Consider the following 182200-nt stretch of genomic DNA (forward strand, 5'->3'; position numbering starts at 1 on the left):
GGACCGCCAGGGCGTGCATCGCCAGATTGCATGCCAGCGCGGCGGGGCCTCGCAGCTCCAGGCTGCCGACGCCTTTGGAGACGCGCGTTGTGCGGCCGTAATCTCGAGCGGGCCGGACCGCCCCGAACCGCTTTCCCAGTTTCTCGTCGCCGGCGCCGGGCTGGGGCTCGTTACCGGCCACCGTCTGCCGAACCGGATCGATGCGGCGGGGGTCCCCTCCAATGCGTCGGTTCTCCGGCGCATGGCCCGGGGCGAGACGCCCTCCGAGGCGGTCCAGGCTGCGGTGGGAGGCGATCCGGAGATGGACGCCGGCCTGATCGCGGTGACGTTGGACGGGCGCATCGGATTCGCCAACACGGCAAGGGTCGCGCGACGGTGCGACCTGATCCAGGCGTCCCGTGCCGACGAACGGCGGGGCTATGCCCTGCTGGGCAACTCGATCCACTTCGCTGTCGGTTGCGGTGGCGGCACTGCCATTGGCGATGTCGTCTGGTCGCGTCTCTCGGGCGGGCCCGCGCGGACGTTTCTTGCCGAACTGGCACACCCCGTTCCGGTCTGTCGTGCGCGGACGGATCGCGTCGAGATCGACGCCGCCGGGCGGGTGACGCTGATCCGTCGCGCCGACCCGTGGTGGCCGGAGCCTGCGGGGCTGACGACCGTCATCTATTCCCGGGCACCCGTCTGGCAGGACGGCCGGCCGGTCGGGGTATGCGCATCCGAGGTTTTCGCGCGCCTCGCAGGAGATCTGGCGACACCCTCGCCCGAGATTCAGAGCCGTTTTGCGGTGGAAAGGGATCCGCATGTCACGCCGTGAGAAGACAGAGCGGGCAATTCTTGAGGCGCTGGGCGCGCAGCTGACCGAAGGCGGGATGCAGAGCGTCGGCATCAATGTGATCGCAAAGCGGGCGGGGGTGAGCAAGGAACTCATCTATCGTTACTTCGACGGCATGCCCGGCCTGATGCTCGCCTGGATGCAGGGCCGGGACTACTGGAGCAGCAAATCCGGACTGCTCCCTTCCGCGGACACCAGCAGCCTGACCCCGGTCGCCCTGATCCGCGCCATGCTGCGCGAGCAGGAAGCCATCCTGGCCCGCGATCAGGCGGTCGCGGCGGTTCGCCGATGGGAGCTGATCGAACGCACGGAGGTGGGGGACCGTCTGCGGGAGCGCCGCGAACGCGAGGCGCGCACCTTCATTGATCGGCTCGACGGGCTGACCGGCGATGCGGATATGCCGGCTTTCGTCAGCGTTTTGCTTGCCGGGATCCTCTATCTGTCGCTGCGGTCCAAGACCGAAGACGTCTTCCTGGGGGTGCCGCTGCGCACCGACGAAGGCTGGAGCCGCATCTGGAGCGCGGTGGATCTTGCCCTCAGCGCATTGCCGGAAGACTTGCGCGCGGAGTCCCTGCAGGCGCTGGAACGGGCGCGGGCCGGAACAACGGACAAGACGGAGACGAATGAATGACCAGGGCTGCGGATGTGCTTGTCAGGTCGCTGGTCCGCCATGGCGTCGACCGGGTCTTTTGCGTGCCCGGCGAAAGCTATCTGAGCGTACTCGATGCCCTTGTGGACACGCCGGAGATCCAGGTCGTGACCGCCCGGCACGAAGGCGGTGCGGGGTTCATGGCGGTGGCGGACGCAAAGCTGACCGGTCGCCCCGGCATCGCGTTTGTCAGCCGCGGGCCGGGCGCGATGAACGCGGCGATTGCTGTGCACACGGCGCAACAGGATGCGGTCCCGCTCATTTTGTTCATCGGGCAGGTCGAGCGGCCGCATCTCGGCATGAACGCCTTTCAGGAGGTGGATCACGCACGCCTGTTCGATCAGGTGTGCAAATGGACCGCCGAGGTTCACGATCCGCAACGACTGGCGGATACCGTCGCGACCGCGTTTCATCGCGCCCGTGCCGGCACGCCCGGTCCGGTGGTCATTTCGCTTCCGGAGGACATGCTTGAGGAAAGCGTGCTTGACGAAAGCGTTCCGTGCCGGGGACCCGTTCGCGCGGCGGCGGCCGACGATGACATTGCGGAATTGCGCCGGCGGATCGCGGGCGCGGAGCGGCCGCTGATCATCGCCGGCGGCCTCCTGCAAACCGAACCCGGCCGGAACACACTGCGCAGCGTTGCGGAGCGCTTCGGCATTCCGGTCGCGGCCGCCGTCCGGCAGATTGACGTCATCGACAACGACCATCCCCAATATGCCGGCCACCTGGGATATGGCGCGCCGACGGATCTGGTCGACGCGCTGTCTGAAAGCGATCTGGTGCTTGGCGTGGGAGCCAGACTGGGGGACGTTACCAGCCAGGGTTTCAGCTTTCCCGCCGCGCCGGGGCCGCGCCAGCCTGTCATCCAGGTCTGGCCGGACGCCACGGAGCTGGGCAGCTTTCGGGATCTGGCGTTCGGGATCGCCGCCGATCCGGCGGAGGTGCTGCGCCAGCTCCTTGCTACTGCGCCGCAGCAGCCTGACCAACGTCATCGCGACTGGAGCCGCTCGCTCAGGGAGGGCGCGTCCCGGCTCCGCAGGTGGGACGGGCCGGATGACGCCACGGACGGCGTCGTCTTCGGTGCCGTTGTGCGCCAGGTCGATGCGCTCCTGGACGAGAACGCGATCGTTGCCAGCGACGCCGGTAATTTCGGTGCCTGGGTGCAGAAGCTGATCCGCTTCGGCGGTCAGCGGCGAATGCTCGGACCGTGCTCCGGCGCGATGGGCTTCGGCGTGCCCGGCGCTGTCGCGGCAAGCCTTCGATTTCCCGGCCGGCAGGTTGTCGGCTTCGCCGGCGACGGGGGCATTCTGATGACCGGCAACGAGCTCGCGACCGCCGTCCAGTACGGCGCGCGTCCGGTCCTGATCGTCTCGGACAACGGCTCATACGGAACGATCCGGATGCATCAGGAGAAAAATTTCCCTCGCAGGCGCGCCATGACCGATCTGTGCAATCCGGATTTTCGCGGCTGGGCCGAAAGTTTCGGTGCGCTGGCGTTGCAGGTCGACACGGCCGGAGCGATCCGTCCTGCGCTTCAGGAGGCGTTTTCCGCGGACCGGCCGGCGGTCATTTCGGTGCGCACGAGCCTCGAATACATCTCTCCGGCCACGACAATAACGCAGCTCGCAAGCGGTGGCTGAGGAGAGAGACGTCCCGTTTCCAACAAGCAACAGGAGGAGCATATGACAACACAGGACAGGAAGACCGGACCCCGTCGGCTGCTGACGGGTGTGGCGGCGGCGGCGCTCTCGCTCGTATTCGTCTCGGCCCCGGCAAGCTCCGAAACGCTTCGTGTGGTGATGCAGTCCGGCCTGCGGATAACAGACCCGATCATGACCACGGCGTTCATCACGCGAGACCACGGATACATGATCTACGACACGCTCCTGGGCGTGGATTCCGACTTCAATATCCAGCCGCAGATGGCGGACTGGGAGGTCTCGGATGACGACAAGACCTACACGTTCACGCTGCGCGACGACCTGAAGTGGCATGACGGCGCCGCCGTGACCGCCGAGGACGCAGTTGCCTCGATCAATCGCTGGGCGGAAATCGACAGCACGGCAAAACCCTTGATGGATATGGTCGACACAATCGAGATTGTGGACGACAAGACCTTCACGGTGGCGCTCAAGACGCCGACGACGCTCTTGCTTGCCGGCCTTTCCAAAATGAGCTCGCGCGCTCCGTTCATCATGCCCAAGCGCGTGGCCGAGACACCCGCAAGCCAGCCCATCGACGAGTTCACGGGCTCGGGCCCGTTCGTGTTCGTGGAGGACGAGTTCCGGCCCGGCGTGAAGGTGGTCTACGAAAAGTTCGAGGACTATGTCCCGCGTGACGAACCTGCAAGCTGGACCGCCGGTGGCAAGGACGTGAAGGTGGATCGTGTCGAATGGCTCACGATGCCTGACCAGATGACCGCCGTCAGCGCGCTGCAGAGCGGCGAGGTGGATTTCATCCAGCAGGTCCCCTTCGACCTTTTGCCCCTCGTCGAGAATGCGCCCGAAATCACGGTCGACATTCTCGATCCGCTGGGCGCCTGGACGTATTTCCGCATGAACTGGCTCCACCCGCCCTTTGACAACAAGCTGGTGCGGCAGGCGGCAATCGCGGCTGTCGACCAGACGGCGGTCATGCAGGCGCTGGTCGGCAATCCCGACTATTACCAGACCTGCGCGGCGATCATGGGCTGCGGCAACGTCAATGGCGACGAATACGGTCGCGATTGGGTTGTCAACGCGCAGCTCGACAAGGCAAAGGCGCTCCTCGCGGAAGCCGGTTATGACGACACGCCGGTCGTGATCATGGCGCCGACGGACCTCGCCATGGTGGTGCCCCAGCCCATCGTGATCGGCGACGCGTTGCGCAAGGCCGGCTTCAATGTCCAGATGAAAATGATGGACTGGCAGACGCTTGCGGCCCAGCAAAGCAACCAGGACGCACCGTCGCAGGGCGGCTGGAACATCTTTTCGACCTATAGCATCCTTGCGACCAGCGGCGATCCCTTCGGCAACACTCCGCTTGCCACGGACGGGCGCGAATCCTGGGCCGGCTGGCCTGATGTGCCGGAGATTTCCGCATTGCGGATCGCTTACGCCAAGGCCTCCTCGGTCGATGAGCAAAAGCAGATCGCCAAGAAGATCCAGAAGATCGCCGTGGATGAGGGCGTCGTCGGACCTCTTGGCCAATTCAGGATCCCGGCCGCGTGGAACACCCAGTGGAGCGGCTTCCTTGAAAGCCCGATCACGGTGTTCTGGAACATCTCCAAGGACGGGTGAGGCCAGACAATGCTCTCCTATGTGCTAAAGCGCGTGTTGTCGTCGGTGCCGGTCATGATCGTCGTCGCCGTTGTCATCTTCGCGCTTCTGCGCCTGACGCCGGGCGATCCCGCAGCCGTGTTGGCGGGAAACGACGCGACGGCGGAGCAACTCGCCAAGATCCGCGAAAGCCTGGAGCTGGACGAGCCGATCCTCGTCCAGCTGCTCACCTGGTTCCGCAATCTCCTTGCCGGGGATCTGGGCGAGTCGCTGCTTTCGGGCATTCCGGTGGTTCGCATGATCGGGGAGCGGGTGGGGCCGACCCTCGCTCTGGCGGCGGGCACGATCTCCGTGACCATTCTTGTCGCGATCCCGATGGGCATCGTCGCCGCGCGTCGGCCCGGCGGCGTCCTCGACCGGATGGTCATGGCGCTGTCGGTGCTCGGGTTTTCGGTTCCCATCTTCGTGACCGGCTACGTCCTGATCTATCTGTTCGCGCTTAAACTCGGTTGGCTGCCCGTCCAGGGTTACAGGCCTCCGGGGGATGGGTTGTGGTCCTTTGCACAGCGGCTGATCCTGCCCGTGCTGGCGCTGAGCGGCGTCTATGTCGCGCTTGTCGCCCGCATCACCCGCAGCAGCATCATTGAGGTGCTGGGGGAGGACTACATCCGCACGGCGCGCGCCAAAGGGGCGCCGGAACGTCGTATCCTGTTGCGACACGCCTTGCGCAACGCGGCCGTTCCCATCGTCACGATAATCGGGATCGGCATCGCCTCGCTGATAACCGGCGTCGTGGTGACGGAATCCGTGTTCAACCTGCCGGGCCTAGGCCGGCTGGTGGTCGAAGCCGTCCTTGCGCGGGACTATCCGGTTATTCAGGGTCTCATCCTGCTGTTTTCGTTCACATACATCCTGATCAACCTGGTGGTCGACATCCTCTACACGGTGTTCGACCCGCGGATCCGGTATTGAAAGGTGTCCCGATGAAAATCTCAGCACCGAGCGATGCCGCCGGCGGGTGCGCGCATGAGGATGCGCAGCCAAGTCGTCGCCGGCTCATCCTGCGGCACCTGTTGCGTGCCTTCGGCACCGGCCCGGCGCTGGTGGCGCTGGTCATTCTCTTGCTTGTCGTGCTGATGGCCCTGTTTGCGCCGCTGCTCGCCACGGCGGATCCCATCGCGATCGCCCCCGCCGAACGGCTTTCGGGAAGTTCGGCAAACCACCCGCTGGGCACCGATGCCTACGGCCGCGACATCTACTCCCGGGTTCTCTACGGGGCGCGTGTCTCGCTGATCGTCGGGGCCGGCGCGGCGCTCGTGAGCGTTGCGATCGGCCTGGTGATCGGGGTCCTTGCCGGTTACTTCCCCGCGGTCGATTCCGTCATCATGCGCACGATGGATGGCGTCATGGCGATCCCGTCGATCCTGCTCGCCATCGCGCTGATCTCCCTGACGGGCGCATCGCTCATGACGGTGATGGTGGCAATCACCATCCCCGAGATTCCCCGCGTGGTGCGACTGGTTCGCAGCGTCATCCTCAATGTGCGCTCGGAAGCCTATGTCGAGGCGGCGGTGACGCTTGGAAGCCCGGTTCGCCGCATCCTGATGCGGCATATGGTGCCAAACACGATCGCGCCGCTAATCGTCCAGGGCACGTTCGTCTTTGCGTCGGCAATACTGACCGAGGCGACGCTCAGCTTTCTCGGCGCCGGCCTGCCGACAGAAATCCCTTCCTGGGGCAACATCATGTCGGAGGGGCGGTCGTATTTTCAACTTTTCCCCGGCCTGGTGCTCTGGCCCGGTATCGCGCTCGCGCTGACGCTGCTCAGCGTCAACGTCCTCGGCGACGTCTTGCGTGACACACTTGATCCGAAGATGGCGAAACGTACATGACCGAACCGGCTGCTCCCCATCGAAATCCCGTTATCCGGGTCCGCGACCTGTCGGTCGGTCTCGTTCACGGAAGCCACCGCCCCGTGGTCGACAGGGTCGGGTTCGAGATCGCCCCCGGCGAAACGGTTTGCGTGGTCGGTGAATCCGGTTCGGGCAAATCTGTCACCGCCTTCTCCATCATGGGCCTCTTGCAGACCAACGCCCTGCGCCCCACCGGGGGCGAGATACTGCTGGGTGACGAGGATCTGCTGCGGGCCGCTCCGGAACGGTTGCGGCATCTCCGCTCGACGCGGATGTCGATGGTCTTCCAGGAACCCATGACCGCGCTCAATCCGGTCGAGAAGGTCGGACGCCAGATCGAGGAAGTGCTTCTGCTGCATTCGCGGATGGGGCCGGCGGAACGCCGCCAACGAACCCTTGCGATGCTCGAAACGGTTCATCTTCCGGATCCCGAGCGGATCTACGAGTCTTTTCCGCATCAACTCTCCGGCGGGCAGCGCCAGCGTGTGGTGATTTGCATAGCGCTCATTCTCGAGCCCGACCTGCTGATCGCGGACGAGCCCACCACGGCGCTCGACGTGACCACCCAGCAACAAATCCTGACCCTGATTCGCGAAATGCAGGAACGGCAGAACACCGCCGTCCTGTTCATCACGCATGACATGGGGGTCGTTGCCGACATTGCCGATCGCGTCGTCGTGATGAAGGACGGGCGTGTCGTCGAGGTCTCGGACAAGGAGAGGATCCTGCGGGCGCCAACCCACGACTACACGCGCATGCTGATATCGTCCGTGCCGAGCCTTGTGCCCGAACTCCGGGAACCGCTTCGCACCGAACCGGTCCTGACCGTCGAAGGGCTTCACAAGACCTTCCGCAAGAAACGGTTTCTTCGCCCGGCCTCGGAAGTCCGCGCCGTGCAGGATGTCAGCCTGACGCTCCAGCGAAAGGAGATCCTGGGTGTGGTCGGGCAATCGGGTTCGGGCAAGTCCACGGTCGCGCGCTGTATCGTCGGGCTGGAGGAGCCGAGTGCCGGTGAAATCGTGATCTGCGGCGAGCGGCTCGACCGGGCCGGCACAGCCGCCAGAAGGCAGATGAGGCGGCGGATCCAGATGGTGTTTCAGGACCCGTACAGATCGCTGAACCCGCGGGTCAGGATCGGCCGTTCGATGATCGAGGGGCCGACCAATTTTGGCGTCGCGACAGAGGCTGCCATGGAGCGGGCCGGCGAACTGATGGCGCTGGTGGGCCTGCCGACGTCTGCGCTCGACCGGTATCCGCATCAGTTTTCGGGTGGACAACGCCAGCGCATTTGCGTTGCCCGTGCCTTGATGCTGGAGCCGGCCGTGCTGGTCGCCGACGAGGCGGTTTCGGCGCTCGACGTGTCGGTCCAGGAGCAGGTTCTGGAACTCTTGGACGAGATCCGGGAGGAGACCGGCGTCGGCATCCTGTTCATTACCCACGACCTGCGGGTCGCGGCCCGGATCTGCGATTCCATCTTCGTGATGAACCATGGCCGCGTTGTCGAGCATGGCCCGGCGGAACACGTGCTGGCGCGGCCCGAACAGGCCTACACGCAAAAGCTCTTCGAGGCGGCGCCCGGACGACACTGGGACTTTCGCAATTTCCGTCCTATTGAAGGAAACTCTGCATGACGCAACACTTCGACCTGCTGATCCGCAACGGCACGATTGTCGATGGAACCGGCGCCGCGCGTTACGAAGGCGACGTTGCTGTGTGCGGCGAACGTGTGTCGCGGATCGGGGAACTCAGCGATTGCACGGCCACCCGGGAGATCGATGCGAAAGGCCTGATCGTGGCGCCGGGGTTCATCGATGTCCACACCCATGACGACCGCATGCTGTTGGCGGAGGGAGACATGGTGCCCAAGGTCAGCCAGGGCGTGACCACGGTTGTGGCTGGAAACTGCGGCATATCGCTGGCGCCCATGCCCGTCCCGGTCTCCCGCCCCGTCCTTCCGCCCCTCGATCTTCTGGACGCTTCCGGTGAATGGTATTGCTACCGTAGTTTCGCCGAGTATCTCGCCGCGCTCGGAGAGACCCCGGCTGCGGTGAACGCTGCGGCATACGTCGGACACACAACGCTGCGGGCCATCGTCATGGATGACCTGGACCGGCCCGCGAGTGCCGCGGAAGTGGCGCGAATGCAGGAAATGGTTGCCGAGGCGATGGAGGCGGGTGCGATCGGCGTCTCGACCGGTCTGGCCTATCCGCCGGCCAGGGCCGCCACCACCGAGGAGGTGATCGAGGTCTGTCGTCCCATGGTGCCGCATGACGGACTTCACGCCACGCACATGCGCGACGAGGGCGAGGCGACAATGGCTTCGCTCGACGAGACCTTCGCCATCGGACGTGCGCTTGGGGTGCAGACGCTGATTTCGCACCACAAGCTTGCCGGCGCGGCGGCTCATGGTCAGTCGGTCGCCACCCTGCGCGTCATCGCAGACGAGATGATCCGGCAGAAGGTCAGTCTCGACTGCTATCCCTACACGGCCTCATCGACCATCCTGACACTGGAACACGCGGAAAGTTCCGGGCGCACTCTGATCACCTGGTCGCGCAAGCGCCCCGAGTTCTCCGGGCGCGACCTGATGGACGTCATGTCCGAACTTGGGTGCTCGATGGCCGAAGCGGTGGCGCAGCTGCAACCGGCTGGCGCGGTCTACTTCCGGATGCACGAGGATGATGTCAGCCGGATCCTGTCCTTCGATCCGACGATGATCGGCTCGGACGGCCTTCCGCACGACGAGTTTCCGCATCCCAGGCTCTGGGGCACTTTCCCGCGTGTTCTCGGCCACTACAGCCGGGATCGGGGCCTGTTCACCCTGGAAACCGCCGTTCACAAGATGACCGGACTGACGGCGGCCGAAATCGGTTTCGTCGACCGCGGCGTTCTGCGCGCAGGTGCATTCGCCGACATCACGCTCTTCGATGCTGGGCTGATCCGCGATCAGGCGACGTTCGAGGAGCCGACGCGGCGCGCCGAGGGAATCGGCGCTGTGCTGGTGAACGGTGTTTCCGTGTGGGAGGGCGACGCTCCGACAGGCGCACGGCCCGGGCGTGTCCTGCATCGCCAGCGCTCCCCGATGCAAGCGCCCGGCGCGAACACCGGCTCGCGGGCCGCGGTGTCGACCGCAGGGTAATCCGCCGATGCCTGATGTTATCGTTTTGGGCGCAGGGATGGTCGGCGTCAGCACCGCGCTCGCCCTGCAGGAACGCGGCAGCGAGGTCGTCATGCTCGACCGTGGCGACCCGGTTGCCGCGAGCAGCTACGGAAACGCGGGGATCATCCAGGTCGAAGCCGCCGAACCCTATGCCATGCCCCGCTCGTTCCGGGAGCTTGCAGCGATCGCGCTCGGCCGCAGCAATGCCGTCGTATGGCACGCGGCTGCGCTTCCCGGCGCACTGCGGCCCCTTTGGGCCTATTTTCGCAATTCCGCGCCTGCGCGCCTTGAACGGATCGCGCGAACCTACGCGACGCTGACATCGCGTGCGACGTCGGATCACGCGCCCTGGATCGAGGCGGCGCGGGCGGACCGGTGGATCCGCCGTGACGGTTTCCGGCATGTCTTTCGCGATCCGCGCGACTTGTCGACGGCAGTCATGCGTGCCGAGCGGGTGACCAGAGACCACGGTGTCCGCTTCGAGGTGCTGGACGGTCCGGCACTGGCACGCAAGGAGCCGTCTCTGCGCAGGCCTTTGGCGGGCGCGCTCCATTGGCTCGACCCCTGGACATGCCGTGACCCAGGCGCACTGGTGAAGGCCTACACCGACCTGTTCCGGTCCCGCGGAGGACGTGTCTTGCACGGAAACGCGATGACGCTGACCAGGCGTGCGGGCGGATGGCACGCCAGAACAAATGAGGCAACATGGGTCGGCGCGCCGCATGCGGTCATTGCGATGGGCATGCAGTCTGCGGCGCTTTGCCGGCGGTTCGGCCTTCGCGTTCCCCTCTTCGCCAAGCGTGGCTACCACTGTCACTTCGAAACCCGGAGCGGACCCGACCTGCCGCTTGTCGATGTGGCGAGCAGCTCCGTTCTCGCGCCGATGGCAGGAGGGTTGCGCATCCTGACCGGTGCCGAGATCGCCCGGGAGGGCGCCAAGGCGCGGCATGTGCAACTGGAGCGCGCGCGAAACGACGCATCGGAACTGTTTGACCTCGGCGATCCCGTCGACCCGGTGCCGTGGCTCGGCACACGACCCTGCATGCCCGACATGTTGCCGGTTCTGGGAGGCGTGCCGGACCAGCCAGGTCTTTGGGCGCATTTTGGTCACGGTCATCAAGGGTTCACCCTGGGGCCGACCACCGCCGCCATCCTGGCGGAGGAGATGACCGGTGGCGCGCCGGTGCCATCGGCGCTGACCCCGGCCCGTCTCGCTCGGCAGTAAAGCGGCAGGCCCCCCTGATTGGTCCGTTTTTCCCGGCATCCGCAAACCGACCGACGGATTGAAGACGGGTCGGTGCTCACTTCGGCGCAGCGTCCGGGCGGGCCCGCTGCCTGGGCTCACTCAGGGAATTGCGTGTTTCGATCCCGCGCTCGCCAGCGCGCGGTGCGGACGGCCCTGCCCTTCATCGCCGTTGTTACCGCCGCCGCAGGCGACCCGTTGACGGCGGAACGCGTCTTGCCGTTGGACCGCGTTTCCGGATCCCGACGCCTTGGTCCTTCGGACCTGCAGCTCCGTTCTTCATCAAAACAGCCCTCAGCTTCTATAAGGGCACGCATATTTTTGATCGATATGCATTGACTCTTTCAATCCGATCATTAACGATCACAACCAAGGGGAGGCAGGATGCGCCATCGATTTCCACAAAAGCGGCAACGCCAGATGATCGACGTCATTGTCGAGCGCAAGCGCGTGAGCACCGCTGACCTTTCCGCCCAGCTGGGCATCTCGCTTCCGACCGTACGCCGCGATCTTGCCGTCCTGGAGCAGGCGGGTCTCGTTACCAGAACGCATGGCGGGGTGGTCGCGCGCGGGGCCGGGGAAGACGGCACCGAGCCGCTTTTTCTGGAGAAGGTTCGGCAAAACCAGAACCTGAAGCAGCGTATCGGCCAGGCGGCCGCTGCCCTGCTGGCGGACGGACAGGCGGCGCTGCTGGATTCCGGAACGACGGCCATGGCAACCGCGCGCGCCCTTGCCGGTCGGCGCGTCACAATCGTCACGATGGACCTCAAGGTGGCGGAAGCGGCCTCCGTCGGCGCCACCGAAGTCCATATCGTCGGCGGTCGGGTTCGCAACGGCTATTTCAGCCTCGTCGGCAACTGGGCCAAGGACGCGCTGGCGAGCATTCAGGCGGATATCTGTTTTCTCGCCGCCGACGCCCTCGATCACAACGGCATCACCACCGCCACGTTCGAGGAGGCCGAGGCAAAGCGGATCGCCATGTCGCGGGCGAAACGCATCGTCGCGATTTCCGATCACAGCAAATTCGGCAAGCGGGCGTTCGCGGAGGTCTGCGGGCTCGACGCCATCGACGAACTCGTCACCGACAGGGGCGGCGAGGCTCTCGTTGCCCCCTATCGGGCGTTGATACCGGTCATCAGGCTCGTCTGACGGGCGGGGACCGACTACACCAAGGAAAGATACGGAATGTCAAAGTTCAAGCAGCTCTTCGGCGACAAGAAGCCCATCGTCTCGATGGTGCATCTGATGCCGATGCCGGGGTCTCCGCTCTACCGGGCGGATGCAGGCATTGACGGCATCGTCGCTGCAGCGCGCAAGGATCTCCTTGCCCTGCAGGATGCCGACGTCGATGCGGTGATGTTCGGCAACGAGAACGACCGCCCTTATGAGCTGAAGGTTGATACCGCCTCCACCGCAGCCATGGCCTATGTCATCGGCCAGTTGCGGGACGAGATCAAGAAGCCTTTCGGTGTCAATGTTTTGTGGGACCCGATGAGCACCGTTGCATTGGCGGCGGCGACAGGGGCCTCTTTCGTTCGCGAGATTTTTACCGGAACCTACGCCTCCGACATGGGGCCGTGGACACCGAACGCCGGCGAGGCGCTGCGCTATCGCAATCGTCTGGGACGCGACGATCTGGTGATGCTCTACAACGTCTCTGCCGAGTTCGCCGACTCCATGGACAGGCGTCCGCTCGCAGACCGGGCGCGCTCCGCCGTGTTTTCGTCGATTCCCGACGCCGTGCTGGTTTCCGGCGCCATCACGGGCGAGGCGGCGGAAATGAATGACCTCGAGACCGTCAAGGCGAAACTGCCCGACACCCCGGTTCTGGCCAACACGGGTGTGCGCCACAACACCGTGGCCGACATCCTCAAGATCGCGGACGGCTGCATCGTCGGCTCGTCGCTCAAGGTCGACGGGAACACATGGAACCCCGTCGATCCGGAGCGCGCCAGGGACTTCATGCAGATCGTCAAGGCCGCTCGCGGCGGCTGATCATCGGGACGGGGGAGGAAGATCATGGACGCAAGACAGGACACCACAGGATCTCACCTGAAGAATCTGGGCGTTTTGACGTTGCTGGTTTTCGTGACGCTCGCTGTTGTCAGCCCGGCTTTTCTCTCGGCGTCGAACCTCAAGTCCATGGGCTTTCAGTTTCCCGAATTCGGGCTGCTGTCTCTTGCCGTGCTGCCGACGATGATCACCGGCGGCATCGACCTCTCGGTCGTTGCCGTTGCCAATCTGGCCTCCATCGTCGCGGCCGTGACCATGAAGGCCGGGCCGGAGGTGGCGTGGCTTGCCATTCCCGCCGGCCTCGCGGTCGGCGTTGTCTGCGGCGCCTTCAACGGATTTCTGGTCGCCTATTTGCGGCTGCCTCCGATCCTGGCAACGCTCGGCAGCATGCAGTTGTTTGCCGGCATCGGCATCATCATCACGCGCGGACCGGCCATCACCGGCCTGCCCGACTGGTACACAGCTTTCGGCAACTGGACGATCGGGGGCATGCTTCCGCTTCCGCTCGTCCTCTTTGCCCTTGTCGCGTCGGGTCTTGCCTTTCTTCTGCGCCGAACGCCGGTGGGTCTGCGTCTGCGCCTGTTCGGCGCCAACCCGGTGGCGGCCGGCTTCGCCGGCGTGCCCGGGAAGAAGCTGATCGTTCAGACCTATGCGATCGCCGGCTTCATTGCGGCGCTCGCCGGTCTAGTGGTTCTGGCCCGGGTTAATTCGGCCAATGCCGACTATGGCAGCTCCTATCTGCTGCTCGTCATTCTCATCAATATTCTTGCCGGCGTCAGGCCGGCCGGTGGTTTCGGCACTGTGACCGGCATCGTCCTGGCAGTGATCTGCCTGCAATTCATCTCCAGCGGGCTCAACATTCTCTCCTTCAGCGCCTTCTCCCGCGATCTGGTCTTCGGCGGCCTGCTGATCGCCGTCATGTCCTATCGCGCGGCGTTCGCGCCCTTCGACGTGAAGGCGTTTCTCAAACGAAAGGCTCATCCCTCATGAAAGAGCGCCTCCGCTCCCTGCTTAAAACCCTGATGCTGACGCCGGGTCTGTCCGGACATGAAGACCGCGTCCGCCGTCGTATCGAGACGGAGCTCTCCGATCTGCCGCTTTCGGTTCGCACCGATCGTCTCGGCAACCTCATTGCCACTTTGAAGGGCGACGAGGGCGCTCCCTCGGTCATGCTCTTCGCGCATACCGACCAGTTGGGCTTCATGGTGCGCAAGATCGAGGACAACGGCCTCGTTCGGATCGAGCGCCTGGGCGGCATTCCCGAAAAGGCGCTGGCGGCGCAGGCGGTGTTGTTTTGCATAGGCGAAGGCCGCGACGTGCAGGGCGTGATCGCCAACAAGAGCCATCATGCAACGCCGCCGGAGGAAAAATACAAGGTCACGCCTTATCAGGACGTCTTCATCGATGTGGGTGCGGAAGACGCCGCCGGCGTCAAGGCGCTGGGCATCGAGATCGGGACGCCGGTGGTCTATGATCCGCGCGTCATCGAACTCAACGAAAACCGCCTCATCGGCACGTCGATCGATGACCGCGCCGGCTGTGCAGTGGTCGTTGAGGTCGCCCGTGCGCTGGCAGAGGACGGCCCGCGCCCGACGGTACATTTTGTCTTTGCCGTTCTGGAGGAGTTCAATCTCCAGGGCGCGATGGTTGCAGCGCGCGCGATCAACCCGGACATCGCCATCCAGCTCGACCTGGCGCTCAATGCCGACACGCCCGACATGACGCAGCGCGGCGAAGTCGCGCTGGGGAACGGTCCGGCGATGAGCCTATATTCGTTCCACGGGCGCGGCACGCTGAACGGCACGATCCCGCATCCGGCATTGCCGAAGCTGTTCTCCGATACCGCCGCATCGGAAGGGATCAATCTTCAGCGCACGGCGCATACCGGCGCGCTCACGGATTCCTCTTACGTCCAGCTCGTCAATGACGGCGTGGCCTGCATCGATATGTGCTTCCCCTGCCGCTACACGCACACCTGTCTGGAAATGTGCGACCTGCGGGATCTGGAGGCACTCACGAAACTGTTGATCGCCGCGATCCGGCGGGTCGATGCCGATTTCAGCCTGAACCGGGATCATTACACCTGATGGATTGCTATCTCGGCATCGACATCGGAACTTTCGAGACCAAGGGCGTGCTGGCCGACGGCCGCGGACGCATCCTGGCATCGGCGAAGCGACGGCACGATCTGATCGTGCCGCAGCCCGGCTGGGCCGAACATGACGCCGAGAATGACTGGTGGGGCGAATTCTGCGCCGTCAGCAAGGAGCTTGTCGCCACGTCCGGCGTCGCTGCCGGCGACATCAAGGCAGTGGCGGCAAGCGGCATCGGTCCATGCATGCTTCCCGTCGACAAGGGCGGCAAGCCGCTGATGAATGCGGTGCTCTACGGCGTTGACACGCGCGCCTCGGAGGAAATCGAGGAGCTGACCGCCGAGATCGGCGAGGAGACCCTTTTCGCCGAATGCGGCAATGCCCTCACCTCGCAGTCGGTTGGCCCGAAGATCCTGTGGCTGAAGAAAAACCGGCCCGACGTCTACGCCCGAACGCACAAGGTATTGAACTCCTCGTCCTTCCTTGTGCACCGGCTGACGGACCGTTTCGTCATCGATCACTATTCCGCGGCGTCCTCGACCCCGCTCTACGACATCCGCACCAATCAATGGAGCGAGCGCTACGCCTTGCGCATCATCGCGCCCGAACGGCTGCCTGACCTTTTGTGGAGCACCGAGATCGCGGGCCAAGTCACGCAACAGGCAGCACGGGAAACCGGGCTTGCAGCGGGCACGCCAGTCACGGCCGGAACGATCGATGCCGCATCGGAAGCCATCAGCGTCGGTGTGCTGGGGCGCGGCGAAATGATGATGATGTACGGCTCCAGCATGTTCATTATCCTGGTGACCGACCATCGTGTCGCGGACGGGCGGCTGTGGTATGCGCCCTGGCTCTTCAAGGGTCAGCATGCTTGCATGTCCGGGACCTCCACCAGCGGCACGCTGACGCGCTGGTTCCAGGAGCAGTTCGCCCGCGAGCTCGAGGCCGACGATGCCCTGAGGCTGCTCGCCGAAGAAGCCCGGGCATCGCCGGTCGGCGCGAACGGGATTGTCGTGCTGCCCTATTTTTCCGGCGAACGCACCCCGATCCACGATCCGCATGCGCGCGGTGTCATCTTCGGTCTCGATCTCACCCATACACGTGCGGACATCTATCGCGGGTTTCTCGAAGGCATTGCCTACGGCGTGACCTCGGTGATCGAGACCTACCAGACCGCCGGGGCATCGGTGGACCGCATCGCCGCCGTCGGAGGCGGCACGAAGAATGCGGTCTGGTCGCAAGCGATTTCCGATGCGAGCGGCAAGACCCAGGACGTCGCCGCCCACACGCTTGGCGCGGCCTTCGGGAATGCCTTTCTCGCCGCCATTGCCGTCGGCGCCGCCGAACGCGGCGACATCCGGCGCTGGAACCCGGTGGAGCGGAGCATCGTCGCGGACGCGCGCAACCATGCCGTCCATCGCGCGCGCTATCGAACATTCAAGGAATTGTACGCCCGCAACAGCGATCTCATGAGGGGGACGGGGCAACGGGCGTTCGATGAAGCCTGACAGGCGGCCATTCAGGTCGTCGAGGCGCGATTGATGAGTTAGAGGAGGAGTCTCATGGTGTCGAAATTAGGGAAACTCACCGCCGGCGTGGCGCTTGGCGCCGCGCTGTTCCTGGGAGCGGGTGCCATCACCCAGGCTCAGGATGCCAAACACACCATCGTCACGGTGGTGAAACTGTCGGGAATTGCCTGGTTCAACCGCATGGCGGATGGGGTCGAGCAATATGCCGCCGACACGGGCCACGACGCCACCCAGGTCGGCCCGGCCTCGGCCGATGCGGCGCTCCAGGTGCAGATGATCGAGGATCTGATCGCCCGGAAGGTCGACGCCATCACCGTCGTCCCGAACTCCCCGGAAGCGCTGGAGCCTGTGCTCGGCAAGGCCCTCGATGCAGGGATCAAGGTCATCGGTCACGAGGCGTCGAGCCTCGACAACATCACTTATGACGTGGAAGCCTTCGACAATGCGGCCTACGGCCGTCACCTCATGGAAGCCCTGGCGCAGGCCATGGGCGGGGAAGGCGAATATGCCGTCTTCGTCGGCCATCTGACTGCCAAGACCCACAATGAATGGGTCGACGCTGCGATTGCCTACCAGAAAGAAAAATACCCCGACATGACGCTCGTCACCGACAAGCTGGAAAGCAACGAGCAGCAGCAGACCGCCTACCAGAAGACCAAGGAACTTCTGCGCACCTATCCGAACCTGAAGGGCATTCAGGGCTCGGCGGGCGAGGACGTCGTGGGTGCGGCCCTTGCCGCCGAAGAAGCGGGCCTCGACGGGAAGATCAAGATTGTCGGCACCAGCCTCGTCTCCGTCGCCGGACCGTATCTGGAGACCGGTGCCATCGAGATGATCTCGTTCTGGGATCCCGCCAAGGCAGGCATTGCCATGAACAAGGTCGCTTCCATGGCCATCGAGGGCAAGGACGTGACCGACGGCATGGATCTCGGCGTCGAGGGCTACAACGCGGTCAAGCTCGACGGCAAGGTGCTCTACGGTCAGGCTTGGGTCGATGTGACCACGCAAAACATGGGCGATTACGACTTTTAGGGCCCGGGTCTCGTCGCCATGACCGGAAGCGGAAGACATCCCGCGTCGGCTTGCCGTCACGGGTCCGGGGCCACCGGACCGCAACCCGTTTTCCGCTCCCCCTACCGCCGGGCCGACCTGCCCGGCGGTCTTGCCTGAACACAAGAGATCTGCGCATGAACGACGAAGCGAGCGGCAGCACGCCCATCCTGCAGATGCAAGATATTCGCAAGGCCTATGGATCCGTGCGTGTGCTGGAGGACGTCAGTCTCGAACTTGGGGCAGGCGAGGTGCGCTGTCTGGCCGGCGAAAACGGATCCGGCAAATCAACGCTGATCAAGGTTCTATCCGGCGTTGTGAGGGCGGATGCAGGCCAGGTACGGCTGCACGGCCGCCGTTTGAGCAGCGATCCGATGGCTGCCATTGCGGCCGGACTGTCGGTCATCTATCAGGACTTTTCCCTTTTTCCCAATCTGTCTGTTTGGGAAAACATCGGATTCCTGCGCTCCGTGACCTGTGAAGACGTGTTTCACCGACGTGGCGCGCGCCGTCGGCTTGCGGTCGACACACTCCGCCGCATGCAGGTGGACATCGATCCGGACACACCGGTGGAAATGCTGCCTGTCGCGTCGAAGCAACTGGTCGCCATCGCCCGCGCCCTGGCCAATCAGGCCCGCATTATCGTCATGGACGAACCGACGACCGCCCTCACCCGGAGCGAGGTCGCGCATCTTCTCGATATCGTCGAAACCCTGAAAAAGGACGGCGTTTCGTTTCTCTTCGTCAGCCACAAGATCGAGGAAGTCTTCGCGGTTTGTGACACGGTTACGGTTCTGCGCGACGGCTCCGTGGTGATGGAAGGTCCGATCGGGGCATTCGATGCCGGGCGTCTTGTGGAGGCCATGACCGGACGCTCCGTCGACAGCCAGCGCCTGCCGCGCGAGCAATCCCCGCCGCAGCCTCCCTTCCTCGAGGTCTCCGGTCTCGGCCGGCGCGGAGAGTTCGTTGACGTGAACCTCGCCTTGCGACCGGGCGAAATCGTCTCGGTGGTCGGACTGCTCGGCTCGGGTCGCACGGAGCTTGCGCAAACCCTGTTCGGCTACATGAAACCGGACGCGGGCCGCATCGAGATCGACGGCAAGCCGGTCGCATTCGGCGACCAGACCAGCGCCATCGCCCACGGAATTGCCTATGTGCCGGAAGACCGATTGACGGAGGGACTGTTTCTCAGTCAGTCGATTGCCGACAATATAACCGTTTCCAGCCTCGGCAAATCGACCTCCTTCGGCATTCTCGGCGCCGCCGCACTGCTGCAGCGCGCGCGTGCGGCGGTGCAGAACCTGCGGATCAAGACGCCCGACGTCACGCCCGCGGTCGCAACGCTTTCGGGTGGCAACCAGCAACGCGTCGTCCTTGCACGCTGGATGGAGCACGATCCCAAACTGCTCATCCTCAACGGACCGACCGTCGGAGTTGATGTCGGCTCGAAGCGGGACATTCATGAGTTGCTGGTTTCGCTCAGTCGCAGCGGCACCTCGGTCATGGTCGTAACGGACGACATTCCCGAAGCGATTGCATTGTCGGACCGCATTCTGGTGATGGTGCGCGGTCGCATCACCGCGAGCTTCGACGCCGCCGCCGTGGATGAAGATACGCTTTACAACGAAGTCATCAGGGAGGACCGGACATGAGCCCGCTTGCCCGCATCGTTGCCACACCGCAGGGCATCGTGTTCCTCGTCGCAGTGCTTTTCGCGCTGGTGCTCGGGTTTCTCAATCCGGCCTTCTTCACCCCCTCCACCCTGCTCGATCTTGCGCGCAACGGCCTCGTTACCGGCATTTTCGCACTCAGCGTGATGTTGGTGCTGGCGTCGGGCGGCATCGATGTGTCGCACACAGCGATCGGCGCCTTCGCCATGTACGCAACGATGAAGATCGTTCTCGGCATCGACATGGACCTGCCGATCATCGCCTATTTTGCTGTTGCGGCCATCATCGGCGCCGGTCTCGGCCTGATCAACGGCGTGTTGATCGGCGGGCTCGGGCTCAACACGCTGATCGTCACGCTTGGAACGCTGTCCTTCTTTCGGGGGGCCCTACTCACCTTTCTCGGCACGACCTACATCACGTCGGTGCCGCGCGAGGTGATCGATTTCTCGCGCACCATCCTGATCCGCATCGAGAACGGTGTCGGCCAGATGGTGTCGCTTCCGGCCTCTTTCCTCGTTTTGGTCGCGATCACGATCGCGCTCTCGATCGTCATGAACTTCACCATGTTCGGGCGAAAGGTCTATGCAATCGGGGGGTCGGAAGAGGCGGCCCAGCGCATCGGCATTCGCATCAAGCGGGTCAAGGTGCTGATCTATGTGATCGCCGGGGCCATAGCCGGGCTTGCCGGCATGACGCATGTCACGCTCTCGCGCATGGCGAACCCGTTCGATCTCGTCGGCATGGAGCTCAATGTCATCGCCGCGGTCGTGCTGGGCGGGGCCCGTATCACCGGGGGGCACGGCACGGTGCTCGGGACCCTTCTCGGCGTTTTCGTGATTACCATGATCAACACGACGCTTCTGATGGCTGGCGTCCCGTCCTATTGGCAGAAATTCGTCATCGGCTGCCTGATCATCCTTGGCACGGGCTTGCCCATTGTTTTCGACCGTCTTGCAAAGTATCGCCGGCGCATGGCCCGCCCCTTGAATGCCTGATCGCGATTTCGGGGCATTTCTCCCACCAAGGATCCGGCAGCGTCGCCGGTTCCGGGAGCGAGCGCATGACGCCTCATGGCGACCGCGCCGGGCGGCTTCCGCGTCGTCCGGCCTGCGTCGGAGGCCGAATCCGGCCGCGCCCTCAGGATTAGGCGGGCGAGCAGCAGGCTGGTGCGGACGACGGACATTCGACGCGTCACGAAGCGCCCTGCCTTTGAGAAGCGATTTGCCGGACCTGTCGCGTTGCACGATGGCGTCAATATGCGGATGCTGACGACTGCGCCGGAATGCCGCAGCGTGAACGGGGATTGGAATGAATCGGTCGGAAAATGACAGGCGCGACAAGGTTCCGATCTCCGGGGGGCCGGTTCAAGTTTATCTGCTGCGCGATGCCGATCCCGCCTTCGATGCGCTGGAGGAGCGCTGGCGCGGGACGCTGTCGCCGGCGGAGCGTGACCGGGCCGGCCGCTATCGCTTTCCCCGCCATGCGCGGCAGTCCAGGCTCGCCCATGCCCTGAAACGCCATGCACTCTCATGGCATCTTCCTAGGATCGCGCCGGCGGACTGGCGGTTCGAGTTGACCGATCACGGCAAGCCATATGTGGCGGGTGCCGCCGATGCGCCGGTGTTCAACCTGTCGCACAGCGACGGCATGATCGCGCTTGCCGTGGCGCCGCCCAACGGAGCCGGCCCGTGTCTCGGCGTCGATGTCGAGGCAATGAACCGCACGGTGTCGGAAGGGGTGGCGGAGCGGTTTTTCGCGGCCCGCGAGGTGGCGGACCTGCGGGCGTTGCCGAACCACGCCCGCGAAGAACGCTTCTTCGCGCTTTGGGCGCTGAAGGAGAGCTATATTAAGGCGGTGGGGCTCGGGCTTGGCATCCCGCTCGACAGTTTCGCCTTTCGCTTCACGGGCGCGGATCGGCGGTCGCTGTCGTTTCGCGCCGACCGCGAGGAACGGCCCGAAGACTGGGCGTTCCGCCAGACGGTCGTGCCCCGACCCGGAGGCGGCGGGCACAGTCTCGCGCTTGCTTGCGGGATGGACGATCAGGTGTCGCGGATGGAAGTCGCCGTCAATGAAATCACGCCCGACGGAGAGGCAAGGCCGCAGGCCGTGCGATGGTTGCGCACAAGCGCTGCGACGGGAGCATGAGCGCGCCGGCGATCCGGCGCGCCCTCGGGTCATGACCCGGTATCAGACTTCGGTCAGGCGCAGGTAGGAGCGGACCTCGTCCCACCCTTGCGGGAAGATGTCCTTGGCCTGTTCGTTGCTGATCGACGGCGGAATGATGACCTTGTCGCCGGGACGCCAGTCGGCCGGCGTCGCGACGCGCTTGGCATCGCCCAGCTGCAGTGCATCGATCACGCGCAGGATCTCGTCGAAGTTCCGGCCGACCGACATCGGATAGGTCATGGTCAGGCGGATCTTCTTGTTCGGGTCGATGATGAAGACGGAACGCACGGCCGCCGTCTCGCTTTCCGACGGGTGGATCATCTCGTAGAGCTTGGCGATCTTCAGATCCGGGTCCGCGACGATCGGGAAGGTCAGGCTGGTGTTCTGGGTGTCGTTGACGTCCAGGATCCAGGTCTTGTGCTCTTCCACAGTGTCGGTCGACAGGCCGATCGGCTTGGTGTTGCGCTTGGCGAACTCGTCGGCAAGCTGCGCGGTGCGGCCCATCTCGGTTGTGCAGACGGGCGTATAGTCGGCCGGGTGGCTGAAGAAGAACGCCCAGCTGTCGCCGATCCAGTCGTGAAAGTTGATCTTGCCGTTGGTCGTCTCGACGTCGAAGTTCGGGGCGGTTGAACCGATCGTGAGGGTCATGGGCATCTCCTGAAAGTTTAATTTCGTAACACCGTATATAGGTGGCCGGGCAGGCGGACGGCATTGCGCGAAATCGTCACAGCCCCGGCGCGTCCGCACCGGGGCTGTGGAGGGGGGGGGCGCTAGGTGCATGCATCCGGTCGGATGTCAGGCCGTGCCGTCCTTCTTCAGCTCCTTGGCATGCAGCCAGGCGGCATGCTGGGGCGCGCGTTTGGTCTTGGACCATTCTTCCAGCATGTCCCATTTTACCGCGTCGAGCTTCTTGAGCATCTCGTCTTCCGCCGGGTCCGGGCAGGCCAGTTCCACACGGTGCCCGTTCGGATCGAAGAAATAGATGGAATGGAACAGCGAGTGATCGGTGACGCCCAGCACCTCGATGCCGTTCTTTTCCAGCTTTTCCTTGTAGGCGATCAGCGTGTCGCGGTCCTTCACCTTGAAGGCGATATGCTGCACCCATTCCGGCGTGTTGGGATCCCTGCCCATTTCCGGCTTGGTCGGCAGTTCGAAGAACGCGAGAACGTTGTCGTTCCCGGCGTCGAGAAAGACATGCATGTAGGGATCCGGCTCATGGGTGGAGGGCACTTTGTCCTCCGCAATCGCCAGAACGAAATCCATGTTCAGGTTGTCGACATACCAGTTCACCGTTTCCTTGGCGTCCTTGCAGCGGTAGGCGACGTGGTGGATCTGCTCGATTTTCATGGGTGGTCCTTTCAGGTCCGTGTCGGTGAAGGAACGCCCCGTCCGCGTTCGTGCAGAAGCCCTGTGCGGCGGTTCGGCCCTCTCCTTCCGGCCCGCCGGCGGGCGGTTATCGTTCCGGCAGCGCCGCCTCGAGCGCCGCGCGGATCGTGTCTCGGTCGCCGACGTGATTGGCGAGGATCAGGACGAGACGCGCGTTGAGCGCCTCGCTGTCTTCCCGGCTCAGCCCCTCATGGGCGGCCAGCAGTTCGGCGTAGAAGCCGTCGGGATCCTTGATGTTGGGCTCAAGCGTGAGCGTGCCGTGTGTCGGTGCTGTCATGATGCGCTCCTCAGGCCTGGGCCGTTGCGGTTTTCACGGCGGCTGCGACCGCATCGGCATCGAAAGCGTGCCAGCGGGCGGCCACATGCTGGTCCGGACGCATCAGGTAGACGGCGCTTGGCGCCGACCCGAGATAGCGCTCGGCAAGTGCGCCGGAGGGATCGTCTTTTGCCGACAGCGCGAGCCGGGTGACGGGGATTCCGTCGACATCGAGCGTGTCGGGCGCTTGCGCATCGATGGTGACGAGCTGGAAGCCGCCGCCGAGCCGGTCGATAAGCCAGTCGCCTCCGATCGGCGCATCGCTCGCCGGTGCTCCGGGGCGCGCGCGCGCCGGGAGGCCGGTCGCGTCGGCTCCGTTGAGCGGAGAGCCGTCGTAGATCGCCGGCAGCGACAGGCGGCCGGAGTTCACCAGCGGACGGGCGAAGGCGTGATGCTCGGCGAGATCGAGCACCGCGTCGCGAAACACCCGGCTGGCGTGGCTTTTCGGCGTGATGAAGTCGGTCGAGCGCGAGGAATTGAGAATGTTCTCGTCCGCGGCATAGACGCGCTCGTCATCATAGCTGTCGAGCAGCGTGTCCGGCGCCGTGCCGTCGATCACGAGTTTCAGCTTCCAGATCAGGTTGTCGGTGTCCTGGAACCCGGAGTTCGCGCCGCGTGCGCCAAACGGCGAAACCTGATGCGCGGCGTCGCCGGCAAAGACCACCCGTCCGTGGCGGAATTTTTCCATGCGTCGGCACTGGAAGGTGTAGATCGACACCCATTCGAATTCGTAGTCGGCTTCCTCGCCGAGCATCGCCTTGAGCTTGGGGGCGATCTTTTCCGGGTCCTTTTCCGCTTCGCGGTCGATGTCCCAGCCAAGTTGAAGGTCGATGCGCCACACGTCGTCGGGCTGCTTGTGCAGCAGCGCGGACTGCCCCTTGTTGAAGGGCGGATCGAACCAGAACCAGCGTTCGGTCGGAAAATCCGCCTTCATCACGACGTCGGCGATCAGGAAATTGTCTTCAAAGACACGGCCCTGGAAGTCGAGACCGAGCATGGTACGGGTCGGCGAACCGGCGCCGTCGCAGGCAATCAGCCAGTCGGCGTCCATCAGGTAGGGGCCGTCCGGCGTCTCGACGGTGAGGCGCACGCTCGTGTCGTCCGGCTTGACCGCCGTCACCTTGTTGCCGCCGCGCAGCTCGATGGCCTTGCCGTCCGCCTGCAATGCGCGCACGCGGTCGACCAGATACTGCTCCAGATAATATTGCTGGAGGTTGATGAAGGCGGGCCGCTTGTGGCCGTCTTCGGGCAGGAGGTTGAAGTCGTAGACCTTGCGCTCGTCGAAGAACACCTTGCCGAGGTTCCACACGACGCCCTTGTCGACCATTTCGTCGCCGCAGCCGAGCCGGTCGAGGATCTCCAGCGGCCGCTTGGCGAAACAGATCGCCCGCGAACCCCAGCTCACCTTGTCGTTCTCGTCGAGCACGACGACCGGAATGTCGGCCTGCGCCAGGTCGATGGCGGCGGCAAGTCCGACCGGCCCGGCACCCAGAACGACGACGGGGTGGCGAACCGGCGTTTCGGCGTCCTGGTCCGCGGAGCGCTGATAGGGGTAAAGCGGCGTTTCGAAGATCTTGGTCATGTTTCCTCCCGAAGAAACAGCAGCGCGACGGGCGTTCCGGCCTTTGGGGGCCGGAACGCCCTGTCGGATCAGCCTTGCAGGGCTTCCCACATTTCCTTGTCGCGCTGGGCCGTCCAGATGCGCGGCGTGTCGATGTCGCGGGCCTCGTCATAGGCGCGCGCCACGTTGAAGGGCAGGCAGTGCTCGTAGATCGCATAGTCGGAGAACTTCGGGTCGCACTCGGCGCGCGCCGCGTCCCAGGCGTCCTTGAGCGAGCCGCCCTTCAAGGCGACCTGCGCCACCGGCCGGTAGGTCGACTTGACGAAATCCTTTGTGGAATCGAGGGCCGCGTTGACCATCTCCTTGCCGACGAGCGCGTCGCCGCGTCCCGGTGCGATGGCATCGACATCCCAGGCGCGGATCTTTTCCAGCGTGCCCGGCCAGTCGTGGAAGTGCCCGTCGCCGCAATAGCAGGCGGAGTGATACTCGACGATGTCGCCGGTGAACATGACGTTGCTGTCGGGCACATACATGACGATGTCGCCGGCCGTATGGGCGCGGCCCAGGAACATCAGGTCGACGCGGCGCTTGCCGAGATAGACCGACATGCGGTCGTTGAATGTCGTGGTCGGCCAGGTCAGCGGCGGAATGTCGGCAACATTGTCATAGCCCTGGAACAGACGCGGGAAGCGCATGAACTCGGACTCTCGGTCCTCCATGCCGCGCTCGACCACCATGGAGCGGGCTTTTTCGCTCATGATGATGTTCGGGGCGTTATAGGCGGCTGCGCCCAGCACGCGCACGGCGTGGTAGTGGGTCAGGGCCAGATGGGTGATCGGCTTGTCGGTGACTTCACGCACCTTCTCGATCACCTTGTTGGCGAGACGCGGCGTGGCCTGTGCCTCGATGATCATCACGCTGTCGTCGCCGATGATCACGCCGGTGTTGGGATCGCCTTCCGCGGTGAAGGCCCACAGGCCGTCGCCGATTTCGGTGAAGGAGATGTTCTTTTCGCTCATGTCGCCCTGGGAGGCGAATGCCTTGGCCATGGTTGGCTCCTGAAGTCTTGTGTTCGTTTGCAGCGCCGGAGCGCGCGGATCGCGGCCTCAGCCGCGGGTGTATTTCTCGACCGTTTGCTCGATGGCGCCGAAGATCGAATGGCCTTCCGCGTCCAGCATCTCGATGCGCACGGTGTCGCCGAAGCGCATGAAGGGCGTTTTCGCCTCGCCGCTCTCGATGGTCTCGATCATGCGGATTTCCGCGATGCAGGAGTAACCGACACCGCCGTCGGCGACCGGCTTGCCGGGCGCTCCGTCGAGCTTGTTGGAGACCGTGCCCGACCCGATGATGGCACCGGCCGCGAGCGGGCGCGTCTTGGCCGCATGAGCGATCAGCGTCGGGAAGTCGAAGGTCATGTCGATGCCGGCTTCCGCACGGCCGAAGGCCTTGCCGTTGAAGTCGACATTGAGCGGCAGCGAGAGCTTGCCGCCGTCCCAGGCGTCGCCGAGCGCATCGGGCGTCACCGCCACCGGCGAAAACGCCGAGGACGGCTTGGACTGGAAGAAGCCGAAACCCTTGCCGAGTTCCGCCGGGATAAGGCCGCGCAGGGAAACGTCGTTGACGATCATCACCAGGCGGATGGCAGCGCGCGCTTCGTCCACGCTTGCACCCATCGGCACGTCGTCGACGATCACGGCAACCTCGCCTTCCATGTCGATGCCCCAGGCCTCGTCGGCCATGCGGATCGGTTCGCGGGGCGCAAGGAAGCTGTCGGAACCGCCCTGATACATCAGCGGGTCGGTCCAGAAGGAGGGCGGCATTTCCGCGCCGCGCGCCTTGCGAACCAGTTCCACGTGATTGACGTAGGCGGACCCGTCCGCCCACTGATAGGCGCGCGGAAGCGGCGACAGCGCGTCATGTTCGTGAAAGCGCATGGACGGCACGGCGTCGTGTTCCAGGCTCTCGGCGAGCGTCGCGAGTTTCGGCCCAGCCTTGTCCCAGTCGTCGAGCGCGGCCTGCAGCGTCGGCGCGACATGGGCCGCCTCGGTGCAGCGCGTCAGCGTGGAATTGACGACGACGAGCTTTCCGTCGCGGGTGCCGTCCTTGAGGGTTGCGAGTTTCATGAGGATCAATCCCAGTTGCCTTCGATCGTGCCGTCGAAGCGTTTCTTGAGCCCCGACCAGCAGTCGAGATAGGTGTCTTGCAGGCTGTCGAGTTCGGCAGCATAGCGTGTGAGATGCTGGGGGAACCGCGTTTCGAACATGAAGGCCATGGTTCCGGAGAGTTTCTCCGGCTTCAGCTCGGCACGGCTCGCCTTTTCAAATCCCGTTGCGTCCGGCCCATGCGGCAGCATCATGTTGTGAAGGCTCATGCCGCCCGGCACGAAGCCTTCTTCCTTGGCGTCATATCGGCCGTAGATCAGGCCCATGAATTCCGACATGATGTTGCGGTGGTACCAGGGCGGACGGAAGGAATGTTCGGCCACCATCCAGCGTTCGGGAAAAATCACGAAGTCGATGTTGGCCGTGCCTTCCTCGCCCGAAGGCGCGGTCAGCACCGTGAAGATCGACGGGTCCGGATGGTCGAACAGGATCGCGCCGACCGGTGAGAAAGTGGTGAGGTCGTATTTGAACGGCGCGTAGTTGCCATGCCATGCAACGACGTCGAGCGGCGAGGCCTCAAGCGTCGTCGCGTGGAAGCCACCGCACCATTTCACGATCAGCCGGCAGGGCTTCTCCACATCCTCGAAGGCTGCGACCGGCGTCTTGAAGTCGCGTGGATTGGCAAGGCAATTGGCGCCGATCGGCCCGCGATCGGGCAAGGTGAATTTCGCCCCGTAATTCTCGCAGACATAGCCGCGCGCGTCTCCGTCCAGAAGCGAAACGGTGAACACCATGCCGCGCGGAATGACGCAGATTTCCTTGGGCGCGACGTCCATCACGCCGAGCTCGGTGGCGATCCGCAAGGCGCCCACCTGGGGCACGATCAAAAGCTCCGCGTCGGCGTTGAAGAAGAAGTCGTCACTCATGTCCGCGTTGACCGCATAGACATGGGTCGCCATGCCGACCTGCGTGTGCACGTCGCCGGCGGTCGTCATGGTCTTCATGCCGGCGATAAAATCCGTCGGCGTGTCGGGCATCGGCACCGGGTCCCAGCGCAGCTGGGCGAGCGGCAGCGAATGCTGGTCGACATGCGGCGCGCTTTTCCATCCGTCCATGGAAAGGTGCGAGAACCGGCCCGAATGTTTGACCGACGGGCGAATACGATAGAGCCAGGACCGTTCATTCGTGCCGCGCGGCGCGGTGAAGGGCGAGCCGGACAGCTGTTCGGCGTAGAGCCCGTAAGGTGCGCGTTGCGGGGAATTCTGGCCCTGTGGAAGGGCCCCGGGCAACGCTTCCGTCTCGAAGTCGTTGCCGAAGCCCGGCATGTAGTCGAGTGTCATGTCTGATCCCTCCTGAACTCAGACAGTTGATAGTTGCATGTGTAACTGTTTAGTTTGTAACTATCAACGCGCGATCACCGGATTTTTGCCGGGCGTCGCGTTTCCGGGGATCGAATGGGGACCACGATGACCGACCGCCTGCTTCTCGAGGAGTTTCTTCCCTATCGGCTCGTGCGGGCGTCGGAGCTTGTCAGCCGGCGGTTTGCGGCCCGCTATCGGGAGGCCTATGGCATTAGCCGGCCTGAATGGCGCACCTTCGCCATTCTCGGGCAATTGCAAAAGACCACCGCGACCGAGATCGGCCGGCAGTCGACGATGCACAAGACCAAGGTGAGCCGGGCGGTTGCCTCGCTCGAGGCGCGCGGCTGGCTGGTGAGGCGTGTCGACGAGAGCGACCGCCGCATCGAATGGCTGACGCTGACGGCGTCCGGCGCGAAGGTCTATTCGGAAGTGGCAGAGCTTGCCCGCAGCTTCCAGCAGGAGCTGGCCGAGGAGCTTGGTCCCGATGCCGCCGCGGCCCTGGAACAGGGACTGGCGGCAGTGGAGGCCAGGTTTGCCGTTTCGCAGACCTGACGCATGTTTGCGCCGGGCCGACGACGGCCGGCTCGGAACGGGCGGTTAATGCGCTTCGTCCCAGTTGTCGGCGGCGCGGGCGTCGACCTGGAGCGGCACCTTCAGCGCGACGGCGGGTTCGGCGGCATATTCCATGACGTCGCGCACCAGTTCGATCGTGGCGTCGACCTGGCCCTCCGGGACCTCGAAGATCAGTTCGTCATGCACCTGCAGCAGCATTTGTGCCTCGAGTTTCGAGGCGGTTAGCCGCTCTTCCATACGCACCATCGCGCGACGCAGGATGTCGGCGGCCGATCCCTGTATCGGGGCGTTGATGGCCGCGCGCTCGTAAAAGGAGCGCATGTTGGGGTTCTTGGTGTTCACATCCGGATAATGCGCGCGCCGGCCGAAGATCGTCTCGACGTAGCCATGGGCATGCACGAATTTCTTCGTCTCTTCCATATAATCGCGGATGCCGGGGAAGCGCTCGAAATAGGTCTTGATGTAATCCGACGCCTCGCCGCGCGAGATGCCGAGCTGTGCGGCGAGCCCGAAGGCGGAAATCCCGTAGATGATGCCGAAATTGATCGCCTTGGCGCGCCGGCGCACCATCGGGTCCATGCCGTCGATCGGCACGCCGAACATTTCCGACGCCGTCATCGCGTGAATGTCGAGCCCGTCGGCGAAGGCCTGCTTGAGCTGGGTGATGTCCGCCATATGGGCCAGCACGCGCAGTTCGATCTGGCTGTAGTCGGCGGAGAGCAGCTTGTGGCCCCTGGCCGCGACAAAGGCCTTGCGGATCTTGCGGCCGGCTTCGGTACGCACGGGAATGTTTTGCAGGTTCGGCTCCGACGACGACAGCCGCCCGGTCGTGGTCGCCGCCAGCGAATAGGACGTGTGCACCCGTTTGGTCGTTGGATTGATGTAGCCCGGCAGCGCATCCGAATAGGTCGACTTCAGCTTCGACATCTGCCGCCACTCGACGATCCGCGCCGGCAGCTCGTGTCCTTCCGCTGCAAGGTCGTCGAGCACCGAGGCCGAGGTCGACCAGGCGCCGGTCTTGGTCTTCTTGCCGCCGGGAAGCTCCATCTTGCCGAACAGGATGTCGCCAAGCTGCTTGGGGCTGCCGAGGTTGAAACTCTCGCCGGCCAGCCCGTGGATTTCCTCCTCCAGCCCCGCCATCGACTGCGCGAAATCGCCGGAAAGGCGCGACAGCATCTGCCGGTCGATGGAGATGCCGCGTTCCTCCATGCGTGCCAGAACCGGCACCATCGGCCGCTCCAGCCGTTCATAGACGGTGGCCATGCGCTCCGCCGCGAGCCGGGGCTTGAGCACCTGCCAGAGCCGGAGGGTGACGTCGGCGTCTTCGGCTGCATAGGCCGACGCCTTGTCGAGCGCGACCTTGTCGAAGGTGATCATCGACTTGCCGGAGCCGGCCACCTCCTTGAAGGGGATCGGCACATGGCCGAGCCAGCGCTCCGACAGCGCGTCCATGCCGTTGCCGCCCTTTCCGGCGTCGATGGCGTAGGACAAGAGCATGGTGTCGTCGAAGGGGGCGACGGTGATGTCATAGCGACGCAGCACCAGCCAGTCGTACTTCATGTTTTGCGCGATCTTGAGAACCGACGGGTCCTCCAAGAGCGGCTTCAGGACGGCGAGTGCGTCCTTGAGCGCAATCTGCCCCTCGACCAGGGCGCCGCCGCCAAGCAGGTCGCCCTCCCCGTCGACGTGACCGAGCGGGATGTAGCAGGCTTTTCCCGGCGCGGTCGCCAACGACACGCCGACGAGGTCCGCCTGCATGGCGTTGAGCGAGGTGGTTTCCGTGTCGACGGCAACGTGACCGAGCTCGGTCGCCTCCGCCACCCAGGCCTTGAGCCGGTCGAGATCCATCACGGTTTCATAGGCTGAATGATCGATCGGCGTCGCCTTGGCGGCCTCTGCTGCTGCCTCCGCCACGCTCCGGGCTGTCCAGCCCGCGCCCGTTTCACCGCTCCCGGCAGAGGCGCTGGCCGTCTCGGCCGGTTCGCTGGCGCTCGCCGGGTCCTTCACCTGTCGGCCCTTGCCGTCGGGCGTGTCCCAGCCGGGAATGGCGAATGTCGCCGGCTCGATGTCCGTGACATCCGTGTTCGTCGCTTCCGCCACCCGCCGTGTCAAAGTGGAAAACTGCATGGCCTTCAGGAAGGCCAGCGTGCGCGTCGCGTCCGGCGTCGTGACGGCAAGCGCATCGACCGGTTCCACCACCGGCACGTCGTCCTTGAGCGTCACGAGATCCTTGGAGATGCGGGCCTGATCTGCGAATTCGATCAGGTTCTCGCGGCGCTTGTTCTGCTTGATGGTGTCGGCCTTGGAAAGCAGCGTTTCCAGATCGCCGAACTCGTTGATGAGAAGCGCGGCCGTTTTCAGGCCGATGCCCGGCACGCCCGGCACGTTGTCGACGCTGTCGCCGGCAAGCGATTGCACCTCGATCACCTTGTCCGGTCCGACGCCGAATTTCTCGTGGACGTCATCCACCTCGAAGATCTTGTTCTTCATCGTGTCGATCATGCTGACGCGCGGACCGATGAGCTGCATCAGGTCCTTGTCGCCCGACACGATGGTGACCCGCGCGCCCGTTGCCGCCGCCGCGCGGGCATAGGTCGCGATCAGGTCGTCGGCCTCGAAGCCTTCCTGCTCGATGCAATGCACGCAAAAGGCCCGCGTCGCTTCCCGGATCAGGCCGAACTGCGGGATCAGGTCTTCCGGCGGCTCGGGGCGCTGGGCCTTGTACTCAGGATAGATCTCGCTTCGGAAGGTCTTGCCGGAATGGTCGAAGATCACCGCCATATGGGTGGGCTCGTCGCCCTCTTCCGGCGTAAGCCCCTCCTGCAGCAGCTTCCACAGCATGTTGCAAAAGCCGGAGACCGCACCGACCGGCAGGCCGTCGGACTTGCGGGTCAGCGGCGGCAACGCGTGGTAGGCGCGGAAGATGAACGTGGAGCCGTCAACCAGGATCAGGTGGTCGTCGGCGGTGAGGGCGGAGGTGGGAGCGCTGTTCGACATGGCGCGGATCATGCCCGCGTTGACGCGGCGAGGAAAGCCCGCTCGCGCCGTTTTGCCGGTTATTCCGCAGCTTGCGTGACGCCGCGCTTGGCCGGTTCCGCTTCCAGTCGTGCCCATGCCGGACGGCGGAACAGGAAATGACCGAAATCGACGCGGTTGATCGCCCAGAACAGGACCAGCGGCGCGATGACGCCGGCCGCGGTGACCAGGGCGGAGACCGTTCCGATGTCGGAGATGACCCCGGTCTTCAGCAGGATGATCCGGGTGGCGGCCATGGGAAAGAAGAACGCCAGATAGATCACGATGGAATATTCGCCGCACAGTCGAAGAAAGCCGTTGAACGAAATCCGCGTTAGAAGTGCCGAGACCAGGATGACGGCAAGCGCGCCCGCGCCGCCGAGCGCCAGCGAGACGAACGGAAGGTCGGCGTATCCGGCGAAAACCAGCCAGCCGTTGATCCCACCCCAGGCGAGAAGACCGAGGAAGGCCGGCCCCAGGTGATCCTGTGCCCAGGCGGCGAGCCGGAAGGCGTGCGGCGCGAGCGTGTAGCCTGCGTAGAAGAACACATAGCGTGAGGCAAATTCGTCGATCAGAACGGAGCCGGTGGCAATCGGCGCGATTTGCAGGAGCGCCGCGCCGGCGAGCACAAGTTGCCAGGGCAGGCGCGTTGCATGCAGCGCCTTGGTGATCACGAACATCACCGGAAGCATGTAGATGAACCAGAGCGTTCCGAAGGGCTGGACGAAGGCGAGAAGATATTGCGCCAGCGCACCGCCGTAGCCCATTTCGCCGGCCATCATCGGTGCTTTCACGGCGAACTGGATCGTCAGCCACAAGACATAGAAATAGGCGAAGTGCACGACCTTGCGGTCAAGATAGGTGCGCCAGGGGCGATCGATCACCCGCGCCAGAAAAAGCCCCGAGATCATGAAGAAATCCGGCATGCGGAACGGCTTGGCGAAATCGACGACAAGGCCAAGCCAGCCTTCGGCGCCGGCCGCGTTCTGGACGCCCAGCGTAGAGTGCATCATCACAACGAAGATGATGCAAAATCCCTTGGCGGTGTCGACCCAGTCGATCCGCTGCGTGCCCTCGGTCGTCACTCTGTCCCACTCCCACGAAATCCGGCTCGGCCGGAGATTGCACAGGAGTATGGAGGGGCGGCGTGTACAGCCGGTTAATTTCAACGCTGGATCGGTCCGCGCGCGTCAGCGCGTTCGCCCGGCGGCCAGCTTGTTCCAGACGCCCCGGGTCAGGTCTTGTCCTGCCAGGGCGAGTGTCCGTCGCCGCGGTCGCGTTCGTCGGTGACGTGGATCGTGCCGCCGGCACGGCTGCCCGATGTGTCGCCCGGCTTGTCGGACCATTCGCCCTCGTTGAGGTCAACCACGGTCTCCGCTCCGTCGCGGCGCGCTTCGGCCTTGACCACGGTGACGCGCGCGTTGCGGATCGCGAGGTTGGCCAGCGCGGTGCGCAGCGGCGGCACGAAGAGCAGCAGGCCCACGGCGTCCGTGACAAAGCCGGGAATGAGCAGCAGGATGCTGGCGACAACAATCAGCGCGCCCTGCACGAGGTCCGAGCCCGGCACGCGGCCGGCGTCCGTCTCGCTGCGGATTTTCATCAGCAGCGAGACGCCCTGGAACCTCAGCATGACCGTGCCGGCCAGTGCCGTCAGAACGGTCAGCAGGATCGTCGGAACGGCGCCGATTTCGGAGCCGACCTCGACGAAAACGGCGATTTCCAGCAACGGCACGCCGATGAGAAGAAGCAGTATGAGAAGTCCGACAGGCATGGCTCAACACGGTCTGGAGGTGGCGACGGTCGACGCGGGAACGCCGCGTGCCGTTGGCGGTTGTTCATGGGGACGCGACGGGGACTTTGCGGTCCCGCTCCGGCATCCGTCTCTTCGAGAGGTAGGAAACAATTGACGGGAATGCGAGCAATATGTGTGATCGGCAATGCGAAAACGTCGTCGCGCACTTGTGCTAGAGGCTGGATGTTGGTTCAAGAGGACCTTACATACTCCCTTGTCTGGGAAGTCAGCGGAGCGCCACTCGGCCTGTCGCGTCGCCGCTTTGGGCAATTCATCGCCGCAATGTGCCGTTGCGGCGACTTGTGAAAGTAACCGGCCGGAAGTGAAATGGGTCACATGTTCGACGTCACAACAATCATTTTCCTGGTTCTGGCGGTCGTGATCTTTCTGAGATTGCGCAGCGTTCTGGGCAAGCGGACGGGACACGAACGTCCCCCCTTCGACCCCTATTCCGCCCGGGACCGGGACAGCGATGTGACGGGTCCCGCGACGAATTCCGACGACAACGTCATCCCGCTTCCCGGCCAGACCCCGTCCGGTTCGGCGCCGGCTTCGGAATCCGGCACCCTCGACACGGTTGCCCCTGAAGGCTCCGCCCTCAACGAGGCGCTGCGCAAGATCCTTTCCGCCGATCGTTCTTTCGATCCCCAGAGCTTCGTGGAAGGCGCGCGTGCGGCTTACGAGATGATCGTGACGGCCTTTGCCGCCGGTGACCGCAAGACCTTGAAGAATCTTTTGTCCAAGGACGTCTACGACGGCTTCGTCGCGGCGATCTCGGATCGTGAATCGCGTGGCGAAACGATTGAATCGACCTTCGTCGGGATCGACAAGGCCGAGATCGTCGAAGCGGCGATGAAGGGCTCGACGGCCCAGGTGACGGTGAAATTCCGCAGTGAGCTGATCTCGGCGACCCGCGACCGGGACGGCGCCATCGTCGATGGCGATCCGAATGCCGTCAGCGACGTCACCGATATCTGGACCTTTGCGCGCGACACCACATCGCGCGACCCGAACTGGAAGCTGGTGGCAACCGAATCGGTCGATTGACGCAATGGGTGTGGGTCGCGCGGGGGGCCGCGTTTCTCTTGCGGTCCTCGTGTTGACCGGTCTCGCCCTTGCGGACATGCGGGCGGGAGCGGACGGGACGCCGATGCGCGCCGGCGCTGCGGAGACAGGCATGCCCCTGCAACCCTTGCGGTTTTCCGAAATTCCGGGCTGGCAAGACGACGATCACGACGCGGCGCTTGCCGCGTTTCTTCGTCATTGCGAGGACCGCGCCGCGCCGGTCACGGCTGGCCTGTCCGGCGACGACCGTCATGCGCTTTGCGAGGCAGCCGGGAGCGCGGCTGCATCGAAAAACAGCGGTGCCGCGCGCCGGTTCTTCGAAACCGCCTTCCGGCCGTACCGAATTTCCGACAAGGGGTTCGTGACGGGGTATTTCGAACCGGAGTTTGCCGGCGCGCGCCAGTCTGATTCCCTTCACGGCACGCCGCTTCTGCGCAAGCCAGCGGAACTCGTGCCCCTGTCCGACATGCCGCGTCCGGATGGTCTGGCGCCGGATCTGACCCATGCTTTCAGGACTGAGACCGGGCGTCTGGTCGAGGCGCCCGACCGCGGTGCCATCATGGACGGAGCGCTGGCCGGACGCGGGCTGGAGCTCGTCTGGCTCGCCGATCCGGTCGACGCCTTTTACATTCACGTACAGGGGTCGGCGCGTATCCGCCTTGCAGACGGGGGGAGCATGCGGGTCGGTTATGCCGGAAAGACAGGCCACCCCTATTCGCCGATCGGACGGGTGATGATCGAGCGCGGTCTTGCCGAACCGGGAACCGTCACCATGTCGGTTTTGCGAAAGTGGCTGGCGGACAATCCGCAAGAGATCGACGACGTCCTGCGCCGCAACCGGTCGTATATTTTCTTTCGCGAGATCGACGAACTCGGCCCCGACGACGGTCCGGTCGGGGCGGCGGGGCTGCCGCTGATCGCCGGGCGCAGCCTCGCGGTCGACGCCTCGCTCCATACTTATGGAACGCCGGTCTTCGTGTCGGCGACCTTGCCTGCGGTCGCGGACGGGCAGGAGCGGACATTCCGCCGACTGATGATCGCGGAAGACACCGGGTCGGCGATTGTCGGGCCCGCACGCGGCGATATCTTTTTCGGAACGGGAGATGCGGCCGGGCGGCAGGCTGGCGGTGTCCAGCATTCGGCGGAGATGATCGTCCTGCATCCTCACCCTCCGGTTCCGGAGCCCCGGCCGTGACCGTACGGCGGCGGCGCGCGCGGCAGCCGTCTTCGGACGAGCGCAGGCTCTGGGCGCAAGTGACGGCGGATGTCACGCCGCTTGAGTCCGGCCGCCGGTCGAAACAGGCGGCCACCACCGAAGACCAGGGCGAGACCGCCGCGCCACCGGCGCCGGTGATGGGAAGTGAACGTCCGCCCGCGCCGCGCGCCGTCGCGGCCATGCGTCCCAAGGCGCCCCCTGCCCCGCCGCCGCTAACCCCTCTCGCCCCCCTGGAGCCGCGCCAGCGCCGCAAGCTGGCGCGTGGCACCCGTGCCATCGATGCGCGGATCGACCTGCATGGGCTGACGCAGGCCGAGGCGCATGTGCGATTGCGCGGGTTTCTCGCCCAGGCGCAGGCGCAGGGCTGTTCGCTGGTTCTGGTGATCACCGGCAAAGGCGGTCCCGGCGGCAGTCTTTCGGCGGACGGACGCGGCGTGTTGCGGCGGGTGGTACCGCAATGGCTGTCGTTTGCCGAGTTCCGACCGCTTGTCGTCGGCTTCGAGGAGGCGCATGCCGGCCATGGCGGCGGCGGCGCGCTTTACGTGCGGGTCCGCAAGGCCGGACGGGGGCGCACATGACCCCCTTCGGCGCGCGGTTGCGCGAACACCGCCGGAAACGCGGGGTCACCCTGTCGCAAATGGCGGCAGCGCTGTCGGTTTCGCCCGCCTATCTGTCGGCACTGGAGCATGGCCGCCGCGGCCGGCCGACGTGGTTCATGGTTCAGCGCATTATCGCCTTCTTCAATGTCATCTGGGATGAAGCGGAAGAGCTGCAGCGGCTGGCGGAATTGTCGGATCCGAAGATTCCCATCGAAACCGCTGGGCTGGATCCGGAGGCGACCGAGCTTGCAAATGTTCTCGCCACCAAGATTTCCGGACTGTCGCGCGACAGCCTGACGCATCTGCTGCATCAATTGAAGGCGGCGGCTGCGCGGGACGGCGTGTGACCCTGCAGCACGGACTCGACCCTGTCCCGGCCAGCACTTAGGGTCGGTGCGACCCTTCGTCTTTGAATGCAAAGGACCGAAACGAGACCATGAACAAGTCAGCGGCAGCGTTTTCCGGTCTTATCGATTCCACGGCGTTGCGCGAGGAACTGACCGCCCTGACGGCGAAGTCGGAGGGCGACGGGTCGGATCCGGCTATCCGCGCCCGGGTCCTCGCCCGCCTCAAGGAGGTCATGCGCGACGCGCGCAAGGTCGTCGAGGAACGGCTGTTCGATGACGGCGGCGGCACCTTGTGCGCGCGCCGGCTCAGCCACGTCCAGGACGAGATCCTGCGGGTGATCTACGATTTTGCGATCTACCACGTCTACCGGGCGAAAAACCCCTCGGCCGCCGAACGCATGTCGGTGGTCGCCGTGGGCGGTTATGGACGCGGGACGCTGGCGCCGGGTTCCGATGTCGACCTGCTGTTCCTGCTGCCCTACAAGCAGACCCCCTGGGGCGAGCAGATCGTCGAATACATCCTCTACATGCTCTGGGACCTCGGGCTGAAGGTCGGTCACGCGACCCGAAACGTGGAGGAGTGCCTGCGGCTGTCGAAGGCCGACATGACCATTCGCACAGCGATCCTGGAAGCCCGGCACGTGTGGGGCGACACGGATCTCTACGAGGAACTCGTCGAACGTTTCGACAAGGACGTCGTCGCCGGAACCGGCCCGGAGTTCATCGCCGCCAAGCTTGCGGAGCGCGACACGCGCCACCGCCGCCAGGGGACGTCGCGTTACCTTGTGGAGCCCAACATCAAGGAGGGCAAGGGAGGGCTGCGCGATCTCAACACCCTCTTCTGGATCTCGAAATACTTCTATCGGGTGCGCTCCGGCTCGGGGCTGGTAAAGGCCGGCGTCTTTTCTCGCGGGGATTACAATCGCTTCAAGAAGGGCGAGGATTTTCTCTGGGCGGTGCGCTGCCACCTGCATTTCCTGACCGGGCGTCCGGAAGAGCGGCTGTCCTTCGACGTCCAGCGCGAGATCGCCATTCGCCTCGGCTACACCCAGCATCCGGGGATGAAGGACGTCGAGCGCTTCATGAAGCACTACTTCCTCGTGGCCAAGGACGTCGGCGACCTCACCCGGATCTTCTGTGCCGCGCTGGAAGAGCAGCACGCCAAGCAGCCGCAGCCCTTGTCGCGGCTGATCGGCCAGCTCACCGGCAGGCGCAAGCGCCGCGTGCTGTCCGGCCACCCGGATTTCGTGATCGAGAACGGGCGGCTCAATCTGGCGAACGAGGGCGCCTTCGAGAAGGACCCGGTCAATCTCATCCGCCTGTTCGCCATCGCCGACCGGCATTCGGTCATGCTGCATCCGGAACTGCTGAAACGGGTCCGGCGCTCGCTCAAGCTGATCACGGCGGCGGTGCGCGAGGACCCGGAGGCCAACCGCCTGTTCCTTCAGGTGCTGACCTCGCGCAGCGATCCGGAGACCATCCTGCGCAAGATGAACGAGGTCGGCGTGCTCGGGCGCTTTCTGCCGGACTTCGGCAAGGTGGTCGCGATGATGCAATTCAGCATGTACCACCACTATACCGTCGACGAGCACCTGTTGCGTTCGATCGGGGTGCTTGGCGAGATCGAGCGCGGCGAGGCGGGCGACGATCATCCGCTCTCCACCGATCTGATCAAGTCGATCCAGAACCGCAAGGTGCTCTTCGTGGCGATGTTGATGCATGACATTGCCAAGGGCCGTCCGGAGGATCATTCCATCGCCGGCGCCCGCATCGCACGCCGGCTGTGCCCGCGCCTCGGCCTGTCGTCTTCAGAAACGGACACCGTCGCCTGGCTGGTCGAGCATCACCTCGACATGAGCACGACCGCGCAGTCGCGCGACCTCGCCGACCGGAAGACCATCGAGGACTTCGCCCGCGAGGTGCAGAGTCTGGAACGGCTGAAACTGCTGTTGATCCTCACCGTTGCCGACATCCGCGCCGTTGGCCCCAATGTCTTCAACGGCTGGAAAGGCCAGCTGCTGCGTACGCTCTATTATGAATGCGAACCGCTCCTGACCGGCGGCCACAGCCTGCTGCCGCACGACCAGCGCGTCGCCGCGGCGAAGGCCGAACTGGTCGAGGCCTTGCCGGACTGGCCGGCCGAGGCGCGCGAAGCCTATCTGGATCGGCATTACCCGGCCTACTGGCTGCGCGTGCCGCTTGACCGCAAGATTGCCGATGCGCGTCTGATCCGGGAGGCGGATGCGAGCAAGTCGGGGTTCTCCTCCCGCGTTGTCGCCCATGCGTTCGAAGAGGTCACGGAAATCACCGTGATGGCGGCCGATCACCCGAAACTCCTGTCCACCATCGCCGGCGCCTGTTTCGTCGCCGGGGCGAATATCGTCGACGCGCAGATCGACACAACCACCGACGGCTTCGCGCTCGACACGATCTTCATGTCCCGGGAATTGCCGGACGACGCCGATGAGCTGCGCCGCGGCGAGCGGATCTGCCGACTGATCGAGCAGGCCTTGCGCGGTCAGGAGCAGCTGCCGGAGAAGGTTGCGAACAAGGCGGCGGCGCGTGCCCGTGCCAAGCCGTTTCGCGTCGAGGCCGAGGTGCTGGTGAACAATTCCTGGTCGAACCGCCATACAGTCCTGGAGATTTCCGGCCTCGATCGACCCGGCCTGCTCTACGATCTGACGCGTGCAATTTCGGCGTTGAATCTCAACATCAATTCCGCTCATATCGCGACCTTCGGCGAGCGTGCGGTCGATGTCTTCTATGTGACCGATCTGACCGGCCAGAAGGTCGGCAACATCGGTCGCCAGGAGTTGATCCGCGACCGCTTGCGCGAAGCAGTGAAATCGGAGGCCGGCGACGAACCGGCGAAGCGGCGCAAGCCGCGCCTTGGAGCGGCGTGATGGTTCGAAACTTGAAGGGGGCTCTGGGGGCGGCTGCCGACCGCGGCGCGCCACGATGAGCCTCTTGCGCAATTTCGCGACCGTCGGCGGCGCGACGATGACGAGCCGTGTGCTCGGCTTCGCCCGCGACGTGATGATCGCCGCCTTTGTCGGTGCCGGACCGGTGGCAGACGCCTTTTTCGTCGCCTTCCGTCTTCCCAACCTGTTCCGCCGGCTGTTTGCCGAAGGCGCGTTCAACTCCGCCTTCGTGCCGCTCTTTGCCCGCTCGGTCGAGGAAGGCGGCGACGAGGGGGCAAAAAGGTTCGCCGGCGAGATCCTCGCGGCCTTTTTGTGGACCCTTGTGACGGTCACGCTTCTCGCGCAGGTGTTCATGCCGGCGCTCGTTTATGTGCTGGCCCCCGGGTTTACGGCCGAGCCGGAGAAGTTCGACCTCGCCGTGCTCCTGTCGCGGATCACCTTTCCCTATCTGCTGTGCATGTCGCTGGTGGCGTTTCTCTCCGGGATTCTCAACACCTACCGGCGCTTTGCAGCCGCGGCCTTCGCGCCCGTCGTCCTGAACATCGTGATGATCTCGGTGCTTGCCGGCATCTGGTATGTCAACCTTCAGCCGGGGGTGACACTCGGTGTCGCGCTTGCCGGCGGCGTCACGGTGGCCGGCATTGCCCAGCTTGCGCTTCTCTTCGGTGCCGTGCGTCACATGGGATTTGTCATTCCCTGGCGACGCCCGCGCCTGACCGCTTCGGTCAAGCGGCTGTGGAAGCTCGGCGTTCCGGGCATCGCCGCCGGTGGCATCACCCAGATCAACATCGCGGTCGGCACGATCATCGCCTCCGGTCAGGCCGGCGCGGTGTCCTATCTCTATTATGCCGACCGGATCTATCAGCTGCCGCTCGGCGTCGTCGGCATCGCCATCGGCGTCGTGCTCCTGCCCGATCTGTCGCGGTCTCTGCGGTCCGGGGCGGATGCGAGCGCCAACCATACGCTCAACCGGGCGATGGAGTTCGCACTGGCGCTCACCTTGCCGGCCACGGTTGCCCTGATCGTCGTGCCGGATGCCATCGTTTCTGTGCTTTATGAGCGTGGCGCCTTCGGAGCGGAGGCGACGAGCGCAACGACAGCGGCGCTGATTGCCTTCGCCGCCGGCCTGCCCGCCTTCGTGCTCAACAAGGTGTTCTCGCCGGGCTTCTTCGCGCGGGAGGACACGGTCACGCCAATGTGGTTCGCCGGCATCGGCATGGTGGTCAATGTTGTCGGCGCGCTTGCGCTGGCGCCCTTTCTCGGACATGTCGGAATTGCGCTTGCAACCACGCTTGCCGGCTGGGTCAACAGCGGCCTTTTGGCGGTGACGCTGTGGCGGCGCGGTCATTTCCGCCTCGACGCGGGGGCTTTGAAGCGACTTCCGCTTCTGGCACTGGCGAGCGTGCTGATGGGGGGCGGTATCTATGCGGGCGCGCAGCTGCTCGCACCCTGGCTCGGCGGTGCGTCGGTGTTCGGCCGGTTCGGGGCGCTGGCGCTGCTGGTGCTAGCCGGACTGGTTCTCTTCGCCGCCTTTGTGCATCTGACCGGTGCGGTGGACCTGAAAGCCGCCCTTCGTGGCCTGCGGTCGCGCCGCGTGAGCTGACAACGCTCCGATGGGCGCCGGCACTGAAGACGGCTCAATTTTTGACCAAACGATCAAACTTTGTCCATTTGTTCAAAAAAATGACGACCGGATGACTGCCCGCGTTGTGAGCATGATCAATTTATGATCCAATTCAGTCGGCGTCCGGTGTGTGAGGCCCTTCTGGCCTTGGTATTATTTCGGATGCGTGAAACGACAGAAGCGATCAGCTCTTGTGCGTTTGGGCAGTTTGCCTGGCATCGGGCTGATCTCGGCATACGAACAATGCCAGGGGGAGTCAGATGGAAATCCTGAACCGTATCGCATGGACGCGTCGGGCAGTGCTCGGCCTTGCGGCAGCGATTGTCGTGACGGGCTCCGGCCTGCCGACGATGGCCGCAGACGAGCCGCTCAAGGTCGCGGCGATCTACACGGTCCCGGTCGAGCAGCAATGGGTCGGCCGCATTCACAAGGCCCTGACCGCGGCCAAGGAGCGTGGCGACGTCAGCTACACCTACTCGGAAAACGTGGCCAACACCGACTATGAGCGCGTGATGCGCGAATATGCCGAAGCCGGCATGGACCTGATTGTCGGCGAGGCTTTCGCCGTGGAGCGCGCGGCGCGCAAGGTGGCCGCCGAGTATCCGGACACGGCCTTCCTGATGGGGTCGTCCTTCGGCCCGGCCAAACCGAATTTCGCCGTCTTCGACAACTGGATCCACGAGCCGAGCTATCTGACCGGCATGATCGCCGGCGAAGCCACGGAATCGAACATCATCGGCATGGTCGGCGGGTATGCGATCCCCGAGGTCAACCGGCTGATGAACGCCTTCATGGAGGGCGCGCTCGCGGTCAACCCGGACGTCAAGTTCCTCGTGACCTTCATCAACTCCTGGTACGATCCGCCCAAGGCCAAGGAATCCGCCTTTGCGATGATCGACAAGGGCGCGGACATTCTCTACGCCGAGCGCTTCGGCGTGTCCGATGCCGCCAAGGAGCGGGACATTCTGGCGATTGGCAACGTCATCGACACCGCCTCCGATTATCCCGGCACGATCATTTCCAGTGCGCTGTGGCACATGGAGCCGACCATCGACCGGGTGATCGAGGACGTCTCCGGCGGCAGCTTCGAGCCCTCCGATTACGGCCAGTACAGCTACATGTCCTATGGCGGCGGCAGCTTTGTCGTCGACGAGACGCTGGCCGATGCGGCCTCTGTCGAGGCGGCACGCAAGGTCGAGAAGGACATTCTCGACGGGCTCTTCCGGGTCAATGTCAACGACGCCGAACCCAAGTCGACGATGTAACCCCCTGCGCCGCCGCGGCCCCCTGGCGTCGCGGCGGCGTCTCCTTCTTGCTTGCCTGTGCGGGCCACGCCCGCCCGCGCCGTTTCCGGGACATGGGGAAATGCAGATATGACGGTGCCAGTCGAAGCTCCGCCCGTGGCGTTGTCCTTGTCGGGGATCACCAAGCGGTTCGGCGCGCTGACGGCCAACGAGGCGGTCGATCTCGACCTCCATCGTGGTGAGATCGTCGCGTTGCTCGGCGAAAACGGTGCCGGCAAGACCACCTTGATGAACATCCTGTTCGGGCACTACGTCGCTGACGAGGGCAACGTGCGCGTGGCGCAAGCCGACGGTACGCTGGTTCCGTTGGAGCCGGGATCGCCCCACGCCGCGCTCGAGGCCGGCATCGGCATGGTACACCAGCATTTCACGCTGGCCGAAAATCTCACCGTCCTTGAAAACATCATGCTTGGCACGGCGGCGCTCTTTTCGACAGGCGGCGGCGCGCGCGCGGCGCGCGAGAAACTTGACGACCTGATGCGCCGCTCCGGTTTGGTCGTCGACCTCGACGCGCGGATTTCACGCCTGTCGGTCGGCGAAAAGCAGCGTGTGGAAATTCTCAAGGCGCTGTATCGCGACGCGCGGGTGCTGGTGCTCGACGAGCCGACAGCTGTGCTGACCCCGCAGGAATCCGACACGCTGTTCGAGACGCTGAAGGCGCTTGCAGCCCAGGGGCTGGCGATCGTCTTTATCTCCCACAAGCTTGCCGAGGTGCTGGCCGCCTCCGACCGCATCGCGGTGCTGCGTCTCGGGCGCAAGGTCGCGGATCTCCCTTCCGTCGACTGCGACCGTCAGAAGCTTGCCGAACTCATGGTCGGTCACGAGGTGACGATGAGCCGGCGCGAACCGCAGGCGTCGGGCGAGGTTCTGCTGTCCTTGTCTGCCGTCACCTGCGGCGAGGGTCGCGACACGGTCAGTGACATTGGCTTCGACCTGCACGCGGGTGAAATTCTCGGCATCGCCGGTGTCTCCGGCAACGGTCAGGCGATGCTCGCACGGCTTCTCTCCGGTCTTGAGCAGCAAACCAGCGGCGACATCCGTCTCGCCGGCCGCGAGATCCGGGCGCACGACGCGGCCGACATGATCCGCGCCGGTGTGGCGCGCATTCCCGAAGACCGGCACCGCGACGGTGTCGTCGGCGCGATGAGCGTCGCGGAAAATCTCGTGATCGAGGAAATCCGCTCGCCCCGCTATCAGCGCTTCGGATTTCTCGACTTTCGCGCCATTGCCGCACGTGCGGTGGAGGCCATCGCGGGCTACGACATTCGCTGTCCGGGCGGCGATGCCGTTGCGCGGCTGCTGTCGGGCGGCAACATCCAGAAGATCGTTCTGGCGCGTACGCTCGACGCCGAACCCTCGGTGGTGCTTGCCGCCCAGCCGTCACGCGGTCTCGACATCGGCGCGACCGGCGACGTTCACCGCCGGCTGCTGGAGGCGCGCGGACGCGGTGCCGGGGTGATCCTGATTTCCGAAGATCTCGACGAGCTCTTCGCGCTTTCCGACCGCATTGCCGTCATTCATCGCGGACGGCTCAGCCCGCCCCGCCCGGCCGAGGACCTGAACCGCGCCGCCGTCGGTCTGATGATGGCCGGTCAGCATACGGAGGACGCGGCCGCATGATCCGCTTCGAACCGCGCGAGCATGTTTCGCCCCTGCGCCGCATCGCAGCCCCCGTCATAGCGGCGGTTGCCGCGCTTGCGGTCGCGAGCCTTGCAATTGCCGCCGCCGGCGCGCCGGTGCTTGAAGCCTATGGTCTGATGGCCAAGGGCGCCTTCGGCTCGGCCTTCGCCATGTCCGAGCTGCTGGCGCGCGCCACGCCGCTGATCTTCACCGGCCTCGCCGCCGCAGTCGCCTTTCGCGCCAAGCTCTGGAACATCGGCGGCGAGGGGCAGCTTTATGCCGGTGCGCTCGCCGCGGTTGCCGTCGGCACCGGCGCGCTCGCCCTTCCCGGCCCCTTGCTGATCCCGACCGTGATCCTGGCCGGGGCGCTGGCCGGCGGTCTCTTGATGCTGATCCCGGCACTCCTGAAGGTCCGGCTCGGCGCGGACGAGGTGGTGACGACGCTTCTCCTGAACTTCGTCGTGATCCTCTTCGTCCAGATGATGCTGGAAGGCCCGATGAAGGATCCGATGGGCATGGGATGGCCGCAGTCGGAGCCGATGCTGGACGAGGCAATGCTGCCCAAGCTGATGGACCGCATGCGGGTCCACGCCGGCTTGATCCTGGCGCTGGTTGCCGCTCTCGGGGTTCACATCGTGCTCAAGCGCACCGTCTGGGGCTTCGAGACCCGGGCCGTTGGCGAAAATCCGGAAGCCGCGCGCCATGCCGGCATTCCCGTTACTGCGACCTTCCTGCGCGTTGCGCTTCTGAGCGGCGGTCTTGCCGGTCTCGCAGGCGTCGGCGAGGTCGCCGGCCTGAAGGGGTATCTCACCGCCGATCTGTCGCCCGGCTTCGGTTATGCCGGGATCGTTGTCGCCATGCTTGCCGGACTGTCGCCCGTCGGTGTGGTCGTGGCTGCCCTCTTCATCGCCGGGATCTTTGTCGGGGCCGACAGCATGAGCCGGGCGATCGGCGTCTCCAATTATCTGGCGGATCTCGTGGTCGCGACCTCGCTGATCTGCGTGCTGGTGTCCGGCCTGTTCGTGCGCTTCAAGGTGCGTTTCGTTCGTGTCGGGACGGGAAAGGGCGCGGCATGAGCGACATTCTGGACATTCTGCTGGCCGCAAACTTCTGGGCGGCGGCGCTGCGGATCGCCACGCCGCTGATCTTCGGCGTGCTTGGCGCGCTGCTCTGCGAGCGCGCCGGCGTGCTCAACCTCGGCATCGAGGGCATTTTCACCGCCGGTGCCATGGCCGGCTGGATGGCCGCCTGGCTCGGCGCGGGACTTTGGGGCGGCGTGATGGTCGCGGCGCTTGCCGGCGCCGCCTTCGGGCTCCTGCACGCGATCCTGACCGTGCCGCTCGGCCTGTCGCAGCATGTTTCGGGCATCGGCGTGACGCTGTTTGCAACCAGTCTCAGCTACTACACCTACCGTACGGCCCTGCCCGATGTTTCCTCGCCGCCGCGTATCGAGGCGTTCCAGCCGCTCGACATTCCGGTCCTCTCCGATTTGCCGTTTCTGGGGCCGGCGCTGTTCCAGCAAACCGCGCTGACCTTTCTGGCGCTCGCGCTTGTCGTCGCGGTCGGCTTCGTGCTCTATCGCACGCCGCTCGGCCTTGCGATCCGCGCTGTCGGCGACAATCCGTCGGCCGTCGAGGCGCAAGGCTTGTCGGTGATGGCGCTGAGGATTGGAACCGTCGTCGCCGGATCGGCCCTGATGGCGCTCGGCGGCGCGTTCCTCACGATGTCGGCCTTCGACGCCTTCTTCTTCGGTATGGTCAACGGTCGCGGCTGGATCTGTATCGCGTTGACGGTCTTTGCGTCCTGGCGGCCGGGCAAGGCGCTGATCGGCGCGTTGCTCTTCGGCGCCTTCGATGCCTTCCAGGTGCGTTTGCAGACCGAGGTCGGGTCTTTCGTGCCAGGCCAGGTCTTCCTGATGCTGCCCTATATCCTGTCGATTGCCGCACTCGTCGTCGTGGCGCGCAAGGCGGATTATCCGCGCGCGCTGCTGAAGCCCTATTTCAAGGGCCAGCGCTGAGGCTCTTCGTCAGGAGGTGAGCGCGCGGATCTCCGCAAGCCGTGCGTCGGTCATCGCCGCCGCCGGTTCGCAAACGCTGGTCGGATCGGCAAGCGCCCGCCAGTCGAGAGGCGCATCGCTCAGTTCCGTCAGACAGTCCACCAACGGGCGTCCGCTGGCGCGGGTCTCCATGGCGGCCTGTTTGACCAGCTCCTGTGCCTGCGCGCGGCCCACATGCGGGACCAACGCGAAGGAAAATCGCTCCGCGAGAGCAAGACCGCCATCACCGAAGGCGATCTCCGACATACGTTCGCACTGGGGTTCAAGTGCGGTTACGAGATCCTGTGCCCGCAGGAGCGATGCCCCGCAGGCTGCGAAAAGCTGCGGCAGAACCAGCCATTCGCCCATCCACGCGGCGCCGTCGCGCTCTTCCGTGTGGGCGGGTGCCGTGACGAGCTGCGTCGACAGTGCCGCCGCATGGCGGGTCAGCGCGATCAGCGTTTCAGCGGCGACGGGGTTTTGCTTCTGCGGCATGGTGGAGGATCCGCCGGCGGCCGAAAGACGCAACTCGCCGATCTCCGAGCGGGTGGAAAGCATCACGTCGGCGCCGATCTTTTCCAGGGCGCCGACAAGGGCTGCAAGCGCGTTCGCGACGTTTGCCAGCGGCCAGCGATCCGCCATCCAGGGGTGGGCCGGGGCAAGCCCCAGTTCCCCGGCAAGCGCCTTGCAGACCGCGTTGCCTTGCGGTCCCATCGCGGACAGATCGCCCGATGCGCCACCGAGCTGGACGGTGAGGCCTGTTCGGCAAATGGCGCGCAGATCCGCAAGGGTCCGTGCCAGCGGCAGGGTCCAGTTCGCGACCCGAAGGCCGAAGCTGACCGGTGTGGACACCTGTCCGCGCGTGCGCCCGGCCATCGGGGTCGCGCGGTGCTCCACCGCCAGTGCGACGAGCGCATCGACAAGCGCGGCAAGCCGGCGGTCGAACAGCTCGAGCACGCGCTGCAGCCGCAGCATCAGGCCGGTGTCGACGATGTCCTGTGAGGTTGCGCCGAAATGCAGGTGATCCGCCCCCGCGCTCGGCAGGTTTTTGCGCAGATGGGCGACGAGCGCGGGAACGGGCACGCCCGCGGCCGCCGTCCCGGCGCGAATGTTCCCGGCCGTCGGGGCGCAGCCGGCAAGGCCGGCGGCAATCGCCTGTGCCGCGTCTTCGGGAATGACGCCAAGCCGCCCCTGGACGCGGGCAAGTGCGACTTCCACGTCCACCATCGCGGCGATCTCCGCCGACGCCTCAAAGTGACGCGCCGTGTCGGGATCGCCGAAGAGATCGGCGTAGAGCGGAGAATCCAGCGGCGAGATCGCCATGTGTCGGTCTTTCGGTGAGGGCCTTGTCAGATGTCGAAGAACACCGTTTCGTTCGGCCCCTGAAGATGGATGTCGAAGCGGTAGGTCTCTCCCTCCGTCCGTTTCGCGATCAGCGTGTCCCGGGCCTCCGGCGAGAGTCGCGCGAAGTCGGGATCGGCTGCGATCCGGTCCGCATCTTCGGGGAAATAGACCCGCGTGTGCAGGTGGATGTTGATGCCGCGCGCGAAGATCAGCAAGGCGATATGCGGGGCGTGGCCTTTCGCGTGGGGGCCGGGTTTCACGGTCTGGAAGCGGTAAAGGCCGCTGCCGAAGTCCGCGACCGCGCGGGCAAAGAGGCCGTGAGGACCGACACGCCCGTCGCCGTCGGCCTGCCAGATTTCCAGCATGGCGTCGCGCACGGGCGCGCCGGCGCCGTCGTGGACGACGCCCTCGAGCGTGATTGCGGCACCGGTGTCGCTTTCGATCACGGGGCCGGGTTGACCGGAAAGCGCGGGGCGGCCGATGGACTGCGGTGCCGTGCCGATATGCACATAGGGACCGGCGGTCTGCGACGGGGTTTCAAAGAGTTTCTCGCGCATCACGCACCCTCCGGCCGGGTTTCGAAGTGGGTCTGGCGCTGCCCGCGCAACACGATGTCGAAGCGATAGGCCAGGCAGTCGAAGGGCTCCTGGTTGCGCATGTCGAGGCGCGCGACCAGGCGGTCGATCACAGTCGCATCGGGGATCGTGTTGACGATCGGGCACAGGGGGATCAGCGGGTCGCCCTCGAAATAGAGCTGCGTGACAAGGCGCTGGGTGAAGGCCTCGCCGAAGATCGACAGGTGGATATGCGCCGGCCGCCAGTCGGAGCCGTTGTTGGGCCAGGGATAGGGGCCGGGCTTGATGGTGCGGAAGAGATAGCGTCCTTCAGCGTCGCTGACGCAGCGCCCGCAGCCGGAAAAATTCGGATCGAGCGGCGCCAGATAGCCGTCCTTCACATGCGCATAGCGCCCGGCGGCGTTGGCCTGCCAGACCTCGATCAGCGCATTGGGCACGGGTTTTGCGTTTTCATCGAGCACCTGGCCGAACAGGTAGATGCGCTCGCCCAGTGCATCGCCGTCGACGGCGGCATTGCGGATCAGGTCGTGGTCGAGCGGGCCGACCGGAGCATGGCCGAGCGCGGGACCGCTGCGTTCGAGCGACGTCTGTTCCAGCGAGTGCAGCGGCCGGAACGGTGCGCGCAGAACGCTGCTCTTGTAGCCCGGCGCGTAGGCCGGCGGATGCGCGCTGCGGTCGCGTCTGTAGAAATCCGGTGCCGTCATTCTTCCCCCCGGTTGTTCGTGTCCGCCGCGCGGGCGGCGCCTTCCATTTCGGCGAAGACCGCCTTGGCGATCTTGATGGCCCGGTTCGCGGCCGGAACGCCGGCATAGACCGCCACATGCAGCAGTGCCTCGCAGACATCCTCGGCGCTCGCGCCGGTGCGGGCCGTCGCCCGGCAATGCATGGCAAGCTCCTCGTCATGACCGAGCGCCGCAAGCAACGCGATGGTGATCATCGAGCGTTCGCGGTGGCTGATCGTATCGCGCGACCAGACCCCGCCCCAGGCGCCCCGGGTGATATAGTCCTGGAACGGCGCGTCGAACGCTGTCGTGGCGGCTTGCGCGCGCGCAACATGGGCCTCGCCCAGAACGGCGCGCCGTGTGGCGAGACCCGCCTCGTCAAGATCCCGCCGGGTCATGCGATTGTCTCCGACACGAAGCGCGAAATCAGATCCGCCATGGCGCCCGGAGCCTCGATACAGGGCAGATGGCCGACATCGGGGATCTCCTCAAAGCGTGCCTGCGGGATGGCGTCGGCCATGGCATGCACGACGGCAGGCGTGGTCGCGCTGTCGTGCGTGCCGGCAATGCACAGTGTCGGCACCGAAATGCGTGCGGCCGCCCTGCTGTAGTCGGCATCGCGAATGGCAAGGCCAAGATCGATGTAGCCGGTCGGCGGGGTATGCGCCAGCATGGTGCGCCAGAGTTGCAGCGCCTCCGGCTTTCCCTCGCGAAAGCGCGGTGAGAACCAGCGCTCCATCGTCGGATCGGCAATCGCCTCCATCCCGCCTGTGCGGATCGCCTCGGCGCGCGCGTTCCAGATCTCGGCCGTTCCGATCGTCATGCCCGTATTGGAGAGGATCAGCCCGGCAACGCGCTGCGGCGCGCGCTGCGCCAGGGCCTGTGCGATCAGTCCGCCAACCGACAGACCCACGACAACGGCACGGTCGATCTCCTTGGCGTCGAGCAGCGTTGCCAGGTCGTCCGCGTGAGCGTCGATGGACATCGCTCCGCCGGACGGCGAAAGCCCGTGGCCGGCCGTATCGTAGCGCAGGACGCCGAGGTCCTTCGGCAGGCGCGCGACAACGGCGTCCCAGATCCGAAGGTCCGTGCCCAGGGAGTTGGAGAAGGCCAGTGTCGGCGCTTGCCCGGCCGCGCGGCGGTGGTCGGCATGCAGGATCCGTTCGTTTCTCTTGACTGCGTCCACAAAAAGCCTCGTCTGACTGGCGATTGAGGTTCAGGATGACTGTGATGATTGGTAATGTAAAATGAGATTTTCACGGATTTGTATAACTGAAAAGGATGTGCATGCGGATCGCCTCGGGTATCAAGCTCCGTCATCTCGAGGCATTTCTGGCCATCGCGCGACTGCGCAGCCTGACGGATGCCGCAGCCGACCTGGGCGTGACCCAGCCGGCGATCTCCAAGACGCTGAAGGAACTGGAGAGCCTGTTGGGGGCGGTGCTGATGGAGCGCGGCCGTGCCGGGGTGTCGCTGACCGCGGAGGGGGAAATCTTCCGGCATTACGCCAGCCTGTCGCTCGCGGCTCTTCGCGAGGGGCTCGACGGGCTCGAACAGGCGCGCATGGGCAGCGACCGGTTGTTGCGCGTCGGGGCGCTGCCGAGCGTGGCGGCGAGCATTATCCCGCGCGCCGCCGAGTTGCATCTGGAACACGGTCGCGGTGCGACGCTCGACATCGTGACGGGGCCGAACGGCCATATGCTCGACCAGTTGCGCGCCGGCGCACTTCATGTGGTGATTGGCCGCCTCGGTCAGCCCGAAGCGATGCAGGGGCTGAGTTTCCAGCAGCTCTACACCGAACAGGTTGCGCTGGTCGTGCGTCCAGGGCATCCGCTGCTCGGCTCGGGTGATCTCGCCCGGCTGCCGGAGTTTCCGGTGCTTTTTCCCAATCGCGCCGCCGCGATCCGCCCGCTGGTTGAGCGGTTGATGGTCGCCAATGGCATCGGCCAGATCCCGCGCCGGATCGAGACGGTGTCGAATGCCTTCGGCCGGGCCTTCACGCTGGGCTGCGATGCGGTCTGGATCATCTCGCAAGGGGTCGTCGCCCGCGATCTCGCCGACGGAACGCTGCATGCCCTTCCCGTCGATACGCGGATCACGCTCGGCCCGGTCGGCATCTCGACGCGGGCGGGAGAGGCGCCGGCGCCGGACCTGGTGCTGTTTGCAGCCGTCGTGCGCGATGTCGTCGCGCAACTGCGGCCGTCGCATCCGGCGAGGAGCTGAAAGGCCCGTCCGTCAGCCGTGCGCAGCCGTCATGCCTGCGGGTCCGGCGGAGCCTCCTCGGTTGTTTCGCCCTGCCTGCCGCTGCGGCGCTTGGGGTCGTCGTCGTCCCGGTAAACCTCGAGCATCGAGATGCGGCGCTTGCTTCGCTCGGGGTCCGTGGCAGTGACGCCGGCGATCAGCGTCTCGGCGATAACCATCAGCGCGGCCGAACTGTCCCAGGGCGAGGGCACGGAGACCCGTGCCGGCAACACATGGGTGGCAACGCTGGCGATTGGCGACAGCCAGCTGTCGGTGACAAGCACGATGGTGACGCCGAGATTGGCGGCGGCCACCGAAAGGCGTGCCAGGTCAGACTGGTAGCGGCGGATGTCGAAGACGATGAGCACGTCCTTGCGGCCCATGTCGACGAGATAGTCGCGCCAGTTGCCTTCCTGACCGGCAACATGCACGACCCGGCCGCGCAGGATGCGCAGATGCGCAGCCATGTAGCGCGCGAGCGCGTCGGTGAACCGGCCGCCGAGCAGATAGAGGGTTCGCCGTTCGTCACCGAGCAGAGCGACCACGGCTTCGAGTTCCGTATTGGGAAGCTGGCGAAACGTGTCGCCGATGTTGGCACAGGCGATATCGGCGAAATCGAGGACGCCGGGCTCTGCCGGGCTTTCCGGCCCCTTGGCCAGCGGCGACTTGAGCTGATCCTCCAGTTCCGTGCGCAACCGGGTCTGCAGGGCGGCATAGGTGGGAAATCCCATCCGCGCGGCAAAACGCAGGATCGTGGGCGAGCTGACGCCGGCGGCGGCGGCGAACTGGGCGACCGTACCGAGACCGAGCACCGGATAATTCGCAAGCAATGCGAGAGCGGCCCGACGCTCCGTCGCGGTGCAGGATTCAAGCCTTTCGCGAATGTCCTCGGCCAGGGATTTGGTCATGCGTTTCGCGGAGCCTCCGGTTTTGATACCCGATTGACATCTGTCACGCGAGTGTATCAAATCATACAGAAGGATCTCTGTCGCGCAATTCTGTAATAAATGGAACAGGCGGCGAGCTCCGGTCCGACTGGGAGGTCGCCGCGCGGTTCGCGTGGAATGCGGAATACAGGGGGGTGAGTATGGCGTCGCCAACGACCGGGGAGACGGGGGCGAATTCCGTGATCCAGACGGAAAACGGCAGCGGACGTGGTCCGTTCGTGATCCTCTGCGATCACGCCTCGCGCCATCTGCCCGACGACCTCGGCACCCTCGGTCTCGACGAAGCGGCGCTTCGCGCGCATATCGCCTGGGATCCGGGAGCCCTTGGCGTGTCGCGCGGATTGAGTCGACGGCTCGACGCGCCGCTGATCTATCCGGATATGTCGCGCCTGGTGATCGACTGCAATCGCGACACAGCCGCGCACGACCTGATCCCGAGCGTCAGCGAAATCACCGAAATCCCGGGCAACCAGGGCCTGAGCGAGGCGGCGCGTGCCGCGCGCATTGCGCGGGTTCATGTGCCGTTCCATTCAGCGATTGCGGAGCTGCTCGACGCCCGCGCAGCCGAAGGGCTGGAAACGGCGGTTGTGTCCATCCACAGTTTCACGCCGGTCTACAAGGGGATCGCGAGGCCCTGGCCGATCGGCATCCTGTCGAACACCGACCGCCGGTTTGCCGAGGGCATGCTCGCCGATCTTGGCGAACAGGACGTCGGGCCGCTTGGCGACAACGAACCCTATGCGCCTTCCGACGGGGTCTATTACACGCTGGCGCGGCATGGCGAAGCGCGTCGCCTGCCCTGTGCGATGGTCGAGATCCGCAATGATGAACTGACCACCGCGTCGGCCGAGGAAATCTGGGCGGCGCGGCTTGAGCAGGCGATGCACGCGGCGCGCGACCGTCTGCACGCCAGGCAGGGGGGCGAACATGCTTAGCGCCATGCGCCTCTACATTCGCGCGGTGGATGGCTTCAACCGTCGGCTCGGCCGGCTGATCATGTTCGGTATTTTCGTGATGATCGGCATTCTGCTCTGGTCGTCGATTTCCAAGACCTTCTTCCTGCCGTCTATGTGGACCCTCGAACTCGCGCAATTCGCGATGGTTGCCTATTACATTCTCGGCGGCCCCTATTCGATCCAGCTCGGGTCGAACGTCCGCATGGACCTGTTTTATGCTTCCTGGTCGCTGAAGAAACGCGCCTGGGTCGACGCCTTCACGGTGTTCCTTCTGATCTTCTACCTCGCCGTGCTTCTGTATGGCGGTCTTGGATCGACCGCCTATTCGCTGGGCTATTTCGGCAGCGAACCCTTTGTCTTCTTCAAGGATCTGGTCGTCGCCTTCGTCACCGGCGGGCCGGACGCGGCCTCCGAGGTGATCGGCTACATCGAGCGCAGCCCGACGGCCTGGCGCCCGTACCTCTGGCCGATCAAGTTCATCATGATTTTCGGCTTTTTCCTGATGCTGCTGCAGGCCGTTTCCGAACTCTTCAAGGATATCGTGCGGATTCGCGGAGAAGAGATCTGATGTCGTATGAGATGATCGCTCTTCTCATGTTCGCCTCGATGATGCTGATGCTGATGACCGGTCAGCGGGTGTTCGGCGCCATCGGTGGCGTTGCCGCGTTCGCCGCGCTGACGCTCTACGGCACCGGGGGATCGGACATACCCTTTTCGGCTGCCATGAAGCTCATGAAATGGTATCCGCTCCTCACGCTGCCGATGTTCATCTTCATGGGCTACGTGCTGTCGGAATCGAAGATCGCCGACGATCTCTACAAGATGTTCCACGTCTGGATGGGGCCGGTCTCGGGCGGCCTTGCCATCGGCACCATCGGGCTGATGGTGCTCGTCTCGGCGATGAACGGCCTGTCGGTCGCGGGCATGGCCATCGGTGCGACCATCGCGCTGCCGGAACTGCTCAGGCGCGGCTACGACAAGAAGATGGTGACCGGCGTGATCCAGGCGGGGTCCTCGCTCGGGATCCTCGTTCCGCCCTCTGTCGTGCTTGTTCTCTATGCGATGATCGCGCGTGCGCCGGTTGGACAGCTCTGGCTCGCCGGTGTGGTCCCGGGCCTGATGATGGCGACGATGTTTATCGCCTATATTTATGTCCGGTGTCGGCTCAATCCGAAGCTCGGCCCCGCATTGCCGCCGGACGAGCGGGATGTGTCCACGGCCGAGAAGTACCGCCTGCTCGCCTCCGGCATCCTGCCGCTGGTGATCTTCGCAGCCATGATGGTGCCATTCGTCAACGGCTGGACCTCGCTCGTCGAAAGCTCCGCCATCGGCGCGATGACGGCCTTTGCGGCCGCGATCCTCAAGCGGCGCATGACCTGGACGGTGTTCGAGACCTGTGTGCGCCAGACGCTCGCGATCTCCTGCATGTTCATGTGGATCATTCTTGCAGCACTTGGCTTTGGGGCCGTGTTCGACGGTCTGGGCGCGGTCAAGGCGATCGAGGACCTCTTCACCGAGCAGCTTGGCCTCAGCCCGTGGATGATCCTCATCCTGATGCAGCTTTCGTTCCTGCTGATGGGGACCTTCCTGGACGATACGGCGATGCTGGTCATTGTCGCGCCGCTCTATGTACCGCTGGTGCAGGCGCTGGGCTTCGACCTCGTGTGGTACGGCGTGCTCTACACGATCACCACGCAGATCGCCTATATGACGCCGCCCTTCGGCTACAATCTGTTCCTGATGCGCGCGATGGCGCCTCCCGAAATCACGTTGCGAGACATCTACGGATCGATCGCGCCCTTTGTGGCGGTGATGGTGCTGGCGCTTGCGATGATCATGATCTTTCCGCAGATCGCACTCTGGCTTCCGGAGTACGTCTATGGACGCTGACATCGCCTTGCGCGCTGCGCCAAGGCGCAAGGGTGCGGATCGCCGCGCCAATGATCTTCACCCCGCTCAAGCGGGGGGACAACAAGAAGAAGCGCTTTCAAGCGCACAAGATGCAGTCAACCAAAAGGGGACTTGATGCCATGACAAACAGACGCGATTTCCTCAAGAAGGCCGGTCTTGGAACCGTCGCCGCAGCCGGCGCCTCGACGCTGGCGGCCCCCGCCGTTCTCGGCCAGGCGCCGATCAAGTGGCGCCTGCAGACCTATGCCGGGCCGGCGCTCGCCGAACACGTCATCAAGCCGCATATCGATGCCTTCAACAAGGCCGCGAACGGCGACATGGAGATCGAGCTCTTCTTCGCCGATCAGCTCGTTCCCACCGGCGAATTGTTCCGCGCCATGCAGCGCGGCACCATCGATGCCGTGCAGTCGGACGACGATTCCATGGCTTCGCCGACGGAGGTCACCGTCTTCGGCGGCTACTTCCCCTTCGCCAGCCGCTATTCGCTGGACGTGCCGGTGCTGTTCAACCAGTACGGCCTGAAGGAGATCTGGGAGGAGGAATACGCCAAGGTCGGCGTCAAGCATATCTCCGCCGGTGCGTGGGATCCCTGCCACTTCGCCACCAAGACCCCGATCCGCTCGCTGGAAGACCTGAAGGGCAAGCGCGTCTTCACCTTCCCGACCGCGGGTCGCTTCCTGTCGCAATTCGGCGTCGTGCCGGTCACGCTGCCCTGGGAGGACATCGAGGTCGCCGTGCAGACCGGCGAACTCGATGGCGTTGCCTGGTCGGGCATCACCGAGGACTACACGGTCGGCTGGGCCGATGTGACCGACTACTTCCTGACCAATAACATCTCGGGCGCCTGGGCCGGCTCCTTCTTCGCCAACATGGAGAAGTGGAACGAATTGCCCGACCACCTCAGGACCATGCTGCAGCTCGCCATGGATGCGTCGCACTATTATCGCCAGTGGTGGTACTGGGGCGGCGAGGCGTCCTTGCGCGTCAACGGCACCAAGATGCAGCTGACCTCCATTCCCGATGACGAATGGCAGACGGTCGAGGAGGCCGCCATGGTGTTCTGGGACGAAATCGCGGCTCAGTCGGAAACCAAGGCGAAGGTCGTCGAGATCTTCAAGAAGTACAACAAGGACATGCAGAAGGCCGGACGGCCCTACCGCTATACCTGATCGTGCTTGCCGGAGCCGCACTGGCGGTTCCGGCCCAGGGTCTGCGGTCCGCATGCAAGCGTGCGGACCGCGTCTTTTCCGCTCAAACGAGACCGATGGATCCCATGGCTGGCAATCTCACCTTTGACGCCCTCAAGCGGGCGGTCGCCGACGGCGAAATCGATACCGTCCTGACCTGTATCGTCGACATGCAGGGTCGGCTGATGGGAAAACGCTATCACGCCCAGATGTTCGTCGATCACGCCTATGCCGAGACGCATTGCTGCAACTACCTGCTGGCGACCGATCTGGAGATGTATACGGTCGAGGGATACCGCGCGACGAGCTGGTCCGGCGGCTACGGCGACTATGTGATGCGCCCCGACCTGACGACGTTGCGCCTGGTGCCCTGGCTCGAGGGCACCGCGATGGTGCTTTGCGACGTGCTGGATCACCACACCCACGAAGAGGTGTCGCATTCGCCGCGCACGATGCTGAAGCGTCAGATTGCGCGGCTGGAAGACATGGGCCTGGTCGCCAAGACGGCGACCGAGCTGGAGTTCTTCCTGTTCGAGAAGAGCTTCGACGAGATCCGCCGCTCGGGCTTCCGCGACCTGGAACCGATCTCAGCCTACAACGAGGATTACAATATCTTCCAGACGACCAAGGAGGAGGTGGTGCTGCGCCCGCTGCGCAATCATCTCTATGCCGCCGGCATCCCGGTCGAGAACTCCAAGGGCGAGGCGGAGACCGGCCAGGAAGAGCTGAACATCCGCTACGCAGAGGCGATGGATTGCGCCGATTACCACACCATCGCGAAACATGCGACGAAGGAGATCGCCTGGCAGAACGGGCGCGCCGTCACCTTCCTGCCGAAGTGGCACCGCGACAAGGTTGGCTCCTCGTCGCATGTGCATCAGTCGCTGTGGACGAAGGCCGGCGACAGCGTTTTCTTCGACGCGGACGCCGAGCACGGCATGTCCGACAGGATGCGTCACTACATGGCGGGTCTGATCAAATACGCGCCCGACTACACCTACTTCCTGGCGCCCTATGTCAACAGCTACAAGCGCTTTCAGAAGGGCACCTTCGCGCCGACCAAGACCGCCTGGTCGGTGGACAATCGCACGGCCGGATTCCGGCTTTGCGGAGAAGGCACCAAGGGTGTACGGGTCGAATGCCGCATCGGCGGATCGGACCTCAACCCCTATCTGGCCCTTGCCGTCCAGCTTGCCGCCGGGATGCGCGGCCTTGAGGAAAAGCTGGAGCTCGAGGCGCCGATCACCGGCGACATCTATCAGGCCAAGCGGCTGAAGGAGATCCCGGGAACGCTGCGCGACGCGAGCCGGTCCCTGAAGACGTCGAAGTTCCTGCGCGAGGCGCTCGGCGACGAGGTGGTCGACCATTATGTGCGCGCGGCCGAATGGGAACAGGAAGAGTTCGACCAGGTGGTGACGGACTACGAAATCGCCCGCGGTTTCGAACGCTGCTGAGCGACACCGCCACGCGGCATCCGGCCCGCCGGGTCGAATGCCGGAAACTACACTCAATTGACGGATCGCGTCCCGCGCCCCTCGCGGAGACGTTTTCAAAAGGTGCAAAATGTCGGAAACGATCAAGCTGATTTCCCCGGTCGACGGGTCGGTCTATGCCGAACGCCCGGTGATCGCGGATGCTGAACTCAACCGGGCCGTGACCCTCGCGCGCACCGCCCAGGTCGATTGGGCGGCGCGGCCCATCGCCGAGCGCTGTGCGGCGGTGGGCGCTGCCATCGACGCGCTCGAGGCAATGAACGACGAGATCGTGCCGGAGCTTGCCTGGCAAATGGGCCGTCCGGTCCGCTACGGCGGCGAAATGGGCGGCACGCGCGAGCGCGCCGACCATATGATCAAGATCGCCGAGGAGGCGCTTACCCCCCGCCGGCACACGGACCGTCCGGGCTTTACCCGATACGTGAAGCCGGAGCCGCTCGGTATCGTCATGGTCATCGCGCCGTGGAACTATCCCTTCATGACCGCGATCAACACCGTCGTTCCGGCTCTCATCGCCGGCAATACGGTGATCCTCAAGCATGCCGCGCAGACGCTGCTCGTCGGCGAGCGCCTCGATGCCGCCTTCAGGAAGGCGGGGCTGCCCGAGGGCGTGTTCCAGAACGTCGTTCTGACCCACGGCCAGACCGAGACTTTGCTCAAGTCGGGTGCCATCGACCACATCAATTTCACCGGCTCCGTCGGTGGCGGCCGCGCAATCGAGAAGGCGGCTGCGGGAACCTTCGCTTCGCTGGCGCTGGAGCTTGGCGGAAAGGACCCGGCCTATGTACGGGCCGACGCGGATGTCGATTTCGCCGTGGCGGGTCTCGCCGATGGCGCCTTCTTCAATTCCGGACAGTGCTGCTGCGGCATCGAGCGGGTCTATGTGCATGAAAAGCACTTTGACGCCGTGGCCGAAGGACTCGCCGCGGCCGGTCGCGCCTTCGTGCTCGGCAATCCGCTGGAGGAGGCGACGACGCTCGGGCCGATGGCACAGGCGCGCTTTGCGGCGCACGTGCGCGAACAGACCGACGAGGCGCTGCGCAAGGGAGCGAAGGCGCTGGTCGATCCCTCCGCCTTTACCGCCAACGCGCCGGGCACTGCCTATCTCGCGCCGCAGGTGCTTGTCGATGTCGATCACCAGATGTCGGTGATGCGCGAGGAAAGCTTCGGTCCGGTCGTCGGCGTCATGAAGGTGCGCAACGACGAGGAAGCGCTGGCGCTGATGAACGACAGCCCCTATGGCCTGACCGCCTCGATCTGGACGGCGGACGAGGAGGCCGCGATTGCGCTCGGCGACAGGCTGGAGACGGGTACCGTCTTCATGAACCGCTGCGACTATCTCGACCCGGCGCTGGTGTGGACCGGTGTCAAGGAAACCGGCAAGGGCGCGGCCCTTTCGGAGCTTGGCTATCTGTCGCTGACGCGTCCCAAGTCCTATCACCTGCGCCTCAAGACCTGAGGCCCGGGACCGGCGGGGCTCCAGGGTTCCGCCGGCACCAACCCATCCCGTCTTCTCGTTCTCCCGCCGCGAAGAGCGGCGCTTTCAGGGTTCAAAACTCATGACGTCCACTCCTTCCGCAAACTGGTCCTATCCAACCTCCGTGCGTTTCGGCGCCGGCCGCATCAAGGAGCTTGGCTCCTGCGCCACGGCCGTTGGCATGAAGCGCCCGCTGCTCGTGACCGATCCGGGCCTTGCGAAGCTTCCCATGACCGAGGCGACCCTTGAGGCCCTTCGCGATGCGGGGCTCGAGCCGGGCATCTTCAGCGAGATCAAGCCCAATCCGACCGGCGCCAATGTCGAGGCGGGCGTCGCCGCCTATCGTGCCGGCGGCCACGATGGTGTGATCGCCTTTGGCGGCGGATCGGGCCTGGATGCGGGCAAGGCGATTGCCTTCATGTCCGGCCAGACCCGACCGATGTGGGATTTCGAGGATGTCGGTGACTGGTGGAAGCGCGCAGACCCGGACGGCATCGCGCCGATCATCGCGGTTCCGACCACCGCCGGCACAGGCTCCGAGGTCGGGCGTGCCAGCGTCATCACCAACGAGGAAACCCACACCAAGAAGGTGATCTTCCACCCGAAGATGCTGCCGGAGATCGTCATTTGCGATCCCGAACTGACCGTTGGCATGCCGCGCTACTTCACGGTCGGCACCGGCATGGACGCGCTGGCGCATTGCCTGGAGGCCTATTCCTCGACTTTCTACCATCCGATGGGCGACGGCATCGCGCTGGAAGGCATCCGCCTGGTGTTTGAAAATCTCAAACGCGCCGCCGATGTGCCGGACGATCTCATTGCGCGCGGCAATCTGATGTCGGCGGCCGCCATGGGGGCGGTCGCCTTCCAGAAAGGCCTTGGCGCGATCCACGCCTTGTCACATCCCGTCGGCGCGCTCTACGACACCCACCACGGCATGACCAATGCGGTCTTCATGCCCTACGTTCTGGCTTTCAACCGCCCGGTGATCGAGCAGAAATTCGAGCGCCTTGCCGGTTTCCTCGGCCTCGACGGCGGTTTCGACGGCGTGATGAAGGCGGTTCTGGAGCTTCGCGATGAACTGGATGTGCCGAACACGCTGGCCGGCCTCGAGGTCGATGGCGCGCAAGCCGCGAAGATCGCCGAGATGGCTGTGGTCGATCCGACCGCCGGCGGCAATCCGCTGGAACTGACCGTGGACGGCGCCCGTGCGATCTTCGACGCGGCGCTGGAAGGCCGCCTCTAGGACCCGCGAGCGAACAATAGCGCGCAAGCCTGCGTGTGAAAGGGGGTGGCGGGCCGGTTCCGCCGCCCTCGTCGATTGACACAGGGTCGCTTCCGCCCCTACATCCTTGGCGCGCCCGCAGCCGGCGGGTGCCATGATCACAAGCGGGACGAGGCACTATGACGACAACGCGGATCGACCGTCGCTTTGCGGCGTGCAAGGCGGCGAACAGACCGGCGCTGGTGACCTTCGTGACCGCCGGCGACCCCGATCTTGCGACCTCGCAGGCGATCCTTGATGCCCTCCCCGCGGCGGGAGCGGATGTGATCGAGCTCGGGATGCCGTTTTCGGATCCCATGGCCGAGGGCATTCCGATCCAGCTCGCCACGCAGCGGGCGCTTGCCGCCGGCCAGACCATGGACAAGACGCTGGACATGGTGCGGGCCTTCCGCAAACACGACAACGACACGCCCATCGTGCTGATGGGCTATTACAATCCGATCTATGTGCGCGATCCGGCCGTCTTCGTGAAGACGGCCGTCGACGCCGGCGTGGACGGACTGATCATCGTCGATGTTCCCCCCGAGGCCGACGACGAACTGTGCCTGCCCGCGCTGGGCGCCGGCCTCAACTTCATTCGCCTGACAACGCCGACGACCGACGACAAGCGCCTGCCGGCCGTGCTCGCCAATACTTCCGGTTTCGTCTACTACGTTTCCGTGACCGGGATCACCGGCGCGACGATCGCCAACCGCACCCGGGTCGGTGAGGCGGTGCAGCGCATCAAGTGCCACACCGATCTGCCTGTCGCGGTCGGCTTTGGCGTGAAGACGGCGGAAGACGCGGAAGTCATCGGGCGCGATGCCGACGGCGTCGTGGTCGGTTCGGTTCTCGTCGAAGCAGTGCGCAACAGCCTTGATGATGCCGGAAAAGCGACCGATAAGACGGTGAGCGCGGTGAGCGATGTTGTAAGAAGTCTTGCCGAAGGCGCGGCGCGCGCGCGACAGGGTTAGAACGGCTAGGCTCAACGGCTGCGCGGCGCAATCCGCGCGCAGCCTGGACACGAGAAACGGACGGTAGTCACCTTGAACTGGATCAACAACCTCGTTCGCCCGAAGATCCGCGGTCTGCTGCAGAAGCGGGACGTGCCGGAGAACCTCTGGATCAAGTGCCCCGAAACCGGGGAAATGGTGTTCCACCGCGATCTCGAGGCCAACCAGTGGGTCGTACCGACGTCCGGCCATCACATGCGCATCGCCGGCAAGAAGCGGCTTGAACTGTTTTTCGATGGCGGAACCTACGAGACGGTCAAGACGCCGGAGGTGGCCGCGGACCCGCTGAAGTTCCGCGATGAAAAACGCTACACCGACCGGCTGCGCGACGCCCGCGCCAAAACCGGCCTGGACGATGCCGTGACGGTTGCGACCGGCCTGCTCAAGGGCATGCCGATGACGGCGGCGGTGCAGGATTTCGCCTTCATGGGCGGGTCGCTCGGCATGGCGGCGGGCGAGGCAGTGCTGACCGGAATGGAAACGGCTGTCGAGCGAAACACGCCTTTCGTTCTGTTCGTGGCCTCCGGCGGGGCACGCATGCAGGAAGGCATCCTGTCCCTGATGCAGATGCCGCGCACGACTGTCGGCGTCCAGATGCTGCGCGAAGCGGGCCTGCCCTTCATCGTGGTCTTCACCAATCCCACGACCGGTGGCGTGACGGCCTCCTACGCCATGCTCGGCGACGTGCATCTGGCCGAACCGGGCGCCCTGATCGGCTTCGCCGGTCCGCGGGTCATCGAGCAGACAATCCGCGAAAAACTGCCCGAAGGCTTCCAGCGCTCCGAATATCTGTTCGATCACGGCATGATCGACATGGTGGTCCACCGCCATGAGCTGCCGGAAACGATTTCCCGCATTTGCGGCATCCTGACAAAGACGCCGGTGGGCGTTCCGGACCCCGAAGAGCTTGCGGCCGACATCGCTGCGTCCGACGAGACTGCGGATCTGGACACGCCGGCGGAGAGCGAAACGGAAGCCTCTGACGGTGCGGACGCGCCGCGCAGCTGACCAAACGCTGGCCGGCTCTGCCGTGATTGCGGCGTCTGGCTGTCTTCAAGGCGACACGCGGCGTCGCGGTCCCGCCAAAGCCCTTGCGCGCCGGCGGCGCGCCTCATAACAGATCCGCAAACGGGGCGCAGTCGCGCCGGGCCGCACGGGCAGAGACATGGATCAGGTAACGGCGATACTCGACCGGCTTCTTGCGCTTCATCCGCGCGAGATCGACCTCTCGCTCGGACGCATGGAGCGCCTTCTGGAGGCGCTCGGCCGCCCCCAGGACAGGTTGCCGCCAACGATCCACATCGCGGGGACCAACGGCAAGGGCTCGACCACTGCCTTCATGCGCGCGATCCTGGAGGCGGCCGGCCTCAAGGTTCATGTCTATACCTCACCGCATCTCGTCGCTTTCAACGAGCGCATCCGCATTGCCGGACGGCTCGTCGACGATGCGCGGCTGATCGGCGCGCTCGACGCCTGCGAACAGGCGAATGCCGGGGCCGAGATCACTTTCTTCGAGGTGACGACGGCTGCGGCCATGTTGCTTTTTTCAGAAGAACCGGCCGATGTCCTGCTGCTGGAGGTCGGGCTTGGCGGGCGGCTGGACGCCACCAATGTCATCGACGCGCCGCTCGCCAGCGTCATCACCCCGATTTCGATGGATCACGAACGGTATCTGGGCGAAACCCTGGCCGGCATTGCGGCGGAAAAGGCGGGCATCCTGAAAGCGGGCGCGCCGGCGGTGATTGCGCCGCAGGCGGAGGCCGCCCGAGCCGTCATCGAGCAGCTCGCCGGCACACTCGGCGCGCCGCTGGCCGCATTCGGAGAAGCCTTTCTGGCGTGGGAAGAAAACGGCCGGCTGGTTTACCAGGACGAGGAAGGCCTGATGGATCTGCCTCATCCCCGGCTGACCGGACGCCATCAGGCGGTGAATGCGGGCATGGCCATTGCCGCGCTGCGCCAGGCGGGACGCTTGCCGGACCCGGACACGATCGGCCGTGGCCTGCTGTCCGTCGACTGGCCCGGCCGCTTGCAGCCGCTGATGCATGGCCCTGTGCTGGATCTTTGCCCGCCGGATGCCGAACTGTGGCTCGATGGTGGGCACAATCCGGGCGCCGGGGCTGTGATTGCGGCGGAAATGGCCTTGCAGGAAGAACGCTGCGACCGGCCGCTCTATCTCGTCAGCGGCATGCTCAAGACCAAGGATCCGGTTGGCTTCTTTCAGCCCTTTGCAGGCCTTGCCCGGCATGTGGCGACCATTCCGCTGGCCTCGACCGACGCCTACCGCACGCCGCAGGACCTGGCCGCAGCGGCGACGGATGCCGGCCTGTCGACAACCGCGTTTTCATCGCTGGAGGGGGCATTGGCGAATGTGCGCGCGCGCGCGGAGGAAGATGGCACCGCGCCGCGTGTGCTGATCTGCGGGTCGCTCTATCTTGCCGGAGAAATTCTCTCGAAGAACGGCATGCGCCCGGTCTGACCGCCGCCGATCAGAGTTTCCTCAGCCGCACTTCGTTGATCGCGTGATCGGAGCCCTTGCTCAGGATCAGGTCGGCGCGCGGGCGTGTCGGCAGGATGTTTTCCTGCAAATTGATGAGGTTGATCTCGCTCCAAAGCCCTTCTGCTATGGCAAGGGCATCCTCGTCGCTCGACAGCGCGTATTTGTTGAAATAGGAGCCGGGATCCTGGAACGCAGTCTCGCGCAGGCGCATGAAGCGCGACACATACCAGTTGTGCAGCACTTCCTCATCGGCGTCGATGTAGATCGAGAAATCGAAGAAATCGGAGACGAAGGGCACTTCCTTGCCGTCGCGCGGCAGGTTGCTCGTCTGGAGAACGTTCAGCCCTTCGAGGATCAGGATGTCCGGACGGTCGACGGTGACCGACTGGCCGGGCATGACATCGTAGTAGAAATGCGAATAGACCGGTGCGGCAACATGACGGCGGCCGGCTTTCAGGTCTGACAGGAATTTCAGCAGCGCCGGCCGGTCGTAGCTTTCGGGAAAGCCCTTGCGTCGCATCAGCCCTTCCGTCTCCAGCACGGCATTGGGGTAGAGAAACCCGTCGGTGGTCACCAGATCGACCTTGGGGCTGGCCGGCCAGCGCGCGAGCAGTGCCTGCAGCAGGCGGGCGGTGGTCGATTTCCCCACCGCGACGGACCCGGCGATGCCGATGATGAAGGGGTTCTTGACCTCGTTGCTGCCGAGAAAGCGGTTGGTCGCCCGATGCAGCTGCTGGGTCGCCTCGACATAATAGGCGAGCAACCGCGACAGCGGCAGCAGGATCGATTCCACCTGGGCGATGGAAACCGGGTCGTTCAGGCTTTGCAGTCGTCGCACCTCTTCCGCGCGAAGCGTCATCGGCGTGTCTGCCCGAAGCCGCGCCCATTCGGCTTCGGTGAACACACGGTAGGGCGACAGTTCGTCCTCGATGATTTTACTAAGACTGTGTTCCATGACCTAAGTGACGTCCCGATCCCCTGTCCGAACGGTTCCCGCGTCCGGATCGACCCCCGCGCGTCCGTCGGTCGCCGCGTTGGTCATGTCAGCCCCGGCGCCTATCCGGCATCCGTTGCGGCCTCGAAATCGCGGCCGCTCAGTCGCGCGGTCGCGACGCCTTTTCTTCAAGCCCCGTTTGGGCGGTGCGTCTCGCGAGCTCGTCCATTACCGCCGCAAGCGGAACGTCGCGGGCACGCAACAGCACAAGCAGATGATACAAGAGATCAGCGGCCTCTCCGGTCAGGCCCCGAGGATCGTTCTCGACGGCGGCGATCGCAGCTTCCACCGCTTCCTCGCCGACCTTCTGGGCGATCTTGGAGACGCCCTTGTCCATAAGCTTGCGGGTGTAGGACGAGGCGTCGTCGCTGGCCGCCCGCGTTCCGATAATGCGGTCGAGATCGTCAAGTGTGAAGCCGGTCATTGGTCGAAACGAGGTCCCTTGCCCGTGTCAGGCAGCCGTGCGCGCTGTCGGTGCGCCTTACGCATCGAGGCGCATCGCTATGCCGTTTGCCGCCATATGCGTTTTGGTTTCGCGGATCGTATGTGTGCCGAAGTGAAAGATCGAGGCGGCGAGAACCGCGGTCGCGTGTCCGTCGCGCACCCCTTCGACCATGTGATCGAGTGTGCCGACACCGCCCGATGCGATCACCGGAACGGGCACGGCATCGGCGATGGCGCGCGTCAGCGCGATGTTGAACCCGAGCCGCGTGCCGTCGCGGTCCATGGAGGTGACGAGCAGCTCGCCCGCCCCCAGCTCCACGGCCGTTCGCGCGAAGTCGACCGCATCGATCCCGGTTTCCGTACGTCCGCCATGAGTGAAGATTTCGAAGCGTTCCGGCTCGCCGGGCGCATTGACCTGTTTGGCGTCGATGGAGACGACAATGCATTGCGCGCCGAATTTCTCCGCCGCCTGGCGGATGAAGTCGGGGTTCTTCACGGCGGCGGTGTTGATCGACACCTTGTCGGCACCGGCGATCAGCAGCTTGCGGATGTCGTCCACCGTGCGCACGCCGCCGCCGACGGTCAGCGGCATGAAACAGGCCTCCGCCGTCCGGCGCACCACGTCGTAGATCGTGTCGCGGCCCTCGTGACTGGCGGTGATGTCGAGGAAGCACAATTCGTCCGCGCCCGCCGCGTCATAGGCCTTGGCGGCCTCCACGGGATCGCCGGCATCGACCAGATTGACGAAATTGACGCCCTTGACGACACGGCCGTCCTTTACGTCAAGGCAGGGAATGACACGGGCTTTCAACATCTTGGCAACGCCTCGGGCGATTTTCGCGGGTGCAGCATAACGACAAGGCCGCGAAACTGCAAAGCCGGGCAACGCCCGGAACGGGACAGTCTAGCGCAGGAACTGTCAGGCGGATTTCAGAATGGCAATGGCCTCGGCCGGATCGAGCCGCCCGTCGTAAAGCGCACGGCCGGAGATTGCGCCGGCAAGGATCGCGCATTCGGGCGAGGCCAGTCGGCGGACATCGTCGATGGAGGCCAGTCCGCCCGATGCGATCACCGGGATCGAGGTTGCCTTTGCAAGGTCGAGCGTCGCGTCCCAGTTGATTCCGGCGAGTACGCCGTCGCGGTCGATGTCGGTGTAGATGATTGCGGAAACGCCTGCATCCGCGAAGCGGGACGCCAGTTCGCTTGCGGCAAGCTCGGAGGTCTCCGCCCAGCCTTCGACCGCGACCTTGCCGCCGCGCGCGTCGATGCCGACCGCAATGCGTCCGGGAAAGGCCGCGCAGGCGTCCTTCACCAGTTGCGGGTCGCGCACGGCAACCGTGCCGAGGATCACCCGGGAAATGCCCTTGGCAAGCCACGCCTCGATATGGGCGAGGCTGCGGATGCCGCCGCCGAGCTGCACCGGGTTGGACGTCGCGGCCAGAATTGCGTCGACCGCGTCGCCGTTGCGGCTTTCACCGGCGAAGGCGCCGTCGAGGTCGACCACATGCAGCCAGTCGAAGCCCTGGTCCTGAAAGGTCTTGGCCTGGGCGCCGGGGCTGTCGTTGAAGACGGTCGCCTGGTCCATGTCGCCGAGCTTGAGACGGACGCACTGGCCGCCCTTGAGGTCGATGGCGGGAAAGAGTGTGGGCATGGGAAAAAGGGTCCGGTGTTGACGGTCGGTCGGGTGCCTCAGGGCGCCCAGTCGAGGAAATTGGCGATCAGCTCCAGCCCGAGCCGCTGGCTCTTTTCGGGGTGGAATTGTGTTCCGATCATCGTGTCGCGGCCGACGATCGCGGTGATCGTGTCGCCGTAGTCGGTGGTGGCGAGCACATGTGCTGGATCCTGGGCGGCAAGGTGGTAGGAGTGCACGAAATAGGCGTGCAGCCCGTCCGGACCGGTGTCGAGCCCGTCGAGCACCGGATGCGAGCCGGTCACGGAGATCGTGTTCCAGCCCATGTGCGGGATCTTCAGCGCCGGATTGTCGGGCGTGATCGCGGTGACGTCGCCGGGGATCCAGCCGAATCCCTCGGTTGTCTCGAATTCAAGCCCGCGGCTCGCCATCAGTTGCATCCCGACGCAGATGCCGAAGAACGGTCGCCCCTTGATTTCCACCGCTTCGATCAGGGCCTCGGCCATGCCGTCGACGGCCTTGAGGCCGCGCGAACAATCTGCGAAGGCGCCGACGCCGGGCAGCACGATCCGGTCGGCGCGCGCGACAACATCCGGGTCTGCGGTGACGCGCACCTGCGGTGTATGCGCATGGGCCCGTGCCGCATGCTCGAACGCCTTTTCGGCGGAGCGCAGGTTGCCGGATCCATAGTCGATGATGGCGATCAGCATGGTCTGTGTTTTCCGATTGTCGTTTGGTGTCAGCCCTGTCGGGGGGCCGGTGTCAGGCCGACGACATGCGTGCTGGCGAAACGCGGGGCATTGGCAGGGCCTGTGCGCAGGGCGGGGGCGGGAGCCGCCGGTGCGGGCATGGTCTGCCGGGCCGAAAGGGCGGAGAAGAACCTTTGTTCGGCATCGGCGAGCGTGCTGCCCTCGACCGTTGCAACAAAATGCCAGCCGCGTCGTTCCATCGTCCACCGGCGCAGGCCGTTGGCTTCGAGCGCAACGAGCACGGCAAACAGGAACCCGCCGAGCAGCGGGGCAACGCCGCCGATCTGGCGTGTCACGAATTCAAGCAGCAGTGCCAGCACCAGATAGACGATCACGACCAGCCAGAGCCGGCGGAACAGCATCCAGATCACGGCGAAGAACAGTGCCGGCCAGCAGAACCCCTCCTTGATGAAGGCGATGCGCTCGATATCCTTTTCACGCAGGGCTTCCAGCCTCGTATCCGGCGGTATCAGCACCGTGTAGATGGTCATGCGGCGCGCCTCCCAGCGCTCGTGCGGTGCGCATTAGCCGCCGAGCTGGCCCTTGGTGGACGGCACCCGTCCCGACTGCCTCGGATCGGCCTCGACCGCCTTGCGCAGGCAGCGTGCCACCGCCTTGAAACATGTTTCGGCGATGTGATGGCAGTTGCGTCCGGTGAGATTGGCGACATGCAGTGTGATGCCGGCGTTCATCGCGAAGGCGCGGAAGAACTCCTCGAAGAGCTCCGTGTCGAAGTCGCCGATCTTGTCGCGATCGAAGGCCACGTCCCAGACGAGAAAGGGACGTCCCGAGACGTCCATCGCGCAGCGCGTCAAAGCCTCGTCCATCGCCAGGTGGCAATCCGCATAGCGGGTGATGCCGGTCATGTCGCCGAGCGCGCTTTTCAGAGCCTGTCCGAGCGCGATACCGACATCTTCCGTCGTGTGGTGAGCGTCGATATGCGTGTCGCCGGTGGCGCGCACCGTGATGTCGATCAGGGAATGCCGGGCAAGCTGCTCGAGCATGTGGTCGAGAAACCCGACGCCGGTCGTCACCTGATAGGCTCCGGTGCCATCAAGCGTGAGGCTGACGGAGATGTCCGTTTCCTTGGTCGTGCGCGAGATCGTCGCGGTGCGCATAAGCAGCTTTTTCCTGTGGCGGCCTTGTGATCGGTGCGGGCCGGTGATCGCGAACCGGTGGCGAGGACTTCGCGGACCTGTTTCGCAGGTTGATGATTTTGCCTTGTATCAGGGCGCCGTGTTCATGGAAATACCTCGCTTCCGATCTGGTCAAGACCGCTGCCCTTGGCGTAAGAGTGCGAAAAGACAGCCAGTGACGCACGGAGACCCGCAAAATGCCCGATGACGCCTCGCCTGCTTCCTTCGCGCCCGCAAACGCCCGCGATCGTCTGATCGTCGGACTTGACGTTCCAACGGTGGACGAAGCCCGCGACATCGTGCGGCGGACGGAAGGCGCGGTCGGTACCTACAAGATCGGCATGCAGCTGCAGTTCGCCGGCGGGCTGGAGTTTGCCCGCGAGCTGGCGGAGGCCGGTCATTCCATTTTCCTCGACGTCAAGCTTCTCGATATCGACAATACGGTGGCAAAGGCGGTGGAGAACATTGCCCGCATGGGCATGCGCTTCGTCACGATCCATGCCTACCCGAAGGCGATGGCTGCTGCTGCCGATGCGCTGGCGGCCTCCGGCGCCAACCTGTGCCTTCTCGGGGTAACGGTGCTTACCTCGATGGACGAGGACGATCTTCATGCCGCCGGCTACGCCGGATCGGTTCCGGATCTGGTGCGCGCACGCGCCGCCAATGCAAGGGCCGCCGGCATGGGGGGCATCGTGTGTTCGCCGCAGGAAGTTTCCGACCTGCGCGAGGTTCTGGGCGAGGAGCTTGTGACCGTAACGCCGGGCATTCGACCCGCAGGCGCCCAGGCGGGCGACCAGAAGCGGATCATGACCCCGACGGATGCGATCAAGGCGGGAGCCGACTATCTCGTCGTCGCCCGTCCGGTGGTGATGGCATCCGATCCGCGCGCAGCGGCAGAGGCGATCGTGGCGGAGATCGACGCGGCCCTCTAGCCACTGCTCTTTTCGGCCTATCCGGCCGCAGCAGCTGGCACTTTGCCGGTTCCGGCGCTGTCCCCGCGCAGCGCATTTGCCAGATGGTCCGTCGCCGCCTGCAGGCCACCGGCGCCATGCGGGATCGACAGGGCCGAAAGCCCCATTTCGATGACGGCGAGCGCGCCGAGCACGGCCGGCGCGTTGACGTGCCCCATATGGCCGATGCGAAACCCGGTCCCGGTGATTTCTCCGATGGTCTCGCCAATGGTCAATCCGCAGGCGTCGAGACAAAAGCGCCGCAGCGCGGCCGGATCCCGGCCGGGCGTGAGAACGACCGTCACGGAATCGGCGCGCGTGTCCGGGTCGAGGATGTTGAATTCCAGCGCGCCGGCCTTCGACCAGACACCGACGCAGGCGCGCACTGCCTCCGCCAGCAGCCTGTGGCGCCTGTGCGCGCCATCGAGGCCTTCCGCCAGCAGCAGGTCGAGCGCCTTGCGAAAGGCAAAGATCATCTGCACGGGCGGGGTTCCGCAGTATTTCTTGTAATGCGCCTCGCCCTGGCGGAACGTCCAGTCCCAGTAGAGCGTCCTGAGGTTTGCGGTCGCGTGCGCCTCCATGGCGCGGCTGCCCGCGGCGATGAAGGAGAGACCTGGAGGGGTCATCAGGCCTTTCTGCGAGCCGCTCAGGGCGAGATCCACGCCCCAGGCGTCCATGTGGAACGGAACGCAGGCCAGCGAGGCGATGGTGTCGACCATGAACAGCGCCGGATGGCCGGCTGCATCAATGGCCGCGCGCAGGGCCGGGACGTCGTTGATCACCCCGGAGGCGGTGTCGATCTGAACCGTGAGGATCGCCTTGATGCGATGGCCGGTGTCGTGCTTCAGCCGCTCTTCCAGTGCCGCCGGGTCGACCGCGCGGCGCCAGTCGCCGGCAAGGATCTCGACGTTGAGGCCAAGCATTCCGGCGATCTCGCCCCAGCCTCTTGCAAAGGCACCCGATTCCAGTACCAGCACGGTGTCGCCGCGCGAGAGCGTGTTGCTAAGGGCCGCCTCCCAGGCTCCGTGACCGTTTGCGGCATAGATGAAAGTGTCGCCGGTCGTGTCGAAGATCGCTTGCAGATCGGACAGGCACCGGTCGGTCATGCCGACAAGCTCGCCCTCGCGAATGTCGATGGCCGGGCGGTGCATGGCCTGGAGGACCTCGTCGGGGACGGTCGTCGGCCCCGGGATCATGAGGATCTTTCTGCCGTTCGCAAGCGTCATGGATGTCTCTCCCGGACAGGAGCGGGGCGCGTTCGGGCACCTCGTCTGCAATGGATAAAAGAATGGGACGGCGGATCGCCCCCGTCGGGGACGAGTTTAAACGACGTTGAGCTCCTGGACAGGTCGATTTTCGGCCATGCGACCATGGGCCAGCGCACTTAGATCCAGCGTTCGATAGTCTCCATGCACAATCAGTTCGGCGAGGCCCCGCCCAACCGCCGGCGCCTGTTGAAGGCCATGACCGGAAAAGCCGGCGCAAAGGAGCAGCCCCGGCATGTCCTCGACCGGGCCGACGAAGGCATTGTGATCGAAAAGGTTCATGTCGTAATGCCCGGCCCAGGCAGCCCCGGGCTTGATCGCCTCGAAGGCGGGGATGCGATGGGCGAGCGTCGGCCACAGGTGCTCTTCGAAGAAGCCGTGATCGACGTCGAACTCCTGGCTTTCCGGGTCGGCCGTTTCCGGTGGCGCCGAGCCGCACAGGAAACCGGTCCCCTCGGGGCGCACATAGGTGCCGTTCGGGTCGATGAGCAGCGGACAGCCCTCGACCGCATCGCGGCAGTCGAAGGTGAAGATCATTCGCTTGCGGCTTTCCACCGGAAACGGGATCTCAAGGTCGGTGGCAATCGCGGCGGCGCCGCTTGCGCCGGCCGCATTCACCAGCCGATCGCAGGAGACGGTCGTGCCATCGCCAAGCGTTAGACGAAATCCGCCACCTTTGCGCTCGGTGCGGACCACCTGGGCCGCGAGATACGGCACGTCGCGCGCGCGTGCCGCCTTGCGAAACGCCTGCATCAGACCGTAGCCGTCGAACCAGCCTTCGCCCGTTCGCCCCCAGCAGCCGGCGGAGATGTCCTCGGTGTTGAGCCAGGGAAAGCGCCTGGCGAGGGCCTCTGGTTCGAGAAAGGCGATATCCGCCCCCATGCGGGTCTGCAGGGCGTGGTTTTCCTCAAGGATGGAACGCTTGTCGGGCGTCGCCAGGAACAGGTAGCCGCCTTCGTGCAGGTCGATTTGCGGCCGGTCGTTACCAACGGCGAGGCGGGCACCGATCTCGCGCAGGAAATCGATTCCGTAGAGCGAGATCTCGATGTTCACGGGGCAGGAAAACTGCTGGCGGATAGAGGCGGCGGAAAGCGCGGACGCGCATTTCGCGTAGGACGGATCCTTCTCGATCACCAGAAGGGACCCGGTGAAACCGGGGTCCGTCGCCAGGTGGCAGGCGATGGAGGATCCCATCACAGCGCCGCCGACAATGGCGACGTCCACGGTATGATCGCTCATGAAACCCTTTTGTGTGCGATGCGTCGGAAGTGCGGGCGCGCGTTCAGCGCACCCGCCGCGTCGGTGTCGACCCTGTCTCGATCAGAAAAATGCCTGAAGGCCGGTCTGGGCGCGGCCCAGGATCAGTGCATGGACGTCATGCGTGCCCTCGTAGGTGTTCACCGTCTCCAGGTTCTGCGCATGGCGCATGACGTGATATTCCTCCTGGATCCCGTTGCCGCCGTGCATGTCGCGGGCCTGACGGGCGATATCCAGTGCCTTGCCGCAGTTGTTGCGCTTGACGATGGAGATCATTTCCGGCGCGACGCGGCCCTCGTCGAACAGCCGGCCGACACGAAGCGAGCCCTGCAGGCCGAGCGCGATTTCGGTCTGCATGTCGGCGAGCTTCTTCTGGAAGAGCTGCGTCTGGGCCAGCGGCTTGTTGAACTGCTTGCGTTCCAGGCCGTAGTCGCGGGCGCGGTGCCAGCAATCTTCTGCCGCGCCCAACGCCCCCCAGGAGATGCCGTAGCGCGCGCGATTGAGACAGCCGAACGGTCCCTTCAGACCGGACACATTGGGCAGCAGCGCATCCTCGCCAACTTCCACATTGTCCATGACGATCTCACCGGTGATCGAGGCGCGAAGGGAGAGCTTGCCGCCGATTTTCGGGGCGGAGAGGCCCTTCATGCCCTTTTCCAGCACGAAGCCGCGAATGGCGCCGTCATGGGCGTCGGACTTGGCCCAGACCACGAAGACGTCGGCGATGGGGGAATTGGAGATCCACATCTTGGATCCCTTGAGCCGGTAGCCGCCGTCGATCTTTTCCGCCCGGGTGCGCATCCCGCCCGGGTCTGAGCCTGCGTCCGGCTCGGTCAGGCCGAAGCAGCCGACGTGTTCGCCAGAGGCGAGCTTCGGCAGGTACTTCTTGCGCTGGGCTTCGTCGCCATAGGCATAGATCGGATACATCACCAGCGACGACTGCACGGAGTTCATCGACCGGTAGCCGCTGTCGACGCGTTCGATCTCGCGCGCGACCAGGCCGTAGGCCACATAGGACGCCTCTGCGCAGCCGTAGGCTTCCGGCAGGGTCACGCCGATCAGGCCGAGTTCGCCCATCTCGTTGAAGATCTCGCGGTCGGTGCGCTCATCGGCATAAGCGGACAGGACACGCGGCTGGAGCTTTTCCTGCGCATAGGCGCGGGCGGTCTCCATGATCAGGATTTCATCCTCGTTCAGCTGGTCGCGCAGCAGGAACGGGTCGTCCCAGGCGAAACTGCCGCCGCCGGCGGGGTCGGATTTTCGGGTCGTCGCAGCGGTTGCAGTCATGATCTCTGTCTCCTTGCGGCTCATCCGGACGGCGGGTTTTGCTGGCGGTTCCCGCATCTCCAGCGGCGCGCGCCCCGGCCCGGTGCCTGTGTTCGATGTGGCCGAAGTCTCCGGTCTGTGCAGACCATCTTAAAGTGATATGTTGTCCCCACTTCATGAGCAAATGGAATAGGTTTTGAAACGCGGTTTCGTTCCCCATGCCGACAGTCTGATCGCCTTCGAATGCGCGGCCCGTCACGGCAGTTTCACCCGGGCGGCCGAAGAGCTTCACCTGACACAGGGCGCGATCTCCAAACAGGTTCGCCATCTGGAAACCCGGCTGGGGGTCGAGCTCTTCAAGCGCGTGCGTCAGCGCATCGTCCTGACCGATGCCGGGCGGCTGTATCTGCACGACGTGCGCGGCGCGCTGGAAAGTCTGACGGCGGCGACCCGGCAGGTGATGTCTTTTGCCGGGAACGCCGACGTGCTGAACCTGGCGACCTTGCCCTCCTTCGGCACCCGCTGGCTGGCCCCGCGGCTGGCGCGCTTCGTTGCCGGTTATCCGGCCGCAAGTTTCAATCTTGCGGTTCGCCTGCGACCGTTCGATTTCGCCAAGGAGCCTTTCGACGCGGCCATTCACTACGGCGATCCGGTCTGGGCGGGCGCGATTGCCGAGCCCTTGTTTCGCGAGGATGTCGTCGCCGTCGCCTCTCCCGGTTTCCGTGACCGGCATCGCATCGAGACGCCTGGCGACCTCGCGCCCGTCATGCGCCTGCACCAGTCAACGCGTCCGCTTGCCTGGCGACAATGGTTTGAACTGGCCGATGTCGAGACGGAGCTGGCGTTCCAGGGGCCACGGTTCGAGCAATTCGTCATGATGGCGCAGGCCGCGGCGAATGACTTCGGTGCAGCACTCGTGCCCCGTTTTCTGGTCGACGACGAACTGGCGGACGGACGGCTCGTGCAACTCTTCGATGTCGTGCTGCGCCTGCCGTCCGCTTATCACATCGTCTATCCGGAAAACCGGACGCTCAGACCGGTGGCCTCGGCATTTCGCGACTGGCTGCACCTGGAGGCGGCGCAATCGGGATGAGGCCGGTCTCACGGTCTGCGGACCCGCGCAGAAAACGAATGTCGCCTGGCGGCAAATAAGGGTTTGCACACCCGGCGAATCCTGTTCGTATCTGTGTGTCTTCTTTATGGAGATGCGGCGGTCCTGGCCGTGAGGTTCCCCCCTCCCTCCTTGCGGTCAGGACCATTTTTCTTTCGCCGCGATGGCGCGGATCGCAGTTGCCGTCCTAGCCGCAGGATGCGGTTGTGCCTTTGCCCCCGACCGACACATGCACCCGTGTAATGCCGCGGCTGAGAAACGCCAGCTCACGGGCCGCGCGTCGCGAGACGTCGATGACACGGCCGCGTACGAAGGGCCCGCGATCAACGATGGTGAGGTCGATCTTGCGTCCGTTGGCGAGGTTGGTGACGGTGACCTTCGTCCCGAACGGCAGGGAGCGATGCGCCGCCGTATAGGCCTCCGGATCCGCCATGACACCGCTGGCGGTACGCCCGGTGAGTTCGTACCAGGACGCCTTGCCGCATTCCGCCGATGCCGGAAGGCCAGCGGCAAAGGTCAGAATGCTCGTCAAAAGAACGTAGTTGAAAAGCTTGCGAATCACCGAATCACGTCCATAGTTTTAAAAAACACATTTTTAGCGGGCATTTTTGTCGAGTCTTTCGGCAGATTGAAGTGTCAATGTAAGACATGGCGTTTATTCATGACATTCTTGAGGCAGAAACGAAGGAAGCACCCTAGCGGAAAGGGATGGTGAGGCCTTCGTGTTCAGCCACGTGACGGGACGGGGATATGACGGATTTCGATGAGGAGGGCGATTCGGTCCTGGAGTGCGCCGATACTCCTGCATGTCTTCATGCCGCGATCATCATCGCGGCACGCGATCCGATCTATTTCTGCACGCCGGACTATGTGATCCGAGAAGCAAATCAGCCCTATAGCGAGATCGGCGGATACACCCGCGAACAGGCGATCGGTGAGACAGTCCCGACCATCGCCGGCGCACGAGCCTTCGAAAACAGAAAGCACTTTCTTGATAAGGCGCTCGCCGGTGAACCTGTGTCGCTTCAAGCCTGGGTCGTGATTCCGGGCAAGGGGCGGCGGTTTTTCGATGTTTCCTATCAGCCGGTGCGCGGAGCCGACAACACGGTCCTCGGCGTGGCCGCCTTCGGGCGCGACATCACAGACTTGAAGCGGGCCGACGAGGTTCTGCGGATGTACAAGAGCGTCATCTCGCAGATGAGCGACCGGATCTTCATCATCAGTCGCGAATTCCTGTACAAGCTGACCAACGAGAGCAACGCTGGCTGGTATGGCCACACGCCGTTGGAACTCATCGGCCGGCATGTCGCCGAATTCGTCGGGGCGCGCCGGTTCGAAACCGAGGTGCGTCCAACGCTCGAGCGCTGTTTCAAGGGACAGACGCTGGAGTATGATTTCGAGGATACCGACCCCTGCGGCCGCCCGGTGATTGTCGGTGCGCGTCTGGAACCGTTTCGCGATGGGGAAGGGGACATCGAAGGCGCGGTGGTGACCTTGCGCGACGTCACCGAGACGCGCCGCCTGTCGGAACGGCTCGAGCGACTTGCGCTTGCCGACGATCTTACCGGCCTTGCAAACCGGCGGGCATTCGAGACCTGGCTCGACACGCGCCTGCAATCGCTGGCCCAGGACGATGTGGCGCTGCGCGGTTTCAGTGTCGTTTTCATCGATCTCGACGACTTCAAGATCGTCAACGACACGGTCGGGCACGGGGCCGGCGACCGCTTTCTGGGCGGGATCGCCGAGCGACTTGGGGAATTCGGCTCCGACACGGTTCATGTCGCGCGCATTGGCGGGGACGAGTTCGGCATGGTCATCGACGGCGACGACCGGGAGACCGCGCGTGCCGTCTGTGCCAGGGTTCTGGCGATGTTCGACGGACACAGTTTCACGGCCGATGGCACCACGTTTCGCGGCGGGGCGAGCCTTGGCCTTGCCACGATCACGCCGGACCTGATCCGGGATGCGACATCCCATGTCGGCAGTGTGCTCCAATGGGCGGATCATGCCTGCATGCAGGCCAAGGCGGCTGGCGGACGCCAGATGGTCGAACACAGCGCCTTCGACCGGATCACTGCGCACCGCCGGGCAGAGATCCACCATCTGGCGATCATCGAACAGGCGCTGAATGATCCCGAACTGCTCTCGCTCCAGCGAATGCCGGTGAGCGACGTCGAGACCGGCGCGATCGTCATGCATGAGGCGCTCCTGCGGTTGCGCATGCCGGATGGATCCCTTCAGGGGCCGTCCATGATCCTGGCGACCGCGGAGCGGCACGGGATCATGCGCAATGTCGATCGCTGGGTCGTCAAGGCGGTCCTGGAGCGGCTGGAGGTCGCTGGGGCGGACTTGCCGGTCGCGTTCAACCTGTCATCCGATTCGCTTGGAAGTCCCGACTTCACGCGTGCCCTGCTGCACCGGCTGTCAGAGACACGCGGGGTCGCGCCAATGCTGGTCTTGGAGGTTTCGGAACGCTCGATCACCCAGCTCAATGCCTCGGCCTGGAAGTGTCTGGCCGATCTGCGCGGGCTGGGGTGTCGCATCGCCCTCGACGACTTCGGAAAGGGTTTTGCATCCTTCTCGCAGCTGCGGGAAAACACCTTCGACCTCATCAAGATCGACCGGGTGCTGACCGCGCAGATCGCCGGGGATCCGGTCAAGAAGGCCGCAATCTCGGGCATTGTCGGCCTGGCGGATGCGCTCAACCTGCCGACGGTGGCGGAATATGTGCAGGACGCGGAGACATTTGCGCCGCTGAAGGACCTCGGCGTGCGCTATGCGCAGGGGCATTTCATCGGCCGCCCCGAGCGCTGGCCGCTGCCAAGGGGCTGAGCGCTGCCGTCTTTCAGTCCGGTGCGTCTGTGTCTGAGGCGTCGTCGCGAGCAAAGGTTGCGTCCTCGGGAAAGCGTGACCGGGCTTCCTGGCGAAGGGTTGTAAACCCGCGTCTGTCGCCCGCAGCCCTGCGCGCCGACATGCGCAGCCGCCAGACATGTTTGCGCCAACGTTTCGGCAGGCCGCGAAGCACGGGGTCGCGATCAATGCGTGCCTGCGTGGCCGCCAGCTGCGTCTCCGCCCTGTCGAAATGCCGCGTCTGGATCAGGGCTTCGGCGGCAAGCAGGGCAAGCCCGGGATTGCGCGTCATGTAGGGATCGCCGTCCAGCGCCAGGGCGGCTTCCGGGCGCCCGACGGCGAATTCGGCGCCAGCCCGGGCGAAACGGGCGATGTCCTCCGGTGCATTTTCGCCGATAAGTCCGCGTTCGGCACAAAGCGCACCGAGGTCGCGATCAAAGCGGGTGATGAGTTTTCGGATGATGTTCAAGCTGTAGAGGTGGTCGTGACTGGCGTGGGACGAGCGCAGGATCAGCGTTCTTGCACGCGTCGGAAGACTGTCATGAAGGCATCGGGCCGCACCCTCTGCGTCGACGGCATCGAATATCCCGAACAGGAGGTGCACCAGGGGGCCGTCGCGGTTGTCTTCAAGCATCGACAGGGGATCGCGGGCGTCCGGATCCGCGTCCATCACCAGCCCGCTTTGGGTGCCGGGTCGTCCGAGGCGAAACTCCGGTCCGAAAGCATGGATCTCGCCGTCGCCTCGTCGAAGACCGGTCACAAGCGCGCCATAGGCGCCTTTCGAAGCGCCATAGTAGACGATGCGGGCGGGCCGCGACCCGTCGCAGGCCCGTGCGATGACGCGGTCGATCGCGTCGTCGCAGTTCCTGTACCAGTCGGCATCGGGGCCTTTCAGGAACAGGCAAGCGTGGCGCGTCTGCGCGAAAAGCCGTTCCAGACCGAAACGCCCATCGGCCACCCGCGCCTGCGAGAAAACGACGACGAGGATCTTTTCGCCCGTGCCTGCCACCTCTGGCGCAGGGCGGTAACGCCAGACAAGGCCGGTTTGCGGATCGATGCCGTCTTCGCGCAAGGCCGGGCTTCCTCGTCTTGGCAGTCTTGCCTTGCGTCCTAGATCTGTGGGCCGATCCAGTAACTCGACTGCGTCTGTTTGCGCGGGGTCCGGGATTCCGCGAGATGGGCCGTCTCGGGATCGAGCGTGGCGATGGCCTCGTATTGGGTCAGGAACACCTTGCCGGTCAAGTGGCGCAGGAATTCGGTGCCCTCCAGCCGGTCCATGACCGGGCCCTTGACCTCCGACAGGTGAAACGACACGCCCGAATCCGACAGCCGGCGGTTGATTTCCTCAAGGCTTTCCAGCGCGGAGGCGTCGATCTCGTTGACAGCCGGGCACATCAGCACGACGTGTTTCAACGCCGCCCGCTCGGCGACGAACTCCAGGATCCTGTCCTCGAGATAGCGGGAATTGGCGAAGAACAGGCTTTCGTCGACCCGGACGGACAAAACGGTTTCACCGGTCACGACGGCGTGGCGCTTGATGTTTCGAAAATGCTCCGTGCCCGGAACGATGCCGACGATGGCCATATGGGGGCGGGAATTTCGATAGAGATACAAGGCGATCGAGACACCGACACCGGTCACGACGCCGGTTTCCACGCCGAAGCCGAGCGTGACCAGAATGGTGCCGGCCATCGCCGCGAAATCGCTTTTCGAATAGTCCCAGACTTGGCGCAGGGCCTTCAGGTCGACCAGCGACAACACCGCGACGATGATCGTCGCGGCAAGCGTTGCCTGAGGCAGATTGGCAAGAAGAGGCGTCAGGAACAGGGTCGCAAGAGCAATTCCGACGGCGGTAAAGGCGCCGGCCGCCGGGGTGCGCGCGCCCGCATCGAAATTCACCACCGAGCGGGCAAAGCCGCCGGTTACCGGATAGCCGCCCGAGACTGCCGAGGCGATGTTGGAGGCACCCAGTCCGATCAGCTCCTGGTCGGGAACGATGCGCTGGCGGCGTTTTGCGGCAAGTGTCTGGGCCACCGAAACGGATTCCACGAAGCCGATCACAGAGATCAGCAGGGCGGGAACGGCAAGCTGCGTCCACAGGTCGAGGCTGAACGGCGGCAGGGTCGGCATCGGCAGGCCGGTTGGAATGTCTCCGATCAGCCGCACGCCCTTGTCGCCGAGAGAAAACACGACGGCTGCAAGTGTCGTCACAGCCACAGCGGCGACCGGCCCGGCCTTGGCGAGGATGTCGGACAGGCGAGGGCCGAGGCCGATTCCGACAAGCGCGGGCTTCAACCCCTTGCGCACCCAGAACAGAAAGGCAGTCGCCGGCACTCCGACCGCCAGCGTATAGGGGTTGATCTCCGGCAGGGCGCGCAGCAGCGCGGTGACGATTTCCAACAAGTTGTGACCGCTTGCCGAAACGCCGAGCAGGTGCTTGAGCTGGCTTGCTGCAATGATCAGGCCGCTGGCGGTGATGAAGCCGGAAATCACGGGATGGCTGAGAAGATTTGCCAGAAAGCCGAGCCGGAAGATCCCCATCGCCATCAGCATGAGACCGGAAAGGAACGCAAGCGCGATCGCCGCGCCGAGATACTCGGCCGTTCCCTGGGCCGCCAGATTGCCGACGGCCGATGCGGTCATCAGCGAGACCACGGCCACAGGCCCGACAGCCAATGCCCGGCTCGTCCCGAACACGGCATAGGCGGCGAGTGGCAGGATCGAGGCGTAGAGGCCGATCTCCGGCGGGAGCCCCGCCAGCAGGGCATAGGCGAGCGATTGCGGAATGAGCATGATCGTGACGATCAGTGCCGCGATCAGATCGTCGGCGGCGGTGTCACGGGTATAGCTGCGACCCCAATCGAGGATCGGCAGGTATCTGGCCAGCTGTTTCATCATCACGGTATGGGGGTTCCGGCCGTGGCGGGATGCGACGGCGCCGAGGCGGGGCGGCACACGGGAGCGCAAGACGGTTCCGCGTGCCGCGCCACGAAATATGGACGATCCGGCCGGGGGGCGCGTGGCAGCCCCGCCCCGAGCTATCCGGCCTGATTCATCCGCGAAAGGACAGGGCGCAGGCCGGACAGATCGTAGCCGGCTTCGCCCGCCCGGTTCACAAGCGTGTCCGCGTCCTGCGTCGCGGCCTGGGACAGGGCCCAGAGGTTGATCGAGCGCGTGCCCGTCCGGCAGTAGGCGAAGACAGGGCCGCCGGCCTCTTCCATCACCCGCCGGAAGCCGTCCACCAGTTCCGGGCCGATACCATCGCGTCCCACCGGCAATGCGGCATAGGTGAGGCCTGCCGCGCTGGCGGCCGCCTCGACAGCGGCGCCGGACGGCTGGTCCGGCGCCTCGTTGTCGGGACGGTTGTTGACAATGGCGACAAATCCGGCGTCGCGGATGGCCGCGACGTCTTCCGGCTGGATCTGGTGCGCGACGGTGATCGTTCCGTCAACCTTTGCGCTTTGCATGCATGTGTCCTTACAATTGATTGACCGGGACCTTCAGGAAGGTCTTGCCGCTCTCGTCCTCCGAAGGCAGCTTTCCGGCGCGCATGTTGACCTGTATCGAGGGGATGATCAATTTCGGCATGTCGAGGGTGGCGTCGCGCTCGGTGCGCATGGACACGAATTCCTCTTCGCTGATGCCGTCGCGGGCGTGAATGTTGTGCTCCCGCTCCTCGCCGACCGTCGTTTCCCAGCGGATGTCGCGGCCGTTCGGTCCGTAGTCGTGACACATGAACAGGCGGAAGGCTTCGGGCAGGCTCAGAACCTTCCGGATCGACCGGTAAAGCTCCGCTGCATCGCCACCGGGGAAATCGGCGCGCGCCGTCCCTCCGTCGGGCATGAACAGCGTGTCGCCGACGAAGGCGGCATCGCCCATCACGTGGGTCATGCAGGCCGGCGTATGGCCGGGCGTGTGCATGGCGAAACACGTCATTTCGCCGACCCGGTAGGTGTCGCCATCCTTGAACAGGCGGTCGAACTGGGACCCGTCGCGCTGGAACTCCGTGCCTTCGTTGAACACCTTGCCGAACATGTCCTGAACGACCTTGATGTTCTCGCCGATGCCGATCTTGCCGCCGAGTTTGTCCTGGATGTAGGGGGCGGCGGAAAGGTGATCCGCGTGAACGTGGGTCTCGATGAGCCAGTCGACCGTCAGGCCGTTCTCGCGAACATGGGCGACAATCCGGTCGGCGGATTCAAACGAGATCCGGCCGGCGGCGTAGTCGATGTCCATCACGCTGTCGACGATCGCGCAGGCCTTCGAGGCCGGGTCCTTGACCACATAGGAAATGGTGTTGGTTTCCGGGTCGAAGAACGCGGTGACGTCCGGACGGGTTTCGGCGTCGATCGGATAAGTCGCTTCGGTGGTCATGTCGGACCTCCTTTTCCGGTGAATGGTGTGTGTCAATGCATGTCAGCCTGCTGGCTTCGCCGCGCGCAACCGGGCGGCATCGATCAGCTTGACCAGCATCATGCCCGCAATCAGCGCAGTGACAAATATGACCGGTTCCGAACGCCCCAGGCCAAGCGCCGGGACAGCGCCCCCGGGGCAGAAACCGGCAATGCCCCAGCCCACGCCGAAAACAGCGGCGCCGCCAAGCAGCCTGACGTCGATGTCGTGTCTGGTCGGCAGGGAAAAGCCGCCGGCCAGCAGCGGATGTGATCGCGACAGGACCAGTCGGAAACCGATGGCAGTCACGATCAGCGCGCCGCCCATAACGAACGCCAGGCTCGGGTCCCAGGTTCCGGCGATGTCGAAAAAATTCAGTATTTTCGCCGGATTGGCCATGCCGGAAACAAGAATGCCGATGCCGAACACCAGGCCGATCGCGAATGAAAAGACAATCCGTTTCATGGCCTCAGCCTCCAATCACATGGCGAATGACGAAGACCGTAACGCCTGTCGTCAGCATGAACGTCAGTGTCGCGGCAATCGAGCGCGCCGACAGCCGGGCCATGCCGCAGACGCCGTGGCCCGATGTGCAGCCGCTGCCGTAGGAAACGCCGATGCCGACGAGGAGACCGCCGATCACCAGCATTCCGGTGGAGGATGGCACCTCGATGGCGGGCATGGAGCCCGTGGCAGCCAGCAGCACGGCGGGGGCGGTGATCATTCCCGCCAGGAAGGCGAGGCGCCAGCCCCATTCGCCAGAGGTTGGCGGCGGCAGCAGGCCGCCGATCATGCCGCTGATACCGGCAATGCGCCCAAGGGTCGCCATCAGCATCACCGATGCCAATCCGATCAGGATTCCGCCGGTGAGCGACAGAACGGGTGTGAATTCAGTCATGTCTCCTCGCGCCCCACGTTCGGAGGCGCCCCTTTTTGATCGCGGTGCCGAGGGGGCGGCCGCGCGTATCGATCACTGTCGAGCCGGGGGTGCTGCCGGCGTCCTTGATTGCAAATATATGAGACTATGCTAATTTAGCAAGTATGAATATTCAAAAGATGGAAATAAGCGCCGACAGAGCGGCGTCGATGCTGGCCTCCATGGCCAACTCCCGCCGTTTGATGACGTTGTGCCATCTTGTGGACGGGGAATGCAGTGTCGGGGTTCTCGCGCAACGGGTCGGCCTGAGCCAGTCGGCGCTGTCCCAGCATCTTGCCAAGATGCGGGCGCTGGGCCTCGTCGAGGCGCGGCGGCAGGGACAGACGGTTCACTACCGACTTGCCAGCAAGGAGGTCAAGACGGTGCTGGAGACCCTGCACGCGCTCTATTGCCCGTAGGGGCGCGGATCGGTCAGTCGGTCAGCGCTGCGGGGCGATCGGCGACCCGCCGAGCACGACGCTCGACCCGTCGTCGCGCGTGCGTGTCACAACGCCTGGCAGTCTGGGAAGCGGGTTTTCCCCGTCGTGGGGAAGATCCCTGTCGGCACGCGGCGTCGACAGTTCGTTCAGCGGGCGCAGGATCCGTTCGTGGATCAGCGATCCGACGTGAATGCGGGCCGAGGACATGCCGTCGGTCTCCACCCGGAACTGGCTCGGCCAGAGCCGCAGCACCCAGCGTCCACCGGGCGTGCCTTCCGGAGTCTCGAGACTGTCGTCGCGTTTGATCAGCACAAGCTCCGCGCCGCGTCCATTCTGGATTCGCGGCAGGGCAGGCAGGTCCTCCGGCGGTGTCTGTCCTGCCAGAAAGCCGGCGAATGTCGCAAGCGACCAGGCCGGCGCCGGAACGTAGCCTTCCGGTGCCAGCGCACGTGCGAGTGCGTCCGGATCTCCGGCCCATTGCACGATCAGGGGTTCCTCTCGTTCGCCGTTAAGCTCGATCCGGTGGGCAGGCAGTTCCCGCCAGCGCGTTTCGAGCCATGCGTCGCGACCAAGGACAATGGTGGGGCTGACCGGTTGATACATTGCCAGCCCGGATTCGAAATTGCGCATGACATGCGCGCTTCCGACGGAAATCATGGTGACGCTCACCAGGCCGGCCAGGGCCCAGCGGCCGATCTTCTCGTTGTGGATCGACCCGAACACAAAGGCGAAGGCCGCGACCATGGCCGTGCCGAAGGCAAGCCCGCCGATCACGTCGCTGACCCAATGCGCCCCGAGATAGACCCGCGAGAAGGCGATCGACCCGATCAGCGCAACGGCGACGGAGAAAACCCCGGCCTTGATCAGCGGCGAACGGTCGTGGGCGACGAGCACGGCGATGATGCCGTAGAGAACGGTGTTCAGTGTCGCGTGTCCCGAGGGAAACGACAGCGCGTCGGCGCCGGTATAGAGATCGATGGGCCGCGCGCGGTGGAGCAGGAGTTTCAGCAACGGCACGAAGACCGCAGCGCCGGCGATGGCGATCAGGAAGCCGGTTGCCCGTCGCCACGCCCGCCGAATGAACAGATAGACGATCACCACGCAGGCGACGACGGAGGTCACGATTCCGTCGCCGAGCATCGTCATCGTCGTCATGAACCCGTCGGCGGCCGGTGTCCGCAAGCCCTGGAAGAGGTTGCGCATTGCCGTGTCGGCCCGTTGCAATCCGTTGTCGGGCGAAATCGCCGCGGCCAGGGCGACAAACACCGGTACGGTGATCAGCAACAAGGTGGCGGAGACCAGCATGCCGGCGGAGCGCGGGTGGGCGGGGTCGAGCATGCGTGCAAACCATTTGGAAAAGCGGGACTTGCGCTGGGCAAGCCGCGCGACGATGCGGGACCGGCTGCCGGCATAGAGCGGCAGCACGATCAGGATCAGCCAGCGCGCCAGCATGACGGCAACGAACAGCACGACAAGGAAGATGCCGAGCACGGTGGCAAGTCGGCCGCTGATCTCGCCCAGCGCCCCGAACGCCGTGCCGGCCACGACGCCTGGCCCCAGATGGACGATCGTCCAGGCGATCGCGGAGGTGACGTTGATGACGGTAAAGCGGGTCGCATTCATGCCGACCATGCCGGCGATGCCGGGCACGATCGCTTTCACGCCGGGAACGAAGCGGCCGATGAACACACTCTTTCCGCCGTGCCGGAGGAAATAGGCTTCGCCACGTTCCACCAGCGTACGGTACCGGCTGAACGGCCAGACCGACTTGATCCGGTCCTTGTAGACATGTCCGATCCAGTAGGAAATGGCATCGCCGGCGATCGCTCCCAGCATCGTCCAGATGAAGATCGGCCAGGGATCGAGCTTGCCAAGTCCGACCAATGTGCCGGCGCCGACCAGAACCACCGTCGAGGGCACGACCATGCCAATCAGGAACAGGGCCTCGCCCATGGCGATCAGAAACACCACCGCATTGGCAAGCGTGGGGTTTTCGCCGATGAAGGTGACGAGTTGATTCAGGAGATCGGTCACGTGGTGTTGCTCGGCGTCACTGCGCTGCGGGGCGTCTGAAGAGACCGCGCGAGGCGGCGATTTCCGTCTACATGTACGCGCTCGCGCCCGTCGCGCCAATCCTCGACGGGCGGGATTTTCCGATCCGGTCCGTCAGAGCGTATCATCGACATGATTGCCCCGGCGTCCGCGCCGCGTCACTCTGGGGCTGTTCCGGTGCCTGTCGGGCGCAGGGCCGGCCGGTTTGAAGGAGTTTTGAGCGTGTTCAAGTCAGCCTCTGTGTCCGTTTCCCTGTCCAAGGCGGATTTCAAGAAGCGCGAACCGGCACTGCGCAGCGCGCTTCTGGACGCGCAGCAGGAGATGATCGCCTCGCGCGCCTTTTCCACGCTGATCGTGATTGCCGGGGTCGATGGCGCTGGCAAGAACGATGCGGTCGCGCGGCTTCACGAGTGGATGGATGTTCGCCATGTCGTATGCAACGCCTATGGGCCGCCCACCCGGGTGGAACGTCACCGGCCGGAAATGTGGCGCTACTGGCGGGACCTGCCGCCCCGCGGCAAGACCGCCATTGTCGTTTCCTCCTGGTACAACGATCCCTTGCGCGACCGGGTGCTCGGCCGCGACGACCAGTGCACCTTCGAGCAGCGTCTGGCCCGGATAAACCGGTTCGAGGCTTTGCTTGCCCATGAGAAGGTGCTGGTGCTGAAATTCTGGTTTGCGCTCGACGCAAAGGTACAAAAACAAAGACTGGATGCCCTGCGCGGTGGCAAGGCGCGCGCCCGGCGGATTCTCACCGAATGGGCAGACATCGAGCATTCGCCCGATGCCCAGGCCGTTTTTCAGGAGGCCGCGCTGACCACATCGACGGTCTCCGCCCCCTGGATGGTCATTCCCTCGGAGGACGCGGAAGCACGCGATCTGGCGCTTGGGCGCAGCGTCGAGCTTGCCATGACCCATCGCCTCGCGGCGGAGCCGGGCGAACCTGTTGCGGTACCCGCGGCGCTCGCCCGGCTGGAGCGGCCCAGTTCGGTCGAGGCGATCGACCTGGGAAAGCGGCTCGCCAAGGACCGCTATGAGGAGGAACTCGAGCACTGGCAACGCAAGCTTGCGCATCTCGTCGATCGCAAGGCCGCCCGCAAGCTGCCGCTGGTGGTCGTCTTCGAGGGCAACGATGCGGCCGGAAAAGGCGGCGCGATCCGTCGCCTGACCCGTCCAATGGATCCGCGGCGCTACCGGGTGCACCGCATCGGTGCGCCGAGCGATGAGGAACTGGCCCGTCCCTATCTGTGGCGCTTCTGGCGCAATGTCCCGCGAAAAGGTCAGACGGCGATTTTCGACCGGTCCTGGTACGGACGGGTTCTCGTCGAACGGGTGGAGGGGTTTTGCTCGGAGGCCGACTGGGCGCGCGCCTACAATGAAATCAATGCGTTCGAGGCGGATCTGCAGGAGGCGGGAACCCTTGTCGTGAAATTCTGGCTGGCGATCAGCAAGGAAGAACAGCTCGCTCGGTTCGAGGCCCGGCAGGAGACGCCTTACAAGCGTTTCAAGATCACCGACGAGGACTGGCGCAACCGGTTGAAATGGGATGCCTATGCCACGGCGGCGGGCGACATGATCGACCGGACCTCGACGGCCGGGGCGCCCTGGCATCTCGTGTCCGCGGAAGACAAGCGCCATGCGCGCGTGACCGTCCTGAAAACCCTGTGCAAGCGGCTGAAGGCGGCGTTGTAACTCAACGCGCGCGGGGCGCCGGCATGACGACATTGTTGCTGGCGGTGTTGGTGAACCCTCGCCGGAATTCCCTGGGCGCGACGCCGGTGTGTCCGGCGAACACACGCGAGAAATACGCAGGATCGGAATAGCCAAGCTGGAAGGCGACCTCGGCGATGCGGATCTGCGTGTAGGCCAGAAGGCGGCGCGCCTCCAGCATCTGCCGGTCCCGGATCAGCGCCGACGCCGACCTGCCGCGTGCCTGGCGGCAGACGCGGCTGAGGTGGGGCGCGGTGACAGAAAGGCGTTGTGCATAAGCGTCGACGGAGTGAAGGCGGGTATACTCGCTGTCCAGCAAGCCCTGAAAGCGGGCAAACAGCCGTCCGCCTGCCGTTGCGTGATGCGCTCCGCGCTCCGAGGCGGGCGGGCCATGACGCAGGATCCAGATCAGCAACAGGGTCACCTGCGCATGCAGCGCCTCCGTTCTGTGCGGCGCCGGCGTGCCATGCTCGCGCGCCAGCGCCTCGAGTGAAGGCGGTGCCTCGCCCGGATTGGTGAGGAGGAGGGGGTGCATCAGCTGGTGGACGCGGTCCACGGCCAGCCGGATCGGATTGAAAACGATATCGGGGAGGGTCACCACGACCCCTTCGGTGCCGGCTGTGAAATGAAACCCGTGGACGAGTCCCGCCGGAATACTCGCCAAAGTGCTGTCGTGCAGCTCATGAAGCGTGTCGCCGAGACGGATGCTGCCGCCGCCGCGGTCGATCCAGAAGATCTGGTGAAGCGCGGGGTGGCGGTGCGCCGCGATGCGCCATCGGCGAGGCCCGCTCCGCTCGTGCAAACGTTCGATATGCACAAGATCAGGAAAGCCCGCTTGGGCTGGCTCTCCCAGAAGGCCGTAGTCTGGCGCTGGATCAATCGTTCGGTTCATCCAAATATTAGAGCGATATTTCCATTCCCTTGTCCAGTCGCATGTCGCAAGGTGACTGAGGATCATCGGCCGTTGGTCAGGTGTGCGTCGTTTGGGATGCAGCCATGGCCGAAATGAAATGCCGGGGTCCCCGCACCCATCGATTACAGAAATGACCGCTATGACCATTCCGGACAAAACCCAGGTTCTGATCGTCGGGGGTGGCCCTGCAGGGCTGCTTCTCGCGCAACTCCTGCATCGCGAAGGCGTCGATACTGTTGTTCTCGAACGCCGCGCCCGTGACTATGTGCTTTCGCGCATTCGTGCCGGCGTTCTTGAGCAGGGGACGGTCGACCTCCTGCGCAGGGCCGGCGTGGCATCGCGGCTGGACCGGGAGGGTCTGCTGCACACCGGTGTCGAGATCGCGTTTCACGACGAACGCCTTCGCATCGATCTTGACGACCTGACCGGCGGGCGAAGCGTCACCGTTTACGGCCAGACCGAGGTGACCGCCGATCTCTATGCCGCCCGTGACGCGATGAACGGCGTCGTCGTGCACGAGGCCGAGGACGTCGCCTTGCACGATGTCGACGGCTCGTCTCCCTACGCCACCTTTCGCAAGGACGGGACGACGCATCGCATCGACTGCGCCTTCATTGCCGGATGCGACGGGTTTCACGGCGTCGCCCGCGCGACGATCCCCGCCGATATCCTGAAAACATACGAGCTGGTCTATCCCTTCGGATGGCTCGGGGTCTTGTCGGATGTGCCGCCGGTGCATGACGAACTCATCTATGCCGGCCACGAAAACGGCTTTGCCCTGTGTTCGATGCGCTCGCTCACCCGGAGCCGCTATTACATCCAGTGTTCGCTCGACGAGAAGGCCGAGGACTGGTCGGATGACCGTTTCTGGGCGGCCCTGGCCGCTCATTTGCCGAGGGATGTTGCCGCGCGGCTGACAACAGGCCCTTCGATCGAGAAAAGCATCGCGCCGCTGCGCTCCTTCGTGGTCGAACCGATGCGACACGGACGGCTCTTCCTTGCCGGCGATGCGGCCCACATTGTTCCGCCGACCGGAGCAAAGGGGCTCAACCTCGCCGCGTCCGACATTCATTATCTCTCCGAGGCGCTGGTCGCCCATTTCACCCGGCAGGACGACAAGGGACTGGAGACCTATTCCGCCCGCGCCCTCGCCCGCGTGTGGAAGGCCGAGCGCTTCTCCTGGTGGATGACGACGGCCCTGCATCGCTTTCCCGAAAAGGGGGCATTCGGCGCACGCCTCCAGCAGGCGGAGTTCGACTATCTCGCCTCCTCGCGCGCGGCACAGCAATCGCTTGCGGAAAACTACGTCGGCCTGCCGTTTTAAAGGGGCGCCTTCAGCAAGGGGCCGGTTGCGACCGCCTTCATGCGCGGGCCGCGGTCTCATTGACCGGCGAAGGGGCTTGAGGTGACTGGGGTTTTTGCCGACACTCGCGCTCCTGCTTGTCTCCCGTGCAATGAGTCGTCTCATGTTCCTTGATCTGCTCGTGAAAAACGCCACCCTGCCCGACGGCCGTTCCGGCGTCGACATCGCCTGTTCGAAGGGGCGGATCACGGCGGTCGAGCCCGGGATCGCGGCCGAGGCCGCGCGCGTGATCGATGCGGGCGGACGTCTGGTCTCGCCGCCCTTCGTCGACAGCCATTTTCACATGGACGCGACCCTGTCGCTCGGCCTCCCGCGGATGAACGAGAGCGGCACGCTGCTGGAAGGCATCGCGCTTTGGGGCGAGCTCAAGCCCCTGCTCACCGTCGAGGCGGTGGTGGAGCGGGCGCTGCGCTATTGCGATCTCGCGGTTGCCCAGGGTCTGCTCGCCATCCGCAGCCATGTCGACGTCTGCGACGATGCACTGACCGGGGTCGAGGCGCTGCTTGAGGTGAAAAAGCAGGTCGCGCCCTATCTCGATCTCCAGCTTGTCGCCTTTCCGCAGGACGGGCTCTATCGCTCCGCGACGGCGGAGCGCAATCTGCTGCGCGCGCTCGACATGGGCGTCGATGTCGTTGGCGGTATTCCCCATTTCGAACGCACGATGGACGACGGGGCCCGCTCGGTTCGGGCCTTGTGCGAGATCGCCGCCGAGCGCGGGTTGATGGTCGACCTGCATTGCGACGAAAGCGACGACCCGCAGTCGCGTCATATCGAGACGCTGGCCTATGAGACACAGCGTCTCGGACTGCAGGGGCGGGTCGCCGGGTCGCATCTCACTTCGATGCATTCCATGGACAACTACTATGTGTCCAAGCTGCTGCCCCTGATCGCCGAGGCCGGGGTGCAGGCCATTGCCAACCCGTTGATCAACATCACCCTTCAGGGCCGTCACGACACATACCCCAAGCGGCGCGGCCAGACCCGGGTGCCGGAAATGCGCAGCCAGGGCATCAATGTCGCCTTCGGCCACGACTGCGTGATGGATCCCTGGTATTCCATGGGGTCCGGCGACATGCTGGAAGTGGCCTCCATGGGAATGCATGTCGCGCAGATGATGAGCCGCGATGCGATGCGCTATGCCTTTGACTGCGTGACCGTTCAGCCGGCCAGGATCCTCGGGCTTGAGGGATATGGCGTGGAGGTCGGCTGCAACGCCGACTTCGTCCTGCTGCAAGCGGCCGATACGATCGAGGCGATCCGGCTGCGCGCGCGTCGGCTGGCGGTCGTTCGGCGCGGCCGGGTGATCGCGGAGAGCGCTCCGGCGGTCACGCGTCTTGCAATCGAAGGCCGCCCGGACATGGTGGACGCGGCCGCCTATGCGCCGGGGCGCTAGACGCCTGCGTTGGCTGAGAATTCGAGCAAGCAGGACACGGCAATGAGCGAGGAAAGCGACGAGAGGCAGACGGTGTCCGGCACGGGCGGGAGCTTCGTTCCGCCCTATCCCGCGCGGCCGGAACTCGAACCCTCCGTGCTTGAACTGATTCAACTTGCTCGACAAAGCCTTCTGTCCGTGTGGACACAGCGCTCCTTCACCCGGCCCTGGTTGAAGCTCACCGTGCTGCGTCGCCTGCTCTTCATCTGCAACAGTCCCCAGACGGTGCAGGAAGCCTTTGTGCGCAAGCATGCGATCTATGAGCGCAAGAGCCCGCAGATGCGCCACGCGCTGGAGCCGTTGATCGGCGACGGCTTGTTCGTCTCGGACGGGGAAACCTGGCGCCGTCGCCGGCAGATTGTCGCGCCGATCATTCATGCCTCGCGGGTTCCGGCCTTCTTTCCGGTGATGGCGGAGACGATTGCCGAGCGGCGGGCTGCCTGGTCCGTGCGCGGCGATGGCGCTTCCGTCGACATGCTGGAGGAGATGGCGCATCTGACGGCGGAGATCATCTGCCGCACGATCTTCGGGCGCGAGCTCGGTCGCGACTATGCCGCCGAGGTCGTGGAGAGTTTTACCGCCTACCAGCGCCATATCGACCAGATCGACATTCTGTCGCTGCTGGGCCTGCCGGACTGGATTCCCCGGTTTCGCAGCCGGGCGATCAAGCGAGCGGTCAAGCGCATCGATACGGTGCTCGAGGAGATCATCAGCAGTTACGAAAGCCGTGCGGGCGGCGGCGAGACCTCGGTGATCGGCGGGCTGCTCGACGCTCGTGACGAAGACGGCCGCCCCCTGTCGCGTCAGGCAATCCGCAACGAGGCCGCCGTCATCTTCATGGCGGGCCATGAAACCACCGCCAACACGCTTGCCTGGGCCTGGTTCTTGCTATCCCAGGCACCGGCGGTGCGCGCCAAGCTGCATGCCGAGGTCGACGCGGTCAGTCCGGACGGGGATCCGGCGTTTGAAGACGTATCCCGCCTGACCTATACCCGCGCGGTGATCGAGGAGACCTTGCGGCTTTACCCGCCCGTTCCCATTCTGGCGCGCGAGGCCGGTCAGGACGACAGGATCGCCGGCGTCGAGATCCCGAAGGGATCGATCGTCATGGTCGTGCCATGGCTGTTGCACCGCAATCCGACGCTTTGGGATCGCGCCGATCATTTCGAGCCGGAGCGCTTCCTGGGAGCCGCCCGGGGCGGCCAGTCGAAGTTCGGCTATGTTCCCTTCGCCATCGGTCCGCGCATTTGCGCGGGTCTTTCCTTCGGTCTGACGGAATCGATCCTTTCGCTTGCCATGCTCGCGCGCGCCTTCGATCCCCAATTGGAACCGGGTACAGACATCCAGCCGGTCAGTCGCCTGACCCTGCGCCCCGGCGAGCGACTGCCGATGCGGTTGCGCGCGCGTGGTGGATAGGGAGTTCACGATGGAGCGGCGCGTTCCGGACGTCTCCTTCGAGGAAACATGCGCCCCGGTCCCGGTCGCACCGCCTTACCTTGGCGTCTTCGCGGGGGGAGAGCCCGGTCGCCAGGCCCGCCGATACCACCTCGTCGAGACGCCGTCCGGCCTCTTCAAGACCGCTCTTCATGAGCTCCTGCGCCGCTGTCCTGTGTGGCTTGCGCCGCTGATTGCCCGTCGTCTCGCGCCGCTGTCCCGTTTCCGGTGCCGCCGGCGGATCTTTGCCCGCCGGATCGATTTCAATCTGGCCGAGCTTCATCCCCGGGCGCCGCTTGATGCCGCGGATCTTGAGGCGGCCTCGCGCAGGTGGTGGACAGGAGCGGGCGAGGTCCTTGCCGAATATGCCACGCTCGAACGGTTGCGGTCTGCTGGCCGGGTGGAGATCGAAGGCTGGGAGGAGATTCGCGCCCGATTGCCCATCGGCATGCCCGTCGTGTTCGCCGCGGTGCATCTTGGGCCATTCGAGTTGGTATTCGAGGTCGTGCGCAATGGCCTGGGGCGAAATATCGTCGCGACCTGGCAGCCAGAACCCTCACGTCATGCAAACGAGATCTTGTCGCGTCTGCGGGGCCGTTATGGCTGTCACATCTTCCCGCCGGGGCAGCGTGCGGCGCGCCACCTGCGCCGGCTGGTCGTCGGCGAAGGGTTCGATGCGCTGCTGTTTGTCGATGAGGTGCGCGACCGGCAGATCCATTTGCCTGCCTTCGGCCGCGACTTGCCAACGCGTGGCAACGCCGTCATCGCGGTGAAGCTTGCGTTGAAAACGGGCGCGCCGCTGGTGCCCGTCCATGTGCTTCGCATCGCCCCGGCACGCTACCGCTTCGTGGCCTCGGCGCCGCTCGATTTCGACCGCGACGGGGCGGGCAGCGACCCGCTCGCGTGCGGTGTCGCTGCCCTCGACTGCCATTTCGCTCCCATCGTCCGCGCAAACCTCGAGCAATGGTGGATGCTTTCGCAGGTGCGTTTGCCTGACTTCGTCGCCCGGCCGAAGCGTACCGCCCGCGATCAATAAAGCCAGCGTACCAGGAAGAGCGTGAGCGAGGGAAACAGCACCAGGATCGCCACGCGCGCGATGTCACTGGCGATGAAGGGAACGACGCCCTTGAACGTCTGGCTGAGCGGGATGTCCGGGGCCATCGAGTTGATGACGAAGAGGTTCATCCCCACCGGTGGCGTTATCAGTCCCACCTCCACGACGATCAGCACGATGATGCCGAACCAAAGGGCGAATTCCTCCGGCGGCAGGCCGAAGTCGAGCACCGAGACGATCGGGAAGAAGATCGGAATCGTCAGCAGGATCATCGACAGCGAATCCATGATGCAGCCGAAAATCAGATAGCACACGAGGATCAGGACCAGGACCAGCCATGGGCTGAGGCCAAGGCCCGCGACATAAGCGGCGGATTGTTGCGGTAACTGGGAAAAGGCGAGAAACCCGTTGTAGACCGTTGCACCGAGCACGATGAAGAAGATCATTCCGGTGGAGGCTGCGGTGGACAGGAAAGAATCCACCAGTCCCTTGCGGTCGAGGCCGCCTTTCCAAAGTGCGACAAGGCCCGTACCGGCCGCACCGACGGCCGCGCCTTCCGTCGGCGTGAAGATGCCGGAATAGATCCCTCCGATCACGGCAATGAAGATGAGCAACACCGGCCAGACGGCGACAAGTGCCGCCCCGCGCTCTGACCACGGTGCCCGCTCGCGGTGGCCGGCGCTGTCGGGGCGAAACCGCACGTAAAGCGAGACGGTGAGCATATAGCCGGCTGCCGCCAGGATGCCCGGCACGAAGGCGGCCATGAACAGCTTGGCGATATTCTGTTCGGTCAGGATGGCGTAGATGACGAGGACGACGGAGGGCGGGATCAGGATGCCGAGCGTTCCGCCGGCCGCCAGGCAGGCCGTCGACAGCGCGCCGGAGTAACCCGCCCGACGCATCTCCGGCAAGGCCACCTGCCCCATGGTGGCGGCGGTTGCCAGGGACGAGCCGCAGATTGCACCGAAGCCGCCGCAGGCGGCGACCGCTGCCATGGCGACACCGCCGCGCCGATGGCCGACAAAGGTTTCGGCCGCCCGAAACAGCGCGCGGGACATGCCGCCCCGTGTCGCGAACTGACCCATCAGCAGGAACAGCGGCACGATCGACAGCGAGTAGTTTGAAAAGGTGCTGTAGACGATCGACTTGAGTTGGCCCAGAACCGGCGCCGTGGTTCCGGTCACCAGCGTCGTGCCGGCGACGCCGATCACGAACATCGCGAGCCCGATGGGCAGCCGCAGGAAAATCAGGACCAGCAGGACCGGGATCGACCAGAGCCCGTATTCGAGAGACGTCACCGTTTAGCGCTCCTGCTCAGGGGACTGGGCGCTCGGTGCCAGGGTCTCGTCAAGGCTGCGCCAGATTGTGTAGAGGCACACAAGGGCGAAGAAGACCGCCCCCGTCATTGCCGCGGCATAGGCCCACCACAGCGGAAATTGCAGGATGAAGGTGGTTTCCTGATAGGCTTTCTTGTCGAGCATCCCAAGCCACAGCCGCCAGGCGATCAGGACGGCAACGGCTGTCATCAGGATGTTGGAAATCACATCGACGGCGGCGTTCAGGCGCGGTCCGAAACGGGCCAGAAAGAGGTCGACGGTCACATGACCGCGTTTCATCTGGCACCAGGGCAAAAAGGCGAAGATCGCGAAGGCCGTTCCGGCCTCGACGAGTTCGTAGTCGCCGGGAACGGGCGAAAATCCAAGCCAGTTCAACTCACGCCCGGTGATCGACACGACGGTCATCGCGGTGATGGCAACGAGCACCGCACCGCCGGCAATCGCGAACCAGCCGGCAACGGTCGTCAGCGCTTCTTCAACTGTCTGCCGCACGGTGACGCCCCTTGTTCTCGAGCTGTGCCCAATCCGCTTGCGGGCGCGGCGCCGACATAACGCCGCGCCCGCAAGATCGCTATCACTTGGCCGTGTTGCTGTCGACAAGCGCGCGCGCGGCATCAACCAGCGCCTGGCCGTCGAACCCCTTGCCGTCCATCTCCGCGATCCATTCCGCCACGATGGGGCGTGCGGCATCCTTCCAGCGTGCGGTTTCTTCCGCGCTCACCGACAGGATGGTGTTTCCGCTTTCCTCGGCCTTCTTTTCGCCGATGGCATCGACGTCATCCATCGCCCGCCCGAACATCGCCGCCGTATCCGGGCCGGAATTGGCGTCGATGATCGCCTTGAGGTCGTCGGGAAGCGCATCATAGCTGCCCTGGTTCATGGCGAAGACAAAGGTCGCGGTGTAGAGGCCGCGCGGGTCATCGAACTTCGTGTGGGTGTTCACCAGTTCGGTCATCTTGAGCGGCAGCGTGACCTCCCAGGGGATGACCGCACCGTCGATCACGCCCTTTGAAACTGCTTCCGGCACGGCTGGAACCGGCATGCCGATGGCGGTCGCGCCGAGCCTGTCCAGCAGGCGCGTGACGATGCGCGTTGGTCCGCGCAGCTTCAGGCCCTGCATGTCCTCAAGCGTGGTCACGCCATCGCCCTTCACATGCAGAAGGCCTGGACCATGCACATGCAGCGCCAGCGGTTTCACGCCGACGAATTCATCCATGGCGTTGGCTTCGACGAACTCGTGAAATGCCCGGGACGTCGCTTCGGCATTGGTGACCAGAAATGGGAGTTCGAAGGCCTCCGTGCGGGGGAAGCGGCCCGGCGTGTAGCCGAGAACGGTCCAGATGATGTCGACCACACCGTCCTTCGCCTGATCGTAAAGGGCGGGGGGCGCGCCGCCCAGCTGCATCGAGGGATAGTGCTCGACCTTGATGCGGCCGTTCGACTGGCTTTCCACCGCTTCGATCCAGGGCGTGATGGCACGCGCCGGGATCGCGGCTTGCAGCGGCAGGAACTGATGGACGCGCAGCGTCACGTCCTGTGCGGTGGCGGTTCCTGCCACAAGCCCGCAAAACATGGCTGCTGCGCCGAGAAGCCTGGCGCCTGATTTCAGAAAAGGTGTTGTCACGCAGTCCTCCCACTTCGGCACAGGGCCCGTCTGTCGAGGCGCTGTGCTGTTGTTCAAGCCTGAAGGTGGGAGATATAAAAGGTAATGTAAAATGAGAAAATAGCTGTTTTGTATAACCGTTTCGGCCGAGCCGGAGCCGAAGGCTTTGTCGGCGGAAGTGTCAGCCTTGTCAATCTGGTTTGCCAACGGCGTCGCCGCGCGCATCATGGCCCGCCTGCCGCTTTCGTTGCAATCAACCCGAACTGGATTTCCCGTGCCGCGCCAAACCCCTCGCAACATCCTGTTTGTCATGTTCGACCAGTTGCGGTTCGACTATCTGTCCTGTGCCGGGCATCCGTTCCTTGAGACACCGCATATCGATGCGCTTGCCGCCCGAGGTGTCCGCTTTACCCGCGCCTATGTCCAGTCGCCGATCTGCGGCGCGTCGCGGATGAGTTTTTACACGGGCCGCTATGTGCAGTCCCATGGCGCGGCCTGGAACAATTATCCGCTCAAGGTCGGCGAGACCACGCTTGGCGATCATCTGCGGGCGCGCGGGATGGATGCGGTGCTGATCGGCAAGACGCATATGAAGGTGGATGAGGACGGTCTCGACCGGCTCGGCATCTCGCGCGCGGGGATCATCGGGGCGCGGGTCGCCGAATGCGGGTTCGACGCGCGCGTGCGCGACGACGGATTGTGGGCGGAAGGCGCCGACGGCCCCTACGACGCGAAACCCTCGCCCTATAACGCCTATCTTCGGGAGAGGGGCTATGACGGTCGCAACCCCTGGCACGATCATGCCAATTCGGCGATTTCGGATGGCGATCCCGAGGACGCGCAGGGCGAGATCGAGACCGGCTGGCTCATGCGCAACGCTCGCAAGCCCGCGAATATCCGCGAAGAGGATGCCGAGACGCCCTGGTTGACGGATCAGGCAATTGCCTTTTTGGAAGAACGGCGCAGGACTCGCACCCTCGTGCCCTGGCTGTGTCACCTCTCCTACATCAAGCCGCATTGGCCCTACATCGTGCCGCCCCCCTATCACGCGCTCTACGGGGCGGAGCATGTCGTCCCGGCGGTTCGCACTGACGCGGAGCGCGCGCATCCGAACCCGGTCCATGCGGCCTTCATGCAGTCCCGCGTCTCGCGCAGTTTCGCGCGTGACGATGTGCGCAACGAGGTCATCCCCGCCTACATGGGGCTCATCAGGCAGTGCGACGACCAGATCGGCCGGCTGATGACCTATCTGGAGCAAAGCGGACGCCTGAAGGACACGATGGTCGTGCTCACCTCCGATCATGGCGACTATCTGGGCGATCACTGGCTGGGCGAAAAGGATCTCTTTCACGACCCGTCCGTGAAGGTGCCGATGATCGTCTACGATCCTTCTCCTGACGCTGACGCAACGCGGGGCACGACCTGCGACGCGCTGGTCGAGGCCATCGATCTTGCCGCCACCTTCGTGGATGTGGCCGGCGGCGAGTTTCCGGGTCACATACTGGAAGGCCGGTCGCTGCTGCCGTTGCTTCATGGCGAGACCCCCACCGACTGGCGTGACTTCGCCGTGAGCGAATACGACTATTCCTGCACGCCGATGGCCGACGCGCTGGGCATGGCGCCGGGGGATGCGCGGCTGTTCATGGTGGTGGATCGCGGCTTTAAGCTGATCCACGCCGAAGGCGGCATGCCGCCGATGCTGTTCGATCTGGAAAACGATCCGGACGAGCTCGTCGACCTCGGTCGCGATCCCCGCCATGCGAAAGTGGTGCACGACATGCGTGAAAAGCTGGCGACCTGGGCGCGGCGGGAAAGCCAGCGTACCACGGTGTCCGATGCGCAGATTCTCGCCCGGCGCGCCGGCGCAGGCGGGCGGACCGGTGTCCTGATCGGTGCCTACGACGAAGACGACGTCACGGCGAATGATCTTGAACCCTACACCGGGCGGGTCACTCGGACGGTACAGGGGGCATCGGACGAGCGCTGACGACCGGCCCAATATCAGGCCGGATCCGGTTTGCTGCCCGGATGGCTGCCGTCAGGCTGCCCGTGCGGCATCGGCGGCGGGGACATCGACGCTATAAACCTCGCCATCGTAGGCGCTGGCAAGGAAGGCGCCTGGACGGTCGGTCGCCGTCAGGCACGACAGGCCAGTGCCCGTCAGGCGACGCTCGAGCACCCAGCGACCGGTTTCCAGGTCGAAGACGGCGACCACGCCGCCATAGCTTCCGGTCGCGATGTAGCGTCCGTCCGTTGCCACGCACTTGATCGAATTGACATGTGGCGAACGGTGGCCGATCGCGCCGTCGCGTGACCAGATCCGCAGACACAGATCCCGGCTGATGCTCACGAAGGCGCCGGGCCCAAGTGCGGCACAGCCATTGGCGATCTTGTCGTGGCCGTCCTCCCAGATAACCTCGGTCTCGAAGTCGGAAATTCGCGTCAGAGCCGCGGAGCAGTCCGCCGCGACGGTGAACAGCCGCTCGCCGTCACTTGCGATCCCCTTGATCGCGTTGCGATGCACCGGAATCGAGGCGACATGGCGGATCTCGCCGTTTTCCGAGCGCAACACGACGACTTCGCCGGTGTAGGCGCCGACCGCCACATGTGGCATCACGTCCTTGACGAAAGCAGCAGCGCAATTCAGCGGCGAGCGATGCTGATGCAGCACGGCGCCGCTCTCCGCGTCGAAGATCCGGCCCATCTGGCCGCCCGACACGATGCGTCCGTCGAGGTCCACGAGGAAGTTGCACAGGCTCCCGGTCTCGCCGGCGACACGGCCGTCCCGTTTCAGGATGCCGGCGTCTCCGATGGTCCAGACGGACCCGCGCGCCGGCAGCACGGCGTTGATGCTGATCGAGGGCTCGATTCCCTCGATGTCCCAGCGGTCACCCGGGACATCGTAGATCGCGAAGGTCGAGCCGAAGGTGGCGAAGACGATCGTGGTGTCATCGAAGAAGGCGCAGGAGCGCGGCCACACGACGTCTGGCAAGGCGGCCGTTGTCGACAGAACGAGTTCGGCGCCTTGCAGCGACCACAGGCACATCTTGCGGTCGTAGCTCAGGCTGACCAGCCGCTTGCCTTCGGGATCATAGACGAGCCGCTTGATCCCGGCGTCATGGGCCTGGACAGTCTGGACGTCGTCGCCGTCGATGGTGAGGATCTGGCCCTCGTCATTGCCGGCGATGACGAGGCCGTCGGGTGTGATCGCCAGGGCGTCGGTCTCCACATCGTCGAAGACGACCCTGGAGATCTCCTCGCCTGTTTCCACCGACCAGCGCCGCACCGTGGCATCGTCGCTGCTGGAGATGATTTCCGTGTCTCCCGGCGCGAAACCGACGGAAATCACATCCGCCTCATGCCCCCGCATGACCGACAGGCAGGTGCCGTCGAGCGCGAAGACGCGCAATGTGCCATCGCGCGATGAGGTTGCGACCCTCGAGCCGTCGCCGGAAAAGGCGATCATCTCGATGTCGTCTTCATGGCCGTCGAAAACCGTGCGCAGGCGCATGGTCGGCACGTCGTAAAGCCGCGCCGTGTAGTCGCTGCTGGCGCTTGCCAGGAACCTGCCGTCGGGACTGAACGTGCATTGGTTGGCAAGATGATCGTGAAAGGCACGCTGGATCGCCACCCGGGACAGGCCGTCCCAGAGAATGAGCTGGTCGTCATAGCCGGCGGTGGCGACATAACGATCCTTGAGGCAGGCGATGCCGCTGATCGGGGCAAGGTGTTTCATGACGTGAGATCCTCTCCTTCCACGGCGAATGCGTGCTGGCGCAGGCGCGCCTTGGCGCGCAGGTACTTGAGATTGTGGCTGTTGGCATGGACGGCGGTTGGGATGCGCTCGGCGATGCGGATCCCCGCGCGGGCAAGCTGCGCCTGTTTGTCGGGGTTGTTCGTGATCAGCCGCACGACCGGGGCGCCAAGCGCCTTCAGCATCGCGGCGGCCTGCGAGAAGTCGCGGTCGTCCTCGGGAAGGTTCAACGCGCGGTTCGCTGCGAATGTATCGAGGCCCTGGTCCTGCAACAGATAGGCGGACAGTTTCGCATTGAGCCCGATGCCGCGGCCTTCCTGGCGCAAATAGACCAGATATCCGCCTTCCGCGCCCAGCAACTCCAGCGCTTCGCTCAACTGGTCGCCGCAGTCGCAGCGCATCGACCCGAAGACGTCGCCGGTCATGCATTCGGAATGCACCCGAACGAGAGGGGCAACGGAGGCGGTCCGGCGCGGGAAGCCGATCGCAAAATGCTCCTTCCCGTCGCTCAGGCCACCGAATGCATAAAAGGTGCCTTCGCCGCCGGCCCGGGCGATGTGGATCGGAACGGCTGTGACGATGCGCAGCCGGGCGATCGGTGGATCAGTTTGTTTGGTGTCGCACGCGTCCGTCGGGCTCACGGTTTGCGTCATGGGGCGGTCTCCTCACCGTTTTCGTCCAGCACCGCGGCATTGGCGATGTCTCGTTTGTTGAGCGCCATGGCGGCCGTCCACTCGGACGGCGTCGCGGCGCTGGGAAAAACGGTGGCAACCACGGCATCGGGACCGAGCGCGCGCGCGATGTGACGCGCGGCCAGCCAGTTGGCGCCGGCGGAGGATCCGACACGCAAACCGCAGTGTGCGTTCAACAGAGCAAGGGCTGCGAGGGAGTCCTGGAACCGCACCGTGAGCTTTTGGGCGATCCGTGTTTCCTGATCGGCGACGAATGGCTGTTTTCGTCCATTGCCAAGGCCGCCGGAGCCTGCGTATTTCGGCAATCCGTTTGGAGGCGCGGTGCTGCCGTAGGGGAGTTCCGCGGGGGTGACGGCGATCATTTGCACCCGCGGATAGACGCGCCTGAGAGCCGTGTGCACGCCCACCAGGGTTCCGCCGGTGCCGATCGATGCGACGAAGGCGTCGACGTCTGGTGCCTCCCGCCCGTCAACCCGTTGCAACTGCTTGACGAATTCCGCGCCGGTTCCCGTCTCGTGGATCCTAAGGTTCGCGCGGTTCTCGTGCTGGTTCAGGAACGACCAGTCCGGATGATGTTCGGCCGTCTGATAGGCGGCTTCCATCACCGCCCAGAAACCGAGTTTCTTGTCGACGAGGCGCACATCCGTGCCGAGGCTGCGCATATCCGCAATTGCGGCTTGCGACATGAAGGACGCCATGATGAGCGTGTTCGCCAGGCCAAGGTCCGCGCACAGTCGCGACAGCGACACGGCGAGGTTCCCGCCGCTATATTCAAGCACGCGTTCCGGGCGCGGCGTGCGGGAGAGGAGATCGCAGACCAGCGCGAAGGCGGTGCGGTCCTTTATCGATCCGGTGGGGTTGAACCATTCGCATTTGGCGAAGATGCGCGCCTCACCCGCAACACGCGGCAGCGCGACGATGGGCGTGTTGCCCAGTCGGGCGGCAAAGGCGGCAAGCGCGGGATGCCGTGCAAGCACCGCCGGATCGGGTCCGGGGACCGGGGCGGCGGGCGCCTCTGCCGGGAGGCGGGATTTCAATGCCGGCTGCGTCACGGCATGTCCTCGGCAAGGCGGAAGCCGATGGCGTAGAGCGGACGCGGATACAATCCGTGGCGTCGCCGGCACCGCGCCAGATCCCGAAATCGCGAGAACCCGCCGCCTCTTGCGACCGCGTAGCCCGCCGGCCAGACAAGCGCCAGATCGTCGGCGATCTTGGCTCCGCCCGGATAGGGCGCGTAGTGCCCGGCGACATATTCCTCGACGTTGCCGGCCATGTCGTCGAGGCCGAACGGGCTTCGTCCCATTGGATAGACACCGACCGGGACCGTGGTCATGAGGCCGGATTCCACCGTATTGGCCAGGTCGGGGTCGAAGGTCTCCCCCCAAGGAAACGTCAGCGCATCCGGACCGGCGGCGGCATGTTCCCATTCGGCTTCCTCGGGGAGCCGGAAGCCGCGCCCTGTTTGACGCGAAAGCCAGCGCGCATAGGCGGCGGCGGATGCGGCGGTGACCGTGTAGACGGGATGGTTGCCGCGTTCTGCGGGATACCGACCGAGCGGCCAGCTCGTCGGAAGCGCGTCATGACCGCTGTCCAGAAGGAAGTCGCGATACTCCCGGTTTGTCACCGGGTAGCGCGCAATGCGGTAAGGCGCCAGCGTGCGTGTATGTCGCGGGCACTCCTTCTCGATCCAGGACCGTTCGAGGAAGAGATCGCCGAAATGCGACATCACGTCGTCGACCTGATCCAGCTCGAGACCGACAGATACTGCATCGCCTGGGATATCGATCATCTCGGGCCGATGCGTTGTAATGCGCGGATCGCCGAGCTCGTTAAGGCGTGTTGCCGCTCCCAAACGATCCGGGAGGTTGCGGGACGGGTCCGCCATGACCGTCAGAAGTTCCTGCTCGCACGACGCGGAAAACCGCTCGGCCAGGCGCCGGTGGTCCGGCAGATACGCCTCGACGAAGGACTCCGGATACCCCATCGCCGCGCGGTCACTGGCCGTTGTCGGATGCGCCAGCGGCGCATTCGGCTGAAACGGGGTTGCGCTCTCGCCCGCCGGCCTTGACAGGCGTGACTGCGGTGCAGTCATGAGCGTGACCCCAGTGCCGAGGTTTCGCGGACTTCCACGAGCATTTCGCCGGTAAAGGGCTTCGACAGCGGCGCGGCAGGATTGCGCAAGTCCGTCGGGTGTTCGGCCTCCGCCGATTCTTTGTTCTCCTCTGTCGCCAGGTTGGGCAGGACGTGGCGGCTGGCTTCTATCAGGACGTCGTTGTGTCCGATCGCGCCAAGATGGGCGAGGAGGTCGTCCAGATGGGCAAAGACATCGGTCCTGGGCCGTCCTGCGCCCAGGCTATTGTGCAGCGCGCGCAGGGCGAGCGGACCGTCGTCACGTGCGGAGCGAAGCAGAAAATGCGGGGGCCAGGCTTCATTCGTTCCTTGATGCGGGGTGGCGGAAAGCACCAGGTCGTAATTTGACCGCATGGCTGTCAGGCCAGTGTCCGCATTGTCCAGCGGTGCGGCATCCAGATCGTGAAACAGAAGCGAGGCAAGGGCGCGCTGTCTGGTAACCCGGCTGAAGAAGCCGGCGAGGGTCGTCCAGGCCTGGTCTCCAAGAAGGCCGGTCTCGACGGAGATCCCGGCGGCGCGCAGTTTCTCCACCCCCCGGCCCGAAACGCGGGGATCGGGATCGAATGCCAGCGCGACGACGACGCGTTTTATGCCAGAGGCAATGATGGCATCCGTGCAGGGCGGGGACCGTCCGAGATGGGCACAGGGCTCGAGTGTGACATAGAGCGTCGCCCCGCGCGCCGCTTCGCCGGCGCGGGAAAGCGCCACCGCTTCTGCATGGGGGCGGCCGCCGGGTTGGGTGGCGCCCTCGCCGAGTATGCAGTCGCGTCTTGCGATCACACAGCCGATGGCCGGGTTGGGAGCCGTGGTCCCTCGGGCAGACGCTCCAAGCATCAGGGCCCGTTTCATCATCAGCGTATCGGTCTGGATGGTCACGCCGGTACCCTCGGTTGCAATCGAGAGAAACACCAATAAGTAGTTTTATATAGTGGCGCAACTCAAGGGTGCAGTCAAACGCATTGTCGCGCCAAACGGCATGTGTCGGCTCTTCTCCCGCGGGGCCGCAATCGCTCAGGCGAGGGCGGACCTGGCCGGCGGGTCGCAGACGATCCGGATGCGGGAGAGGGCGCTTTCCAGATTACCGCGCAAGGCGGTTTCACCCGGACCGGTGAGGATTACGAAAGCATGCCGGGAATAGGAATCCCGGGTCGGCGGCGCGACCATGCCGGTTTGAAACAGCAAACGGCTTTCCACCAGCCCGGGAATGTCGCGGATCGACCCGTCGAGCGATGCCTCTGAAACCGGCCCCCCTTCTCCACACAAATAGGCGATTGCAGCGAAGCGGTTCGCCGGCATTGATGAGGGCAGCGCCGCCGGGCGCCCGCAAAGGGCGGCGAAGCCGATTTCGATCGGGTCGATGCCGAGCGCCAGTTCCATCAAACGCCAGATCCGGTCGCCTCCCGGCCGCGCATGGGTTTCGATCAGATGCATCTGGTCGCCGTCGAGCTTGATTTCGGTGTGGCACACCCCTTCGGTGATGGAGAGGGCGTCGAGCAGCAGGAAAATGCGGTCGCGAATGTCGGCAAGCCTGGCGTCCTCTAGGCTTGCGGGAAACAGATGGCCTTCTTCCACGAAATAGGGCGGGCGTGGCGGATTGAGTTTCTCCGTCACGCCGAGAAGGTGGTGGCAGCCATTCAGCGAAACGGTTTCGACGCTGTATTCCGCGCCGCCGATGAAGCGCTCGACGATGAGCCCGTCGGCAAGCGCCTTGTCAGGGTAGGACTGAAGAATGGCGCCGGCGGTCTCGCGCGACACGAGACGCACATCGAGACTGCCCCGCCCCGCTGCGGGCTTTACGATGACCGGCTCTCCGGACGGTGTGCTGAGCCTCTCAACAGCCGCACGGGCCGACGTCCTGTCGTGCGCCGCCATCCAGCCAACGGTATCGAGCGCCCCGCCTGCAAGCGTCTTGCGCATTGCGATCTTGTTTCGCGTGAGCGCCACCGCATGCCGGCTGTTGCCCGCGATCCCAAGTGCATCGCAAATACCTGCCGTAGCCAGGCAATCGATATCCCGGACGGCGGCAACCGCCGTGAAACAGTGGGTCGGATGCAACAATCGGGCTCGTGCGATACAGGCGACTTCGTCTCGCGTATCGACCGTTTCCACGGCGCGGCAGGCCGCCTGGAGCGACGGGTCGATTTCGCTCGGAGTGCCGTGAAAGAGCACGAGGTCGTCGGCCACGCGCAAAGCCTTTTCAACGATTGCGGACCAACCGCCAACAAGCAGGAGGCATTTCCGATCATTGATGTGCGGGTTTGAAGTCATGATGCCCGCGCGCTTGTGCAATTGTCTGCAGGCGCTGTTACGCGAAAGGTGAAACGGCGCGAGACCTCTTCCAGTCGTTCCAGGGCCTGGGCCGGTGTGTCGCCGCCGACGGAAAACCGGGCGATGGAGGCGCCGCTCATGATCGGATCGACAAGGTGCTGACCGGGGCGGCAGAGGATTTCGGCATGGAGTATCCAGTGATCGTCGAAGGCGCTGAGCGGCGACACGTCCTGGAGTTGGCCGGCCCTGGGGTAGATGGCAATCCAGCCTCCGGCCGGAAAGCGGGCCTTTGCGGTGATACCGACCGGCAATCCGACCTCGAGGAGGGCGCCGCAGGCGCCGGTGTCGACGCCCCACAGGCCCGCAACGCAATCGCTGATCCCACTCCCCCCCGGGCGCCCGGCAACCTCGCCGAAATAGAGCTCTCCCCCCGGTGTCAGGAAGCATTCAAGGTGGGATACCCCCTCGCGGAAGCCGATGGCGGAAAGGGCCGTTGCATTCAACGACAGGATGCGGCGCCTGAGGTCCGGGTCGCGGACCGTCACCCCGCGTCGTGTCGCAAGGTCGCGAAAACGCAGAGGATGGCCGATATATTCAAAGCATTCAGCGAAGACAACATCTCCGTCCACCGTCACGGCTTCGACATGAAACTCCCGGTTTTCAAGGTATTGCGCGGCGATCTGATCCGTCGCCCCGCTTCCGGCAACAGCGATGCACTGTTTGAGATCATGTGGCGTGGCAACGACCTGAACGCCTGCCGATCCCATTCCGTCGCGTGGCTTGACCACGACCCGGCCATGTCGTGCAAGCAGGTCCCGGGCGGCTCCCGCGTCGGCCAGACAGACCTGTTCGGGGACGGGAATGCCGGCTGCCTGGACCATGTTTGACATGGTGAACTTGTCACGCAGCGCAAGCGCCCCATCCGGCGACCTCCCCGCGATCCCATGACGGCCACGAAATGCCGCGGCCGGCAGGATATGACGTTCCGACAACGCGATGATCCCGTCAAACGCATGATGCTGGTGGAGCCTTTCGGCGGTTGCCATCAGGGCGTCGAGTTGATGGTCGGTATCCGTGACATGAAGATCGAGCCCGGCGATATTCTTGAAGCCGGCCTCATGGACGGCTTTGGTGAGGACCGAGACGTGATGTTGCGACGGCGAGGGCTGGAACGCGCCGTTTGTGTCGGTGTAGCGGGTGACTCCGTCGCGATCCAGAATGAGAATATGTCGTCCGCTCATGAAGAATGCTCCTCGCCGGAAGGTGTGGAGGACGGTTGCGCAGTCGCGGCAACGCCTTGTGCCTCCGTGGCTGGATCCGGTTGCAATGCGCGCCGCCCGGAAAGGCGGACCGCAATCCCGGCAACGCCGATAGCGATGAAGAGAACGGCGTAGACGCCGGCCAGCCAGACGAAGGCCGACGCATGTCCGGCGTCCTGCAGCACGAAGGCCCATGCGGGAGACAGCACCACCACAACGATGCGGGTGATCAGGCTGATTGCCGAATTGATGGTCGCGCGAAACCGGTCGTCCACTGCGTCATTGACGATCACAGACCCGACGATGAGCACATAGGCGCGCAAGATCTCCATCAAGGCGATCGACACGACCGTCATCGCGATCCAGTCGAGCGCTCCGAGGAGCACGGAAATTTCGAGCAGAAGAAACGTGAAGACAGCGAAGCGCAGCGGAGCGACGGCGACCAGAAAGCGTTTCACCAGATAACTTGCGCCGGCACTCAAGAGGCCGGCGACGGCGGTGGCCGCTGCGGCGAACTCAAGCGCCGCGCCCATTTCCTGCCAAACGCCCTGATAGGTCGTGATTGCGATCATCGGCATGAACAGCGCGACGACCATGACCGACGCCGTGACGATCGCGGTCGCATTGCCTTGCGCGGCGAGATGGCGCAGCCCGTCCCGCGCCATGCGCACGCGCGAGCGTTTCGGTGTCGCGACAACCGGCGCCGGGTCGGAGGGGTGATCCGGCAGGCGATAGGAGAGAAAAACGAGAACGGCTGCGAAGGCGCCGGCGGCATTGATCCAGCCGACCATATCCAGCGACCAGGTCGCGATCAGTCCGCCAAGGAGTGTCGAGGCGAATTGGGCGAGTCCGGCAAGCACGCCCATCTGGGCAAGCGCCCGGTGGCGCGCGGCCGGATCGTCATTGCCTTTTTCCATTTCGTAGACAACGGCGATGTTGGTGCCGCTGTAGAAGCTCACGCCGACGCCGATCAGACCATAGGCGACGGCAAGCAGGGTGAACTCGGAGCTTGTCGCGATGATCAGGCAGCCCAGGAATTTTGCAAGCGCCCCGATGATCAGCGCGCGGCGGCGGCCAAAAAGATCGGACACCAGGCCCGAGGGGATCTCCATGACGACCACGGTCACCGAGACCATGTTCTTGATCAGAAAGACCTCCGCGAGGCTCAATCCGCGGTCGGCATAAAAAAAGATCAGAACGCCCTGGAGGAACGCGAGGTTCCAGATGAAATGGCCCAAAAAGAACTGGAACTGCAAACGTCCGGTCATCCCCGCGCGCCTTCTTTCGGCCGGCCTCGCGCGGCATGGCGCCGATGCGGCGTCATTCGGCGTGGACCACGAGACAATAGGGCGTTCCGTCTTCGCGCGGCACCCGCAGCGTCTGGCGCACCGTGAAGCCGTGTTTGGCGAGGAAAGGTGCCACCCAGTCGAGCGAGGCTGTCCGGGCGAAACGGCCATCGCGCATCACCTGGATGCCGTCATCCTCGATCTCACGGTTCGTCTCGAAGAGCGAAAGGATGAATTTCCCCCGGTCCGGCGTAACAAGCGCGCGGATCTTGTCGAGATAGAGGGGCTGAACATCCGGATGCTGATGATGAAAGCACCCGCTGTCGACGATTACGTCGAACGGTTCCACGAAAGAGGCGTCCATGAAGTCGCAGGCGTGGAATGCCAGTCGACCCGCCCGGCTCTCGACCAGCCCGGCCCATAGCGGGTTTTCGACCAGGTCGACCCCCAGCGCCGTGGCGCCGCGGTCCGCAAAAAAGGCCGTGAGCTCGCCTTGTCCGCAACCGATGTCCAGCATGGAGCGCGGCGCTTCCGGCCGACACAGCGCATCGTAGTAATCCTCGATCGCGCGAAGATTGCGGTAACCGCGCGTGCACACGGGCTGGTCGGCGTAGAGGTCGGTGTAGTAGCGCTGCAGCGACATCATGTAGTCTTCCGGGGTCGACCGGGCGTCGTCGTCGATCTCCGTGCTCTTCTTCATGCTGTCGGCCATCGCTATTTGATCGCCAGATAGCCGACAAAGCTGAGATAGCGCATCACGGTGAACACCGAGGAGAACCCGGCCTCGCGCAGGGCCTGTACGTTTTCCTCCGAGGTTTGCGGGTTCAAGATGCCCTTGAGGCTCTTGCTCTTCGCGATGATCTCAGCAGGGTGAAACCCCTGTTCGATCTTGAAGTCGACATAGAGACTGGAAAGGAGGTCCTGCGCCACGGGATCGGAGCCACGTACCTTCTCGAACATGATCAGCCCGCCGCCGGGAAGCAGGGAATCGTAGAGTTTGCGGATCAGTTGCGCACGCACCGCCAGCGGGGTGAACTGGATCGTGTAGTAGGACAGGAAGAGATTGGCGCGCTCGAAGGCGAACCGCAGGATGTCCGACGTGACGAATTCGATGCCGAGATGGCCGTGCTCCTCGCGCGCCTTCAATGTCATCGCCTCGACGCTGTCGATCCCGACCCAACGCACATTTTGATGCGCCGCGTGCCGCGTTGCCACCTTGGCGATCAGCTCGCCGACCGAACTGCCAAGCTCGTAACAGGCGGTTCCGTCCTGAACGAAGTAGTCGCTCAGTTCACAGGCGAGCTTGTGTCCCTCGGCATACATCGGGATCGAGCGCCGGACATGGTCCGCGAAGTGTGTGGGCGTTTGCCCGCCGAAGGACCAGCCTGCATTTGCCGCGCTGATGTTGTTGCCGACACTGGCGATAGGGGTCGTTTCGTTTGCACGCGGCTCGCTTCGGCCTGCCCCATGCCCCTTGGCACTTTCCACCTGCGCTTCCATTGCCTGCTCCTGCTTGCATCCTGTTGCGCGCATCCCAGTTGTTCCGCCCGAATACGGTGCTGCATTCGCGGGTTGGCGAATGGTGTTCCCGCCAGTGCGGAGGCGGGCGAACGCTCTTCCGCCATTGCCGTTTCCCGGGCGGAGTACAGCAAGTCGAATGACAGTGTGCTGCGTGCAAATGCAAATTAAAGTTGTAATTGCGAGGCTGTCAACTGGAAACGCCATCGGGCGTCGCGTGTGCCGCTCCAGGGGACATTGAGGCGGCGTGCTTGAAAACCGACGTCAGATTTGTCGTTGTGCGGACCCGTGCCGCACGTTTTCAGTGAGCGGCAAAGCGGGGCGAAACCGCATGCCCATCATCGCGCCCGACACGCAAAACGGGGCGGGACCACCCCGGTCCCGCCCCAACAAAAGGCATTCGACTGCACGTGCAACGGACTGAATGCGTTCAGCCGTTGGCCGGCTGTTTTGCAAATTTGCGCGCCTGTTCGATCCAGCCGTCCCGTTCGATGCGCCCCCGGAAATCGAGCTTGCTGTCGAGGGCTGCGATCTGCGCGTCCGTCAGTGCCGCAATCTGCCAATAGTGGAAGATGCCGGCGCCATTGAGCGCCGTTTGCAGTTTTGGGCCCACGCCGCTGATTTCGGTGAGATCGTCGGCCGCACCCTGCGGTTCGGCGAGGAGAACCTCGGCCAAGGGATCGCTGAGCTTGCCCGGTTTCTCCTGGACGGCAGTCGCCGGCGCGTCCGGTTTGGTGGCAACCGCGACCTCGACCGGATTTTTCGGTCGTGCGGGGGCCGTTTCGGGTCGCTTGTAGTGGGTGCGGATGAAGTCCATCACACGGGGCGCGATTTCCGAGCGGAAGCGTGATCCGTTGAACACGCCGTAGTGGCCGACGGCGGGCTGCGTGTAGTGCGCCTGCATGTCGGCGGCGAGGCCGGTGCACAGATCGTGCGCAGCCTTGGTCTGTCCGCCGCCGGTGATGTCGTCTTTCTCGCCCTCGACCGTGAGCAAGGCGGTTCGGCGGATCTTGCCGCAATCGACAAGCTCGCCGCGGTGTCGGAACTCCCCCTTGGGAAGGGCATGGGTGATGAACACCGTCTCCACCGTCTGAAGGTAGAACTCGGCGGTGAGATCCATCACCGCCAGATACTCGTCGTAAAAGTCCCGGTGCTTTTCCGCGCTATCGCCATCGCCATGGACCAGATGCTGGAAGAACTCGTGATGGGCGTTCACGTGGCGGTCGAGGTTCATGCTCATGAAGCCCGACAGCTGCAGGAAGCCCGGATAGACATCGCGCAGGAAGCCCGGCTGCGGGAAGGGCACCTTCATGATCACGTTTCGGCGGAACCAGTCGATCCCCTTGTCTTCCGCCAGATCGTTGACCGCCGTCGGATTGATGCGCGTATCGATCGGCCCGCCCATCAGCGTCATTGTCGCCGGCGACAGCGGATCTTCGTGACCCTCCATTACCGCAATGGCGGCCAGGACGGGAACGGAGGGCTGGCAGACCGCGACCACATGTGTATCGGGGCCGAGGAAGTGCAGCATCTCGATGATGTAGTCGATGTAATCGTCGAGGTCGAAACTGCCCTCGTTCACCGGCACCATGCGCGCGTCGACCCAATCGGTGATATAGACATCCGCGCGCGGCAGAAGCGTTTCCACGGTGCCGCGCAACAGCGTCGCATAGTGACCCGACATCGGCGCGACGACCAGGATCTTGGGGTCCTGACGCTGCTTCGCCCCGAGCTTCCGGTCGAAATGCAGCAGGTTGCAAAACGGCCTGCTCCAGACAATCTCTTCGCGAACCGGGACTTTCACCCCGCTGACGGTGGTCTCGTCGAGTCCGAACTCGGGCTTTCCGTAACGTCGCGTCATGCGCTCGATCAGCTCGCAACCGGCCGCGACGGAGCGGCCTAAGGGGGTATGCGTGAGCGGGTTGAGCGGGTTTTGGAAGTACAGGCGGGTCATGTCGGCCGTCGCCCGCATGGGGCTCATGGCCGCGTGATTGAATTCATACATATGATAGAATGGCACGCGATCGACCCTTCTTTGGTCCCGACCTTGCTGCATGGCCGGTCGGCACATTTATTTCGCATTGCAAAATAATATGACAAAGAGATTGCGTCGCATCAACCGCAACGGAGGTCGATACTCCGTAATTGCTGCAAAAATGCCGCGCCCGGACGAAAATGGGTGCGCGAGCAATATGTTGCGATGCGAAAAATCTTTCGATTTTCGTGAAATCGGCCCTGTCAGGCGGCCAGGTCGGCGACGACCGCGTCCAGAACGAGGAAGCCGGCCGGCGTGGCACGGACCCGATTGTTCTCCAGATGCTCCACCATGCCATGCTCCACAAGCTGGGCAATGCGTCTGGAATCGATTGTCCGGCCGGCGATGGCTTCATAGCGGCCAAGGTCGATGCCTTCCACCAGCCGCAAACCCATCACCAGGTATTCGTCGCCTTGTTCTTCCTGCGTGAGCGCCTGATCCTCGACCAGCCCGTCGCCGCGGGCCTCGACAGCTTCCAGCCAGGTTTCCGGGTGGCGTTCGGTCGCGGTCGCGAACTTGCCGTTGCCTCCCGTCAGGCGCCCATGCGCGCCCGGACCGACGCCGACGTAGTCGCCGTAACGCCAGTAGACGAGATTGTGCCGCGATTCCGCACCGGGAATGGCGTGGTTCGACACTTCATAGGCCGGCATGCCCCGTGCCTCGCAAATCTCCTGCGTCAGGTCGTAGAGATGTGCGGCCGTATCGGGATCCGGAACCACAAGCTTTCCGCTGCGGTGAAGCTCGAAATAGGGCGTGCCCTGCTCGATCGTCAGCTGATAGAGCGAAAGATGGTCCGCCGCGAGATCGATGGCCTCTGACAATTCCGCCTGCCAGTCCCGTGCCGTCTGGTCGGGGCGCGCGTAGATCAGGTCGAAGGAAATGCGCGGAAACGTGTCGCGGGCGATCCCGATCGCCTTTTTTGCCTGTGCGACATCATGCAGGCGACCGAGGCGTTTCAGATCCGGATCGTTCAGTGCCTGGACCCCGAGCGACAGCCGGTTCACGCCGGCGGCGCGATAACCCTTGAAGCGGGACGCCTCGACGGAGGAGGGATTGGCCTCCATCGTGATCTCGGCATCGGATGCCACACTCCACAGGCCGGCGATCGCGTCGAGCACGCGGGCGACCGTCGCCGGATCCATCAGCGAGGGGGTTCCTCCACCCAAAAAGATGGAATCGACGCGCCGTCCGCGCGTGCGCTCGGCGAAGGTTTTCAGTTCACGTTCGAAGGCGCTCGCGAAGCGCGGCTGGTCCACGCCCGCATGGCGGACGTGACTGTTGAAGTCGCAATAGGGGCATTTGGCCTCGCAAAACGGCCAATGCACATAGATGCCGAACCCGCCGTCGCCCTCGTATGTCATGCGCTCTCCAGACAGGCTTTCGAAAACGCCTGAAAGGCGCGGGCGCGATGCGACAGGGCCGGGCCGTCGAGCGTCCAGCCGTGTTTTTCCTCCGGCGACATTTCCGCGAAGGTGCGCGTGTGGCCGTCGGGCTGGAACATCGGGTCGTAGCCGAAACCGCCGTCGCCGCGCGGCGGCCAGACGATCTGCCCCTCGACCTCGCCGCGGAAGAACACGCTTTCCCCGTCCGGCCAGGCAAGGCACAGCACCGCGACGAAGGAGCCTCGGCGCTGTTCATCGCTCCTTGCGCCGGCAGCCTGGAGCTTTTCCTCCACCGTGCGCATGGCCATGGCGAAGTCCTTTTCCGGCCCGCCCCAGCGCGCGGAATAGACGCCGGGCTGACCGTCGAGGGCCGCGACGCAAAAGCCGCTGTCGTCGGCAAGGGCCGGCAGGCCGCTCGCCTTTGCCGCCGCGACGGCCTTCAGCTCGGCGTTGGCCTCGAATGTCGTGCCGGTCTCTTCCGGTTCCGGCAGGTCGAGCGCGCCGGCGGAGACCACCTCGAAGCCGTAGGGCGCCATGAGATCCTCGATCTCGCGCAGCTTGCCGGGATTGTGGCTGGCGATGACGATGCGGCCGGGTTCGAGGCGGCGGTGCGTTGGCTCACTGGCGTTGGACATGGGATCCTCAGGAAATCGCCATCTTCTGGAAATCGACCAATTGCCCGATCCCCTTCTTTGCAAGGGCCAGCAGCTGGGTGAACTCTTCTTCGGAGAAGGGCGTGCCTTCGGCCGTGCCCTGGATCTCGACGATGCCGCCGGAACCGGTCATCACGAAATTCGCATCGGTGTCGGCGTCGGAATCCTCCAGATAGTCGAGGTCGAGCACAGGCTTGCCGCCGTAGATGCCGCAGGAGATCGCCGCGATATGGTCCTTCAGGACCGGGGCGGACACCATCTCGCGGGCGCGCATCCACTCGACGCAATCCTTCAGCGCGACCCAGGCGCCGGTGATCGCGGCGGTGCGCGTGCCGCCATCTGCCTGCAGGACGTCGCAATCGACCGAGATCTGGCGTTCGCCGAGCGACGGCAGATCCACGACGGCGCGCAGCGAGCGGCCGATCAGGCGCTGGATTTCCTGGGTGCGGCCGGACTGCTTGCCGGCGGAGGCCTCGCGGCGCATGCGGTCGCCTGTGGCGCGCGGCAGCATGCCGTATTCGGCGGTCACCCAACCGCGGTTCTGTCCGCGCAGCCACGGCGGAATGCGCTCCTCGAGGCTCGCGGTGCACAGGACATGGGTATCGCCGAACTTGACGAGGCATGAGCCTTCCGCGTGTTTTGAGACGCCGCGCTCCAGTGTGACGGCGCGCAACTCGTCTGCTGCACGTTTGGATGGCCGCATGTCGTTTTCCTTCCGGTCGGTCTTGGCGCCACCGCACGCGGCGTCCATGGAATGTTTCGCGCACTTCTAATGCAAACGGACGCGAGAGAAAACGCTTCTCTGTTTCCATCGGCCCGGTCGGGGTCTGGCGCAGGCACGCGCAAGTCGCCGGCGATCTGGAAAAAACCGCGCAGGGTCCTCATCTTCCCGGTATGAGTGGTTATATTCCTGCAAAGAAGCGCATGCCCTGCCGGATCTTGCGCGCCCGCAAACGAGGACAGCAATCGTGACACTGGGTGGTCCCTCCGTCAGCCTGAGCGAGCTTGATCAGCGGTCGCGCGAGATCTTTCGGGCGATCGTCGAGAGCTACCTGGACACGGGTGAACCCGTCGGGTCGCGCAACCTGTCGCGTCATCCCGCGATCCGCCTGTCTCCGGCATCGATTCGCAACATCATGTCGGATCTCGAACATGCGGGTCTGCTCTATGCGCCGCACACCTCCGCCGGGCGGCTCCCCACCGAAGGCGGCTTGCGCTTCTTCGTCGATGCGCTTCTGGAGGTCGGCGATCTGACGCGCGAGGAGCGCTCGCAGATCGAGATCCAGGTGAAGGCGGCGCAGAGCGAACGCACATCGGAGCAATTGCTGACGGAAGCCAGCCAGATGCTCTCCGGCCTGTCGCGTGGCGCCGGCGTGGTCTTCACGCACAAGGCCGATGCGCGGCTGCGCCACGTCGAATTCGTTCGCATCGAGCCGCAAAAGGCGCTGGTCGTTCTGGTGGCCGACGACGGGTCGGTCGAGAACCGGATCGTGTCCCTGCCGCCGGGCCTTCCGCAATCGGCCCTGATCGAGGCGTCGAATTATCTCACCAGCCTGATCCGGGGGCGAACGCTGGCGGAGGCGCGCGTCGAACTGGAGAGCCAGCGCGACCGCCATCAGGCGGAGCTGGACGATCTGACCGCCAAGCTCGTCGAGATGGGGATCGCGACGCGCACCGGAACAGGCGCGGATTCGGGGTCGCTGATCGTGCGAGGGCGCTCCAACCTCCTGTCCGACCTGGAAGCGGAGCAGGACCTGGAGCGTATCCGCCTGTTGTTCGACGACCTTGAGAGCAAGCGCGATTTGATCCAGTTGCTCGCCGCGGCCGAAGGCGGCGACGGAGTGCGCATCTTCATCGGGTCGGAAAACAAGCTGTTTTCGCTGTCAGGCTCATCGATCGTCGTCTCTCCCTTTCGCGATCAGGACGAGCGGATCATCGGCGTCCTCGGCGTGATCGGGCCGACCCGGCTGAACTACGCCCGCATCATTCCCATGGTCGACTACACGGCACGTCTGGTCGGACGGCTGTTGCGCTGATATCCCGTGGCGACACGGCGTGCCGGACCCGGATCGGATCGCAACACGCCCCCAATGACCGGTACATGAGCCTGACATGAACCTGAGCCCCGCCGAACTCGAACGCTATGCCCGCCACATTGTCCTTCAGGATGTCGGGGGTCCCGGACAGCAGAAACTGAAGGCGGCACGTGTCCTCGTCATCGGTGCCGGTGGCCTCGGCGCGCCCGTGCTGCAATATCTCGCGGCCGCCGGCGTCGGAACGCTGGGCGTCGTCGACGACGACGTGGTCTCGCTGTCCAACCTGCAGCGGCAGGTCATTCACGACACCGATCAGCTTGGCGAACCCAAGGTCGCAAGCGCGGCAGAAGCGATTTCAAGGCTGAACCCCCACGTCAGGGTCGAGCCCCATGCGGAGCGGCTTGCGCCGCACAACGCACTCACGCTGATTTCGCGTTACGATCTCGTCATCGACGGGTCGGACAATTTCGCCACGCGCTATCTCGTCTCCGATGCCTGCTTCTTCGCCAGGAAACCGCTGGTGATGGGAGCAGTCGGGCGGCTTGACGGTTCCCTGACCCTGTTGAAACCCTACGAGAACGCTGCGGATGGCACGCGAAATCCGACCTATCGCTGCATCTTTCCGGACCGTCCGGCCGAGGGCATCGTGCCGACCTGCGCGGAAGCCGGGGTTCTGGGCGCGCTGACCGGCATGATCGGCACCATGCAGGCGATGGAGGCGATCAAGGAGATCGTCGGCTTCGGCGACGGGCTTGTCGGGCGCCTGCTTCTGGTCGATGCGCGGGACATGCGCTTCGAGACGATCCGCTATCGTTGGTCGGCGAAGAACCCGCTGAACGGCGAAAACCCCCTTCGCTATGACGAACTCGCGGGACCCGTGTGATGCGCTGGTTTCGCGCAGCCGATCCCCTTCCCGATGCGCTGGACCTGACACTCGGTGCCCGCAGCCTCACGGTTCGGCTGGTGCGCAATTCGCGGGCGAAACGCTACATCCTGCGGGTTCCCGCAAGCGGTGGCGATCCTGTGCTGACCGTGCCGGCGCGTGGCACGCTGGAGACGGCGAAGGCCTTTGCCGAGCGCCAACGCGACTGGCTGTCGGCTCAGTTGGAAAAGCGCGCGGATACTGCACCGTTTGCCGAGGGGGCATGCGTTCCCCTTCGCGGTGTTGAACATGTCATCGAGGCCGCCGAAGGCGTCCGCGGCCTTGTGCGCATCCGCGAAACCGCCGCCGGCCCCGTGCTCAGCGTGCCGGGCGGTCCCGATCACCTGCCGCGCCGGTTGCGGGACTGGTTCAAAGGGCAGGCCCGGAAGGATCTGGAGGCCGCCGTCGCCCGCCATGCCGATGCCCTTGGCCGCGCGCCGGCCGGGATCACGCTGCGCGATACGCGCAGCCGTTGGGGGTCCTGCAGTGCAACCGGAAATTTGTCGTTTTCCTGGCGGCTCGTGCTTGCGCCGCCGACGATCCTGGACTACGTCGCAGCGCATGAGGTTGCCCATCTCGCCGAGATGAACCACGGTCCTGACTTCTGGCGCCTGTGCCGTAACCTTGCCCCCCAGACCGACGAGGCCCGCGTCTGGCTTCGGCAAAAAGGCGGGACCTTGCATCTTTACGGCTGATTGCCGCCGACCACCTTTTCCGGCGGTCCCCGTGACCGCTCCCGCCGATTGCCTCAGGGGTATTTTGCATGCTCAAGCCGGACACGTGGTTGCTGACGATCCTGCTTGCTTCCCTGACGGCGCTCGGGCCTTTGTCGACCGACATGTATCTCCCGGCCCTGCCCGGCATCATGCGCGATCTGGGCACCGCCAACGCCTCGGTGCAGCTCACGCTGTCGATGTTTCTGGTCGGCTTCGCGGTTGGTCAGATCTTCTACGGGCCGCTGGCGGACCGGCTCGGGCGCAAGCCCGTCCTGCTCACGGGCCTGGGGATTTATGCGGTGGCAAGCCTGGCCTGCACGTTGGCCCCGACCGTCGACATCCTCATTGTCGCAAGGTTCCTGCAAGCCTTCGGAGCGGCTGGGCCGGTGGTTCTGGCACGCGCGGTTGTGCGCGATCTCTATGAGGGGCCTCGCGCTGGGCAGGAGCTGGCGCGCATGGGATCGATCATGGGCCTCGCCCCTGCGATCGCGCCGTTCTTCGGTGGCCTGATCGCCAGCGCGGGCGGCTGGAGGTTTGTCTTTCTGGTCTCGCTCGTCTTCGCGGTTGTGGTGATGTTTGCCATCGCCCGCGGACTTCCCGAAACCCTGAAGCACCCCGAAACCGAACGATTTTCGCCGGGCGCATTGTTGCGAGGTTTTACCTCGCTGCTGCGACACGGGCTGTTTCGCGCCTATCTGTTCATCGTCACGCTGACCTATTCCGGTCTGTTTGCGTTTATTTCGGGATCGTCCTTCGTGCTGCAGGACGGCTACGGCTTGACGCCGGCGGTCTTCGGCATCGCTTTTGGCGTCTGCGCGGGCGCCTATGTCTGCGGTACGATCATTGGCCAGAAGGTCGCGCCGCGCCACGGGGTGGAACGAACGATTGCGCTTGGGGTCGCCTGCCTTGCAGTGGGTGGAAGTGCCATGCTGATTGCCCTTTGGGTTGCCCCCTCGGCCCTGTCGGTCGTCGTTCCGATGATGCTCTACATGGCCGGCGTCGGTCTCGCGCTGCCACAGTCCCAGGCTGCGGCACTCATGCCGTTTCCCGAACGGGCCGGTACCGCTTCCTCGCTGATGGGCATCGGTCAAATGACGACGGCGGCAGTGATCGGCATCGGCGTCAGCGCCTCGCTCGACGGCTCCGGGATGGCTCTGGCCGGTATCATCGCGGCACACGGCTTTCTGGCGGCGCTTGTGTTTGTCGTCACCCGCGCTGCGCGCCGGGCCGTGTAAGACAAGTCATCCCGGAAACGGCAAAGCCGCCTATCCGCCAAAGATCCGGTTGAGCAGATCGAGCGGGCCGCCGTCGTCCTGCGTTCCATCGCGCATCGGCGGCAGACGTCGCGCGGGGTCGCCTTCGGCAGGTGTGATCGCGACGGGGGCATCGGGATTCGCGCCTGGCCGGGCGACCGTCAGCGGACGGTCGGAGACGCCTGGCAGACCGGCCACCGCAAGTCCCTGATGTCCGGCCGTCATCACGTCTTTCCAGATCTTCGCGGGCAGCGATCCGCCGGTTGCCCGTTTCGTCGGCGAATTGTTGTCGTTGCCGAGCCAGACGGCGGTGGTCAAGGTTCCCGTGTAGCCGATGAACCATCCGTCGCGGAAATTCTGGCTTGTGCCGGTCTTGCCGCCGGCGGGCCGGCCGGGCAGCTGGGCGGCCCGTCCCGTTCCCGTCAGCAGCGTTTCCGCCATCATCATGTTCATGTCGGACAAGGTGCTGTGGTCGATGACGCGACCCTTGCCATCTCCCTGGCGGGCATAGAGCAGCTTGCCGTCGGAGGTCCGGATCGAGCGGATGACATGCGGCACGATGCCATAGCCGCCGTTGGAAAACGGCACATAGGCGGCGGCGATTTCCAGCGGAGTGACCTCCGAGGTTCCAAGCGCGATGGAAAGATTTGACTGCAGCGGCGAGGTGATGCCGAGCTTTCGCGCGCTGCGGATGATCGCGCGCGGGCCGACCTCATTCGCCAGTCTGGCCGCAACCGTGTTGAGCGACAGCGACAGGGCCTGCGTGAGGCTGACCGGCCCCTTGTAGGATTTCGAGTAGTTCTTCGGCGCCCATTTGCCGATCCTGACCGGTTCGTCGACGCGGATGGTGTTTGGCGTCAATCCGCGTTCGAGTGCCGCCAGATAGACGAAGGGCTTGAATGCCGAGCCTGGCTGGCGATGGGCGTTGACCGCGCGGTTGAACTGGCTGCGCGCATAATCGCGCCCGCCCACCAGCGCCTTGACGGCGCCGGCGCGGTCGAGCGTGACGATGGCGCCCTGTTCGACGCCGCGTTTTACGCCTTCGTCGGCAAGCGCGCGGCGCAGCGCGTCTTCGGCAATGATCTGCAGGCCGAGGTCGACGGTGGTGTCGACGATGATGTCCTGTTCAATGCCTCCGACGTAGCTTGGCAGCAACTCCATCACCCAGTCGGCGATATAGTTTTCGCTCGCCGACGTGTGATGGGTAACGACGCGCATCGGCGCGGCGATGGCGTCGGTTGCCTCGCGTTCGGTGAGGTACCCTTCCTCCGCCATGGCCGCCAGCACGGTCGCCGCCCGTTCCGCAGCGAGGTCCGGGTTGCGGGTCGGGGCATAGCGCGAGGGGGCCTTCAGAAGGCCCGCGAGCGTCGCGGCCTCGGCGACGTTCAGCATGCGCGCGGACTTGTCGAAATAGCGTCGCGCGGCGGCATCCACGCCATAGGCTCCCGCTCCGAGATAGACCCGGTTCAGATACATCTCCAGGATCTCGTCCTTGGAGTGATTGGCCTCAAGCCAGAGTGCGAGAACGGCCTCCTGGACCTTGCGCTTCAAGGTTCGATCGGGTTCCAGAAAGAGGTTCTTCGCGAGCTGCTGCGTCAGTGTCGAGCCGCCCTGGACCAGCCGTCCGGTCGTGACATTGGTGACAATCGCACGGGCCAGGCCGATGGGATCGAGCCCGAAGTGCGAACGGAAGCGCCGGTCCTCGATGGCGATCACCGCCTGCTCGAGATAGGGGGGGAGCTGTTCCAGCCGCACGGCCTCGCCGCCGGTGTCGCCACGGTTGGCCATCAGGCTGCCGTCGGCCGCCACGATGCGCACGTTGGGGGGACGTTGCGGGACTTTCCATTCCGACGTCGGAGGCAGATAGGCGGCATAATATCCAAGCACGCCGATGCCGGCGATTCCGCCCCAGATGCACAGCACGACGCTCCAGTAGACGGCGCGCCGCAACAGGCCGCCCAGCCCGCCGCGCCGCGTGCGGGCGGATTTGGGGCGCCGGCCCGTGGATCCGCGTTTGCGGCCCTTGCCGCCGCCTGTTCCGGACCCGCGTTTGGCGGACGCGGAGCGCGCCGGCTTTTTGCCGACGGCGCCCGGCCGATCCGCCTTTGTCAGGCGCATGTCGAGCGTGCCGCCGTTGCGTTCGGAGGCGTGCATGTCGAGGCGCGGCTCTTGCCGGCCCCTGCGTGACGATCCTCGTGCCATGTGTCCGATCTGGTTGATGCGGGGCAGACTGTCCCTTTGGGTGTCTGCGGATCTGAAGTTTAAATGCGGCAATTTAAGGGGGTGTTAAGCTTGCCGGTCGCGCGCATGCGACGGGCCGCAGGCGGGCGGACTTTACACGGGCTGGCGGAGTCCCTACCCCTTGAACCGGAAAACGAACGGGAGATCGGACGAATGGCCAAGGGCTACTGGATCGGGCGGGTCGATGTGACGGACCTGGACGCCTACAAGGCGTATGTTACGGCCAATGCCGAGGCGTTTCGCGCCTACGGTGCGCGGTTTCTCGTGCGTGGAGGCACATTCGAGTGCGTCGAGGGTGCTGCACGCGCCCGCAACGTGGTGATCGAGTTCGACAGCTACGAGCAGGCGCTGGCCTGCTATCGCAGCGATGCCTACGCCCACGCCAAGAGTCTGCGGGAGAGGGGGGCCGTAGCCGACCTGATCGTCATCGAGGGCTACGACGGCCCGCAGCCTTGAGCGAAGCGGGCGCCTTCGTTGTCCGCGCGGTGGAGCGCGACGAAGTAGACGCAGTCCACGCCCTGTGGCTCGCGGCTGGGGATCGGGGTGCCTGGCAGCCTGCGTCGAACGGAGCGGATCTTCTGGCCGAGCTCGATGTGCTGGCGCCGGAGGGGCGCGTCTGGGCGGCCTTTCAAAGGCGGCGTCCCGTCGCCTTTGCGGCGGCGGGCGAACTCGACGGCGCCTTGTGGCTGTCCGCGCTCGGCGTCGATGCGTCGTTTCGCGGGCGCGGTCTGGCGCGATCGCTTCTTGCCGCCGCGACCGGATACGGGCAATGGGCCTATTATCCCGCTCTGCTGACCCTTGCGCCGCGCGCACAGATGGAATTTCTGGAGCGTTTCGGGTTCCTGCGCCTTGATGGCGAGCGTCTGGATGGCGGCTTGCGCGCACTGGCCGATGCACGAAACCTGTCGGCCTTTGCGCGCAGATTATAAGGCTTGCGCCTAGCTTGCGTAGCGCTGGGCGTCCGCCCCGTAGTGGTTTACGTAGCGGCTGTTGAGCGCAGACACCGGCATGATGATCAGGACGTCTGTCGTTCCGAACTGCCGGTCCACCACCGCACCTTCGCCAATATAGGCGCCAAGCCGCAGGTAACCCTTGATCAGCGGCGGCAGATCCCGAAGGGCCTGGCGGTCGTTGATCTCGGCTTTCGCCATCCGGTTCATGTCGACAAAGCGGTGATCGACGGCTTTGACCTGCCAGTCCTGCGGCGGTCGGGCGTTGTGATGCAGGAAGGCAAGCTGCTCCGCCATCCCCTCCGGCTCGGTTCCCGCAATCGAGGCGCAGCCGACCATGACATCGACCCTGTGCATGAGGACATAGGCCCAGATGCCATGCCAGAGCAGCTCGACGGTGCGTTTCGTCCGGTAGGGCTTGAGCACGCAGGAGCGCCCGAGTTCCAGGAAGTTGAGATGCGGATGCCGGTCGACCAGCGTCTGGATATCAAACTCGTCGGCGGTGTAGAAGCCGCCGTTTTGCGCGGCGACGGCCTGTCGCAGCAGTCTGTATGTGCCCACGATCCGCGGCTTTTTGCGTCCGAAGGGGGCATTTCGCTCCGCCGTATCGTGATCGAGCACCAGAAGGTGGTCGCAGATTTCGTCATAGGCGTCGATGTCGCGGCGTGTCGCCTGTGCCTCGGCATCGGCGATTGCCGACATTTCCTCATAGAACACATGATAGCGCAGCATCTGGGCCTTCCGGATTTCGCGCGGGCTGCGCGCCAGCCGGACTTCAAGCGATCCGATGCGACCCAGGCTGGCCGCATGCCGGCTGGTGGGTGTCGCGGCCGTTCGCGGCAGCCATGCCGGAGCAAGGGCCGCGGCAGGCATGAATTTCCGCACGAGGCTGCGCGGAGACAGAAGACCCGATCGCTGCATGGACATGGCGTTTTTTCCCGACTTACCCCCGGCAGACGTGCATGTGCCCCCTGGACACGCGTTGGCCGCTGACACGCCCGTCTCCGACAAGCTGGTGGATGTCAACACGTCGCGCCACCCGGGTGACCGCGTTTCATTGCACTGTCGTAGACCATACTTTCCCGACACTTGCGTGACAATGCGGGCGCGCGCGTAAAGGTTGTCGGGAGAGGGGAGCTGGCCCGCCTAACCGGGACCCGTTCCCACGTCGCGTAGATGGCGGGCGAGCAATTCGGGGTCGATCGGCTTGGTCAGCACGGCGTCTGCGCCGGCAGCCAGGGCCGCCTCTTCCGCTTCCGGCGTGACATCTGCAGTGACCGCGAGAACGGCGACCGGCGTGCGGGTTGCCTGGCGTTCCAGGTCGCGAAAGCGACGGATTGCCGTAAGGCCGTCGACACCGGGCATATGGAGATCCATCAGGATCATGTCGAAACCCGCCTGGCAGCGCACGGCGTCGAGCGCTTCCGCGCCGTCGCTGACCACAACCGGTTCATGGCCGAGCTTGCGCACCAGCGCTTCGGTCAGCATTCGGTTGATGTCATTGTCGTCCGCGACCAGCAACCGCAGCGGTCGTGAGGCGGGGGACTTGCTCCTGGCCTGGTAGTCCTTCGAGCGGTCGTCGCCGAGAAGGTCCCATGCGGCTTCGGTGTCGCCACGTTCGAGGACCGCGTGCACGACCTGAACCAGCGTCGCGGAGCGGATAGGACGAATCAGATAAGCGCCGAAGCCCGCCGCCCGCAGCCGGGGCAGCCGTTCGCGTTCCGCCGGCGTGATCATGACGATGGCCGGGGCCGTGACGCCGGCCGCCCTTGCGCCGGCAAGCCAGGCGCCGGCGTCGGAGACGGCGAGCGGGTCGAGCAGGATAAGGTCGGCACCTGCCAGCGCATCGTCACCGTCGCCGTCACCGGCGGAGACGAAAAGAGCTTCGGCGCCTTCCGCTTCGAGCCGGCGCGCGACAAGCGGTCCCTCCACACGGCTGCGGGTAACGAGAACGATCGTCTTTTCCGCGAGCGCCGCGCCGGTTCCGACCGCGCTGTCCGCCTTCTTGTCGTCGGCTGAGGGGGCAAGCGGCAGGGTCACGCGAAAACACGCGCCGGCCCCCTCCGCCGCCGTTGCGGTGATCTCGCCACCCATCAGCCGCGCGAGACGTCGCGAGATCGAAAGGCCGAGACCCGCGCCGTCGAAGCGCCGCGCGGGACCGTGATCGATTTGCTCGAATTCCTCAAACAGCCGTTCCGCCTCGCCGGCGGAAAAGCCGATTCCGGTGTCGCGGACAGTTATTGCAAGCCGCGATGATCGCGCGTCGGCAGGGGCGGGTTCGCATTCCAGCGCAATCTCGACGCCCCCCTCCTCGGTGAACTTCAGGCCGTTGCCGGCGAGATTGAACAGGATTTGCCTGAGGCGCACGGCGTCGACGACCAGCCGGTCCGGCAATCTCGGCGAGACGAAACAGGCGATTTCCAGCCCCTTGGCCTGCGCGCGTGGACTGAGAAGCTCCACCACGCTTTCCGCCAACAAGGCGATGTCGGTCGGGGCGGGCGCAAGATCGAGACGGCCGGCCTCGATCTTCGACATGTCCAGCACTTCGCTGATGAGAAGCAGCAGGATTTCTCCGGAACTGCGTACGGCCTCGACGTAGCTGCGCTGTTCGGCGGTAAGGCGTGTGTCGCGCAGCAATCCGGCCATGCCGAGGATGCCGTTCAGCGGCGTGCGGATTTCGTGACTGACGGTTGCAAGGAAGCGGCTCTTGGAGGCGCTTGCGGTTTCCGCCTGGTTGCGGGCCGCGACAAGCGCATCCTCGATCTGGCGCCTGTCGGTGACGTCGCGCAGGATCGTCTGGATCAGCGGCTCGCCGCTGCGCCCGTCCCGAACGGCGACGTCGCGGCGAGCAAACCAGCGTGGGCCTGTCGCGGTCTCGATGCGAATGTCGGCGCAGCCCGCGGGGCCGCTGTCGTCGCCGGACGCGTGCAAGGCATCGATGCGTCCGTCGGGGAAGAGTTTCAGGGCGGCGTCGTTGGCGTAGACGACGTCACCGCCCTCGCGCCAGCGGGTGACCACATCGCCGAGCGTGTCGAGCACGTCGCGATGGCGGGCGTCGCTCTCCTTCAGGTGCCAGATGTCGTCGGAAAGGGCCTCGTTTTCGGCTGCAAGGTCTGCAAGCCGGCGGGAAAGGCCGCTTTCACGGGTGCTGGCCCGTGTCTGGACGATCGCAAGGGCGGCAAGCGTGAGCCCGGTCATTGCGAGAACCGTGGCGGCAACAGACTGACGTGCGGGTTCCGGCACGATCGACAGCAAGGCGGCCGCGCCGGCAAGGAAACCGACGGTCGCGATCGCGAACGTGAGCAGAAGCACGAGCAAGCCGCGGTCCGGCATGGCGGTGTCGCCGGAAACACCATCGTCCGGCGGTGAGGTCCGGACATTGACGGCGTGCCGGGGCCGCTCGGGCGGAGCCTTGCGGTTGAGCGATTGCGGGGACACGAAACTCCACTCCCGATGACGCGCGGCGCGGTTGAAAACGCGAGTCTCGTCTGCAGAGATTGAAAAAGCGTTTCGCAAGGTCCCCCGGAAGGGGCCTCAGGCGGCCTGCCGGTCGAGCGCTGCGCCGCGATAGCTCAGCGCTTCGGCAAGATGCATCCGGCCGACCTCCGCCTGTCCGTCGAGGTCGGCGAGTGTCCGCGCGACCTTCAGAACGCGGTGGTACCCGCGCGCCGACAGGTGCAGCGTTTCCGCCGCGCCCTGCAGGAGTTCGACGCCGGCCCGGTCGGGTCGGGCGACATTCTCGATCAGGCGCGCGCCCGCCTGGGCGTTGGTGCGGGCGGTCGATCCCAGCGCCGCGTAGCGGTCGCTCTGGATGCGGCGTGCGGCAAGCACCCGTGTCGCGACATCGGCGGAACTTTCCGCGGTGTCGGGCGCGATCAGGTCGGCCGCCGACAGGGCGGGCACGTCGATCCGCAGGTCGAGGCGGTCAAGCAGCGGGCCGGAGAGGCGTCCCTGATATTCACTCGCACACCGCGCCCCACGCTTGCACACATGTCCCGGTTCTCCGGCGTGGCCACAGCGGCAGGGGTTCATTGCCGCGATCAGTTGCACGCGCGATGGATAGGTCGTGCGGTGGTTGGCCCGGACGATCACGCTTTCGCCGCTCTCCAGCGGCTGGCGCAGGCCGTCGAGCACCTGTGGCTGAAATTCCGGCAACTCGTCCAGGAAAAGCACGCCGTTGTGCGCGAGCGAGACCTCGCCCGGGCGGGCACGGAAGCCGCCGCCGACAAGGGCTGCCATCGAGGCGGAATGATGCGGGGCCCGGTAGGGCCTGCGCTCCGACAACCGTCCGTCGGAGAGTTCGCCGGCGATCGAGGCGATCATCGACACTTCGAGCAATTCGCGGGGCGAGAGCGGCGGCAGGATCGAGGGCAGCCTGCTCGCCAGCATCGACTTTCCGGCGCCGGGCGGGCCGATCATCAAGAGATTGTGCCCGCCGGCCGCGGCGATCTCGAGCGCTCGTTTCGCTGTCTCCTGACCGCGCACCTCGCTGAGGTCGGGAAGAACCGAAGGATCCGCCCGAAGCCTCGGGATCGGACGGGAGAGCATTTGCGTGCCCTTGAAGTGGTTGGCGAGCTGGATCAGCGAGGCCGGCGCGAGAATGTCCATCTCCTCGTCGGCCCAGGCTGCCTCCGCGCCGCAGGCGGCGGGGCAGATCAGGCCCTTGTCGGCCGTGTTGGCGGCGATGGCGGCCGGCAACACGCCGGCGACGGCGGAAATCGAGCCGTCCAGGGCGAGTTCGCCAAGCACGATGTAGCCGTCGAGATCCGGTGCCGGAATGGCGCCCATCGCCGCCATCAGCGCGAGCGCGATCGGAAGATCGAAATGGGAGCCTTCCTTGGGAAGGTCGGCGGGAGCCATGTTGACGGTGACGCGTTTGGCGGGAAGCGCCAGGCCGGAGGCCAGAAGCGCCGAACGCACCCGTTCGCGACTTTCGCCCACGGCCTTGTCGGGGAGGCCGACGATGGTGAAGGCGACCTGCCCGGGACCGATCTGCACCTGCACGTCGACCGGCTTGGCCTCGATGCCCTGAAACGCCACCGTCGCGACGCGTGACACCATCTTTCCCCCCCTCCAAGCGCGCTTTGAAAAATTGCAATTGAAAGAATTGCAACCTAGCGCAACCGGAGAGGGTGTACAACCGCACGTTTGTGCGGTTTCGCGATCCGTCGGATCAGCTGTGTGCCGCGCGTTTGGCCTCCACGATGTCCCACAGGGCCCCCGCGACATCCGGGCCGCCGAGCTTGGCGACGGCGCGAATGCCGGTCGGGGCCGTCACATTGATTTCCGTCAGGCAGCCGTCGATGACGTCGATCCCGACCAGGATCAGTCCCTTTTCGCGCAGCGAGGGTCCCAGGCGGGCGCAGATCTCGCGTTCGCGTTCGGTCAGATCCGCTTCACGCGCGGCGCCGCCGCGCACCATGTTGGAGCGCAGGTCGCCCGCTTGCGGGACCCGGTTCACGGCGCCGGCGAACTCGCCGTTGACCAGAAGGATGCGCTTGTCGCCCTTGTCGACATTGGGCAGGAAGCGCTGGATCACCCAGGGCTCGCGGAAGGTCGCCGCGAAGAAGTCGTAGAGCGATCCGTAGTTGAGGTCGTCATGGGTGATGCGGAACACGGCCGCGCCGCCGTGGCCGAACAAGGGCTTCATGACAATGTCTTGATGCTCGGCGCGGAAGGCATCGATGGCGTCGCGGTCGCGGGTGATCAGCGTCGGTGGCATGAGGTCGGCGAACTCGGTGACGAAGAGCTTTTCCGGGGCGTTGCGCACGGCCGCCGGGTCATTGACCACGAGGGTCCTGGGGTGGACCTTCTCCAGCATGTGGGTTGCCGCGACATAGGCCATGTCGAAGGGCGGGTCCTGGCGCATCAGGATGACGTCCATCTCCAAAAGGTCCGTGACCTTGGCGTCGCCCAGTTCGAAGTGGCGGCCGGCCTCGTCGCGCACCTGCACCGGTTCCAGCGCGGCGGTGACGCGGTCGCCGGTCATCGCCAGCCTGTCCGGCGTGTAATGATGGAGCGTGTGGCCGCGCGCCTGGGCCTCCAGCATCAGTGCGAAGGCACTGTCGCCGGCGATATTGATCGAGGAGATGTGGTCCATCTGGACCGCGATCTTGAGCGGGGATGTCGAGGGCATGCGAGACTCCGGCGCCGGAAGCGGCAAGGGAAAGGCGTTTGCCCCAGCATATGCGGGCAAGGGGACGCTTTGTCCAGACGCGGGCGTCCCAACGACAGGTCACCGCTGAGGGGCGGTAAACGCGTCAGCGACATGGATCGGCCAGCGTCCGGGAACCACAAGCACCGCATCGAACCGAAGGACGGCCGCATCCGCATCCTCGCGCCGGGCCTGCCAGACGCGCGCGGCTGCCGCGATACGTCGTTGTCCCTGCGCGGTGATGGCCGCAAGAGCTGCGTCGCGGGTGGCGCGGGCCTTGACCTCGACGAAGGCGATGGTGTCGCCCTTGCGGGCGATGATGTCGATCTCGCCGCTGCCCGCCTTGTAGCGGCGGGCGAGAATGCGCCAGCCCCTGAGGCGCAGCGCGACGACCGCCAGTGTTTCCGCGCGCAGTCCCAAACGGTAAGCGGAGCGCCGTTTGCGGCTGGGGGCGGGACGCGGCGGCAGAGGGGGCATCGCCGCTATACGCTCGGCTGGAAAGTCGCTGCCAGAATGACGGCGAACACGGTTACCAGAAAGCCGCCGACGGCCAGTTTCCAGGCATCCTTGCGCCGTTTCAGGCCCGGCCAGCCGAGCGGCTTGATCACCTGGATCGTCGCCACCAGCGCAAAAAACACCATGATGATCTTGGTCATTCGTCCCCCCGGCGCACGGCCGTCACTGCGCCTTCAGTTCCATCGCGCGTTTGTAAAGCGTCTTGCGGTCGACGCCGGTCATCTGCGCGACATGTTTTGCCGCACCGGCAGCCTTCATGTCCTTGAGAGCCTCCGCGAGCAGGGCGTCGGCATCTTCCGGGTCGGCTTCGGTCTGCTCGCCTGGCGGTGCGACGCAGACCACGATCTCGCCCTTCACGGCAACATCGGCGTAGCGCGTCGCCAATTCGGCGAGTGTCCCGCGCTCGAAGGTCTCGAAGCGTTTCGTCAACTCGCGCGCGACGACAGCCTCGCGGTCCCGGCCCAGCACTTCGGCCATGTCGGCGAGCGAGGCGGCCAGTCGCCTCGGGCTTTCGAAGATCGCCAGCGTCGCCGGCAGGCGCGCCAGTTCGCCGAGACGGGTGCGACGCTGGCCGCGCTTTTGCGGCAGGAATCCGGAAAAACAGACCGTGTCGGACGGCAGACCGGCGCCCACCAGCGCGGCAAGCGGGGCGCTGGCGCCGGGGATCGGAACGACGCGGTGCCCCGCCTCGACCACGTCGCGCACCAGGCGGTAACCGGGATCGGAAATCAGCGGTGTGCCGGCGTCGGAGACCAGCGCCACGCTGCCGCCCTTCTCGAGCGTTGCAAGCAGGCGCGGGCGCACGCGCGCCGCATTGTGCTCGTGATAGGCGGTCAGCGGCGTGCGCAGGCCGAAGCGTTGCATCAGCGTGGCTGTGACGCGCGTGTCCTCGCAGGCCACAAGATCGCAGGCGGCTAGCGTTTCCAGTGCGCGCACGGTGATATCGCCGAGGTTCCCGATCGGCGTCGACACGATGTAAAGCGCTGATGCGGGACGTGGCGCCTGAAAGATCTGGCGACCGATGTGGAAACCGTTTTCGCTGCGTCCGGGTTCGCTCGCCGGCCGTGCGGTTGCATCCGGGGCCGGGGCGCCGCCATGCGCGGGCGATGATGAGGGGGGGGCTTTGGATGTCATGACCGGATCGTTTTGACAGGAATCGCCGAAAACGCCAAGCTTGGCTTGAGGATTTGCAGCCGCGGGGGCAGGCTGATAAGCATCTTTTCCCGCACGGTCGGTGCCTGCGGGTTTGGGACTGCGGATATCGGGGAGATCTGGCGCAGTGTTTCGTATCATTCGCGACGTCGAACACGGGGCGCGCAAGGCCGCGCTGGGGGCGGCGCTGGCTGCTGCCACCTTGCTGGCAAGCTGCACGGGGTCGGGGCTTGGCGATTATCCGGGCTATCCGTCCACGCCCGGCGGCCAGCCGGCGACGAGCGGCCAGACCGTGGGAACAGGCTCCGTGCGCGTCGGCATGCTGCTGCCGATGAGTGGCGGCGGCAGCGCGACATCGATCGCGACCGTGTTCCGCAACACCGCCGAACTCGCGCTTCAGGACTTTCAGGGCGCGGATATCCAGATCCTGATCAAGGACACGGGCGGCACTGCGCAAGGTGGACGCCAGGCCGCGCAGGCGGCCATTCAGGAAGGTGCGGAACTGATCATCGGTCCGGTCTTCGCACCGGCCGTTGGCGGCGCGGCCTCGGTGGCACGGTCGTCCGGTGTGCCGGTGGTTGCCTTTTCGAGCGATGAATCCGTTGCCTCGCGCGGCGTTTATCTCTTGAGTTTCCTGCCGCGCAGCGACGTCACCCGCATTGTTTCCTATGCCGCGCGGCAGGGAAAACGCTCCTTTGCCGCCCTTCTGCCGGACGACACCTATGGTGCGGTGGCGGAAGCCGTGTTCCGTCAGGAAGTCGGACGCGCGGGCGCGCGCATCGTCTCCATCGAGCGCTACAAGGTGCAGGGCAACGACACCACGGACATCGCGGCAAAGGCGGCAAGCATTGCTGCCAATGCCAGCCAGATCGACGCGGTCTTCGTCCCGGCTGGAAATGTCGCCCCCTTCGTTGCGCAGGCGCTGTCGTCGGGCGGGGTCAATCTCGCCTCCACCCGGATGCTGGGCAGTGGCCAGTGGGACACGCAGCAGGTGCTCAATGCCTCGCCGCTGACCGGCGCCTGGTACCCCGGGCCTGACGGCGCCGGGTTCCAGGCCTTTGCGGAACGCTACCAGAGCGCCTATGGCAGCCGCCCGCCGCGCAATGCCTCCCTTGCCTATGACGCGACGATCCTGGCCGCGGGCCTTGTCCGCTCCGCCGGTGCCTCGCGCTTTTCCGAGCGCGTCCTGACCAACCGGGACGGCTTTCTGGGCATCGACGGCGTGTTCCGCTTCGACCGGCAGGGCACCAACGAGCGTGGCCTTGCGATCTACGAGGTCACGGGGTCGGGATCGCGCATCATCGCGCCCGCTCCGCGTTCCTTTGGCGCCGGCGGGTGATGTGCGGGCGCGCTTGCGCCTCGCATCCTGACCGCGGCATGTCGTCGTCGATACCGATCCCGGAGATCCAAAGGTGAGCCTTGCAGACAGCCGTATCCTTCTGATCGTCGGCGGCGGGGTTGCCGCCTACAAGAGCCTCGACCTGATCCGGCGCTTGCGTGAACGCGGCGCTCGGGTGCGGGCGGTGATGACAGAGGGAGCCCGCCAGTTCATCACGCCTCTGTCGGTCGGCGCCCTGACCGGCGACAAGGTGTTTTGCGACCTCTTCGACCGCGACGACGAACATGACGTCGGGCATATCCGGCTGTCGCGCGAGGCCGACCTGGTGATCGTGGCGCCGGCGACGGCGGATCTGATGGCCAAGATGGCGACCGGCCTTGCCGGCGATCTGGCAACGGCGGTGCTTCTGGCTTGTGACAAGCCGGTGCTCATCGCGCCGGCCATGAACCCGGCGATGTGGGACCACCCCGCGACCCGCCGCAATCGCGAGACGCTGGCAGGCGACGGCATCCGCCTTGTGGGGCCGGGCGTCGGCGAAATGGCGGAGAGCGGAGAGGCCGGCGTCGGACGCATGGCCGAACCGATGGAGATCGTTGAGGCCGCGGAGCGCGTGCTTCACGGCGAGGCAGAGGTGCCACGTCTCGAAGCGCCGTCGGGCAAGGGGCCGCTCGCTGGCCGGCATGTACTCATCACCTCCGGGCCGACCCATGAGCCGATCGATCCCGTTCGCTACATCGCCAATCGCTCCTCCGGCAAACAGGGACACGCAATTGCTGCGGAGATGGCGCGCGCCGGTGCGCGGGTCACGTTGGTAAGCGGCCCTGTCACCCTTGCGGATCCGCCGGGCGTGACGGTCGTACGCGTGGAAACCGCGCGGGAAATGTTGGCGGCCGTCGATGCTGCGCTTCCCGCCGATGTCGGCGTGATGGCGGCGGCGGTCGCGGACTGGCGCGCGGCGACCCTCCAAGCGGGCAAGATCAAGAAGGACGGAAGCGGCGAGGTGCCACCGCTGGAGCTTGCCGAAAACCCGGATATCCTGGCAAGCGTCGGCCACCATCAGACCCTGCGCCCGCGTCTTGTCGTCGGATTTGCTGCCGAAACCAATGACGTTGTTGCAAACGCCCGCGCCAAACTGGCCCGGAAGGGGGCGGATCTGATCGTCGCCAACGACGTCTCGCCGGAGCATGGCGTGATGGGCGGGGACGCCAACACCGTTTATCTGGTCGCTGGCGACGGTGTGACGGACTGGCCGACCCTGCCGAAGGCAGAGGTTGCGCGGCGCCTTGTCGCCGAGGTCGCGCGCAGGCTTTCCGTGCTCTCGGGAGGATCGGCATGACGCTGTCTCTTCGGATACGCCGTTTGCCGCATGGGCAGGGCCTGCCTCTCCCCGCCTACCAGAGCGCGGCGGCCGCCGGCATGGATCTTCTGGCGGCCAATGACGGACCCTTGCTGCTGCAGCCGGGTGCCCGCGCGCTGGTTCCGACGGGGATCGCCATTGCACTGCCCGAGGGCACGGAGGCGCAGATACGCCCGCGCTCGGGTCTGGCTGCCAAACACGGTGTGACCGTACTCAACACGCCGGGCACCATCGACGCCGACTATCGCGGGGAGATCAAGGTGATCCTGATCAACCTCGGAGACGCGCCCTTCGCTATCGAACGCGGCAGCCGTATCGCCCAGATGGTGGTGGCGCCGGTCGCGCGGGCGGAGCTTGTCGCGGTCGACGACCTTGATGACACGGACCGCGGCACCGGTGGGTTCGGCTCCACCGGGGCAGGTTGAGCGCGGGGCAGCGTTTTCCAGCCTGTGTCGGGCGGCGGTGAGAAACACATTGCCTTGCATCGGCCCCTTGTCGAAATCACATTCGGTGCAGCAGGCGTTGCGGAAAATTCCGTTGCTCGCCTCGCCGTGGATGAACGCATACGTTCGATGCAAGCAACGAAGCGGCAACGGGCCGCGCAATCTGGGAGCCTGACATGAGCGATCGCACCCCCGGCCGAGGCCGGATCTACGCCTCGATCACGGAAACCATCGGCGACACGCCGCTCGTTCGGCTAGACCGGCTGGCGGAAGACGCGGGCGTGAAGGCCGAGATCCTGGCCAAGCTCGAGTTCTTCAATCCGATCGCCAGCGTCAAGGACCGTATCGGCGTTGCCATGATCGAAGCGCTGGAAGAGCGCGGCACGATTGCGCCGGGCAAGACGACGCTGGTCGAGCCGACATCGGGCAACACCGGCATTGCGTTGGCCTTCGTCGCCGCCGCCAAGGGCTATCGCCTGATCCTGGTGATGCCGGAGACCATGTCCATCGAGCGCCGCAAGATGCTCAAGCTCTTGGGGGCGGAGCTGGAGCTGACCGAAGGTCCCAAGGGCATGAAGGGGGCAATCGCCCGGGCCGAGGAAATGGTGTCGGAGATCGACGGCGCGGTGATGCCGCAGCAGTTCGACAATCCGGCCAATCCGGAAATCCATCGCAGGACGACGGCGGAAGAAATCTGGAACGACACGGGCGGCAATGTCGACGCCTTCATCTCCGGCATCGGAACGGGGGGAACGATTACCGGCGTGAGCGAGGTGCTGAAGGCGCGCAAGCCGGATCTGCATGTCGTCGCTGTGGAGCCGACCGACAGCCCGGTCCTGTCCGGCGGCACGCCGGGACCGCACAAGATCCAGGGGATCGGCGCAGGCTTTGTGCCGAGCGTTCTCAACACCGAGGTCTATGACGAGGTCATCCAGATCAGCAACGACGAGGCCTTCGAGATGGCGCGCAAGGCCGCGCGGATCGAAGGGCTGCCGGTCGGGATTTCGTCCGGCGCCGCGATTGCGGCGGCCCTCAAGCTGGGGGCGCGCGGCGAAATGGCCGGCAAGCGCATCGTCGTGATCATCCCGTCCTTCGCCGAGCGCTATCTGTCGACGGCGCTGTTCGACGGGCTGGAGTAACCGTCCGACCGGACCGCGCGCACAGGCGCGGTGGAGATGACGAGCAAGCGGCGGGACCCGGTGTCCCGCCGTTTTCGTGTCCAAACACCGGGATCAATGGACAACGACCGCCGTGCCGGTTGCGCTGACCATCAGCATCGAGCCGTTCTGTCCGACCGTTTCGTAGTCGATGTCGACGCCGATCACGGCGTTGGCGCCGAGGTTTGCGGCGCGCGCCTGCATCTCGTCCATCGCGATCTGGCGGGCGCGCTGCAATTCTTCCTCGTAGGCACCAGACCGGCCGCCGACGATGTCGCGGATGCCGGCGAAGAGATCCTTGAAGATGTTGGCTCCGAGAATGGCTTCCCCGGTCACGATCCCCTTGTAGTCGGCGATCTCGCGTCCTTGCAGTGAATTGGTGGTCGTCATCAGCATGTCGTCGTGTCCTTTTCGCCCGGGTGTGCGGGAAGGATGTGGCGAGCAGGCCGTCGCGGATCAAGATGGCGGGGGCTTGCCGGTCGTGCGCTACGGTCGTGCCCCGATCAGCCTGTCGATGGGAGCGTAGTCGTCGGTGAGCACCGGCGGGTCGAGTGTTTCCACCAGGGCCGTGACACGGGCCGGCGGGATGCGGCCGATGATGCGGTTCGGTGCACCCGGCGCGGTCGAGGCGAGCGCCATGCGGCCGGTTGGCGACGGGCTGTCTCCTGCCATCAGCACGAAGGTCGTGCGTCCGCCGGAAGAGAAGTCCTCCGCCTCCACCCACGCTTCCACGACCGGAAAAACGGTCTTGAGCGTGCGCACGCTGGCAGCGAGCGCCCGCAGGCTGTCGCTGTGGTCGATCAGGTTCATGAGATAGAACCCGTCCGGGTCCAGGCTGTGTGCGATCTCTTCGTAGAATTCGCGGGTGACCAGATGCGCCGGCACGGCGATGTCGGTGAAGGCATCGCCGACGACGACCTGAAATCGGTCGAGACCCGAAAGCGCCACCCGCGCATCCGCATGGGTGATGGTGAAGCGCGATGTGTCGACATCGAAATCGGCCCTGGCGACCCGCGTTACCTCCGGGTCGATTTCGGCGGCGACCAGACCGGGTCGTATTCCATCCGCGCTCCAGGCGCGCGGCAGCGTCAGCGCGCCGCCGCCAATGAAGAAGGCGCGCTCAGGCGAACCGTCCAGCCGTGCGCGGGCGATCGCGTCGATGGTGGCCGCATAGGGCATCTCAAGGCGTGTCGGCTCGCCCAGCACATTCAATCCATGACCGAGGTGATCGAGCACCATCAGTCGCGCCGGTGCCCCGACGTCGGCGCTGACATCGATGGACCGGATGCAGTAGTAGCGGCTTTCCACCGTACAGGCGCTCGCTGGCGTGAAAGGCGTGGCGGCAAGGGTGGCGAGGGCGAACAGCGTGAGCGCCGTTGCTGCGGAGACGATGTCGCGCCCCGCACGCTCCCGTCCGGCATGGCCACGCAGCATCGCCAGACAGGCGAGCGCAAAGGCGGCATAGGCGGCGGCCACCACCACCAGCGTCCAGATTGTCCCGATCCAGGAAATGAACAGATAGCCGGCTGACAGGGTTCCGGCGATGGCCCCGATGGCGCTGAGCGCGTGCAGGGCGCCGAGCGCCCGCCCGCTGCGCGCCCGGTCCTCGATGGCAAGCCGCGCCAGGATTGGCGACGGAATGCCGGCAGCAAAGCTCGGCAGAAAAAACAGCAGACCGGTGAGGGCGACGATGCCGCCGATGGGGCCGGGAACCGCGCTCAGCACGGGCGCGGACACCAGTCGGATCAGCGGGAGTGCGGCGAGCGTCGTGAGCGCGCCGAGTGCGCCCGATATGGCAAGCCACGCAAGAGCCGTGCGCTGCGGACGGTCGGCGACAAGACCGCCGATCCAGTGTCCGGCTGAAAAGCCCGCGAGCACAACCGCGATGACGGCGGTCCAGGTGTAGAGCGACATGCCGACATAAGGCGCAAGCATTCGCCCGGCGACAATCTCGACCACAAGGCCGGCGGCCGCCACAAGAAACTGTGCGCCCAGCAAAAACCACAGCGGCACGGTGTTTCCGGCGGCCGCGGTTCCGGAAGTCGTCGGGGAAAGCGTGTCTGTTGTCATGGGATCGAGCCTAGCGTCTCGGCGCGAGACCATCCAGCCTCATCGCGTTACGCCGCCGGGGCCCCGATCCGATCGGGATGCGCGGCTGCGAAGGCTTCGATCTGGTTGCAAGCGGCATCGATCTCGACAATGCGCGGCATGGCCGTCAGGTCGACGCCCCAGCGCCGGGCATTGTAGAGCTGCGGGACGAGGCACAGGTCTGCCATCGTCGGGGTGTTGCCGTGGCAGAAGGTGCCGGACTTGCCGTCTGCGAGCATTGTCTCGACCGCGGTCAGCCCTTTGGCAATGAAGGTTTGCATCCAGTCGATTTTTTCCGCGTCCCCCCCGCCCATGAGCTTCACCGCGTGGGCGACGACATTGAGATTGCAGACCGGGTGGATCTCCATTGCGATCGCATTGGAAATCGTCCTGACGCGCTGCCGCTCGAGCGGCGTGGCGGGAAGCAGGGAACTTCCCTCCCGCGTTTCGTGCAGATATTCGATGATCGCGAGCGACTGCGTCAGGACGGCGCCGTCGATTTCCAGAGACGGCACCAGGCCTTGCGGATTGCGGGCCCGGTTGTCCGCGTCCCGCTGCGCGCCCTTCAGCAGGTCGACGGCCATCGTGTCATGCTCGACCCCGAGAAGGTTGAGCGCGATCCGCACCCGGTAGCTTGCCGAGGAACGCCAGTAGTCGAAGAGCACGGGTCGGGTCACGAGATGTCCTCCTGTGATGGCGGGCCGTTTGGCGGGCCGCCGAAATGATCCTTCCCGAAAGCGTATGGCATGTGCATGCGGTGAGGCCAAGAGGACACAACGGGAACCCCTTGCCGGAAATCCGTCCGAAATCATGGGCTTGGGCATGTTTCAAGCCGGCGCGCGACGTCTGTGCGACAAAAAATTTGACTATTTGGTCAAAATTCGGCTCCAATATCGGGTGTGGACGTGTCTCCGCCCAACGAGAGATGCGCCGCGTGCAATCGCCTGGCCGGCACCTGAAGAACGCGAAATGCGTCGCGGCGTCGGCTTCTTGAGGAGAACACTGCGCCGGAGGACCGTTCGCGGCCCCGGCCTTCGCATAAGGTGCAGCCATGGCTGACGCACTCCCGGGGCCCGACATCCGCACGGGCCGCCTCTCGCCTGATGACTATCTCGAGAATTTCGACGATCTGCATCCGCCGCTCGGACCGCATGAGGCCAGCGTGGAGGCGGATCGCTGTTACTTCTGCTACGACGCGCCCTGCACGATCGCCTGTCCGACCTCGATCGACATCCCCAAATTTATCCGTCAGATCTCGACCGGAAACCCGATCGGGTCGGCCAAGACGATCTTCGCGGAAAATATCCTGGGTGGCATGTGCGCCCGCGTCTGCCCGACGGAAACGCTCTGCGAGGAAGCCTGTGTCCGCAATCTGGCGGAAGACAAGCCGGTCCAGATCGGGCTGTTGCAGCGCCATGCCACCGATGTCTATCTCGAGCGCCCGGACCGGCATCCTTACGTGCGCGCGGCGTCGACGGGCAAGAAGGTCGCCGTCGTCGGCGGTGGCCCGGCCGGGCTGAGCTGTGCGCACGGCCTTGCGCGCGAGGGCCACGACGTCACCGTCTTCGATGCCCGCGAAAAGCTCGGTGGCCTCAACGAATACGGCATTGCGGCCTACAAGACGACCGATGACTTCGCCCAGACGGAGGTCGATTTCGTGCTCGCCATCGGCGGCATCGACGTTCAGTGCGGCAAGGCGCTTGGCCGTGACATCACGCTCGACGGTCTGCGCGAGAATTTCGACGCCGTGTTTCTCGGCATGGGCCTGCCCGGCGTCAACGCCCTTCGGACCGACGGCGAAAGCCTGACCGGTGTGATCGACGCGGTCTCCTATATTGCGGAACTTCGCCAGGCGAGCGACCTGTCGCGCCTGCCTGTCGGCCGCAAGGTGGTGGTAATCGGCGGCGGTATGACGGCGATCGACATTGCGGTCCAGATCAAGCGTCTCGGCGCGGAAGAGGTCACCATCGCCTACCGGCGTGACCGCGATGCGATGAAGGCGAGCGCCTACGAGCAGGAAGTCGCCCTGACCAACGGCGTCGTGATCCGCGAATGGTTGCAGCCCAAACGTCTCCTTGGCGAAGGCGGGCATGTCTGCGGCATTGAACTGGAGCGCACTGCGCAGGATGACGCCACACGTCTTGGCGGCACCGGCGAGACCGTGACGCTCGAAGCGGACCAGGTTTTCAAGGCCATCGGCCAGACCTTCGTGCCCGATGCGCTCGGCGGAGCCGAGGTCCTGTCGCTCGATGGTGGCAGGCTTGGTGTCGACGCGGAGCGTCGAACCTCGCTGTCCGGCGTCTGGGCCGGGGGAGATTGCATCGCCGAGGGCGAGGACCTGACGGTCGCCGCCGTCGAGGACGGCAAGATCGCGGCCCGCTCCATTCATGCTGCGCTGAGCGCTTGACGGACAAGCATCGCGCGCGCAACCCTCATTGTTCAACCGCGGGCAAGACCCCGTGGGGAGGATCACGAAATGGCTGATCTCAGCACAAACTTCATCGGCATCAAGTCGCCGAACCCGTTCTGGCTGGCCTCCGCGCCGCCGACCGACAAGGAATACAACGTCGTGCGCGCCTTCAAGGCGGGCTGGGGTGGCGTTGTCTGGAAGACGCTGGGCGAGGACCCGGCGGTGGTCAACGTCAACGGCCCGCGCTACGGCGCGATTCACGGACGCGACCGCAACCTGATCGGCTTCAACAACATCGAGCTGATCACCGACCGGCCGCTCGAGGTCAACCTGCGCGAGATCAAGCAAGTCAAGCGCGATTGGCCGGATCGGGCGATGGTCGTGTCGCTGATGGTGCCCTGCGAGGAGCAGAGCTGGATCGACATTCTCAAAAAGGTCGAGGATACCGGAGCCGACGGCATCGAGCTGAACTTCGGCTGTCCGCACGGCATGTCGGAACGCGGCATGGGGTCGGCCGTCGGCCAGGTGCCTGAATACATCGAGATGGTGACCCGCTGGTGCAAGCAGCACAGCCGCATGCCGGTCATCGTCAAGCTGACGCCGAACATCACCGACATCCGCAAGCCCGCCCAGGCGGCGAAGGCCGGCGGCGCGGACGCCGTGTCGCTGATCAACACGATCAACTCCATCGTTTCGGTCGACCTCGACCAGATGGCGCCCGAACCCACCATCGACGGACGCGGCGCGCATGGCGGCTATTGCGGTCCGGCGGTCAAGCCGATCGCGCTCAACATGGTGGCGGAAATCGCCCGTGATCCGGAAACCCACGGCGTGCCGATCTCCGGCATCGGCGGGGTGACCACCTGGAAGGATGCGGCCGAGTTCATGGCGCTGGGCGCCGGCACCGTGCAGGTCTGCACGGCAGCGATGACCTACGGCTTCAAGATTGTCGAGGAGATGAAGGACGGTCTGAGCGACTGGATGGATGAGAAGGGCTACACCAGCGTCGACGAGGTTGTCGGTCGGGCCGTGCCCAACGTGACGGACTGGCAGAGGCTCAACCTCAATTATGTCGTGAAGGCCCAGATCGACCAGGACGCCTGCATCCAGTGCGGTCGCTGTCATATCGCCTGCGAGGACACCTCGCATCAGGCCATCACGTCGATGAAGGACGGCTTGCGTCATTTCGAGGTGATCGACGAGGAATGCGTCGGCTGCAATCTGTGCGTTTCGGTCTGTCCGGTGGAGGATTGCATCTCCATGGTTCAGATGACCGAAGGCACGGATCCGCGGACCGGCAAGAAGATCGAGCCGGATTACGCCAATTGGACCACGCATCCGAACAATCCGAACCGGGTGATGGAAGCCGCCGAGTGAGCTGGTCGATGGCACCGGATCGGCGGAGCGTTCGATGAGCGTCTCCGCCGACAATGCGGGACCGGCAAGCGGAACCGGGCGCGCCCATCTGGCGATGCTCGGTTTCGTGTTTCTCGTCTCGACGTCCTTTCCGGTCGGTCATGCCATTACCGGAGATCTCGCTCCGGCGGTTTTGACCGCTTTGCGCTTTTGTCTGGCGGCATCGATCTTCGCTGCAATCGCCACTTACAAGGGCCTGTGGCAGCGGCCGAAACTGTCGCGCTTCCCGGTCTATGTTCTTATTGCCATCGTGCTGAACATCTTCTTCGTGACGATGTTCGAGGCGCTGCGCTACACCAGCGCGCTCAATGCGGGCGCCGTCTTCACGCTCTTGCCGGCGTTCACGGCAATTGCCGGCTTCGTCTTGCTGCGGCAGCGGTCATCGAGACGGCAGATTGCCTGCCTCGCAATCGGCGCAGCCGGCGCCCTTCTGGTGCTCTATGGTGCGGACCTCAACCGGCTCCTGCGCTTCGAGATCGGGACCGGAGAGACGATTTTTCTCTTCGGGGTGATTTCCTACGCCTTTTATTCGCCCTTGATGCGCCTCTTGAACCGGGGGGAGCCGCTGGAGGTTTTCAACTTCTGGATCCTGACCTGTGGTGCGGTCATGCTTGTCGCCTATGGCCACGAAGACCTGCTGCACACGAACTGGGCGGACGTTCCGCCCCGTGCCTTCATCGGGGTCGCCTATCTGGCGGTCTTTCCGACCGCATCCAGTTTCTTCTTCGCCACATACGCCAGCCTGCGCCTGCCGTCGGGCCCGGTGATGGCCTACACGTATCTGCTGCCGTCCTTCGTCTTGTTCGAGACGCTGGCGCTGGGCGCGCCCTGGCCCGGGATGCTGACGCTCACCGGCGTCGCGGTCACGGCGGTGGCGACGTTGATCCTGCAGCGCGATACACAGCGCAGGGGCTGACCGCGCCGTATGGTGCGGGTCAGTTGCGCAGCTGCGTTGCCATATAGGCGATGGTCTTGCGGTAGACCTCCGCGCGGTTCCAGTCGCGAAGCACCCCGTAATTCGCGGTTCCCGGCGACCAGTCGGCGCCCTTGCGCCACCCGTGCCGACGCAGGAAGTTCGCCGTCGAGGCAAAGACATCCGGTTTGCTGCGGATCAGGTTGGGCCGGCCGTCACCGTCGAAATCGACCGCATAGCGCTCGTAGCTGGACGCCAGAAATTGCGTCTGGCCGATTTCGCCGGCCCAGGCGCCCTTCATGTCGCGAATGCGCATGGCGCCGCGGTCGGCAATGCGAAGCGCGCTCATCAGCTCGTTGGTGAAGAACTTCGACCGCCGGCAATCATAGGCAAGCGTCGCCAGCGAGGAAAAGATGGGAATGTCGCCCATGAAGCGGCCGAAACCGGACTCCAGCCCCCAGATCGAGACGATGACTTCCTTCGGCACGCCGTATTTGCGCTCGACCCGGTCCAGCACGACCGCGTGCTGGCGCAGCCGCTTGCGGCCGATGGCGATGGTGCTTGGCGGCGCACGACGGGCCAGGAACTGCTTGAAGCTCAGCTTGAAGGATTTCTGGTTCCGGTCGCGGCGGATGACCTTGGCGTTGTAACGCAAGCCGCCAAGGGCGGCCTTCACCGTTCTCGACGAAACTCCCGACGCCGCCGCCTGTCGCTGGAAATCGGCAAGCCAGGCCGGGAAGCCTGCTGCCGTGTTCCCGCAGGATGCGGCCCGGGCGTCGGACGCACCAAGGGAAAGGCCGAGACACAAAGCACCGGCGATGAGCAATTTGGAACCACGCATCGGTATCCTCGCAAGTGTTGCGCTCCGCATTCCGGCGTGCGCGCTTCAGGGGGCGTCACGCCCTTTCGACGCGACGTAAGGCATGAGGATACCCTGCCCTGTCTCGAGATCAAGCGCGCGGCAGAAGGCCCTCGAAGAGAAGCGTCGTCAGGGTTTCCAGCGCCCCCTTGCGGAACCTGTCGTCGTGAATGCCGGATCCGGTCAGCGCCTCGATCTGCGGGGCGAAGTCGGCGTAATGCTGGGTCGTTGCCCAGATCAGGAAGATCAGGTGATGGGGGTCGACATCGCGGATCTTTCCGGCGCTCGCCCAGTGGCGCAACACCTCGGCCTTTTCCTCGACGAGCGCCTTGAGCGGGCCTTCCAGCACGTCCCGGATCATCGGCGCGCCTTGCATCACCTCATTGGCAAACAGGCGCGAGGCCTCGGGCTCGTTGGCGGAGAAGCGAAGCTTCTGTTCGATATAGGCGGTGAGTTCGCGGCGCGGGTCGCCGTCGGGATCGAGCGTGCGCAAGGGGGCGAGCCAGCGATCCAGCAGGCCGGCGAGGACCGCCTTGTAGATCTCCGACTTGGAGCCGAAGTAATAAAGGAGGTTCGACTTCGACATGCCGGCGTCGCTGGCGATCTGGTCGACACGGGTGCCGCGGTATCCGAAGCGGGCAAAGGTCCCAAGCGCGGCGTCCAGGATGCGGGCCCGGTTTTTCTCCTGAATGCGCGTGCGACGCGGTTGCTCTTCCACGCTCATGCGTCCGCGCATGCGGGTTGGGCGCTCGCGTCCGGCCCGACAGCCGTGGGCGGGATGGCGCCGATGCCGGCGAGGATGATGCCGGTCACGGTACGTTTCGCCTCTTCGAACTGCGCCTCATTCAGGGGCAAGCCCCCGTTCAGTGTGTCGACCTGGTGATTGAAGTCGGCGTAATGCTGGGTGGTGGCCCAGATCATGTAGAGCAGATACTGCGCGTTGACCGGCGCGATCTTGCCCTCCGCAATCCATCGGTCGATGACAGCGGCGCGCGAGGCTGTCCAGTCGCGCAGGGTGGTCTCCAGATAGTCCTGGATCACCGGCGCCTTGTGCAGGATTTCGTTTGCCCAGACCTTCGAGCCCATCGGATGCGCACGTGAGATGTCCATCTTCGCCGAGATATAGGAGGTCAGCGCCTCGACCGGATCGTCGCTCTCGTCGAAGGTGTTGGCCGCATCGAGCCAGACATTGAAGATATGCTCCACGACGCGGCGATAGAGCGCTTCCTTGGTCGGGAAATAATAATGAAGGTTCGCCTTGGGAATGCCGGCGCGGTCGGCGATCACGCCGGTTGTCGCGCCCCGGAAGCCGCGTTCGGCGAAGACCTCCTCGGCCGCCTTGAGGATCGCGCGTTCGTTCTCTTCGCGAACGGCGCTTTTTTGTGTCTTGTCCCTGGCGCGCATTGTCCCTGATCGCCAATTCGGCACAACAGCCAAAATTGATCTTGACCATGTGGTCAAGCCTTCCTAGGCTCATTTTGACCATTTGGTCAGGTTTTTGGGCCTGACGCAATGGATAACATGCGACGGACCGTTGGCACAAAACAACAAGACCGACGGCCGCGACCTTCCAGATTTCAGCCCTCGCGCTTCGGTGCGGGAGCTGCCTGTGCGGAACGCAAGCTGTCATGCTGTGCAAGTTCGCGACGCGCGGGAAGACGGGGAACGATAGGCGGTGCTAGGCTTGATGCCGGCACCAGGCGGCAACACACGTCCGACGTTTAACTCGGGCGCGCCGCGTAGCCGATCGCATCACAGACAACAGGGCGCCCGCCGGGAACGATTAACGCGGGCGATCGGAGGACCCATGTCGCAGCCGGCGCTGACCAGCAACAATCTCGACGCCTTCTGGATGCCGTTCACGGCAAACCGTCAGTTCAAGAAGAACCCGCGTCTCTTCGTCGGTGCGGAGGGCATGTACTACAAGACCGCAGATGGCCGTCAGGTGCTGGATGGCACGGCCGGTCTGTGGTGCTGCAACGCCGGCCACGCGCGGCCCAGGATCACCGAGGCCGTTCAGCGTCAGGTCGCCGAGCTCGATTATGCGCCGGCTTTCCAGATGGGCCATCCCCATGCCTTCGAGCTGGCAGCGCGTCTTTCCGCGCTTATGCCCTCGCCGCTCGATCATGTGTTCTTCACCAATTCCGGCTCCGAGTCCGTGGAAACCGCCCTGAAGATGGCGCTCGCCTATCACCGGGTTCGCGGCGAGGGATCGCGCACCCGGCTGATCGGCCGCGAGCGCGGCTATCACGGCGTCAATTTCGGCGGTATTTCCGTCGGCGGCATCGTCGCCAACCGCAAGATGTTCGGCACGCTTCTGGGGGGCGTCGACCACATTCGCCACACCCACGACATCGAGCGCAATGCCTTCTCGCGCGGCCAGCCGGAGAATGGCGCGGAATACGCCGAGGAGCTGATCCGGCTGGTGCAGTTGCACGATCCCTCGACAATCGCCGCTGTGATCGTCGAGCCGGTGGCCGGCTCCACGGGGGTGCTGATCCCGCCGAAGGGCTATCTCAAGCGGCTGCGCGAAATCTGCGACCAGCATGGCATCCTGTTGATCTTCGACGAAGTGATCACCGGCTTCGGGCGGCTGGGCTCGCCCTTCGCGGTCGATCATTTCGGCGTGGTGCCGGATCTCGTCACCACCGCTAAGGGCATAACCAACGGCGTCATTCCGATGGGCGCGGTGTTCTGCTCCAGCGACGTGCACCAGGCCTTCATGACCGGGCCCGAGCACCTCATCGAGTTCTTCCACGGCTACACCTACTCTGGCCACCCGGTCGCCTGCGCGGCGGCGCTCGGCACCCTCGACACCTACGAGGAAGAGGGGCTTCTGACCCGCGCCGCCGAGCTTGAGGACTATTGGGCCGACGCGCTCCATTCGCTGAAAGGCGCGCGCCACGTCATCGACATCCGCAACATCGGCCTGATTGGCGCGATCGAGCTGGAACCGATGGCGGGCGAGCCGACGAAGCGGGCCTTTTCCGCCTTCCTCAACGCCTATGAGGCCGGGGTTTTGATCCGCACCACCGGCGACATCATCGCGCTGTCGCCGCCGCTGATCATCGAGAAGAGCGAGATCGACCAGTTGGTCGACACCATCCGCACCGTTCTGGAAGCCCTGGACTAGCGGTCGTGCGGGAGGCCGCAACCGGCCTCCGCCGCCACCGCGACATGCTGACACGAAACGATGGCGGGGCGCGACGATCGCCGCCCGGCCACGGACCTGGAACCGAACATGACAGTCATTGAAAATGCCATCGGCGGCACCCGCGCCGCATCCCGCTCCACGCGCACGGCGGCGATCTACAATCCCGCGACCGGTGAACAGAGCGCGACGCTTCATCTGTCCACCGCCGACGAGGTCGCGGAGGCGATTGCGGTCGCGAAGGCGGCCTTCCCGGCCTGGCGCGACACCCCGCCGATGAAGCGGGCGCGCTACATGTTCCGCTTCAAGGAGCTGCTCTCGGCGCATGCCGACGACATCGCCCGTGCGATTTCCGCCGAACACGGCAAGACCCATGACGATGCGCTGGGCGAAGTGGCGCGCGGCATCGAGGTGGTGGAATTTGCCTGCGGCATTCCGCATCTTCTGAAGGGCGATTTCGCCCGCAACGTCGGACCTGCCATCGACAGCTATTCCGACCGCCAGTCGCTCGGCGTCGTCGCCGGCATCACGCCGTTCAATTTCCCGGCGATGGTTCCCTTGTGGATGTATCCGATCTCGGTCGCCTGCGGGAACACCTTTGTCCTCAAGCCGTCGGAGCGCGATCCCTCCGCCGTGATGGTGGTCTATGACCTCTTCCAGAAGGCCGGCTTTCCCGATGGCGTCTTGAATGTCGTGCATGGCGACAAGGAAGCTGTCGACGTGCTCTTGACGCATCCGGACGTGAAGGCGCTCTCCTTCGTCGGCTCCACGCCGATCGCCGAATACGTTTATTCGACCGGCACGGCGCATGGAAAGCGTGTCCAGGCGCTGGGCGGGGCGAAGAACCACATGGTGGTGATGCCCGACGCCGACATGGATCAGGCGGCCGACGCGCTGATGGGCGCGGGCTATGGCTCCGCCGGCGAGCGCTGCATGGCGATTTCGGTCGCCGTTCCCATCGGCGAGGAAACCGCTGACCGGCTGGTGGAAAAGCTCATTCCGCGCGTGCAGGCGCTGAAGATCGGCCCGGCGACCGACAAGGACGCCGAAATGGGTCCGGTCGTCACCGAACAGCACATGCGCAAGGTGCTCGGCTATATCGACCAGGGCGAGAAGGAAGGCGCGGAGCTGCTCGTCGACGGGCGCGGCTTCAAGCTCCAGGGCTATGAGAACGGCTATTTCGTCGGCGGTACGCTGTTCGACCGCGTGACGAAGGACATGACGATCTACAAGGAAGAGATCTTCGGTCCGGTGCTCTCGGTGGTGCGCGCCAAGGGCTACGAGGAGGCGCTGTCGCTCATCAACGAGCATGAATACGGCAACGGCACGGCGATCTTCACCCGCGACGGCGATGCCGCACGCGCCTTCGCCGACGGCATCGAGGTCGGCATGGTCGGCATTAACGTGCCGATCCCCGTGCCGGTCGCCTATTTTTCCTTCGGTGGCTGGAAGCGCTCGCTCTTCGGCGATCACTCGATCTACGGCGAGGAGGGCGTGCGCTTCAACACGCGGCTCAAGACGGTGACGACCCGTTGGCCCGCCGGCATCAAGGACGGTGCGGTCTTTACCTTCCCGAACATGGATTGACGGCAGCCATGGCCCGTCCTCCCGCCACAGCAACGGTGCTTGTCGACGACGAGCGGGTGCGCGTGACCCGCTTCGACTTCGCGCCCGGCGCGGAGACCGGCTGGCACCGTCACGAAATGGATTATGTCGTGACGCCCGTCACCGACTGCCACTTCCTGCTGGAGGAACCCGGCGGCGAAAGCCGCGGGGTGGAGATGCCGGCGGGTGCAGCCTATCGGCGTCCCGCAGGGGTGGAGCACAATGTCGTCAACGGCGGCGATGCTCCGATGAGCTTCGTCGAAGTCGAACTCAAGCGTTAGGAGAAGCGTGATGAGCGCACCTGGAAAGAACATCCGCATCGACGGCGAACGGCTGTGGGACAGCCTGATGGAGATGGCGAAGATCGGTCCGGGTGTCGCCGGCGGTAACAACCGCCAGACGCTGACGGACGCCGACAACGAGGGCCGCAAGCTCTATCAGTCCTGGTGCGACGCGGCCGGCCTGTCGATGGGTGTCGACACGATGGGCAACATGTTCGCCCGTCGCGAGGGCACGGACGCCGACGCCAAGCCGGTCTATGTCGGCTCCCACCTCGACACCCAGCCGACGGGCGGCAAATACGACGGCGTTCTCGGCGTTCTCGGCGGACTGGAGCTGATCCGCACGCTCAACGACCTCAACATCAAGACCAAACGCCCGATCGTGGTGGTCAACTGGACCAACGAGGAAGGCACGCGCTTCGCGCCCGCCATGCTCGCCTCGGGCGTCTTCGCCGGCACCCATGAAGAGGACTGGGCTTACGAGCGGGTCGACGCGGACGGCAAGAAATTCGGCGACGAACTGAAGCGGATCGGCTGGGTCGGCGACGAGCCGGTCGGTGCGCGCAAGGACGAGATCCATGCCATGTTCGAATTGCACATCGAGCAGGGGCCGATCCTGGAGGCGGAGGAAAAGGACATTGGCGTCGTCACCCACGGCCAGGGGCTGTGGTGGTTGCAGGTGACGGTGACCGGCAAGGACAGCCACACCGGCTCCACGCCGATGCCGATGCGCAAGAATGCCGGTCTCGGAATGGCGCGGATGACCGAGCTGGTGCACGAGATCGCGATGAAGAACCAGCCGCGCGCGGTCGGTGCCATCGGCCATTGCGACGTTCACCCCAACTCGCGAAACGTCATTCCGGGCAAGGTGGTCTTCACCATCGACTTCCGCTCGCCCGACCAGGACACGCTCGACGGCATGAAGGCGGAGTTCGAGGCCAGGGCCCCGAAGATCGCCGAGGAGCTGGGTCTTGCGGTCGAGATCGAAGCTGTCGGCCATTTCGACCCCGTCACATTCGACGAGACCTGCGTCAAGGCCGTGCGCAACGCGGCCGAACGGCTCGGCTACTCGCATCGTGACATCATTTCCGGCGCCGGCCACGACGCCTGCTGGATCAACCGCGTCGCGCCGACGTCGATGATCATGTGTCCCTGCGTCGACGGGTTGTCGCACAATGAGGCGGAGGAGATTTCCAAGGACTGGGCCACCGCCGGCGCCGACGTGCTGCTACACGCGGTGCTGGACGCTGCGGAGATCGCGGAGTGAGGATTTTTTGTAAGATCACAGGCCGAAAAGCAAAAAAGATAAAAGGGCCTGCTGATTCTACGCCAGTTTTTAAGTGTTTTGAGTCTGGGAGACCGTCAAACGAGGATAAATACGCTCATAAATTTGAGAAAATCGAAGATGCGGCAGTTTTTCTTATAGCAAATAAGGGGGCAGGAATTCGCGTTGGTGCGAATGGCCATGGAACGAACGAGAGATCAGCAATCTTGAGTAGAAATATCTTGATCGAACTGTAGAGGGGACCAGAGATGACCAGCAAAGTGATCAAGGGCGGAACGGTCGTCACGGCCGACCTGACCTATGAGGCGGACGTCAGGATCGAGGGCGGAAAGATCGTCGAGATCGGTCCGAACCTCTCCGGCGACGAGACGCTCGACGCGACCGGCTGCTACGTCATGCCGGGCGGCATCGACCCGCATGTGCATCTGGAAATGCCCTTCATGGGCACCTATTCGACCGACAATTTCGATTCAGGCACCAAGGCGGCCCTTGCCGGCGGCACGTCGATGGTCGTCGACTTCTGCCTGCCCGCGCCGCAGCAGTCCCTGCTGGAAGCCATCCAGATGTGGGACAACAAGTCGACGATGGCCCATTGCGACTACTCCTTCCACATGGCGATCACCTGGTGGAGCGAGCAGGTGTTCAACGAGATGGAGACCGTCGTCCACGAGCGCGGCATCAACACCTTCAAGCATTTCATGGCCTACAAGGGCGCGCTGATGATCGAGGACGACGAGATGTTCGCCTCCTTCCAGCGCTGCGCGGCCCTCGGTGCGCTGCCGATGGTCCATGCCGAAAACGGCGATGTTGTCGCCGATCTCTCGGCGCGCCTTCTGGCGGAAGGCAACACCGGACCGGAGGCGCACGCCTACTCCCGCCCGCCCGAGGTCGAGGGCGAGGCCACCAATCGCGCGATCATGATCGCCGACATGGCCGGCGTGCCGCTCTACGTGGTGCACACCTCGTCGGAACAGGCGCATGAGGCGATCCGCCGGGCCAAGCAGAACGGCATTCGCTGCTACGGCGAGCCGCTGATCCAGCATCTGACGCTGGACGACAGCGAATACCGTCACCCCGACTGGGACCATGCGGCACGCCGCGTGATGTCGCCGCCGTTCCGCGACAAGAAGCATCAGGACAGCCTCTGGGCCGGCCTGCAGGCGGGCACGCTGCAGGTCGTCGGCACCGATCACTGCGCCTTTTCAACGGAGCAGAAGCGCTACGGCGTCGGCGACTTCACCAAGATCCCGAACGGCACCGGCGGTCTGGAAGACCGCATGCCCATGCTGTGGACCCATGGCGTCGCCACCGGCCGGCTGACGATGAACGAGTTCGTCGCTGTGACATCGACCAACATCGCCAAGATCCTCAACATCTATCCGAGAAAGGGGGCGATCCTCGTCGGCGCCGATGCGGATATCGTTGTCTGGGATCCGGCCAAGGAGAAGACGATCACGGCTGCCAACCAGGTTTCGGCGATCGACTACAACGTCTTCGAGGGCAAGCATGTGAAGGGCCTGCCACGCTTCACGCTGACCCGCGGCCGTGTCGGCTTCGAGGACGGCAAGGTGATCGAGAAGCAGGGCCACGGCCAGTTCGTCAAGCGCACGCCGTTCCAGGCGGTGAACAAGGCGCTGTCGACCTGGAAGGAACTCACCGCGCCGCGCAAGGTTGAACGCAGCGGCATTCCGGCGACCGGCGTGTGATCGTGACGGCGGCCTTCCTTCAGGGAGGCCGCCGTTTTCGCGACCATCGACACGTTAGACCCAAAAGGCCCCGAACGAGGGATAGGCGACCAACATGCAACCTCAGCCAGCGGAAGAGACGGTCCGCTCCGTCATCGACATCGCCAAGCTTTCCCTGACCTTCGAGACCAACGACGGTCCCGTCCACGCGCTCGCCGATATCGACCTCGATATCGGCGAAGGCGAATTCGTCTCCTTCATCGGCCCGTCGGGGTGCGGCAAGACCACGCTTTTGCGCGTGATCGCCGATCTGGAGAAACCGACCGGCGGATCGATATCGGTCAACGGCATGACGCCGGACGAGGCACGGCTGAAGCGAGCCTATGGCTATGTGTTTCAGGCGGCGGCGCTCTATCCCTGGCGCACCATTGCCGACAACATCGCCCTGCCGCTTGAGATCATGGGCATGTCCCGGGCGGAACGCAGCGAGCGGATCGCCAGGAACATGGAGCTGGTCAATCTTGCCGGCTTCGAGCGCAAGTATCCCTGGCAGCTTTCCGGCGGCATGCAGCAGCGCGCCTCGATTGCCCGTGCGCTGTCGTTCGATCCGGACCTTCTGCTGATGGACGAGCCGTTCGGCGCGCTGGATGAAATCGTCCGCGACCATCTCAACGAGCAGCTTTTGAAACTGTGGGACAAGACCAACAAGACGGTGGTCTTCGTCACCCACTCGATTCCGGAGGCCGTGTTCCTGTCGACCAGGATCGTGGTGCTGTGCCCGCGTCCGGGCCGCATCTACGACGTGATCGAAAGCGATCTGCCGCGCGACCGCACGCTCGACATTCGCGAATCGCCGGAATTCCTGAAGATCGCGCACCGCGTGCGCGAGGGTCTCAGGGCGGGGCATTCCTATGATGACTGAGACCGTGCGGTTTCGCATCGGCTGGCGCGCGACCGAAATGACGCGCTCGCGCGACGGCGGTGTCGACCGTTTCACCATCGTCTCGCACCAGAAGCCGCTCGCGACGATGCTGGCCGGCCTCCCGGTCGCCATTCTTGCCGTTGCGACGGTGACCTACGCCATGGCGCATCGCGATATCGTGACGCTCGTGATGGCCGCCCTGCTCGGCTACATGCTCTACGAACTTGCGCGGTCGAATTTCGGCACCGTCCTGCTGTGTCTCGGGCGAGAGGTCGAGGCAACCTCGATGCTGGTGATCCCTGGCCTCGGCGCCTTGCCGCTCGGGCCGACGCGCAGATGGCCGCTCGACGCGGTGTCGAGCGTCTCGATGGGGCAAACGGAATACGGCAAGGCCAAGACCAAGCCGGTCGACTGGCCGGGTTACGGCCTCGACGTCAAGACCGCCGACAGCGGATCCCGGCGCCTGGTGTCCGGCATCACGCTGGAGCAGGCCGGAGCCGTGCGGACTGCGCTTCTGGATCGGATGGAACGGGGGCGCGAGGAATGACCGCGACGTCGCTCGATTCGCGCAATGACCTGCCGCAGGCGGGACACACGGTCCAACTCGGTCGCGTGTGTGTCCATTCCGATGATGTCGGAACGCGCATTGATATTCCCTCGCGTCGCCCGGGTCCGGTCGTGGTCTTTTTGGGGGTCTGTTTGGCGGCGTGGACCTTTGCCGGCGTCGTATCGTTTTCCGCCTTCCTCGGCACGCTCGCAGGACCAGCGGTCTTTGCGATGTTCATCGGTGTGTGGTGCGTGGTCTGGGCGGGTGGATGGGTCGCCATCGCTGCGGCCTTTCTTTGGATGCTTGTCGGGCGCGAAGTGGTGATCCTGCGCGACGGCATCCTGACGAAACGGGTGATCCTCCCCTGGGTCGGCGTCAGCCGCCGCTATCACGCGACACTGATCCGGAATCTCCGGCGCAACATGACGACCGGCGATCTGGAAACCCCTCAGAAAGACGGTGCCGGAATTCCGCTCGGTCGCTATGGCGCGCTGGCCTTCGATCATGATGGCGAGACGGTCTATCTGGGGGCCGCGCTCGGTCCCGCGGCAGCCGGGGTCCTCATGGAAACAATCGAAACCTGGCTCAAACAGCAGGGAGAGCCCGCATGAAGAGGCACAGCCGAATCCTCGGCCGATCCCGCAAGCGCGCCGTGTCGACATCCGGCATGGCGGTTGGTGCGCCACACGCCCGAGCGGAGGTGTGGACATGACGTCAGAGACCCTCTCTCCCCCGGTCCGCTCGCCCTTCGCCGGCCTGATGTCGGGCACGGCAGGCCCGGTCCTGGTCGTGGTCGCCGCGCTGCTGGCGGTCTGGTATCTCGCGGCCGTTATGCTGAACACGCCGTTCCAGCGCGATATCTACAAGCGCGGCGGACTGGAGGACGTGTCCCTCGTTCAGTTGATGACCGACACGTTGGCGCAGGATCGTCCCGTGCTGCCGTCGCCGCATCAGGTGGCAGTGGAAATCTGGGAGACAACGGCCGAGAAGAAGATCACCTCCAAGCGCAGCCTCGTTTATCACAGCTCGATCACGCTCTCTTCCACGTTGCTCGGCTTCCTGATGGGCACGACGCTCGGCATTTTGCTTGCCATCGGGATCGTGCACAGCCGCGTGCTGGACAAGAGCCTGATGCCCTGGGTGATCGCCTCGCAAACGATCCCCATCCTTGCCATCGCGCCGATGATCATCGTGGTGCTGAACGCCATCGGCGTTTCCGGGCTTTTGCCCAAGGCACTGATCTCGACCTATCTGTCGTTTTTTCCCGTCACCGTCGGCATGGTGAAGGGGCTGCGCTCGCCCGAGATCATCCAGCTCGACCTGATGAAGACCTATTCGGCGAGCGCGTCGCAAACACTGTGGAAGCTCCGCCTGCCGTCGGCCGCCCCCTATCTCTTCGCATCGATGAAGGTCGGCGTGGCGGCGAGCCTTGTCGGCGCCATCGTCGGTGAATTGCCGACGGGCGCGGTCGCCGGTCTCGGCGCGCGCCTGCTCGCCGGGTCCTATTACGGCCAGACCGTCCAGATCTGGTCCGCACTGATCGTCGCCGCGATCCTGGCGGCCGGTCTTGTGTCGCTGATCGGGCTTGGCGAGCGAATTGTTCTCAAGCGGATGGGAATGGCGCGATGATGTCTGTTGCACAGCCCGCAGCCCCGAAGACCCCCGTTGCCCGGATCCTGTCGACCGGTGCGCTCGGTGTCGCGGTTGCCGCAAGCCTGTTGGCGGTGATCGATGGCGAGAGCCTTGAGCTTTATCTGATCGATACGCCGTCGCTGGCGCTTGCCGTCGGGGCCGCGATTGTTCTTCTTGCGGCCTACCGCTTTGCCCGGGTCGGCCGGGTTTATGCATGCCTTGGACTTGGGGCGGGCTCCTATGCGCTCGCCTTTTCCCTGATCGCACTGATTACACCCCATACGGGCGACGCCGGAGCCGGGTTCTGGGCCTATGTGGTGGTTGCCTGGGCAATGGCCTGGCTCTGCGTGGAGGAAATGGCGGCGCTTGAGCCGCGCGATCCGATGCTGCGGCGACTGGTGTCGCTGGCGATCCCGCTGACCTTCGGCATCTGGCTGCTGATCCTGTGGCAGGTCCTGGTGGTCGGGTTCGCCGTGCCGCGGGTTCTGCTTCCGCCGCCCTCGGAGGTTTGGCTTCGCCTGCTGGCGTCCCCGGAGGTCCTTTGGAAGGACTTCCAGCAGACGTTCCTCAAGGGCGTGCTGATCGGCTATGCCATTGGCTGCGCCTCCGGGTTCCTGATCGCCATTCTGGTCGACCGGGTGCCTTTCCTGCGCCGCGGCCTGCTGCCCATCGGCAATCTGGTGTCGGCTCTGCCGATCATCGGTGTGGCGCCAATCATGGTGATGTGGTTCGGCTTCGACTGGCCGTCCAAGGCCGCCGTCGTGATCATCATGACGTTTTTTCCGATGCTGGTGAACACGGTGACGGGGCTTGCAGCAGCAGACCGGATCCAGCACGATTTGATGCACACATATGCGGCAGACCACCGCCAGACACTGGTCAAGATGCGGCTGCCGATGGCCATGCCCTTCATCTTCAATGCCTTGAAAATCAACTCGACGCTTGCGCTCATCGGGGCCATTGTTGCGGAGTTCTTCGGCACGCCCATCGTGGGGATGGGATTCCGCATTTCCACCGAAGTCGGGCGCATGAATATCGACATGGTCTGGGCGTCGATTGCCGTTGCGGCGCTCGCCGGATCGCTTTTTTACGGCTTGGTGGCGCTCGTTGAGCGGGTCGTCACCTTCTGGCATCCGTCAGTCCGGGGATAACCGACGGCGGGGCCGAAACCAGAGGGAGTTGGACATGAGAAAGACTTTGCTAGCCGCGGCCGCGATGGCCCTGGTCCTCGGGCCGGCACAGGCGGCCGACGAGGTCACGCTGCAGCTGAAGTGGGTCACGCAGGGCCAGTTCGCCGGCTATTACGTGGCGCAGGACAAGGGCTTCTACGACGAGGAAGACCTCGACGTCACGATCAAGCCGGGTGGGCCGGATATCGCTCCGCCGCAGGTAATCGTCGGTGGTGGCGCCGATGTGATCGTTGACTGGATGCCGTCGGCCCTTGCCAGCCGCGAACGCGGCGTGCCGCTCGTCAACATCGCCCAGCCGTTCAAGAAATCCGGCATGATGCTGACCTGCCTGAAGGAAACCGGCATTACCAAGCCGGAGGATTTCCGCGGTCGCACGTTGGGCGTCTGGTTCTTCGGCAACGAGTATCCGTTCCTCTCGTGGATGAGCCAGCTCGGCATTCCGACCGACGGCAGCGAAAACGGCGTGACCGTCCTCAAGCAGGGCTTCAACGTCGATCCGCTGTTGCAGAAACAGGCCGACTGCATCTCGACCATGACCTACAACGAGTACTGGCAGGTGATCGATGCGGGCATTCCCGAGGAAGAGCTGATCGTCTTCAAATATGAGGAACAGGGATCGGCGACGCTGGAGGACGGGCTTTATGTTCTTGAAAAGAACCTCGAGGACCCGGCCTTTGTCGACAAGATGGCCCGCTTCGTGCGCGCGTCGATGAAAGGCTGGGAGTATGCCCGCGAGAACCCGGACGAGGCTGCCGACATCGTTCTGGAAAACGATGCCACGGGTGCGCAGACCGAAAAGCATCAGCGGCGCATGGTGCGCGAGATCAACAAGCTGACGGAAGACACCGACGGGACCCTTGAGCTGGAAGACTACCAGCGCACGGTGATGACACTGCTCAGCGGCGGATCTGACCCGGTGATCACCAGGGAGCCTGAGGGCGCAACCTCGACGGTCGTCACCGACAAGATGTAGGGTGTTGATCCGAAAATTCACGGCGCAGGATGTGCATTCGCATCCTGCGCCGTGATCAATGCAATCCGGATTGCTTTTTCGCCACAAGGTATTTTTGCGGAAACGGGGCGGGTCGGAAAAAAGTCCCGTTTTCCGGTTGTTGCGACGCAAGCAAACGGTGGTGCCTTGCGGCGTTTGGCCGACGCCGTCGCATTCCGGGAGCGACCGCGGTGTCCCGTGTTCGGGGATGCGTCCATCACGGCAATGTCCGTCGAAACGGGCAAACTTGTGCTGTCCCCGGTGCTTGTCGGCGGGATCTCCGTCATTGCGTGGCAATCCTCGCGGAGCGCGAGGGGGATCGCCATTGGCGAGGCCCGAGCGGTCGGTAACCGTCAGGCCTTGAACGGCGGTCATCGAACAAAAGGTGCGCGGCGCCAGGACCTCTGGGGGACCTGGGGCGTCGTCATCACCGACGAAAACCATGGCCGTAAACGCCGATTTCGCGAATGCTCACAGTTGGCAGGATGGGGCCGGTCAGCGGCGGCCCTCCCATGTTTTCCGCGAGCCCGGTGGATCGCCGGGATGTCCCCCGGGACCGCGCGATCCATTGAAGGCCTTGCCCCGCTGTTTGCCGAGCAATGCGGACTCATCCGGATTGTCCCGCTTAATGGGGCTAGCATTGGGCGCCTTGGAGAAGCAGGATGGAAGCCGCCTGTGGACGAATGTTCTTTGCGTTCCGGCCGTGTTTCGCGTCTATTCGTTCCGTTTAATGGCCCCGATTGATGCATCTGGAGATGTCCGAATGAAGAGCTTTTCCCGCGTCCGCCGCGTTGCCTACGCGTCTTGTGCAGCCTTGCTGTTGCTTCCTGCGACGATTGCAGATGCTTGCACCCGCGTGGTTTATCTGGGCGCGAACGACACAATTATCACAGCACGCTCCATGGATTGGAGCGAGCCCATGCTGACCAACCTCTACGTCCTGCCACGCGGGATGGAGCGCAACGGCGAGGCGGGGCCGAATTCGCTGCAATGGGAGGCGAAATACGGCTCGGTCGTGGCAACGGGATACGATGTCTCGACCACTGACGGAGTGAACGAGGCCGGTCTGGTCGCAAACTTGTTGTGGTTGGCGGAGTCCGAATATCCGGCATTTACGGCGGACTCAAAGCCTGGTCTGACCATCGCAGCCTGGGCACAATTCGTGCTCGACAACTTTGCAACGGTATCCGAGGCGGTGGAAGTGCTGCGCGATCCGCCCTTCACATTGGTGTCGGCAAATGTGCCCGGACAAGATCGTCTGACGACGCTGCACCTGTCGCTGTCCGATGCCACGGGCGACAGCGCGATCGTCGAATACATCGATGGCGAGCCGGTCGTCCATCACGGTCGTGAATATCAAGTCATGACCAATTCCCCCCGCTTCGAAAAGCAGCTAGCGCTGAATTCGTACTGGAAGGAGATTGGTGGGACAGTCATGCTGCCCGGCACCTCCCGTGCGTCTGACCGCTTTGCCCGAGCGTCCTTCTATGTGAACGCCATCCCGCAGGACACTGATCCTGATCGTGCATTGGCCAGCGTCTTTGGCGTGATCCGAAATGCGTCGGTGCCGCTTGGTATCGGTACGTCTGATCGCCCGGAAATCAGCTCGACCCGCTGGCGTACGGTGGTGGATCACAGTCGGGGATTGTACTTCTTTGAATCGGCGCGGACCCCGAACACGTTCTGGGTGAATATCGGCGAAATCGATTTTTCGCCGGAAACGGGGCAGGTCATGCGGTTGGATCTGGGGCCAGAGCAAGAGCATATCTATTCGGGTAATGCGACTGGCGCTTTCAAGCCCGCAAAGCCCTTCATCTTCGAAGGGCTCTGATCCGGCGGTTTCAAATTTGGGGCGCGCATAGAGGGCACCGGGTTAAGTTTCCCGGTGCCCGCCTCGTTGTGGTGTGCTTGCAAGAGGGGCCGACTTGTCCGGCGATCAGGCGTTCATGAACGCGGATAGCGCATCGTTTGGTGTCGCCTGCATCGAGACCAGCGAACGGGACGCGAACTCTGAAATCGACGCCATTTGCGTCAGATCGTATCGGGAATAAGTCACTCCGCCGCAAAGGACCCAAACGTTGCCTTGGCGTGATCAACGTTCGCAAGAAACGTGCAATTGTTAAGGTTGGTCAAATGCCAAGAAAACGCAGGAGCGTTTGTCATGACACTGACCGGATTGTCGTAAATCGTCCGCACGCCATGGTGAATTTCGATCACCAGTCCCGTGCCGCTGCGATCACGAACGCAATAGTGGAACGGCATCTCCAGTCCTCCAAGGATCGGAGTCGGCTTCAGAACAACGTGCAGATCCAACAACGCTGCCTTGACATCCGGCACCGTGGAAAACCGGCATGGAACCCATGCGCCGAGATCCTGAGCCGAAACGGCTGCCTGATCCTTCTCAAGGCGCGCTTGTTGCCCTGACGCCTGAGAACAAGACTGTACGCTGAAGGTGAGCCCGGCATCATTGATCCCTTCGACAACCTTGAGGTCGTTCTGATCGAAAACGTAATCGGGGTGCGGCATGGCGGACGGCATGGTGATCACCAAGGAGCCTGAGGGCGCAACCTCGACCGTCCTCATCGACAAGATGAAATCGGCGCCAGTGCCGCACGAAACTTCAGGGTGCGGCATGCAACTTCCGCCCTGTATTTTTTAATACTTGCAATCTTGAGTGATAAAATTCGCTTGAATTACGGCATCCACTTTGTCCGGAGTGACATCCTGATCCGCGTTTAGAGTTTATTATACTGACTCATGGTGAGTTTCGTTCAGATACATCCGGTGCGATGTAGTCAACCTTTTGAGCGGATGACAACCATGTGGAAAAGTGCGTCGATCACGGCAAAGCTCGTGCTCACCAGCAGTCTCGTCTTGTTTTCTACCCTCGTGGTCGGGATATCCGTGATTGCTTGGCAATCGTCCCGCATTGCCAAGGATATTGCGATCGGCGAGGCGCGGGCCATCGGCGAACGCGAAGCGCAGTCAATTCGCCGTCAGCTTGAAGCCGCCCTGACGACAACACGGGGCCTCGCGGCGACCTTCACCGCCTTGAAAGCCACCGGCGTGGTCGATCGTGACGCATGGACGGCGGTTCTCGATCGAACCGTACGCGGTAACGACGCGCTCTCCGGCGTCTGGGGCGGTGTGATCACCGACGACCTGGATGGCCGCAATGCCGAATTCGCCAATGCCAGCGACTGGTACGACGAGTCAGGGCAGTGGCGTCCGTACATCTTTCGCAATCCCGACGGATCCTTCGGACACCGCCCGGCCGGTGTTATCACCGATGCGCCGGATAAGGAGTGGTTCAACCACACCTATCGAACGGGCGAGAATTTCGCGACCGAGCCCTACACTTGGCCAGTCGGGGACGAGGTGGCGATCGGGATATCCATGTCAGCGCCGATCATGCTCGGAACGAAAGTCATGGGTGTTGCCGGCATTGACGTTTTCGCCACCGGCTTTTCCGAACAACTCGCGCGCATCAAGCCGCTCGGCTCCGGGTCCGTCTCGCTTGTATCCCAGAAAGGGGTCTGGATTGCACACTCGGATACGTCGCTGATCGGCAAACCCTTTTCCCAGGCGTTCGGATCTGGTGCAGCAGAACAGGTGCGCGCAGCGGAAAAAGCAATTCGTGAGGCTCGATCTCTCGACTACACCGGGTATTCTTCGGCTCTCGACGAGGATATGTACCGGATGGTCATTCCGGTCGAGATCGCAGGAACGAACCAGACGTGGTCGGTTCTGGTCAGCGTCCCGATGTCCAGCCTGCAGGTTGCTTCCAACACCATCGTGGCATGGGTCGTCGGTGTTGGGCTGGTGTTGATGGTCGGGGTTGCACTCGCTCTCTTGCTCGTGGGCCAAAGGGTGATCCGCCGTCCGGTGGAACGCACCTTGGCCCACATCCAGGCGTTGATCGACGGGGATTACCGGATCGACATTGATACCGCCAGCCGCAACGACGAGATCGGGCGTATCGGCCAGGCACTCGAGGTCTTTCGCGAGAAGTCGGCGCAGGCCGAGGCGCTTTCGAACGAGCAGGAACAAGAGCAGGCACGACGCATCGAGCGGGCGGAGACCGTCGCGCGGCTGACGTCGGAATTCGATTCCTCCGCAGCTCGCCTCCTTCAGTCGGTTGCTTCCTCCGTTGCCAGTCTCAATGGTGCCGCCAGTGAGTTGACTGGCGCGGCGGAAAACACGAGCGTGCAAAGCACGGCGGTCGCGGCCGCTTCGGAGGAAGCGTCGTCGAACGTTGGCACGGTCGCTGCTGCAGCCGAGGAGCTTTCGGCGTCGGTCGCCGAGATCTCTCGCCAGGTGCGCAACTCCGCCGAAATCGCGGCGAGTGCCGTCTCTCAGGCGCAGCAGACCAATACCAAGATCGAGGGCCTGTCGGTCGCGGCCAATCGAATTGGCGAAGTGGTCAAGCTCATCAACGACATTGCCGAGCAGACCAATCTGCTTGCGTTGAACGCAACCATTGAGGCGGCCCGTGCCGGTGAGGCTGGAAAAGGGTTCGCGGTGGTTGCCGCAGAGGTGAAAGAACTCGCCACCCAGACCTCCAAGGCGACGGACGAAATCGTCTCCCAGATTCAGCAGGTCCAGACGGAGACCGGCGGTGCCGTCGATGCGATCCGGGAAATCTCCAGAACGATTGAACAAATCAATCAGATTTCCGGTGATATCGCCACCAGCGTCGGCCAGCAGGGTGAGGCGACCACCGAGATCGCAATGAACGTCCAGGAAGCGACCGCCGGGACCCAGGATGTTTCCCGTAACATCGCGGGCGTATCCGAAGCGGCAAAGCTCACCGGCTCGGTCGCGGTTCGCATCAGGGATGACGCAAAGACACTTCAGCAGGAAGAGGAACAATTGCGCCGGAATGTCGAAGCGTTCCTGTCGGGCATCCGGCAAGCCGGCTAAACTCCCGAACGGCGCGCGGACTTGCGTTTGCCCGGAGCCGGTCCCGGACGTTCGGGAGCGTATCGTGAGAAGAAGGCGCACCCGCTTCCTGCGGGCGCGCCTTCCTCGTCTCGGAAGAGTGGCGCCATTCGGATCAGCCCCCTTCGCCGGCCGTCTCCCGACGTCTTGCCAGGCTGCGTTTCACGAAGGGCGACAGCATCGGAACGAAGAGCACCAGTGCCGCGATCACGAGGATCCAGAAGGTGAGAGGGCGGGTCCAGAGAAACGCCCAGCTGTCGTTGTTGATGATCAGCGCCCGGCGCAGGTTTTCCTCCATCATGCCGCCGAGGATGAAGCCGAGCAGCATCGGGGCCATCGGCATGTCCAGCAGTCGGAGCACCAGCGCCGCACTGGCGAAGATCACCATGAGCTGGATGTCGAAGGTGTTGAACGAAACGAAGTAGACGCCGATCAGCGAGAAAAACAGGATCATCGGCACCAGAACCGTATGGGGCAGGGCGAGGATCCGCGCGATGTAGGGGATGAGCGGCAGGTTCAGGACCAGAAGGATCACATTGCCCAGATACATCGAGATGATCACCGACCAGAACACCTCCGGGTTTTCAACGAAGAGGCGCGGCCCGGGCTGGATGCCGTAGGAAATCAGGGCGCCGAGCATGATCGCCGTCGTGCCGGAGCCGGGAATGCCGAGCGTCAGCAACGGCACGAAGGACCCGGAGCACGCGGCATTGTTGGCTGTCTCCGGCGCGGCGAGGCCGCGCACCGAACCGGTGCCGAACTCGCGGCCCTTTTCCGGTCCGGCAATGCGCTGTTCCATGCCGTAGGCGAGAAAGGAGGCGATGGTCGCGCCCGCGCCCGGCAGCACGCCGACGAGGAAGCCGAGCACGGAGGAGCGCCCGATCACCGGCACCATCTCCTTGACCTCCTCGCGCGAGAGTTTCATCGAGCCGAGATTGGCGTTTGCGTCCTTCTCGCGGATTTTCTCCTCTTCGGTCTTCGGCTTGAGCACCGACATCATCGCCTCCGACAGGGCGAAGGTCGCCATGGCCAGAAGCAGGAAGGAGATACCGTCGATCAGGTCGATCATGCCGAAGGTGAAGCGCTGGATACCTTGCGTTTCATCCGTTCCGACGGTGGAAAGCATCAGCCCGAAGATGGTCATCAGGAGCGCCTTGAGGACGTTGCCGCGCCCGGCGAAGGCGGCCACTGCGGTCAGGCCGAGCACCATCAGCGCGAAGTAATCCGTGGACTGGAAAGCCAGCGAGACGACGGCCAGAGACGGGGCGGCAACCAGCAGGAAGATTGCCGCGATGGTGCCGCCGGAAAACGAGGAATAGGCAGCGATCGCCAGTGCCTTGCCCGCATGCCCCTTCTTGGCCATCGGGTAGCCGTCGAAGGCGCTGGCCACGGTGCCGGCGACGCCGGGCGCGTTGATCAGGATGGAGGAGGTCGAGCCCCCGAAGATGGCGCCGTAATAGACGCCGGCCATCAGGATCAGACCGGTCGCCGGGTCGAACCCGTAGGTGATCGGGATCATCAGCGCGATGGCGGAGATCGGACCGAGCCCGGGCAGCATACCGATGAAGGTGCCGGCGAAGCAGCCCACCGCGACCATCAGGATGTTGAGCGGGGAGGCGGCCGTGCCCAGGCCGCTGAGAATGCCGTCGAGCATGGTCTATCTCCCCAGGAAGGTGGGTAGCGGTGCGATGTAGACATCGAGAAACTGCGTCATCAGCACCCAGAAGAAGACGGTCACGCCGATTGCGATGCTGAACGCCATCACGTGGCGGCGCTCGCCGAGAACGTACATCGATGCGACGAGAAACAGCGTCGTCGCAAGCAGGAACCCGAGCGGCCGCACGGTAAAGCCATAGAACACCATTGCGACGCAGAGCATGAGGACCTTGCCCAGCGGAAAGCCCAGACCCGGGACCCGAGTGAGCAGGCGTATCATGTTGGCGCGCCAGATCTTGTCATCCTCGCGGGCGGTTCCGCGAAGCGGCTTGAGAAGCAGAGCCAGCGACAGCACGACCCCCAGGATGGAAAGCGCCTGGGGCAGCGTGCGGGCGGTGAAGGCCTGATTGGCCTGAAACGGCAGCAGCGGGATGTTGAAAATCATCGCGCCGTAACCGAGCGAAAAGGCGAGCATGAGCAGCGCGCCGATACGATCGCGTGTCAGCATGACGGAAAGGGCCGATCGGTTGGATGTTGCACTGTCGGTCGAAAAAGGGGCGCGGATCGTGATCCGCGCCCCGCTCTTGCGATCAGAGGAAGCCGAGCTCCGTCATCAAAGAGGAGATTTCCTTTTCCTGCTTTTCCAGGAATGCGGAGAAATCCTCGCCCGGGTTGAAGATATTCACCCAGCCGTTGCGTGCGCGCACGGTTTCCCAGGCTTCGGTCTCGTACATGGCCTCGAGAGCCGCAACATAGGCCTGCTGCTTTTCCGCGCTGAGGCCCGGAGGTGCGAAGAACCCGCGCCAGTTGACGAATTCGGTGCCGGTCGCGCCGGCCTCGTCGCAGGTCGGGACGTCCTTGGCGACCTCCAGGCGGTCGGTCGAGGTCACGCAGAGGATGCGGACCTGACCTTGCTTGGCAAGTTCGACCGCCTCGCCGAAGCCCGTGGACAATGCCTGGATCTCGCCCGAAAGCAGACCCGCCATGGCCTTGCCGCCGGCGTCATAGGGCACGTATTTCACATCGGTGGGATTGCCGCCGGCATTCTTCATCACCATCGCGACAACGACATGATCCATGCCGCCGGCAACCGAGCCGCCGCCGATGGAGACCTTGGTCGGGTCTTCCTTGAAGGCGCTGGACAATTGGGCGAAATCGGCAATGTCACTGTCGGTGTTCACCACAAGAGCCGCATAGTCGCCGATGGTGCTGGCGACCGGCGTCAGGTCGCGGAACGATTGCGGGAAGACCTTTTGCAGCGAGCGAATGACAATCGGCGTGGAGTTCACCATCAGCGTGTCGTCCGCCGAGCCGGCGATCTCGATCAGATGGGCGATCGCCTTGCCGCCGCCACCACCGGACATGTTTTCGTAGGACGCCTGGCCGACGATGCCGGCCTTGGTCAGCGCCTCTCCGGTTCCACGCGCCGTGCCGTCCCAACCGCCGCCGGCGCCGCCGGGGATCAGGAAGTGGATGGATTCGATGTCGGCTGCCTGTGTCGCGCTTGCGCCAAATGCAAGGCCAAGGGCTGCGACCGCGGCGAGGAGGCCGCGTCTGGTTGTGCTTGTCATTTTTTCCTCCCGTCATCGCCCGCGCGCCGGGTGCCGGCCCGCTGCTGGCGATGATGTCCTGTCATTGCGAGTGTATCGCGTCATGGCCGGGGTGGTTCCTCCCGTCCCGTCCGGACGCGCACTGGATGCCGTAGCGGCAATCGCAGCATGACAATGACACAGCTGTCTGACACGAAGCTGTCGTTGCGGCGCAAAAACGATTGTGCGCTGCACGCGCCTATTGCATGCGCAGGGCTCTGTTCCAGCGGTCGATCAGGCGTTGGCGCTTGACCTGATCGAGATACACCACCAGCGCCGGTCCCACCGGGATCGGTCGCAGTCGCGCCCCGTAGAGCGCGCGCATTTCGGTCGCGGTGTTGGGGCCGTCGAGATCCGGGAGCAGGACCGGCAGGCCGACGTCTTGAGCCAGGATCGTCTGGCCGGCGCGCGACAGCAGAAAATCGAGAAAGGCGGCCCCGAGATCGGGCGCGTTGGCCGCGCGCGGCACCAGGCCGATGCGCGACATCACCACGGTATAGTCTTCCGGCAGCACGATGCCGAGGTCGGGGGCGGTGCGCGCCCATGCGGTCGCATAGGACCCGAGGATGTTGTAGCCGAGCACGAACCGGCCGTCGGCCACCCGTTCCACGATGGCAGACGAATTGGAATAGAGTTTTACACCGGCGGCCCCCAGCGCGCTGAACAGGTCCCAGATACCGCGATTGTGCTCGCCGTCGCGCGCCAGGAAAAACAGCCCAAGTCCCGCCCGCTCGACATCATAGGTGCCGACGCGACCGTAGACCTGCGCCTCGTGATCCTTGAGATAGCGGGCAAGTGCTGCGCGGGTGCGTGGCGGATCCTGCGCCTCGAACGACGGCTTGTGGTAGAGAATGACCGCCGGTTCGAAGGTGACGCCATAGACCGAGTGGCGCCATTGCGCCCAGCTCGGGATCGCCTTTGCGGCCGGTAGGCGCACGGGTTGCGCATAGCCGTCGTTGGCAAGTTTGACCTGCAGGTCCATGGCGGAAGAAAAGACGAGATCCGCGGTCGTGTCGTCCCTGTCCGTTTCCGCGATGATGCGCGCGTGGATGTCCTGGGTCTGCATTTCGTGGAACTTGATGCCGACGGAGGGGCGCGCCTTCTGGAAGGCTGCGAGCAGCGGCAGCGCCATTTGGGAATCCAGCGAGGAATAGATCGTGAGGATGCGCGGGGCCGGCGAGCGGGTCAGCGGTTCCAGGCTGAGCGACGGACCGCCGGCTGCGGAGGCCGGAGGCGCCGCCAGGCAGAACAGCACGATCAAAAACCGGAATTTTCTCAGCATGGACGCGAGTATTGCGGCAGTTTTCGCGCACATACAAGCATCGCAGCCTCCAGGGAGACGCGACATGACTTGCCCTTGGAGCAATCACTGCGGTTAAACTCGCCGCCGGTGGCATGTCGGATGTTGCCGGCCGAAGCGGGGAGGCTTTGTGCGCATTCTGATCGTGGAGGACAACAAGACGCTGGCCGACGGGCTCGGGCGGATGCTGCGTGACGCCGGTTACGTGGTCGATGCGGTGCACGATCGCGAAGGTGCGGATGCGGCCCTGGCCGCCGGCGGTTTCGATCTCGTCGTGCTCGATCTTTCGCTTCCCGATGGCGACGGTCTGGAGGTGCTGCGGGGGATCCGCGCGCGCGGCAGCCCGACGGCGGTCCTGGTGCTTACCGCGCGCGGTGCTCTGGACGAGCGCATTCGCGGTCTCGATCACGGGGCAGACGACTATATGACCAAGCCCTTTGAATTCCCGGAACTGGAGGCCCGCATTCGTGCGGTGCTGCGGCGGCACGCGGGCGCGCGCGGCGGGCGGCTGGAGTGCGGCCCGCTGGTGTTCGACCTCGACGCCCGCCAGGCGCTGATCGACGGCGTTGCGCTCGATCTCACCGCGCGCGAACTGAACGTTCTCCAGATCCTGATCGGACGCAGCGAGCGGGTGGTCTCCAAGCAGCATATTGCCGAACGGCTGACGGCCTTCGATGCGGATCTCTCGGAGAACGCTGTCGAGCAATATGTCTCGCGGCTGCGCAAGCGCCTCGAGCCGCATGGACTGCGCATTCGCACGGCACGGGGGCTCGGCTATGCGCTTGAGGTCGCCTGAGGACATGTCCGTCCTGCCGCCGCGCCCGTCTCGCCGCCCCGTGTTGCGGTCCTTGTCGGCCCGGCTCCTGTTGTGGCTTCTGCTTCCCTTCAGCCTTTTGGCGGCCATCGGCCTCGTCGACACCTATCGCGAGGCGCGCGAAACCGCCAATGCCGTGCTCGACCGGGTGCTGACCGGCTCGGCGCTGGCGATTGCCGAGAGGGTGGCGGTCGACCACGAGGGCGAGATCGAGGTCGATGTGCCCTATGTGGCACTGGAGATGTTGACCAGCGCGGCCGAGGACCGGGTATTCTACCGGGTGGAGGGGCCGCCGGGCACCTTCGTGACCGGCTACAGGCAACTGCCGGTTCCCCCGCCGGGGGAGGCGACCCAGGTTGCGCGCCAGCCCCGCTTTGCCGATGCGACCTTTCGCGGGGAGCCGATCCGCATGGTGATTCTTGCCGGCGCCGCCTCGACGGAAAACCGGTCCATCGGTTACCGGGTCGCCGTTGCGGAAACGACAACCGCCCGCCGGGCTCTGGCCGAGGACATCCTGCTGCGCTCTGCCGCCCGCCAGACCCTGTTGATCCTGATCGCCGCCATCGTCGTTTTCTTCGGGGTGCGCCGCGCATTGCGTCCGCTTGCTCGGCTGGAGGAAGCGGTCGACCGGCGCACCCCGGATGACCTGCGCCCGATCCGTCACGCGGTTCCGCGCGAGGTGGACCGGCTCGTCGGCGCGATCAACGGCTTCATGGGGCGGCTGGCCGATGCACTCGCCGCGCTGCGCCGGTTCACCGGCAACGCCTCGCATCAGATCCGCACGCCGCTTGCCATCGTCCGGACCCAGATCGAGCTGGCCCGCCGCGCCCGCGATCCGGCGGAGATGACCGCCGCACTTGATGTCGCCGACGCGGCGGTGGCCCAGAGCGAGCGGACCCTTGCGCAACTTCTCCTTCTGGCGCGGGTGGACGAGGCCTCGGCCGACCGCCTGACGCTGGAGGCGTTCGATCTTTGCACACTCGCCCGCACCGTAACCGCCGAACTGGAACCCGCCGCCGCGCGAGCCGGTCTCGACCTTGGCTTTGAGGTGGCGCTTGGCCCGGACGGCGATGCCCGCCCGTTCGTGCGCGGTCAGCGCATGTTGTTCGCCGAACTCCTGCGCAACCTGATCGAGAACGCCATCGCCTATGCGGGGCGGGGCCGCTGCGCGACGGTCCGGGTCGGGGTCGTCGGGGACGCGAAGGTCTGTCTGGAGGTCGAGGACGACGGTCCGGGCATCCCCGCGCGTGACCGCTCCCGCGCCCTCAAGCGGTTCGAGCGTCTGACGTCGGAAAACGGGCCGCAGGGCGCGGGGCTGGGGCTTGCGATTGTCGACGAGATCGCCCGACTGATGGGCGCCCGCGTCATCCTGGCCCCGAACGCCCGCCCCGCAGCCGGTGCCATGGGCCTTTCCGTTCGCATCGTTTTTCCGCGCGTTCCCGAAGAGCGGGCCTGACCGTCCGCTTTGGCGGGGTCAGGGCTTTCCCTGCGGCCCCTCGTAGGTCCAGCGGTGGGCGGGGGGCGTCGGCCCCTTGTTGCGCCCGCCTTGCTGCATCTGCTCCCAGGAATGAGCCAGAATGCCGACGGAGCGCGACAGGCAGAAGAAGCCGCGTGCGAGCGGCGCCGGGCAGCCAAGCTCCGCGTAGATCACCGCCGTGGCGCCATCGATGTTCATCGGCACGGGTCTGCCTTTCTCGCGGAAAAGCACCGCGTCGATTTCCCGTCCGATGGCGGCGAACGTGCCGGAAACCGCGCCTTCCGCCGCGGCCTGGTCGACAAGGTCAAGCAGGCGCGGCGCGCGCGGATCGACAGGCTTGTGGAAGCGGTGGCCGAAGCCCGGGATGAAACGCCCGTGTGCGGCGCGAAAGGCAGCAAGTCCGTCTGTTGTCGCCTGCCTCAGGTCGCGGCCGGCCTCTCGTCGGTCGGCAATGTCGCGGTAGAGCGCGACCGCCTGTTCGCCGGCGCCGCCATGCACGTCGCCCAGCATGTTGACGCCGGTGGCCATGGCGTTGTTCAGCCCGACGCCGCAGGTCGCGGCCATGCGCGCGGCGGCAATCGAGGGGGCCTGGGGACCGTGATCGACGGCCGCGACGAGCGCGGCCTCGAAAAGCCGAGCGCGTGCTGCATCGAGCGGTGTGCCCATCACCAGATGCCAGATCATCTGCGGGAAGCTCAGCGCTCCGATCAGGTCCTCGACCGGGAGGCCGCGAAAGGCGATGCGGCCGGGTTCCATGTCGATGATCGACGTGCGCCACCAGTCGGCGACGGGATCGCGGGTCGGGTCGTCGCTCATATCGCGCCCTCCTTTTCCAGGGACCGAAGGTCGTCGTCACCTAGTCCAAGCGCCCGGTAGACGTCGTCGTTGTCGCGTCCGAGCACTGGCGGAGGGGTGTCAACCGACGGTGCATCGCCATTCACCTTGATCCCGGTACGCACCGTCTTGATGGCCCGCCCGACGCCGGGCACATCGTCGAACGCCGCGATCATCCCGCGATCCGCCACCTGCGGATGGTCGAGCGCATCGGGGACGGTGAGGATTTCGCCGGACGGGATGCCCCTGGCGCTGAACAACGCCACCCAGTCGGCGGCATCGCGCTCGGCGAGGCTTTTTTCAAGCTCCGCCTTGAGCGCGTATCGATTGGCCTTGCGGGTCTCGCGGGTTGCGTAGTCGGCATGTGCGAGGAGGTCGGGCCGCTTCAGAACCGTGCAGAGCGCTTCCCATTGCTCGTCCTTGTTGGCGGCGATGTTGAGCGCTCCGTTGCGGGCCTGAAAGGCACCGGAGGGCGCCGACGTCGTGTTCTCGTTGCCATGGGCTGCTGGCGTCTGCCCGGCGATCAGCCAGTTCGACACAACCCAGCCCATGGTGGCGAGCGTCGCTTCAAGCATCGACACATCGAGGAAAACGGGCGTTTCGCGAGGGCCTGCCAGGCTTGCCGAAATCGCGAAGGCGGCCGTGAGCCCGCCAATGGTGTCGGCCACCGGATAACCGACCCGCAAGGGGGCGCTTTCGGCATCGCCGGTAACCGACATGACACCGGACAGCCCCTGCACGATCTGGTCGTAGGCGGGCATGGCGCGCATCGGTCCGTCCTGTCCGAAGCCGGAGATCGCGCAATAGACGAGGCGCGGGTTGAGCGGCTTGAGGTCCTGGAATCCGACGCCGAGACGGTCCATCACGCCGGGGCGGAAATTTTCCACCACCACGTCGGCCGTGGCGACGAGCTTCTTGAACAGCGCGACGCCGGCGGGGGTCTTGAGGTTGAGCGTGACGCTCTTCTTGCCGGCGTTCTGGGCGAGGAAGGAGACCCCCATATTGGCGGCATTGAGCGCCGGATCCGCACCGAGCTGCCGGGCGAGATCACCCTTGCCCGGTCGCTCGATCTTGATTACCTCGGCCCCGAAATGCGCCAGTTGATGGCAGCAGAACGGGCCCGAAAGCACATTCGTCAGATCCAGAACGCGAATGCCTTGAAGAGAGCCTGCCATGAAGCGCCTCGTGCCGTGGTGCGACAAGCGTCCCCCGGCGCGAGGAGATCACGCCCGACGGGTGTCGCGGGAGGATGTCGTTTCGCTATAGCGGTCCCGCATCCATTGGCCAAGGGCGTCGGCCTGGTCCTGCGACAGGTGCAGGCCGAGCTTGGAGCGCCGCCACAGCACATCCTCCGCGTTGCGCGCCCACTCCCGGTCCATCATGTAGGCGACTTCCCGGGCGTAGAGGTCGGCGCCGAAATGTCGTCCGAGGTCGTCGGCCGTCTGGGCGCCGTCGAGGATGGCGCTTGCGCATGTGCCATAATTGCGCGCCAGCCGTTGCACGAGCCTGGGCGGCAGGTCCGGATGGGCCGTCTGCAGGTCGCGAACCAGATCGCCGAAGCCGGTCGGTGGGAAATCGCCGCCGGGCAAGGTCGCGGAACGCGTCCAGGGTTTCCCGACGGCGCCGAGCACGCTTTCCACGTGTTCCAGCACCGAAAGCGCCAGCCGGCGATAGGTGGTGATCTTGCCGCCGAAGATATTCACCAGCGGGGCGTGGTCCGCGCCGCCGGCACCCGTGTCGAGCTTGAGGACGTAGTCGCGCGTCGCTTCCTGTGCCTTGGAGGCGCCGTCGTCGAACAGCGGCCGCACGCCGGAGTAGGTCCACACCACATCGTCGCGCTTGATCGGCGTCTTGAAGTATTCGCTGGCGGCCGCCGCCAGATAGAGGATTTCCTCCTCTGTCGCGGCCACATCGGCCGGGTCGCCCTCGTAGTCGCGGTCGGTGGTGCCGATCAGCGTGAAGTCCTGCTCATAGGGAATGGCGAAGACGATACGTCCGTCGGCATTCTGGAAGATATAGGCGCGGTCGTGGTCGAACAGCTTTCGCACGACGATATGGCTGCCTTGAACGAGGCGCACGTTGTGCGCATCGTTGCGCTTCAGGGCACTTTCCAGCAGGTGGTCGACCCAGGGGCCGGCGGCATTGACCATCAGCCGCGCCGTGACGTCGCGGGTCGCGTCCGTCTCGGTGTCGCGCAGCGTGGCGTGCCAGATGTCACCGTCGCGGCGCGCCGCGACGACTTGTGTGCGGGTGTTGATTTCCGCGCCCCTGTCGGCGGCGTCGCGCGCGTTGAGCGCCACCAGCCGCGCATCGTCGACCCAGCAATCGGAATATTCGAAGGCGGTGGAAAATCCGGGTTTCAACGGCTCGCCGGCCAGGTTCTTGCGCAGATCGAGCGTGCGCGTGGCCGGCAACAGTTTGCGTCCGCCCAGATGGTCATAGAGAAACAGACCGAGCCGCAGCAGCCAGCGGGGCCGCAGCCCCTTGGAATGCGGCAGGACGAACCGCAACGGCCGGATGATATGCGGTGCGATCGACCACAGAAGCTCGCGCTCGCTCAAGGCCTCGCGCACCAATCGGAATTCGTAGAACTCCAGATAGCGCAGGCCGCCGTGAATGAGCTTGGTCGACCAGGACGAAGTGCCGCTCGCGAGGTCGTTCATTTCCGCAAGGCAGACGGAATAGCCGCGCCCGGCGGCGTCCCGGGCAATGCCGCAGCCGTTGATGCCTCCGCCGACGACCAGCAGGTCGTAGTCGGTGTGTTGCGCTTGCGACGCCATCACGCCCCTTCCTGTTCCTGGCCGGCAGTGGGCAGGGAGCCGAACGCAGAACCGTTCCCCCTGCCGTCGCCGGCAATCTCGATACGTACGTTGTGCTCACGGCAGATGGTCACCACGCTGTCGGGCGGCGCAGTGTCCGTGACGAAGATGTCGATTTGCGACAGATGGGCGATGCGCACCGGGGCGCTGCGTTCGAACTTCATCGCGTCGGCGACCAGCAGCGTCTGGCGGGCGTGGCTGAGAATCTCGCGCGCGACCCGCACCTCGCGAAAATCATAGTCGAAAATCGTTCCGTCGGCATCGATCGCGGATGCGCCGATGACGGCGTAGTCCACCTTGAACTGCCGGATGAAATCCACCGTTGCCTCGCCGACGATGCCGCCGTCGGAGGGACGCACCTGTCCGCCGGCGATGATCACTTCCACGTCCGGTGCCGAGCGCAGGATGTTGGCAACGTTGATGTTGTTCGTGATCGCCATGATGCCGTCGTGCTGGCGCAGGGCGCGGGCCACCTGCTCCGTGGTCGTGCCGATGTTCAGCATGATCGAGGCATTGTCGGGGATGAGGGCGGCGGCCCTCTTGCCGATGAGCTGCTTGGCATCGGAGGCCAGCTGGCGGCGGGCGTCATAGGCGTAGTTTGCGATCCCCGACGGGAGAACCGCCCCTCCGTGCACGCGCTGCAGCATTCCGCGTTCGCACAACTCGTTCAGGTCCTTGCGGATCGTCTGGGGCGTGACGTCGAACTCACCTGCAAGGCCGTCGACGTCCACCCGGCCGGAGCGGCGCGCGCGGTCCAGGATTTCGGACTGGCGGGGCGAAACCGGATCCATTCAGTTGCCTTTCGTTTTCTTTCGCATTGCAACAAGATTTGCAATGCATGGGTTTTTTAAGGCCGATTGAGACAAATTACACCATGATTTGAGCCTGAGACGCAAAAAATGGCAAGTCAGTTTTCGGGTTGACGTTCACTTTTTTTCGTTTGATAGTCAAGTTGCAGTTTCGCAAGGGAGGAAACCAAATGCGACACAAGATGCTGGCAGCTGTTGCTGCTGCCGCGCTTATCGCGGGTTCGGGATCGGCGTTTGCCGGGCCCGAGGAGGCGAAGAAGTGGATTGATAGCGAATTCCAGCCCTCCACGCTGACGAAAGATCAGCAGATGGCGGAGATGGAGTGGTTCATCGATGCGGCCAAGCCCTACGCGGGCCTGGAGATCAACGTGCTGTCGGAGGGCATTCCGACCCACGTCTATGAATCCAAGACGCTCACGCAGGCGTTCGAGGAGATCACCGGTATCAAGGTCAACCATCAGATCCTCGGTGAGGGCGAAGTGGTGCAGGCCATGCAGACGCAGATGCAGACCAACCGCAATCTGTACGATGCCTATGTGAACGATTCCGACCTTATCGGAACGCACTCGCGCCTGCAGCAGGCCGTCAACCTGACGGACTGGATGGCGGGCGAAGGCAAGGATGTCACGTCGCCGACGCTCGATCTAGACGATTTCATGGGCATCAGCTTCACGACCGGGCCGGACGGCGATCTCTATCAGCTTCCCGACCAGCAGTTCGCGAACCTTTACTGGTTCCGCAAGGACTGGTTCGAACGCGAGGATCTGAAGGCCGCGTTCAAGGAAAAATACGGCTACGAACTCGGCGTCCCGGTCAACTGGTCGGCTTACGAGGACATCGCGGAATTTTTCTCCGAAGACGTCAAGGAAATTGACGGTGTTCGCGTCTACGGCCACTTGGACTATGGCAAGCGGGCCCCCGATCTCGGATGGCGCATGACCGACGCGTGGCTGTCCATGGCAGGTGCCGGTTCGCCCGGTGAGCCGAACGGCCGTCCCATCGACGAGTGGGGCATCCGCATGGAGGAAGGTTCGTGCAATCCGTCCGGTGCGTCCGTGTCGCGCGGTGGCGCAACCAACGGCCCGGCTGCGGTCTATGCGATCCGCAAATGGGATGAATGGCTGCGCAAGTATGCACCTCCGGGGGCCGCCGACTACGACTTCTACCAGTCGCTCCCGGCGCTGAGCCAGGGCAATGTCGCCCAGCAGATTTTCTGGTACACCGCGTTCCTCGCCGACATGGTCAAGCCGCGCTCGGAAGGCAACAACACGGTGGACGAGGATGGCCTGCCGCTGTGGCGTGCGGCACCCAGCCCGCACGGACCCTACTGGGAAGAAGGCCAGAAGGTCGGCTACCAGGATGTGGGTTCCTGGACGATCCTGAAGTCCACTCCGATGGAGCGTGCAAAGGCGGCCTGGCTTTATGCGCAGTTCGTGACCTCCAAGACCATCGATGTGAAGAAGAGCCACGTCGGTCTCACCTTCGCCCGCGACAGCACCGTGCGGCATGAAAGCTTCACCGAGCGTTCGGCAAACCTGGGCGGTGTCGTCGAGTTCTATCGCTCGCCCGACCGCGTCCGCTGGTCGCCGACCGGTGTGAACGTGCCGGACTATCCGAAGCTGGCGCAGCTGTGGTGGCAGCAGATCGGCGACGTCAACTCGGGTGCCTTCACGCCGCAGGAAGCCATGGACCGTCTCGCTGGCGAGATGGACACGATCATGGCCCGCATGCAGCGCGCCGACGAAGCCAACAGCACCTACGGTGGCTGTGGCCCGCGTCTGAACGAGCCCAAGGATCCGTCCGAGTGGCTTGGAAAGGGCGGCGCCAAGGCGAAGCTGGAAAACGAGAAGCCGCAAGGCGAAACCGTCAATTACGACGAACTCGTCAAGCGCTGGGCCGAGAATTGATCAAGGCCTGACCTATGGCGGTCCGGGGCATTCCCGGGCCGTCCTTTCGCGGCAGATAGTCACGACGCGAAATGCGCCCGTTGGAAGAGCGGGCGGACGCGGCGCAAGCCGTGCAAATCCGAACACCCTCACTTGATCCATTGCTAAAGGCGGCAATCATGTCCCTTGAACTGAGGGGCGTCGGTCTGCGGGCAGGCGCCGATACTCATATCCATCCGACCGATCTCGTTTGCGAGCCGGGAAGCTTCAACATCCTGCTTGGCACCACGCTTGCCGGCAAGACCACGATGATGAAGCTGATGGCCGGCCTGGAACGTCCGACCGCCGGTACGGTTTGGTTCGGTGGCCGCGATGTCACGGGCGTTTCGGTGCGCCGTCGCAACGTATCGATGGTCTACCAGCAGTTCATCAACTATCCGAACATGAGCGTCTACGAAAACATCGCCTCGCCGCTGCGGGTGACGAAAGTGGATGAGGCGGAAATCAAGCGGCGGGTCGGCACCATGGCCGAACTGCTCAAGCTCTCGCCGATGCTCTCGCGCCGTCCTTCGGAGCTTTCCGGCGGTCAGCAACAGCGCACGGCGATGGCCCGCGCCCTCGTCAAGGACGCGGATCTCGTGCTGCTCGACGAACCGCTGGCCAATCTCGACTTCAAGCTGCGCGAGGAGTTGCGGGACGAATTGCCCCGTCTTTTCGCCGACCGCGACTGCATCGTGGTCTATGCCACCACGGAGCCGGTCGAGGCTTTGCTGTTCGGCGGCCACACGGCCTGCCTGCACGAAGGCAGGGTCACCCAGTTCGGTCCGACCGCGGAGGTCTACCGCAATCCGAGCGATCTCGTCAGCGCGCAGGTGTTCTCCGAGCCGCCGATCAATGTCGCTCCGGTGGTCAAGGCCGGCGAGACCTTTCGCTTCGGTCAGGATACCGCCTTCCCCGCGTCCGGGCCTTTCGCAGCACTTGCGGACGGGGCCTATACGCTGGGCATTCGTCCTCATCATGTGGCGCCGACCCCGAGCGGCGACAATCCGGTTCCCGTCGACGGTCATGTGCTCGTCACAGAGCTGTCCGGTTCCGAAAGCGTTATTCACTTCACCGTGCAGGGCGAGACCTGGGTCTCCCAGTCCCACGGCATTCATCCGTTTGAGGTCGGAACCGACCAGCGGCTCTACGCCGACATGTCGAAGGCACTTGTCTTCGACGGCGACGGTCGCCGGATCGAGATCTGAGGAGGGACGCAGGCAATGGCGAAAATCGTTCTCGATACGCTCAGGCATGCCTACATGCCGAACCCGACTGAGGACAGCGACTGGGCCTTGAAGCAGCTCGACCTGGAATGGGAAGACGGCGGCGCCTATGCGTTGCTTGGCCCCTCCGGCTGCGGCAAGACCACGCTGCTGTCGATCATTTCCGGCCTGCTGCGGCCCACGCACGGACGTGTGTTCTTCGACGGTCAGGATGTCACCGACCTCACGCCGGAACAGCGCCATATCGCCCAGGTTTTCCAGTTCCCGGTCGTCTACGACACGATGACCGTCTACGACAATCTGGCCTTCCCGCTGCGCAATCGCGGCGTCGACGAAAAGCACGTGGACCAGAGGGTCCGCGAGATCGCCGAGATGATCGATCTCACCCACATGCTGGACAACCGGGCCGCGGGCCTCACCGCGGACGGCAAGCAGAAGATCTCGCTCGGACGCGGGCTGGTGCGCTCCGACGTCAATGCCATCATGTTCGATGAACCGCTGACGGTGATCGACCCGCATCTGAAATGGCAGCTGCGCTCCAAGCTGAAGGAGCTGCACCAGCGGGTCCGCACCACGATGATCTACGTCACGCACGATCAGACGGAAGCGCTGACTTTCGCCGACAAGGTGGTGGTGATGAACCAGGGCGAGGTGGTGCAGATCGGCACGCCGGTGGATCTCTTCGAGCGTCCCCAGCACACCTTTGTCGGCCACTTCATCGGGTCTCCTGGCATGAATGTGCTTCCATGCGAGATCGCCGGCGGTCGCGCCCATGTCGCAGGCGTTGCGCTCGATGCAGGCGGCAGCGGCGATCTGGGCGTCACCTCCGGCAAGCTGGAAGTCGGCGTGCGGCCCGAGTTCGTGCGCTTTGCCGAGGCCGGCGACACCGGCGGATTGCCGGCGCGGGTGGTGAAGGTCAGCGACGCCGGGCGGTTCCGCATCGTCGAGGCGCAGGCTGCCGACACAAGCATCAAGCTGCTTGTTCCGGAAGGCGGCAACATTCCGCAAGAGCAGGCGCATCTGCTCTTCGATCCCGACCATACAGCCGTTTATCGCGACGGCTGGATCGTGGCCTGAGGCGGGGAAGAAAGATGAACAAGACACACGACAACAGGGCCTGGCTGTTCGTTCTGCCCGTAGTGGCGCTCGTCGCCTTCAACGCGATCATCCCCTTGATGACCGTCGTCAACTATTCGGTCCAGGAGACGTTTGGCGACAACGTCTTCTTCTGGGCAGGCGTGATGTGGTTCGAGCAGGTGCTTCAGTCGGAGCGCTTCCAGGATGCCTTGCTGCGGCAATTGACCTTCACTTTCACGATCCTGCTGATCGAGGTGCCGCTCGGCGTCGCCATCGCGTTGACGATGCCGAAGAAGGGACCCTGGGTGCCGGTGTGCCTCGTGCTGATGGCGCTGCCGCTGCTCATTCCGTGGAACGTCGTTGGCGCGATGTGGAATATTTTCGCGCTGCCCGACATCGGGCTGCTCGGTCGCAGCCTCAATGCGCTCGGCTTCGACTACAATTTCACCCGCCAGCCCGGAGATGCCTGGTTCACGTTGATTTTGATGGATGTCTGGCACTGGACGTCGCTGGTCGTTCTCCTGGCCTATGCCGGCCTGGTCTCGATCCCCGATGCCTATTACCAGGCCGCGAAGATCGATGGCGCGAAGCCCTTTGCGGTGTTTCGCTACATCCAGCTGCCGAAGATGAAACGAGTGCTGACCATCGCCGTGCTGCTGCGCTTCATGGACAGTTTCATGATCTACACGGAACTCTCGGTGCTCACGGGTGGCGGGCCGGGCAATTCGACCACGCTTCTGTCGATCGATCTGGTGAAGATCGCGCTCGGCCAGTTCGACCTCGGGCCGGCGGCCGCCATGTCGCTGATCTACTTCCTCATCATTCTGCTGCTCAGCTGGGTGTTCTACACCCTGATGATGCGCAACGAACAACAGTGACGGAGCCAAAGCGATGACACGGACCAGCCGTTACGTCCCGGTGCTGTATATCCTGTTCCTGATGCTGCCGATCTATTGGCTCGTCAACATGTCGTTTAAGACGACGAACGAGATCCTCGGCGAATTCACGCTGTTTCCGCGTGAGTTCACGCTGGAAAACTATGTGACGATCTTCACGGATCCGACCTGGTACATGGGCTACGTGAACTCGATCACCTATGTGGCGATCAACACGGTGATCTCGGTGCTCGTTGCGCTGCCGGCGGCCTATGCCTTTTCGCGCTACCGCTTCCTTGGCGACAAGCACCTTTTCTTCTGGCTCCTGACCAACCGCATGGCGCCTCCGGCGGTCTTCGCGCTGCCGTTCTTCCAGCTCTATTCGGCGGTCGGCCTGTTCGATACGCCGCTTGCGGTGGCCCTTGCGCACACGCTGTTCAACATTCCGCTGGCCGTGTGGATCCTGGAGGGGTTCATGTCCGGCGTGCCGAAGGAGCTCGACGAGACCGCCTATGTCGACGGTCATTCGTTCTGGTCGTTCTTCCTGAAGATCTTCGTGCCGACGATTGCCGCAGGCATCGGTGTCGCCGCCTTCTTCTGCTTCATGTTCTCCTGGGTCGAGTTGCTTCTCGCGAAGACGCTGACCTCGGTGGATGCGAAGCCGATTGCGGCGACCATGACCCGAACGGCGAGCACCTCCGGTTATGAGCTCGGCCTGCTGGCGGCGGCCGGTACGCTGACCATCATTCCGGGCGCCTTCGTCATTTACTTCGTGCGCAACTACATCGCCAAGGGCTTTGCGCTTGGCCGCGTCTGACGCGCCATATCAGGGGAGACACTCGTCATGGGTTTGAGCTGGATGGCATGGACGGGGCCGACCGCAGGCTTCTTCATCTTCATCGGGATCTGTTTCGTGGTCATGTCGGTCTGGGAGTATGCCTCGCCGGGCGGCGGTCCGCGCCACGGCATTCTCGGACTGGACACGACGCGCGGCGACCGCCTTTTCATCTCGCTGCTGGGCAGTGCCTTTATCTTCCTCGCCTGGCTGGGCTTTGCCGGCCCCTTCGTGCTGGGGATGCTCGGGCTCGCCGGGCCGATGCTTGCGGTGCCGCTGGTCGTCGCCGTTCTTTACGCGATCTGCGTGTTCGTCTGGGCCTGATCCGCGGCGATCCCGCCCCTCCCTTGCGCGCCGAACTTGTCCGGCCGTGCGACTCAGCCAAGGATTGCCAATGTGTTAACGGCAGTCGGGGTGCGGAGCGATGCGGAACGGCCTGGGTGTGCAATTCGTCCTGGCGCTTGGCGGGACGCTCGTCGCCGGGATACCGGATGCCGGGGCAGGCTCGGTGCAGTCTAGTGGGTGGCAGAGCGGAGAACAGATCTCCCGTCTTTGCGCCACCGGGCCAGCGGAAAACCCCGTCGCGGTCACCTTCTGCCTCGGATACCTGCAAGGGGCGCTCGATGCCTTCCTGATCGGGCGGGCGTCCTGCGTGCCGGCGGGGACGGATGCCAACGGCCTGCGTGCCGCCGTTCTTGCCCATGCGAAACGTCATCCCGACCGGGTTCAGGGGCGGGGGCCGGTCTTTGTCTATGATGCGTTTCGCACGATGTGGCCGGCCTGCGCGCATATGCCCGGTCCATCCCGCTAGCGATCCGGCCCGTTCAAACGAAAAACGCCGGCCCATCGGACCGGCGTTTTCCAGTTCAGATCACGGCAGGCGGCGGCTGCCTTATGCAACCGCGCGGCTCAGCGCGCATTGCGACCAGAGGGACTCCAGCGCACGTACCAGATGTTCGATATCGGCGTCGGTATGGAGCGGCGACGGCGTGATGCGAAGCCGTTCGGTGCCCTTGGGGACCGTGGGATAGTTGATCGGCTGGATGTAGATGCCATAGGTGTCGAGCAGGATGTCGGAGAGCATCTTGCACTTCACCGGATCCTTGACCATCACCGGAACGATATGGCTCGGGTTCGGCAAATGCGGGATGCCGAGCGCGTCCAGCCTGCGGCGCAGGGTCGTGACCCGGTTGCGCTGGCGCGTACGCAGCGCTTCGCCGTCTGCCGACTTGAGGAACTGGATCGATGCGCGTGCGCCGGCGGCGAGCGACGGCGGAAGCGCGGTGGTGAAGATGAAGCCGGAGGCAAAGGAGCGCACGAAATCGCAAAGCGCCTCTGAGGCCGCGATATAGCCGCCCATCACGCCGAAGGCCTTGCCCAGCGTTCCCTCGATCACGGTCAGGCGATCCATCAGGCCCTCGCGCTCGGCGATGCCGCCGCCGCGCGGACCGTAGAGGCCGACACCGTGAACCTCGTCGAGATAGGTCATGGCGCCATACTTGTCGGCAACGTCGCAGATCTCCTTGATCGGGGCGATGTCGCCATCCATCGAATAAACCGATTCAAACGCCACGAGCTTCGGACGGCCGGGTTCGATTTCGGCAAGCTGACGTTCCAGGTCGGCGACGTCATTGTGTTTCCAGATCCGCCTTTCCGCGCGCGAATAACGAATTCCCTCGATCATCGATGCGTGGTTCAAGGCATCCGACAGCACGACACAATCGGGAATACGCGCGGCCAGCGTGCCAAGCGCTGCCCAGTTCGAGACATAACCGGAGGTGAAGAGAAGGGCGGCTTCCTTGCCGTGCAGGTCGGCGAGCTCCTGCTCCAGCAGGACATGATAATGGCTGGTGCCAGAGATGTTGCGCGTGCCGCCGGCACCCGCGCCACAGCGTTCGATCGCCTCATGCATGGCATTGGTGACGACGCTGTTCTGGCCCATGCCGAGATAGTCATTCGAACACCAGACCGAAACCTCATGCGTGCCGTCCCCGGTGTGGCGCGTCGCCTTGGGAAACGCTCCGGCATGCCGCTCGAGATCCGCGAACACGCGGTAGCGGCCTTCTTCGTGCAAACCCTCGATTTCGCTCCGAAAGAAGCTCTCGTAATCCATTCCGGCCTCCGGGACCTCGTGCTTCCGCCCTGACGGTTCGAACCGCCGTGTCGTTGCGCGCGCCATGCAGCCGCGACTTGATTTCGTTTCAGTCTATATCGCAAAAAATCACATTTAGTGAATTGGGAATATACCGAAGGGGTCGAAACGACGCATCCCTTGTGTCAAACGCCATGCGATTTTCCGTTCGCCCCACGGAGGCAAGCCTTTGCGGATTCGCGTCTTTGTGCACCTCTTTCCGGCGCACGCGCCGTTCGCCCTTGCCACGTCCCGGTCGCTTCTTCATAAGTCCGCGCGGGAGGCACGCCACAGCCTGCGTGCATTCCCCGCCGGCACGTCTTGTTCCGGCGTCCATCCCAAAGGTCCAAACTGGGGGACTGCGTTTTGACCAGCTTTTCGCCGCGCGTTTTTTCGGGCGTCCAGCCCACCGGCAACCTTCACCTTGGCAACTATCTCGGCGCCATCTCGCGCTTCGTGCCGCTGCAGGACCAGATGCCGACCATCTATTGCGTGGTCGACCTGCATGCCATTACCGCGAAGCACGATCCGGCGACCCTGTCACGGACCACCCGTGAAGTGACGGCAGCCTATCTGGCGGCCGGCATCGATCCGAAGAAGGCGATCATCTTCAACCAGAGCCAGGTCAAGGAACATGCCGAGCTTGCCTGGATCTTCAATTGCATTGCGCGCATGGGCTGGCTGAGCCGCATGACGCAGTTCAAGGAGAAGGCGGGCAAGAACCGGGAAAATGCCTCGGTCGGTCTCTTTGCCTACCCGACCCTGATGGCGGCCGACATTCTCGTCTACCGCGCCACGCATGTTCCGGTCGGCGACGACCAGAAACAGCATATGGAGCTGACCCGCGACATCGCGCAGAAGTTCAACAACGACTTTGCCGAGCGGATTGCGGAGCTCGGTCTCGGCGTGCCCAACCCGACCCCCAGTCCCGAGCTGCCCGACGAGCTCTTCTTCCCGTTGACCGAGCCGATGATTGCGGGACCGGCGACGCGCATCATGTCCCTGCGTGACGGCACCAAGAAGATGTCGAAGTCCGACCCTTCCGACCTGTCGCGCATCAACCTGCGCGACACCGCCGACGACATCGCGAAAAAGATCCGCAAGGCCAAGACCGATCCCGAGCCTCTCCCCGGCGAGACGGACGGGCTGGAGGATCGCGCGGAGGCTGCAAATCTGGTCGGCATCTACGCCGCGCTTTCGGGGGGAACCCGCGAGACCGTGCTTTCCGAATACGGCGGTCAGCCGTTCTCGGTGTTCAAGCCGGCGCTCGCCGATCTTGCTGTAGCGAAACTCGCGCCGATCGCCGACGAGATGAACCGGTTGCTTGCCGATCCGGCGAGCATCGACGCGGTTCTCAGCGACGGTGCGGAACGTGCCGGCGCGATCGCCGAGCCGGTGCTGCGCGACACACGCAGGATCATGGGCTTCCTCGAGGGGCGCTGAGCTGCGGGTCGTCAGCCGTCCCCGTGACATTCATCAGGGCCGTGCCGGTTTTCCGGCGCGGCCCTTGCCTTTTCCCGGGGCGGGGCGCTAGTCTCGGTTGGAACAAATATGGAACATTTGCGGAGTGGAGGTCGACGGCATGACCACAAATCGCATTCTGCTCGACGATCCGCTTTGCGACGGACGTCAATCGGAAATGGCAACGCGTGTCTGGCGCGGAACAGCGCGGCTTTTGCGCGCGCGGGGGTTTGCCTGCGTCGCGGAAGTGACGCTTGCCTCCGGCCGGCGTGCCGATCTGGCGGCCATCGGTCCGGGTGGCGAAATCTGGATTGTGGAGGTGAAGTCGTCGCTTGCCGACTTGCGCGCCGATGCCAAATGGCCGGAGTATCGGGCCCATTGCGACCGGCTCTTCTTTGCCAGCCACGCGGATGTTGGCATCGACCCGTTTCCGGCTGATGCCGGCTTCATTCTGTCGGATGGATTTGGCGCGGAGGTCCTGCGCGAGGCGCCGGAACACAGGCTCGTCGCCGCGCGGCGCAAGGCCGTGACATTGCGCATTGCGCATGCGGCGGCAAACAGGCTGCACGACGCGCTCGACCCGGACCTGAGGTCCGTCTCCTTCGACATGCTCTAACCGCGACCGCTCAAAAGTCTCTGGACGGCCGGCGGTCGTATCGACGTCAGCGTGGCGCGCGTTTCGCCAGGATGCGCTGCAGCGTGCGCCGGTGCATGTTGAGCCGGCGCGCCGTCTCCGAAACATTGCGTCCGCACAGTTCATAGACCCGCTGTATGTGTTCCCAGCGGACGCGGTCGGCGGACATGGGGTTTTCCGGCGGTGGCGCCTTGTCCCCGCCCGAAGACATCAGCGCGGCAAGCACGTCGTCGGCATCGGCGGGCTTTGCCAGATAATCGACCGCGCCGAGTTTCACGGCCGTCACCGCGGTCGCGATGTTGCCGTATCCCGTGAGGATCACGATACGGGCCTCGGGGCGTCGCGTGCGCAGGACTTCCACGACATCCAGGCCGCTGCCGTCTTCCAGCCGCATGTCGACCACTGCGTAGTCGGGTGCTTTCACGCGAAGCTTGTCGAGTGCTTCGCGCACGCTGTCGGCGGTTTCGGTGACAAAGCCGCGTTTTTCCATGGCCCGGGCCAGCCGCTGCTGGAACGGGCGGTCGTCATCGACGATCAGAAGGGTTCCGAGGTCGTTGTCCGTACCGGGTTCGTCACTCATGTTGGCGCACCATTATACTGGTTTCATCTGCACACTGTTATATGGAGCTTTGGGAGCGGGGCAATTGTGCGTCCGTCCCCTCGGCTGCGGCAATTTCGCCCGCGCCATCATGCCACGTAACGGCGCCTGCGCCACGTCCGCTCTTCACGAGGCCGCGCGGCCAGGCGATGCGCACCACCGCGCCGCGTTTCGGCGGCGTTCGGTTGCGCAGGCGCAAGTCCGCGCCGGTGCGCTCCAGCAGCGTCTTGGCGATGAAGAAGCCGAGCCCGAGGCCGCCCCCCGTGTCGCCCTGTCCGGTCCGCTCGTCGCGAGGTCCGCGGGCGGTGACATAGGGTTCGCCCAGACGGGTGATGATGTCCGGCGCAAATCCCTCGCCGTCGTCGGCGATCTCGATCGTGAGCTGGCGCGCATCCCAGCGCGCAGTGATCGTCACCCTGCTTTTTGCGAAGTCGACAGCGTTTTCCAGAATGTTGCCGAGACCGTAATGGATCGCCGGGTTGCGCATGCCAATCGGTTCGTGCCCCTCGCCGTGCATGTCGACCGCGATTTCGATGCCGAAGGCGCGGCACGGCTCCACCACTTCCTCGATGAGATGCGACAGCGGTTCGCCGCGAAAATGCTGGTCGCGGTCGTCGGACAGGGAGGAAAGCTTGGAGAGAATGTCGCGGCAGCGCTCCGCCTGCGACAGGATC

General features: G+C 64.6%; 166 protein-coding genes (2 of these 166 cut by a window edge). 88 read left to right on the forward strand and 78 right to left on the reverse strand.

Annotated elements, in window-relative coordinates; all coding sequences use genetic code 11:
* The 18 genes from G572_RS23195 to G572_RS23220 all read left to right on the forward strand — a co-directional run.
* A protein-coding gene (locus tag G572_RS23195) for a DUF6963 family protein (RefSeq protein ID WP_051242044.1) crosses the window boundary here: on the forward strand, nucleotides 1-814 show its 3' portion. The gene continues 119 nt to the left of window position 1, outside the view; the window shows 814 of its 933 coding nt (coding positions 120-933); the start codon falls outside the window, past its left edge; it ends in the stop codon at nucleotides 812-814.
* The gene (locus G572_RS0108845) at nucleotides 801-1463 is read left to right on the forward strand and encodes a TetR/AcrR family transcriptional regulator (RefSeq protein WP_029058156.1); all 663 of its coding nucleotides are present in this window, start codon (nucleotides 801-803) and stop codon (nucleotides 1461-1463) included. Before G572_RS23195 ends, G572_RS0108845 begins: the two co-directional genes overlap by 14 nt.
* Entirely contained in the window at nucleotides 1460-3121 is a 1662-nt protein-coding gene (locus G572_RS0108850) for a thiamine pyrophosphate-dependent enzyme (RefSeq protein ID WP_029058157.1), read from the forward strand. Before G572_RS0108845 ends, G572_RS0108850 begins: the two co-directional genes overlap by 4 nt.
* A gap of 42 nt (nucleotides 3122-3163) precedes the next feature.
* A complete protein-coding gene (locus tag G572_RS0108855; RefSeq protein ID WP_029058158.1) occupies nucleotides 3164-4759 on the forward strand; it encodes an ABC transporter substrate-binding protein in 1596 nt (531 codons plus the stop codon).
* A 9-nt stretch (nucleotides 4760-4768) separates the two neighbouring features.
* The gene (locus tag G572_RS0108860) at nucleotides 4769-5710 is read left to right on the forward strand and encodes an ABC transporter permease (RefSeq protein ID WP_029058159.1); all 942 of its coding nucleotides are present in this window, start codon (nucleotides 4769-4771) and stop codon (nucleotides 5708-5710) included.
* A gap of 11 nt (nucleotides 5711-5721) precedes the next feature.
* Nucleotides 5722-6630, forward strand: coding sequence for an ABC transporter permease (locus tag G572_RS0108865; RefSeq protein WP_029058160.1), 909 nt, complete (start codon nucleotides 5722-5724; stop codon nucleotides 6628-6630).
* The gene (locus G572_RS0108870; protein WP_029058161.1) at nucleotides 6627-8282 is read left to right on the forward strand and encodes a dipeptide ABC transporter ATP-binding protein; all 1656 of its coding nucleotides are present in this window, start codon (nucleotides 6627-6629) and stop codon (nucleotides 8280-8282) included. Before G572_RS0108865 ends, G572_RS0108870 begins: the two co-directional genes overlap by 4 nt.
* Nucleotides 8279-9790, forward strand: a complete 1512-nt coding sequence (locus G572_RS23200) for an N-acyl-D-amino-acid deacylase family protein (RefSeq protein WP_051242046.1) — start codon at nucleotides 8279-8281, stop codon at nucleotides 9788-9790. The genes G572_RS0108870 and G572_RS23200 overlap by 4 nt, the downstream gene beginning before the upstream one ends.
* A 7-nt stretch (nucleotides 9791-9797) precedes the next feature.
* On the forward strand, nucleotides 9798-11036 hold the full coding sequence (locus G572_RS0108880; protein ID WP_029058162.1) for an NAD(P)/FAD-dependent oxidoreductase: 1239 nt from the start codon (nucleotides 9798-9800) through the stop codon (nucleotides 11034-11036).
* Nucleotides 11037-11474: 438 nt separating this feature from the next.
* Nucleotides 11475-12203, forward strand: coding sequence for a DeoR/GlpR family DNA-binding transcription regulator (locus G572_RS23205; protein WP_051242048.1), 729 nt, complete (start codon nucleotides 11475-11477; stop codon nucleotides 12201-12203).
* A gap of 36 nt (nucleotides 12204-12239) precedes the next feature.
* The gene (locus G572_RS0108890; protein WP_029058163.1) at nucleotides 12240-13049 is read left to right on the forward strand and encodes a BtpA/SgcQ family protein; all 810 of its coding nucleotides are present in this window, start codon (nucleotides 12240-12242) and stop codon (nucleotides 13047-13049) included.
* A 24-nt stretch (nucleotides 13050-13073) separates the two neighbouring features.
* Nucleotides 13074-14057 (forward strand): ABC transporter permease, encoded by a 984-nt coding sequence (locus G572_RS23210; RefSeq protein ID WP_037546279.1) that lies wholly within the window; start codon nucleotides 13074-13076, stop codon nucleotides 14055-14057.
* Entirely contained in the window at nucleotides 14054-15154 is a 1101-nt protein-coding gene (locus G572_RS0108900; RefSeq protein WP_029058298.1) for a M42 family metallopeptidase, read from the forward strand. Before G572_RS23210 ends, G572_RS0108900 begins: the two co-directional genes overlap by 4 nt.
* Nucleotides 15154-16668 carry an FGGY-family carbohydrate kinase gene (locus tag G572_RS23215; protein WP_037546280.1) on the forward strand — a complete coding sequence of 505 codons (1515 nt, stop codon included), beginning with the start codon at nucleotides 15154-15156 and terminating at the stop codon, nucleotides 16666-16668. The genes G572_RS0108900 and G572_RS23215 overlap by 1 nt, the downstream gene beginning before the upstream one ends.
* A gap of 54 nt (nucleotides 16669-16722) precedes the next feature.
* The gene (locus G572_RS0108910; RefSeq protein WP_029058164.1) at nucleotides 16723-17721 is read left to right on the forward strand and encodes a substrate-binding domain-containing protein; all 999 of its coding nucleotides are present in this window, start codon (nucleotides 16723-16725) and stop codon (nucleotides 17719-17721) included.
* A gap of 155 nt (nucleotides 17722-17876) precedes the next feature.
* The gene (locus tag G572_RS0108915; RefSeq protein WP_029058165.1) at nucleotides 17877-19391 is read left to right on the forward strand and encodes a sugar ABC transporter ATP-binding protein; all 1515 of its coding nucleotides are present in this window, start codon (nucleotides 17877-17879) and stop codon (nucleotides 19389-19391) included.
* The gene (locus tag G572_RS0108920; RefSeq protein WP_029058166.1) at nucleotides 19388-20404 is read left to right on the forward strand and encodes an ABC transporter permease; all 1017 of its coding nucleotides are present in this window, start codon (nucleotides 19388-19390) and stop codon (nucleotides 20402-20404) included. The genes G572_RS0108915 and G572_RS0108920 overlap by 4 nt, the downstream gene beginning before the upstream one ends.
* Nucleotides 20405-20717: 313 nt before the next feature.
* The gene (locus G572_RS23220; RefSeq protein ID WP_051242050.1) at nucleotides 20718-21554 is read left to right on the forward strand and encodes a 4'-phosphopantetheinyl transferase family protein; all 837 of its coding nucleotides are present in this window, start codon (nucleotides 20718-20720) and stop codon (nucleotides 21552-21554) included.
* A 42-nt stretch (nucleotides 21555-21596) separates the two neighbouring features.
* On the opposite strand, the gene G572_RS0108930 is transcribed toward G572_RS23220, so the two are convergent.
* From G572_RS0108930 to hmgA, 7 genes are all read right to left on the reverse strand, one after another.
* Nucleotides 21597-22223 (reverse strand): peroxiredoxin, encoded by a 627-nt coding sequence (locus G572_RS0108930; protein ID WP_029058167.1) that lies wholly within the window; start codon nucleotides 22221-22223, stop codon nucleotides 21597-21599.
* A 147-nt stretch (nucleotides 22224-22370) separates the two neighbouring features.
* Nucleotides 22371-22922 carry a VOC family protein gene (locus tag G572_RS0108935; RefSeq protein WP_029058168.1) on the reverse strand — a complete coding sequence of 184 codons (552 nt, stop codon included), beginning with the start codon at nucleotides 22920-22922 and terminating at the stop codon, nucleotides 22371-22373.
* 106 nt (nucleotides 22923-23028) lie between these two features.
* The gene (locus tag G572_RS23225; RefSeq protein ID WP_037546282.1) at nucleotides 23029-23238 is read right to left on the reverse strand and encodes a DUF2783 domain-containing protein; all 210 of its coding nucleotides are present in this window, start codon (nucleotides 23236-23238) and stop codon (nucleotides 23029-23031) included.
* A 10-nt stretch (nucleotides 23239-23248) separates the two neighbouring features.
* The gene (locus tag G572_RS0108945) at nucleotides 23249-24859 is read right to left on the reverse strand and encodes an FAD-dependent oxidoreductase (protein ID WP_029058169.1); all 1611 of its coding nucleotides are present in this window, start codon (nucleotides 24857-24859) and stop codon (nucleotides 23249-23251) included.
* Between the two features lie 68 nt (nucleotides 24860-24927).
* On the reverse strand, nucleotides 24928-25887 hold the full coding sequence (locus G572_RS0108950) for an MBL fold metallo-hydrolase (RefSeq protein ID WP_029058170.1): 960 nt from the start codon (nucleotides 25885-25887) through the stop codon (nucleotides 24928-24930).
* A 57-nt stretch (nucleotides 25888-25944) separates the two neighbouring features.
* The gene (locus tag G572_RS0108955) at nucleotides 25945-26961 is read right to left on the reverse strand and encodes a fumarylacetoacetate hydrolase family protein (RefSeq protein ID WP_029058171.1); all 1017 of its coding nucleotides are present in this window, start codon (nucleotides 26959-26961) and stop codon (nucleotides 25945-25947) included.
* 5 nt (nucleotides 26962-26966) lie between these two features.
* Nucleotides 26967-28280, reverse strand: coding sequence for a homogentisate 1,2-dioxygenase (gene hmgA / locus G572_RS0108960; protein ID WP_029058172.1), 1314 nt, complete (start codon nucleotides 28278-28280; stop codon nucleotides 26967-26969).
* Nucleotides 28281-28406: 126 nt separating this feature from the next.
* Between hmgA and G572_RS0108965 the strand changes: the two genes are divergently transcribed.
* On the forward strand, nucleotides 28407-28853 hold the full coding sequence (locus G572_RS0108965; RefSeq protein ID WP_029058173.1) for a MarR family winged helix-turn-helix transcriptional regulator: 447 nt from the start codon (nucleotides 28407-28409) through the stop codon (nucleotides 28851-28853).
* A gap of 45 nt (nucleotides 28854-28898) precedes the next feature.
* Here G572_RS0108965 and polA read toward each other — a convergent pair whose 3' ends face one another.
* The 3 genes from polA to G572_RS23230 all read right to left on the reverse strand — a co-directional run bounded on the left by polA (nucleotide 28899) and on the right by G572_RS23230 (nucleotide 33660).
* Nucleotides 28899-31883 (reverse strand): DNA polymerase I, encoded by a 2985-nt coding sequence (polA, locus tag G572_RS0108970; protein WP_029058174.1) that lies wholly within the window; start codon nucleotides 31881-31883, stop codon nucleotides 28899-28901.
* A gap of 47 nt (nucleotides 31884-31930) precedes the next feature.
* Nucleotides 31931-32974, reverse strand: a complete 1044-nt coding sequence (locus G572_RS0108975; RefSeq protein ID WP_029058175.1) for an acyltransferase family protein — start codon at nucleotides 32972-32974, stop codon at nucleotides 31931-31933.
* 149 nt (nucleotides 32975-33123) lie between these two features.
* Entirely contained in the window at nucleotides 33124-33660 is a 537-nt protein-coding gene (locus G572_RS23230; protein WP_051242052.1) for an FxsA family protein, read from the reverse strand.
* 348 nt (nucleotides 33661-34008) lie between these two features.
* Between G572_RS23230 and G572_RS0108985 the strand changes: the two genes are divergently transcribed.
* The 10 genes from G572_RS0108985 (at nucleotide 34009) to G572_RS0109030 (ending at nucleotide 46394) form a co-directional block, all read left to right on the forward strand.
* On the forward strand, nucleotides 34009-34728 hold the full coding sequence (locus tag G572_RS0108985; RefSeq protein ID WP_029058176.1) for a Tim44/TimA family putative adaptor protein: 720 nt from the start codon (nucleotides 34009-34011) through the stop codon (nucleotides 34726-34728).
* Between the two features lie 130 nt (nucleotides 34729-34858).
* The gene (gene mltA, locus G572_RS0108990) at nucleotides 34859-35941 is read left to right on the forward strand and encodes a murein transglycosylase A (RefSeq protein ID WP_208979070.1); all 1083 of its coding nucleotides are present in this window, start codon (nucleotides 34859-34861) and stop codon (nucleotides 35939-35941) included.
* On the forward strand, nucleotides 35938-36540 hold the full coding sequence (locus G572_RS0108995; RefSeq protein ID WP_029058178.1) for a Smr/MutS family protein: 603 nt from the start codon (nucleotides 35938-35940) through the stop codon (nucleotides 36538-36540). Before mltA ends, G572_RS0108995 begins: the two co-directional genes overlap by 4 nt.
* On the forward strand, nucleotides 36537-36908 hold the full coding sequence (locus G572_RS0109000) for a helix-turn-helix domain-containing protein (RefSeq protein ID WP_029058179.1): 372 nt from the start codon (nucleotides 36537-36539) through the stop codon (nucleotides 36906-36908). The genes G572_RS0108995 and G572_RS0109000 overlap by 4 nt, the downstream gene beginning before the upstream one ends.
* Nucleotides 36909-36997: 89 nt before the next feature.
* Complete coding sequence (locus G572_RS0109005) at nucleotides 36998-39811, forward strand: [protein-PII] uridylyltransferase (protein WP_029058180.1); 2814 nt, start codon at nucleotides 36998-37000, stop codon at nucleotides 39809-39811.
* A 55-nt stretch (nucleotides 39812-39866) separates the two neighbouring features.
* Nucleotides 39867-41432, forward strand: a complete 1566-nt coding sequence (gene murJ, locus G572_RS0109010) for a murein biosynthesis integral membrane protein MurJ (protein WP_029058181.1) — start codon at nucleotides 39867-39869, stop codon at nucleotides 41430-41432.
* Nucleotides 41433-41713: 281 nt separating this feature from the next.
* Entirely contained in the window at nucleotides 41714-42718 is a 1005-nt protein-coding gene (locus G572_RS0109015) for a BMP family protein (RefSeq protein WP_029058182.1), read from the forward strand.
* A gap of 108 nt (nucleotides 42719-42826) precedes the next feature.
* Entirely contained in the window at nucleotides 42827-44377 is a 1551-nt protein-coding gene (locus G572_RS0109020; protein ID WP_037546285.1) for an ABC transporter ATP-binding protein, read from the forward strand.
* Nucleotides 44374-45453, forward strand: coding sequence for an ABC transporter permease (locus G572_RS0109025; protein ID WP_029058184.1), 1080 nt, complete (start codon nucleotides 44374-44376; stop codon nucleotides 45451-45453). Before G572_RS0109020 ends, G572_RS0109025 begins: the two co-directional genes overlap by 4 nt.
* Nucleotides 45450-46394, forward strand: a complete 945-nt coding sequence (locus tag G572_RS0109030; protein ID WP_029058185.1) for an ABC transporter permease — start codon at nucleotides 45450-45452, stop codon at nucleotides 46392-46394. Before G572_RS0109025 ends, G572_RS0109030 begins: the two co-directional genes overlap by 4 nt.
* A 9-nt stretch (nucleotides 46395-46403) precedes the next feature.
* Here the strand turns inward: G572_RS0109030 and G572_RS0109035 are convergent, their stop codons facing one another.
* Genes G572_RS0109035 through pcaD form a run of 5 tightly spaced genes read right to left on the reverse strand, consistent with a single transcriptional unit; the run spans nucleotide 46404 to nucleotide 50239 of the window.
* Nucleotides 46404-47735, reverse strand: coding sequence for a lyase family protein (locus G572_RS0109035; RefSeq protein WP_029058186.1), 1332 nt, complete (start codon nucleotides 47733-47735; stop codon nucleotides 46404-46406).
* A 26-nt stretch (nucleotides 47736-47761) separates the two neighbouring features.
* Nucleotides 47762-48313, reverse strand: a complete 552-nt coding sequence (gene pcaG / locus G572_RS0109040; protein WP_029058187.1) for a protocatechuate 3,4-dioxygenase subunit alpha — start codon at nucleotides 48311-48313, stop codon at nucleotides 47762-47764.
* A complete protein-coding gene (gene pcaH, locus G572_RS0109045; RefSeq protein WP_029058188.1) occupies nucleotides 48313-49035 on the reverse strand; it encodes a protocatechuate 3,4-dioxygenase subunit beta in 723 nt (240 codons plus the stop codon). Before pcaH ends, pcaG begins: the two co-directional genes overlap by 1 nt.
* Nucleotides 49032-49451, reverse strand: a complete 420-nt coding sequence (pcaC, locus tag G572_RS0109050; protein ID WP_029058189.1) for a 4-carboxymuconolactone decarboxylase — start codon at nucleotides 49449-49451, stop codon at nucleotides 49032-49034. Before pcaC ends, pcaH begins: the two co-directional genes overlap by 4 nt.
* Nucleotides 49448-50239, reverse strand: a complete 792-nt coding sequence (gene pcaD, locus G572_RS0109055) for a 3-oxoadipate enol-lactonase (RefSeq protein ID WP_169391299.1) — start codon at nucleotides 50237-50239, stop codon at nucleotides 49448-49450. Before pcaD ends, pcaC begins: the two co-directional genes overlap by 4 nt.
* A 101-nt stretch (nucleotides 50240-50340) precedes the next feature.
* Here pcaD and pcaQ point away from each other — a divergent pair, with 101 nt between their 5' ends.
* Entirely contained in the window at nucleotides 50341-51276 is a 936-nt protein-coding gene (gene pcaQ, locus G572_RS23235) for a pca operon transcription factor PcaQ (protein ID WP_037546394.1), read from the forward strand.
* A 29-nt stretch (nucleotides 51277-51305) separates the two neighbouring features.
* Here the strand turns inward: pcaQ and G572_RS23240 are convergent, their stop codons facing one another.
* Complete coding sequence (locus tag G572_RS23240; protein ID WP_051242053.1) at nucleotides 51306-52202, reverse strand: MurR/RpiR family transcriptional regulator; 897 nt, start codon at nucleotides 52200-52202, stop codon at nucleotides 51306-51308.
* Nucleotides 52203-52381: 179 nt separating this feature from the next.
* Between G572_RS23240 and G572_RS23245 the strand changes: the two genes are divergently transcribed.
* The 10 genes from G572_RS23245 to G572_RS0109115 all read left to right on the forward strand — a co-directional run bounded on the left by G572_RS23245 (nucleotide 52382) and on the right by G572_RS0109115 (nucleotide 64018).
* Nucleotides 52382-53176: an N-formylglutamate amidohydrolase gene (locus G572_RS23245; RefSeq protein WP_051242055.1), complete on the forward strand. Its 795-nt coding sequence runs from the start codon at nucleotides 52382-52384 to the stop codon at nucleotides 53174-53176.
* Nucleotides 53169-53765 (forward strand): TRAP transporter small permease subunit, encoded by a 597-nt coding sequence (locus G572_RS0109075; protein WP_029058191.1) that lies wholly within the window; start codon nucleotides 53169-53171, stop codon nucleotides 53763-53765. Before G572_RS23245 ends, G572_RS0109075 begins: the two co-directional genes overlap by 8 nt.
* Nucleotides 53765-55087, forward strand: a complete 1323-nt coding sequence (locus tag G572_RS0109080) for a TRAP transporter large permease (protein WP_029058192.1) — start codon at nucleotides 53765-53767, stop codon at nucleotides 55085-55087. Before G572_RS0109075 ends, G572_RS0109080 begins: the two co-directional genes overlap by 1 nt.
* Nucleotides 55088-55227: 140 nt before the next feature.
* The gene (locus G572_RS0109085; protein ID WP_029058193.1) at nucleotides 55228-56277 is read left to right on the forward strand and encodes a TRAP transporter substrate-binding protein; all 1050 of its coding nucleotides are present in this window, start codon (nucleotides 55228-55230) and stop codon (nucleotides 56275-56277) included.
* 104 nt (nucleotides 56278-56381) lie between these two features.
* Nucleotides 56382-57749 (forward strand): glutamine synthetase family protein, encoded by a 1368-nt coding sequence (locus G572_RS0109090; RefSeq protein WP_029058194.1) that lies wholly within the window; start codon nucleotides 56382-56384, stop codon nucleotides 57747-57749.
* A gap of 109 nt (nucleotides 57750-57858) precedes the next feature.
* Nucleotides 57859-59247, forward strand: coding sequence for an aldehyde dehydrogenase family protein (locus G572_RS0109095; RefSeq protein WP_029058195.1), 1389 nt, complete (start codon nucleotides 57859-57861; stop codon nucleotides 59245-59247).
* A gap of 100 nt (nucleotides 59248-59347) precedes the next feature.
* Nucleotides 59348-60511, forward strand: a complete 1164-nt coding sequence (locus G572_RS0109100; protein ID WP_029058196.1) for an iron-containing alcohol dehydrogenase — start codon at nucleotides 59348-59350, stop codon at nucleotides 60509-60511.
* 158 nt (nucleotides 60512-60669) lie between these two features.
* Nucleotides 60670-61503 carry a tryptophan synthase subunit alpha gene (gene trpA, locus G572_RS0109105; protein ID WP_029058197.1) on the forward strand — a complete coding sequence of 278 codons (834 nt, stop codon included), beginning with the start codon at nucleotides 60670-60672 and terminating at the stop codon, nucleotides 61501-61503.
* A gap of 72 nt (nucleotides 61504-61575) precedes the next feature.
* A complete protein-coding gene (gene accD, locus G572_RS0109110) occupies nucleotides 61576-62550 on the forward strand; it encodes an acetyl-CoA carboxylase, carboxyltransferase subunit beta (protein WP_029058198.1) in 975 nt (324 codons plus the stop codon).
* A 157-nt stretch (nucleotides 62551-62707) separates the two neighbouring features.
* Nucleotides 62708-64018: a bifunctional folylpolyglutamate synthase/dihydrofolate synthase gene (locus G572_RS0109115; protein ID WP_029058199.1), complete on the forward strand. Its 1311-nt coding sequence runs from the start codon at nucleotides 62708-62710 to the stop codon at nucleotides 64016-64018.
* Nucleotides 64019-64028: 10 nt separating this feature from the next.
* On the opposite strand, the gene coaA is transcribed toward G572_RS0109115, so the two are convergent.
* The 7 genes from coaA to hisB all read right to left on the reverse strand — a co-directional run bounded on the left by coaA (nucleotide 64029) and on the right by hisB (nucleotide 68974).
* Complete coding sequence (gene coaA, locus G572_RS0109120; RefSeq protein ID WP_029058200.1) at nucleotides 64029-64994, reverse strand: type I pantothenate kinase; 966 nt, start codon at nucleotides 64992-64994, stop codon at nucleotides 64029-64031.
* A 139-nt stretch (nucleotides 64995-65133) separates the two neighbouring features.
* Complete coding sequence (locus G572_RS0109125) at nucleotides 65134-65457, reverse strand: phosphoribosyl-ATP diphosphatase (protein WP_029058201.1); 324 nt, start codon at nucleotides 65455-65457, stop codon at nucleotides 65134-65136.
* A 57-nt stretch (nucleotides 65458-65514) separates the two neighbouring features.
* The gene (gene hisF / locus G572_RS0109130; RefSeq protein ID WP_029058202.1) at nucleotides 65515-66291 is read right to left on the reverse strand and encodes an imidazole glycerol phosphate synthase subunit HisF; all 777 of its coding nucleotides are present in this window, start codon (nucleotides 66289-66291) and stop codon (nucleotides 65515-65517) included.
* A 105-nt stretch (nucleotides 66292-66396) separates the two neighbouring features.
* On the reverse strand, nucleotides 66397-67128 hold the full coding sequence (gene hisA, locus G572_RS0109135) for a 1-(5-phosphoribosyl)-5-[(5-phosphoribosylamino)methylideneamino]imidazole-4-carboxamide isomerase (protein WP_029058203.1): 732 nt from the start codon (nucleotides 67126-67128) through the stop codon (nucleotides 66397-66399).
* Between the two features lie 38 nt (nucleotides 67129-67166).
* Nucleotides 67167-67817 carry an imidazole glycerol phosphate synthase subunit HisH gene (gene hisH / locus G572_RS0109140; protein WP_029058204.1) on the reverse strand — a complete coding sequence of 217 codons (651 nt, stop codon included), beginning with the start codon at nucleotides 67815-67817 and terminating at the stop codon, nucleotides 67167-67169.
* 29 nt (nucleotides 67818-67846) lie between these two features.
* Nucleotides 67847-68347: a DUF2628 domain-containing protein gene (locus G572_RS23250; protein ID WP_051242057.1), complete on the reverse strand. Its 501-nt coding sequence runs from the start codon at nucleotides 68345-68347 to the stop codon at nucleotides 67847-67849.
* A 33-nt stretch (nucleotides 68348-68380) separates the two neighbouring features.
* On the reverse strand, nucleotides 68381-68974 hold the full coding sequence (gene hisB / locus G572_RS0109150; protein WP_029058205.1) for an imidazoleglycerol-phosphate dehydratase HisB: 594 nt from the start codon (nucleotides 68972-68974) through the stop codon (nucleotides 68381-68383).
* A 215-nt stretch (nucleotides 68975-69189) separates the two neighbouring features.
* On the opposite strand from hisB, the gene pyrF reads away from it, so the two are divergent.
* Nucleotides 69190-69924: an orotidine-5'-phosphate decarboxylase gene (gene pyrF, locus G572_RS0109155; RefSeq protein WP_037546288.1), complete on the forward strand. Its 735-nt coding sequence runs from the start codon at nucleotides 69190-69192 to the stop codon at nucleotides 69922-69924.
* Nucleotides 69925-69941: 17 nt separating this feature from the next.
* Here the strand turns inward: pyrF and G572_RS0109160 are convergent, their stop codons facing one another.
* From G572_RS0109160 to G572_RS0109170, 3 genes are all read right to left on the reverse strand, one after another.
* The gene (locus G572_RS0109160; RefSeq protein ID WP_029058207.1) at nucleotides 69942-71168 is read right to left on the reverse strand and encodes a pyridoxal-phosphate-dependent aminotransferase family protein; all 1227 of its coding nucleotides are present in this window, start codon (nucleotides 71166-71168) and stop codon (nucleotides 69942-69944) included.
* A 96-nt stretch (nucleotides 71169-71264) separates the two neighbouring features.
* Entirely contained in the window at nucleotides 71265-72446 is a 1182-nt protein-coding gene (locus G572_RS0109165; RefSeq protein WP_029058208.1) for an NAD(P)/FAD-dependent oxidoreductase, read from the reverse strand.
* Nucleotides 72447-72527: 81 nt separating this feature from the next.
* Complete coding sequence (locus G572_RS0109170; RefSeq protein ID WP_029058209.1) at nucleotides 72528-73751, reverse strand: acyl-CoA dehydrogenase; 1224 nt, start codon at nucleotides 73749-73751, stop codon at nucleotides 72528-72530.
* A gap of 175 nt (nucleotides 73752-73926) precedes the next feature.
* Between G572_RS0109170 and G572_RS0109175 the strand changes: the two genes are divergently transcribed.
* Nucleotides 73927-74823 carry a LysR substrate-binding domain-containing protein gene (locus tag G572_RS0109175; protein WP_029058210.1) on the forward strand — a complete coding sequence of 299 codons (897 nt, stop codon included), beginning with the start codon at nucleotides 73927-73929 and terminating at the stop codon, nucleotides 74821-74823.
* Nucleotides 74824-75028: 205 nt separating this feature from the next.
* On the opposite strand, the gene G572_RS0109180 is transcribed toward G572_RS0109175, so the two are convergent.
* Entirely contained in the window at nucleotides 75029-75403 is a 375-nt protein-coding gene (locus G572_RS0109180) for a septal ring lytic transglycosylase RlpA family protein (RefSeq protein WP_342664763.1), read from the reverse strand.
* A gap of 188 nt (nucleotides 75404-75591) precedes the next feature.
* Between G572_RS0109180 and G572_RS23255 the strand changes: the two genes are divergently transcribed.
* Entirely contained in the window at nucleotides 75592-77673 is a 2082-nt protein-coding gene (locus G572_RS23255) for a sensor domain-containing protein (RefSeq protein ID WP_037546290.1), read from the forward strand.
* 13 nt (nucleotides 77674-77686) lie between these two features.
* Here G572_RS23255 and G572_RS25425 read toward each other — a convergent pair whose 3' ends face one another.
* The 6 genes from G572_RS25425 to G572_RS0109215 form a co-directional block, all read right to left on the reverse strand.
* A complete protein-coding gene (locus G572_RS25425; protein ID WP_051242059.1) occupies nucleotides 77687-78763 on the reverse strand; it encodes a hypothetical protein in 1077 nt (358 codons plus the stop codon).
* A 38-nt stretch (nucleotides 78764-78801) separates the two neighbouring features.
* A complete protein-coding gene (locus G572_RS0109195; RefSeq protein WP_029058212.1) occupies nucleotides 78802-80586 on the reverse strand; it encodes a SulP family inorganic anion transporter in 1785 nt (594 codons plus the stop codon).
* 143 nt (nucleotides 80587-80729) lie between these two features.
* A complete protein-coding gene (locus G572_RS0109200; protein WP_029058213.1) occupies nucleotides 80730-81158 on the reverse strand; it encodes a protein tyrosine phosphatase family protein in 429 nt (142 codons plus the stop codon).
* 10 nt (nucleotides 81159-81168) lie between these two features.
* Nucleotides 81169-82065, reverse strand: coding sequence for an MBL fold metallo-hydrolase (locus tag G572_RS0109205; RefSeq protein ID WP_037546292.1), 897 nt, complete (start codon nucleotides 82063-82065; stop codon nucleotides 81169-81171).
* Between the two features lie 42 nt (nucleotides 82066-82107).
* Nucleotides 82108-82548, reverse strand: coding sequence for a DUF6691 family protein (locus tag G572_RS0109210; protein ID WP_029058215.1), 441 nt, complete (start codon nucleotides 82546-82548; stop codon nucleotides 82108-82110).
* Nucleotides 82549-82552: 4 nt separating this feature from the next.
* On the reverse strand, nucleotides 82553-82981 hold the full coding sequence (locus G572_RS0109215) for a YeeE/YedE family protein (RefSeq protein WP_029058216.1): 429 nt from the start codon (nucleotides 82979-82981) through the stop codon (nucleotides 82553-82555).
* A 158-nt stretch (nucleotides 82982-83139) separates the two neighbouring features.
* Between G572_RS0109215 and G572_RS0109220 the strand changes: the two genes are divergently transcribed.
* On the forward strand, nucleotides 83140-83418 hold the full coding sequence (locus G572_RS0109220) for an ArsR/SmtB family transcription factor (RefSeq protein ID WP_245566189.1): 279 nt from the start codon (nucleotides 83140-83142) through the stop codon (nucleotides 83416-83418).
* A gap of 21 nt (nucleotides 83419-83439) precedes the next feature.
* Here G572_RS0109220 and G572_RS0109225 read toward each other — a convergent pair whose 3' ends face one another.
* Nucleotides 83440-85473 (reverse strand): bifunctional DedA family/phosphatase PAP2 family protein, encoded by a 2034-nt coding sequence (locus G572_RS0109225; protein ID WP_029058218.1) that lies wholly within the window; start codon nucleotides 85471-85473, stop codon nucleotides 83440-83442.
* Nucleotides 85474-85713: 240 nt separating this feature from the next.
* Here G572_RS0109225 and pap point away from each other — a divergent pair, with 240 nt between their 5' ends.
* Complete coding sequence (pap, locus tag G572_RS0109230) at nucleotides 85714-87183, forward strand: polyphosphate:AMP phosphotransferase (protein ID WP_029058219.1); 1470 nt, start codon at nucleotides 85714-85716, stop codon at nucleotides 87181-87183.
* A 1-nt stretch (nucleotide 87184) separates the two neighbouring features.
* Here pap and G572_RS23265 read toward each other — a convergent pair whose 3' ends face one another.
* Nucleotides 87185-88261, reverse strand: a complete 1077-nt coding sequence (locus G572_RS23265) for a helix-turn-helix domain-containing protein (protein ID WP_084649970.1) — start codon at nucleotides 88259-88261, stop codon at nucleotides 87185-87187.
* Between G572_RS23265 and pobA the strand changes: the two genes are divergently transcribed.
* From pobA to G572_RS0109255, 4 genes are all read left to right on the forward strand, one after another.
* The gene (gene pobA, locus G572_RS0109240) at nucleotides 88254-89438 is read left to right on the forward strand and encodes a 4-hydroxybenzoate 3-monooxygenase (RefSeq protein WP_029058220.1); all 1185 of its coding nucleotides are present in this window, start codon (nucleotides 88254-88256) and stop codon (nucleotides 89436-89438) included. The two genes, G572_RS23265 and pobA, sit on opposite strands and share 8 nt — an antisense overlap.
* Before the next feature lie 142 nt (nucleotides 89439-89580).
* Entirely contained in the window at nucleotides 89581-90870 is a 1290-nt protein-coding gene (locus G572_RS0109245) for an amidohydrolase family protein (protein WP_029058221.1), read from the forward strand.
* Between the two features lie 42 nt (nucleotides 90871-90912).
* Nucleotides 90913-92325, forward strand: a complete 1413-nt coding sequence (locus G572_RS0109250; RefSeq protein ID WP_084649971.1) for a cytochrome P450 — start codon at nucleotides 90913-90915, stop codon at nucleotides 92323-92325.
* Nucleotides 92326-92518: 193 nt separating this feature from the next.
* Nucleotides 92519-93379: a lysophospholipid acyltransferase family protein gene (locus G572_RS0109255; protein WP_169391300.1), complete on the forward strand. Its 861-nt coding sequence runs from the start codon at nucleotides 92519-92521 to the stop codon at nucleotides 93377-93379.
* On the opposite strand, the gene G572_RS0109260 is transcribed toward G572_RS0109255, so the two are convergent.
* The 3 genes from G572_RS0109260 to G572_RS0109270 all read right to left on the reverse strand — a co-directional run bounded on the left by G572_RS0109260 (nucleotide 93373) and on the right by G572_RS0109270 (nucleotide 96358).
* A complete protein-coding gene (locus G572_RS0109260; protein ID WP_029058224.1) occupies nucleotides 93373-94695 on the reverse strand; it encodes a TRAP transporter large permease in 1323 nt (440 codons plus the stop codon). The genes G572_RS0109255 and G572_RS0109260 overlap by 7 nt on opposite strands.
* 3 nt (nucleotides 94696-94698) lie before the next feature.
* Nucleotides 94699-95226, reverse strand: a complete 528-nt coding sequence (locus G572_RS0109265) for a TRAP transporter small permease (RefSeq protein ID WP_037546296.1) — start codon at nucleotides 95224-95226, stop codon at nucleotides 94699-94701.
* Nucleotides 95227-95308: 82 nt separating this feature from the next.
* Nucleotides 95309-96358, reverse strand: a complete 1050-nt coding sequence (locus G572_RS0109270) for a TRAP transporter substrate-binding protein (RefSeq protein ID WP_342664764.1) — start codon at nucleotides 96356-96358, stop codon at nucleotides 95309-95311.
* A 253-nt stretch (nucleotides 96359-96611) separates the two neighbouring features.
* Here G572_RS0109270 and G572_RS23270 point away from each other — a divergent pair, with 253 nt between their 5' ends.
* Nucleotides 96612-98324: a sulfatase-like hydrolase/transferase gene (locus tag G572_RS23270; protein ID WP_281168759.1), complete on the forward strand. Its 1713-nt coding sequence runs from the start codon at nucleotides 96612-96614 to the stop codon at nucleotides 98322-98324.
* A 51-nt stretch (nucleotides 98325-98375) separates the two neighbouring features.
* On the opposite strand, the gene G572_RS0109280 is transcribed toward G572_RS23270, so the two are convergent.
* From G572_RS0109280 to G572_RS26430, 6 genes are all read right to left on the reverse strand, one after another.
* Complete coding sequence (locus G572_RS0109280; protein ID WP_029058227.1) at nucleotides 98376-100073, reverse strand: WD40 repeat domain-containing protein; 1698 nt, start codon at nucleotides 100071-100073, stop codon at nucleotides 98376-98378.
* On the reverse strand, nucleotides 100070-100744 hold the full coding sequence (locus G572_RS0109285; protein ID WP_084649975.1) for a GTP cyclohydrolase II: 675 nt from the start codon (nucleotides 100742-100744) through the stop codon (nucleotides 100070-100072). The genes G572_RS0109280 and G572_RS0109285 overlap by 4 nt, the downstream gene beginning before the upstream one ends.
* Entirely contained in the window at nucleotides 100741-101835 is a 1095-nt protein-coding gene (locus tag G572_RS0109290; RefSeq protein WP_051242065.1) for a pyridoxal-phosphate dependent enzyme, read from the reverse strand. Before G572_RS0109290 ends, G572_RS0109285 begins: the two co-directional genes overlap by 4 nt.
* Nucleotides 101832-102875, reverse strand: a complete 1044-nt coding sequence (locus G572_RS0109295; protein ID WP_208979071.1) for a formylglycine-generating enzyme family protein — start codon at nucleotides 102873-102875, stop codon at nucleotides 101832-101834. The genes G572_RS0109290 and G572_RS0109295 overlap by 4 nt, the downstream gene beginning before the upstream one ends.
* Nucleotides 102872-103789: a bifunctional diaminohydroxyphosphoribosylaminopyrimidine deaminase/5-amino-6-(5-phosphoribosylamino)uracil reductase RibD gene (ribD, locus tag G572_RS25430; protein ID WP_425423425.1), complete on the reverse strand. Its 918-nt coding sequence runs from the start codon at nucleotides 103787-103789 to the stop codon at nucleotides 102872-102874. The genes G572_RS0109295 and ribD overlap by 4 nt, the downstream gene beginning before the upstream one ends.
* A gap of 135 nt (nucleotides 103790-103924) precedes the next feature.
* Complete coding sequence (locus tag G572_RS26430) at nucleotides 103925-104830, reverse strand: ATP-grasp domain-containing protein (RefSeq protein ID WP_169391301.1); 906 nt, start codon at nucleotides 104828-104830, stop codon at nucleotides 103925-103927.
* Between the two features lie 30 nt (nucleotides 104831-104860).
* Here G572_RS26430 and G572_RS26435 point away from each other — a divergent pair, with 30 nt between their 5' ends.
* Entirely contained in the window at nucleotides 104861-105175 is a 315-nt protein-coding gene (locus G572_RS26435) for a hypothetical protein (protein ID WP_169391302.1), read from the forward strand.
* 2 nt (nucleotides 105176-105177) lie between these two features.
* On the opposite strand, the gene G572_RS0109310 is transcribed toward G572_RS26435, so the two are convergent.
* The 8 genes from G572_RS0109310 to rph all read right to left on the reverse strand — a co-directional run bounded on the left by G572_RS0109310 (nucleotide 105178) and on the right by rph (nucleotide 114017).
* The gene (locus G572_RS0109310; RefSeq protein WP_029058232.1) at nucleotides 105178-106422 is read right to left on the reverse strand and encodes an ATP-grasp domain-containing protein; all 1245 of its coding nucleotides are present in this window, start codon (nucleotides 106420-106422) and stop codon (nucleotides 105178-105180) included.
* On the reverse strand, nucleotides 106419-107708 hold the full coding sequence (locus G572_RS0109315) for an MFS transporter (RefSeq protein WP_029058233.1): 1290 nt from the start codon (nucleotides 107706-107708) through the stop codon (nucleotides 106419-106421). The genes G572_RS0109310 and G572_RS0109315 overlap by 4 nt, the downstream gene beginning before the upstream one ends.
* A gap of 52 nt (nucleotides 107709-107760) precedes the next feature.
* Entirely contained in the window at nucleotides 107761-108426 is a 666-nt protein-coding gene (locus G572_RS25435) for an SAM-dependent methyltransferase (protein WP_169391303.1), read from the reverse strand.
* 14 nt (nucleotides 108427-108440) lie between these two features.
* Nucleotides 108441-109259 carry a methyltransferase domain-containing protein gene (locus G572_RS0109325; protein WP_051242070.1) on the reverse strand — a complete coding sequence of 273 codons (819 nt, stop codon included), beginning with the start codon at nucleotides 109257-109259 and terminating at the stop codon, nucleotides 108441-108443.
* Nucleotides 109260-109674: 415 nt separating this feature from the next.
* Nucleotides 109675-111225, reverse strand: a complete 1551-nt coding sequence (gene phaZ, locus G572_RS0109335; RefSeq protein ID WP_425423429.1) for a polyhydroxyalkanoate depolymerase — start codon at nucleotides 111223-111225, stop codon at nucleotides 109675-109677.
* Nucleotides 111226-111482: 257 nt separating this feature from the next.
* Entirely contained in the window at nucleotides 111483-112640 is a 1158-nt protein-coding gene (hemW, locus tag G572_RS0109340; protein ID WP_051242074.1) for a radical SAM family heme chaperone HemW, read from the reverse strand.
* Entirely contained in the window at nucleotides 112637-113296 is a 660-nt protein-coding gene (rdgB, locus tag G572_RS0109345) for an RdgB/HAM1 family non-canonical purine NTP pyrophosphatase (protein WP_029058237.1), read from the reverse strand. The genes hemW and rdgB overlap by 4 nt, the downstream gene beginning before the upstream one ends.
* A gap of 7 nt (nucleotides 113297-113303) precedes the next feature.
* The gene (gene rph, locus G572_RS0109350; RefSeq protein ID WP_029058238.1) at nucleotides 113304-114017 is read right to left on the reverse strand and encodes a ribonuclease PH; all 714 of its coding nucleotides are present in this window, start codon (nucleotides 114015-114017) and stop codon (nucleotides 113304-113306) included.
* Nucleotides 114018-114282: 265 nt separating this feature from the next.
* On the opposite strand from rph, the gene hrcA reads away from it, so the two are divergent.
* From hrcA to G572_RS0109370, 4 genes are all read left to right on the forward strand, one after another.
* A complete protein-coding gene (hrcA, locus tag G572_RS0109355; protein WP_425423426.1) occupies nucleotides 114283-115350 on the forward strand; it encodes a heat-inducible transcriptional repressor HrcA in 1068 nt (355 codons plus the stop codon).
* Nucleotides 115351-115426: 76 nt separating this feature from the next.
* Nucleotides 115427-116233: a molybdopterin-synthase adenylyltransferase MoeB gene (locus tag G572_RS0109360; protein ID WP_029058240.1), complete on the forward strand. Its 807-nt coding sequence runs from the start codon at nucleotides 115427-115429 to the stop codon at nucleotides 116231-116233.
* Nucleotides 116233-116967, forward strand: coding sequence for a M48 family metallopeptidase (locus G572_RS0109365; protein WP_029058241.1), 735 nt, complete (start codon nucleotides 116233-116235; stop codon nucleotides 116965-116967). The genes G572_RS0109360 and G572_RS0109365 overlap by 1 nt, the downstream gene beginning before the upstream one ends.
* A 68-nt stretch (nucleotides 116968-117035) precedes the next feature.
* On the forward strand, nucleotides 117036-118223 hold the full coding sequence (locus tag G572_RS0109370) for a multidrug effflux MFS transporter (protein WP_029058242.1): 1188 nt from the start codon (nucleotides 117036-117038) through the stop codon (nucleotides 118221-118223).
* A 30-nt stretch (nucleotides 118224-118253) separates the two neighbouring features.
* Here G572_RS0109370 and G572_RS0109375 read toward each other — a convergent pair whose 3' ends face one another.
* The gene (locus G572_RS0109375) at nucleotides 118254-120443 is read right to left on the reverse strand and encodes a transglycosylase domain-containing protein (protein ID WP_029058243.1); all 2190 of its coding nucleotides are present in this window, start codon (nucleotides 120441-120443) and stop codon (nucleotides 118254-118256) included.
* Between the two features lie 192 nt (nucleotides 120444-120635).
* Here G572_RS0109375 and G572_RS0109380 point away from each other — a divergent pair, with 192 nt between their 5' ends.
* Together G572_RS0109380 and G572_RS0109385 are read left to right on the forward strand one after the other, a co-directional pair.
* A complete protein-coding gene (locus tag G572_RS0109380; protein WP_029058244.1) occupies nucleotides 120636-120938 on the forward strand; it encodes a DUF1330 domain-containing protein in 303 nt (100 codons plus the stop codon).
* Nucleotides 120935-121411, forward strand: a complete 477-nt coding sequence (locus G572_RS0109385; protein WP_029058245.1) for a GNAT family N-acetyltransferase — start codon at nucleotides 120935-120937, stop codon at nucleotides 121409-121411. The genes G572_RS0109380 and G572_RS0109385 overlap by 4 nt, the downstream gene beginning before the upstream one ends.
* 9 nt (nucleotides 121412-121420) lie before the next feature.
* On the opposite strand, the gene olsB is transcribed toward G572_RS0109385, so the two are convergent.
* The 7 genes from olsB to rsmI all read right to left on the reverse strand — a co-directional run bounded on the left by olsB (nucleotide 121421) and on the right by rsmI (nucleotide 129236).
* Nucleotides 121421-122353 carry a l-ornithine N(alpha)-acyltransferase gene (olsB, locus tag G572_RS0109390; RefSeq protein WP_029058246.1) on the reverse strand — a complete coding sequence of 311 codons (933 nt, stop codon included), beginning with the start codon at nucleotides 122351-122353 and terminating at the stop codon, nucleotides 121421-121423.
* A 225-nt stretch (nucleotides 122354-122578) separates the two neighbouring features.
* Nucleotides 122579-124870, reverse strand: a complete 2292-nt coding sequence (locus G572_RS23285; protein ID WP_051242077.1) for a PAS domain-containing hybrid sensor histidine kinase/response regulator — start codon at nucleotides 124868-124870, stop codon at nucleotides 122579-122581.
* A 96-nt stretch (nucleotides 124871-124966) separates the two neighbouring features.
* The gene (locus G572_RS0109400) at nucleotides 124967-126493 is read right to left on the reverse strand and encodes a YifB family Mg chelatase-like AAA ATPase (RefSeq protein ID WP_029058247.1); all 1527 of its coding nucleotides are present in this window, start codon (nucleotides 126491-126493) and stop codon (nucleotides 124967-124969) included.
* A 112-nt stretch (nucleotides 126494-126605) separates the two neighbouring features.
* A complete protein-coding gene (gshB, locus tag G572_RS0109405; protein ID WP_084649983.1) occupies nucleotides 126606-127568 on the reverse strand; it encodes a glutathione synthase in 963 nt (320 codons plus the stop codon).
* Between the two features lie 99 nt (nucleotides 127569-127667).
* Nucleotides 127668-128063: a YraN family protein gene (locus G572_RS0109410; RefSeq protein ID WP_051242078.1), complete on the reverse strand. Its 396-nt coding sequence runs from the start codon at nucleotides 128061-128063 to the stop codon at nucleotides 127668-127670.
* A 5-nt stretch (nucleotides 128064-128068) separates the two neighbouring features.
* Nucleotides 128069-128242, reverse strand: coding sequence for a hypothetical protein (locus G572_RS26440; RefSeq protein ID WP_169391304.1), 174 nt, complete (start codon nucleotides 128240-128242; stop codon nucleotides 128069-128071).
* Between the two features lie 22 nt (nucleotides 128243-128264).
* Nucleotides 128265-129236 (reverse strand): 16S rRNA (cytidine(1402)-2'-O)-methyltransferase, encoded by a 972-nt coding sequence (gene rsmI, locus G572_RS23290; RefSeq protein WP_084649985.1) that lies wholly within the window; start codon nucleotides 129234-129236, stop codon nucleotides 128265-128267.
* Nucleotides 129237-129381: 145 nt separating this feature from the next.
* Here rsmI and G572_RS0109425 point away from each other — a divergent pair, with 145 nt between their 5' ends.
* The 4 genes from G572_RS0109425 (at nucleotide 129382) to cysK (ending at nucleotide 133532) form a co-directional block, all read left to right on the forward strand.
* Nucleotides 129382-130593, forward strand: coding sequence for a penicillin-binding protein activator (locus G572_RS0109425; protein WP_051242081.1), 1212 nt, complete (start codon nucleotides 129382-129384; stop codon nucleotides 130591-130593).
* A gap of 73 nt (nucleotides 130594-130666) precedes the next feature.
* The gene (gene coaBC / locus G572_RS0109430) at nucleotides 130667-131929 is read left to right on the forward strand and encodes a bifunctional phosphopantothenoylcysteine decarboxylase/phosphopantothenate--cysteine ligase CoaBC (protein WP_029058251.1); all 1263 of its coding nucleotides are present in this window, start codon (nucleotides 130667-130669) and stop codon (nucleotides 131927-131929) included.
* On the forward strand, nucleotides 131926-132375 hold the full coding sequence (gene dut, locus G572_RS0109435) for a dUTP diphosphatase (protein WP_029058252.1): 450 nt from the start codon (nucleotides 131926-131928) through the stop codon (nucleotides 132373-132375). Before coaBC ends, dut begins: the two co-directional genes overlap by 4 nt.
* A 194-nt stretch (nucleotides 132376-132569) precedes the next feature.
* Nucleotides 132570-133532, forward strand: coding sequence for a cysteine synthase A (gene cysK / locus G572_RS0109440; RefSeq protein WP_029058253.1), 963 nt, complete (start codon nucleotides 132570-132572; stop codon nucleotides 133530-133532).
* A gap of 93 nt (nucleotides 133533-133625) precedes the next feature.
* Here cysK and G572_RS0109445 read toward each other — a convergent pair whose 3' ends face one another.
* From G572_RS0109445 to maiA, 3 genes are all read right to left on the reverse strand, one after another.
* Entirely contained in the window at nucleotides 133626-133946 is a 321-nt protein-coding gene (locus G572_RS0109445) for a heavy metal-binding domain-containing protein (protein ID WP_029058254.1), read from the reverse strand.
* A 90-nt stretch (nucleotides 133947-134036) separates the two neighbouring features.
* Nucleotides 134037-135620, reverse strand: coding sequence for a fused MFS/spermidine synthase (locus tag G572_RS0109450; RefSeq protein ID WP_051242083.1), 1584 nt, complete (start codon nucleotides 135618-135620; stop codon nucleotides 134037-134039).
* 47 nt (nucleotides 135621-135667) lie between these two features.
* Nucleotides 135668-136315 carry a maleylacetoacetate isomerase gene (gene maiA / locus G572_RS0109455; protein ID WP_029058256.1) on the reverse strand — a complete coding sequence of 216 codons (648 nt, stop codon included), beginning with the start codon at nucleotides 136313-136315 and terminating at the stop codon, nucleotides 135668-135670.
* A gap of 374 nt (nucleotides 136316-136689) precedes the next feature.
* On the opposite strand from maiA, the gene G572_RS0109460 reads away from it, so the two are divergent.
* The 3 genes from G572_RS0109460 to G572_RS0109470 all read left to right on the forward strand — a co-directional run bounded on the left by G572_RS0109460 (nucleotide 136690) and on the right by G572_RS0109470 (nucleotide 140380).
* Entirely contained in the window at nucleotides 136690-138045 is a 1356-nt protein-coding gene (locus G572_RS0109460; protein ID WP_051242085.1) for an NAD(P)-dependent oxidoreductase, read from the forward strand.
* A 69-nt stretch (nucleotides 138046-138114) separates the two neighbouring features.
* Entirely contained in the window at nucleotides 138115-139425 is a 1311-nt protein-coding gene (preA, locus tag G572_RS0109465) for an NAD-dependent dihydropyrimidine dehydrogenase subunit PreA (RefSeq protein WP_029058258.1), read from the forward strand.
* 34 nt (nucleotides 139426-139459) lie between these two features.
* The gene (locus tag G572_RS0109470) at nucleotides 139460-140380 is read left to right on the forward strand and encodes a DMT family transporter (RefSeq protein WP_029058259.1); all 921 of its coding nucleotides are present in this window, start codon (nucleotides 139460-139462) and stop codon (nucleotides 140378-140380) included.
* A 19-nt stretch (nucleotides 140381-140399) separates the two neighbouring features.
* Here the strand turns inward: G572_RS0109470 and G572_RS0109475 are convergent, their stop codons facing one another.
* The 3 genes from G572_RS0109475 to G572_RS0109485 all read right to left on the reverse strand — a co-directional run bounded on the left by G572_RS0109475 (nucleotide 140400) and on the right by G572_RS0109485 (nucleotide 142640).
* Nucleotides 140400-141218: a lytic murein transglycosylase gene (locus G572_RS0109475; RefSeq protein WP_029058260.1), complete on the reverse strand. Its 819-nt coding sequence runs from the start codon at nucleotides 141216-141218 to the stop codon at nucleotides 140400-140402.
* A 109-nt stretch (nucleotides 141219-141327) separates the two neighbouring features.
* On the reverse strand, nucleotides 141328-141972 hold the full coding sequence (locus tag G572_RS0109480) for a TetR family transcriptional regulator C-terminal domain-containing protein (protein ID WP_156884531.1): 645 nt from the start codon (nucleotides 141970-141972) through the stop codon (nucleotides 141328-141330).
* Complete coding sequence (locus G572_RS0109485; RefSeq protein ID WP_029058262.1) at nucleotides 141957-142640, reverse strand: TetR/AcrR family transcriptional regulator; 684 nt, start codon at nucleotides 142638-142640, stop codon at nucleotides 141957-141959. Before G572_RS0109485 ends, G572_RS0109480 begins: the two co-directional genes overlap by 16 nt.
* A 403-nt stretch (nucleotides 142641-143043) precedes the next feature.
* Here G572_RS0109485 and aptA point away from each other — a divergent pair, with 403 nt between their 5' ends.
* From aptA to G572_RS0109545, 12 genes are all read left to right on the forward strand, one after another.
* Nucleotides 143044-144369, forward strand: a complete 1326-nt coding sequence (gene aptA / locus G572_RS0109490; RefSeq protein ID WP_029058263.1) for an omega-aminotransferase AptA — start codon at nucleotides 143044-143046, stop codon at nucleotides 144367-144369.
* Nucleotides 144370-144477: 108 nt separating this feature from the next.
* Complete coding sequence (locus G572_RS0109495) at nucleotides 144478-145974, forward strand: CoA-acylating methylmalonate-semialdehyde dehydrogenase (RefSeq protein WP_029058264.1); 1497 nt, start codon at nucleotides 144478-144480, stop codon at nucleotides 145972-145974.
* Between the two features lie 8 nt (nucleotides 145975-145982).
* On the forward strand, nucleotides 145983-146273 hold the full coding sequence (locus G572_RS0109500; RefSeq protein WP_245566191.1) for a cupin domain-containing protein: 291 nt from the start codon (nucleotides 145983-145985) through the stop codon (nucleotides 146271-146273).
* 10 nt (nucleotides 146274-146283) lie between these two features.
* A complete protein-coding gene (locus G572_RS0109505) occupies nucleotides 146284-147540 on the forward strand; it encodes a Zn-dependent hydrolase (RefSeq protein WP_029058266.1) in 1257 nt (418 codons plus the stop codon).
* 266 nt (nucleotides 147541-147806) lie between these two features.
* On the forward strand, nucleotides 147807-149264 hold the full coding sequence (hydA, locus tag G572_RS0109510; RefSeq protein ID WP_029058267.1) for a dihydropyrimidinase: 1458 nt from the start codon (nucleotides 147807-147809) through the stop codon (nucleotides 149262-149264).
* 94 nt (nucleotides 149265-149358) lie between these two features.
* Nucleotides 149359-150165 carry an ABC transporter ATP-binding protein gene (locus tag G572_RS0109515; protein WP_037546304.1) on the forward strand — a complete coding sequence of 269 codons (807 nt, stop codon included), beginning with the start codon at nucleotides 149359-149361 and terminating at the stop codon, nucleotides 150163-150165.
* Nucleotides 150155-150712, forward strand: a complete 558-nt coding sequence (locus G572_RS0109520) for a hypothetical protein (protein ID WP_037546306.1) — start codon at nucleotides 150155-150157, stop codon at nucleotides 150710-150712. Before G572_RS0109515 ends, G572_RS0109520 begins: the two co-directional genes overlap by 11 nt.
* The gene (locus G572_RS0109525) at nucleotides 150709-151323 is read left to right on the forward strand and encodes a hypothetical protein (protein ID WP_029058270.1); all 615 of its coding nucleotides are present in this window, start codon (nucleotides 150709-150711) and stop codon (nucleotides 151321-151323) included. Before G572_RS0109520 ends, G572_RS0109525 begins: the two co-directional genes overlap by 4 nt.
* A gap of 148 nt (nucleotides 151324-151471) precedes the next feature.
* A complete protein-coding gene (locus G572_RS0109530; protein WP_245566193.1) occupies nucleotides 151472-152341 on the forward strand; it encodes an ABC transporter permease in 870 nt (289 codons plus the stop codon).
* Nucleotides 152341-153495 carry an ABC transporter permease gene (locus tag G572_RS0109535; RefSeq protein ID WP_051242126.1) on the forward strand — a complete coding sequence of 385 codons (1155 nt, stop codon included), beginning with the start codon at nucleotides 152341-152343 and terminating at the stop codon, nucleotides 153493-153495. The genes G572_RS0109530 and G572_RS0109535 overlap by 1 nt, the downstream gene beginning before the upstream one ends.
* Nucleotides 153496-153529: 34 nt before the next feature.
* Nucleotides 153530-154507: an ABC transporter substrate-binding protein gene (locus G572_RS0109540; RefSeq protein ID WP_029058273.1), complete on the forward strand. Its 978-nt coding sequence runs from the start codon at nucleotides 153530-153532 to the stop codon at nucleotides 154505-154507.
* Nucleotides 154508-155288: 781 nt separating this feature from the next.
* Complete coding sequence (locus G572_RS0109545) at nucleotides 155289-156356, forward strand: linear amide C-N hydrolase (RefSeq protein ID WP_029058274.1); 1068 nt, start codon at nucleotides 155289-155291, stop codon at nucleotides 156354-156356.
* A gap of 221 nt (nucleotides 156357-156577) precedes the next feature.
* Here the strand turns inward: G572_RS0109545 and G572_RS23295 are convergent, their stop codons facing one another.
* Nucleotides 156578-157159: a linear amide C-N hydrolase gene (locus tag G572_RS23295; RefSeq protein ID WP_084649988.1), complete on the reverse strand. Its 582-nt coding sequence runs from the start codon at nucleotides 157157-157159 to the stop codon at nucleotides 156578-156580.
* 186 nt (nucleotides 157160-157345) lie between these two features.
* On the opposite strand from G572_RS23295, the gene G572_RS0109555 reads away from it, so the two are divergent.
* Complete coding sequence (locus G572_RS0109555; RefSeq protein WP_029058275.1) at nucleotides 157346-159448, forward strand: methyl-accepting chemotaxis protein; 2103 nt, start codon at nucleotides 157346-157348, stop codon at nucleotides 159446-159448.
* 133 nt (nucleotides 159449-159581) lie between these two features.
* Here G572_RS0109555 and G572_RS0109560 read toward each other — a convergent pair whose 3' ends face one another.
* The 4 genes from G572_RS0109560 to G572_RS0109575 form a co-directional block, all read right to left on the reverse strand.
* A complete protein-coding gene (locus G572_RS0109560) occupies nucleotides 159582-161120 on the reverse strand; it encodes a tripartite tricarboxylate transporter permease (protein ID WP_029058276.1) in 1539 nt (512 codons plus the stop codon).
* A gap of 3 nt (nucleotides 161121-161123) precedes the next feature.
* Nucleotides 161124-161630, reverse strand: a complete 507-nt coding sequence (locus tag G572_RS0109565; protein WP_029058277.1) for a tripartite tricarboxylate transporter TctB family protein — start codon at nucleotides 161628-161630, stop codon at nucleotides 161124-161126.
* Nucleotides 161631-161712: 82 nt separating this feature from the next.
* Nucleotides 161713-162693 carry a tripartite tricarboxylate transporter substrate binding protein gene (locus G572_RS0109570; protein ID WP_029058278.1) on the reverse strand — a complete coding sequence of 327 codons (981 nt, stop codon included), beginning with the start codon at nucleotides 162691-162693 and terminating at the stop codon, nucleotides 161713-161715.
* 217 nt (nucleotides 162694-162910) lie between these two features.
* Nucleotides 162911-163993 (reverse strand): ABC transporter substrate-binding protein, encoded by a 1083-nt coding sequence (locus G572_RS0109575; protein WP_245566192.1) that lies wholly within the window; start codon nucleotides 163991-163993, stop codon nucleotides 162911-162913.
* Nucleotides 163994-164141: 148 nt separating this feature from the next.
* Here G572_RS0109575 and G572_RS0109580 point away from each other — a divergent pair, with 148 nt between their 5' ends.
* The gene (locus tag G572_RS0109580) at nucleotides 164142-164807 is read left to right on the forward strand and encodes a response regulator transcription factor (RefSeq protein ID WP_029058280.1); all 666 of its coding nucleotides are present in this window, start codon (nucleotides 164142-164144) and stop codon (nucleotides 164805-164807) included.
* Nucleotides 164808-164811: 4 nt separating this feature from the next.
* The gene (locus G572_RS0109585; RefSeq protein WP_029058281.1) at nucleotides 164812-166281 is read left to right on the forward strand and encodes a sensor histidine kinase; all 1470 of its coding nucleotides are present in this window, start codon (nucleotides 164812-164814) and stop codon (nucleotides 166279-166281) included.
* 18 nt (nucleotides 166282-166299) lie between these two features.
* Here G572_RS0109585 and G572_RS0109590 read toward each other — a convergent pair whose 3' ends face one another.
* The 4 genes from G572_RS0109590 to G572_RS23300 are packed head-to-tail and all read right to left on the reverse strand — an operon-like array spanning nucleotide 166300 to nucleotide 170746.
* Complete coding sequence (locus tag G572_RS0109590) at nucleotides 166300-167118, reverse strand: citryl-CoA lyase (RefSeq protein WP_029058282.1); 819 nt, start codon at nucleotides 167116-167118, stop codon at nucleotides 166300-166302.
* Nucleotides 167115-168311, reverse strand: a complete 1197-nt coding sequence (locus G572_RS0109595) for a CaiB/BaiF CoA transferase family protein (RefSeq protein WP_029058283.1) — start codon at nucleotides 168309-168311, stop codon at nucleotides 167115-167117. Before G572_RS0109595 ends, G572_RS0109590 begins: the two co-directional genes overlap by 4 nt.
* 48 nt (nucleotides 168312-168359) lie before the next feature.
* Entirely contained in the window at nucleotides 168360-169916 is a 1557-nt protein-coding gene (glpD, locus tag G572_RS0109600) for a glycerol-3-phosphate dehydrogenase (protein ID WP_029058284.1), read from the reverse strand.
* Nucleotides 169916-170746, reverse strand: coding sequence for a DeoR/GlpR family DNA-binding transcription regulator (locus tag G572_RS23300; protein ID WP_051242089.1), 831 nt, complete (start codon nucleotides 170744-170746; stop codon nucleotides 169916-169918). Before G572_RS23300 ends, glpD begins: the two co-directional genes overlap by 1 nt.
* A 188-nt stretch (nucleotides 170747-170934) precedes the next feature.
* Between G572_RS23300 and G572_RS0109610 the strand changes: the two genes are divergently transcribed.
* The 7 genes from G572_RS0109610 (at nucleotide 170935) to G572_RS0109640 (ending at nucleotide 177513) form a co-directional block, all read left to right on the forward strand.
* The gene (locus G572_RS0109610) at nucleotides 170935-172671 is read left to right on the forward strand and encodes an ABC transporter substrate-binding protein (protein ID WP_029058285.1); all 1737 of its coding nucleotides are present in this window, start codon (nucleotides 170935-170937) and stop codon (nucleotides 172669-172671) included.
* A 158-nt stretch (nucleotides 172672-172829) separates the two neighbouring features.
* Nucleotides 172830-173897, forward strand: a complete 1068-nt coding sequence (locus G572_RS0109615; RefSeq protein ID WP_029058286.1) for an ABC transporter ATP-binding protein — start codon at nucleotides 172830-172832, stop codon at nucleotides 173895-173897.
* A 15-nt stretch (nucleotides 173898-173912) separates the two neighbouring features.
* Nucleotides 173913-174992 (forward strand): ABC transporter ATP-binding protein, encoded by a 1080-nt coding sequence (locus tag G572_RS0109620; RefSeq protein ID WP_029058287.1) that lies wholly within the window; start codon nucleotides 173913-173915, stop codon nucleotides 174990-174992.
* A gap of 14 nt (nucleotides 174993-175006) precedes the next feature.
* A complete protein-coding gene (locus G572_RS0109625; protein ID WP_029058288.1) occupies nucleotides 175007-175870 on the forward strand; it encodes a carbohydrate ABC transporter permease in 864 nt (287 codons plus the stop codon).
* A 13-nt stretch (nucleotides 175871-175883) separates the two neighbouring features.
* Nucleotides 175884-176684, forward strand: coding sequence for a carbohydrate ABC transporter permease (locus tag G572_RS0109630; RefSeq protein ID WP_029058289.1), 801 nt, complete (start codon nucleotides 175884-175886; stop codon nucleotides 176682-176684).
* Nucleotides 176685-176711: 27 nt separating this feature from the next.
* Nucleotides 176712-177026, forward strand: a complete 315-nt coding sequence (locus G572_RS0109635; RefSeq protein ID WP_029058290.1) for a DUF2160 domain-containing protein — start codon at nucleotides 176712-176714, stop codon at nucleotides 177024-177026.
* Between the two features lie 100 nt (nucleotides 177027-177126).
* Nucleotides 177127-177513, forward strand: coding sequence for a Rap1a/Tai family immunity protein (locus G572_RS0109640; protein ID WP_029058291.1), 387 nt, complete (start codon nucleotides 177127-177129; stop codon nucleotides 177511-177513).
* A gap of 81 nt (nucleotides 177514-177594) precedes the next feature.
* Here G572_RS0109640 and hemA read toward each other — a convergent pair whose 3' ends face one another.
* Nucleotides 177595-178815: a 5-aminolevulinate synthase gene (gene hemA / locus G572_RS0109645; RefSeq protein ID WP_029058292.1), complete on the reverse strand. Its 1221-nt coding sequence runs from the start codon at nucleotides 178813-178815 to the stop codon at nucleotides 177595-177597.
* A gap of 384 nt (nucleotides 178816-179199) precedes the next feature.
* On the opposite strand from hemA, the gene trpS reads away from it, so the two are divergent.
* Both trpS and G572_RS0109655 read left to right on the forward strand, forming a co-directional pair.
* Complete coding sequence (gene trpS / locus G572_RS0109650; RefSeq protein ID WP_029058293.1) at nucleotides 179200-180276, forward strand: tryptophan--tRNA ligase; 1077 nt, start codon at nucleotides 179200-179202, stop codon at nucleotides 180274-180276.
* A gap of 139 nt (nucleotides 180277-180415) precedes the next feature.
* On the forward strand, nucleotides 180416-180910 hold the full coding sequence (locus G572_RS0109655; protein ID WP_208979072.1) for an MmcB family DNA repair protein: 495 nt from the start codon (nucleotides 180416-180418) through the stop codon (nucleotides 180908-180910).
* A gap of 46 nt (nucleotides 180911-180956) precedes the next feature.
* Here G572_RS0109655 and G572_RS0109660 read toward each other — a convergent pair whose 3' ends face one another.
* Complete coding sequence (locus tag G572_RS0109660; RefSeq protein ID WP_029058295.1) at nucleotides 180957-181508, reverse strand: ActR/PrrA/RegA family redox response regulator transcription factor; 552 nt, start codon at nucleotides 181506-181508, stop codon at nucleotides 180957-180959.
* A 37-nt stretch (nucleotides 181509-181545) separates the two neighbouring features.
* Nucleotides 181546-182200, reverse strand: the 3' portion of a protein-coding gene (locus tag G572_RS23305) for an ActS/PrrB/RegB family redox-sensitive histidine kinase (protein WP_084649990.1). Its footprint extends 773 nt past the window's final position; only the last 655 of its 1428 coding nucleotides appear in the window; its start codon lies off the right edge, out of view; it ends in the stop codon at nucleotides 181546-181548.

The organism is Stappia stellulata DSM 5886 (assembly GCF_000423705.1).
GTDB lineage: Bacteria > Pseudomonadota > Alphaproteobacteria > Rhizobiales > Stappiaceae > Stappia > Stappia stellulata.

Bases quoted from the DNA above. Each gene is read 5' to 3' on its own strand.
- G572_RS0108845 (WP_029058156.1), top strand. From the start codon at position 801: ATGTCACGCCGTGAGAAGACAGAGCGGGCAATTCTTGAGGCGCTGGGC.
- G572_RS0108850 (WP_029058157.1), top strand. From the start codon at position 1,460: ATGACCAGGGCTGCGGATGTGCTTGTCAGGTCGCTGGTCCGCCATGGC.
- G572_RS0108855 (WP_029058158.1), top strand. From the start codon at position 3,164: ATGACAACACAGGACAGGAAGACCGGACCCCGTCGGCTGCTGACGGGT.
- G572_RS0108860 (WP_029058159.1), top strand. From the start codon at position 4,769: ATGCTCTCCTATGTGCTAAAGCGCGTGTTGTCGTCGGTGCCGGTCATG.
- G572_RS0108865 (WP_029058160.1), top strand. From the start codon at position 5,722: ATGAAAATCTCAGCACCGAGCGATGCCGCCGGCGGGTGCGCGCATGAG.
- G572_RS0108870 (WP_029058161.1), top strand. From the start codon at position 6,627: ATGACCGAACCGGCTGCTCCCCATCGAAATCCCGTTATCCGGGTCCGC.
- G572_RS23200 (WP_051242046.1), top strand. From the start codon at position 8,279: ATGACGCAACACTTCGACCTGCTGATCCGCAACGGCACGATTGTCGAT.
- G572_RS0108880 (WP_029058162.1), top strand. From the start codon at position 9,798: ATGCCTGATGTTATCGTTTTGGGCGCAGGGATGGTCGGCGTCAGCACC.
- G572_RS23205 (WP_051242048.1), top strand. From the start codon at position 11,475: ATGATCGACGTCATTGTCGAGCGCAAGCGCGTGAGCACCGCTGACCTT.
- G572_RS0108890 (WP_029058163.1), top strand. From the start codon at position 12,240: ATGTCAAAGTTCAAGCAGCTCTTCGGCGACAAGAAGCCCATCGTCTCG.
- G572_RS23210 (WP_037546279.1), top strand. From the start codon at position 13,074: ATGGACGCAAGACAGGACACCACAGGATCTCACCTGAAGAATCTGGGC.
- G572_RS0108900 (WP_029058298.1), top strand. From the start codon at position 14,054: ATGAAAGAGCGCCTCCGCTCCCTGCTTAAAACCCTGATGCTGACGCCG.
- G572_RS23215 (WP_037546280.1), top strand. From the start codon at position 15,154: ATGGATTGCTATCTCGGCATCGACATCGGAACTTTCGAGACCAAGGGC.
- G572_RS0108910 (WP_029058164.1), top strand. From the start codon at position 16,723: ATGGTGTCGAAATTAGGGAAACTCACCGCCGGCGTGGCGCTTGGCGCC.
- G572_RS0108915 (WP_029058165.1), top strand. From the start codon at position 17,877: ATGAACGACGAAGCGAGCGGCAGCACGCCCATCCTGCAGATGCAAGAT.
- G572_RS0108920 (WP_029058166.1), top strand. From the start codon at position 19,388: ATGAGCCCGCTTGCCCGCATCGTTGCCACACCGCAGGGCATCGTGTTC.
- G572_RS23220 (WP_051242050.1), top strand. From the start codon at position 20,718: ATGAATCGGTCGGAAAATGACAGGCGCGACAAGGTTCCGATCTCCGGG.
- G572_RS0108930 (WP_029058167.1), bottom strand. From the start codon at position 22,223: ATGACCCTCACGATCGGTTCAACCGCCCCGAACTTCGACGTCGAGACG.
- G572_RS0108935 (WP_029058168.1), bottom strand. From the start codon at position 22,922: ATGAAAATCGAGCAGATCCACCACGTCGCCTACCGCTGCAAGGACGCC.
- G572_RS23225 (WP_037546282.1), bottom strand. From the start codon at position 23,238: ATGACAGCACCGACACACGGCACGCTCACGCTTGAGCCCAACATCAAG.
- G572_RS0108945 (WP_029058169.1), bottom strand. From the start codon at position 24,859: ATGACCAAGATCTTCGAAACGCCGCTTTACCCCTATCAGCGCTCCGCG.
- G572_RS0108950 (WP_029058170.1), bottom strand. From the start codon at position 25,887: ATGGCCAAGGCATTCGCCTCCCAGGGCGACATGAGCGAAAAGAACATC.
- G572_RS0108955 (WP_029058171.1), bottom strand. From the start codon at position 26,961: ATGAAACTCGCAACCCTCAAGGACGGCACCCGCGACGGAAAGCTCGTC.
- hmgA (WP_029058172.1), bottom strand. From the start codon at position 28,280: ATGACACTCGACTACATGCCGGGCTTCGGCAACGACTTCGAGACGGAA.
- G572_RS0108965 (WP_029058173.1), top strand. From the start codon at position 28,407: ATGACCGACCGCCTGCTTCTCGAGGAGTTTCTTCCCTATCGGCTCGTG.
- polA (WP_029058174.1), bottom strand. From the start codon at position 31,883: ATGATCCGCGCCATGTCGAACAGCGCTCCCACCTCCGCCCTCACCGCC.
- G572_RS23230 (WP_051242052.1), bottom strand. From the start codon at position 33,660: ATGCCTGTCGGACTTCTCATACTGCTTCTTCTCATCGGCGTGCCGTTG.
- G572_RS0108985 (WP_029058176.1), top strand. From the start codon at position 34,009: ATGGGTCACATGTTCGACGTCACAACAATCATTTTCCTGGTTCTGGCG.
- mltA (WP_208979070.1), top strand. From the start codon at position 34,859: ATGCCCCTGCAACCCTTGCGGTTTTCCGAAATTCCGGGCTGGCAAGAC.
- G572_RS0109000 (WP_029058179.1), top strand. From the start codon at position 36,537: ATGACCCCCTTCGGCGCGCGGTTGCGCGAACACCGCCGGAAACGCGGG.
- G572_RS0109005 (WP_029058180.1), top strand. From the start codon at position 36,998: ATGAACAAGTCAGCGGCAGCGTTTTCCGGTCTTATCGATTCCACGGCG.
- murJ (WP_029058181.1), top strand. From the start codon at position 39,867: ATGAGCCTCTTGCGCAATTTCGCGACCGTCGGCGGCGCGACGATGACG.
- G572_RS0109015 (WP_029058182.1), top strand. From the start codon at position 41,714: ATGGAAATCCTGAACCGTATCGCATGGACGCGTCGGGCAGTGCTCGGC.
- G572_RS0109020 (WP_037546285.1), top strand. From the start codon at position 42,827: ATGACGGTGCCAGTCGAAGCTCCGCCCGTGGCGTTGTCCTTGTCGGGG.
- G572_RS0109025 (WP_029058184.1), top strand. From the start codon at position 44,374: ATGATCCGCTTCGAACCGCGCGAGCATGTTTCGCCCCTGCGCCGCATC.
- G572_RS0109030 (WP_029058185.1), top strand. From the start codon at position 45,450: ATGAGCGACATTCTGGACATTCTGCTGGCCGCAAACTTCTGGGCGGCG.
- G572_RS0109035 (WP_029058186.1), bottom strand. From the start codon at position 47,735: ATGGCGATCTCGCCGCTGGATTCTCCGCTCTACGCCGATCTCTTCGGC.
- pcaG (WP_029058187.1), bottom strand. From the start codon at position 48,313: ATGCGCGAGAAACTCTTTGAAACCCCGTCGCAGACCGCCGGTCCCTAT.
- pcaH (WP_029058188.1), bottom strand. From the start codon at position 49,035: ATGACGGCACCGGATTTCTACAGACGCGACCGCAGCGCGCATCCGCCG.
- pcaC (WP_029058189.1), bottom strand. From the start codon at position 49,451: ATGACCCGGCGGGATCTTGACGAGGCGGGTCTCGCCACACGGCGCGCC.
- pcaQ (WP_037546394.1), top strand. From the start codon at position 50,341: ATGCGGATCGCCTCGGGTATCAAGCTCCGTCATCTCGAGGCATTTCTG.
- G572_RS23240 (WP_051242053.1), bottom strand. From the start codon at position 52,202: ATGACCAAATCCCTGGCCGAGGACATTCGCGAAAGGCTTGAATCCTGC.
- G572_RS23245 (WP_051242055.1), top strand. From the start codon at position 52,382: ATGGCGTCGCCAACGACCGGGGAGACGGGGGCGAATTCCGTGATCCAG.
- G572_RS0109075 (WP_029058191.1), top strand. From the start codon at position 53,169: ATGCTTAGCGCCATGCGCCTCTACATTCGCGCGGTGGATGGCTTCAAC.
- G572_RS0109080 (WP_029058192.1), top strand. From the start codon at position 53,765: ATGTCGTATGAGATGATCGCTCTTCTCATGTTCGCCTCGATGATGCTG.
- G572_RS0109085 (WP_029058193.1), top strand. From the start codon at position 55,228: ATGACAAACAGACGCGATTTCCTCAAGAAGGCCGGTCTTGGAACCGTC.
- G572_RS0109090 (WP_029058194.1), top strand. From the start codon at position 56,382: ATGGCTGGCAATCTCACCTTTGACGCCCTCAAGCGGGCGGTCGCCGAC.
- G572_RS0109095 (WP_029058195.1), top strand. From the start codon at position 57,859: ATGTCGGAAACGATCAAGCTGATTTCCCCGGTCGACGGGTCGGTCTAT.
- G572_RS0109100 (WP_029058196.1), top strand. From the start codon at position 59,348: ATGACGTCCACTCCTTCCGCAAACTGGTCCTATCCAACCTCCGTGCGT.
- trpA (WP_029058197.1), top strand. From the start codon at position 60,670: ATGACGACAACGCGGATCGACCGTCGCTTTGCGGCGTGCAAGGCGGCG.
- G572_RS0109115 (WP_029058199.1), top strand. From the start codon at position 62,708: ATGGATCAGGTAACGGCGATACTCGACCGGCTTCTTGCGCTTCATCCG.
- coaA (WP_029058200.1), bottom strand. From the start codon at position 64,994: ATGGAACACAGTCTTAGTAAAATCATCGAGGACGAACTGTCGCCCTAC.
- G572_RS0109125 (WP_029058201.1), bottom strand. From the start codon at position 65,457: ATGACCGGCTTCACACTTGACGATCTCGACCGCATTATCGGAACGCGG.
- hisF (WP_029058202.1), bottom strand. From the start codon at position 66,291: ATGTTGAAAGCCCGTGTCATTCCCTGCCTTGACGTAAAGGACGGCCGT.
- hisA (WP_029058203.1), bottom strand. From the start codon at position 67,128: ATGCCCACACTCTTTCCCGCCATCGACCTCAAGGGCGGCCAGTGCGTC.
- hisH (WP_029058204.1), bottom strand. From the start codon at position 67,817: ATGCTGATCGCCATCATCGACTATGGATCCGGCAACCTGCGCTCCGCC.
- G572_RS23250 (WP_051242057.1), bottom strand. From the start codon at position 68,347: ATGACCATCTACACGGTGCTGATACCGCCGGATACGAGGCTGGAAGCC.
- hisB (WP_029058205.1), bottom strand. From the start codon at position 68,974: ATGCGCACCGCGACGATCTCGCGCACGACCAAGGAAACGGACATCTCC.
- pyrF (WP_037546288.1), top strand. From the start codon at position 69,190: ATGCCCGATGACGCCTCGCCTGCTTCCTTCGCGCCCGCAAACGCCCGC.
- G572_RS0109160 (WP_029058207.1), bottom strand. From the start codon at position 71,168: ATGACGCTTGCGAACGGCAGAAAGATCCTCATGATCCCGGGGCCGACG.
- G572_RS0109165 (WP_029058208.1), bottom strand. From the start codon at position 72,446: ATGAGCGATCATACCGTGGACGTCGCCATTGTCGGCGGCGCTGTGATG.
- G572_RS0109170 (WP_029058209.1), bottom strand. From the start codon at position 73,751: ATGACTGCAACCGCTGCGACGACCCGAAAATCCGACCCCGCCGGCGGC.
- G572_RS23255 (WP_037546290.1), top strand. From the start codon at position 75,592: ATGACGGATTTCGATGAGGAGGGCGATTCGGTCCTGGAGTGCGCCGAT.
- G572_RS0109195 (WP_029058212.1), bottom strand. From the start codon at position 80,586: ATGAAACAGCTGGCCAGATACCTGCCGATCCTCGATTGGGGTCGCAGC.
- G572_RS0109200 (WP_029058213.1), bottom strand. From the start codon at position 81,158: ATGCAAAGCGCAAAGGTTGACGGAACGATCACCGTCGCGCACCAGATC.
- G572_RS0109205 (WP_037546292.1), bottom strand. From the start codon at position 82,065: ATGACCACCGAAGCGACTTATCCGATCGACGCCGAAACCCGTCCGGAC.
- G572_RS0109210 (WP_029058215.1), bottom strand. From the start codon at position 82,548: ATGAAACGGATTGTCTTTTCATTCGCGATCGGCCTGGTGTTCGGCATC.
- G572_RS0109215 (WP_029058216.1), bottom strand. From the start codon at position 82,981: ATGACTGAATTCACACCCGTTCTGTCGCTCACCGGCGGAATCCTGATC.
- G572_RS0109220 (WP_245566189.1), top strand. From the start codon at position 83,140: ATGGAAATAAGCGCCGACAGAGCGGCGTCGATGCTGGCCTCCATGGCC.
- pobA (WP_029058220.1), top strand. From the start codon at position 88,254: ATGACCATTCCGGACAAAACCCAGGTTCTGATCGTCGGGGGTGGCCCT.
- G572_RS23265 (WP_084649970.1), bottom strand. From the start codon at position 88,261: ATGGTCATAGCGGTCATTTCTGTAATCGATGGGTGCGGGGACCCCGGC.
- G572_RS0109245 (WP_029058221.1), top strand. From the start codon at position 89,581: ATGTTCCTTGATCTGCTCGTGAAAAACGCCACCCTGCCCGACGGCCGT.
- G572_RS0109250 (WP_084649971.1), top strand. From the start codon at position 90,913: ATGAGCGAGGAAAGCGACGAGAGGCAGACGGTGTCCGGCACGGGCGGG.
- G572_RS0109280 (WP_029058227.1), bottom strand. From the start codon at position 100,073: ATGAAACACCTTGCCCCGATCAGCGGCATCGCCTGCCTCAAGGATCGT.
- G572_RS0109285 (WP_084649975.1), bottom strand. From the start codon at position 100,744: ATGACGCAAACCGTGAGCCCGACGGACGCGTGCGACACCAAACAAACT.
- G572_RS0109295 (WP_208979071.1), bottom strand. From the start codon at position 102,875: ATGACTGCACCGCAGTCACGCCTGTCAAGGCCGGCGGGCGAGAGCGCA.
- G572_RS26430 (WP_169391301.1), bottom strand. From the start codon at position 104,830: ATGCGCAAGACGCTTGCAGGCGGGGCGCTCGATACCGTTGGCTGGATG.
- G572_RS26435 (WP_169391302.1), top strand. From the start codon at position 104,861: ATGCCGGCTGTTGCCCGCGATCCCAAGTGCATCGCAAATACCTGCCGT.
- G572_RS0109310 (WP_029058232.1), bottom strand. From the start codon at position 106,422: ATGAGCGGACGACATATTCTCATTCTGGATCGCGACGGAGTCACCCGC.
- G572_RS0109315 (WP_029058233.1), bottom strand. From the start codon at position 107,708: ATGACCGGACGTTTGCAGTTCCAGTTCTTTTTGGGCCATTTCATCTGG.
- G572_RS25435 (WP_169391303.1), bottom strand. From the start codon at position 108,426: ATGAAGAAGAGCACGGAGATCGACGACGACGCCCGGTCGACCCCGGAA.
- G572_RS0109325 (WP_051242070.1), bottom strand. From the start codon at position 109,259: ATGCGCGCAACAGGATGCAAGCAGGAGCAGGCAATGGAAGCGCAGGTG.
- phaZ (WP_425423429.1), bottom strand. From the start codon at position 111,225: ATGAGCCCCATGCGGGCGACGGCCGACATGACCCGCCTGTACTTCCAA.
- hemW (WP_051242074.1), bottom strand. From the start codon at position 112,640: ATGACATACGAGGGCGACGGCGGGTTCGGCATCTATGTGCATTGGCCG.
- rdgB (WP_029058237.1), bottom strand. From the start codon at position 113,296: ATGTCCAACGCCAGTGAGCCAACGCACCGCCGCCTCGAACCCGGCCGC.
- rph (WP_029058238.1), bottom strand. From the start codon at position 114,017: ATGCGGCCATCCAAACGTGCAGCAGACGAGTTGCGCGCCGTCACACTG.
- G572_RS0109360 (WP_029058240.1), top strand. From the start codon at position 115,427: ATGAACCTGAGCCCCGCCGAACTCGAACGCTATGCCCGCCACATTGTC.
- G572_RS0109365 (WP_029058241.1), top strand. From the start codon at position 116,233: ATGCGCTGGTTTCGCGCAGCCGATCCCCTTCCCGATGCGCTGGACCTG.
- G572_RS0109370 (WP_029058242.1), top strand. From the start codon at position 117,036: ATGCTCAAGCCGGACACGTGGTTGCTGACGATCCTGCTTGCTTCCCTG.
- G572_RS0109375 (WP_029058243.1), bottom strand. From the start codon at position 120,443: ATGGCACGAGGATCGTCACGCAGGGGCCGGCAAGAGCCGCGCCTCGAC.
- G572_RS0109380 (WP_029058244.1), top strand. From the start codon at position 120,636: ATGGCCAAGGGCTACTGGATCGGGCGGGTCGATGTGACGGACCTGGAC.
- olsB (WP_029058246.1), bottom strand. From the start codon at position 122,353: ATGCAGCGATCGGGTCTTCTGTCTCCGCGCAGCCTCGTGCGGAAATTC.
- G572_RS0109400 (WP_029058247.1), bottom strand. From the start codon at position 126,493: ATGGTGTCACGCGTCGCGACGGTGGCGTTTCAGGGCATCGAGGCCAAG.
- gshB (WP_084649983.1), bottom strand. From the start codon at position 127,568: ATGCCCTCGACATCCCCGCTCAAGATCGCGGTCCAGATGGACCACATC.
- G572_RS0109410 (WP_051242078.1), bottom strand. From the start codon at position 128,063: ATGCCCCCTCTGCCGCCGCGTCCCGCCCCCAGCCGCAAACGGCGCTCC.
- G572_RS26440 (WP_169391304.1), bottom strand. From the start codon at position 128,242: ATGACCAAGATCATCATGGTGTTTTTTGCGCTGGTGGCGACGATCCAG.
- rsmI (WP_084649985.1), bottom strand. From the start codon at position 129,236: ATGACATCCAAAGCCCCCCCCTCATCATCGCCCGCGCATGGCGGCGCC.
- dut (WP_029058252.1), top strand. From the start codon at position 131,926: ATGACGCTGTCTCTTCGGATACGCCGTTTGCCGCATGGGCAGGGCCTG.
- cysK (WP_029058253.1), top strand. From the start codon at position 132,570: ATGAGCGATCGCACCCCCGGCCGAGGCCGGATCTACGCCTCGATCACG.
- G572_RS0109445 (WP_029058254.1), bottom strand. From the start codon at position 133,946: ATGCTGATGACGACCACCAATTCACTGCAAGGACGCGAGATCGCCGAC.
- G572_RS0109450 (WP_051242083.1), bottom strand. From the start codon at position 135,620: ATGACAACAGACACGCTTTCCCCGACGACTTCCGGAACCGCGGCCGCC.
- G572_RS0109460 (WP_051242085.1), top strand. From the start codon at position 136,690: ATGGCTGACGCACTCCCGGGGCCCGACATCCGCACGGGCCGCCTCTCG.
- preA (WP_029058258.1), top strand. From the start codon at position 138,115: ATGGCTGATCTCAGCACAAACTTCATCGGCATCAAGTCGCCGAACCCG.
- G572_RS0109470 (WP_029058259.1), top strand. From the start codon at position 139,460: ATGAGCGTCTCCGCCGACAATGCGGGACCGGCAAGCGGAACCGGGCGC.
- G572_RS0109475 (WP_029058260.1), bottom strand. From the start codon at position 141,218: ATGCGTGGTTCCAAATTGCTCATCGCCGGTGCTTTGTGTCTCGGCCTT.
- G572_RS0109480 (WP_156884531.1), bottom strand. From the start codon at position 141,972: ATGCGCGGACGCATGAGCGTGGAAGAGCAACCGCGTCGCACGCGCATT.
- G572_RS0109485 (WP_029058262.1), bottom strand. From the start codon at position 142,640: ATGCGCGCCAGGGACAAGACACAAAAAAGCGCCGTTCGCGAAGAGAAC.
- aptA (WP_029058263.1), top strand. From the start codon at position 143,044: ATGTCGCAGCCGGCGCTGACCAGCAACAATCTCGACGCCTTCTGGATG.
- G572_RS0109495 (WP_029058264.1), top strand. From the start codon at position 144,478: ATGACAGTCATTGAAAATGCCATCGGCGGCACCCGCGCCGCATCCCGC.
- G572_RS0109500 (WP_245566191.1), top strand. From the start codon at position 145,983: ATGGCCCGTCCTCCCGCCACAGCAACGGTGCTTGTCGACGACGAGCGG.
- G572_RS0109505 (WP_029058266.1), top strand. From the start codon at position 146,284: ATGAGCGCACCTGGAAAGAACATCCGCATCGACGGCGAACGGCTGTGG.
- hydA (WP_029058267.1), top strand. From the start codon at position 147,807: ATGACCAGCAAAGTGATCAAGGGCGGAACGGTCGTCACGGCCGACCTG.
- G572_RS0109515 (WP_037546304.1), top strand. From the start codon at position 149,359: ATGCAACCTCAGCCAGCGGAAGAGACGGTCCGCTCCGTCATCGACATC.
- G572_RS0109520 (WP_037546306.1), top strand. From the start codon at position 150,155: ATGATGACTGAGACCGTGCGGTTTCGCATCGGCTGGCGCGCGACCGAA.
- G572_RS0109525 (WP_029058270.1), top strand. From the start codon at position 150,709: ATGACCGCGACGTCGCTCGATTCGCGCAATGACCTGCCGCAGGCGGGA.
- G572_RS0109530 (WP_245566193.1), top strand. From the start codon at position 151,472: ATGTCGGGCACGGCAGGCCCGGTCCTGGTCGTGGTCGCCGCGCTGCTG.
- G572_RS0109535 (WP_051242126.1), top strand. From the start codon at position 152,341: ATGTCTGTTGCACAGCCCGCAGCCCCGAAGACCCCCGTTGCCCGGATC.
- G572_RS0109540 (WP_029058273.1), top strand. From the start codon at position 153,530: ATGAGAAAGACTTTGCTAGCCGCGGCCGCGATGGCCCTGGTCCTCGGG.
- G572_RS0109545 (WP_029058274.1), top strand. From the start codon at position 155,289: ATGAAGAGCTTTTCCCGCGTCCGCCGCGTTGCCTACGCGTCTTGTGCA.
- G572_RS23295 (WP_084649988.1), bottom strand. From the start codon at position 157,159: ATGCCGCACCCTGAAGTTTCGTGCGGCACTGGCGCCGATTTCATCTTG.
- G572_RS0109555 (WP_029058275.1), top strand. From the start codon at position 157,346: ATGTGGAAAAGTGCGTCGATCACGGCAAAGCTCGTGCTCACCAGCAGT.
- G572_RS0109560 (WP_029058276.1), bottom strand. From the start codon at position 161,120: ATGCTCGACGGCATTCTCAGCGGCCTGGGCACGGCCGCCTCCCCGCTC.
- G572_RS0109565 (WP_029058277.1), bottom strand. From the start codon at position 161,630: ATGCTGACACGCGATCGTATCGGCGCGCTGCTCATGCTCGCCTTTTCG.
- G572_RS0109570 (WP_029058278.1), bottom strand. From the start codon at position 162,693: ATGACAAGCACAACCAGACGCGGCCTCCTCGCCGCGGTCGCAGCCCTT.
- G572_RS0109575 (WP_245566192.1), bottom strand. From the start codon at position 163,993: ATGCTGAGAAAATTCCGGTTTTTGATCGTGCTGTTCTGCCTGGCGGCG.
- G572_RS0109585 (WP_029058281.1), top strand. From the start codon at position 164,812: ATGTCCGTCCTGCCGCCGCGCCCGTCTCGCCGCCCCGTGTTGCGGTCC.
- G572_RS0109590 (WP_029058282.1), bottom strand. From the start codon at position 167,118: ATGAGCGACGACCCGACCCGCGATCCCGTCGCCGACTGGTGGCGCACG.
- G572_RS0109595 (WP_029058283.1), bottom strand. From the start codon at position 168,311: ATGGCAGGCTCTCTTCAAGGCATTCGCGTTCTGGATCTGACGAATGTG.
- glpD (WP_029058284.1), bottom strand. From the start codon at position 169,916: ATGGCGTCGCAAGCGCAACACACCGACTACGACCTGCTGGTCGTCGGC.
- G572_RS23300 (WP_051242089.1), bottom strand. From the start codon at position 170,746: ATGGATCCGGTTTCGCCCCGCCAGTCCGAAATCCTGGACCGCGCGCGC.
- G572_RS0109610 (WP_029058285.1), top strand. From the start codon at position 170,935: ATGCGACACAAGATGCTGGCAGCTGTTGCTGCTGCCGCGCTTATCGCG.
- G572_RS0109615 (WP_029058286.1), top strand. From the start codon at position 172,830: ATGTCCCTTGAACTGAGGGGCGTCGGTCTGCGGGCAGGCGCCGATACT.
- G572_RS0109620 (WP_029058287.1), top strand. From the start codon at position 173,913: ATGGCGAAAATCGTTCTCGATACGCTCAGGCATGCCTACATGCCGAAC.
- G572_RS0109625 (WP_029058288.1), top strand. From the start codon at position 175,007: ATGAACAAGACACACGACAACAGGGCCTGGCTGTTCGTTCTGCCCGTA.
- G572_RS0109630 (WP_029058289.1), top strand. From the start codon at position 175,884: ATGACACGGACCAGCCGTTACGTCCCGGTGCTGTATATCCTGTTCCTG.
- G572_RS0109635 (WP_029058290.1), top strand. From the start codon at position 176,712: ATGGGTTTGAGCTGGATGGCATGGACGGGGCCGACCGCAGGCTTCTTC.
- G572_RS0109640 (WP_029058291.1), top strand. From the start codon at position 177,127: ATGCGGAACGGCCTGGGTGTGCAATTCGTCCTGGCGCTTGGCGGGACG.
- hemA (WP_029058292.1), bottom strand. From the start codon at position 178,815: ATGGATTACGAGAGCTTCTTTCGGAGCGAAATCGAGGGTTTGCACGAA.
- G572_RS0109655 (WP_208979072.1), top strand. From the start codon at position 180,416: ATGACCACAAATCGCATTCTGCTCGACGATCCGCTTTGCGACGGACGT.
- G572_RS0109660 (WP_029058295.1), bottom strand. From the start codon at position 181,508: ATGAGTGACGAACCCGGTACGGACAACGACCTCGGAACCCTTCTGATC.